Raw genomic sequence first — 228,350 nt, forward strand, 5'->3', positions numbered from 1 at the left:
TAACGGAATCGGTATGAATGTTAGTGGAATGGTGGAGTCCTTTAACAGTATGGGAGTTTACGGCATTAAAGAAAGGGTTCGCAGCATGGATGGCGACGTTGAGTTTTACTCCTCCCCGAACAGTGGGCTCGCCGTTTTCATTAACGTACCGGTGAAACAGAATCAGAAATTCGAAATCAGAAATTGGAGTGTTGGGGATAACCATGATTGAGATCTTATTGGTCGACGACCACCCTTCCGTCATGGAGGGGACGAAAATGCTGCTGGAGCAGGATACCAATATGAAAGTCTCCTTGGCCCATACGGCCAAAGAAGCGATGGAGCTGGCGGTTGCCCAGCATTTTGACGTGATGCTGATCGATCTGCACATGCCTACGATGAACGGGATCGATCTGGCCAAACAAATTCTCAACCTTATTCCGGACGCCGTCATCCTGATCTACACGGGCTTTGAATTCAACAATCATTTTAATTTGATGATTGAAGCCGGGATCGCCGGATTTGTCCTCAAAACGGCAAATAAGGAACAGCTCGTAACGGCTGTACGCTGCGCTCTCAGGGGCGAAGCCGTGCTGCCTTTGTCTCTGGTGAAACAGCTGAGGCGGGGGACGGGCAGCCAGTTTGCGGAACCGGCAAGCGGCAATCCGGAAACGCAGGCGGTCAACTCCAAGGAATACGAGATCTTGAAAGAGATCGCGAGAGGAAGAAGCAACAAGGAAATCGCCGCATCCGTCCTGATGAGCCAGCGCTCCCTGGAGTACTGCTTGACGAACCTGTTTCACAAGCTTAACGTGAAATCACGGATCGAAGCGGCCATGAAAGCGAAACAGCTGGGTTTGCTTTCCGATGAAGATTTTCCGAAAATGGCCTGATAAAAAATTTATCAAATTCGACATGAATCTAACCGTAAACAGTCGTTTTACGGTTTTTTTGTCTATTTATTACCATTAATCCGACAGGTATTTACAAGTTTCCGCAATATTTTTGCGGGTTCCCGCAAAGTTTTTTCGGTTACCACCGCTCTATTGCGGTTTATGATTAAAATATCTTCTAGGTCTTTTAACCCATGTCGGATTGCTCAGATTTTTAACGCTCCCGAAAAGGAGAATGCGAATTTGCGGGTAAATACCTGCCTCTAACCACGGGCGTTTCACAGCGAAAGTCCCTGGCGGAGATCATTTTATACACATAAAGGGTGGTTGATTAAAGTGCAGAATCCTAACGGAGTTAAAGATTTGCTGAACAGCACCATCGCATCGATGAGCCAGGTTTTTCCCATCCCCATCGACACGAAGCCTCCCAGTATGCTGCAAAATGCGGTCATCCAGGGCGAGATCGGGGTGTTGATCGGGATTGTTGGCGATGTCGAAGGGAGACTGGTGATCGAAGGAGATATGCAAACGTTCGGGAAACTGGGACAATCCATGTTTGGCATGCCTCTTGAAGGTGAAATGCTCCATAGTTTTGTAGGGGAAATGGCGAATATGATTGCCGGAAATACGTCGGCGATTATTTATCAGAAGGGGCACAAGATCGATATTACCCCGCCCACCGTCATGGTAGGACAAATGCAGCTTTACGGATTCGAGAAGGGGATTTCAATAGCGGTCACCCTCCAGGAAGTCGGAACCATTCATATGATCCTTCTTTTGCAGAAATCCGAAGCCGCATAAAAAATGTCTCGGTAAATCAATAACTTAAAGTAGGGGAGTACACATGGAAAAAAAGAGATTAATAAGAGCGCTGTGGGACAATTCCAGAAGAACCGATTACCGTCCGGAAAGAAATGAGGGAGAATTAACGAGTGAAGAAATAGACGACATTCTGCACGATCTGGAGGCTGAGCTCAAAGTGATTGAAGGACGCAAAGGCAGGAGGTACGGACAATGAAATGGTACCGTAATTTAAAGACGTCCGCAAAGCTCGTGTCGGCTTTTGTATTAATCGCCCTTCTGCTGGTGTTCACAGGTTGTTTCGGACTCGTTAATATGAGCAAAATCAACGACAACCTGAGCAGCATGTATGAGGATAACCTGGTTCCGCTTCGGCTCGTTTCGGACGCTTCCTTCTATTATCAACTCATAAGAACGGATCTTCGGGATATGAAAGATCTTGCGGATACTCCGGCCCAGAAAGACGAGTACAAGAAAAAAATCGACGAGAACGTGAAGAAAATCGGCGAAAAAATAGGGGCTTACGAGAAAACGGACGTTACCCAGGGGGAAATAGATCTGCTTAAGGCTTTTCATTCCGCATGGGAAAGCCACCAAAAGCAGCTGGAGGAGGCCGTTAAAATCGCCTACGGCGATGACCGGGAAACGTTTAAGGCCCTGCTCGCGGGCGGAAGCTTCAAAACCAAGGGCGATGAAGTCATGAAGATTTTCGACGACATGTTCGAGATTAATGTGAAGCTGGCGGAAGAACGCAACGCCGAAGGAGCCGCTTTGTACAAAAACTCCAGAAACGTGACTTTGGCGGTTATGATTGCGGCCTTCCTGATCTCCGTCGGATTGGGATACGCTATCGCACGGATCATTTCCCGGCCGCTTAACCGGGTGGTCGGTCTGGTAGGTAAAGTATCCGCAGGGGATTTGACCGAAGTCACGGATATCGATACGCGCGACGAAATCGGACAGCTGGCCAAATCCGTGAACGAAATGGTCTACAGCCTGCGAAGCACCGTGGGCGGTATACTGACGTCGGCCGAGAGTGTGTCTGCGGCAGCCGAGCAGATTTCGGCGAGCACGCAGGAAGTCGCCAGCGGAAGTATGAGTCAAGCCAACGCCGCGCAAACCATCCATGAGCTGTTCAAGGAGCTGTCCACCGCGATTACATCGGTCGCCACCAGCGCCGAACAAGCTTCGGAGGTATCTTCGGATGCGTTAAATATCGCCCAGCAGGGCGGCAAGATCGTGAATTCGTCCATCGAGAGCATGAACCAGGTCAACGAGCAGGTGTCCAGACTCGAAGAGGATTCCAACAAAATCGGGGAGATTATCGAAGTGATCGACGATATCGCCGAGCAGACCAATCTGCTTGCCCTGAATGCGGCCATCGAAGCGGCGCGCGCGGGGGACCAGGGACGCGGGTTCGCGGTCGTCGCGGACGAAGTCCGCAAGCTCGCCGAACGGAGCGGGGAAGCGACGAAGCAGATTACCGCGATTATCAAGGGCATGCAGGAGAATACGCGCCAGAGCGTCAAAGCGGTCGGCGACGGCGTGGTTCTGTCCCGTCAGACGGGCGAATCGTTCCATCACATTATCGGCATGGTGAACGAGTCGGCCAATAAGGTGATGGAGATTGCCGCGGCAAGCGAGCAGCAGGCGGCGCAGTCCTCCGAGGTTATGTCGTCGATCGAGAGCATCTCCGCCGTAACCGAGCAGTCGGCGGCAAGCAGCGAAGAGACGGCCTCGACGGCCCAGTCGCTCGCCGGATTGGCGGAAGAGCTTAACCGGACGGTAGCGGTGTTTAAAATCAGCAAATCCGCCTAGCGAGGCAGGGACCCCAGTCAGCCTGATTGGGGTTATTCTTTTAACGGCGGGAGCCGGATTCCGTATGAACGACGGGGAGGACCTTTTTATGCAGGGAAATGGGCAGGAGCAATATGTGGCGTTCGGCATCGACCGGGAACAGTACGCCATCCGGATTTACGATATTCACGAGATTATTAAAATGCAGGCCGTTACGGCCATCCCTAATGTAAAGCCTTATGTCAAAGGGGTAATCAATCTGAGGGGGCGGATCGTCCCGGTCATCTCCCTTCGGACCTTGTTCGGAATGGAAGAAACGGAGCCGACGAAGGCTTCCCGAATTGTCGTGGTTCATCATCGGGAGGATACCGTCGGGATTATGGTGGATTATGTGAGCAAAGTGACGACCTTCACGGACATTCAGCCTCCTCCGGAACGGGTGGGCGGCGTGCAGGGCGGATTTTTTACGGGAATCGGGCTTGCGGACAGCGGCCTGGCCGGGATATTGAAACTGGACGAAGTTCTGCTTCACGAATAGGAGTTGACTGGTATGTTGTCCGAGTACAGGGAAATCTTTCTGGAGGAGCTGGAAGAACAGCTTCAGGTCATGGACGGGGAGATTCTGAAGCTGGAGCAGTCCGGTGAGTCCGGGACCGTCATTCAAAGTCTGTTCCGGGCCGCTCATACGATCAAAGGATCGTCGGCGGCGATGGGCTTCGAGGAGATGAAGCAGTTAACCCACGAGATGGAACATTTGCTGGACCGGGTTAGAAGCGGGCAGCTTGCCGTGTCCGGCGCTTTGATCGATCTTCTGTTTACCGCGCTGGATATTCTCAAGCAGCTTAAGCGCGACATCGTGGGCGGGGAGCCGTCTTCTGCAGATATTTCGGACTGTGTCCGGGCGCTGAGGAGCTTCGGCGGTGAAGATCCGGGCCAGGACGGAGATAGGCCGGATGCCAAGGAAATGCCCGCTCATCGCGGCAAACCGTCTCTTTCGCTCGATTTGGGATTGAGGGTGCAGGAGCGGATGGAGCTCGGTCAAAAGCTGTTCTGGGTGGATATCCGGATTGCTTCCGAATGCCTGATCCGCGGGGCCCGGGCGTACGTTATCCATTCGGCGCTGAATGAGCACGGCGATGTGCTCCTGGCCGATCCGGAACCGGAAGGTCTGGACGAGGAGGGCCCCGGGGACCTGCTTTTCCTGTATGCGGGAAATCAGTCCCGGGAGGAACTGCAGGCGTTCGCGGACGGCCTCATGGAGGTTGAACGGGCCGTGGTGGAGCCGCTTGCGCAAGAGGAAGCGGCGCTAAGCGGAACCGGGGCCGCAGAGCGTACGGCGGACAGCGCCGCGGCCGCAGTGAACGCGGCGGATGCAGCAGGCGCCGGGGGCCGAGCAGGCGGCGTCGTGTCCGCAGAGGAATCCGCAGGCCCGGCGGGCAGCACTGCGGGCGTGGGAAACAGCGGAGTCGCCGCAGCGAACACGGCAGGCCCTGCGCGCAGCGCCGCGGCTTCGGCGGGCGCAGCAGGCGGTCCGGCGGCCGCGGCAGATCCCGCGTGGAGCACGGCCAGCGCCATGGGCGCCGCCGCAGACGCGCCGCCGCACGCCACGGCTCCGGCCGTCCGGCCGTCGTCCGAGGATGCTTCCGCTCCGGCGAAGGCCAAGTCTCCGACGATCCGTGTGAGCGTCGAGCGGCTTGAACACCTGATGAACCTGGTCGGAGAACTCGTGATCGACCAGACACGCATTCATCAGGTGGAGCGGACGCAGCGGCGGCGTTTCGCCGACGAGACCGTCGACGAGCTGGGCGACATTGCCGATCATCTGTCGCGGATAATCGGCGATCTGCAGGAAAGCGTCATGAAGACGCGAATGCTGCCGATCGAACAGCTCTTCAACCGCTTTCCCCGCATGATCCGGGATCTATCCCGCATGCTGGGCAAGGAGATCGAGCTCGTCCTCGAAGGAAAGGATACTGAGCTGGACCGGACGCTCATCGAGGAGATCGCCGACCCGCTTATCCACTTAATCCGCAACGCGGTGGATCACGGGATCGAGAAGCCGGAGGTCCGGACGCTGTCCGGCAAAAACGCCGGAGGCGTCCTCACGATCCGGGCCGCCCACGAAGACAACCAGGTCGTCATCTACGTGCAGGACGACGGAGCGGGGATCGATCCCGCCCGGATGATCCGTTCCGCGCTGGAGAAGGGGGTCATCACCCGGGAAGAAGCCGGACAGCTAAGCGATCGGGAAGCCGTGGAGCTTATTTTCCGCCCGGGTTTTTCAACCGCAAGCACAGTAAGCGACGTATCCGGCAGGGGCGTCGGAATGGATATCGTCCGCAGCCACATCGAGAAGCTGAACGGGCTGATCGACATCGAAACCCGCCTCGGACAAGGAACCTGCTTCAAAATCAAGCTTCCCCTGACACTGGCCATTATCGTGGGCCTTCAGGTCAAACTCGGCGGACGGACCTTCATTGTCCCGATGAGCAACATCGCGGAGATCGTCCGCGTGAACCCGGATGAGATCCGCAGCATCCAGGGCCAGTCGGTCATCGTGCTGCGCAATCAGGTCATTCCGGTTGCCCGGCTTCACGATTACCTCCAGATCCCGTACAGGGCGAATCCGGGCAGCCACATTCCGCTCGTTATCGTGGGATCGGCCGAGAAACGCCTCGCTCTGGTGGTCGACGAACTGATCGGCAACCAGGAGATCGTCATCAAGTCGCTGGGGCCTTTTATCGGAAAAGTCGACGGCATCGCCGGGGCGACCATTCTGGGCGACGGAAACGTGGCCCTTATCCTGGAGATTGCTTCCATCATCGGCAGGATAGGCAGCCAAAGGTTGTTGCCCTGATTAAGCGTTTTGGGGCCTGCCTTTTTGGTTCGGTGGTGGATGTAGCTTCGCAGGAGGCGTTGGAAGGATGAGTTGAAGGTGTTCGATGAAAATAAAGTATTAGATTGGAGTCGTTAATTTATCGTAGTTTTTGAATTGAAGAATCGTCAGCTTTTAAAAAATAAGTTTTAGACTGATCTATTAAAAGAAGCAGCGGCGGACCAAGACTTGATAAATAAAGTCTTAGTCCGCCGCTGTTGTTATTCAACTAACGTTTTCCGTTATAGCTTAATATTCGGAGTGCTTTTGACCCACGGTAGTGTATAGAGGTTCTAGTCGTCAGACAACACCTCAATACATAAAACACCCGGTTGGAAATTTGACCAACTTTACTTTATTACTGACGCCACGTTCCGCTTGTGTTTCTTTCTGGCATGGATGAAGGGGAAGACAATTGGTTCACTGCTCCCTGTGCGAACCAAGTCATCCACCTATCAAGAAATTCATTTTCATTGCCAATTTGAATTGGGGTGAATGGCCAAGCCACTTGAAATTCCGTTAATGCTCGACTAAGAGCTTTTCCGGACTCTACACCGGGTGAGAGGGAAAATGGATTTTGGAGCCGTGTCCCATTGAATATTGGCGTAAACATATATGCGGTTTCGTACCAATGAAATACCCCTTCTTCTTCAGCGTCACAATACCAGAGTGAATGCCCTCTTCCCTCGTATTGATAGCGGTTTGCTGGAATTCGAACTTCAATTGAAGCATGTGCCAGCACCTGAAAGGCTGGCTTAAAATGCCCCCAATTGTTGTTATTGGTCTCTTCAACAGGCTGAACTGTTAGTGTGGAAGGGCCTAATTTGGCGGACAAACCATGTGAGTAGTCCCCGCTACTGTCAAGGATATGGACCTTCCGTGTCGTCCCAACAATCGACTTGTTCCTTATTTGTTCTATCGTTGCGTTCGGAGCATTATCACGGATTGATTGTTCTAATTGGTTGAGGACCATAGAAAAAATTTGACTTGCGGATTTTACAATCTTTCTTTTTCGCTGATTCTCATCTTCAGCTACTGACCGTGCAGCCATTTCACTGGCTATTTGTTGAGACTGAGCTAAATTAGCTGACTGTAGAAGTGAAGCACCTCCAGATGAGGGGCGAAGGATTGGAGCAAGACGAGCCAAGAAGTTTTCAGCTAACGGCCGTACTTCTGGGGCCTTCATCAGACACTGAGCTACTAAAGCTGTTAAAAGCGGCGGGCAACCAGTCAACTGAGGAGAAATCTGCGTTAAATGTTCTTGCCTCGGATCAATACCGGGAAACGGTCGTCGACCTGTGATTAGTTCAAAACCAATAACGCCCAACGAATACATATCCGAGGCTGTAGTAGCACGGTAATATTGCCATCTTTCCGGTGCGTTGTAGGCAGCCGTCCAAGAGAACTTATGAGTGTCTGCTGCAGTCGAAGCTTCTGCATATCGTGCTATCCCGAAATCGGATATACACCATTGTCCATTATAAAGCAGGATGTTCTCTGGTTTAAGATCTCTGTGAACAACCTTACCATTAATATCAGACAATGCTGTAGCTATGTCTGATAAGACATTCACAGCTTCAGAAACAGATAAACTCCCTCTCTCACTAAGATGGTCACGTAAAGACTTTTCTCCCCGTGGCATCAAAAGAACCCAGTTATCCTCAAATTCACCGGAATCAATTATGGGGATGATGTTACGAACACCAGTAAGATCTTCAAACAAAAGCTCACGATCTGCGCCAGGCGTCTTTGGAATGAGTTTAATTGCTTTTATATCACCGTTTTCATTTTTAGCTTCAAAAACTCTTCCAAAGCCACCACTTCCGAGTGGAGATCCAAGCGTCCAACTTTGTTTCAGATCAATTTCCATCCTAATTTGACACCCCTGATTAATATTTTGAACAGTCCCAATAACAATTAAGCTCTTTATAATAGAATAACAAAAGTCTAGCAGGCTTGTCCTTCAAAAGTCTATAAATTAACCATGTAGCTGATTATTAGAGCCGATGCAGCATACCCCATACGCGTAGTTTTCTCCCGGCCCTTCTTATTCGTTAGTCCTTTACCGGAAGCCTGCCGGTTGAAGGGCTATTTTTGCTTCCTTTTAGCATCTCTTCATAAAAACGTATACCTCCCCCGAGTAAAAATTTGTATAATAAAAGGATAGCTGTACCGGAAGAGCGTACGAAGGCGGGTTCCTTTGACGTTCTTTTCCTGCATCGGGATCTTGCGGAGCTTTTGAAACGTGCCGGAACAAGCGACGTATGAAACCGTGTTTCATTTTAACGATTTCAGGTATACTTACTTACTGCCGGATGAACAAACAGAGGGAGGGAAGACCGTGAAGCTTTTTAACGGCTATTACATAAAAAAAGGCAGACAGTACATAAAAGAAGGAAATTTCGCGAAAGCGCTCGAGTATTACGAAAAAGCCGATTACGGCAAGCTGGACACCGCCGAAAAGGTTCAAGTCGCGGAGGTTTATCACGAGTGTGGGCGTACGGAACACGCGCTGTCTCTCCTGGGAGATATTATCGGGCGGGTGAGTTCGGATAAGGCCCATGAGCGGCGGGCGCATATTTTGCACGAAATCGGCCGGGAAGAAGAAGCCATGCGGGATATGGACGAGGCCATCCGGCTCAATCCCGAACCTTACATGTACTGGTATACGAGGGGGATATGGCGCAAGGATTTTCAGGATTACGAGGCGGCGTCCGCGGATCTGGAAGAATGCGTCAAGCGCGAGCCCGAGGATTCCGTCGTATCGACCTACTACGAGCTGGGCATGTGCTACTGGCGGATGGAAGATTACGGGCGGGCGGAGGAAACGTTTCGTAAAGTGCTGTCGTATCCCGACCGGGACATTCCCATTTTCCATTACAGGCTTGGAAAAACGCTGGAGAATCTGGGCCGGCCGGAAGAAGCCGCCTCTTCTATGCGCAAGGCCGTCGACCAGGTGATCGAATGGGAATACATATCGGACAAGGGGCAGCGGCTCGTGCTCACCCGGACCGGCTACGGTGCGGGAGCTTTCCGGATTTTCACGGAAGAGGTGGAACGCACCTGCGGATTCCGCAAGGATCTGGCGGGTCTTTACGCCGGTCTGAAACGGTACGGGGAAGCTTTGGAAGAGATCAACCGCGCTCTTGAAGCCTACCCGGACAACGACGGTTTGTACCTGCAGCGTGTGGCGGTCTACCGCAATTCGGGGCGCTGGGAGGACGCGGAGCGCGAACTGGATGTTCTGGAAAAGGAGCGGGACGTGGAGGAGCGGGTCCTGTGGATGGAAAGAGTTCTTCTTTACCGGGCGCAGAACCGGGATTCCGAAGCGGTCCCCCTTCTTCACAAGCTCTACGAGCGGGATTCGGAGAATCCGATCGTCTGCTACTGGCTGGCGGACGCTTACCTGGATCTGGGCCAGACCGAAAAGGCGCTGGAATTCAACAAGCGTCTGCTGGAACTGGAGGACGACGATCCTCTTAACGAGCAGCAGCGGGGTTTGATTCTGGAAGAGACCGGCGCCTACGGGCAGGCGGCCTCCGCTTACGGTCGAGCGATCGCGATGCAGGACCGGGCGGATTTCCGCATGAAGCGCAGCTATGCTTATTTCATGGACTCCCGCTTTGACGAGGCCCTGATGGATCTGCACCATGCGGCGGAGCTGGAGCCCGGCATTTCCGAAGGGGCCGGCTACCATCATGCGATGGGCCGGGTGCTTGAGGAGATGGGCCATCTGGACATGGCCATCGCTTCGTTTACGAAAGCGATCGACATTCAGCCGGAGCATGCGGCCTATTACGAGAGCCGGGCGAAATGCTACCTTACTCTGCGCGAGCTGGAGAAAGCGGAGCTGGACTGCATCGTCGGCTACGATAAGGATGCCTCCTATACGGATCTGATCAGTCTGCGGGGCAATGTGCTGTACTTGAAAAAAGAGTACGCCGAATCACGCAACCTCGCCAGCCAGTTTTCGAGACTTCATCCCGACAGTCCTTCGGCTTTTTTCAATCTGGGTATCGTCTGTTTCAAGCTGGAGGGAGAAGAGGATGCGGCACGCAACGCTTTCGACCAGGCTTTGGCCCTGGACCCGTCCTACGGCGCCTGTTATATTTACAAGGCTTATCTGGATTACGGCCGGCTGGATTTCAAGGAGGCGATCGAGAATCTGGCCAACTGGAGCCTGTTCACGTTCCCGGAGCTTTCGCTGGAGGAAAGGCTGGAGCATCTGGAGGAGCTCGACGGGCTGAACGAAACGGTGTTGGAAGGAGCGGCACGGCGCATTACCGAGCTGTATCAGGGACACGTGTATCTGTCTTAAATGCGTCTGTGTGTTTCAACTTGCGCGAGGCTTGTTATATAACGGATAGAGGGAAAAATTAGGGGGGATTGTTTTTGCAGCCGGTTCATCAGCCTAATGATTTGATCATTTATCCGAGTACCAAAAAAACGATCGGGCTTGTTTTGGCCGCACTCGTTTTTGTCGTTCTGGGCGTCGTATTTATAGGAATGGGACAGTCGGAAGAGGAAAATTCCCTGGGGCTTGTGGTGATCGGGGGGATCAGCGTCGTCTTTTTCGGGGCGTGTCTGGCGTATCTGGTTTACCGGCTCTTTAACCGGAAGCCTTCTATTATCGTGAACGATGAAGGAATTGTGGACCACTCGTCGGCTATCGGCGGGGGTGAGCTAAGATGGGCGGATATCGAGGAGATTATGTTGTACGACTATATGGGCCAGCGGTTTATCGGCATCCGTCTTCACGACGCGGAAACGTATCTGGCCCGGCAGAGCGGATTCAAGAAAGCGCTCATGAAAGCGAATCAGGGGCTGGTGCAGGCTACGGTCAACATTACGCAGACCGCCGTGAAGATGCCTTTGGAAGAACTGTACGAGCTGATGATGGAAAAATGGGAACGCGACCGCGCCAGTGCCTAAAAAGACCGGCCGCACCCGTGACAATACATAGGGCCCGGACGACGGCAGGCAGGCGCGCCGTACGCCCGGCAAACGCCGAAAGGGCGCTCTCCACGGAAAAATGGAGAGCGCCCTTTGTTCGATCAGCCGCGCAGGAGCGACTCAGCGCCGTCGATGTAGATTTCCGTCCCCGTAACATGGGAGGACTCGTCGGAAGCAAGGAACAGCACGAGATCGGCCACCTGCTCGGGCTTTCCGGGCGCGCCCTTGAGCGGATGATCGCCTTCCGGGAATTCGACCGGAATTTGAACTTCCTTCAAATCGTCGGCCGGATACGTGTTATCGTCGATATTCGTCTCGATTGCGCCCGGACAGATGGCATTTACCCGGATTTTGTACCGGGCAAGCTCCAGGGCCGCCATTTTCATAAAGGCTACCTGACCGGCCTTAGTCGTGGCATAAGTAGAAAAACCGATATTGGAAAAGACGCGGTTGCCGTTAATGGAGCTCGTGATAATGATGCTCCCGCCCTTTTCTTTCAGATGAGGAATCGCGTATTTGACGGTAGCGAACGTTCCGCGCAGATTGATGTTAATCGTCTGCTCCCATTCGTCGATTTCCAGCGTTTCGATCGGAGCTTTGGTTCCGTTGATGCCCGCATTGGCGAACACGATATCGATGCCGCCGAACCGGCTGACCGCCTCTCTGAACCCCTGTTCGATCATCTCCGGTTTGGAAATGTCGCACTCGATCACGAGGGCCTCTCCGCCGGCGCTTTCGATGGTTTTTTTCGTATTCTCCGCGTTATCGGGGGTGCGGTCCAGCATGACGACCCTAGCCCCCTGCTGGGCCAAACGGATGGCTGAAGCTTTGCCGATTCCGGAGCCGCCGCCCGAGACGACGGCCACTTTCCCTTCCAAACGTTTATCCGGCATGTGTATGCCCTCCTTTTCAGCGTGAGTTCCGCCTGTTCGCAAGATCCGAACGGGACAGTAGAACGAGATAAATCCTTTAAGGAATTACCCTCACGCCGGGCGGAGTGAACCAGTTAATGGTTCAGGGCTTCGCGGATGCCGTTCAGGTAGACGATGCCGAGGGCGCGGTCGTAAAGCCCGTAGCCGGGCTTTCCCGTTTCGCCCCAGATCATACGGCCGTGATCGGGCCGCAGAGGACCCTCGAAGCCGACTTCCTTGAGGGCCTTCATCACTTCCACCATGTCGACGGACCCGTGCTCGGAGAGATGGGAGGTTTCGCAGAAGCTTTTGTCCCCGATCCGCTTGATGTTGCGGGCATGGACGAAGTGGATGCGCTTCCGGTGCCCGAAATGACGGAGCATGGCCGGAAAATCGTTGTCCTTGTGCGTGCCCAGCGAACCGCTGCACATGCACAGGCCGTGATTCCGGCTGTCGTAGAGTCCGAGGAGACGGTCGAGGTTCTCCCGGTTCGTAATGATGCGGGGGAGCCCGAAGATCGGCCACGGCGGGTCGTCCGGGTGAATGGCCATTTTGATGCCTTCTTCGTCGGCGACCGGCATGATTTCCCGGATGAAATAAGCGAGGTTCGACCAGAGCTTCTCTTCGTCGACGTTTTTATAATGGTCGAAAAGGGTTTTGAGCTGGTCATCGGTGTAGCTCGTATCCCAGCCGGGAAGTTTCAGCTCGCCTGTAAGCGGATTCATTTTCTGTGCGACTTCTTCTTCGTAGATGAGGGCGTTGGAACCGTCTTCCAGCTCATAGTTGAGTGAGGTGCGGGTCCAGTCGAAGATCGGCATAAAATTGTAGCAGACGGTATCGATGCCGGCTTTGGCCAGGTTGCGCAGCGTTGTTTTGTAGTTGTCGATATAAGCTTGGCGCGAAGGAAGGCCCAGCTTGATATCCTCGTGAATGGGGACGCTTTCAATTACGTCCAGGCGGAGACCGTGATCTTCGATCGTCTGCTTCAAGCGGGTAATTTTGTCGAGCGGCCACGCTTCTCCGACGGGAATATCGTAGATAGCCGATACGATTCCGGTCACGCCGGGGATTTGACGGATGTTCGTTAAGGTTACGGGATCGTTCTCGCCGAACCAGCGAAAGGTCATCTTCAAGGTGATCATCCTCCCAATAAGTGTAGAGGCCTGGGCCCCGGTGCTGCGGGAATCTCCTGCCTTATCCTGCCGACGCTGCATGTTGTATACGGAACGTGAGGGTCTGCTCTTGTATGCTCAAGAGGTAAGGCATCCCGAATCCTGCCGCTTGCGTCCTCAGTCGGTGAAATAGTGGGGAAACTGCTCCCGGAGCTGCGGAATCTCGTGATCCAGGCTGCCGAGATGCTGTTCCAGCAGTTGAACGGTACGCGCTTCGTCTCGCTTTTTCAAGCTGTCGAACAGCGCCAGGTGCTCTTCGACCAGTTTCCGAGTCAGCACCAGTTCCTTCATGGCCAAGTATCTGAGACGGTTCAGATGGCCCCGCATATGGTAAACCACTTCCAGCAGGGTCGCGTTGCCGGTCAGCTCCAGGATGCACTTGTGAAATGCTTCGTCCAGCTGCAGGAACCGAACCACATCCTGATGCTCCGCCGCCTCGCTCTGCTCCCGGAGGATTCGGGTGATCTGTCTCTCCGTCTGCGCGAATTTCTCGGAACTGTCCCAGCTTCCGGCGGCCAGCTTGAAGGCGCTGCTTTCGAGGCTGAGCCGCACAAAGCTGCTTTCCTTCACTTTGGATTCCGAAATGCGGGCGATCTTCTTATGCCTTTGGGGCAGCACCTCGATCAGATGCTCCGTTACAAGAAGCTGGAACGCGTCGCGGATCGGAGTCCGGCTGATCTGGAACGTATCCGCGATTTCACTTTCGTAAATCGTTTGCCCGGGCTCCAGCTTTAACGTAATGATAGAGTCCCGCAAGGCTTCATACGCTTGTTCGCCGAGCGACTTGCCGCTCGTGATGAGGGGGATTTGCCGGGTAGACGCCATGGCACACACCTCCTTTATATGAGAGTCGAATTAAAATAAGTATACGTGTATACACGTATACGCGTCAATGAAAAACGATCCAGATGCTGGAAGGTTACAGATTACTCGATCCGCGTTGAGGCCGCCACCCCCAAAAGCAGATCCTCCGCTATCCGTCCGCATGCTCTGCAGGCAGATAACGTGAGGGCCTGCTTCCAGGTCCGGGCTCGCGGTGCGGCTCTACTGCTCCTCACGGGCCCACTCGGCCAGATATCTTCTGTGCTCCTGCTGCTGCCGCTCGCTGACTTCATGGCCGGAGAAAGGATGCACGTCGATGTGCTTATCCCCTTCGATCCGGTTGTAAGCGGCGAAGATGGCCTCCGGCCAGCACACCATATCCTTGAGCCCGACGGTCATCCGGACAGGCACGCGGATGCGGTGGGCCAGGTTCATCATATCGAAATGGGCGAGCGTTTCGAATACCGGTTCCAGCCGGTCCGGGTTCCGCTTGATAAAATCGGCGGCTTCCTTCAGGGAACCGACCGAGTTCAGCACGCCGAAATCCATGTGGCACATATTCGGGATGTCCGCAACGATCAGCGACACTTTCTCGTGAAGCGCGCCCGTGATCAGCGAGAGTCCTCCGCCTTGGCTGCCGCCGACTACCGCGATTTTGGACGTCCGCACTTCCGGCCGTCCGGCGGCCCACTCGACCGCTTTGTACGCATCCAGCGTAATCGCCATGTAATAGCAGCGGTCTTTGTCGAGGATGTTCTGCGTCATCCAGCCGGAGCTGGTGCCCGCGTCGTAGTCGAGCCGGTTGCCGGTTTCGCCACCCTGGCCTCTCACATCGACGGCAAAAACGGCAAAACCTTGAAGCAGCCAAGCCGCATATCGTTCCGGCAGGCCTTTGTCGACCGTATACCCCGGGAACATAACGAGACAGGGGTAGCTTTTCTTTTGCAGAAAAGAGGGAACCAGAAACCATCCGCGAACAGGAGTTTCGTCAAACCCTTCGTATGTAACGTGATAAGTATCGACTCCGTTCATAAGCGAGTCTCTCTGCTCGACACGGGCGTTGAGGGGCTTATTTTTGAAAAGGTCCAGCTTCTTGTCCCAGAAATGATCGGCTGCGGACGGGTCCAGCGTCAGCGCGGGCTTGTACTGATGAAGAGTATGAATTCTTTTCTCGACGGCATTCATTTCCTAATCCTCCAGCAACTATGAAGTTTTATTCCATTTATTATAAACTCGCGAAGCGGAAAACACACGATGTTTTTGTGCGCGGAAGGACGGGAAGAAACGGACCGATTCGTAAAATAAGGTTGTAACCGGAGCCTGCCGTAACTAAAATGATAGAAAAGCATACACCCAATACCGCTCTATGAAGGAGAACGCCTGTCATGACTACGGATTCGGTCCTCATCAGACCCGCTGCGGCGGAAGATACCCGTCAGCTTCACGATCTTATGATCCAATATATCGTCGATTTCTATAAAAGGCCCCGTCCGGACGAACGCGAGCTGGTGAAGCTCATTGAGCATCTCCGGGAGAATCCGTCCGCCGGTCTGCAGTTTGTAGCGGAAAAAGACGGTACGCTCGTCGGCTTCGCGACGCTGTATTTTTCGTTCAGCACGCTTCAAGTCAAACGCACGGCCGTGCTGAACGACCTCTTCGTCGATGCTTCGGCCCGTGGACATAAAGTCGGAGAGCGGCTGTTCCGCTCGTGTCTCTCCCACATCCGGGAGCATGGCTTCGCCTACATGACGTGGGAAACGGCCAAAGATAATACGGCCGCCCAGTCGTTGTACAACAAAATGGGGGGGCATGTCTCTACGGACTGGCTCGTGTACGAGATCGAGTAAAACGGACAGCAGCCTATCCGTGAGGAACAGGCTGCTTCAGGCGCACGGTGGGGGCCCCGATTATCGCTTCGGCGTGCATACCGCCGGCGTGTCGTACCGGATAGGCCGGAACGTGCCGGATGCTGCGGATTCACGGGCTTGGATGCACATCAAAGCGCTTAACAGGCCGTCGTCCATCGTAGCGACCGGTGAAGCGGCGCCCCGCATCAGCCCGGCGAAATTGGCCGCAAGGGCGGAGTCGCCGCCGAAATGGTTGTCGCCGGCCCCGATCTCGTAAGTCTCCACACGGGGCGTGTGGTGCATGAACACTTTCACCTGGCTCGTGTAAAAATCGAACTCGACGGTACCTTTGTACCCGAGGAAACGCGCTCCTCTGGAAGCGGCCGCCCGGCGGGCGAAGAAATTTTGCGAATACGACACATGCATGCCCGATTCGTAGCGGATCAGCGCGCTGCCGGAATCCTCGTTGCCGGTATCTTCGGCGTATAAGCAGTATTCCCACGTCTCCGGGATATCCTTGGAGGGAAACGCCGTGCTGTCCGGGCAGGTCCGCTTCTCTTCGCAGTCGGCGCATTTCAGGCCCGCAGGTTTCGTCCCTTTGAAAATTTGCTTGGACGTCATGGCGGCCACATCCGTCGGAGCGAGTCGGAGAACCGAATTGATATAGTCGAAGTCGTGTGTCGCCTTTTGGAGGAAAAGTCCGCCTGTTTCGGCTTCGTCCCGATACCAGTTCTGGTAATACACCGCCCCGTACGGCACGTTATTTACGGCCTGCACGTGCTCGACGGTGCCGATTTTGCCGGAGTCGATGATTTCCCGGACCATATTGACGATGGACGTGACCCGCAGGGGGAACGATACCACGACCGGTGAACGAGACGCCTCGTAGCCCTGTTTCAGCAGGAGCAGATCCTCCATCGTTGTCGCGACAGGCTTTTCCAGATACAGCGGCAGATGGCGGGAAAGCACCTTGAGCGCCATGGGCGTATGCAGGGAACAGCGCGTTCCGATCAGAACGCCGTCCAGCCGCTCGTTATCGAGCATCTTGTCGGCGGATGCGTAGAAGGAGATATCCTCCCGTCCTTTTTCACGGAACTGTTCTTGAAGTTCCCCGAGGCGGATATCCGTGATGGCGGTTATTTTGCAGTCCGGGTCTTCCTTCATGATCTCCGACGCAACGTGGCTGATGCGGTCGCCGCAGCCGATTATTCCCAGGTTCATAGAAGCTCCTCTTTTCTGAATCGCATTTGGTAAAGGAATAAAATCCATTACGTTCAGTATAAAAAGGGAAGCCTTCTTTTTCTTTGTCCGAAGGGCCGGATTTTTTGTCCCTTTTAATTCAGAACGGTAAGGGAGGCGAAAGAGTGGAGGAGAAGGAGAGGGAGTTGCGCGAAAAACCTGATGCCCGGGAAGTCCAGGCAGCCCAAGAAGCCCGTGCCTTGGAACTCCAAGAAGTTCCGGCAAGTGGAGAAACCCGGGAAGCCCGGCTTAACCGGATGCAGAGGACGCACCTGGAGCAGGTGATCCGGATCGGCAGCATCATCACGATGTATTATTTCGAACATGGGAAGGACTACGTATTCCGGGGAGAGCGGCATAACTTCTGGGAGTTTCTGTACGTGGACAAGGGAGAGATCGAGGTCGTGACGGACGACGCCGGGCATGTCCTCAAGCAGGGCATGGCTATCTTCCACGAGCCGAACGAATTTCACAGCTTCCGGGCCGCTCCCGGCAGGGCGCCTAATGTTATCGTGCTGACCTTTGACTGCGATTCTCCGGCCATGAACGCTTTTGCGGGCGGGGTGCTGAGGCTGGAGGATGAAGAGAGGGATCTGCTGGCCCGGATTGTCCAGGAAGGGGAGAACGCGTTCGAATTTCCGTTCGAGTATCCGCTGAAGCGGAGAGAGAGGGCTCTGCCCGGTTCCGAGCAGCTGCTGCGCTGCTATCTGGAAGCGTTCCTGATCCGGCTGCTGCGTCAAGCGCCGTTTGACGAGAAAGCCTCTCCCGCCCAGCTGTCATCTCCGGCAAGACAGAAGAATCAGGAGGAGCTGGCGGCCAAAGTGATTGCGTTTATGGAGGCGAATGTGGAATCTCCCGTCACGCTGGATGAAATTTCGCGTCATTTTCATATCGGCAAAACGCTGCTCAAAGAGAGCTTCAAAGCGCAGACCGGCACATCCATTATGAAATATTGGAGCCGGATCAAGATCGGACAGGCTAAGCTCCTGATACGGGAAGAGACGTGCAATTTTACGGAAATCGCCGGCCGTCTCGGATTCGGGAGCGTGCATCATTTTTCCAAAACGTTCAAGAAAGCGTCCGGCATGAGTCCGTCCGAGTATGCCCGTTCCGTGAAAGCGAGAATGGGGCCGGGGAGTGACCGGGCGTAACGATTCTAAAACAGCAGGGAGGCTGAGCGATGGGTACACAAGCCAAAACAAACGCTTGCCGGATGCTCGATAAGCTCGGTATCAAGTATACTCTTCACGAATACGAGTGGGACGAAGATCAGCTTGATGCGGGAACCGTGGCGGGAAAAGTAGGGATCGGAATCGACAGCCTGTATAAAACCCTTGTTTTGCGCGGAGACAAAACGGGGGTTCTGCTGGCCTGCATTCCGGGAGGCAAAGAGCTTCACCTAAAGGCGCTCGCTTCGGTAAGCGGCAACAAGAAGGTGGACATGGCTCCGGTGAAGGAGCTGCAGGCGCTGACCGGCTACATACGGGGCGGAGTATCTCCGCTCGGTATGAAAAAGAACTACCCGCTGTATCTGGAGCGCGCGGCACTGGAGACCGAGCCGGTCAGCATTTCGGCCGGCCGCCGGGGGCTGCAGATTTTCCTCAGCGGGAAGGACCTTGCGGCGGCGGCGGACGCCATCCCGGCCGACATCACGCACTGAGGAGCGCGAAGAGCCCGGAGGGACAGGAGCTTGCCCGGAGGTGTTCCCGCGCGCGCCAAAAGGCCCGCCAGCTTAATTGCTGGCGGGCCTTTCCGGCCTGCACGCATGGTGCGGGCTGACCGGTTTCCGGTTACCGGAGAGCGGCGGCCTGCGGTTGCTTACTTAATCGTTTTCGGCTCCGGATAGTCGACTCCGAGCGTATCCACCGTGACCTTCTTCATTGCCGGCGGAGTTTTCGGACGGTCGTTGGCTTCCGTAGGCTGGTTGACGATCTCGTCGACCGCCTCCATGCCTTCGGTTACTTTACCGAAGGAAGCGTACTGCCCGTCGAGATGCGGAGAGTCCGCTACCATGATGAAGAACTGGGAGCCTGCGGAGTCCGGATCCTGGGCGCGGGCCATCGAGAGGACGCCGCGGGTGTGCTTCAGCTCGTTCTTGAAGCCGTTGGAGGTGAACTCGCCTTTGATGCCGTAACCCGGACCGCCGGCGCCGGTTCCGTCAGGGTCGCCGCCCTGGATCATGAAACCGGGGATGACCCGGTGAAAGATTTTGCCGTCGTAAAATCCTTTTTTGATGAGCGAAATGAAGTTGTTCACCGTATTCGGAGCCACCTCCGGATAAAGCTCCGCTTTGATGATTTTGCCGTTGTCCATTTCGATGGTCACGACCGGGTTTTTGCCGTCCGTCTTCGGCGGCTCCGAACCGCCCGCGGAACCGGCTGCCGTCGGCGACGGCGTCGGAGCCGGAGTTGCCGTGCCGCTCCCGTCCGTTTTCGCTTTACCGCATCCTGCGGCAATGACCAGAAGGGCCATCACGAGAAGCAGAAGACCTGTAAAACCTTTGCGCTTGCCTGTCATGTCATTCATTCCACCTTATCTGCATGTTCTCGTTTCTATCATACCGCTTTTGGATGCCGGATGGAAATTTTGGGAACGGCGGGATGTGCAGACCCCGGGTTTTTGACTTGGTTTTTGGACTGTGCTACATTTAAAATGTACATAAATTGCGGACAATTTAATTTTTGTAAATCAAATAAGAGCCGGGTACCCGCACCACCGTCGGGGAGCCGCCCCTGTAGTGCGGGACCGCAAAAAAATGGAGGATTTTGACGATGAGCGTATACCCTTATTCGGCCAGAAACATTCGCGGAGCGGAAACGAAGCTTGAAGAGTATAAAGGCAGTGTGCTGGTGATCGTCAATACGGCGAGCCAATGCGGATTTACGTCGCAATATGCCGATCTGCAGAAGCTGTACGAGAAATACCGGGACCAGGGACTTGTCGTCCTCGGATTTCCGTGCAACCAGTTCGGCGGGCAGGAACCGGGTACGAACGAGGAAGTCAACACCTTCTGCCAGCTCAACTACGGCGTTACGTTCCCGTTGTTCGAGAAAATCGACGTGCGCGGTGAAGAGAAGCACCCGCTTTTCGCTTATTTGACCGAACAAGCGCCTTTCGAAGGTTTTGACCTGAACCATCCGAGCGGGAAAATGCTGAATGCGTTTCTGTCGGAAAAGCAGCCTCACCTGCTACAGGGCAACGATGTGAAATGGAATTTCACCAAATTCCTCATCGACCGCGAGGGCAACGTCGTGAAGCGCTTCGAATCCGGCGTCGATCCTCTGGATATGCAGCCGGCTGTTGAAGCGGTCCTGTAAAAACGGCGGACGCCGGAAGCATCGCTGTCTGCGGGAAAGTCTCATCCGGCCCAAAAAAAAGGAACCTACGACGTAGGTTCCTCAGATTGCAGACAAACTCCCTTGGTTCCGATGGAAACAAGGGAGTTTGTCTGCAATCTGAGAAGGCCATTAAAGGCCTTCTATTTTTGTGTCAGTTATTAAGGATTACTCGAAAAATGTTTTTGTAACTCTTCAAAAATCCCCCTAAAGGTATGGTGCAAACCGTCTCCGTGGTACCGCAATCGATAGTGGTTACTATCGCGGAGGCCGAGGGCGGGCAATCGCCGCCTCCGGCTGCAACACCTTTTCCGACGCCAACTCCATCGCCTTTGTTTTCTCCTCCGCCATCCGGCGGAACGCCGAGCGCCCATCGGGCGGCCCGCTGAGCGGGAAGGAGAAACCGGCTGTCTCTCCGGCGCCAGTAGACCGGGGTGCTTGCCGCTGCGAGCTCGCAGGCACGCGCTTGAGGGCGGCGGCGGATCGGCCGGGTGACAACGTGATGATAAGAATAATGGCGACAGAAGGGGTGGTAGTTGACGGTTTTTCGCTAGAGTTGCCCGCCAGGGAACTTCTGCTGGCCGAAGACGGAGCGCTGAATCGACTGCAAATCGAATCGGGACTGCTTCAGGCTTCCATTTCCACGAGCGCTTTGGCCAGACTGATATCGTCATCCGGCGGATCGGCGTCGGTTAGGCTGGAGGCCGACAAGCTGGAGCAGAGCACGGGGACCAAGGAACTTAATAGGATTGCTTTGAGCGTGGACGGTTGCGATGTGCAGGAGGCAGGTCTCGTTCGGGGCGAGTTTGCGCTTCGTTTCCCATACGAGGCCAAGGTGGACGAAGACGGCAAACGGCAGATTCTATGCCGAATCGGTGAGGACGGCTCGCTGACTTCGAAGCCGCAAGCAGATAGGCCGAGACGGCTTCTGGCATTGGAAGCAATTCGCAGCCATCCGGCTTCGCCGACGTTGCGGCCGATGCATGGTGTGCCGCGACTGTTGCCGCCGCGCGGTCGATCGGCATCGTGCAAGGGCTCGCCGGCGGCAGCTTCGGCGGCCGCAGGGGGCCGCCGGGCTGCCGGCGCCTGGAGCCGGATGGATACCGGGACCACAGGAGGCGCACGGGACGTTCGCGCTGCAGAGCTGCAGTACACCAGCCAGGAATTACGATCGAGCCGAAGCCGCCGGGGATTCGCTGTCAGCACGCCACCGACCTGAACGGCGAACCGGGTGCGCGGCGCGGAGATCACGGATTTTTATAAAGTAACAATGTTTTTTAATGTTGAGATGTTGCCCTCGTAATTATTCTACTCTTATTTTGAATACGTAGCGTGCATGTCCTTCATCCCACGCAGCATAATAGGAGTACGTATAAACTCCTGGTTTACTAGGAACCTTGATACCATTTGTGAAGTTATCTATTCTTTTAGCATTTGAGATATCATCACCATAAATTTCATCTAACATGCCATAACTTTCTGGTTGGCGATCAAAAGATATTTTAAGTACTGAATTGGCTGGTACAACTTGTGGCTCGTATTCAATGCCTAATGCTGAGGTTGTACCATACTCACTTTCTGAATTCCAAAGATAGGTCAATATTTTAGCAGGTGGTAGTTTTATACTGCTACTTGTGTTCTCAACTTCAATAGTAGATATTGGCAAGGGTTTTGGTGTAGAAGATGTGCATGCAGAGAGTAAAAATACCAGAAATGCTAGGATGATAGGTATCTTGAAATACGCTAGAGTTCCTGCTCTATTCATAAATATTACCTCCAATAATTGAATAATTTAAAAAGAGATAGTACACAGAAACTTAAGTCTGTGTAATATCCCCTTTTTTTTATTATACTCTATTCCTATGGTTGATACGAATCTGGTAAGAGAATCATCATTTCCCCAGCGTCTATCTTAGCAGTCACTCTATCGAATAATGTACTATCAGAAATGAAAACTTCATTCCAGAAAATACAATCGCGTCCTTTTGCATTATTATGATAATCCATCGTACTGTGATCTCTATTGGAGATTCCATCAGTGTATTTATTGAAATACTCTTCAGTTTGCGCCTCGTGAGCATTAGCCCAAATTTCAGCATTAGCTTTACCGATGTATTTGGACATTAACACGTTCCACATTGCGTGACGGAAAGCGTCATTTCTTGTACCATTTCCGTATAAATTACCCCACTTACTTTGTGAAGTGTAACTAAGTGCCCATGCTCTGCATTTATCAACGAGTAGAGCTTGCGCTGGACTAGCAATAGCTAATGCTTTTTCTGTAAATGTTAGATTTTTCCATTGGGCTACAATTTGATCATAGGTTAATTGTATTTGGACAGTGTCGGGTGATGGTTCCATGTGCTTAATTATTTCATCAATGCTAGCTGATGGATATTGCTTTTTAATATCTTCTATTTTTCTATACAGCTTGGCATCCTCTGGAGTAATATTCAATTCTTTATATCTTGGATCATTTAAAACTTGATCTACGGTTAAAACTTCAATGTCCGTTGTTGGTTCGTTTGGTTTAGGTTTTTGAGATTTATCATCATGCTTTGGTTTCTGAGATTGTTTGTCGATTTGGGTTTCTTCTTTAGATTTAGCGGATGCAAGGGGGGCTAATGAAAATGCAATGGAAGTAGCTAGAATTACGCTTGTGGTAACCTTCAATAATTTTAACAAAATGTGGTTCCTCCTCTAAATATTATATTTGGAATAAAAATCTATTACATCACAAGTATAATATAATTTGTATATACTGGAAATAGTAGGAAATAACTAGATTTATGAATTAATTGTTGTTTAATGTGAATTTATTCTTAACGTTGTTACCTGCTCACGCGCCTTAATATCAAAAACATTGGAAATGTCAAAGAAGAAGAAAGCGGAGAAAGAGCTGTAGAAATTGATTGAAGCGTTACTGATGCTGTGTACTTTTGGCGCGATCATCAGAAATCGCTAATCGCTAGTGGCATAGCAGCTGGCTGCGTACTGGGGCTATTTATCGGGATCTTGCTGACCACTATGAATTCCATATTGATCGATAGTAATTCCAAAATTAATTTTAAGAAGGGAGATGACATTTCGTGAAAACCCCGTGACTGCCGTCGCCCAAGAGTGTCAGATACGAGCATTGAGATCTGCTATATTAGCGGCGCTTTTCGTGATGACTTAAATATACAGAAAAAAGGTACAGTCTCTTCAGTTTCTCTTGAAAAACTGTACCTTTTTCTATATGGCGGACTTTTTCAGTGGCCACATGAAAGGCCGCTCGGTTTTTTTTTCATGAAAAAAGATCGGTAATCGGAACATGTTCTTGTCATTTATCGGATCAAGTTCTTGTCATCTGACATCTATCTATTAGTAGGCTTGTCATATAGGCTTTGCAACCTTCACATCGCTATTAGATGAAAGGGCGAAGCCAATGAAATATATTTCAGCAAGTGAGATTTTGCCAGAAGATTTGATTCATGAAATACAAAAATATATACAGGGCAAGACTTTGTATCAGCACCTAAAGGGTATAGAAAGAAATGGGGGAAAGATTCGAGGCAACGTGAGTTTCTTCAAAAACGAAACGCAGAGATTCGGCAGCTTTTTCAACAGGGTGAAAATCTGGATCGCCTTGGGTGTTCTTACTGTTTATCTCATGAAAGTATTAAAAAAATTGTTTATAATAGAGAAATATAAAAAAAGGCAGGCTCGCGTGAAACAATACGTGAGCTTTTTTATGTAATAAATTTAGAAGTATCCAGGGAAGAAGCATTATAAGGGACCGAACAAAGGGCAGCTTTCCGGCAATCCACTCGGCAAGAATCCAGGTGACGTCTGGTGCGTTCCTAATGTGAAGCACAATCATCCTGAAAAAACAGATCATGAATGCCAATTTCCGCTTGATTTGATTCGTCCTCTGATGAAGGCTTTATCTAATCCGGGAAATGTCGTCCTTGATCCATTTATGGGTTCAGGGACGGTTGCGGTAGGGGCTGTCGAGTTATCACGTTCCTATATCGGTTTCGAGTTGCTGGCCAAGAACGTGGAGATCGCGAAGCAGCGTATTGCAGCATTGCAAAAATGAATCGGCTATGAGGACCTGCTTTGTGCAGGTCCTTCAGATTGCAGACAAACTCCCTTGTTTCCATCGGAACCAAGGGAGTTTGTTCATCTTTTCAGCTAACAGGAGCAGAAATATAGTGGAGGTAGACCTGCCACCACCCAGCCTCCAGAGCCAGGTGGCTAACTTTTTGAGGTTCATGCAAGCGAAAACGAGCATCGCCTGCATCGAAACTTTACGTAATCCCCGTAAAGTCGTCCATCGCATGCCATGCTTTTCTTTCATATCCGCAAAAACGCGCTCGATCGTTTCTTTGCGCCGAGCATAAATTGCCTTGTTCTCCGTCGTATGCCGCAGGTGATCTGCTTCCTCCACATAAGCGGCCCAAATATGCCGGCTGATCCGCTTGATGTGGTCCTTACTTTCTGTGCACTGGCTCAGGAAGGGACAACGGCGGCAGACCTCCGGGTTGAAGCGGTACATCCTGTACCCGTCCCGGTTGGTGAGTTCGTACGAAAGCATCTCGTGATTCGGACAAATATACCCCTCATAGTATTCGTCATAGACGTACTCGTGTTTTTTGAAAAATCCATCCTTCGTATGCGGCCGGGTATACGGCATGACCGGACGAATCTGCTCGTCCAGCAAAAGCTTGCTGATGTAAGGCGTTTTGTATCCGGCGTCTACCGCTACCGCCCGCGGCTTCCCGGCGATGTCCTCCGCCTTTCTCAGCACGTCCTCGAACACGCGGCTGTCATGCACGTTTCCCGGTGTGACCTGCGCGACCACGACGAATCCGTTCCGGTCGCAAGCCGCATGAAACGTGTAGGCGAAGACCCGTTCTTTTTCGCCTTTGACAAACAGGCCGCTTTCCGGATCGGTGGTGCTCACCTTCACCTCCTTTTCTTTCGGTTCAGGCTTTTTTCCAAGCGGCTTCTTTCCGTGGACGATCCGGTCCTGGTTGATCTCTTTCTCCAGCAGGTCCTGGTAGTTCTTGCTTTGCTCGCGTACAAGCGTCTTCACATACCGGTTTTTGTTCGCACTGGCATTGACATGGGTCGCGTCGATGAACAGAATGTCCGGTTCCACGAAACCGAGCTGCACGGCCTTCTCCAGGATGCGCGCAAAGATTGACTCGAAGATGTCCGTGTCCCGAAACCGGCGCACATAATTCTTACCGAAGGTCGTGAAATGAGGAATGGGCTGGGTAAAGTCGTAGCCGATAAACCAGCGGTAGGCGATGTTTGTTTCGATTTCTTTGATCGTCTGGCGCATGGAGCGAATACCAAACAGATACTGGATAAGAACAAGTTTGATGAGCACAACGGGATCTACGCTAGGACGTCCCGTCTGCGAGCTGTATGTATCTTGGACGAGATCGTAAATGAAAGAGAAGTCGATCGCCTTTTCGATTTGACGAACCAGATGATTTTTGGGGACGAGTTCATCCAATGAATGAACGGAGACCTGGAAACGGCCCTCGGAATTGTTTTTGCTTAGCATGTTTTTTCACCTCTCCTCATTACTTCCACAAAAAAGCCTGTAGACCTGCTCCGAATGGAACTTTGTCTACAGGCTGAGGAACCTACGACGTAGGTTCCTTTTGTGCGAACAGGGCCAGCTTTTCGAACGGATTGTTCGTGAAGCTGTCGCCGGTTTTGTACACGACCTCCGTCGTATACAAGGGAAGATCCCCGGCCTGATTCCGCTCCAGCACGAGCCGGTCGTGCAGATGGATGAACAGCTTAGCGGTATTCATCGCATCGTCCAGCGCCCGGTGATGGGAGCCGTCGAACGGGATATTCCAGTATTCGAGGGCGGTCTTGAGGCCCATCTGCTGCTGCTTCTCCTGCTGGACGAGTCCGGCCATAAGCTTTTGCAGGTTGTTATGGTTGCAGATCCAGTCGGTTTTGACGCCGTGCATCCGGCAGTCGCTGCCCAGCTGGATCAGGTCGTCGGGGCCCCACGCGCACAAATAGTAGTCTCCGTCCCCGATCCATTCCAGCAGACGTTCCAGTACGAGCGGCCAAGGTTCCGCCGATTGCAGCTCGCTTTGCTTAATGCCGGTCAGGGCCTGGGTGGAAGCGGAAATAACCGGAGACCGGTCGGGTTTTACGAAGGACTGGAACGTGCCGGTAACGGCTGGTTTGCCGTCCGCGAATTCAACGGCCGCCGCTCCGATTTCGATAATTTCCGAAACATGGATCTTTTTGCGGGTTACGGTCATCTCCAGATCATACACAATTACTTTCAAAGAAACTCACCTCCTAGAGAGAAACCCTCATCATATCGTGTGCCAGCAACACGCCCGGTGTGCCGGTTTTTTTATATTGGGCTAAAACCTCTTCGTAAGGCTCGTCATCCGTGAGATGAATCGCAATCACTTGAGGGATCCGGTCGACCGGATAGAAGGTCAGGATACCTTCCAGGCTGGTATGGATGCTCATGTCGCCCCGGGCCTGTGTCGCTTCGTGGATCAGAACATCTATCCTTGGCTGGCTGCGTATCCATTCGCTCGGCGCCGTGTCCGCCGAATAGACGAGCACCTTGTCCCCGCATGCGACCCGGATGCCCGATGTGGAGCCGGAATGCAGGCTCGTGAAGACGGAGACCGTCATATCACCCTGCACGAACAAGGTTCCGGGCTCTGTGCAGTCGAACGGCTGCACCTTGATCTCGAAGCCGATGGGCCACTCGTCGGTCCGGTACGCGCGGAGAATATCGCCGAGCTGGTCCTGATGATCCTGCGGGCAGCAGATGATAAGCGGCTCTTTTCTTTTGCCGAGCCACATGCCCCAGAGCAAAGAAGGGAGACCGAAAATATGGTCGATGTGGAAATGAGTAAGAATGACCCCTCGGATGGTTTGCAGCGGGATTTCAGCCTGCTTCAGCTTGCCGAGCGGATTGCCGCCCACGTCTATCATCCAATTGCCTTCTTCATGCTGAAGAAGCAGGTAAGTGTTGTCCCTTTCCCTGCTTCCCGAAGCGCTGGCACTTCCTAATATAAGAACGTCCACGGTGTTTTCCTCCGATCTGTTTGTCCCAAGTACTTATAAATGTATCGGCAATCGGCGGAATGTGCAAGAAAATCCTTGGAGGGGCGCCGTTTTCGGCCGTTCGGCCCTCATAACGGCTTTTACGAAAGATAAATTGCGGCTTTCTGCCGTCAGGTGTTTTGACGCTCCCAACAAAATGGTAAGCTTAGAACAAACGGAACCGCTAAGACGGAGGCTGCGTATGACCCATTATAACAAACTCGTTCGGGATAATCGGGATAAAATACCGGCAATCATCCGGGAAAACGGAAGAACTGGAGGCTTTGCGCAGGCGGAGAGCGGACAAGCGCGGAGGGTTCCGGGACAGGATTTATCTGCTGAAAACGGAAGAAACGGAGAAATAGAAGTCCGTACAGCGATGTTTGTCGAATAAAATCGTGCTTTGTCATTTATTTTTCCGAATAGGCAGGAAATATGAGTGTATTTGGCGAATTTTGTCATCTTAAGTACTCCGGCATAAGACTATCCTTTTCTATTTTTCTTCAGAGGTGCATACATAATGACTAAATCAAGAGCAACGGCGTTCCTGGCATTCGTGTTTGCCGGGATCGTACTGCTTACCCTGTTGTTCGTGCCGGCCACGGCGCGGGGGCAATCTCCCTTGGATACGATTAAAATTACCGAATGGGCATACAAATGGGACAGTCAGGGGACTGGCTATGACGGGACACGGACTCCGGCCGGAACAGACGGATGGACGCCCGCCAACGAGAAGGGGGACATGCCGGTCAAGCCCGAGGGCGTTACCGCACTCTGGGTGAAAATCGAACTGCCTCGGCTGGAGTGGGACGAGCCGGGCATGCTGATCGGCAAATTGTACGGTCACCGCATCGAAGTATTTACGGATGAACGCAGAATCTACAAAGCGGGACACGCGTACGTGTACGACAAGAACCGGCTGCTGATTCCGCTCAGTGCCAAAGAATCCGGCAAAACGGTTTATATTCATATCGAGACGGACAGCGACAGGATCGGACTCCAGAAAAACGTGAAAATCGGAGATTATCAGGCGCTGCTTCCCGGCTATGTCAAAGCGAATCTGACCGATGTTTTGCTGGGCTGCGCCTTCGTGTTCATTGCCCTCCTGATGCTGATCTGCACGGTATTTCTGAACCGGGGGCAGCTTGCCAAATGGCTCTCGCTCAGTCTGGTCATTCTGGCCATCGGGATGCTTATGATCGGGTCTTCCCAGTTTACGTATACGTTTTTTGAAGACCAGGGCAAGTGGGTCGAAAGTTTGTTTGACCTGGCGCTGCTTGTGTTTTTGCCGACGTTGACTCTGTATTTCGAACAAATATTAGGTCACGGGACCTGGTCGATGTTGACGAGGTACCGCTGGTTCCAGATCGGATTCTCGGTTCTCTGCGTTTTGTTCCAGCTGGTGAATCACCTGGCCTCCTACCGGTACGACAAAGCCTATTATTTTGTCACCGTTATGCTGCTGGGGCTTACGATGCTGATCCAATTCGTGCTGCTCATCGGAATGGCTATCACGCATGCGGTCAAGGGCAGCAAGGACGGGATAACCCTAACGACGGGAATCGGTCTTTTCGCGGCATCCGGAATCGTCGACCTGCTCGTATTCTATGTCAAAAACGAACAGTACGAATTTATTTACTGGAAGTTTGGAATCGTATGCTTCGTGACCTCGCTGATCATAATTCTCGGCAGGGGATTTGCCCGCGATCACGAGAAAATCGTGAGGTATTCCAAGGAACTGGTGATGTACAACAATGAGCTGCAGCGGGCGGAAAAAATGGAGATCATAAGCGACCTCGCCGCCTCCGTGGCTCATGAGGTGCGCAACCCTCTGCAGGTGACGAGAGGTTTCCTTCAATTGGCCGCGGAGAAGCTGGGCCAGAAGGAAAAAGGGTACATGAACATGGCGATCGAGGAACTCGACCGGGCTTCCAACATCATTACGGATTTCCTTACGTTCGCGAAGCCGCAATTGGAACATATCACGTCACTGAACATCTGCCAGGAATTGAAGCAAATCGAAGGCATTCTGGTTCCGCTGGCTAATCTTCAAGGCGGTGAAATTACGCTGGAGGTGCCGGAGGATCTGTACATCGAGGGCAATTCTTCGAAATTCAAACAGGCGTTTATTAACATCATTAAGAATAGTATCGAGGCATTGGACGGGCAGGGGCAGATCCAGATCCGGGCGTACAAAGAGAAGAATGAAGTGTGGATTCATATCCGGGATAACGGGGAGGGAATGGAAACAAAAGAGCTCTCCAAACTTGGAGAGCCGTACTTTTCAACGAAAACCAAGGGGACTGGCCTGGGTCTTATGGTCACCTTCCGGATCATCGAGGTCATGCATGGCCGTCTGGAATTTAAGAGCGAGAAAGGTGTCGGCACTGAAGCGATCGTCCGGTTTCCTTCAATACCCGGCTAGCCGTTTTGTAGGGGATTACCAGACGCTGTTCGCGTCGGATTTGGCGCTTAGTACTTCAGCCGGATTCGGAGGAATCACGAGAAAGTACTGGCCCGGAGCTTCATCCAGAACTTTGACATCCGCCGATTCCGGCAGCTCGATATCAAAGGCTTCTTTTAAGGCACCTCTAGGGTCGTTCATCAACGCTTTCTTGAATTCCGGGTCCGCCCAAGCTTTCTCAATGATTTGATTTTTCAAGATCTCTTCTGCTGACACAAGGCTCATCCTTTCAAAGTAAAGGGATCATATTCCGCCCTGAGTATAGCATGGGCATAGGTCTAATGTCATTAAGATTTGTTTCTTTTTGACAGTAAGTAGGCAAATCCTCCTAGTTCCAAAAGTCCCCTTTCTTTGTCAATCCGAGAAGCTTCCGCCAAGAGGTCATCCAACAGGGATTGATGAAAGGCGTCCATATGCGGGGCATGGAACAAGCCGATCCGGGCGCCGGCGGAGGCCGATGCGGCCTCGGCATAATCGCGCAGGCAGCCGTGAATGAACACGGCTTGTTTGACGTTGTCTTCCGTAAGCGGCTCCCCCGGCTTCAGGCCTATTCGCGCCCGGATCAGAGAGAGGAGGCAATTGTAGCTGCCCGTCTCCAGGTCTTCCCGCCAGTCGGCCCAGTCATCGGCCATTTGCAGGGCCAGCAGCGTATGATCCGTCTGCCGCGAGAACGGCCCGATCAGCTCCTCCTGACCGCATAACAGCAGGACGCCCGTACTTGCCAGCTTGACGGGAGCGGCTTTATACGCGATGCGGACCGGGTCTTTGCGGAAATAATCCGCTTCGTTCTCCTTGGCGACGCATTCCGCCCACTGCCGCAGGTAGGTGTCCGCGTATGCCCAAAAAGGGGAGTCCTCAGGAAAACACTCCCGGTAGAGGTGGGAATATTCCGCTTGAAACAGATTCGAGAGGGGCAGCATCAGCCGGCGCTCGTCCGCTCCCGTATCCGTGTCCATGAAATCGTCCTGGACGAAAAAATGAAGCATGACGAACACATTGGCTAACGAAAGCGTTCGGTACGTATCGGAAGGGAGCTTGGTCTGTTCCCTCAGCCAGAACGGCAGCAGATAGCAGATGTAGTTTTTCGTGCTGTCTTTTTTCAGGGGATGAAATTTGTCCAGATAGGCCAGACCGGCCGTATGCAGCGGAGCCGGAAATGCGCCGACCCGGCGTACCGCCTCATTGAAAACGAGCTCCAGCTCGTCTTTGTAATCCGTGAACCATCTCATACGGGCCACCTGCCTCTTCTTCGTTCTTTTTCAAGTATAGGTCACAGGTACTAGACCGGCAAGATACGCCGTTTTCTCATTTGTGCAAAAAATGAACTCAACTCTTCTCCCTCTTCCTCCGATAAATAAAAAGCTGACATACATAACAGGAGGAGAAGCAGATGAATCAGGTGTGGAGGAAACTGAAGCCGAAAAATTCCCTGAAAACAAAGCTGATCGCCGCTTTTCTGCTGCTTTCGCTTGTGCCGCTGGTCGTGACATCCGTCGTTCTTCTGAATATGGCGAAAACCAATACGGAGAACGAGATTGCCTACAACATGAAAAACCTGGCGAAGTCCAATGCCGATAGCGTAGATTACTGGGTGCGCCAGAGAATATCGCTCGTCGAAGAGCTGATAAAGAAGCACCCCGAGATGGCTAAAGGGGAAAAGACCCAAATTTTGAGTGTGATCAAGACGGTAGGAGAAATCGACAAAGAATTCGAATACTACGCATACGTGGAGAAAGACGGTACCAGTACAAATACCGCGGGCCTCGTATCGAACGTCGGGGAACGCGATTATTTCAAGAAAATGGCCGAAACGAAAAAACCGGTCGTCAGCGACTTGCTGATCAATTCCAAAACGGGAAAACCGGTGATCGTCATCGCCGTGCCGATTGTGCAGGGGGACCAGTTCCTAGGCGCCATTCATGCGGTCATTAATCCCGACATTCTTCAAAGGCTCGTAGAAGGAGTCAAGGTGGGCGAGAACGGTTTCGGTTACCTGCTGTCCGGTGACGGGACATATTTGACTCATCAGAATAAAGAGCAGATCGGGAAGAAGATCGATGAGGTTATGCAGCCGGACGCTTTGAAAAAATTCAAAGAGCAGGTGCTGGTCGGGGATGAAGGCAAGGTTGTGTACACATCCACGGAAAAAATAAACCGGACGGCTTCCTATCACATCGTGCCGACGACCGGCTGGAAGATGGTTGTGCTTACCAATGACACGGAGGTTCTGAAGACGCTCCAGCAGTTCGGCCGGACAACCTCGCTCATCATTCTGGCCGTGTGCATCCTGGTTTTGCTCATTTCCTGGCAGATCGGCAGGGTGGCCGTTGCGCCTATGCTGTATCTTTCGGAAGTGCTGAAGAAGGTTGCGGGAGGAGACCTGACTCCCCGTTTGAAGGTAACTTCGAAAGACGAGATCGGGGATATCGCCCAAAATACGAACAAGATGCTCGAGTCGATGAGCGCGATCATCGGGGACGTGAGCCTCATGGCGGAGCAGGTTGCCGCTTCCTCGGAAGAGCTTACGGCTTCGTCGGCCGAATCGGTCGAAGCGTCTAAGCACGTGGGCCAGTCGATCGAGGAAATCGTCCGCGGCTCGGAAACGCAGGTGCAGAGCGCCGAGCAGAGCTCGAAGGCGATGGAGGAGATGGCCGGAGGCATCCAGCGGATCGCGGAGTCTTCGTCGACGGTGGCCGATACGACCAACCGGACGGCCGCCGAGGCGAAGCAGGGGAACAACGCCATCCAGATGGCGGTCCGGCAGATGGATTCTATCCGCGATTCCGTAACCGTCACTTCCGGAGAGCTTAAAACGCTCGGCGAGCATTCGCGGCAAATCGGCGACATTGTCGACGCCATCACGCAAATTGCGAGCCAGACCCAGATGCTCTCGCTCAACGCCTCCATTGAGGCGGCCAGAGCGGGTGAGCATGGGCGCGGTTTTGCCGTCGTAGCGGGCGAGGTGAAGAAGCTCGCGGAGCAATCCGCGAAATCGGCCGCGCATATTACGGAGCTGATCGCGCACATCCGCACGTCCACGGATAATGCCATCACGACGATGGACCGGGGCGTTTCGGAAGTCGGCAAGGGAGCGGAAATCATCCATATTGCCGGGATTGTTTTCCAAGATATCTACACAGCCGTTCAGAACGTATCGGATCAGATCCGCGAGGTTTCCGCGGCAACGGAACAAATGTCTGCCGGCTCCCAGGAAGTGAGCGCTTCGATGATGGAAATGCTGCAAATCTCCCAGGGCTCGTCGGACAGCGCCCAGATGATTTCCGCGGCATCCGAGCAGCAGCTTGCTTCTATGGAGGAAGTTTCCTCCGCGAGCGAATCTTTGAGCCGGATGGCCCAAAATTTGCAGGAGAGCCTCTCCAAATTTAAAATCTGATCTCATACAGAATGAGACCTGCTTCTTCCTCCGGGGGGAGCGGGTCTTTTCCTTTTGGAGAGAGCCAAATTAACCGGACCCGATGGATTTGGTTACATAACTGTGTTAATTTTAAATAGAGATTATTGACGAGAGGATATACATTCATGTTCGGTCTTGAACACCTTCAGTTGGACACCTCTTTCCTTGCTTTGGAGGGAGAATGCCCGGTATCACAAGCCAAGGCTCTGCTGGAACAGGTCCGTTTTGTGATCGTGGAGACGGTCCCTGCTGCGGCTTATATCATTTCCTATCAGGAAGCGAAATTTCTGGATGCTTTTCATCCGGATATGACTATAGATGAATGGGTCCGCCGTACAGGCTGGCCCTGCTCGGCCGCTTGTCCGAAGTCCAGGCTGGGCGAGCTTCAGACCGACTGGCAGAAGCCTGTTCTGGTTCTCGGCGAGGATTCGGGAAAGCTGGGCATCGTTACGGCCGAAGCTATGATGAACTGTCTGCAGCAGGAGAAAAGGCAGTTGGTGTCTTATCTGGACACCCTCGTGGAAACCGTCAACGACGCGGTAACGGCCGTAGACCGGGAAGGCCGCGTTATTTACTGGAACCGGACGGCGGAGCAAGTGTACGGAATCGGAAAACAGGACATTATCGGACGGACGATCGGCGAGCATTTTGAGAAAGAATCGATTATGCTTCATCAAATATTGGACGAAGGCCGGACCATCCGCCAAGTCTATCACCAACCCGCCCCGGACACCCACGTCCTGATCAGCGCTTCTCCAATCGTGGAGAACAATCAGATTATCGGCGGGATTGCCACGGAACAGGATATCACGCGGATCGTGCGTCTAAACGAAGAGCTGTATTCGGCCATTCCGCTGCGGATTGAGCAGGACAAGCCTTTTTCGTCCATTATCGGAATGGGACACGATATTAAACGCTCCCTGGAAGTCGCCCGCAAATTCGCCCGTTTCAGCACCCCCGTGCTGCTTGTCGGGGAACCGGGCTCGGGCAAGGAGATGCTTGCCCAGGCCATTCACTACAGCAGCGAGCGCAAAGACGCCGCTTTCGTTTCTCTACACTGCGGGGCCATTCCGGGCGGCCTGCTCGAAACGGAGCTTTTCGGCTACCAGGGGGGCGCTTTTACAAGCGGCGAAGACCAGGGCAAGGAAGGGAAGCTGGAGTTTGCCGACGGCGGCACTCTATTTCTGGAGGAAGTGGGCGAGATGCCCTTGGATATCCAGCTCAAGCTTTCCCAGTATTTAAGGGACAAGTCGTTCCATCGTGCAGGCGGAGAAGAAAGTATCCGTACGGATGCGAGGATTATCGCCACGACTCATACTTCGCTGCAGCCGCTTATGGAGCAGGGGCTTTTTCTGGAGGATTTGTTTTATCAGCTCAACGTAATGAGCATCGAAATCCCGCCCCTGCGCGAGCGGAGAGAAGATATTCCCGAGCTGGTGCAGGCTTTTATCCGGGAATTTACGGAACATTATCACAAGCCCGTTCCCAAGGTTGATCCTGACGTGCTGAACGTACTTATGAATCATGACTGGCCCGGCAATATCCGGGAGCTGCGGAATGTCATGGAGCGAGCCGTCATTCTTTGTGAAGGAGATACGATTACGGGTGTTCACCTGCCTCCGGGCCTTTCCTCCAAAATGCAGCATGCCGGTTTTTTCGCGGACAGAGAGGATACGGGAGCGGCGAAGCCTCATTCGGCTATTCAACAAGAAGACCATCTGATCGAAGAAGCTTTGCGGAGGGCGTACGGCAACAAAAGCGCGGCCGCCAAGCTGCTCGGCATTTCTCGCGGGACCCTCTATAAGAAAATGAGGGAGTACGATATCCACACGGAGTAGCGCCAGATTCCGCGTAACAAGGACAGCACGTACAATTTATGCGCACCTTTGGACAAGAAATTGTTCAGAGGTGTTTTTTTATTGGCTGAAAATAGAAGAAAGTGTATACAAGTGATGAACATTATTGTATTATTGGACATATATTAAACATATGTGTTCATTTATGTGAACACAATATTCAATAATTTGGAATATGGAGGCATCTTTATGGAAGCCATCATGAGAAATATGTTCCAAGCGCTGGGTAAAAGCCATTCGGCGAACAAAATGGCCAAAAAGTTCGGTCTCCGGTTTGGAGCCGCCCGTTTTGTGGCGGGGGAATCCATTCAGCAGGCAATTGAAGCTGTCCGCGGGCTGAACAGCGACGGCCGTCTCGCTACGCTGGATCATTTGGGCGAATTTGTGTTCAGCGAGGAAGAGGCCAACGAATCGGCCGAGATGTGTATCAAGACTTTGGAAGCGATTGCAGCAGCCGGTGTCAACTCGAACCTTTCGCTTAAAATGACTTCGTTGGGTCTGGATATCAGCAAGGATCTGTGCCTGCAGAACATGCGCCGGATTCTGGACTGCGCCAAGAAGCACGGGAACTTCGTCCGCATCGATATGGAGGATTACGCGCACTGCCAGATCACGCTCGATATTCTGCACGAGCTGCGCGACGAATACGATAATGTCGGCACCGTTATTCAGGCATACCTGTACCGCTCGGAGCAGGATATCCGCGATTTGAACGGCATTCACGCGAATCTGCGTCTAGTCAAAGGCGCCTACAAGGAATCGCCGAAGGTTGCTTTTCCCGAAAAGAAAGACGTGGATGACAATTATAAAAAAATCATTAAACAGCACTTATTAAACGGCAATTATGCCGCAATCGCCAGTCACGACGAAGCGGTCATTAACGAGATGAAAGCTTTTATCCGCGATATGAAAATTTCGGGGGATCAATTCGAGTTCCAGATGCTTTACGGAATCCGCGAGGATCTTCAAAAGCAGCTGGTCGCGGAAGGATACCGGGTGCGCGCTTACGTACCTTACGGAATCGACTGGTTCGGGTATTTTATGAGGCGGCTTGCCGAGCGCCCGGCCAACGTCTGGTTTGTTTTGAAGAACTTTTTTAAATAAACATAACATTTTTATTTAGGGAGAGGTGGCCATTATGACTACGAACCAAACGACAATTGCCCCGTTCAAAAACGAGCCGTTTACGGATTTCACGCAAGAGGATCACAAGAAAGCGATGCAGGAGGCTCTGGCCAAAGTTAAGCGGGAGCTGGGCAAGGAGTATCCCCTTCATATCGGGGCGGATAAAGTAACGACCGAGGACAAAATTGTCTCGATCAATCCCGGTAACATCGACCAAGTAATCGGCCGCGTCAGCAAGGCCACACAAGAGCTCGCAGAGCGCGCCATGCAGACGGCTTTGTCTACCTTCGAGACATGGAAAAAGGTGCCTGCGCGCGAACGCGCCGAGTATTTGCTGAAAGCGGCGGAGCTGATGAGACAGCGCAAGCATGAATTTTCGGCCTGGATGATCCTGGAGTCCGGGAAGAACTGGGCGGAAGCCGATGCGGATACGGCGGAAGCGATCGACTTCATGGAATTTTACGCAAGGGAAGCGATCCGTCTAAGCGAGACGAATACGCATCAGCCGCTTACGAAGCTCGACGGCGAAGATAACCGCCTGACTTACATCCCGCTGGGAGTAGGCGTGGTGATTCCGCCGTGGAACTTCCCGCTGGCGATTTGCGCCGGTATGGCTACTGCGGCAGTCGTTTCGGGCAACACGGTGCTTGTGAAGCCGGCGTCCACTACGCCCGTCATCGCTCACAAGTTCGTGGCTCTTATGGAAGAAGTCGGTTTGCCGGCCGGCGTAATCAATTACATTCCGGGCAGCGGCGCCGAAGTCGGCGATTACTTGACGACGCATCCGAAAACCCGTTTCGTCAGCTTCACCGGTTCCAAAGAAGTCGGCCTCCGCATTAACCGTCTGGCTGCCGAAACGGCGGAAGGCCAGATCTGGATTAAGCGTGTTATCGCCGAAATGGGCGGCAAAGACGGTATCGTCGTCGATGAAACCGCAGATCTCGATGCGGCAGCGGCAGCAATTACCGCTTCGGCATTCGGCTTCCAGGGACAGAAATGCTCGGCCGGTTCCCGCGCCGTTGTTGTGGAATCCGTCTACGACGAGATTGTGGAGAAGGTTGCGGAGCTGACCCAAAAGTTGGAGATCGGCCTCCAGGATGAAAACTACGCCGCAGGTCCCGTGATCGACGAGAACTCGTACAATAAAATCCTTGAATATATTGAAATCGGCAAAAAAGAAGGCCGTCTCGTTACAGGTGGCGGCAAAGCCGAAGGAAACGGCTACTACATTCAGCCGACTGTATTTGCCGATGTGGACGGCAAGGCACGCGTCATGCAGGAAGAAATTTTCGGTCCCGTCCTGGCCATCGCGAAAGCGAAAGACTGGAAAGAAGCGATCGCCATGTACAACGATACCGAATTCGGCTTGACCGGCGCTTTCTTCTCCAAAGACGAAAGCCGCATCGAAACGGCTCTTGAAGACATGCACTGCGGCAATCTTTACATTAACCGCAAATGTACGGGCGCGTTAGTCGGCGTTCATCCTTTCGGAGGCTTTAACATGTCCGGTACGGATTCCAAAGCGGGCGGCTACGATTATCTGCTTCTGTTCACGCAGGCTAAGCTGACTTCCAGAAAACTGTAAGGCTGTCACGAAAAGCTTACGCGCAAAGGAAAGCCTACGTGCTGCTGACGGCAAACGCGCCGCTTGCAGCTCAGCCGCCAACCGCGTAGTGCCAACCGTGGCGCTGCGCACTGGCGCACTCAACCATTTGCGGACTATGGAACACGGGAAAACCGGATATGATGAACGATGAATTTGCAAACGGTTATTTGCAGCTGTACCGCGAAGAACGCAGGACTCTTTAGGAAAGGCTGCTTTAACGATAAAGGGCGGAAAGGGACGGAAGTTCCTTTCCGTCTTTTTGTTATTTATCAGGTGAATTAAATCTTTCCCCTTTGGGTTAAACATCATATGATTGCTATAACGACTATCTTGTTTTCACAGGAAGAGAGGATCTATTCATGCTTACTTCACTAAAAGCGATCGAAGCATACCGCCGAGGCGCAGAACCTCCGGTTCCTGCTTATACCTGGCTCCGTTTTCTCGTTTCGGCGGAAGAGCGGATCGTCAATCTGGAAAGAATCCGTTCCATTCATGAGTTGGCGGATGCGAACCCCGTGCTGGATTATGTGGAAAGAACGCTGAGCATTCTGGACGGGTTGAAGCTTTCTTTCTGGGTGAAAGAAATTTTGGAAACCGTGCTTGTCTGGTCCGAGACGGCCAAAGGCGGAACGGTCCGCCAGCGGATGCAGTGGCAGGCCGACGGGATTAATTTGTTCGTTCATAATATAGGGTCCGCGCAGCTTTTTGACCGTTTTAACGAAATGGGCGAGACGGGGACGGACAAGCTTCTCGTGATCCGTACCTTGATCGAAACGCACGGCTTGATCGGCCAGTACATACGGGGCGAAGTCCCCTTTGAAGGAAATGAACCTTTGACGGAGATCGTCAAGCGGGGGCTTCTGACTTCCGGAGAGCTCCAAAGCCTGCTGCTTCCTTTGAATCACTGCGTCATCGGAGCTGTTTCGCCCGAACTGTGGAACACGGTGCGAAGCGAAGTGGAGGAGCTGGCGGCGAATATCTCCAGCGGAGAGCACCCCGGGGCATGGTCGGTCCGCGAGCGGCTGCGTAAACTGAGAAGCGGCTCCATCCGCCAGGGGGAGAACTTCGAAGCCGAATACGAGAAAGTAGCGGCGAGGCTGGAGGCGATTGAACGCGCCCGAGTGGACGAAGCGGGACAAACCGCACGGACCGAGCAAGCCGAGCACAATGGTCAAGTCTCATACCCCGGACACGCCCTTGAAAGAGCGCTCCAACCTCTGGAGGGAAAAACGCTATGGTATGTGGAATCCGCGCTTCAGGAATTCAGCTTGGAGGAAGTCGTAAAGGTGTTTATGCTCGCATTGCAAACGGGAGCAAACACCGTCTCGGCTGCGACTATGACGGATGAACCCGTCCATCATATCAGCTTTGAGCGGTTGATGAATGCCATGTATTACGATTACAAGGGCGTGAAGAAAATCAATGTGTACAAAAAACGCATCATCGAAAAGTTTCTTCGCGAGCTTGCCTTTGAACATATAGGAACCAGCCGGGCGTCTGTAAATCCCCACTTGGCTTACAAAGTGGAGCGCAGCCCATCGGCTGCGGACACCGTATTCTTCACCTTCGAATTTTCCGCTGCCGCCGAAAAACTCATTGAGTTTTGTATGGAAGCGGAAAAATCGCCTCTTTATGAGAAGGCGGTATTGCTCCTGTTCGACCTTTTCGAACTGAGGCGTGACGCCTACGACCGGTTTCATAACGAGGAAGAGTATTTGGAAACGATGAACCGGACCGCCGACTACAAGAGCGTGATGCTGGAGTTCATTACGGGGGAAAAGGTGCTTGATATCGGGCCTGGCGGCGGAGTTATGCTGGATCTGATCGAGGAAAGGCTGCCGGATAAGCAGCCGGTCGGAATCGACATCTCCACCAATGTCATTGAAGCGTTAAACCGCAAGAAACAGCTTGAAGGACACCGTTGGGAGGTTCTGAAAGGTGACGCGCTCAACTTGAAAGATTACGTGCATCCCGGCACTGTCGGAACCGTCATTTTCTCATCCATTCTGCATGAACTGTACTCTTACATCGAATGGAATGGTTCAAGGTTCAACCGAGACACGGTGGCAGCCGCTCTGCGCAGTGCTTTCGATGTACTGGCCGTAGGAGGGAGAATCATTATCCGTGACGGCATTATGACGGAACCCGCAGAGATGAAACGGCGCATTCGTTTTCTGGCCCAAGAGGACAAAGAGTGGCTGATGCGGTATACGGGTGATTTTGCCGGCAGGCAGATACAGGTCGAGTATGCGGAAAACGGCGATGTAGTGATGCCGGTGAACGATGCCATGGAGTTTCTCTACACGTACACGTGGGGAGAAGAAGCTTACGTTCACGAAGTGCAGGAACAATTCGGTTATTTTACGCCCTCTGACTATGCCGATTTCATCGGAAAGGTGTTGGGGCCGGAAGCTGTTATTGTGGAGTTCCGTCACTTCCTGCAAGAAGGTTATACAGACGCGCTTGCGGGCAAAGTCGTTTTCATGGACGAGAATGGTGCTCCCGTTCCGCTTCCGGACAGCACTTGTTTGATTGTTATAGAAAAAAGAGGAGAAACACATCTTGACAATTAGTTTCAATATGTCATAATGATAATATCAAATTGATGATATATATTTTTCTCTAAGAAACGGCAGGTGCAAGCATGAATCCGAATTTGGAGGACGAGAATTACTCGGTGGGCAAATACAGAACCCCGGACGGCGCTCCCGCGGATATCGTGATTTTTACGATCACTTCCACCGAGCGCGGCACGGCCAAAAAATCTTTGCCCCACCGGGAGCTGCAGGTTTTGCTCATCCAGCGCAAAGGCTGGCCGTTCGCCGGTCAATGGGCACTTCCCGGAGGCTTCTGCAAGGAGACGGAGACCGTTTACGATTGCGCAAAGCGCGAGCTAAGAGAAGAAACCGGAGTCCAGGAGGTACACATTGAATACTTCAATGTGTACAGCACGCCTGGCCGAGATCCGCGGGGGTGGATCATCTCGCATGCTTTCTTCGCGCTGGTGCATGAACAGTATTTGGCGGGGCGTCAGGCAGCGGATGACGCAGCCGATGTTAAGCTTTTCTCCGTAGAAGAGGCGCTCGGGATGGAATTGGCTTTCGATCACAAGCAGATTCTTAAAGACGCTCTGGATCAAGTCCGCAGGCAGATGCTGACGACGATTATCGCCAAGGAATTTCTTCCCGAAGAATTCACGATCAGCGAGCTCTATCAAGTTATCCGGACGCTGGTCCCTGAATTTGAGGAGAAAAATTTTATCCGCAAAATCACCTCTACTCAAAGCCGCAAAGGAATTATAGAGGAAGCGAGGGATACCCGGGGCGAGCGCAAATTTTCCAACCGCTATTCACAGCGTGCGGCTCAGCTTTACCGGTTTACCGGAGATGTGCCTCAGCTGTCATTGTACAGCTAGGCTTTTCTTTTAAGTTTTGATATTGTCGTTATAATATTATTAAATTAATTGTTTGGAGGGAATGAAATGAAAAAAACGGGACTCATGCTTGTACTGCTTGCCGCGACGCTGACGGTTGCCTGGTTGACTTCTTCGTCGGCTTTGGAAATCGCAGCTACAACGACAGGACTGCTTTGCGTCTGGCTGACGGCCAGAGAAAACATAGGGTCGTGGCCGATTTCGTTGGTTAATGTGGCCTGTTTCTTCTATATGTTCTGGGAGGTAAAGCTCTACGCGGATATGGCGCTTCAAGTTTTCTTTTTCCTGTTGAGCATCTATGGCTGGATCGTCTGGCTCACAAAAAGGGGTGGAGCGGACGTGCGTCCGACGAGGAAAATAGCGCCGTGGCTGATCCTTCCTCTGGCTCTGTTCCTGATTGGCGCGACGGCGGGCTGGGGATATGTTCTGCACAAGTATACCGACGCCTCCATCCCTTATGCGGATGCGTTTATTGCTACGCTTAGCATCATTGCCCAACTGCTCTTATCGGCTAAGGTTCTGGAAAATTGGACGGTCTGGATTGCGGTGGATGTGCTGTCGATCGGTATGTACGCCTACAAGGGGCTGGACGCGATTGCGTTCTTGTATCTGATCTACCTGTTCATCGCGATAGCCGGACTGATTACGTGGAAAAGAAACTATACCGCCGCGGGTAAGGAAGGACCTCGTCTTACACCGGAGCCTGCGGGAAATCCTCGCAGTACGGAAAGAGGTGCATGAAAATGAATACGGAAAAGAGGACCATACACGGCACCAGACTGAAAAAAGGACCTGTAACCACCGGCCTTACTCTTGGCAAATTCGCACCGCTTCATAAGGGGCACCAATTGATGATTGAGGCGGCAATAGAGGAAAACGACGACGTGATCGTGCTCATCTATGACAGCCCGGATGTCACGGATGTTCCGCTCCCGGTACGGGCCCAATGGATACGGACGCTGTATCCCGGCGTTGAAGTGATTGAAGCCTGGGACGGACCGGCAGAGAGCGGGTATACGCCCGAGATTCAGAGGATGCACGAGGAGCACATTCTCGCCATGCTCGGCAGCAGAAAGATTACGCGGTTCTATTCCAGCGAAAAATACGGAGACCATGTAAGTGCCGCGCTGGGTGCGCATAACAGGCAGGTAGATCCCGGCCGTCTGGCGGTACCTGTCTCCGGCACACGGGTTCGTCACGATCCGTACGGTCAGCGCCGTTATGTAGATCCTGTCGTCTATCGGGATTTGATCACGAAGGTTGTGTTTCTGGGGGCTCCGTCGACCGGGAAAACAACGCTCGCCAGTTACTTGGCGAATCTTCACGGAACGGACTGGATGCCCGAATACGGGAGGGAATATTGGGCGGAGCACCAGATCGGACGCCGTTTGTCAAAAGAGCAGCTCCTGGAAATCGCGGAGGGTCACCTGCGGAGGGAGGAGAAGCTGACGGAGGAAGCCAATAAGTATGTATTCGTCGATACCGACGCCCGCACAACGCTGCTGTTCTCGATGTATTATCACGGCGGGGCGCTGCCGAAGCTTCATGAATTGGCGGATGCCGCCGCTGCACGATACGATTTGGTATTCGTATGCGACACCGATATTCCTTACGATGACACGTGGGACCGGTCGGGCGATGCCCGGCGTAATCTGTTCCAGAAACAGATTCTGGCGGATTTGAACATACGCCGTATCCCTTATTTCGTGCTCAGCGGCACGCTAGAGCAGCGAGCTGCCCGGGTTAATGCCGTATTGGCCAAACACCGGAAATACCGCAGCCTCGCCGAAGGGCTGGTATAGTCCGCAGCTATGGAAGAGGGAGAGTCCTGCCGGGACTCTCTTTTTTTTGTCCGCCAAGCAAAACAAAGGAGGCAATCCGCTAAACGTCGGGAGCAACCACTTCGACCTTGATCCGGTCCGGGTCTTCAAAATATACGGCATAATGCCGGGGGCCGCCCGCATGCGGATGCTGTTCCCGATACAAGACACGGACGCCTCTTGCCGTTAAAGCCTCCGTCAACCCGTCTACCTGCTCTCTGGATTTCGCGTGAAAGGCGAGATGATTCAAACCGGTGCGCCGCCTGTGGTAAGGAAGGTCCAGGAAACGTTCTTCGGTCTGAACGAAAACCAAATACGTATCTCCGCACTTCCAACTGATTCCTTTCTCCCAGCGCTGGAACGTCTCATAACCCAGTTGGCTCAGCAGCCATTCCCAGAACGGGGCCGATTCACTCAAATCGGACACATTGATTTCGACATGATGAAGCATAAAAACCTCCTGGAATATGTTGTAAACAGTATAAACAAGAACATTTGTTCCTGTCAACTATTTTAAAAAGGCCCAACGGAATAGAATGCAATAAACGACCGTTTTTCCAAAAAAAGATATTGATAATGATTCTCATTGTTGATATACTCGTTTTGGGAATTTGTGATGAACGGACATGAAAAACCATGCTTTATCATCCTGTTTTCAGCCAAAAGAATTTGAGGAGTTGTCTCTATGAAGATTCGTTATGTCGCGCTTTTTGCAGCCTGCACGGTGCTTTTTACGGGATGTGGTTCCAAAATCAATGAAAACGCGGGTGCTTCCGCAACTCCGGATGCCAAAGCGACTCCGGCAGCGGCAGCGGCAACTCCGGCTCCGGCAGGCGATGAATCGTGGAAACCGATTCTCGACGCTTACCGCACGTACGCTACGGAACAGTCCGATCTGTTCGTCAAAGAAACGGAAAAGTTCGTGAAGGCGGTTAAATCCGGAAATGTTGAAGAAGCCAAAAAACTGTACGCGCCGACGCGGATGTATTATGAAAGAATCGAGCCGATCGCCGAAGCTCTCGGTGACTTGGACCCGAATATCGATGCCCGCGAGAACGATGTCGAAGAGAAAGACTGGCGCGGATTTCACCGCATCGAACAGGCTCTCTGGCAGAAAAACACGACGAAGGGCCAGGAAGAGTATGCGGACCGTCTTTTGAACGATGCGAAGCAGCTTCGTGCCCTGATCGAAACGGTCGAGGTGGATTCGGGTCTGCTTGTAACGGGTGCGGTTGAACTTTTGAACGAAGTATCCGCCTCCAAAGTGACGGGTGAAGAAGAGCGTTATTCGCATACCGATTTGTATGATTTCGTGGCGAATGTCGAGGGGGCGAAGAAAATTTACACCCTCCTGCAGCCTAAACTCAAGAGCAAGGACGCAGCGCTCGAAGAAACGATCGGAGCGAAGTTCAAAGACCTGGAACAGGCGCTTGCCGATTACAAAGAAGGGGACGGGTATGTCTCTTACGAGAAATTGAAGCAGGATGACACGAAAAAATTGAGCCGCCTGCTGGATGCGCTGGCCGAGCCTCTTTCTCAGATGGGAACGATTTTGGGGGCAGCTGCGAAATGAGCGGAAACGATAACGAGCAGAAAAAAGGATTTTTCGATAAACCGCTCAGCCGCAGAGATATCCTGAAGCTGGCCGGAGTTGGCGGCGCCGGGCTGTTGCTTGGCGCCGGCGGCGTTGGAGGCATCGTTGCGGCGCAGGCGTCCAAAACGGAAAAAGCGTTTTCCGCCTCCGGAGCCGAAACGGATCCCCAGGGCACGGTGCCTTTCTACGGCAGTCGCCAGGCGGGGATCGTTACGCCCGTCCAGGATTTCATCTGCTTTGCGGCATTCGATGTGACGGCTTCTTCCCTCGCGGAAGTACGCAAGCTCTTCCAGGCATGGACGGCCGCTGCGGCTAACATGGCTCAGGGCAAAATGGTCGGCCAGGACGACGGCAACGAGCTGCTTCCTCCCTCCGATACGGGTGAAGCGGCGGGACTCACACCATCCCGGACGACGATAACCTTCGGGGCCGGGCCGTCGTTCTTCGACGGCCGCTTCGGGCTCGCGGGTAAAAAGCCCGAGGCCCTCCTGGATCTGCCGGCTTTCGGCGGCGACGAGCTGCGGCCGGAATGGTGCGGCGGCGATCTGTGCGTGCAGGTGTGCGCCAACGATATGCAGATCGCGTTCCACGCGATCCGCAATCTGGCGCGCATCGCACGGGGCAAGGCCGTCCTCCGCTGGACGCAGGAAGGCTTCCAGCGGACGGGATATTCGGACCCGGCCAAAGCGACCCCGCGCAACCTGATGGGCTTTAAGGACGGCACCGGCAATCCGGATGTGAAGGATGAGCAGGAGATGAAGAAGGTCGTGTGGGCGGACAGCGCGGACGGAAGCGGCTGGATGCACGACGGAAGCTATATGGTCGTCCGCCGGATCCGGATGCGGATCGAGGTTTGGGACCGATCGACGCTGGCGGATCAGGAGGCCACCTTCGGCCGCCATAGGAACAGCGGCGCTCCGCTCGGCGCGTCGGGCGAGTTTGATGCGCCCGATATGGAGAAGAAGGATGCCTCCGGCAAGCCGGTCATTCCGGATACTTCCCATTTGAAGCTGGCCCGCGGGGACGGCTCCGTCAAGATTCTTCGCCGTTCTTACTCCTATTCAAGCGGAATAGACCACAAAACAGGCCAGCTGGATGCAGGTCTCTTGTTCGTTTGCTACCAGCGCGATCCGCGTAAACAGTTTGTTCCCATTCAGAAAGCGCTGGGCAAGAGCGATAAGCTCAATGAATATATCGTGCATACCGGCAGTGCGGTTTTTGCCTGCTTTCCGGGCGTGAAGGAGGGCGGATATATTGGCGACACCCTTTTTTAAACGAAAAAAACGCAGCCTTTCTCTGGCCGCAGGCCGGAGCTTTTTCAAAATCGGTCTGGCAGCGCTTCTGCTGCTGATCAGCGTAACTGCGGCCGGGACCGGATACTCTCCCGTTTTTGCGGCTGGCGACAGTAAGGCGCCGGGCGCGGACGGAATGCTTCCCGTTGTCGGAGGAGCGCTCGTTGAAGCCGGGCAGGGAAGCTGGGCGAAAGCCGCCGAGCATCTGGCTGAGGCCGATAAGCTTTGGCAGGCTGAGGCCGCCAAGTCCTCCGCTGCGGCAGCGGACGTCAACTCGGCCTTGGCGCATGCGAAGAAAACGGTCGCTGAGGGGGATAAGGACCCCAAGGCCGCAACCGCGGCTCTGTCCGAACTGGCCAAGGCCGTGAACAAGTATGCGAAGGAAGGCCGGCAGGACGCAAAAACGGGCCAGTCCGGACAGGACACGGCGGCAAGTCTGCTTCCCGTTATGACCAAGCTGGCCGCGAGCATCCAGTCGGGCGACTTAACTCAGGCGTATAACGACTATAAAAACTTAAACAACGGATGGCTCAAGGTCGAGCAGGCTATCCGAAGCGATAATTTTACCGTATACAGCGGAATGGAGACGCAAATGAGCATGATCCGCGTGGCTCTGCAGGCCGAGCCCAAACAGCCGGAGCAGGCTGCGGGCGAAACCGCGGCTCTCATTCAGCTCGTGAACGACTATACAGCCGGCAAGATCGTATCCAAAGCCCCCGAACCCGCAGACATGTCGGTTGCGGAGCTAATCGGAATTCTCGACCAGGCTTCTTCGGATATTGCGGCCGGGCATCATACGGAAGCGGCGGGGCAGATGCAGGCTTTTATTCAAAAGTGGCCTTCGGCCGAAGGCCAGGTAAGAATCCGTTCCGCGGCCGTCTATACGCAAATCGAAAACCAGATGACGGAAGCTTCGCGTTATCTGATGTCGGTTCCGCCTGCGGGCGATAAGGCGAAGGAAGTCATCGCGGCCATGCGGGAACAGCTTCAGCCGATGACAGGTGAGAAGCGGTACACGGCCGTGGACGCCGGGCTTATTCTGCTGCGCGAGGGTCTCGAAGCGATTCTCGTCATCTCGGCGCTGCTCGCTTATTTGAAGCGCACCGGCAACGGGGATAAGCGCGGGTGGATCTGGTCGGGCGTCGGAAGCGGGCTGCTTCTGAGCGCGGCAATGGCGTTCCTGCTTTCCTATATGATTTCCCAGGCTGCCTCGGGCAGTACACGGGAGTTCATTGAAGGCGGAACGGGGCTCCTTTCCGTCGTTCTTATGCTGACCGTGGGCAATTGGCTGCACGCCAAATCCAATGTGAAAGCATGGAACAGCTACATTGACCGGCAGATGGGCAGCGCCCTGGCCGGCGGAAGCTTATGGTCGCTGTTCGCGGTCTCTCTTCTCGCCATTCTGCGTGAAGGGGCGGAAACGACGATCTTTTACGTGGGTATGGCGCCTTCGATTGCGCCGTCTCAGCTGTTTCTCGGTATCGGAGTGACGCTCCTGCTGCTGATCGGCATTGGTTTTGCCATTATCCGGCTGAGTGCGAAATTGCCGATCCGGCCCTTTTTTATGACGGCGTCGGCGCTTATCTACTACCTCGTTTTCCGCTTCCTCGGGGAAAGTATCCATTCCCTGCAAGTCGCGTCGGTAGTACCTGCTCATTCCGCATCCGGACTCCCGTCCGTGGGCTGGCTGGGCATTTATCCGACTTGGGAAACGCTGCTCCCTCAGTTGGCGCTGCTCGCTTACATAGCGGCGAAGCTGCTTAGAAGCAGATCCGGTAAGGCGTCTTCTGAGCCTGCTCTGACCGAACGCTAACCTTTCGTAAGAACCTTGCTCCGTTTTTAATGGGGAAGGTTCTTTTTTTCGGCGTTTAGAGCTGCTGAAGGCACGGAGGATTTAGCCCACCACCCCAAAAAAAGGCGGTCAATTCCCGTTAGTTCAAGTCAATGAGGCACACCGAGACGTTAAGTAAATTATAGAGCGAATTTTCGGATATATAAAATATCGGCACAATAATTTAACGCAGTGCGTCAGTGCGCTCAGTCCGTTATGAAAGCGGAGCAAGCCCCTCGGTGCCAGAGAGGGGAATCAAAAGCAGCCGTACGGGCTGCCTGTCCGCCATGCAGTGCCGGAACGCGCGCACCCGAAAACAAGGTCGGCTGAGCGGGCCGCAGTCTCTGGTTTCTCCCGCTTACACCGGGTAAAAAACTCCCCCGCAAACGGACCGGCTTAAGGCGGCGTTCGTATTCAAATGAGGCGCGTTTTAACACAACCTTAATGCCTTCCGTGATTTCCCCTAATATTCCGTCTTCATAATAAAGATAGAAGCTTATTCGGGTAAAACCGGGAGGACCTTAACGATGAAACTGTTCAAAAGCTTTAGCGTACTGCTGATCGCCGCAAGTTTTTACAGTCAGGCTGCCTGGGCTTCGGTCGAGGAAGGTTATGAACCGCTGAGGGAGATGCTGGAGCAGGCAGGAGCCCGAGTGACGTGGAATCAAAGCACGCTGACGGCTGATTTTGCTCTGCAGAGCGGTTTGGAAGGTTCGGTCGCCATCGGGATTGACGGATATAAGCTAAACGGCACGGACGGAAAATTGAACGGACCTGTGAAACTGATCGGAGATAAAACGTATGTGCCGCCAGGCTTCGTCGAGCTGGTTCTCAGCAAGCTGCGCAGCGGCGGCGGGGAGCAGGCGGCTATCGGGGAGGCGCTCGCCGGGGTAACGGCGGACGGCGAGACGGAAGCGGTCGATACCGGGGAAGATGCGGCCGATGACCCTGCCATCTGGGTGCATCCGGATGACCCGGCCAAGAGCAAGCTGTTTGCGACCAACAAGGGCGGCGGCATTCTGGTCTATGATCTGGACGGCAAGCAGATCCAATCCTACAAGCTCGGCAAAATGAACAACATCGACGTGCGCTACGGATACGAGCTTAACGGCAAGAGGATGGACATCGCGGCGGCGACGAACCGGACGAGTAATACGGTCGACGTTTTCTCCATCGACCCGGAAACGGGGGCGCTGAACGATATCGCGGCCAAGCCGATTAAGTCGGACATGGGCGAGGTGTACGGCTTCAGCCTTTATCACAGCCTTAAAACCAGCAAGTACTATGCCCTTGTGCTCGGCAAAGAAGGGGAATTCGAGCAGATCGAGCTGATACCCGGATCGGCCGGTGTGGAAGGCAAGCTTGTACGCCACTTCAAACTGGCGTCCCAAGCGGAAGGAATTGTCGCGGACGACGAGTACGGAACGATCTACATGGCGGAAGAGGATACGGCCATATGGAAGATCGGCGCCGAGCCGGACAGCGGCCTAAAGCCTTATGCCAAGGTAGATGAGGCGGGCAAAGGGCATTTAACCGCGGATATCGAAGGATTGGTGCTGTATTACGGGGCGGACGGCAAAGGCTACCTGCTGGCTTCCAGCCAGGGAAGCAGCACCTACACGGTTTACAACCGCCAGGGGACAAACCGGTACTTGGGCAGCTTCGCCGTCAAGGACGGTCTGATTGACGGGACAACGGGGACGGACGGAATCGACGTCGTCGGATTCGGCCTGGGACCGGCCTACCCTAACGGGATTTTCGTGGCGCAGGACGATGAAAATTCGGATGACGGAAAGAAACGCAACCAGAATTTCAAAATCGTGTCGTGGGATAAGCTGGCGAAGTCGTTCCACGCCCCTCTTCGTATCGACAACGGCATAGATCCCCGCAAGCTCAGCCCGCGTAAAGACGGTTGACGTCCTAGGCAGACAGGTTCGGAAGGCGCAGACAAGCATGTGCCCACCGGAGCTGTCTGTTTTTTACGGCTGGCATTTGTCCGCCCGGATCATCTTGACTTCTCCCGCTTTCTCCGGCTCGTCCAGATACTCAAAAAAACGTCCTGTCCGATAGAGCCTCTTACCACTGTTTTCAGGTGTTGAAATCCGGAACCGGACCTGGAGGGTCATCTCATAAACGATCACCGGTATCTCTCCCGTAAGTCCGCGAAAGGCCTGGTTCTTGTCAGGTCAACCAGCCGTTTTAGAATGGGAACAAATGTTCTTTTTAGGTAGTATAATCCAGAGCGGCAAAGGTTTCAACCCCTGATTTTGAAAAGGCGGTCTTTGCTTTCTGACGGTTAATCTTTTATGATGAAAACTAATTTAGTTTACTGTTCTGTTCCCGTATGCGCGGGCGCGGTTATATAAAAGGAGTGGATAGGAATGTATTTGCCGTCTTTTCAACTGGAAGGTAAAACGGCTCTGGTGACCGGAGCGGGGAGAGGCATCGGCAGAGCGCTGGCTATCGGTCTGGCGGAAGCCGGTGCGGATGTCGTGCTGCTGTCGCGCACTCAGAGCGATTTGGATGCCGTAGCGGCGGAAATCACGGAATTAACAGGGCGCAAAGCTTACGCCATTGCGGCCGATGCGGGGACGCGTGAAGGCGTGACGGAGGCCGTCGGCCGTGCCGTAAGCGAAGCGGGACGTCTCGATATTCTCGTCAATAATGCGGGAATGAACATCCGTACGCCTGCACTCGATGTGACGGACGAAGAGTGGGACGCGATCGTGCAGACGAACCTCAAGTCCGCTTTTCTGATGTCGCAGACGGTCGGACGCCACATGAAGGAGCAAGGAGGAGGACGGATCGTGAATGTCGCCTCCGTTGCGGGCCATATGGCGCTTCGCACGGGAGTCGTGTACGGCTCGACCAAGGCGGCGCTTATTCAAATGACCAAGATTCTGGCGTTGGAATGGGCGCAATACGGCATCCTCGTCAACGCGATCGGGCCCTGGTATTTCCCGACGCCGCTTACGGAGAAGCTGCTGGCCGACGAGTCCTTCGTGGCCGAAGTGACGGGCCGCACGCCGCTGAAGCGGGTGGGCCGGCTGGAGGAGCTGGTCGGGCCGGTCGTCTTCCTCTCGTCGGATGCGGCGAGCTATGTGACGGGACAGACGCTTTATGTGGACGGCGGCATGACCATTTACGGATTCTGACGACAGACGCGAAGGAGGAAGACCAATGAAACCGTTGCCGCTGCGTCTCAGCGTGCTGGATCTCGTACCGGTCATGCAAAAAGCGGATTCCCATACGGCTCTGGGACAAGCCGTCACGCTGGCGCGGACAGCCGAGAAGCTTGGCTATACGCGCTACTGGGTGTCCGAGCACCACGACATGAAGCAGCTCGCCTCCGCGTGCCCGGAAGTGCTTCTGGCCCATATCGGAGCCCATACAGAGCATATCCGGATCGGATCGGGCGCCGTTCTGCTGCCGCATTACCAGCCGGTAAAAGTCGCGGAGGCGTTTCACCTCCTGGCGACGCTGCATCCCGGGCGCATCGACCTGGGCATCGGCCGGGCTCCCGGCGGTTCCGCGCATGTCACGCTTGCCCTGAGCGGCAATTTCCTGGAGAATGTGCGGAAGATGCCGGACAAAATCCGCGATCTGACCGCGCTGATCGAAGGCGAATTTACCGTGGAAGGGGAGCGGGTCACGGCCCGCCCGGTTCCGCCCGATTCGCCGGAGCTGTGGCTGCTCGGCACGAACGCCAAAAGCGCCGCTTACGCGGCCGAATACGGGACAGGCTACGTATTCGGCCGGTTCATGAGCGACAACGACGGCGCCGCCGTGCTCGGAGAGTACCGCAGCGCTTTCCGGCCTTCCCGCCTGCTGGCGGAGCCGAAAGCCATCGTCGCCGTCGGCGCGGTCTGCGCCGAGACGGAGGAGCGGGCCCGCGAGCTGGCCGCCGAGGGAGCGGGCTGGCTTCGCTCCGGGCTTCCGGCCGCGGAGGAGGCTGCCGGGAGCGAAGCCGCGCAGGCGCAGGGCGGGCATCGGCCGCAGAGCGCGCCTTCGGCGGCGAATGAGGCTGCCGAAGGCAGGCAGCCGGAGAACGCGGATGCGCAAGGCAGGCGCACGCTGATCGGCACGGCCGGCCAGATCAAGGAGCAGCTGCACGAGCTGCAGAACCTATACGGTGCGGACGAGTTCCTCATCGTGACCCAGGTGGCGGATTACGCGCAGCGTCTGAAATCTTACGAGCTGCTCGCATCCTGCATCATCGGTCCAGGGCGTCGGTAACGATGGGACACCGCTCCCGGCTAAATTTAGAACCCGGCGCGGGGGACATTTTTCACGCTATAATCGCATGAAACCTCCGCTCTATCCCGCGGACGATTCTTCCTGTACAATATAAACCAGCGCATGCTGACAAGCCGTTTTAACACGAAATCTAATTTAAGCAGGTGACATAATGGGTGAAATGGACGGACAAACGATTCAGGTACTGAACGCGAGCATGATTCACGATGCGGAGAACGGATATATCGGCAAGGTGGAATTTAAACTGGCGGAAGGCAAGACCGCTTACGAGGTGGCCCTTTTCAGCAAAAAGGGGAAAGAATGGATGTACAGCTTAAATTTCACCGCCGAATCCGGCACGGAAGAAGAGATTGTCGCCATCGAGCAGCAGTTGGAAGAAGACGACGATCTGTTTGATTTCCTCGTGAACACGGCGCTCAGCCGTATGGAAGAGAATTCTTCCGGGGGCGTGGAGGAGGAATAGTCCCCTTCGTGCAGGCCGATTTTTCCGACGCATTTCCAAGCGATGCCCGCAATTCCGGTTGCGGGTATTTATGCTGGGCGGAAGCCGCCGCGAAACTTGCCATGGCGGCGGGAGCCGTGCTATTTTAAGGCCATGCATGCAGCACGCATTTTAAACCTGAAAGTTTAGACGGGGAGGGCGACATATATGACAGAGACCGAAAAACAGGCGGCCGCTTACGAGCTGGCTACCTTTGCGGGAGGCTGCTTCTGGTGCATGGTGACTCCGTTTGAGGAATTGCCGGGCATTCACGGCATCGTATCGGGGTATACGGGCGGCAGCGAGGTGAATCCGACCTACGAGCAGGTGAAGGCGGGAGAGACCGGTCATGCGGAAGCGGTGCAAATCCGGTTCGACCCTGACGTTTTTCCTTATGAAAAGCTGCTGGAGCTGTTCTGGCAGCAGGTCGACCCGACGGATGCTTTCGGGCAGTTTCAGGACCGGGGGCTTTCGTACCGGGCGGCTATTTTTACTCACACGGAAAAACAGAGGGAGCTTGCGGAGCAGTCCAAGCGGGAACTGGCGCAAAGCGGCCGTTTCGACAAGCCGATCGTGACGGAGATTGTTCCGGCGGGGCCGTTTTACGAGGCGGAGGAGTACCATCAGAATTACCACCGCAAAAATCCGAAGCACTATAAAGAAGACCGTGCCCAATCCGGGCGGGACGAATTTATCGGCAGCCACTGGAAATAAAATCGGCGGCATGCAGTGAAAGCGAGGCCGGAAACCGGCGGACATGCCCGGTTCCGGGCGGATAATAAATCAATGCGGAAGTTTTGAGAGGAGCTTATTAATCATGAGTGTACATATCGGAGCGAAGGAAAACGAAATCGCGGAGCGAATTTTGCTGCCGGGAGACCCGCTGCGGGCGAAGTTTATCGCCGAAAATTTCCTGGAAGATGCCGTCTGCTATAACGAAGTGCGCGGAATGTACGGATTTACCGGAACCTATAAAGGCCAGCGCGTATCGGTTCAAGGGACGGGCATGGGCGTGCCGACCATTTCGATCTACGTGCACGAGCTGCTGGAAAGCTACGGCGTGAAGACGCTGGTGCGCGTCGGTACGTGCGGAGCCTTCCATGAAGACGTGAAGGTGCGCGATCTCGTGCTCGCGATGACTTCTCACACGGATTCCGCGGTTAACCGCATCCGCTTCAACGGGCTGGATTTTGCCCCGGCCGCAGATTTCGGGCTGCTCAAGAGCGCCTATGAAGCCGCCGAATCCGCAGGCATGCCGGTACATGTGGGCAGTGTCTTCACTAGCGACACGTTCTACCGCGACGACGAGGGCGCGACGGCAGCGCTGCTGACGAAGTACGGCACTTTGGCGGTTGAAATGGAGACCGCCGCGCTGTATACGCTGGCTGCCAAGCACAAAGCCCGTGCCCTGTCCATTCTGACCGTCAGCGATCACCTCGTGACCGGTGAGGAAACGACGGCGGAAGAGCGCCAGACGACGTTCCGCCAAATGATCGAAGTCGCGCTCGATACGGTTATCCAGTATTAAGGGAAAGGGGAGTCACGAACCAACTCTGAAATTGTGTACTCTTACTTAAAAATTAAAGTACAGCTGATCAGAAGCGCGTTTTCGGCTCTCTGAAAGAATATCCCTCTATTAATTGGCTATAAAATTAAGCTTAGCGAGCTGCTGCAGCTCGCTTTTTTATATACAAAATTGCCTGCTGCTTGCAGGATCGGAATATGTTAAAGTCCCGGCCTGCGGAGTAGTTTTTCATTCTATGGATGACTAATTATTAACGAAAGCTGGATGATAGGGTGAGATTATTTGTCTACTCTTCATATTGATTAGTCCGAATATATTTGACCGGAGACGGCAAAGTTGGATCCGTGGATGCAGAAGATATATCTGAAGTAGGCCTTCATGCGCTGATACGTAAAAAAGGATTTCTCCACCTCCAACTCAGGATCAGCTAGAACCTGGATCAATGTGGTGAAAGCCAGTTCTACCTTTTATGATCTAGCTAAACAATTCATTATAGGTGGGGGCAAGATGGTTATTGTAAGGACTTACGAGAACGAGGGAGTTCCTGAAATCAAAGCTGTCTAGAATGATTTAAAGTTATTAGATATATTCAGGGATAGTATAAAATAATATGGTCTTGCACGTGCCGCTGAAAATGCGGCTTTTTTCTTCTGAAATTTTTCCTGCAAAAGTATGAATTAAATCAGTGACAAAGACCCACAATAGCTCTGTAAAAAATTTAAGGAGTGATTGTATGAGCGGTTTTGATTTAAGACCAAAAGCCGAAACAGAAGCGACACTGCCAGATGGAAGAAGAAGAGCAAACTGGGGTGATTGGCAAAGTGTAACGGCCCCCCAAGGGTACGTTATTAATAAGGACAAAATTAATGTGAGTGCAATAGTTGAGCGTGGATCGGAAAACACTTATGAGAAGGTGTTTGAAGACTGGGTAGAAATTATTCCAGGCACAGGTATCGAGTTGCCTCGCACGTTTAAGGTAAGAGCTTTCGCAAGAAGTTCAAGAGGGCACAGTGCTGGTGGCGGTGCTAGTGAATACAGTTTTACAGGTGATTTTGTGAAAATTCAATAATTCAGGAAGGAGCTCCGTGCTCCTCCTATCTTGATATAAAGAAAAAAAGTGATTAAGAAAGCTTAATACTCTTTTCATGTGTCTCATCGGTTTATAGGAGACTTGCCCATTTTGACAAGGGTTTCAGCAGCTAGGTTAAAAGGGTCTTGTTCTTTCTCTCTTATAGCACAAATTGCGTATGCTCTTAAGTGCAAACAGCGTTGCGCTTTTACAGCGGGCGGCTAAGGTCTCCATTGTTTAAACGCAATTCAAAGCACGGCCAACCGAATATACAAAACCAAAGTCGTCTAATCTGGGCGGCTTTTTTATTTATCTATTCGTTTTTAACGAATCGATAATAGCAACATGCTTGTTCTGTTACCTGCTCATGTGCAGGATAGCGGAAATGCCTTTCACGAAAAGGATTCAGGCGTTACAAAGCTGTTACTTTAAGCAGAAGGAGGGCATATGTTCATGGTGAAAAAGCGCAGGAAGAAAGCAAAGCCGATTCCATTTTGTGAAAAGAAAGTCAATTCTCCCAACCGGAGTTGGCATTGATGTTTTTGATGTAGTTTTTAAGTGAAGACCAGTCCTTAACCGGATGAGTAGTTAATTGCGCTGAGCAATCGAAAGCGCGTGTACGGAGCAAAGGCCGCTTGTAGACGCGGACCCGGGTATCCGTTAGAATACGGGGATACGAGTTAAGCAGCAAGGAAGGGATTTCGATGAATTTATCCGCAGACGGCCGCCCTGTGCCGTCTTATGTATACAGTTTTGCCTGCCACGAGGACGAAAAGGAGCTCTGCCTGCTGGAGCTGCGCACCCTGCTGGGGGTCCGGCCGCAGGACGGCTGGGCCGAGAGCCCGCTGGAGCTGGAACCGAACCGGAGCCCGTTTATCCGGCACCGGCTGGAGGTACGGCTCCAGGCAACCAGCCTGGACGAGCTGGCGGAAAGGGCCGAAACGCTCGATTTGAACGGGGACACGTTCAAGCTGCTCTACGTGGAGGCCGAAGGGAAGGCCTCCTACGACGAGCGGCGCGCCATCGAGCGCCGGATCGGCCGGCATGTCCGGGGCAAGGCGGACATGAAGCAGCCCCGGCGCCTGCTCGGCGCGGCTTACGCCGGCGGCCGCTGGGTGCTGGGCCCGTGCCGCCGGAGCGAAGCCGTCTGGCTGGCGCACAACAGCAAGCCGCGGCAGTACTCCACGGCGCTGAGCACGCGCGTGGCCCGCGCCGCGGTCAACATCGCGGTGCCGGACCCGGCCGGCATCCGCGCCGTCGATCCGTGCTGCGGCATCGGCACGGTGCTTGTGGAGGCCTTGTCGATGGGCATCGACATCGTCGGCCGCGACCTCAACCCGCTTGCCGTTCGCGGCGCGCGGGAGAATCTCGCCCACTTCGGGTATCCCGATGTGGTGAAGATCAGCGACATCCGTGATTTGGATGGCGCTTACGATGCGCTGCTTCTCGACATGCCGTACAATCTGTGCTCGGTCATCAGCACGGAAGAGCAGCTCGAGATGCTGCGCAGCGCCCGCAGGCTGTCTCCGCGGGCGGTCGTCATCTCGGCGGAGCCGGTCGACGCCGCTCTGGAGCGGGCGGGCTTCGCCGTGAAGGACCGCTGCGTCGTCCGCAAAGGGAGCTTCGAGCGGCAGGTTATCGTCTGCGAGCGGCGGGAGGACGGGGCGGACTAGGACGGCGCCAGGACTCCGGCCACACATTCGAATAAAGAGCGGGCGGCGGGCATTCGGCTTGGCCGCTGCGGCGGACACCGGGAACTCGATGCCGCGGATTCCCGAATTGGAAGCCGCGAAACGGCCGCTGCGCAGAGCCTGGTCCCGCCGGCGTCCGGCCGCTGCCGCAGAGCTTGTCCCTGTCGCCACCAGCGTCCGGCTGCTGCAGTTTTGGGCGTAGGACCACGCCCTGTACCTGATGCATAAGCAAAGCGGGCCGGTAGCGTCATTTTAGGAAATAAGTCACCAGTTTGAGTGGAAAAAGATGCAAAATCAAGAAGGAGAACAGTGAATCCCTGTTCTCCTTTTTTGTTCTGGCGTGGAGGTTACTCCCGGCCCGATTATGATCTGTTTTTATCTTCATGGTTCGACTGTTTATCATTGTCGCCCATTCCTTCACCAGCTTTGTTGCCTAATGCAGCGCCCGCAACCCCGCCTGCCAATGTGCCCAAAGGGCCTAGAATGGAGCCTACGGCAGCGCCTAACGCAGCACCTCCAACGGTACCTACAGTTTCACCGGCATTAATGCCATCTTTGCCATCGCGGTTGTGGCTCTGTTTATCGTTATTCTCGGACATGTCGTTTCCCTCCTTTTACGTGGTATGGAAGCACAGCTGTCTGGATTCAGCGCCGGTCCCAACCTAGTGTACCCGTCCTTGAGGTAAGACATCCCTTGATTTCTGTTACGGTTTGCTTTAAAACAGATGAGCCGGTCGAGGCTTATTGACTTAAGCTAAAATTTATCCCGAAAAGAGGAGGCAGAGCGGGCGCCACCGCTAAGCTTGCTTTTTTGTGCTCCGTTGAACGAACTGCAAGGTAGGACTACTTTTAAGACGCCAAAAAAGCAATGTTTGACCTTTTAAAAAAAGGCATTGAAATGTATGTAATCATTAGTTATAATACATAACATAACAAATAATAAAACGCTTTCATTGAGAAGGGTGTGAAGCAATGAACCTGGCCGGAATGAATATTACGTACAAGCATTTTCCCTTCGAGCACTTCCTGGATTCCATGTCGGAGCTCGGCATACGTCATATCGAACTGTGGGCGGGTGAGCCTCATTTGTATGTCTACCGTAATGTCCTCGGTAACTTAAGGCAGATCAGGCGGCAGCTGAAGTCAAGAGATATGGAGGTTGTCTGTTACACGCCGGAGCAGTGCGTTTATCCGTTCAACATCGCGGCCTCAGACGCACATTTGCGGCAGAAGAGCGTCGATTATTTCGTCGATAATCTGTACGCCGCGCTGGAGCTGGGGACCGATATGATGCTTATGACTTCGGGAATCGGGGACTTCTCGGTATCCCGGGAGGAATCGTGGAAATATGCAACCGATTCGATCTGCCAGGTATCGCGGGTGGCTGAGAAGGAGGGGGTGACGCTTGCGCTGGAGCCTCTGACTCGGTTCGAATCGAATCTTCTGATCGACCTGGAGGGAATTCTGAGGGTAATGAGTGAAATAAATTCCCCTTCGTTACAAGGAATGATCGATACCGTAGCGATGCAGCTTGCAGGAGAGACACCGGAGGATTACTTTACGAAACTGCCTGAGCTGTGTCATTTCCATCTGATTGACGGAGACGGCTCGTCCGATGCGCATCTGGCTTTAGATGACGGAGTGCTGAATTGGACAGAATATGTAACAACTCTTCAAAGCCACGGTTATAAAGGAGCCTGCACTTTAGAGATTATGGGAGCAGGATATTACCAGAGTCCGCATGAGGCACTTAAGAAATCAATCGGGAAATTAAGGGATTTGGAAGTCTACTCATCTTGATTTGGAGGAACTCGCTATGAGTAATGGCGCACTTACACGAAAACTGGGTTTCTGGTCGGCCCTGGCTATCGCAGTTGGAACTACGGTAGGTTCCGGAATATTCGTCTCTTCCGGAGATGTGGCAAAAGCGGCGGGTCTTCCCTCGATTTCAATCCTGGCCTGGATTATCGGCGGGGTCATCGCAATTCCGCAGGTCATGGTGCTGGCTGAATTGTCAACGGCTTATCCGCAAAATGGAAGCGGTTACGTTTACCTGAATAAAGCGGGCTGGAGGCCGCTGGCCTTCCTGTACGGCTGGGCGACATTCTGGGCGCTCGATCCGCCGTCCATTTCCATTATGGCTTTGGCCATCGTGGCTTACTTGGCAAGCTTCTTCCCGTTCTTTGCCGGGTTCGCCGGCAAGCTGCTTGGGGTGGCGATTATTCTGATTATCACATCCATCCATTACCGCAGCGTTAAGGGAGGCGGAAGCTTTCAGGTCATTATTACCGCTGTTAAAATCATTCCTTTCCTGATTGTTATTGTGCTCGGACTTATGTATATGAATTTTGACAACTTCGCTTACACCCCGGCGGCGGGAGCCGGAAGCTCGAGTCTTATCGGAGGCGTATCCGCTACGACCTGGGCGTATACGGGAATGGCGGCCATTTGTTTTATGGCCGGAGAATTCAAAAATCCGGGGAAAGTTCTCCCCAGGGCATTAATCAGTTCGGTGCTGATCATACTCGGCCTGTATACACTGCTTGCGGTCTGTGTCACCGGCTTGATGCCGTTCGACAAGCTGATGGGTTCCAGCGCTGCTGTATCCGACGCCGTGAAGTACATTCCGGGCTTATCCGGTATCGCCTCCTCCTTTGTGGCCGTTACGGCAATCATTGTCATTCTGGGTTCCTTGAGCTCGTGTATTATGTTTCAGCCGCGCCTGGAATATGCCATGGCGAAGGACGGACTGTTCTTCCAACGCTTTGGGAAAGTCCATCCCAAATTCGAAACACCCAGCTTCTCGATTATCGCTCAGGTTACATTTGCCTGTATTCTTGTGTTCTTCAGCAATCTAACGGAATTGCTGGGTTACTTTACACTCATACAGCTGGTTATTAACATCCTGGACTTTGCCGCCGTTTATAAATGCCGGAAGAGAGACGATTATAACCCGATTTACCGGATGCCGATGTGGAGAATAACGACAATCCTGGCGATCGCCGGGGCGGCATGGCTGGCGTGGGGAACCTTTACGTGGGCCCCGATTCAAGGCATGATTGCGGCTGCAATTGTCATCGCGACAGGCCTGCCCGTGTACTACTACTGGGAGAAGAAATATGGCTCCAAAAGGTCCGGGGACAGCCAAATCGTTGCTTAGTCAAAAAAATGTTGTTTAAATTGTAATGTTTATTTATAATACAAGACATAACAAATAAAATTGGATCATATTGGAGATCGCCTTCAATATGGGGAGGGAACGAACATGTTAAACTTTGATGAGCAGTTATTCCTTAAGCTTGTGGAACAAGAGGGCCTTGCCTTTAGAGGGCAGATTGAAGAGATTGTGGACGGAATTTGCAAGAAAGGGTACAGCAACATCTTTCTGATCGGTGCGGGTGGTACGATCGCCATGATGTACCCTTATGAGTATATTTTGAAATCGAACTCGACGATTGACGTGCATGCGGAGATCGCCGCTGAGTTCATGGTGATGAACAACCGCCATTTCAGTAAAGATTCCGTATGTATCTTCACCTCGGTATCCGGGACAACTCAGGAGACTGTGGCCGCAGCCGAGTTCTGTAAGGAACGCGGAGCAACTACCATCGCGCTTGTGGCTGAAGCAGATACGCCGCTAACGAAGATTGTGGATTACTGCATCACCACGGGCTCGGAGAAACATTCCTTCGATACGTTCTTCATGCTGCTGCACATGGTCGTATTCCGCTTCATGTATAACAACAACGAGTTCCCTCAATACGATCAGTTCGTCAAGGAAGTTTCCCTGCTGCCGCGTGCGATTCTGGATGCGGTTAAGACCTTCGATCCGAAAGCGGAAGCCTTCGCTAAAGAGCATAAGGATACGGACTACCACATGATGGTGGGCTCCGGAAATCTGTGGGGGAATACGTACTCCTACGCGATGTGTATTCTGGAAGAGATGCAGTGGATTCACGCGAAATCGATCCATGCGGCGGAATTCTTCCACGGCACACTGGAGCTGGTGGTTGAAGATACCAGCGTGATTCTGCTGAAAGGCGAAGACGAAACCCGGCCGCTGATGGACCGCGTGGAACGTTTTGCCGAGAAGATCACGAAGAAATTGACCCTTATTGACACCAAGGATTTCAAAATGGAAGGCATCAGCGAGGAGTTCAGAAAACACTTCTCCGTCAATATCAACTGGTCCGTGCTCAGCCGCATCAGCGTCCACTTGGAGCGCGAGAGAAATCATCCGTTAACGCTTAGAAGATACTATCGTCAAATGGAATATTAAAATGTCGTGAGCACTACTTCGTAGTGCTCCTCTTTTAATCGCAGGGAAGGCGGGAGCAAGATGAGAATCGTTACAGTCGGAGATAATTGCATGGATGTCTACCAGGCCAGCGGCAAAGCCTACCCGGGAGGCAATCCGGTGAATGTGGCCGTTTATTTAACGGAACTAGGTGCACAGACTGCTTATATTGGCTGGGTAGGCACGGACATGTACGGGGAAATTATGATCCAGGCTATTAAGGATAAGGGCGTGGATACTTCCCGAATATCCAAAAAGGCAGGAAAAACAGCGGTAACCCACGTCGAGATGGTGGGGAATGACCGTAAGTTTGGCGATTACGACGAAGGGGTTATGGCACAGTTTTCTCTTACTCCGGAGGAGATTAGCTTTGCCGGAAATTATCAGCTTGTACATTCGGGCATATGGGGGCATGCCGATAAGTATTTTGCTGCGTTTAAGGAACTGGGTCTGGTGACCTCCTTTGATTTCTCAGACCAGCTCGGCGATGAGCTTGTGCAGACGTTAACGCCTCACGTGGATTATCCGTTCTTCTCTTATACCCGCGACGATGACTATATCCGGGGGCTTCTGACCGAAGTAAAGCAGAGAGGGTCTCGGATCGCCGTCGCTACTCTGGGAGAGAACGGTTCACTGGCCTATGACGGGGAGCGGTTCTATACGTGCGGTGTCGGAAAGGTGGATGTGGTGGATACGATGGGCGCGGGGGATTCGTTCATTGCCGGGTTCATCTGCGGCCGATTGCAAGGGCTCTCGATCGAGGCCTGCCTGGAGCAGGGCGCGTCGACGGCGGCGAAGACCATAGGATATTTCGGGGCATGGTGACTCAAGTAGGCCATCAATGTATAATACGTAGTATATAATCATTGATGGATAAGGATGAATAAACGATGAATTTAAATCCTTCAACCCCCCAGCCGCTGTATATGCAGATCCGGCAAATGTTGAAGAATGATATCCAGCACGGAAGATATAAACCGGATGAACAGATTCCAACCGAAGCGGAGCTTTGTGATACTTATAACGTCAGCCGGATTACGATCAGGAAAGCGATCGAGGAATTGGTGCGGGACGGCACGCTCACGCGGATTCCCCGCAGAGGCACCTTTGTGGCCTCGAACAAGTTCCACAATGAGCTGTTATCTGTAAGCGGATTCTCGGAGTTCAGCCATCAGCTCGGCATGATCCCGAACTCCCGGATTCTCCGGAGCGATGTTATTCAGGCCTCGGAGGAGGTAGCCGGGCATCTTCAGATTGAGGAAGGCAGTCCCGTGCTGGAGCTTGAGCGGCTGATGTACGTGGATGACCGCCCTCTTTTCTATGATATTGCCCATTATTCACTCACCCGGTTCCCCGACCTGGAGAAGAAGATTGCGATGAACGAATCGACCTACAAGATTCTGTCGGAGGACTACCATACCGAAATTGTTAGCAATGATAAGATCATCGATGTCATTGGGGCGACCAAAGATTACGCGAAGCTGCTTGAATGTGATATCGGGGCGAATCTGTTCCGGATCTTAAAAATCGCTTTCGACGCGAACGATGAGCCGGTTCACCTCTCCACCTTCATGTGTGAGACCAACCGGGTCAACTTGACGGTTCACCGGGCCAAATAAAGTCATGCCTAGCGGCATGAAGACCCCTAAAGAAGGGGTCTTTTGTTTATCCGGGAGCACGGAACTATTCCAGCTTAAACCCCTGTTTCTCCAGAAACGGCTTCAAATGAGCGCGTACCGGCTGGCGGTACTTGTCCGCCATACTCCGGGACCAGGTGATGCTCTGCTTGCCTCCGGTCCGTTCCTCGTAATATTTCCGCGTCGTCTCATCGTACCGGCGTACTCCTTCGTCCGAGCGTTCGCCCTGATAGCCGTTCTCGTGCAGAACGGCCGTTTGAGGAAGGCGGGGACGGAGAGAAGGCTCTTGGTCCGGCACGCCTACGCACATCCCGAACACCGGGTAGACGAGCTCCGGAAGCTTCAGCGCTTCGGCAACGCCGTCCGGGTTGTTGCGGATGCCTCCGATGTAGCAGATGCCCAGGCCGAGGGATTCGGCCGCAATTGCGGCATTCTGCGCGGCCAGCGCTGCGTCCATCGAGGCGACGAGGAAGCTTTCGGTGTTCTGGTGGAACACTTCGCCGGACTGTTCGGTCGCTTTGCGGAGCCGGTTCAGGTCGGCGCAGAACACGAGAAAGAGTCCGCACTGCTCGACGTAGGCCTGATTGCCGGCGAGCCGGGCCAGTTCTTTTTTCAGCGTGGGATCGGTGGCGGCAATGATGGTATAGGCCTGTACGCTGCTTGAAGTCGAGGCCAATTGTGCGGAAGCGATAATCGCTTGAAGCTGGTCGCCGGGAATCGGGTCGGGTTTGAACTTGCGGATTGAGCGGTGCCGGGTCAGCAGATCGATAACGGAATTCATGGGCGCAATCTCCTTTTTTTCAGAACAATAAGATAAATGGTGATCGGGTTGTTGCAGTTAGTTCTATTATAGGCGAAAAATTGGTAAGATCGTACATATAGCAGGAAATATAAGGAACCTTCAAGAACCGGAAGGACGGGCGCAAAGAAGCGGTGAGTGCCGGAGGGCCAAGTGTGGCGGAACCGGAAGTTAAAAGTCGCAGGGGGCCGAATATGGACGAACGGATAGAACGGACCGAACGGGCCGAACGGGATGTTGTCCCGCCGATTCCCGGGAAAAATTCGCTGAAAAAGCGGGCTTTTATAAAGCGGGGCTTTCTTGTGCTGCCGCTTGTCGCGGCGCTGTCCGCATGCAGTTTGACTCACAGCGTGGAAACGGATACCATCCGGGCTGCCGCCAAGTCCATGAAGAAGAACTTGAAAGGGTATAAAGGGCTCTACTGTACGTTTACCCGGCCTGATGTAACCTGCAGAGTGGACTGGAAAGGGGAGCCGGACCCGGAAACGCATGCTGCCGTGATGGCCGCCGTGAAGGCGTTCGTCACGCCCGGGCATATGCGGGAAATTGCCCGCAGTGTGAACTGGAAACTGGAAATTTCCGAATTCCATTTACTCCTCAATACGGATGACAATAAGGCGGACGCGGAGCATGCCTATTCAGCCCGTTATTACAAAACGTCGGATGCGAGCGACGATTCCGAAGCCAACATAGACGCTTACAGAACTTGGACGGAAGACGGAGCGCGGGCCGTTCCTCTTGAAAAGGGATCTGACTGAAACAGCCGCCTCCCGGCGGCTTTTTTTGCGGTTCGGCGGATAGGGACGGTCAAGCTGTATAGGGGTGACCGCCGTTTTACGCAGCGTCACACCGGGCTCTTTAAAGCTGCGCGGGTCCGAACGTACAGGTCTTTTTCAAAAAAACTTTCCGGAGCGGGAACGGTTCCGCCGTTTCTGTTGTCTAATGGGTGGGGGTGAAGGCGTTGGGGGCTCAGCAGAGAAACGAAGAGGGAAAACCGGCGAAAGAATATTTTCGGACGATCATGCTGGATTACGGACAGGACGTGTGGAACTACGCCTTCTTTCTGACCGGACGCAGGGAAATGGCGGATGATATTTCGCAGGATGTTTTTTTGAGTGTCTTCCGCCACCTGAATACGTTCGAAGGGAAAGCTTCCGTCAAAACGTGGCTGTTCGCGATAACCCGGAATACGGCGCGCAATCATATGCGGACGGCTTTCATGCGCAGGGTGATTCTGGTCGGCCGGGCGCGGCCCGGGAGCAGCCATCCGTCGGCGGAGAGCGAAGTGATGGAGGCGGCTTTCACGGATGAGATCTGGGAAATCGTGATGAAGCTTCCCGCAAAATTCAGGGAAGTGCTCGTGCTGGATGCCAAATACGAGATGACGATGGGGGAAATCGCTCAGGTGCTCGGCGTGTCGGAGGGAACCGTGAAATCACGGCTGTCGCGCGCCCGTAAAAAAATGTCGGAAGCATGGAAGGAGGAGTCTGCTTATGAACGGGCCTAAGCCGGAATGGTACGACAAGCTGAAATCGGGACCTTTTACAAGAAAAACCTTCACAATGGACGATATCTACGGCATCGAGCAAAAGGCGGCGGAATCCGCACCGGGCGGCCGTTTGCGTAAGCTGACCATTCCCAAAAGAAGAAGGACGCTGCCCGTACTGGCGGCTGTGCTCTTGTGCCTGGCTGCGGCTGCGTTCCTGTTCCGCGGAGAGCTAGCGCCCGCTGTAACGAAGGCATGGCCCGGAATCGTGAAACCGACGGAGCCGCCGCAGGCGACTGTTCCTCCTTTGCAGGATTCGAAGAGCTACTCCTACCTGAAAGGAGATACTTATTCATTATCAGGACCTGACGAAACATCGAGTTATGGTTCCGACCCGTTTTTGGTCTCATCGGATCATCCCGTTAAAATTCGGGATAGAAAAAACGGATTTATCCAAGTTAATAATGACCGCTGGATTCCCGAATGGTTCGTGCTTAAAGAATCGGATAAGCCTCTGGAAAGCACGGAACTGAATGAATTTCTTAAGGAGAGGCCTGTCGTTAATGTAAGTCCTTATTACATGACCGTTAAGGGTTCGTTAAATTTCTCTTTATATCCGGGGGAGGAAAAGCCTTCGGGGTTTTTGCTTAAACAGGGAAGGGTCGTTAAGGTAATACGCGAATATGAGAACTGGTTATGTGTCAGAGTCATGTACACGGATGGTTTGGAGTACAGTGGGGACGTGTGGGTACCTAAAAGCGAATTGACGGTTTACGATCCCTCCAAAGCTAGAGAAGGACTTCTTAAAAGCAGAGCTATTGCCACTGATTCCACAGGTCAGACTGTGTACGTAACAGAAGGTTCTCCGGTAATGATTGAAGATTTGTCGGAGAACAAATATACGTTTACAGCTTTTCGCGACATTAAAGGAACGTTATTTAAATCGGATTTTCTTCCAAATCCTTTTGAAGGAAAAGATCAGGTACCGCAAGTCGACTACCAATGGCACTTTTCGAAAAAAGAGTCTTTTGAACAGTTTGATGTATTCACCAAAAACCGAACCGACGACCAGCTCAAAGGTCTGGAGCCGATTGATATTTTCCGCTTTTACGTGACGGCTTCGGAAAAAGGGGACTGGGAAACGGTCTATGCCCTTCTGATAAAGGGCAGCGATTACGCGACGCCGAGCCGGGAAGAATACCTGGCCGACATGGGCAGGGAAACGGATGCGGATAAACAGGCGAAACAGAAATGGGACGCCTTGCGGAAGGACTACACGCTGTATCAGGAAATCAGCGGGGACTCCGCCTACATTGTCATGACGAAGCGGGGGTCCGGTTCACCGGAGGACAAACAAGCGTTCAGCCTGACCCGTAATAAAGCAGGCATTTGGAAAGTGAGCTGGCTGCCCATGCAGTAAAGCCGGATATAAAGGAAAGAGCCAACTTTGCGTGGTCGGGGCAAAGTTGGCTTTTTAGCGTGCGGGGACCTGTGTAGGTGATGCCCTGTATGATGAAAGCTCGATCAGTTCGTGAAGACGTGGTTTCCGATCACGGCCGTTTGCGGACGCGATTTGCTCCAGGACGAAGTGGCGACGTCCGGATTGTAGTAAAACAGCGCGCCCCCGGTCGGGTCGGAGCCGTTCAGGGCGGCGCGTGCCGCTTTGTAAGCCGTTTCGCTAGGCTTCAGCGAGTACTGGCCGTCACGGATGGCGGAAAACTGTCCCGGCTGGTGAATGACGGCCGGAATGGAATCCGGGAACTGGTTGGACTGCACGCGGTTGATGACAACGGCGCCGATCGCAACCTGCCCCTGATAGGACTCGCCCCGGGCCTCGGAATAAATGATGCGCGCCATCTGCTCCAGAGCGTTCTGCTTCGGCACGGCCGCCTTTTCCAGCTTGCCGAGGGTCTTCGAGTCGGCTTCGCCGTCGACGGGAAGTCCGTAAGCGCGCTGGAATTTTTTCACGGACTCCGCGGTTTTCATTCCGTAGTAGCCGGTGACGCCCGCGTCAAAGTAACCGAGCGCGTCAAGCCGCTCCTGCAGGTCCAGAACGTGCTCGCTCTGGGTTCCCGCGGCCAGAGACATGGCCGAGGCTGACGGGGCCGCGCTGACAAGGCCGATGGCGCATGCGGCGGCAGATAATAATATAGGCATTTTTTTCATGGGTAAAGGAAAACCTCCTCTTGTTTTTATGACCACGTTTTGTGTACGTGCGATAGGGACTTGAGGGCCTACGATGGTCATCAAAAGCTTCCGCCCACGCTTATCGGCGGCTGCAGGGGAGTGACAGAGGACCGGCTCGATTCCGGCTTGTCCTTTATACTGTTCGGGGAGTTTGACCGAATTGTTTCCGTAGGAACGAAAAAAATGGATAGGCGATCCAGTTTTAAAAAGAAAGAGACCCACAGCAACGGGCTGCGGGTCTTAAGATTTATTTATTAAAAGGGGGTCGAGTTTTAGTATAGAGCTTTTATATTAAAGGAAGATGAAAACTGGATTGCAGTTCTGTTACAAATTGTTATCGGAATGTATTCTCATCGCCCGCGGAATGGTATAGTTCTAGAAGAGCTTCACAACAACGCTTGCACAGAGCAGCTTAGAGGTTAAATAAGACAGAATTTGAAGGTGAACGGTTTTGAGTCAGGCTCCTTTTTACACCGTGCCTCCGGGTACGGGTCACACGAATATTCCGCAAGCCGTCATGGCTTCCGTACATACAAGCAGGGAACTGGTCCCGGACGGGGACCGGGACGCTTTTTACTTCCGCCGCCTGGAGGCGCAGGGCATAGCCCTGAACGAGCCGCAGATCCGGGCGGTGAGACACTTCGAAGGACCGCTGCTGACGCTGGCGGGCGCCGGTTCGGGCAAAACGTCCGTGCTCGTCTGCCGGACGGGGTATTTGCTCGCGGTGCGCGGGATCCGGGCGGCGGGCATTTTACTTGTCACGTTTTCCAGCAAAGCCGCGGCCGAAATGAGAGAACGCATCGCCGCGCTGCCGGGAATAACGGCCGAGGAAGCTTCCCGGCTTCAAGCGCGGACGTTTCACTCTTTTTTTCTGCGGGTCATCAGGAGCCAGGGCGTTCAAGATGAGATTTTTAACGAGACGCGCAGGCAGCACATCCTGCTCAAGCAGATTATGCGGGAGCTGGGCATCCCCGATACGTATCAGCCCGAGACGCTTCTGACGCTGCTTTCCTCCTATAAAATGAACCGGACGGAGCTTCAGGACCTGCCGCTGCAAACGAAGGAAGAAAAAGAAATCCGGAGCATTCTGATCCGCTATGAAGAGTGGAAGCGGGCCAACGCCAAAATCGACTTCGACGACGTGCTTCTCCGGGCGCACCGTATGCTGAAGGAGAACGAGAGCCTGCTGCGCTCGCTGCAAAATCGTTTCCAGTATGTCATGGTAGACGAGTTTCAGGACACGAACGGCATCCAGTACGAGCTTATCCGCATGATTGCGGCGCCGCAGAACCATTTGATGGTGGTCGGGGATGACGACCAGACGATTTATTCGTTTAACGGGGCGCGCAGCGAATTTATTCTCCATTTTGAAAAAGAGTTCCCGTCCGCCAAGGTGATCACGCTGGCGATTAATTACCGCTCGGGGGCATCCATCGTCGGTCTCGGGAACGAAATCATCCGGCACAACAAGATGCGGCGGGTGAAGACGCTGAAAGCCGCGAACGCGGGCAGTGCCCGGCCTCAATATATCCGGCCCCTGACGACCGACGAGGAAGCGGAAATCGTCCTCACCCGTATCCGGCAGGATGTGGAGCAGGGAAGACGCAGTTACGGGGACTTCGCCGTGCTTTACCGCTCCGCAAGCAACAACCGCGCTCTGCTGGAGCAGCTCGTTCTGCGGGACATCCCCTATATCGATTACGGGGACGGGCAGCTGCTGTACGAGCATTGGCTGATCAAGCCCGTTCTGGATCATATGCGCCTGTCTCTGAACCGCCGCGACTTCGAGGCGATGGAGGGGGTGCTGCCGTCCCTGTACATCAACCGCGAGCACGGGATGGCGTATATCCGCCGGCAGGAGGCCCTGCAGCCGAAGAAAGGGCCGCTGGTCCATTTGCTGTCGATGCCGGACAAGAAGGACTTCCAAATAGAGAAGATCCAGACAAGGCTGGAATTGATCCGGGAGCTGAAAAAGCTGAAGCCTTTGGATGCGATCCGCAAAATGCGCGTGCAGTTCTACGACGCCTACGTCGAGACGGACGGGCGGAAGCAGCCGACCCAGCACAAGGAGATGCTCAAAGAGATGCTGGACGAGCTGGAAACGTCGGCGGAACGGTTCCGCACCACGGCCGAGTTCGTCCTGTTCGTGGACGATGTGCTGTCCCGGAGCAGGCAGAGCGGCCGCCATCTCTCCGAGGAGCAGGGCGACCGGGTCGCATTGATGACCATTCACCGTTCGAAAGGGTTGGAGTTTCCGGTCGTCGTCCTGATCGGAGCGTGCGAGGGCAGCTTGCCCCACAGCTCCGTACTGGACCCGAAAGCGGCGGACAGCGCCGCCGATCTCGAAGAGGAACGGCGCCTCGCCTACGTGGCCGTTACCCGGGCCCGCGAGGAGCTCATCGTAAGCTCGCCTTCCCTGTACAGGGGAAGAAAGGCGGGCGTCTCGCGGTTCGTCGTGTCCGCTTTTACGGGGCGGAGCGGCGATTCGCCGGCTTCCGGCCGACGCGAGCAGCCGTCCTCCGGCAAGCGGACCGTCACGGCGGTGAGCCGCACCGCACCGGCGTCCGGCAGGGCACCGGAGCGAAGCGCACCGGCCGGGCCGGTACGCACGGAGACGGTGCCCGCGTGGCTCTGCACCGGGCCGGGCTGCAACGCCTGGGTGCGGATCGCCGCCGGCGAACACGCCGCGGGCAAGGCATCCGGTGCGCCGGCGAAGGCCTGCCCGCTGTGCGGGGCGCCGATGACGGCGGGCCGCCGGGAAGCGGCCGTGCGCACGGCCGGTCGTTGAGGGCGCTGGCTTGGAGCCCGCTGTCGGGCCGGGCTTGTCCGGTGAGCGGGCACGACTGCGCCGAGCGGGCACGACTGCGCCGAGCGGTCACCGTGCCGTCCGGACTGCCGGGCAGCGGCCGTTGAAGGCACGGCTTGGAGCCCCGCTGCGGGCTGGGCGGGCCCGGCTCGGCGAACCGCCTGCCGCTGACGGGCGGGATCGCCCGGGCTGGCTCCGCTGCGCGTGCCGAAGCCTACGGGCTCTGCGGTCAGCGTCCAAGCCGCTCGTACTCGGCGGAAATGGCTGCCGGAGCACCGTCGGCGCGTCGCTAACGGCGATTGCGACACTCCCACAATCCAGCCGGAATCGCACATGCCCGCACACTGCCTAATAAAAAGAACGGACCGGCATTCCATACCCGGTCCGTTCTTTTTATGTCCACAAGCGGAGGAGCGGCCCCTCCTCACCGAAAACCGGATCGGTCTCCGGCACGGGAACGCTGCCGATCTTTTCCCGGATGGCGGGAGTTACGCTCTCGTTCTCTTTGTGAAGGTCGGGCTCCGCGCCGCCCGGATAGGCCCCTACGATCTTGAAGTCGGGGCTGCCGGACAGTTTTTTGTGTCCGGTGCCGGCAGGCAGCACGACCACATCGCCGGTCCTCAGCTCTACCTGCTCGCCATGCTCGCCGCCGAGCCGGATTACCGCGCTTCCGCTAATGACGCCGAGCACCTCGTGCGCGTTGCTGTGGTAATGATGGTAATCGAACACGCCGTTGGTCCAGCTGTTCAGCCAGTTATGCCGGTTAAACAGCCTCTCCGTCTGCTCCGCATTTTCCGAGAAAACCCCGCTGTACAGAAGCACGGGCAAACGGGGATGGTTCGGAATCGCGCCGTCTTCTTTGAAAAAAAATGTTTTCACATCCATGTCCGCTGCACTCATTTAAAGCTCCCTCCCTAAATCGACCGTCAAAATTAACTCTTGAAATTACGGGACTAAATTGTTGACCCTACTTATAGTTAACCTTCCCGCTATTTTTTTAATACGCGAAAATAAACCAAAAAACCTCCTCCGTTTTGGAACGGAAGAGGTCTTGTTGCGAATTGCGCTTTAGGGGCTGCCCGGTCGAACTCCCGGAAAAGCTTTGAAACCGGCCGTTACTGAGGATTGGTTGTCCAGATTCCGGCAGTCTTGATGAATACGCGCGGAGGAAGCTTCAGCGCGGCGGTAATCAGCTCCGCTACGTCTTCCGGCTGCATCATCCGGTCTTCGTCGCCGATTTTAAGACCTGCATTGCTCGCCAGATCGGTATTGACGGTGCTTGGCGTAAGCGCCGTTACGCGGATGTTGGATTTGCGGACTTCCTGCATGAGCGCCTCGGTCAGACCGAGGACCCCGAATTTGGAGGCACAGTAAGCCGATCCGGTCGCAAAACCGCGTTCTCCGGCCGTAGAGGCCACATTAATGATATTTCCGCTGTTTTGCTGGATCATGCCCGGCAGGACGGCACGCGTCACATAGTAGGTTCCCATGAGGTTGACCTGAATAATGCGCTCCCACTGTTCGGGGTCCATATCCGCCACCGTGCCGAATTGGGCGATTCCCGCATTGTTGATCAAAATATCAACATGGCCGAGCTCTCCGGTTAGGGAGGAAATAGTCTGCTGCACTTCGGATGGTTTCGAAATATCGGCGGAAGCATAGAAAACGTTGACTCCGTAAGTACCGGAAAGCTCTTTCTGAAGGGCTTCCAGGTCCGCTGTGCTTCTGGCCAGAAGACCGAGGTTAACGCCTTCTTTGGCAAGCGCGGCCGCGGCCGCTTTGCCGATTCCTTTGCCGGCCCCGGTAATGATGGCCGTTTTGTTCTTAAGCTCCATGCGTGTCTCTCCTTTATTCCCTTGAGGGGTCTTTGGTCTCATTGTTAAGTTACCATAATAGTTACAGTTTATCAAAACCGGCCGAACCTATTTTTCGGGTTAAAAAGAGGGCTTCTTTTCGGAAGCTTTTTTTTGTACGGATGTTTGTTTTTTTCAAGACCCAAGCTGTCTCTTATCCGCGCACATATTCTAGCAGGAATCCGAAAAAGGAGTGAGAGAATGGGAGCTTTAACTTCGATTATTATATTGACCCGGAACGGGCTGAATCATACCCGGGCTTGTGTGGAAAGCGTACAAAAGTACACGTCTTTGCCGTACGAATTTATCTTTGTGGATAACGGATCGACTGACGGAACTTTGGCTTATTTATCAACTGTACGGAATGCTACCGTGCTTGCCAACTCTGTGAATAAAGGCTTTGCCGGGGGCTGCAACCAGGGAATCCGGGCGGCCAAGGGAGATTACCTGCTGCTCCTGAACAACGACGTCGTCGTGACGGAAAAGTGGCTGGAAGGGCTGCGCGGCTGGCTCGATTGGGACCGGACCATCGGCATCGTCGGACCGGTTTCCTGCAATGTGGCGCCGATTCAGCGGATTCAGCCGGACCCTTATGAGACCATGGACGAGATGCAGCGGTTTGCGCGCAAGTGGAGAGAGCAAAACATAGGCATGGGATTTTATCCGCACCGGCTGATCGGTTTTTGCATGCTATTTCATAAAAAACTGATTGAAACCATTGGAGGATTCGATGAGCGATTTTACCCCGGCGGTTATGAAGATGACGATTTTTGCCTTCGTGCCCGGCTTAGCGGAAAAATTTTGTGGGCTGCCTGCGACGTTTACGTGCATCATCACGGTCACGCGACTTTTACGGCGAACGGACTCGCCTGGAACGAACAAGGCCTCTACAATGCGGAAATATTCCGGAATAAATGGAATTTGGAAGTTTCTGCGGTCGAACTGGAAAAAACGGGCTACAATCCGAGCCGCATCGTCGAGAAGGTTAAAACCTTTTGCCCAGAAAAGCATTTCGTGCCGTTAGGTGAAGAAGACGGCTTAGCGTGAGCCCGAATTTTTTTACACAGGATAACTCTACAAACCAACTACTTTGGCAGTTCATAGATTAATAGAGGAGGTGAGGTTATGACTGTTTTATTTAACAATTTGATTCAAAACGGCGGCTTCGAGCTGGGAAGCATGGATTCCTGGGGAGCTTATAATGCCGTTGCGGTGAGTACAAATCCCAAGGTCGGGGCAAATGCTTGCCTATTGACGGGAGGAAATGTCGGAGCGGGGATCGTTCAAGCGGTCTTCGCTTTGCCGGGAGAAAGCTATGCGGTGTCCGCTTCTTTTGCCAAAACGGGCACCGGTACGAGTCCGCAAGTTAACGTAACGCTGGCTTACTACGATTCCTCGTATTTGTTTATTTCGAACGGGGTAGCCACCACGATCCAGCAGGGAACCCTTCCCGATGTGGCAACCGGATCCTGGAAAATGCTATATGAGGTAACCGGCGCGGTGCCTGCGAATGCGGCCTATGCCTCTTTTCTGGTGACTCTTTCGCCTTTGCAAAATTCATCGAACGTGCTGCTGGACGAAGTGGTTGTCATGAATGCAAGCGCATCGGGAGCCACGGGCGCGACAGGGGCAACGGGACCCGCAGGTCCGACCGGCCCGGCCGGCCCGGCTGGAAGTACGGGAGCGACGGGAGGAGTAGGGGCGATAGGAGCCACGGGAGCCAATGGAGCGACAGGCGCGACCGGGCCGACTGGAGCAGCAGGGGCAACGGGGCTGACTGGAGCGACTGGTGCAACCGGGGCCGATGGAGCGACAGGTGCGACCGGAGCCAATGGAGTGACAGGTGCCACGGGAGCCGATGGAGCCACGGGTGCCACCGGGCCGACTGGAGCCACAGGAGCAACGGGGGCCGACGGAGCCACGGGTGCGACCGGAGCAGACGGGGCTACAGGTGCGACCGGGCCGACTGGACCGACAGGAGCAACGGGGGCTGATGGAGCGACAGGAGCAACGGGAGCTGACGGAGCTACAGGAGCAACCGGAGCAGACGGGGCAACAGGTGCGACAGGAGCAACCGGAGCCGATGGAGCGACAGGTGCGACCGGGGCTGACGGAGCGACAGGTGCCACGGGAGCCGACGGAGCTACAGGAGCAACGGGGGCCGATGGGGCGACAGGAGCAACAGGTGCTGATGGAGCGACAGGTGCCACGGGAGCCGATGGAGCGACAGGTGCTACCGGAGCCGATGGAGCAACAGGAGCAACCGGGCCGACTGGAGCGACAGGAGCAACCGGAGCTGATGGAGCGACAGGTGCGACTGGGGCTGATGGAGCGACAGGAGCAACGGGGGCCGATGGAGCAACCGGAGCAGACGGGGCAACAGGTGCAACGGGGGCTGATGGAGCGACAGGTGCTACCGGGCCGACTGGAGCGACAGGAGCAACCGGAGCCGATGGGGCTACAGGTGCCACGGGAGCAGATGGAGCCACAGGAGCAACCGGGGCCGATGGAGCGACAGGAGCAACGGGAGCCGATGGAGCAACAGGTGCAACGGGGGCTGATGGAGCGACAGGTGCGACGGGGGCTGATGGAGCGACAGGTGCGACGGGGGCTGATGGAGCGACAGGTGCGACGGGGGCTGATGGAGCGACAGGTGCGACTGGAGCTGATGGAGCGACAGGTGCGACGGGGGCTGATGGAGCGACAGGTGCGACTGGAGCTGATGGAGCGACAGGTGCGACGGGGGCTGATGGAGCAACAGGTGCAACCGGAGCCGACGGGGCCACAGGAGCAACCGGAGCCGATGGAGCGACAGGAGCAACGGGAGCTGATGGAGCAACAGGTGCCACGGGAGCTGACGGGGCTACAGGTGCCACCGGAGCCGACGGAGCGACAGGAGCCACGGGAGCTGATGGAGCTACAGGTGCAGCCGGGCCGACTGGAGCTACAGGAGCAACGGGGGCTGATGGAGCGACAGGTGCAACCGGGCCGACTGGAGCGACAGGAGCAACGGGGGCTGATGGAGCCACGGGTGCCACCGGGCCGACTGGAGCCACAGGAGCAACGGGAGCTGACGGAGCGACCGGAGCAACCGGGTTGACTGGAGCTACAGGAGCAACGGGGGCTGATGGAGCAACAGGTGCGACCGGGGCTGATGGAGCGACAGGTGCGACGGGGGCTGATGGAGCGACAGGTGCGACGGGGGCTGATGGAGCGACAGGAGCAACAGGGGCTGATGGAACGACAGGTGCCACGGGAGCTGATGGAGCCACGGGTGCCACCGGGCCGACTGGAGCGACAGGTGCGACCGGGGCTGACGGAGCAACTGGAGCCGACGGGGCTACAGGAGCAACTGGGGCTGATGGAGCAACAGGAGCAACTGGGGCTGATGGAGCAACAGGAGCAACTGGGGCTGATGGAGCAACAGGAGCAACTGGGGCTGATGGAGCAACAGGAGCAACTGGGGCTGATGGAGCGACAGGTGCCACGGGAGCTGATGGAGCGACAGGAGCAACCGGGGCCGATGGAGCGACAGGAGCAACGGGAGCTGATGGAGCGACAGGAGCCACGGGTGCTGATGGAGCGACAGGAGCGACTGGAGCTGATGGAGCAACAGGTGCCACGGGAGCTGACGGAGCAACAGGTGCCACGGGTGCTGATGGAGCGACCGGAGCAACCGGAGCCGACGGAGCAACAGGTGCTGATGGAGCGACAGGTGCCACGGGAGCCGATGGAGCGACAGGTGCAACCGGAGCCGATGGAGCAACAGGAGCAACCGGGCCGACTGGAGCAACAGGAGCAACGGGGGCTGATGGAGCGACAGGAGCAACCGGAGCCGACGGAGCAACAGGAGCAACCGGGCCGACTGGAGCCACAGGAGCAACCGGGGCTGACGGAGCTACAGGCGCCACGGGTGCTGATGGAGCTACAGGTGCAACAGGTGCGACAGGTGCCGATGGTGCGACAGGTACCGATGGTGCGACAGGTGCGACCGGGGCTGATGGAGCGACAGGTGCGACCGGGGCTGATGGAGCGACAGGAGCAACGGGGGCTGACGGAGCCACAGGAGCAACCGGGGCTGACGGAGCGACAGGAGCAACGGGAGCCGATGGGGCGACAGGTGCCACGGGAGCTGACGGAGCAACAGGCGCCACGGGTGCCGATGGAGCCACAGGTGCGACCGGAGCCGATGGAACGACAGGTGCTACGGGGGCTGACGGAGCTACAGGTGCAACCGGAGCCGATGGAGCGACAGGTGCCACGGGAGCTGATGGAGCAACAGGTGCGACCGGGGCTGATGGAGCAACAGGCGCGACCGGAGCCGATGGAGCAACAGGTGCTACCGGAGCTGATGGTGCGACAGGTGCAACCGGAGCTGATGGAGCGACCGGAGCAACAGGAGCTGATGGAGCGACAGGTGCGACCGGGGCTGATGGAGCGACAGGTGCTACCGGGGCTGATGGAGCGACAGGAGCAACCGGGGCTGACGGAGCGACAGGAGCAACGGGAGCCGATGGGGCGACAGGTGCCACGGGAGCTGACGGAGCAACAGGCGCCACGGGTGCCGATGGAGCCACAGGTGCGACCGGAGCCGATGGAGCGACAGGCGCTGCGGGTGCTGACGGAGCGACAGGTGCGACCGGGGCTGACGGAGCTACCGGTGCAACCGGGCCGACTGGAGCAACAGGAGCAACCGGGGCTGATGGAGCGACAGGTGCCACGGGAGCTGATGGAGCTACAGGAGCAACGGGTGCTACCGGAGCCGACGGGGCAACAGGTGCCACGGGGGCTGATGGAGCGACAGGTGCGACTGGGGCTGATGGAGCGACAGGAGCAACGGGGGCCGATGGAGCGACAGGTGCGACCGGAGCTGATGGAGCGACAGGAGCAACGGGGGCTGATGGAGCCACAGGAGCAACGGGGCCGACTGGAGCGACAGGAGCAACGGGAGCTGATGGAGCGACAGGAGCAACGGGAGCTGATGGAGCCACAGGAGCAACGGGGCCGACTGGAGCGACAGGAGCAACGGGAGCTGATGGAGCGACAGGAGCAACGGGAGCTGATGGAGCGACAGGAGCAACGGGGCCGACTGGAGCAACCGGAGCCGACGGAGCGACAGGAGCAACGGGGCCGACTGGAGCAACCGGAGCCGACGGAGCAACAGGAGCAACCGGGCCGACTGGAGCCACAGGAGCAACCGGGGCTGACGGAGCTACAGGCGCCACGGGTGCTGATGGAGCTACAGGTGCAACAGGTGCGACAGGTGCCGATGGAGCGACAGGTGCGACCGGAACTGATGGAGCGACAGGAGCAACGGGTGCCGATGGAGCGACAGGAGCGACCGGAGCTGATGGAGCTACAGGAGCAACGGGAGCCGATGGAGCAACCGGGGCTGACGGAGCCGATGGAGCCACAGGTGCTACCGGGGCTGATGGAGCGACAGGAGCGACCGGAACTGATGGAGCTACTGGAGCAACGGGAGCCGATGGAGCTACAGGAGCAACGGGGCCGACTGGAGCAACAGGCGCGACCGGAGCCGATGGAGCAACAGGTGCCACGGGTGCTGATGGAGCGACAGGAGCAACCGGAGCCGACGGAACAACAGGTGCAACCGGTGCTGATGGAGCTACAGGAGCAACGGGAGCCGATGGAGCAACCGGGGCTGACGGAGCTACCGGTGCAACCGGGCCGACAGGAGCAACAGGAGCAACCGGGGCTGACGGAGCTACAGGAGCAACGGGAGCTGACGGGGCTACAGGCGCCACGGGTGCTGATGGAGCAACAGGAGCAACGGGAGCTGATGGTGCGACTGGTGCAACCGGAGCCGACGGAGTGACAGGAGCAACGGGAGCTGATGGAGCGACAGGTGCCACGGGAGCTGTTGGTGCGACAGGAGCAACTGGAGCCGATGGAGCAACAGGAGCAACCGGGGCTGATGGAGCGACAGGTGCCACGGGAGCTGATGGAGCTACAGGAGCAACAGGTGCGACCGGAGCAACGGGGCCGACTGGAGCAACCGGAGCCGACGGAGCAACAGGAGCAACCGGGGCCGACGGAGCAACAGGAGCAACGGGAGCCGACGGGGCTACAGGAGCAACCGGGTCGACTGGAGCAACAGGCGCGACCGGAGCTGATGGAGCAACAGGAGCAACTGGGGCTGATGGAGCGACAGGAGCAACGGGAGCCGACGGAGCAACAGGAGCAACCGGGGCTGATGGAGCCACAGGTGCCACGGGAGCCGATGGAGCAACAGGTGCCACGGGTGCTGATGGAGCGACAGGAGCAACCGGAGCCGACGGAGCAACAGGTGCAACCGGGGCTGACGGAGCTACAGGATCAACGGGCGCTGACGGGGCTACAGGCGCCACGGGTGCTGATGGAGCTACAGGATCAACCGGAGCCGATGGAACGACAGGTGCGACCGGAGCAGATGGGGCAACAGGTGCAACCGGAGCTGATGGAGCTACAGGTGTGACGGGGGCCGATGGAGCAACAGGAGCAACCGGGCCGACTGGAGCTACAGGTGCCACGGGGGCTGACGGAGCGACAGGAGCAACCGGAGCTGATGGAGCTACAGGTGTGACGGGGGCCGATGGAGCAACAGGAGCAACCGGGGCTGACGGAGCGACAGGAGCAACCGGAGCCGACGGAGCAACAGGAGCAACCGGGGCTGACGGAGCTACAGGAGCAACGGGAGCTGACGGGGCTACAGGTGCGACCGGAGCAGACGGAGCAACAGGAGCAACCGGAGCCGATGGAGCGACAGGTGCGACAGGTGCCGATGGTGCGACAGGTGCAACCGGGCCGACTGGAGCGACAGGAGCAACGGGTGCCGATGGAGCGACAGGAACGACCGGAGCTGATGGAGCTACTGGAGCAACGGGAGCCGATGGAGCCACAGGTGCAACCGGGGCTGACGGAGCCACGGGTGCAACGGGAGCTGACGGAGCAACAGGTGCGACCGGAGCCGATGGAGCCACAGGTGCGACCGGAGCTGATGGAGCCACAGGAGCAACGGGGGCTGATGGAGCAACAGGAGCAACGGGGGCTGATGGAGCAACAGGAGCAACGGGGCCGACTGGAGCAACAGGAGCAACGGGAGCCGATGGAGCCACAGGAGCGACCGGAGCCGATGGAGCCACAGGAGCAACGGGAGCCGATGGAGCAACAGGAGCAACCGGAGCCGATGGAGCCACAGGAGCGACCGGAGCTGACGGTGCGACAGGAGCAACGGGGGCCGACGGAGCCACAGGACCTACCGGGCCGACTGGTGCCACAGGAGCCGACGGCACAGCGGGAACCGGCCTCACCTCGTTTGCCAGCCGGAGAAATACGGGAGGGACAACGGTCACCGCAGGGGGACTGGTTCCGTTCAACACGGCAGGCGTCCAATACGGCACGGCTATTACGTTCAGTCCGACCGAGCCGACGACGACTTTTCTGATCAACGAACCGGGCTATTACCGGGTAAGTTTTCTCATCTATACGGGAACGCTCAGCCTGCTGTCTTCGGTGTCCGCAAGTTTCAGCGGGACGGCAGTGCCGCAGCCGAGTGCCACGGTATTTTCACTGGAATTGGCGGGAGGCGTATTGACAGGCGATCTGCTCTTCCAGGCGGTAACGGCGGGAAGCCTTACGGTTTCCGTGTCCGGTTTGACGTTAACGCTCAGCGGTACGGGAACGAACGCCCAGATCACGGTGGAAAAATTGGATTAACCCGCGTTCGCTTTCTTTTCGAGGCTCTCTGTCTTGCGGCAGAGAGTTTTTTTCAGCGCAAAAATCCTCGGAAGGAAAATTGGCTTACCGCCTTTTCTCCCTCTGAGGATTCTGTTTTCCCGGATAGACTTAGGGGTGTATACGGCTATCTTTTTACTTATATTCCCCGATCAAATAGTTGTAAAAAGGCTCGTCGACCCAGAACCGGTAAGACTCAACTTTGGTAGACGGGCTGATTTTGCGGATACCCTCCGCAATGGCTTCAGGCTTGTCGGCCAGGGAAAAGGTTTGGGCATAGTAGTGGCCCTTAGCGATTTTATTGTTGGCAATGACTTTGTAATCCGGCAGCTCGGTCCGGGAATAATACAGCGGCTGCCACCAAGAATGAGCAATAAGGCCGCCCTGGTCTTCACTGTTCTTCTTGGCGTATTTCAGGACGATTTCCTGGAACCGGTCCTTTTGCCCGGCTGTCGCGAACTCGAATGAAAGGTCATACTCCTTGGCATAGGCTATGTAGTTCCCGTTGTCGATCTGCACGACTTTGTAATCGTCGGTTTGAACAGGCTCGCCCCATTCTTTCAAGTAAATAAAAGCGGAGGTTTTCGGCTCCAGCTGGACGCGGGCATCGATATCTTCACTGCGTAGGAGTCCGATTAGCTGAAGGGCGTGGTCAATCTCGCTGTGTCCGTATGTAAGGGAACGCGCGCTGTCAAAGCGAGGCGTATACCGGTCGTCTTTTACGTTGTAGCCGGTAATCAGATCGGTTTGCAGCGCTTGGTCCACGATGGATTGCAGTTCGGGCTGCTGGATCAGGTTTTGCGTATTCCATGCGTCGCGTACCTTGCGGAGAATGCCCGGATCGGAGACCCGGCCCAGCTCATGCTTGTACAGGCCCTGCAGTTTCAGCACGCGTCCGAGCAAAATTTCGGCGTAAGAGGCGGAAGCGGGCTCGTTACGCTGAAAAGCGCCGTGCAGCCCGGCGGGCAGAAGCTCCGTATCCGCGGCTGCGGCGAGTTCCTGGGCGGCCTGCGGCGTCAGCTGCGGGATTTCGTCGTCCGCATGAAGCTTGGCGAGCGAACGTGCCGTTTTCTCGGCGGGATAGGTATAGGCGAGCTCTTTTAAACCGGCTGCTTTCACGGCGATGTACACGGCCATGCTCTGGGTGAGGGGCTGATCTCCATCGAGCCGGTCTTGGGTGAGGATTCCTTTTTCGTACAACGCGAGAGCGGATTTGTAATAGGGACTGCTTTCCTTAATGTCCTGAAAAGGATTCGGTTTGTTTGACGGCGGCTCCAGGTTAAGAACAGCGGCCAGAGCCTTAACAAAGTCGCCCTTTGTCGGTGCGGACGGCAATGTATAGCCGAACTGGTCTTTCAAGAACTGCCGGTATTCCTCGGATAAAAGGGTGGTTTGCTCCGCCGTCCGGAGAGCGGCAGCTGCCGGAACACTCGCTCCTTGCCCGTAAGCAGGCCCTGACCACACCGTTAGAAACAGAGCGCCTGCGGCAAGGAAAGAGCCGAACCGGGGCGCGTTAAGCCGTATAGATACGTTCACGGAATGAACCCCTTTCTTAAATTAATTTATTCCAATCAGAAAAGTAGGAATTTATCAGGATGGTATCACCCTTTAAATAAGCTGTCAATACAACGAAAGAACTTTGCCCGCTCCCGGCTTGACTTCGCCGTTTTCATTCGGGTAAGCTAAATTTATTAACGGCAGTCAAAAGTGAGGCGGTAATAACGTGAGCGAAGTAAAATCCGGATTGTTATACTCCAAAGAACACGAATGGGTCGAAGTGCTTTCCGATACGAAAATCCGTGTAGGCATGACCCCTTTTGCACAAGAGCAGCTTGGCGACATTGTATTCGTCGAACTGCCGAAAACGGGCGCTTCCGTCAAAGCCGACGACATGCTGGGCAGTGTGGAATCGGTCAAAACGGTCTCCGACCTGATTAGTCCCGTTATCGGAACGGTCGCCCGGATCAACGACACTCTGGAAGAATCTCCGGAGCTGGTGAATACGGACCCTTACGGCGCAGGCTGGGTGGCGGAAATCGACATTTCCGGCAAAGAAGCCTTGGACGGGCTTATGACCGCCGATCAGTATCAGGCTTATATCGTTTCGGAGCAGTAATCGTTTGCCTCTCCGAGCTGCGGCACCCTGCCGGAATTTTCCGGCAGGGTGCTTTTTTGCAAGACGAGTGAATTCACCTCTCAAACAAAGACGTTCCCGGTCCGCTTCCGGCCCGGGAATGTCTTTTTGCTGTTGCGTCAGGCGATTGTTGGCTGGGCGCGCCCGATGCCTTATAGGCTCCTGCACGCGCCCTCCGCTTTCACGCGCCGTCCCGGCCTCAACGCCGCCTTTTGGAGGCGATCGTCTTCTCGATGGCTCTTTTCATCGCGTGTCCGGCGCGCGTCCATGTCCACCGGCTCATATCCTTGCGCCCCCGGAGTCCCTTCCGCCTGCACAGCCCCGGATGCTCGTAAGCGCGTCTCATCTGCTTTTTCAGCGAGCCGAGATCCGGCTCCGCCCAAAGCTGTCCCTTCTGCGCAAACAAGTGGCGGAAGGAGCGGGAGATCGCTTTCTTCATACCGGCTGCGGGCGGTTTCAGCTTATATGGGACGAGAAAGGAATTGGCCTTTGTCACAAAGTCCATGTGACCGCCCCAGCCTGTCGCGATGACCGGAGTTCCGCTGGCCAGCGATTCCAGGAACGGCAGGCCGACGCCTTCTCCGCGCGTGGGAAGCACGAACGCATCGCCTGCGGTATAGACTCCCCGCACCGTACGGGGGCTGGTCGGGCCGGTCAGGAGATGGAGGGGGGCCGTCTTGTGCCGGATTCCCAGCCTTTTTTTGTAGGCCGCGATGCGGCCGCGGATCCATGCGCCCGACTCTTTCGAGCTGAATGCGCTCGTTTTGATCAGCAGCGCCGCGCGGTCCCTGGCGGAAAATTCCTCCCAGAAAGCCCTGAGCAGGGTTTCGGGATTTTTGCGGTGCTGGAAGGTGAAGACGGAGACGAACAGGAAGACGCCTTTTTTTTTCACGGCCAGCTTCTTGTTCCGGGGTTTAAACGTGCGGCAATTCACTCCGTGCGGAACGATGTATACGGGGACGCGGACGCCGCTTCTTCTCATGGCGGTTCTGTTCTGCACGGACGGCACGCAAACGGCGTCGAACCGATTAATGCTTGGGAGCCAGTTCCGGGGGATTTTCGTCGTCTCCCAGACCGCATTCAAGATAAGATAGTCGTACTTTTTTCTCGCTTGCGCGATATTCAGAGTATGCGGCAGGCGATGGTAAACCAGCACCTTCGGCTTCCTGCGGACCAGAGGCCTGCGCGCCAAGGCAAGCATGAGCCTTTTGGATGGGGTAGAGAGGGACGAACGCCTGCGCGTGGGGGTTACTTTGACATGAACGCCCAACCGGTGCAGCGCAAGCACATATTCACGGCCGGCAGTTCCGATTCCGTTGTCGCCCAGCACGGGCCCGTTCCATATGACTTGATAATGACTCACCGTTATCCATCCTTTTTCACAGATTAGGCAAAAAAATTCTTTATATGTTCTCTCTTTCTATAGAGGAGTTCCGCTTCGCCGTGACAGCTGAAAGCATTACTTTAGTTTACGGAAGCCGTTCAGGCTTTGAAACGGATAAGAAACTATTTTGCCCTATCACTTGAAGGCTCTTTCCCGATCTTTGAAAAATAGAGTCGGCTGCACAGCGGCCGCCGGAACAGACGCCTTTTCCATCCGGTACCCGCTCTCATATATATAAAGGAGCGGTCTATGAAAGAAATTCTATCAGGATCGGAAAGGTGGCCGAGAGCATGGCGGTTCCCGCGAGGTTTAACAAGTGGTCCAAATACAAGTTTATGAGAAACGCCGACGGGCTTGTCCCTCATCTGCCGGCAACGAGTCCGCTGTCGGAACGTTCCTTCCGGGAAATGTCGAAGCGGTACGGCCGGGTCGTTGTCAAACCCGTTGGCGGGATGCAGGGGCAGGGCATTTTCCATGTGTCGGGCCTGTCGGACGGCCGGTACGAAGTACAGCATGAAAACCGCAAGATCAAGCTGGGGGACAGGAGGAAGACTTACGCTTTTCTGAGTAAGCAAATCGGTTCTCAAAGCTATATCGTCCAGCAGAGTATCGACCGGGCGACGGTCGGGGAGAGGGCTTTCGATCTGCGTGTTATCGTTCAGCGGAAAAAAAATTCGCGCCGCTGGATCGTTACCGGACGGGTGGCGAAAGTCGTGGGCAGCGGCTATTTCGTTTCGAACACATCCAGAAAGGGCAAGCTCCTCCTTCTGGACGAAGCGCTCGGCCGCTCCTCGCTTCATAAGCTGTCCCGGACAGCGCTGCGGGAACGGATCGATCAGGTCGCTCTCGCATGCGCGAAGACGCTGACGGAACATTTTCCGAGGCAGGTCATTTACGGTATTGATATCGGGCTGGACAAGCGCGGAAATGTGTGGATTTTCGAAGGGAATTTGTATCCGGCCATGTCTCATTTCGTGAAGCTTAAAGACAAAACGATGTACCGCCGCATCAAGGCTTACGGCGAAGGCCAGTAAAGAACGAGGAAAGGGGACGCGCGGCATGTTCAGAACGATGATGAAATCCAAGCTCCACCGGGCCACCGTTACGGAGGCCAATCTGAACTATGTAGGAAGCATCACGATCGACGAAGAGCTGATGGAGCTTGCGGACCTTCTGCCCAATGAAAAGGTTCAGATCGTGAACATTAACAACGGATCTCGGATGGAGACGTATACGATAACGGGTCCCAGGGGATCGGGATGCGTCTGTCTGAACGGGGCGGCGGCAAGGCTTGTGCAGCCGGGCGATGTCGTCATCATTATTTCCTATGCGTTAATGAGCGAGGAAACGGCGGCGGATTATGCGCCCAAAGTGGTTATTTTGGAAGAAGGCAACAAAGTTGCGTATGATCGTTACACGGAAAAACACTCCACCGTGCCGGATCCTTCCTGACAGGTCCTCCTTGCGGTGCAGTTGAAAAAGATCCCGAAGACTCTTCCGGAGCAGCCTGCCGGAAGGGTCTTCGGGATTGCCGTTATAACCCTGCGGAGCGCTGAAGACGCCGGGCGATTTTCAGAAATCTTCCGTGGAGATGCCGGGCGCAAATTCTTCGGGAACTTCCTCCGAATCCGGAACGGGACCCGTATGCTCCGGTATTCCCTCGATAACTTCAATAGGAAGGCCGTCTCCTTCGCTGCGCATTGACACCTTCTCAGGCGGGGTGCTAACGTCAAGATAATGAAGAGGGAGGAAGGAGACACCGCCATGCGCACCCGTTACGACGTGATCATTATCGGAGCCGGCTCGATGGGCCTGAGCGCCGGTTACCGGCTTGCATCAAGCGGCGTGCAGACGCTGCTCCTCGATGCGGGCAATCCCCCGCACGAGGAAGGCAGTCATCACGGGGAGACGAGGCTCATCCGCCATGCTTACGGCGGAGCCTCCGCATACGTGCCCCTTGCGCTGCGCGCCCAGAAGCTGTGGGAAGAGCTGGAGCGCCTATCCGGCGAGACGCTGCTGCGGCCTACGGGCGTGCTGAACGTGAGCCGCGAAGAGACGGCCAACCACCGGAGCAAAATCGCCAACGCGCGGCGGTACGGCGTTCCGCTGGAGGAGCTGGATGCCGCCGAAATCCACCGGCGGTGGCCGGGCTTCTCCCTGCCGGAGGGCTGGAGCGGCCTCTACGAGCCGGACGGCGGGGTGCTGCTCAGCGAAGCCTGCCTGCGCGTCTACCGGAGACTGGCGCTGGAAGCGGGCGCGGAGCTGCTGACGGATACGCCCGTCCGGTCCGTGCGGCTGGACGGCGGCGAAGCGTCCGTGACGACACCGGCCGGAACCTTCACGTCCGGCCGTCTGATCGTCACGGCTGGAGCCGCGGCCGCAGGTATCCTGCCGGGCCGGCCGCTTCCCGTGACGGCGGTCCGCAAAACGGTGGCTTGGTTCCGGTCCGACGGCGGGCGGTACCGGTCCCCCGGCTTTCCGGGCTTTACGGTCCATACGGGGCAGGGGGAATTTTACGGGTTTCCCGACTTCGACGGTTCGGGAGTCAAGGTAGGCCGGCACGATGAAGGGATTCCCCTGAGTCCCGGGGAGCCGAAACTTCCTTTCGGGAGTGAGGCCGGGGACGAAGAAGAACTGCGCGCCTTTATGGAAGCGTATCTGCCGGGCGCCTCGGGTGCGCTGCTGCAGGGCAAGGTCTGCCTGTACGAACGTACGCCGGACGAGGATTTTATCATCGGACGGCTGCCGGAGCATCCCCATGTGAGCGTTGCGGCGGGCTTTTCCGGACACGGGTTCAAATTCGCGAGTGTCGTGGGCGAAATTTTGCGGGATCTGACCGTCGATGGAAGGAGTTCTCTGGATCTGGCTCCTTTTTCGCCGGAGCGGTTCTATTGATTTTAACCAGTGTATTACCCGTTTTCCGTTTCGGAATCTCTCATCCGGGTAAGTAATAGACGTAGGCGGCAGTTAAACAAGACTTCCTAAGAAGCCTGCAAATTTACCGTTTGAGGAGTGGATCATCATGGCTGACAAAATGTCTCGAGAAGAAGCAGGACGCAAAGGCGGAGAAGAAACCGCACGCACGCACGACAAAGATTTCTACCAGGAAATCGGACGTAAAGGCGGCGAATCCCGCGGAAACGACAGCGGCAGAAGCGATGGCAAGATGAGCCGTGAAGAAGCGGGAAGAAAAGGCGGACGCAGTTAAGACGATGAACGTGATCTCGATATATAAAAGGACTTGCAGCCCCCGGTTGTAAGTCCTTTTGGCGTGCGGATTAAACCGGCTCGCGCCGGATTGTTCACGGAATCGTTACAAATAGGGCCCAGGTGAGCTATCCCTCTTTTGCAGGCATCCCGGTATAATAGGTTTGATTGACGGGAAAAAATGAAAGCAGCCGTAAAGGCATCAGGCCATGCAGTTTAGGGGGATTGAACATAAATGAATGCACATAAACAGGAAAATTCAGCCGGTCGTTCCGGTTTGAAATTAACATTCAGGCGCAGGAGTGTCGGCACGGCCGTTCTTCTGCTGGTGCTGACAGCGGCGCTTGCCGGCTGCGGTTCGGGAGGCGGCGGACATGAAGGGCACGGAGGTCAAGGCGCGGGCCAAGGGGCGCTGGATACGCTGAATCCGATCGAAGCCAAAGTGAAATTGCCGGCGGAACCGGTTAAAAAAGGGACGGAAGCGGCGGTTGAAGTCACCGTCACCCAGGATGGCAAGCCGGTGGACGATGCGGACGAGGTTCTTTTCGAAGTATGGAAAGAAGGTGCCCCGGACGACAAGCATGAGAAGATTAAAGGAACCCACGGCAAGGACGGCTTGTACACCTTGAAGAAGAAATTCGACGAGCCGGGAACGTATCTGATTATTTCCCACGTCACGGCCAGAACGATGCACACGATGCCGCAGGTGAAGCTCCGGGTGGAATAGCCCGGCATCGGATATCCTTACGATTCCCGATACAATCGGGCGGGTCCGGATGGAAATCATCCGGGCTTTTTTGCCGATAAGAAGCCCGGCGTTGCCGTGCTAACCGGGCCGCGCTATACTCAAGTCAGACAAGCCGCAGAGACTAAAGGAGGATAAGTACGCCATGACATTCAAATGGGACGGTCATACGCACACGAAGTTTTGCTATCACGGAAATCCCGCCGAGGAACCGGCATACTTGGACCGGGCGGTAGAGCTCGGCTTCGAGCGCTATACCATCAGCGAGCACCCGCCGCTGCCGGATAAGTGGATCGACAATCCCCGGCTCATGGCGGAACTGGCCATGCCGATGGAGGAGCTGCCGGACTATTTGGCCTATGCCGAAGAGATGAAGGCGAGATATGCCGGCAGGATCGAAGTGACCGTGGGCCTCGAGATGGATTACCTGTACGGCAGGGAAGACTTCTCCGACGCGCTGCTGGATCAGTACGGAAGCCGGCTGGAGGACGTCGTCGTATCTGTCCATTATCTTCCCGGAGCGGGCGGCATGCGCTGCATCGACTTCACCGCGGACGACTTCCGGGAGGGCTTGCTCGCCCATTACGGGAGTATGGACGCGGTAGCCGAGGAGTACTACAACCACGTCGAGAAAGCGATCGAGTGGGCGGCCAAGCTGCCTATGCGCAAGCGCCTCGGGCATGTGCAGTTGATCGAGAAGTTCCGCGAAGCGCTTCCGCCGATCAGCCCGGAACTGATCGAGCGCAGGCTGACCGCGCTGCTGCCCAAGCTCCAGGAGGCGGGCGTCGGCATCGACGTGAACGTCGCGGGCCTGCGGGTGCCGACCTGCGGGCAAACCTATGTGCCGCGGTGGTTTCTTGCCGCCTGCGCGAACCGGGGCATTCCGCTGGTTTACGGCTCCGATACGCATAAGCCGGAGCATGTGGGAGCGGACTGGGCCTGGTTTGAGACCGCTTTCGGCACGAGCCGCGCGGAAAGCTGATTCGGAGCGAGCCGCCGGAAAACGGAGAGAAGCGGCCCTGTGAAGCGGCGCACGGAGCGGCCGCTCGAAAGCCGCGTGAAGCGCCTGAGGCCGTAAGGAAAGTTCGCCCCTTACGGCCTCAAATCCGCGGCGGGAAGCCGCCGGAGCCTGAAAGCACCGCCAAGGGGGGCCGCGTCAAACGGACCGTTTCCTGAGGCGGTGCTTTTTGTGCAGCGTGCGGCTTCTTCGCGTTGTATGGGCGCGGGGAGGAACACCCGCGTCCGCGGCTGACTCTTGTTCTACATCAACAGAACAAGAGTCAGCAGATCGAACAGGGCCAGCGTGAGGATCGTCTCGTTGCTCGGACCGGGATATCCCGGATAGCCCGGATAGCCCGGAAAAAAGCCGGGAGCGGGGGGAAAGAATCCCCTTTCCCCGAATTCATCGGGCGGCTGCCCGTATGGTCCTGTTCTTCCATATCCGCCGTTAGCATGGCCCGAAATATACCCCTGCCCGTATCCCATGTCAGGGCCGTAACCATGCCCCTGGCCCTGCCCGCCGGATACTTTCAGCCGGACATAATTCGGGTCCACTCCGATAATCATCCCGTCATAGGTGCGGCCCGATTTGGTCTGTACCCGGACGTGACGGTTCATATACGATTTGCACAAACAATAAAAATCCTCTTTGTACATGGCTGGCATCCCTCCGTTTTCCGTTTTCTTCCCTCCAGCTTATGTGCGGACGCCCTGCCGGGCGTGGGCATCCGGCTATTTTGGGCGCTCCGCTCGGGGCGGGAGATACATCCGGAAGGCGAAAGCTCCGTACAATGGAGCGGGAAGCCGTAGAGAGGAGGCGAAGAGCGGTCATGGCCGTGCTCCAAACGAATTCCGAACAGACCCGGGCCGCTTGCCCGGTTTTTATACAGGCAGGAGCCGCCTTTGGGGGACTCCTGTCTTTTTTCTTGACAAGAAGAGGCACAGACCCTAAAGTAGATGGAAATTTACAGGAGGGACGCCGCGATGAGAATATGTCAGGTCGACGAAGAAATCAGTCTGGAATTATTGGAGCTTAAGCATGCGGAAGCCTTGTTCCGCCTGACGGACGACAACCGGGAGCAGCTCGGACAGTGGCTGTTCTGGGCAAACGACACGAAAGAAGTCGGCGATTCCGCCGCATTTATCCAGTCTACATTGCACGCGTTCGCAGAAGGCAAATCGCTGGCCGCCGCCATCATGGTCCGGGGAGAACTGGCCGGGGTTATTGATTATCACGCGCTGGTTCCCGCTCACGGAAGGGCCGAAATCGGGTATTGGCTCGGCAAGGCTTATCAGGGCCGGGGAATCATGACCCGCGCGTGCCGGGCGTTCATCGGATACGGTTGGTCCGAAAAGAACCTCAACCGGATCGTCATTATGGCGGATATCGAGAACGCGGCAAGCCGGGCTGTTCCGCAGCGGCTCGGTTTTACGCTCGAAGGCGTGATGAGAGAGTGGGAGGTTAAGGAGAGCGGCAAGCGCGACATGGCTCTCTATTCTATCCTCCGCAGGGAATGGACGGAACATTGAATTTTTTGGATAAAAAGAAGAATCCGGGCCGTTCCCGTGATAAAATAAGAGTCGACCGGCGCTTTTGTGCCTGATGATTAGAACGGATCAGGAGGAGATTTTTATGTTATTGGAAGTGATCGCAACAACAGTCGGCGACGCAATCGCGGCCGAACGGGCCGGGGCGGACAGGCTGGAACTGGTGACCGGCATGAAAGAGGGCGGATTGACTCCGAGCGCGGGCCTTATCGAGGGCACGGTACGGAGCGTGAAAATTCCTTCCGCCGTCATGGTGCGGCCTCACAGCAAATCGTTTGTTTACGACGCGGACGATGTGCGCGCTATGCGGAGAGATATCCGGCTTATCCGCGAAACCGGCGCCGCCGGCATCGTGATCGGTACGCTTACCCCGCAGAACGAGATCGACGTTCCGGTGCTGGAAGCGCTGCTGGAGGAAGCCGGCGGGCTGGAAGTGGTGTTTCACCGGGCGTTCGACGCCGTGCCGGATCAGATTGCGGCTTTTCGGCAGCTCTCCGGCTACAAGCAGATTACTCGCATTCTGACATCGGGAGGCAAGCCGAGCGCGCTGGATGCCGTAGACCGGATGAAGGAACTGGTGGAGCTCAGCCGCGGTTCTCACATCACGATACTGGCCGGCAGCGGACTGAATGCGGAATCGCTTGAATCTTTCGTAAAAAACACCGGCGTGACGGAAGTCCACTTCGGCGGCGCCGTCCGCGGTCCTAAAGGCGTGGAAGACGATATCGCCGCCGAGAAAATCCGGGAAATCCGCGACATACTGGCGCGTTGTTAACGGACAGGTTCTCCGATACAGGGATGGGGGCGCCAGTCTGACGAGGCGGCTTCCCGGAGATGACATCGAACAACGGCCTGGAGGCCTGACAGCAGGAGACTGCTGCGCGTTTTCCGCGGCTCTTGAAGCAGCCCATACAAGCAGGCCGGTTTTTCCTTCGCGGGACAAACCGGCCTGTTTGCCGGGGCGCGGCCGCCGGACTGCCCTTGAGTGTCAAACGGCGGGTGCGCGGGTTTGACTTTCCGTCATGGGCGCCGCCCGGCGGACTCGGGATTATCACGCCGGTTGGCCGAACTCCCCGTAATACGGGTATGCAAAAAAGGCTGTCCCACTGGAAGTGAGGCAGCCTTTTTTGCATATTCGATCATGGGGGGTACGAACTGGGGTAAGCCGGGCAGCTGTTGCAGGAAGACCGAATCGCCTTCTTTAACCTGCTTTCCTATTTACGGCTGGATGTTTGTGTAAGCCGTAAGCAGACTGACCGTAAGGAGCAGCGCGCCAAAGGCGTACTTGTACATTCTTGTCGGCACAGTGGACATGGAAGACTCTCCTCCTCTTTTTTATTCCTCTTCATTATACAATAAACAAAATGCTTCAGTTGTAAACATTCTGTAATGGTTTCTTTCACAATTGCTCTTTATTTCATTTTTTTCAGGTCCTTCAAGGAATAAAACGTTCCGCGCCAGTAGACGCCGCCTTGTTTGAGCGCCAGTCCCACGGACCGGACAAGCACGTAGACAAGCACCGCTGCGCTCGCCGGAATGGCGAGGGTATCGAGGCCCGTTGAACCTGCCATCATCCGGATCTGCTTCCGGTAAAGGGCCGTCATGATAAGCACGCTGGCCAGATGGACGAGACTGCGCCAATCGCCGTAGAGCAGCATGCCGAGCCAGGGAAACGTAAACAGCAGGAGCTGGCCCGCTCCGGCCGCCGCCGCCAAAGAAACTTTGTAGCCGAAGCCGGAGAACAGATTTTTCTCCAGCCCCCGGACGGCCGCTCTCATGCTCGGATACCACTCGACCTGCAGCCTGCTCCGTCCCGATGCGAGGCGCTGGCGGAGACCCGCCAGCTTCACCCGCGCGCCGAGCTGGAGGTCGTCGTCCGGCCGGAGGGCAATCGCTTCGTGCGTGCCGATCGCTTCATAGGCCCGCCGGTGAATGAGATTGAACGCGCCGATGCCCATGCCGCCTTTCCGCTCTCCGTCCAGATTCGCGCGCCAAGGGCGCGTGAACAGGCTTAGCGAGAAGAGGAAGTGGCGGATGAAGCTGCGCAGCCAGAACGCGGGCGCCGTCATGCGGGGCGTGAGCGTCAGATGGTCCGCATGCTCGCTCAGCGCAAAGCCGACCGCTTCCCGGACCGTGTCCGGATGAAAGCGGATATCGGCGTCGGTAAAGAGCAGCCACGGACCGCGGGCCTGCCGGTAGCCCTGGTAGAGGGCGTGGTTTTTGCCGAGCCATCCGCCCGGCAGGCGCGTCACGTGGATCACCCGCATGGGGATGTGAATATCCCCGCGCTCCTCGGACCACCGTTTGAGCTCGTCCAGCGTGCGTCCGGTACCGTCCTGCGAGCGGTCGTTTACGACAATCAGCTCCAGCCGGGGATAGGTTTGCGCGAGCAGATGCCGCACCGTATCTCGAATTGTCGTTTCTTCCTCTTTGGCGGCGATAATAACCGAGACGAGAGGCGGGGGATCGGGCAGCGGACCGGCAGGGGGCAGTTCGCGGAACAGCCTTGCGCCCCGCAGGTGATCTGCCAGCATGACCAGCCAGTAGAGCAGAATAAACAGAGCGATTATTCCGGCTATGGACATGAGCGGCCTCCTTGTGGAACAATAATAGGGAACTAGGGGGAAGAGAGCTGTCCGTGATTTTATAAACTGAACTTTTCCTTGAAAAGCGGAAAATAACCGGTCGTACGCAGAAAGCACGGCAGGAAAACGGAGTTTTCTTGCCGGTTGTCTGGCCGTTATTATCCGGGTGAGCACAGCACCGTGTACTTGCAGGTACAACATCGAACCGGCGCGTCTTGGAACCGGGACATAGCAGCTAGTCTTAACGATTTGTCAAAACAGCGTATCAAGAAAGGAGGCCTTCGCATGGACCATTCCCGGAACGACGCGGAAGCCGCAAGCCTTGCCAAACCACCGGCTTCCAAAGCTTCCAAAGCCTCCAAAGACGGCTACTGGAAAAAAGTATCCGGAAGACAGCTTCCCGCCTTCTTTTCGGAAATCCGGGAAGAAGAGGGCGCCGCGCTTCCGTGCGTGTTCGTGTGCATCGGCACCGACCGCTCGACCGGAGACGCGCTCGGCCCGCTCGTCGGCTCCATGCTGGCCGAAGCCGGCTACAGCGTCATCGGCACCCTGGAGCATCCCTGCGATGCGAGAAATCTTGTGCGGCGCCTGACGGAAATCCCGGCGGGCGCCCCGGTCGTCGGCATCGACGCGTGTCTGGGACAGCCATCTTCCGTCGGGCTGTACCAGGTGTCGAACCGGCCGATCTTCCCGGGCAAGTCGCTCGGCAAAAACCTTCCGCTCGTCGGCGACTACACCGTCGCCGCGATCGTGAACGCCGACGGCCCCCGGCAGTACGCCGTCCTGCAGACGACCTCGCTGAACCGGGTGATCGGCATGGCGAGGGAAATCGCCGCTGCCGTTCAAGCGGCGTTCCCGCCGGTCCGCGCTTAGGCGGTCTGTTCGGCGGCGGATCGCTGCGCGAACCCCCGCACCCGTGAGGCGCCGCACACCGGGGCCCTGCCTAACGGCGGTTGTGCGGCGCTTTGCGCGCCCGCACCCGCCCGGTTTTCCCGGCGGAACGACAGCCGCTTCCCGGCAGCCAGCAGTGTATCGTCTCCGGCGGGAGACCGCTTAAGTATGCTTTTATTATACATTTGCTTCCGCTATGTTGCGAAGCCTGCGTCCCTGAGTCCGCCCGATAAAACACGCGGACAACCAGCCGCAGGCTTGTATGCTTTTGTAAACTTTTTAACCCGCACACACGAATAAAACAGGGAGATGAACCATACACATGAGAAACGGATTTGGCGGAGGACTGGGCGAACGAAACGGGGGAAGGATGCCCAAAGCGACCCTCAAAGAAGTATCCCTGCGCCGCATTTTGGGACTGTTCCGGCCTTACCGGGGTCAATTGACCGTAATCGTCCTGCTGGCTCTCGGAGGAGCCGTACTCGGCCTCGTTCCTCCGCTCGTTATGAAAGAGATCATTGACACCGCCATCCCGCAGCAGAGCTTCCGGCTCCTTGCCGTCTTCGCCGTTCTGCTTGTCGCTCTGCCGCTGCTCAGCGGCATGCTCGGAGTGGCGCAGAACCACTTGAACACCAAAGTCGCCCAGGGCGTCATGCGAGACCTGCGGATGACCCTTTTCCGCAATCTCCAGCGGCAGTCCATGTCCTTCTTTACCGCGGCCCGGGCCGGCGAAGTGGTTCAGAGGCTGACGGAGGACATCCAGGCGGTCCAGACCGTCGTCACCAGCCTCGTCGTGTCGTCGATTACGCAGATCGTCATCGTCATCACGACCGTCGGCATCCTCTTCGCCCTCGACTGGCGCCTGGCCATCGTGGCGCTCATCGTCCTGCCCGCCTTCATTCTGCCGGTGCGTAAAGTCTCCGGCGTCCGCAAGCGCCTGCGCGGAGAGACGCAAAAAGTCCGCGCCGATATGTCGGCGCAGCTCGGAGAGATTTTCGGCGTCTCCGGCGCTATGCTCACCCGCATTTTCACGCGCGAGAAAGAGCAGGAGGAGCGGTTTAACGGAATGAACCAGCAGGTGATGGATCTGGAACTCCGTCTCAATTTGATCGGCCGCTGGTATATGATGTTTCTCGGGGTGCTGGGCCCGCTCGGCACCGCGGTCATTTATATGTACGGAGGCTACTCCGTCATTCAGGGAAGTATGAGCATAGGCGGAATCGTAGCCTTCGCGGCCTATCTCGGACGGCTGTACAGTCCTGTAGGGACCCTGCTTAACCTGCATGTGGAGGTGGCGACCGCGCTAGGCGTCTTCCAGCGTATTTTCGATTATCAGGATATGAAGGCCGAAGTGGAGGAGGCGGAAGGGGCAGCCGAGCTCCCCCCGGTACGCGGAAGCATAGCGGTGCGCGATGTTTCATTTGCCTACTCGCCGGGTAATACGGTTCTATCCGATATTTCCTTCCAAGCGGAAGCGGGTGAAGTTGTCGCACTGGTCGGTCCCAGCGGAGCGGGCAAATCGACCCTTATCAGTCTGATGGCAAGGCTCCACGATCCGACGGAGGGCATTATAGAGATAGACGGATTCGATGTGAAAAAGGTTAGTCTGTCGTCGCTCCGCCGCCAGATTGCCTACGTTACGCAGGAATCGTTCCTCTTTCATGCCACCGTGCGGGAAAACCTGCTCTTCGCCAAAGAAGACGCTACGGAAGAAGAGCTTGTCCATGCCTGCCGCCAAGCGTATATTTACGACTTTGTGCAGTCTCTGCCGCAGGGATTCGATACCATGGTCGGTGAACGCGGACACCGTCTTTCGGGCGGTGAACGGCAGCGCCTGGCAATCGCCAGAGCCCTGCTCAAAAATCCGCGCATCCTGATTCTGGACGAAGCGACTTCCCACCTGGATTCGGAATCCGAAGCGTTCGTTCAGGCTGCCTTGGAGCAGCTGATGAAAGACCGGACGACGCTGGTTATCGCGCACCGCCTCTCGACGATTCTTCATGCGGACCGCATCCTGGTTCTGCAGAAAGGAAGAATTGTGGAGTCGGGCACCCACAAGGAAATGATGGAAGTTGACGGTCTCTACGCACGTCTGTACCGGACACAGTTTCGCGGACAGACAAATGACACGACGGCCCCTTGAGTCCAAACAAAGAACACCGATGGTTTCAATCGGATATTTCGGAGTACGGCGGGAGATGCGTACTGTAACGAATTCAAAGGAGGAATTTCCAATGAAGGAGTTCAGTAAGACGCTGGCAACGATGACGAGGCCCTTTTCCTTTGTTCACAAGACGTTAAGCGAGTTTGGTTTCGTGCGTCCCCGGACCCATGAGAACCATATATATGTCACTACCTTTGCGGATTCGATTACGCAGCGGGTCTACACCCTGGCCGTACCGACCCGGCTTCTGGAGAACGGGCACACGGAAGTGTACCTGGGCCACACCCGTTTCGATACGGAGGAGCAGCCGCCTTCCCGTGTCGTCGAAGCGGCCATCTGCCGCATGAAAGAGCTTGCCGACTATTTGAACCAGCCGAACAAACGTCCTCATACCGTCGAGACGGCAAGCAACGGGTATATGGCGACGGATTCTTACGATATCCGCAGGCTGGGCAACGAAATGAAAAAAATGAAAACCAACAGCGAGTTGAAGCAAACCGGACTGATTCCCGATCCCATTCAGTAGCTCTCATAGAAAGGGTCAGGAGGCCCCGCTGCGGCGCGGGTCTTTTCTGGTTCCGCTTTTTCCGGTGGCTTCGGCTCCGCTGTTCCCATATATGAACAAAAGGAGTGTTGACGATGACACTGATTCATCATATAAACTACCGGAACGAACATAATGAGGTGTACTGCTGCCTGAGAAATAAAGTCGTGGAGCTGGATGACCGGCAGAAGAGCGCTTTCTGCAGCGGCTGCCAGATGTTTGCGGGCTTTGCGGGAGGCAAAGGCGTGGAATGCGAGTGGGAGGACATGAGAGACGTGCCGAATCCGATGCGGGTGCTCGACCCCATGAAGGAGTTTATGAGCAACCAGATCCGCAAGATCGAGCTGGACGATCCGGCCGTTATGGCGCATGGGAATTAAGCCCTATAAAGTGTGTATGCCGTAAAGGTATATGCACTTTTTTTGTTCAAAAAGCCTTTTATTATCCAGTAGATTCCTTATAACTTTGTATGTTTATGCAACAATTATGCATGATTCGCGTCTGTTAAGGAGTATGTCATTTTCATCACACACAGAAGGGAAAGAAGCAGCATGAACAAGGGAATGAAAAAAGGACTGGCCGTTCTGGCCGTATCCATGGCTATGACCACGGGGTCGGCATACGCTTCGCCGGCTGTCGTAACGAAAGCGGACAACCTCGTCCCGATCAGCGCGGAAGTATCGCAGTCCGTACAAGTGACCGTTAACAATCAAGTTCTGGATGCCGAAGGATATGTGAAAGCGGGAGCCAAAGAGGCGATGATTCCTCTTCGTGCCGTGGCCGAAGCGATCGGCATGGAACTGAAATGGAATCAGGAGGATTACTCCGTCGAACTGTCCAAAGACCGTATCTGGACGCTCGTAAAAACCGGTGAAGACCGTTATGTGCTGAACAAAATGTACAAGCCGCTCGGCACCGCTCCAGAGCTGGTAGACAGCAAGCTCTACGTGCCGGCTTCGTTTGCCAGCGAAATTCTTCATGGAACGGTAACGGCGCAGGGCGGTTCCGTTTCCATTTCTTTTGACGAAAAGAAGGAGAACGCGATGACCAAAGGCGTTGTGACTTCCGTCCGCAGCACAGACGGATATAAAGCCGTGCAAATTCAGGGCTTCGGTACGGCCGGACTCGTTCTCAACGTGGGCGACGACACTGTATTTGCCACCGACAAGGGAGACAAGCTTACGTTCGATCAGCTTGCGCTCGGTCAAATTGTCGAAGCGGAGCACTCCATGGCCATGACAATGAGCCTGCCGCCTCAAACGCCTACATACAAGATTACCGTGTCCGGTTACTCGGCGGATGCCGAGAAGCTGCTCGGAACCTCCGGTACCGTGGAAGAAGTGCGCACGGGTGATGACGGCAGCCAAAGCTTGACCATCAAAGGTCAAGGGCTCACCGAGCAATCCCAGAGCGAAATTGTGCTGCGTCTTTCCGATGCGACGGAAGTCATCGATAAAGAAGGCGCCAAAGCGGACAAAAAAGCGCTCGTTAAAGGCGCGAATGTCATCGGCTTCTACAACGGCGTTATGACGAAAAGCCTGCCTCCTATCGGCGGAGCGGTGAAGATCGTCGTAGACGTCGAGCCGGAAGCGGCTGCGGCCCAAGCGGAGTAAGAGAAGTTCGGCGGACTCCGGCTGCGCAAGGGCCGTTGAACCGGCCGGTCCTGCATCGGCATTAAGAAAGGCAGTTCCCGTTCCAAACGGGGGCTGCCTTTTTTATATTCAGGTATAATCTTTCTTTTTTTATTTACGAAAAGGAATTATTTTTTAAAAATAATTGAAAACATTTCCTGATTCTGGTATCAATAGGGTAAGACTATCCTTCCAATTTTACTGGGTTAACCGCTAACGCCGCTGAAAACTTAGCTTGTTTCATAAACTATGCAAGGGGGAGGCTCCGCTGATGACTATCGCGATCTATACAGATGACCCGGATATGGCCCACGTGCTTTCTTATTTTTTTAACGAAACGGTTTGTTCCGTTCACGCGAGATCTGAACTCGGCGGCCTCCCGGGACTGGGCAGCGGGCAGGCGATACTGGCTGTGGGCAGCCCGGATGAGAAAGACTGGTTCCGGCTTAAACGTTCCGTCAGACAGGGAACAACGACCTACTTGATGATCCGTGAACCTATGACCCCGCTGGAAACGGTCTATGCCAAAGAAATCGGCGTGAGAGAAATATTGATGGACCCCGTTGCCCGTCTTAAAAGCAAGGCCGCCGAAACGCCGGACAAGCTGATCTCTGTCCTGGTCTGCCCGGGATTGTACGAAGCGGCGGCCGGTTCCGAGCTGGTCTACATCGGGGAAGGGACCTACTTTCATCCGAAACAATTCTGCATCAAATACGGCAGTACAAGGACCGAGCTTTCGGAGAAAGAAGCGGCGCTGCTTTCCTTCTTTGTGGAGAACGAAGGGATTGTCGTGACCAAGCACACCATTGCCGAGAAGCTCTGGGGCGGGTACATTCAGCCGGACGGAATCTCCAAGGTGATCGCCAGAATGAAGAACAAGCTGGGGCCCGCCCGTGAATTGATTTCCTCCCGGCAGCTGGGCGGATTTATGTATGTCAAAGAGCGGGAGCCGGCGGAGTATACCGTTACCCGGCGCCTAAAATAAACCCCCTGCCCCGCTTGTGCGCGGAACAGGGGGTGAGTAAGCCGTCAGCCGCGGCAATTTGCCCCGGATACGTCTTTTATTTTAAATAAGTCGATTTAATGTAGTAGAACTCGTAATCCGAAGCGGAGAAGTTGGCAAAGGATGCTTTAAGTCTGTCGTTGGTGTGAGCGCTAAACTGCATCGTGACGGTATCGTTGGCTACCACGAACATAACGTGCGAGTATTTTAGGGCGCTGATGAAGCCGCCTGCGGGAGTCGTCGCTTTGGTGGTCTTGTAGAAATAGCCTTTCGTATCCACCATATACTGCTTCAAACCGTTGGAGATGTTGCGGCCCGTGTTCACCCAGGCGAGGCTTTCCGGTTTCCATGTGCTGTCCGTCGGGATGCCGCCGGCATAGATCGCTTGAGAAACGTAGTTGGCGCAGTCGACACCGCCGTTTTCGGTATGTTTGGCATAGTTCGGGTTCCATTTGCTTGTGTCGTAGCCGGACGCGTTCGTTGTGTTCGAGGTCCATTTGTTGGCATAATCCCTGGCGGCAATCCTGTCGTAGGTGACGGCGGCAAGCGGCTGGACCAGCGAAGCTTCTGCCGGGCTTTTGACAAGGAAGCTTTTGTTGGTCGTTACGGCTTCCGTAACAAACTCTTCACCGTTTGCGATCATGCCGGACTCATTGGAAGGAATAAAATAATCCGCGGGAATCCAGTCGACCAGTCCGTTAAGAAATTCCAGATTGGCGTTCTTGAGATCCGGGCTGCCGTTCACGATAGGAGCCGTAATCCGGAACGAATCGTTCTGGTCCGTGGAAGTCCCGATATATTCCTGCAGATCTTTCATCCGGTCGTTGACGACCTGCTCCGCATCCGTGGAGCTTGATTCTTTGCGCAGCTTCAAGACGTTAAGCTTGCTTTTCAATCCTTTCACGTAGGGCAGCTCATCGACCGATTTCGCTTTGAGCGTTTTATTCAAGGAAATGTTCACGCGGGCCGTCAACCGGTTGTCTTTAACCGAGTAATCCGACGTGGATAATTGAATGGAGTTAATTGTGTAGTAGGGCGTGTAAGCTTTCTTGACAAAATTTTCGACTTCCTTTTGAACGGCCTTCTGATAAAGGTCGTCTTTGACGACTCCGGGGGACGTCTGGGCAAATGCCGAAGTCGTCGTAAAAGCGGAAATCAACAGCAGAGAAGTGACCATCTTTTTAAGCTTCATAAATAAATTCCCTCCTAAAATAGTGGATTTAATGACGGCATGTTCCGTCGGAAAGCGCTTCCGGTTTTTACGCGTTTTGTATGTTTGTACGTTCACCTCCGCTTAAGTCGGAAACTTCGGTAAATCCTTTACACTATTAAAGATATACCGGACGGAGTATCCGGGATATAGCCAGAACGGGGATGCCGGACCGGCATTACGGGGACAAACCGGGGGCATACCGCGGACATGGCTCCCGTTTCCGGATAGCAAAAAAGGCAGTTCCCGTTCTCGAACGGGAACTGCCTTTGGATGAACCTGCGCCGCGCGGTGAACACAGCCGCAGGCTACTTGCTCTTGTCCGGATCTTCCGGCCGGCCGGGCTTACGGAGGGAATCCTCCTCCGTAAGAGGCGTGCGGCCCGTTCCGGACTCGGAAGCGGGAGCCGCCTCGGAGCGGGTCCGCTCCGGCTCCGGCGCCGGCGCCGGGTCATCCCCCGAGCCGCCGTGAGTCCGGGCGTCTGCGGGGGCACCCGGGTCCGCCGGAGCTTCGCCGCCGGACAGCATGCGCACCACGGGGCGCCCGCTTTCGCCGGCAAGCTGCCGCGCCGCCGTCTCCGCCGAAGGCCCGGGAGCGGGGGCCGCGTCCTGCGCCGGCGCATCGGCCGCGGGTCCGTCGCTTCCGGCTGCCGTCAGCTCGGCCGCTCTCGCTTCGGCGGCGTGCGCCTCTGCGGCCTGCTCTGCGGCCGCTTTCTTTTTCTTGCCGCGGAGGAACCGCCACAAGGCAGCGAGGCCGGCGACAAGAATGACGCCGAACTTTTTCAGGAAGACGAGCAGCAGGCCGATCAGTCCGACCTTTTTGGCGACCGCGAGACCCGCGCCGCCGAGAATCAGGCCCGACAGACCGTACTCGGCCAGCTTGTCCGTTTTGGAATTGTACTCTTCGTATCGTTGTCCGGCCTTCACCTGCAGCTTCGGCAGGATGGAGGAGGTCAGCACCTTACGGTCCGCAGCGAGATTTTTCGGGTCGGACACGAGAACGACGGAGATTACGCCCTCCCGGGTAAGTACGTTAACGTTGTAGTTGACGAATTTTTCGTTATTGGAATCGTGTCCCAGCAGGGACCAGGAAAGGCTATGTATGTCGTTATCGTAAAAGGGCTTCACATCCCAGCCGTCGACGAACAGCTGATTGGATTCGCTGCGCTCTTTGTTGGCCTCTTCCGTCCCTTTTTTATAACTTTTGAGCAGATCGTCGGCATCGATTTTGTCTTTCTCGTCGTCCTTGACGTGACCGGATTCCTCATACTCGAAGATGACTGCCCAATTCTGATTTTCATCCTTCGGAAAAACCGATCCGATCTCCCGATTGTTGGTCATGGTGCCGTTTTGCTTTTCGAACTTTTTGGTATCGGTATCGTTCAGAAACACAAAATTTTTGTCCAGATCCAGCTCGGCGATTTGACCGAGTCCCACTTTTTTCGGACCTTCCACCCAGTTCAAGGTTTCTTCGGCCGAGGCCGGGGCCGTCCATAAAGAGACGCAGAGGGCTGCGCCGGTTACCAGGGTAATTAACTTTGGAAGCTTCAAAATTTTCTCTCCTTTGTTTTTAATTAGTTTATATATTAAATATTGCTTATTATATAGCGTATTAATTATTTTACAAGACAAATAATGGTTATAATCTCTGTTTATTTGTTTCTCCGCTCTCAATGGTCTACACTATACATAAGGTTTCGTACTCTAATATAAGAAATGAGGATGTCCAAGATGTACATTGCCGTAAATACCATTGAAGTTCCCAATCCTCCGCAAATGGTCGAAATGTTCCGCAAGCAGGCGCCTAACATGAAAGAACTCCAAGGCTTTCTCGGATTGGAAGTCTGGACCGACGAACAGGCGATTAAAGTGATCACGAAGTGGGAAAATAAAGAAGCGTTCGAGGCGTATACCCAAAGCGAGGTTTTCAAACGTTCGCACGGCGGCCATGGAGGCCAGGAGATGAAACCGAAAGCGCGTCTTTCGTATTTCGAAGGCGAGACGCTCATCTAGGGAAAGCTTCCGAAACTTTAACGTACATTCATTCGTTTATAGGATAACGGCCCCGCTTCGGGGCTGTTTATATTTGTAGAGGCGCCGTTTAGGCTTAAGTTCCGCCTTTCCCAAGGGATGAGAAATCGCCGAAGGGTAAAATCTACATGTGTTTAACCCGTTTTTACGTTTTTAAACCAGGAGTGCTGCTCAATGAAAAAAACTGCCATAATAGCCGGGGCGTCGGGACTGGTAGGCAGAGAGTTGATCTCTGTCCTTATCGCCGATCCCGGTTACGAGAAAATTATCGTCTTGGTCCGCACGCGAATCGAGGGACGGGACAGTGAAAGCAAGTTTCATCAGATCGTGACGGATTGGAACCCGGAGCAGCTGGAGCAAGATTTACGCGGAGAATTGAAGCAGGCGGATGTGTTTTGCGCGCTGGGCACCACGATTAAGAAAGCCGGTACACAGGAACAGTTCCGCGAGGTCGATTACGAATACCCGATGATTCTGGGCAACCTGGCGAAGAAGTACGGGGCCCGTCAATTTCTTGTCGTTTCCGCCATGGGAGCGAAGCGGGATTCGAAATTTTTTTACAGCCGGGTCAAAGGAGATCTGGAACACGGTTTATCCAAATTGGGACTGCGTACATTGCGAATATTCAGACCTTCCCTTCTGCTGGGAGACAGAGAGGAATTCCGTTTCGGGGAGAAAGCGGGAGCCGTAGCCGCGAAAGCCTTCTCTTTCCTGATGGCGGGGGGTCTTCGTAAATATAGGCCGATACCGGCTCAACGGGTCGCTGCGGGAATGGCGGAGGCCGCCAAGCAGAAACCGGAAAGTATCCGCATCTACGAATCGCATCAGATTTAACGCGAAGAGCCTGACCGTTCACGATTGAACGGTCAGGCTCTTTTGTTTTGCTTGCATACTGCACGGAAGGCCGTCGTCAGGACATGATCAGCGTCCATAACTGTTTGCCGATCAGCACCGTGGTCATGATCAGAAAAAGCGGCTTGACGAAGGAAGCTCCTTTGCGGATGGCAAAACGGGTTCCCACAAGCGCGCCTCCGATCATGGCGATCCCCATTGGAATTCCGTATGCGAGACTTACGGAATCCACCAGGAAGAAGGTGACCAGCGCGCCGATATTGCTGGCGAAGTTAAGCACTTTCGAATTGGCGGATGCTCCCACGAAATCAAAACCGAGCAGCAGAAACAGAAAAATAAGGAACGAGCCCGTTCCGGGGCCGAAGAAGCCGTCGTAAAAGCCGATAACGAAAGCTCCGGCCGCCAGCCAGAACCTGCTCCGGGACGTAAGGCCGCTGAAGGTGGACGCCGCTCCCCAATTTTTTTTGAGCAAAGTGTAGATCGTCACGGCAATGAGCAGCACCACGACCAGCGGTTTAAGAAACTCGGACGGTATCCGGTGTACCAGCAGCGCGCCGAGCATCGAACCGACCAGGGACAGCGGAAAAAGCGCCGCCGCCAGCCGGAAATGGATTTTTCCGGAAAGCAGGAACGAAGTCATGCTAGTCAGCGAGCACATCGTTCCCGCCAGCTTGTTGGTTCCGAGAACGAGCGCCGGCGGAAGGCCCGTAAACAACAGGGCCGGAACCGTAATAAGACCGCCCCCGCCGACGACCGAATCCACGAAAGCGGCCAAAAACCCGGTCACAATCAGAAAAAGCAGCATTTCCCAGCTTAAAGCTTCCATTATGTAAAGCCACCGTCCTCCAACCCGTTATACCTTTTCCCAATTGTACATCGGAAGAAGGAAGGAGGACAGATGAAATCGCGGGACCGCTTATTTCGTTTTGGAACCGGAAGGCTTGCTTACTCCGCTGGTTGATCCGCGCAGCTTCAGAAGCTCCGATACCGTGACGAAATGATAACCCCGCTTCGACAGCTCCGGCAAAATTTTACGGATCGCATCGACCGTGTTCGAAGAACCTTGGACATGATCGTGGAACAGGACAATGTCGCCCTCGCGGGCATTATTCAGCACCTTGTTCACGATCCGGTTCACACCGGGAGCTTTCCAGTCTTCCGTGTCCTGGTGCCAGGACCATAGAATAGGCAGACACCCTTCCGACAGAGAGACATGAACGAGCCTTTCATGATAATAGCCCCCCGGCGGGCGGAACAGGACGGGTGCCGTTCCGTTGATGGATTTGATCACCTTCTGCGTCGCCGCGATCTCGCTGCGGATGCTTTCCGTTGACCGGTTGTTGGTCAGAAAAGGGTGACTGTACGTATGATTGCCGATCTCATGCCCCTCGGCCGCCTCTCGTTTGATCAGTGCGGGAAACCTCTCGGCCCTTTTCCCGACTACGAAAAACGTGGCTTTCGCCCCGTACTTTTTCAGCTCGTCCAAAATTTGCACCGTCTGTACCGGGTCCGGCCCGTCATCGAACGTCAGTGCGATCACTTTGCCTGCGGACGGGACCTCCCAGACGATTTCTCCGCGCTGTTCGTAATAATCCCGATCCCGGGGTTTGGCGGTAGCGGCGTTCGTGTCTTTCTCCGCCGGTATCGAAGCCGGTGAAGCGGTTGAAAGGAGCCGCAGCCCGTTCACGGCTTCCGCCCGGGGTGCGGAAATGGTTAACCCGCTTGAGCCGTGAAGCCCGCCGGATGCGAGCGCGGGAGCGGGGGCCAGGGTGAAGAAGACGCAAATGGCGCAGGCCGCAGCCGTCCGCCGTAAGGGGAGGGCCTTGAGAGACCCGGAAATCTTGATCATGCTGACTGATCCTCCTGTCGGTTTGCATATCGGATAAGGGTTAGCCTGCCCTTACATCTCCATTTCATCCGGCTTCACGGAGGCTGTTCGGCAAAAAAAAGGCCGGTTCCGCAAGCGCGGCCCGGCTTTCATTTTTATCCCCCGTAAGCGCTGCGGAACGCTTTGGACAGCGTATCGGCGTTCACGTCCCACAGGACGGCTATCTCGGGAGCGACATGTTCCTCCCACCAGTCCGCCTGGACTTTGCGGTTATCCGAATGCTCCACGATGAACGCGATGTTCTGGGCCACTTTCCGGGTATATATTTTCTCCGCTTCTTCGATTTTTTCCGGGGAGATATACACCTTCAGCCGTTTGACGGTTCGGTAAAGCTCGCGGCTGCACGAACGGCGTATTCCCCTGGCGCTCGGAATTTGCGGCTTGTGTTTCTCGTTGGTTTTATTCTTCAACCGGATCGCCTCCTTACTCTGTTTCAGTGTATGCGGCCGACCTGCCGGAAGTGAGGAGGAAAGGGAGTGGAGAGAAGCCGGAAGAGCGAAGGGGAGACTGAACAAAAGGAGTGGAGGTGACGGAGCCGGGCGTAGCGATGCAGCAAACAATAAAAAAAGGAAGCCTGAGGCTTCCTGTCAGTCGATGACATTGATATAGGCGATCATCGGGCCGCTGTGGGCGATATCCGTGTGAGTCATGCAGATGAGCCGATAGGTTCCCGTTTTTTCCGCTTTGAAGTTGACGACCGTTTCTTTGCCTTTTTTTACTTCGCCCTTGATGTTCAGACCTTCGATAATAAAAGGATGGCTCGCTCCGTTGACTCCGTAAATGCTGAGCCGGATATTCTCGCCTTTGCGCACGACAATCGTGCCGGGGTCCCAGCGGTAAGCTTCGATTTCTTTGCCGTTATCCAGCTTCGTGGAAAATTCTCCGGTAACGAGCTGGATCGTCCGTTCCGGAGCCGCGGCCGGCTCCGCCGCCGTAGACAAGATTTGCGGATTACGGAAAAACAGGACTGCCGCGAACGCTACGCAAAGAAACCCGAGGAACATGGCGAAGTGATATTTTTTGAGCACAAAAGATTTGAACATGAACTTTCCCCCCAGACCAGTTTGTACACTATATGCACGGGCTTGTCAGCTCATGATGAAAATAAAGGGCTGTATCGTCTCCTTTACACGGCCCGGCCGCATTGTTAAGTGGTTGACGGCCTTTCTCTATGGTAGAATAGGAGAGATTCTATTAGAAGAAAGCGCGGGAAGACCTGCGGAATCGACAATCATGCTGGGGAAAGTAGGTTGGAGATGGGAGAGTTTATTCATTCGCTTTTGGTATTTTTTGAAGGCCTCGGGTACTGGGGGGTCATGCTCGGGCTGATGATCGAGGTTATTCCGAGTGAAATCGTACTTTCGTATGCGGGCTATCTGGTAGCCAAAGGCGAGATCGGTTTTGCGGGCGCCGTCTTTTTCGGCACCGTGGGTGGCGTCATCGCCCAGATTTTCGTCTACTGGGTCGGCCGTTACGGCGGACGTCCCATTTTGGAAAGGTACGGCAAATACATATTCATCAATAAGCATCACATCGACCTTGCGGAGACCTGGTTCAACAAATACGGAACAGGCGTTATTTTTACGGCCCGTTTCATACCGGTCGTCCGGCATGCGATCTCGGTACCGGCGGGGCTGGCCAAAATGCCTCTGGGACTGTTTACGTTCTATACGACGCTGGCGGTTATTCCGTGGTCCATGCTGTTCGTCTATCTCGGGATGACCCTGAAAGACAATTGGGAAAGCATCGACGAAATTGCAGGCAAATACACAGTTCCGATTCTAATCGCAGCTATCGGTCTTATGATCATTTATCTGGTAGCCAAGAAAATGCGGGCAAAGCGTAAATAACGAAGTTTGCCGCCAAAGAAGGGATGGATTTTATGAGCACCAACTTATCCGCCGTCATCGGCAAAGGCTTAACGCCGCAGCAGTTCATCGACAGCATGCAGCGCAACCAGGAAGCGTTTCTTGACTGGTACGGGAAGTTTCAGTGGGCGACAGAGGACGACCGGGAATTTTTCGAATCCCTGAACAACCGTGACGACCTGCGCTGCGTCATCATCGCGGCCGAGTGGTGCGGCGACGTCGTGCGCAACATCCCGGTCGTATTCAAGGCGCTGGAAAACAGCGGAATACCGGTAGAAGTCCTCATTATGGAAGAACATACCGATGTTATGGACCAGTTCCTGACTTTCGGCGGACGCTCCATTCCGGTCGTTATTATCACGGATACGGGCGGTCACGTGCTTGGCAAATGGGGTCCCCGTCCTGAACGGGTACAGGCTGTCATGAAAGCCTTCAAAGAAGGAAATCCGGACCGCGAAGCGCCAGATTACAACGATAAAATCCAGGCGGTACGCGCGGAAATGCTCCGCCAGTACGGCGAAGGCGTCGGCTATCAGTCCGTCATCGTAAGCGAGCTCCGCGAGCTGCTTTCCACGTTCTGACAGGAGGGGTACGTATGATCCGCATCGAAACTTTTAAGCTCGGCCCCATGGAGACCAACGCTTACCTGCTGACCGACGAAAGCGGGCAGAAGGGCGTTGTCATCGACCCCGGCATGAAGCCGGGACCGCTGCTCAAGCGCATCAAGGATATGGAGATCGAAGCCATTCTGCTTACGCATGCGCATCTCGATCACATCGGCGGCGTGCAGGAACTCCGGGAGCTGAAGAAGTGCCCGGTCTATCTTCACGATGCCGAGAACGACTGGCTGGGCAGCCCTAAGCTGAACGGCTCCGCGCGCTGGCCGGACGTTACGGGCCCGATTGTGGTCGAGCCGGCGGAATACGCGCTTGACGAAGGACAGGTGCTCGAATTTTTCGGCACCAAGATCAAAGTGCTGCATACCCCGGGCCACTCGCCGGGCAGCGTCAGCCTCCTGTTCGACAACCACCTGATCGGCGGAGATGTGCTGTTCCGTCTGTCCGTGGGCCGTACGGACCTTCCCGGCGGCGACTGGAACACGCTGCTCGATTCCATTCACGGCAAGCTCTTTGAGCTTGGCGACGACGTCACGGTCTACCCGGGCCACGGTCCGAAGACGACGATCGGCTACGAAAAACAGAACAATCCTTATATTTAAGGCCGGTCATACCATACCGCCAAAAGAAGCCTCCGGAATGCAAACCGGGCGAATTCCTTTTTTGCTGACAGCGTATCCCTCGGGACGTCCGCTGCAGCGGACGGGCATTCGCCGGTACAAGGCATCCGGAGGCTTTTTCTCATGAAAAGCGCCTAATTTTAAGGGATTGGGTATATACCGTGTTCCGCATGGGAAAGGACCCATAGACTGTTGGTGTAAGGCTGAAAGCCTACTTTCCGAATTCCGCACAAGGTAATTTAAAATACGGAACGGTAACATACAGGAGGGAATAACCCATGGAACATGTTAAAAAAACGTATACCGGTCCCGTCTACACCCCCAAACAGACGGGTCCCATGCCCCAAGCTGTAATGCCTCAGCCCATGCCGATGCCGGCACCGATGCCCATACAACCGACTCCGCTGCCTTATCCCGGTCCCTTGCCGTCGCCGATCATTCAAATGCCGTCTATACCTATCGTAAATCAGGTGTATGTAGCGAACTATAAGCCGCATCATCATCCCGTCTGTCATCCGATCAAACCGGTCGCGAAGAGGTGCTGGTCCGACAATTCCGCCAATATCCTCGTCCTTTTCATTCTTCTCGTTATCATTTCAAGCGGTTTCGGTTACGCCAAAAAATGTTAGTTCGGAGCTTTCCGCAAGGAACGCCTGATTAAGAACGGTCCTTCAGAATCCGAATGCGACAGCGTCCGGATTCTTTTTTTGGCGGAATATCACCGGCCCGAAGCGGCGGCTAAGGAATACAGGACTGACTTGCGATAAAAAACTTGCCTGTACGGTATGAATGTGATATTTTGGAAAAAGAAGACACAAAACGAATAGAATTGTTTGCGAAGAACGCAAACTTTCGGCAGAAGCCGCGAGTTTGCGTTTTTTAGTTTCGTTTTGTGAATTTCATAAACCCCATGCTTCAAAAAGCCGCTTAAAGCGGTGCTTCGGGCAGCTCCCCGTTTTAACCCCGCCATTCGCTTTACTCCCTCGCTGCACAATGCGCTTCATCGGTTTGGTTTCAAGGCTGCATAAATTCATTTCTGCAGCCCCGGACCCGCCTCGCGTCATCGTTTGGCCGCTCGAAATCCGTTTGCGCCTCCTCGCCGGAGCGGGGTATGATGACGGTATAAGAACCGTAAGAAGGGATGGATATTAATGAACAAAACGGATCATCCGTATGCGGAAAGGCAGCAGCGGCTGCAAAAGGCGATGCAGGCCGGCGGTATCGACGGCTTCCTGGTAAACCATCATGTGGACTTGTACTATTTTAACGGCTCCATGCAAAACGGGTATTTGTTCGTTCCCGCTGAGGGCAATCCGCTGTTCCTTGTGCGCCGCAGCATCACGAGAGCGCAGCAGGAGTCGCTCGCGGAGGTAGAGGAACTCGGCTCCCTCCGTACGCTTAAAGACCGGCTCGCCAAGCGCTGCCCCGGCGTATTCGCTTCGGGCAAAGAGCCCGTCATCGCGACGGAGTTCGACGTGCTCCCCGTTCAGCAGTTCCAGCGGCTGGAAGGGGCTTTTCCCGGCGTGAAGTGGAAAGACGGCTCGCTGCTCGTCAAAGAGCTGCGGATGATCAAGTCCGCCGATGAAATCGCGCTCATCTGCAAGGCCGCGGGCGTTATCGACCGGACGCTGGAGAAGGCGCTCGCCGGTATCCGCGAAGGGATGCCCGAGTTCGAGCTGATGAGTCTCATCGAGCGGGAGAACCGCCTCCAAGGCCATCTCGGGCTCATGCGCATGCGCGCGTATAACTCCGAGCTTATTACGGGCTGCGTGGCGGCTGGCTCGGCTGCGGCCGAGCCGACTTATTTTGACGGCCCTGCAGGCGGCAGAGGGCTCAGCCCGGCAAGTCCGCAAAGTGCGGGCAGCCGGCCCATCGGCCGTAACGAACCGATTCTTATCGATATCGGCTGCAACATCGAAGGCTATGTGATCGACCAGACGCGTACCGCGGTGATCGGCGCTTTGCCGGAAGAGCTTCGGCACGCTTACGAAATTTCGGAGAAAATTTTGAAGGAAGCCGAAGCGATGATGAAGCCGGGGACCGTTGCGGAGCATCTCTACCTGCAATCGCTGGACACGGCGTCTGCCGAAGGACTGGGCGGCCATTTTATGGGGTACGGCATTGATCAGGTTAAGTTTCTCGGACACGGAATTGGTCTGGAAATCGACGAGTTTCCGGTGTTGGCCAAAGGGTTTAAATACAAGCTCGAGCCCGGCATGGTCATCGCCGTGGAGCCGAAATTCACCTTCCCCGGACAGGGAGTTGTCGGGATCGAGAATACTTATGCCATTACGGAAACCGGATTCGAGAAGCTTACCGTATCCCGGGAGGGCGTTCTGGTTCTTTGACAACAGCTCACGCCCGCAGCGGCGGTTCGACCGGAGGTCAATAAAAACTACCCCAACCCGTCGGGAAAACAGGGAGACGTTTATGGACAGCGTACTCTTTTTTTAGTACGATGTTACTAATCCATGCTAGATTCGAAAGTAGAGTGTATGCTTTCCGCATCGCTTTAGGAGAATCGAACAGGGCATCTCAGCCCGCTCTGCATGGGAAAGGGGGAATCCGGATGCTGTCTTTGGGAGCGCGCGTGATCATTGTGGAGGACCGGCTCGAACAGAATCTGCCGATCGGCGATTACGCCTACATCATCGCTTATGACCGCAACAACGACAACTTGTTCGACTATGTCATCCGAGTGCCGAAGCTGAATAAACATTTTTTCGTGCCCGCCTCAGATATCGAACTGGAAGAAGTCCTGCTTCGTCAGGAAGTCGACCGTTTGGAGAAGGAAGCCTTGATCGACTTCGCGCTGGCGACGCGCAACGAAGAACTGTTTAACCGAGTGATGAACGGCGAACCGGTTGAAATCGTTGCAGAGAAGAGCAAAGAAGTTCAAAGCGCCGAGGATTTCATCAAACAGGTGAACCTTCGGGCTTGGATATAGATGATCGTTTGAAGAGCTTCGGGGCTGGTTTCCCGTACAAAAGATTGCAGACAGAGCCTTTCCGTCTTAGGTGACCCGGGAGAGGCTCTTTTTGCTTATCTGACTTTTGCATTCACGGTGAATACCGAATAACCGCAAAATTCCGCTTATTTCTGCGTTTTCGGCCGGGAATCAATTGAGATCAAAAAATAACTAGGCTATAATAGGTAGAATGAATTTGGCGTGTACATACAAAGAGAGGTGCGAATCGTCTGTGAGCATTACTATTAAGGATGTCGAACACGTGGCCAAGCTGGCCCGCCTTGATCTTTCTGCCGAAGAGAAGGAACAGTTTACGGAGCAGCTTAACGCTATTTTGAAATACGCCGAACAGCTTGGAAAGCTGGATACGGAACATGTGGAGCCGACGAGTCATGCGATGTCCGTCAAGAACGTGACGCGGGAGGATGAAGTCCGTCCGTCCCTGCCTTTGGACAAAGTGATGCTGAACGCTCCGGAAGAAGAAGACGGGCAGTTCAAAGTGCCCGCCGTTATGGAGTAATACGAACGTTTAACCAGACCTTGGAGTTTGCACGGTTGTCTGTTATTTGAAGGGAGGCACCTTACGTTGTCGCTATTTGAGTTGAGATTACAAGAATTACATACACAGCTGCTGGATAAAAAAGTATCCGTCACGGAGCTGGTCGATCAGTCTTACCGGCGGATCGCCGAAGTGGACGGCAAAGTAAAAGCGTTCCTCAAGCTCGACGAGGAAAATGCCCGCCGCTCTGCGAAAGCGCTGGACGAGCAGATTGCCGCGGGAGAATCCCGGGGAATCCTGTTCGGTCTGCCTGCAGGCATCAAGGATAACATCGTGACCGAAGGCATCACGACCACCTGCGCGAGTAAGTTCCTGTCGAACTACACGCCCGTGTACGACGCGACTGTGATGCGCAAGCTGAAGGAAGCCCAGGCGCTTCCCGTCGGCAAGCTGAACATGGACGAGTTCGCCATGGGCGGCTCCAACGAGAACTCCGCGTTCCACGCGACACGCAATCCGTGGGATCTGGAGCGTGTGCCCGGCGGTTCCAGCGGGGGCTCTGCGGCTTCCGTGGCTGCCGGCGAGGTGTATTTCTCGCTGGGCTCCGACACCGGCGGCTCGATCCGCCAGCCGGCCGCCTACTGCGGCGTGGTCGGCCTGAAGCCGACCTACGGGCTCGTGTCCCGGTTCGGACTTGTCGCGTTCGCCTCTTCGCTGGACCAGATCGGTCCGCTTACGAAGAACGTCGAAGACTCCGCTTACGTCCTGCAGTCGATTGCGGGCCACGATCCGCAGGACTCCACGTCGGCGAACGTGGAGATTCCCGATTACGTCTCCGCATTGACCGGCGACGTCAAAGGGCTCCGCATGGCGGTGCCTAAGGAATACCTGGGCGCTGGAGTCGATCCTCAGGTGAAGGAGAAGATTCAGGAAGCCCTCCGCGTGCTGGAAGGTTTGGGAGCGGTAGTCGAGGAAGTTTCCCTGCCGCATTCCGAGTATGCCGTTGCGGCGTACTATCTGCTTGCTTCATCGGAAGCGTCCTCCAACCTCGCGCGTTACGACGGCGTCCGCTACGGCGTGCGTACGGACAATGCGAACAACCTGCTGGAAATGTACCATATGTCCAGAAGCGAAGGCTTCGGTCCGGAAGTGAAACGCCGGATCATGCTCGGGACTTACGCGCTCAGCTCCGGCTATTATGACGCCTATTATCTGAAGGCGCAGAAAGTCCGCACGCTGATCAAGCAGGATTTTGATCAAGTTTTCGCAAACTACGATGTCGTGATCGGCCCTACGGCTCCTACGACGGCGTTCCGTCTGGGAGAGCAGGTAGGCGACCCGCTTACGATGTATTTGAACGATATTTTGACCATCCCGGTCAACCTGGCAGGTATTCCGGCCATCAGCGTACCGTGTGGTTTGGCCTCTGGCCTGCCTGTAGGACTGCAGATTATCGGGAAGGCGCTGGACGAGTCCACCGTGCTGCGCGTAGCTCACGCTTTCGAGCAGAACACCGATCATCACAAGCAGCGTCCGCAGCTATAACGCGTAACAGGAGGGATCTTTTTGTCAGCGACTGAAACGAAATACGAAACCGTGATCGGGCTTGAAGTTCACGTTGAACTGCATACAAATTCTAAAATCTTCTGCGGCTGCTCCACCTCGTTCGGCGCGCCTCCGAACACGCATACGTGCCCGGTCTGTCTCGGGCATCCGGGCGTACTTCCGGTACTTAACCGGCAGGCTGTCGAATATGCGATGAAAGCCGCCATGGCTTTGAACTGCGAGATCGCGGACGTGACGAAATTCGACCGCAAAAACTATTTCTATCCGGATTCGCCCAAGGCGTACCAGATCTCCCAGTTCGACAAGCCGATCGGCGAGAATGGCTGGATCGACATTGAAGTGAACGGGGAGACGAAACGTATCGGCATCACCCGGCTGCATCTGGAAGAAGACGCGGGCAAGCTGACTCACGTCGACGGCGGTTACGCTTCGCTGGTTGACTTCAACCGGGTCGGAACGCCTCTGGTCGAAATCGTCTCCGAGCCGGATCTCCGCTCTCCGGAAGAGGCGCGCGCGTATCTGGAGAAGCTTCGCGCCATCATGCTTTACTGCGACGTTTCGGACGTCAAGATGGAAGAAGGCTCTCTGCGCTGCGACGCCAACATCTCTATCCGTCCGGTAGGCCAGGAGAAATTCGGCACACGGGCGGAGCTTAAGAACATGAACTCCTTCCGCGGCGTACAGCGCGGTCTCGAATATGAAGAAATCCGCCAGGCGGAAGTCCTGAACGGCGGGGGCGAGGTCGTCCAGGAAACGCGCCGCTGGGACGAAGGCCAAGGCAAAACCCTTTCCATGCGGGGCAAGGAAGAATCTCATGATTACCGCTATTTCCCGGATCCGGATCTCGTGAACCTGCATATCGATGCCGCCTGGAAAGAGCGCGTGAAATCGTCGATTCCGGAGCTTCCGGATGCCCGTAAAGCACGCTACGTAAGCGAGTACGGACTCCCGAGCTACGACGCCGAAGTGATTACCGCTTCCATGAAGATGGCCGATTTCTTCGAGGAAAGCCTGAAATATACGTCCGACGCGAAGGCCGTTTCCAACTGGATCATGGGTGATCTTCTCGGGTATCTCAATGCCGGCGGACTGGATTTCGGCGAGATCCGAATAACCGGTCAAGGACTCGGTGAAATGATCGGTCTGATCGAAAAAGGCACCATTTCCAACAAAATCGCCAAAACCGTTTTTAAAGAAATGATCGAAAGCGGCAAAGCGCCGCAGCAGATTGTCGAAGAGAAGGGCCTCGTTCAGATCAGTGACGAAGGCGCCATCAAATCCGTGGTCGAGCAGGTTGTGGCAGGCAATCCGCAATCCGTAGCCGATTATAAAGCGGGCAAAGAGAAGGCGGTCGGCTTCCTCGTCGGCCAGGTTATGAAGGAAACGAAGGGCAAAGCCAATCCCGGCTTGGTCAACAAGCTCATTGTGGAAACCTTGCAGGCGCAATAAGCCGAACAGCGAGACCATTTTAGGCACATCGAACGGCATGTCCATCAGGATATGCCGTTTTTTTACAACAGGAAGGGCGTAAACGGGCATGAGGAGATGAAAACGATGATGAGACAAATCCCCCTGGACGATGTTCAAGCCGTGCTGGAACTGCTTGCTCTGCAGACAGCCGCTTATCTTGTAGAGGCGGGACTAATCGGGTACAAAGACATTCCGCCCCTGAGGGACAGCCCGTTAACCCTGCGGTGTTCCAAAGAGACGTTTACGGGGTATTATGTCAGTGACCGGGAGGAGGGGCGGGAAGAACTCGCGGGCGCAATCGCTTGGGAAGAAAATGGAACGGAGCTCACGATTACGCGGATGATGGTTCACCCCCGACATTTCCGCCAGGGAATCGCCTCCGCACTGATTCGGCATGCGCTCACGACCAACCCGCTGGCGGACCGGTTTGTCGTATCTACGGGAGAAGCCAACGTGCCCGCCGTCCGTCTTTACGAGAAATTCGGCTTTCACCGTACCGGCAAACGCACGATTGCCCCTTCCGTCGCTTTGGTGACATTTGAGAAATTCCAAGGTATATAATGAGGGGAAAGCTGGGACACACCATCACGAAAAGACGAGGAGCGTGGGAACGAAGTTGAATGATCCTTGGGTAATCGGGCAGTTCGATTTGACGATTAGACTGATTTTGGCTTTGGTGCTTGGAGGATTGATCGGCTTCGAGCGGGAGCTGAGCAACCAGGCGGCCGGATTTCGGACGCATATCCTGGTCTGTGTCGGTTCCGCTTTGATCATGCTGCTCTCCATCTATGGATTCAGCGCGTTTTCCAAAGAACTGAATGTCCGTATGGACCCTTCCCGCCTTGCGGCGCAAGTCGTCAGCGGCATCGGTTTCCTTGGCGCCGGAACGATCATACGCAACGGCTTTTCCGTTTCCGGACTTACGACGGCCGCCTCGCTTTGGGTCGTTGCGGCAATCGGCCTCGCTGCGGGAGCCGGTTTTTATTACGCGGCCATCTTATCCACGATCATGGTCATTCTTTCTCTATGGATTTTAAATAAAATCGAGCACAAATATTTCGGCGCCAAGAAACGCCATCTGATCCGGGTTCATGCGCTGGACCGGCCCGGCAATCTAGGTAAAATCTCCGACATCCTCGAAAAGAATAAAGTGGAGATACGCAAATTCGGTGTGGACGAAGAAGAAAAAGATGAGCGGCAGACGGTTATGATCTATCTGAATGTCATCATACCGGATTACCACCTGGTTCCTCTCTTGCTGGATGATATCCGTCATCTGGACGGCGTGGTGGGGGTAACCATGGAATAAGTAGAAGCGTCAAGCGGGGCGAATTGGCCCTGCTTTTTCTTTTTTTATCGTGTTTGAAGGGGAAATCCTTTCCCTATCGTCAAAAGATATGTAAATCGGATGTTAAGCGCGTTATAGTAAAGAGGGCACAAGAGAAAGGGCGGTGAAGCAATGGAGCACCTGACAGACGAACAGCTGGTGGAGCGGATCAACCGGGGAGAGGCGGAAGCTTACCGCGTGTTGGTCGATCGGCACAAAAGCTACGTGTATACGCTGATTTACCGCATGGTGAACCATCGCGAAACCGCCGAAGACTTGTCCCAGGAAGTGTTTCTGAAGTTGTACCGCTCTTTATCCCATTTCAGAGGGGAGAGCAAATTCACGACTTGGTTGTACCGGATGACCGTTAACCTCGTTACGGATTACCGCCGTGCCCAGCGCAGGCGTCCTGTAGTTCCCTTGCTCGACAAGCTCAAGACCTGGTTGGCCGACCGCAGGACCGAGCCCGAACAGCAGGCGATCCGTCATGAAGAGAGCGACTCCGTCCACCGGTTGATCGCCGAAATGCCGGAGAAATACAAACTGGTGATGTATCTCTATCACTTCAAACAGTTGTCGTACCAGGAAATATCGGATGTGACCGATCTTCCCCTGAAGACGATCGAGACGCGCTTATACCGCGGCAAAGCCATGCTTAAAGAAAAATGGTTGGAGGTGTATCCAGATGCCCGAACGAACGCCCAGACGTCCCAGTCAGCCCCGGCTTCACGCGCTTCACAATAGCCCGGAACTTCCGCCCGCACTCCAAGCCGAACTAAACGGCATGAAGCTGCTCCAGCCTTCAGCCAATTTCACCGACCGGGTGATGAAGGATGTTGCCGCGGGGAATACCGTGCCTGGATTTCGACCCTTAGCGCCGAAGAAACGAAGGCATTCGGAACTCGTCAATCTTTTTGTCGCCACAGCGGCTACTTATATATTTATCAACTCCGGTCTTTTGAAGCTTTTGAATTCGCATGTGGCCGACTGGTCCGAATTCGTCCAACATTTGTCCAGCAGAATAGGATAACGTGCATGACGATCATGCAGCAAGGAGGTACGGAATGTCTCAACAATTTTCTTACACCCCAGGAGGTTCTCCCGAGATGGATGACTTGAAAGATCCGAACTTTTATGAGGAGCAGCAGCGGAATTATCCGCCCGGCCCCCCTTACGGCGTGCCGCCATATCCCCCGTATTTTCAACAGCCGCCCAAGAAGAAATGGCTGGCAATGCTCCTTTCCCTGATGATGCCGGGAACCGGCCAATTTTACGTGGGGATGATGCAGCGCGGATTGTTCATCATGATGCTCGTCATTATGGATATTTTCGCGATTGTGCTCTTCACAACCCGGGATGAAGGAACGAACGTGGCCATGATCACGCTGTTTTCGCTCATTCTGCCGGTCATTTACTTCTACAACATATTTGAAGCCTTACAGCTTACGGATATCGTAAACCGGCGCCGTTTTTACGGAGAATCCGAGGAATTGACCGATCCTCTGCAAAAGCTGGCTAAAGGCGGAAACTTGGGTATCCTGCTGATTGCGGCAGGCGGATTCCTTTTTCTGGCCAGCAGCAAACCGGTTTGGCTGGAATCTTTCTTTAAGCTGTTCGGTTCTTATTTCGGAGCCATCGTTCTGATTGTCGGCGGAATCGCTCTTTTTGTCTGGGAAACGAAAAGAAAACAATAGATCGGGTGATCGGATTGATTAAAGCGGGCAGATTTACGGCGGCGGCGCTGTTTGTCACAGTTGGCGTATCCATGCTTCTGGACCGGGCCGCAGGCACCCATATGTTGGGGCAACTGATAAGCTGGTGGCCCCTTTTGTTTGTGGCCGCAGGGCTGGAACTGATTTTGCTGCAATTCCTGTCCAATTCCCGGGAAGCGGCTGTCAAACTGGACCCGGTGGCTATTTTCTTCTCGGTGGTTATCTGTGCCGTTGTCGCCGGTTCCCAGGGATTCAGCCAGGGGCTGCTGTCCGGGCTTAACCTTAAGCTCGGTGTGCAAAGCCGGAGCTTTGACAAGGAACCGGCGGAATTCCTCCTGTCTCCCGCGATAACCCAAGTTCACGCATTCAATACGAACGGCCGCATTGAGCTGGCTGCTGGAGACGGAGATGCCGTCCGGATACAGGCAACGGTCTGGGTGAATGACGACGATGAGCAAGAAGCCCGCAAAATCGCGGATGCTTCACATGTGGAGCAGAGCATTCAAGGGACTGAATTAACGCTTAAAGCGGTCGGGGAAGAATATACGAAGGCCTGGTTTGTCAAAAATAAAGCGAGAATAGACATTACCGTTACGCTGCCGCGCACAGCGTCTCTGGATTATCTGGCCGAAACGGAGAATGGTGCCGTTCAGGCGGCGGGTCTCCGGCCTCTAAACCTGTTTTCCGCTCATACGAGCAACGGTTCGGTGGAATTAACCGATATCCAGGGTCATGTAGAAGCGGTTACGACAAACGGCAAAATCATCGTCAGCTCTGTCTCGGGAGCCGTCAAGGCGCAAACCGTCAACGGCGAGGTCGTTATCCGGGAAACCGGAGCCGGGGTACAAGCGGCCGCCTCCAATGGTAAAGTCACCCTTTCCTCGGTGAAAGGAGACGCGGTGGCCCGCACCGATAACGGCAGCGTTAAAATCAAAGATGTCTCCGGACGCGTTCAAGCGGAGACCGAGAACGGATCGGTACGGCTCGAATCCGCCGAGATGGCCGGAGATTGGCAGGCCAGCACCAATAACGGCCGGATTACGATCCGTCTCCCCGGGGAAGCGGGCTTTAAGGTTCAAGGCTCCGCGAGGGTGCTTCATACGGGGCTCCCGGTCCGGCTGGAAGAGGAGAAATTGAGCGGTACCGTGGGAAGCGGTGAACATATCCTTGCGATCCGGACGGATGGCGAGATTTCCCTGGAAACCGTAAATTAAACGCATCACGCCTTCATCAGGCGTTGACAAGTGCAATTTCTCACACGTACAATAGAAGAAAGGTTGTATCTGTGTCCATCGAGTACACAGTACTGCCTCTTACTAACAGGTGGTGAGAATCATGTCCGAACATTTGGAAGAAGCGCTTGCCAAACTTAAAACGACAGGTGTTCGCATGACTCCGCAGCGGTACGCGATTTTGACGTACTTGTTCGACTCCTTCAACCACCCTACGGCTGATGAGATTTACAAGGCGTTGGAATCCAAATTTCCGAATATGAGCGTGGCCACGGTTTACAACAACCTGAAAGTGTTCATAGACGCGGGGTTAGTACGGGAATTGACTTACGGGGACGATTCCAGTCGTTTCGATGCCGATCTGTCCGATCATTATCATGCCCGCTGCCAAATCTGCGGCAAGATATCCGATTTTGATTACTCGCCCATCGTTGATGTTGAGCACGTTGCCGCTCAGCAAACCGGCTTTAGGGTAGGCGGACACCGGCTTGAAGTCGTCGGGCTTTGTCCGGATTGTGCAGGAAAGGCGACGCATTGATTCGTCGTTTTCAAACTTCCATACACGTTATTACGCGAACGTATTAGCCGCTCTTCGTTATCGGGCGTGCCGATACGTTTTTCTTTTTTATGAAAGGATGTGCAGAAGCTTTTGAAGCAGCCCTACATGCGTGGCTCGAAGCGCAAAAAGAGCCGGTTCCGTTCTTTTATACTCTTGCTTATCGTATTGGCGGCCATCGCTTACCTGGTCATGAACCGGCTGCCCAATAACAATCATATAACGCCGTTTTACGCTAAACTGGACAAGCCGGTCTTCTATCAGGGGGAAGCTTACAAAAGCTCCGCCTTGGGGTCAAAAGAGGCCATGAAACTCCCCTTGGGGCTCATAGCCGAGTGGATCGACCCGGCTGTCCGCAGCGAGGCTTCCGGCAATTCCGTTATTTTGACGACGGAACAGGCCGTAGTGCGGCTTCAGGTCGACAAAGCCACCGCGTCCCGGAACCTCAAAGAAATCCCCCTTGTATCGCCCATGACAAAGCAGGAAAAAGAGTTCTACGTACCCGTTTCCGTCCTTAAGGAGCTGTACGGCATACAAGTCAGGGAGGATGAGGTAACCGGCGCCGTATCGCTTTTTAATCCCGGGGAGAAGATACGATGGGGGACTTTTCGCGGAAAAGAAGGAGGCGAACTGCGCAGCGGCAGCTCGATCCGTAATCCGATCACGGGCAGCTTGGAGGATGGCGAGCGTGTCATGATTTGGGGCGAACAGAACGGCTGGTACAAAGTTCAGCAGACCGACGGACGCGCCGGTTTTGTTAAGGCCTCTCTTGTGACGGAAGAAAAAGGAGAGGAGATTCCCGAATTTCAGCTTCCCGCCGCGAAGCCGCGATGGAAACCCCAAGGCAAGCTCAACATGACATGGGAACATGTTGTTACGGCAACGCCCAAAACGGTCTCCATTCCCGAGATGCCCGGCCTCAATGTAGTGAGTCCTACCTGGTTTCATCTCGCAGACGAGAAGGGAACCATCAAGAATCAGGCCGACTCCGATTACATCAAATGGGCGCACGGCCGCAATTACCAGATCTGGGCCCTTTTCGACAACTCTTTTGAACCGAAAATGACGGGCATGGCGCTGGAAAGCTACGAAACCCGGCTGAACATGATCAACCAGCTACTGGCTTTTGCTAAACAGTATAATTTGCAGGGCATCAACATTGATTTTGAGAACATGAACAAATCGGACGGGCCTAATCTGGTCCAATTCGTGAGAGAAATGGCTCCGCTGTTCCATGAGAGGGGATTGATTCTGTCAATCGATGTGACGGCAAAATCGGGCAGCGATGCCTGGAGCCGCGTATATGACCGGCCCGCACTCGCCGCTGCCGTGGACTATATGATGCTCATGGCCTATGACGAGCACTGGGCATCGAGTCCGAAGTCGGGCTCAGTCGCGTCTCTCCCGTGGGTGGAGCGTTCTCTCAAGCAGATTCTGGGTGAAGACAAAGTACCGCCTTCCAAACTTGTGTTGGGCATTCCTTTTTATACGCGCATATGGACCGAGGAACAGAAGGATGACGGCACGAAAGTCAGCTCTAAGGCTGTATTTATGGAGAAGCCCCGTAAGATTATACAGGAGAAAGGCCTGACTCCCGAATTCCGTGAAGACACCGGACAAAATTACGTCGAGTACAAAGAAGACGGAAAACTTAACCGGATCTGGCTGGAGGACGAAACGTCCGTCAAAGCCCGTCTGGAGATTGTGAGTAAATACAAATTGGCGGGGGTCGCTTCCTGGCGGCGCGGTTTTGAAGAACCGGCCATATGGAAGGTCATAGCCGATGCCCTGCAGTAAGATTAAGCCGCTCGGGCTTATCCTGGAAATACTGAATCCGGGCAAGTTTAAAATCTCCGCTCGCTTGCCCGCAACGCCCGAAATCATTAAATTTCTACAAAAAAAGCTGTCATCCGTAATGGATGGCAGCTTTTTTACATTAATTTTTAGATGAGTCTATTGCGGACGGGGTGGAGCCGGTTTCCGGCTTGCGGATATTTCCTTCATCCGCGATTTCGGCTTCCGCGGGTGCCATCGAAGGGTCGACCGTCAAAATCGTTTTGCAGAACATGCAGCGGTCCGTTTTACCGATCATCTTCGTTCTTTTGCCGCACTCAGGGCAATCGAGCGCCACGGCGGAGGTTGACATCATGCCCGCCCAGAAGTAAATGGCCATACTTCCGAGCATGCTGATCATCCCCAGAATCAAGAAGATAACGGCAATAATTCGCCCGACGGCGCCCCAGTCGAACACGACTCCGGCCAGGCCGATGATCATAATAAGCATGCCGCCCATGGTCAGCAGCAGACCCCATAAGCGGAATTCATTGATTTTACTTGATTTTAAAAGCAACGGTGTTCCCCTCTTTCTACAGGCATTTTCGGAATTAAAACACAATTCGTTCTCATGTAAGCAGGAAACGGCTGAGGAAAGTAGAATTACTTTTCTAACGAACGAATGATGGCTTCGGAGACCCTGCGGATACTCTTGCGAGGAGGTTATTTTAGCGTGTATTTCCCAGACTCCGTTACAGCGCGGTAATTCGTTTCGATATCCGCAGCAGGTTGCTTTCATCACAGAAGGATGTGCGATCCTTCTGCTGGTTTACTACCAATCATCCGGACACTTACAACTCCATACATCATTATATAGAAGACAATCATCGTATACAAGGAAGATGGTTGAATTCGTCCGTACTTGAACAGGGCTGCTGCAGCGATTAGATCGAATATCGTTAACGGTCTTTTGAAAGGGGAGATCCAATTGGATCGTCAATTGTACTTGGAAGACTCTCGGGAACGTACGCATTCTTTGCCGGAAGAGCTGCGCGACCGTCAGCTGCTGTCGGAATTCTCGCTTTTTCTGAACAAGTATTTGAAGAGCAAATCCTACATACTCGAGGAACATCTGCTCGACGCTTACCAGAACGTACTGGAAGCTTTGCAGCACTGGGCGCGCATTGTCATCATCGAAGAAGGGGAAACTGTGGAGGAAGCGGTCTGGAATCAGGTCCGTCCAATAAACAGCGGCGTATACAAATTGTATGAAGAGCTGACCACGAGCAAGGAAACGCTGAAACAAAGAATCCAGCTTGTCCTTCTGGCATGCGAATTTTCGGTAATGTCCAAAATGGAGCGCTGCTGCAAGCCGCTCATCCAGCGTCTGGACTCGAGGCCGGAGCCGTGGAGTGCGGATGAACTTCTGGAGCAGCCCGAGATTAAAATTCTGGGAAACAATCTTCAGCAGCTTCTTAATAAACTCGTCAAAAAAACATTGGTCAAAGAAGTGGCTGTTCCTGCGGACGCGGAATGCTCACAGCTCTTGCTGCGGTATACGTTGTTCAAAAATTAACTTCAACCGAAACGGGTTGAGAAGCCAGGCGGCCCTTAAAGGCTGCCTTTTTTCTTTTTTGAAGCGTCAAAACTCTCGATAGATAAGGGGTTAGGGGCAGTCATGTTTTTCCAATATGCAAAAGGGTTGACTTCATAATAGGTTTCATGGTAAATTAATTTTCGCCCCTTCGGAAGGCAAGTCGCTAACAAAGGACAAGCCGCTAACTACGAACGGAGCGCTCGAAAAAAAGTACTTGCATTACTAAGTCCAAATGTGGTATAGTAGTCAAGTCGCCGCCAAACGAGGCAAAGCGACAAAGTGCGATAGAAACTTACAAATTGTCCTTTGAAAACTGAACAACGAGTGATTGAAGCGTCTCGAGAAATCGGGACATTAAATGAGAAGAAATTCTCGTCAGCAACGAATGTTTGAGCTTAATCAGCTTGAGATAAACCGCTGGCCTTTGGCCGGCACAACTTTATCGGAGAGTTTGATCCTGGCTCAGGACGAACGCTGGCGGCGTGCCTAATACATGCAAGTCGAGCGGACTTGAAGAGAAGCTTGCTTCTCCGACGGTTAGCGGCGGACGGGTGAGTAACACGTAGGCAACCTGCCTGTAAGATCGGGATAACTACCGGAAACGGTAGCTAAGACCGGATAACCGGTATCTCCGCATGGAGAGATCGTGAAACACGGAGCAATCTGTGGCTTACGGATGGGCCTGCGGCGCATTAGCTAGTTGGTGAGGTAACGGCTCACCAAGGCGACGATGCGTAGCCGACCTGAGAGGGTGAACGGCCACACTGGGACTGAGACACGGCCCAGACTCCTACGGGAGGCAGCAGTAGGGAATCTTCCGCAATGGACGCAAGTCTGACGGAGCAACGCCGCGTGAGTGATGAAGGTTTTCGGATCGTAAAGCTCTGTTGCCAGGGAAGAACGCCAAGGAGAGTAACTGCTCTTTGGGTGACGGTACCTGAGAAGAAAGCCCCGGCTAACTACGTGCCAGCAGCCGCGGTAATACGTAGGGGGCAAGCGTTGTCCGGAATTATTGGGCGTAAAGCGCGCGCAGGCGGTTTTTTAAGTCTGGTGTTTAATCCCGAGGCTCAACCTCGGTTCGCACCGGAAACTGGGAGACTGGAGTGCAGGAGAGGAAAGTGGAATTCCACGTGTAGCGGTGAAATGCGTAGAGATGTGGAGGAACACCAGTGGCGAAGGCGACTTTCTGGCCTGTAACTGACGCTGAGGCGCGAAAGCGTGGGGAGCAAACAGGATTAGATACCCTGGTAGTCCACGCCGTAAACGATGCATGCTAGGTGTTAGGGGTTTCGATACCCTTGGTGCCGAAGTTAACACAGTAAGCATGCCGCCTGGGGAGTACGCTCGCAAGAGTGAAACTCAAAGGAATTGACGGGGACCCGCACAAGCAGTGGAGTATGTGGTTTAATTCGAAGCAACGCGAAGAACCTTACCAGGTCTTGACATCCCTCTGACCGGCTTAGAGATAAGCCTTTCCTTCGGGACAGAGGAGACAGGTGGTGCATGGTTGTCGTCAGCTCGTGTCGTGAGATGTTGGGTTAAGTCCCGCAACGAGCGCAACCCTTGAACTTAGTTGCCAGCAGGTAAGGCTGGGCACTCTAAGTTGACTGCCGGTGACAAACCGGAGGAAGGCGGGGATGACGTCAAATCATCATGCCCCTTATGACCTGGGCTACACACGTACTACAATGGCCGGTACAACGGGAAGCGAAGGAGCGATCCGGAGCCAATCCTAGAAAAGCCGGTCTCAGTTCGGATTGCAGGCTGCAACTCGCCTGCATGAAGTCGGAATTGCTAGTAATCGCGGATCAGCATGCCGCGGTGAATACGTTCCCGGGTCTTGTACACACCGCCCGTCACACCACGAGAGTTTACAACACCCGAAGTCGGTGAGGTAACCGCAAGGGGCCAGCCGCCGAAGGTGGGGTAGATGATTGGGGTGAAGTCGTAACAAGGTAGCCGTATCGGAAGGTGCGGCTGGATCACCTCCTTTCTATGGAGACTTGGGTCCTGAAACGGACCCAGTCAAGAAGGCATCGCCTTCAATCTTCAATCACTCGTTGTCAGTTTTGAAAGGAGAATTTCCTTCTCTTTTCAAAGTTCGCTTCGCGAATATCGAGGTTTGATATTTTGCTGAAGCAAAAATCAGTGTTCCTTGAAAACTAGATAGCGAAACATGTAACTAGAATCATCCAAAACCTTGATGGTTTGATGTAAAGCGAGGTTATATGCTGAGAAGTGATTTTTTAAGCGCAGCTTAATAGCACGAGTCAGGATATAACGGAGCATTTGGTCAAGCTAATAAGGGCACACGGAGGATGCCTAGGCGCTAGGAGCCGAAGAAGGACGTGGCGAACGACGAAATGCCTCGGGGAGCCGTAAGCAGGCTTTGATCCGGGGATGTCCGAATGGGGGAACCCAGCTGTGGTAATGCGCAGTTACCATGCAGTGAATACATAGCTGCATTGGAGGCACACCCAGGGAACTGAAACATCTAAGTACCTGGAGGAAAAGAAAACAATAGTGATTCCGTCAGTAGCGGCGAGCGAACGCGGATTAGCCCAAACCAAGGAGCTTGCTCCTTGGGGTTGTAGGACGTCAATGTGGCAAAAGTTCATTAGGTGAAGCGATCTGGAAAGGTCCGCTAGAAGAGGTAACAGCCCTGTAGCCGAAAGTGAACGTATGCCTAGACGGATCCTGAGTACGGCGGGACACGTGAAACCCCGTCGGAATCCGGCAGGACCATCTGCCAAGGCTAAATACTCCCTAGCGACCGATAGTGAAGCAGTACCGTGAGGGAAAGGTGAAAAGCACCCCGGGAGGGGAGTGAAAAAGAACCTGAAACCGTGTGCCTACAAGAAGTCAGAGCCCGTTAATGGGTGATGGCGTGCCTTTTGTAGAATGAACCGGCGAGTTACGTTTGCATGCGAGGTTAAGCTGAAAAGGCGGAGCCGCAGCGAAAGCGAGTCTGAATAGGGCGACTATAGTATGCAGGCGTAGACCCGAAACCGTGTGATCTACCCCTGTCCAGGGTGAAGGTGCGGTAACACGCACTGGAGGCCCGAACCCACGAATGTTGAAAAATTCGGGGATGAGGTGGGGGTAGCGGAGAAATTCCAATCGAACTCGGAGATAGCTGGTTCTCCCCGAAATAGCTTTAGGGCTAGCCTCGGGGGATGTGTCGTGGAGGTAAAGCACTGATTGGGTGCGGGGCCCGCCAAGGGTTACCAAGTCCAGTCAAACTCTGAATGCCACAGACATTACCCCGGGAGTCAGACAGTGAGTGCTAAGATCCATTGTCAAGAGGGAAACAGCCCAGATCATCAGCTAAGGTCCCCAAGTGTGTGTTAAGTGGGAAAGGATGTGGAGTTGCACAGACAACCAGGATGTTGGCTTAGAAGCAGCCACCATTTAAAGAGTGCGTAATAGCTCACTGGTCGAGTGACTCTGCGCCGAAAATGTAACGGGGCTAAACACACCACCGAAGCTATGACTTAGACATCTAAAGATGTCTTGGGGTAGGGGAGCGTTCTGTACGGAGTGAAGGTAGATCGTGAGGACTGCTGGACTGTACAGAAGTGAGAATGCCGGTATGAGTAACGAAAAGATCAGTGAGAATCTGATCCGCCGAAAGCCTAAGGGTTCCTGAGGAAGGTTCGTCCGCTCAGGGTAAGTCGGGACCTAAGGCGAGGCCGAAAGGCGTAGTCGAAGGACAACAGGTTGAAATTCCTGTACCACCGTAAGCCGTTATGAGCAATGGAGTGACGCAGCAGGGTAGGGACGCGGACTGATGGATGTCCGTCCAAGCAGTGAGGCTGATGTGTAGGCAAATCCGTACATCGTAAGGCTGGGCTGTGATGGGGAGCGAAAATTACAGTAGCGAAGGTCTTGATCTCACACTGCCGAGAAAAGCTTCTAGCCAGGCGAAGGTGCCCGTACCGCAAACCGACACAGGTGGGCGAGAAGAGAATTCTAAGGCGCGCGGAAGAACTCTCGTTAAGGAACTCGGCAAAATGACCCCGTAACTTCGGGAGAAGGGGTGCCCCGGTAGTGTGAATAGCACGAGGGGGCCGCAGTGAAAAGGCCCAAGCGACTGTTTAGCAAAAACACAGGTCTATGCGAAGCCGCAAGGCGAAGTATATGGGCTGACGCCTGCCCGGTGCTGGAAGGTTAAGGGGAGCGGTTAGGGGTAACCCGAAGCTGTGAACCGAAGCCCCAGTAAACGGCGGCCGTAACTATAACGGTCCTAAGGTAGCGAAATTCCTTGTCAGGTAAATTCTGACCCGCACGAATGGCGTAACGACTTGGGCGCTGTCTCAACGAGAGATCCGGTGAAATTTTAATACCTGTGAAGATGCAGGTTACCCGCGACAAGACGGAAAGACCCCATGGAGCTTTACTGCAGCTTGATATTGGACTTTGGTACGATCTGTACAGGATAGGTGGGAGCCTTTGAAGCCTGAGCGCCAGCTTGGGTGGAGGCGCCGTTGGGATACCACCCTGATCGTATCGGAGTTCTAACCTACTACCGTGAACCGGTAGAGGGACCGTGTCAGGTGGGCAGTTTGACTGGGGCGGTCGCCTCCTAAAGAGTAACGGAGGCGCCCCAAGGTTCCCTCAGAATGGTTGGAAATCATTCGAAGAGTGCAAAGGCATAAGGGAGCTTGACTGCGAGACATACAGGTCGAGCAGGGACGAAAGTCGGGCTTAGTGATCCGGTGGTACCGCATGGAAGGGCCATCGCTCAACGGATAAAAGCTACCCTGGGGATAACAGGCTTATCTCCCCCAAGAGTCCACATCGACGGGGAGGTTTGGCACCTCGATGTCGGCTCATCGCATCCTGGGGCTGAAGTAGGTCCCAAGGGTTGGGCTGTTCGCCCATTAAAGCGGTACGCGAGCTGGGTTCAGAACGTCGTGAGACAGTTCGGTCCCTATCTGTCGCGGGCGCAGGAAATTTGAGAGGAGCTGTCCTTAGTACGAGAGGACCGGGATGGACGTACCGCTGGTGTACCAGTTGTCTCGCCAGAGGCATAGCTGGGTAGCTATGTACGGAAGGGATAAGCGCTGAAAGCATCTAAGCGTGAAGCCCCCCTCAAGATGAGATTTCCCAGTATGTAAGACCCCTTGAAGACGACGAGGTAGATAGGTTGGAGGTGGAAGCACAGCAATGTGTGGAGCTGACCAATACTAATCGGTCGAGGGCTTGACCTACAAATCTGTACGACAGTACAGGTTACATCGAAAGCATATGCTTAGGCTTTTCCGACAGGAAAATGCTGCATCACAAGCATACCCTGGGTATGCACCACAAGATCTTTGGATGGATCGACTGCACGTTTCGCTGCTAGTTTTCAGGGAGCAACCCTGATAGTTTTATTCCCTGATAGCTCAGTTGGTAGAGCACTCGACTGTTAATCGAGTTGTCACAGGTTCGAGTCCTGTTCGGGGAGCCATATGGAGAGGTGTCCGAGTGGTCGAAGGAGCACGATTGGAAATCGTGTAGGCGAGAAATCGTCTCGAGGGTTCGAATCCCTCTCTCTCCGCCATCTATATATGGCCCGTTGGTCAAGGGGTTAAGACACCTCCCTTTCACGGAGGTAACAGGGGTTCGAATCCCCTACGGGTCACCATCATAATTTTATCTTTGACAAGATTAATAATTATGATTATAATGTAAATCTATGGACGCTTAGCTCAGCTGGGAGAGCATCTGCCTTACAAGCAGAGGGTCGGCGGTTCGATCCCGTCAGCGTCCACCATATAAGTTTTTTACTGACGCGGGGTGGAGCAGCCCGGTAGCTCGTCGGGCTCATAACCCGAAGGCCGCAGGTTCAAATCCTGCCCCCGCAATACTTGGAGCTGTGGTGTAGAGGCCTAACATGCCTGCCTGTCACGCAGGAGACCGCGGGTTCGAATCCCGTCAGCTCCGCCATTTTTATCTCTGTATACAAATGGATTTTAAGAACATAATAAGGCTCGGTAGCTCAGTCGGTAGAGCAGAGGACTGAAAATCCTCGTGTCGGCGGTTCGATTCCGTCCCGAGCCACCATTGATAATTACATATGCCGTTGTAGCTCAATTGGTAGAGCAACTGACTTGTAATCAGTAGGTTGGGGGTTCAAGTCCTCTCGACGGCACCATTCCTGGAGGCTTAGCGAAGTGGCCAAACGCAGCAGACTGTAAATCTGTTCTCTTACGAGTTCGGTGGTTCGAATCCATCAGCCTCCACCAGTTTTAGGGGCATAGTTTAAAGGTAGAACAGCGGTCTCCAAAACCGTTAGTGTGGGTTCAATTCCTGCTGCCCCTGCCAATTAGCTTTAAAACCTTATATGGCGGTCGTGGCGAAGTGGTTAACGCATCGGTTTGTGGATCCGACATTCGGGGGTTCAATTCCCCTCGTCCGCCCCACTTATTACTCACTGACAATTGCAAGATGTTGGGGGTTAGCCAAGCGGTAAGGCAACGGACTTTGACTCCGTCATGCATAGGTTCAAATCCTATACCCCCAGTATGATATGCGGAAGTGGCTCAGCGGTAGAGCATCGCCTTGCCAAGGCGAGGGTCGCGGGTTCGATTCCCGTCTTCCGCTCCATTATAATAAGGCGCCATAGCCAAGTGGTAAGGCAGAGCTCTGCAAAAGCTTTACCCCCAGTTCGAGTCTGGGTGGCGCCTCCACCATTCTTTGCCGGAGTGGCGGAATCGGCAGACGCACAGGACTTAAAATCCTGCGGTAGGTGACTACCGTACCAGTTCAAGTCTGGTCTTCGGCACCAAAAGTGCTAAAAAATTTGTGCCCTTAGCTCAGCTGGATAGAGCGTTTGACTACGAATCAAAAGGTCAGGAGTTCGAATCTCTTAGGGCACGCCATACAAGCCGGTGTGGCGGAATGGCAGACGCGACGGACTCAAAATCCGTTTCTCGCAAGGGAGTGGGGGTTCAAGTCCCTTCACCGGCATCATAAAAGCCTGGTTCCAGTTTTACTGGAGCCGGGCTTTTTCCTTTCATACACAGAATTTATGTAAAGTGTTAAACACAGAAAGAAAAGACAGAGGGCTTTTGTACAGTCATGTACAGAAGGCTCCCTGTCTTTCTTTGTTGTTAAGAATGAAGATGGCTTAAGTAATCTGTAATGGCTTTGTTCACTTGATCCGGATGTTCCCGAACGGTAAGATGAGCGGAATTTTTAATTTCAGTATAGGTTGCATTCGGAATAGAATCGGCCATTTTTTTCATGATCGCCGGAGGCGTGATTGCATCCTTTTCACCACCGATGACAAGAGTAGGGGCTTGTATGGTGGGCAAAAGCTCCGTAGAGTCTTTCCGGAAAGCCATAGCTAGAGTTGCGTGGACAAGTCCCAATGGATTCATTCCGTCGATCTGATCTTGTAATTCGCCGGCTAGTCCCGAGCCTTCTCCTTCGGATAGCAGTTTAGGGATCATGGCTTTTGATGCTGCCTGGGGACCTTGTTCAAGAAGGGAAGCCGCCATTTTCATCCGGTTGATTTGTCCTTCCAGAGGGTCGGCATCAGGGCGTGTATTCGCCAGTATAAGTCCATTGAAACGATCCGGTGCTTTTCGAAGGAGATTAAACGCTACGTACCCGCCCATGGAGAAACCGGCAAGAACCGCTTTTTCCACTTGAAGTTGGTCCAGAAGAAGCAGAAGCTCATCTGCCATATGCTCCAGCGTAATCAGGTCCTTGTGAGGCTCTGATTGGCCAAAACCTCTAAGGTCGGGAGCAATGACCCTGTAGTTCGATTCTAACGCCGCAATCTGTTCCTGCCACATCCGGTGGTCCAGAGGGAAGCCATGAAGAAGTAGGACAGCCGGACCGCTTCCCCGTTCTTCATAAAAAGTTTTCAAACCATGGATAGTTGTAAACATAACGCATCTCTCCTTAGTTAGTAAAATTTTTTATATGTATGAAAAAAATGCTGATGCACGCAAGCTGGAAGAGTTAAGCAGCTGTTCTAAGTATGTATACTCCTGAAATACAAAAAAGTTTGTTTAAACAAGGAGCATCATTCAGCAGGTAGTACGGACTGACCTCAGAACGGCCAGCACATGCAAACAGCTTCCTAACAAAGGTTGAGGCCTAATTGCAAGGAATAAGCAGTTGTTTATATGACAGATGTGGAGTTTATTGCCGGATGAATGATCCCTAAGGTAAGGAAATATCTTATGGGTATCTTGCTCTTTAATTTCCTCATTAGTCATCCTTCAGAATAACGAAAATGCTTAGAAGGTTTAGTAACTAAATTTTAAGCCGCAGAGAGCCTCGGAATGTCTCGAAATTTCTTATGCATAGGATGTCTTCCGGCGAAGAAATCATACCTAAGAGAAAAAATGGTTCAGTTTTGGTGTTTTAAAAAAAGACTCTTCAGGAGTCTTATAATCGGGAAGGCTGTATATTAGTCTCATAGTCCGCTTAGTTTGGAAGGCAGGAGAGTTAAAAGGGATCTCCCCCTACATCGCTTTGTCATATCCTTAAATTATTTCCCCGGAAATTTTTGACATAATACCGAGTAATTTAAGAAAATCACGCGAATCATGCAAAAGGCCCATCTAAAACATTACCCGTTGAACGATTGAATGAAACTCCTCGACAAGATATTTTAAATTTTTTTTCATTGTTTTTTAGCCAGGAAAACACACGGATAGGGAATAGAGATACTTGGTAAGAAATAGAAAACTCCGTACACCATTAAAGCAAGCGCGGATGTGTGCCAGTGACGGCGGTTGGAAGAAGGATAACAAGCTACGCATACGAATCGTTCCGACCTGCTTATAGGCTTCGGTAATGTTTGTGGAAATTTGGGAAGGGGTAATAAAGAGGATAGCGAATAATGTTTAAGACAGATTCGATAATAAACAAGTGTGCTTATAGGAGGAGGATTATCCATGAAACTGCTTACTTTTCTAGGTGAACACGGACCGAGGCTAGGCGTCAGACTGGAACAAGGTGTTCTGGACGTTGCCGAAGCATTAAAAAATATGAAGGGTTACGAGGAAGGCAGTGTGCCTACCCATATGGATCAAGTTATTAAGGGGGGGCCGGAGGCGATTCAGTCTCTGCAAAAGCTTATCGATGATCTTCCGGACACTTCCGTAAATGAGCCTTATCTGTTAGAAGAGTCTCCCTTAGTGTTCGAGCCCTGCGTAACGGAGCCCGGTAAAATCATTTGTGTCGGTTTGAACTATCGGAAGCATGCGGAAGAGACTAAATCTCCGATACCGGAGCATCCCGTGCTGTTTAATAAATTCAATAATGCTCTAACCGGGCATAAATGCGATGTTTCCCTGCCTAACGTAACTTCCGAACTGGATTACGAAGCTGAGCTGGTGATCGTTATCGGTCAAAAAGCGAAAGATGTGTCGAAGGAAGAGGCAGCGAAATATATCTTCGGCTACACCTGCGGAAACGACTTGTCTGCGCGTGATTTGCAGAGAAGGACCAACCAGTGGCTGCTGGGTAAATCTTGCGATGGCTTTCTTCCGTTAGGCCCGTACATCGTCACGGGAGACGAGATCGGGAACCCGAACGAGCTGAAGATCCGCTCTCTCGTCAATGGAGAACAACGTCAAAGCTCGACGACAGCGGATATGATTTTCAAGGTGGAGGAACTGGTCAGTTACATTTCGCGTCATATGACGCTTATGCCTGGCGATATCATTCTTACCGGGACGCCTGAAGGTGTAACAATAGGCTATCCGCGGGAAAAGCGTGTCTATCTGAAAGACGGAGATCAACTGAGTGTCGAAATCGAAAAAATCGGCACTTTGTCTAATAAAGTTGTCGCGGAAGCTAAAGTCGAAGAAGGCAAACCGGTGGGGCGTACGCTGGGTGTCTAACACTTGTCATTTATGATGGAGAAACTGTTAAGAAAATTTAATGAAATTAAACGATACATTTTGGCAAATCGTTTAAAGTTGTAAAAGGAGCTTTTCATTTATTTGAAAAGCTTCTTTTTTTATAACTAAAAAAAGCTTATATAATAGAGATTTCTGCCACATTTTTACTTACTTCGGACGACTTTTTCCTTTTAAGGGGGCAGCATTACATTTTCCTAAAACTTCTTTAACAATTTATTGCTATCCTTTAGTTACCGGAACGTTGGTCACAACGAATACGACAAATGAACGGGGATGATGTGTATGGCGAAAAAATCTTGGTCGACACAGGAGATGGAAAGACTCTGTATGCTTTCCAAAGAATGCCCTCCATCGGTAATTGCCAAGGAACTTGCCCGCCCGGTTACCTCCGTACGGAAGAAGCTGCGTGAAATCGGCGTCACGTATGTAAAGGGAGACGAGTGGAAGCGGAAGCAGGTTCAAATGCTGATCTCTGACGAAGCACGCGGAGAACTTCCACGCCGAAACAAGCAAGAATTGACCGAGGAAGCACAAGTCTTGAACGAGTTTTGGACAACACTGCTGTCCATGGCCAGCGTAGCCAAGAAAAAAGGAAAAAGAGTGGACGTTTTGTCCTTTATAGATACGTACCGTAAAATTAAGCTAGGCGGTTAAATAAGCATCTCTTGCGGAACCTTTTGAGGTTTTGCAGGAGATTTTTTGTGGAGAGAAGACTTCCTCCGTCATTTTTTGGTATAGTGGATAAAAAAGAGGGGAGAGGAGTGTTCCCGTGATCCCTCAGATTGTCTCCATAAACGTAGGAAAACCGAAGAAAATCGTGTATCAGGGAAAAGAAGTGGAAACAGGTATTTACAAAGAGCCGGTCCATCAGCCCTTGTTTTTGTCGAAAACACAGCTTGAGGGAGACGGTCAAGCGGATCTGAAAGTCCACGGAGGCCCCGACAAAGCGCTTTGCGTATACAGTGCGGACCATTATGATTACTGGGAAAAGGAACTGGGGCAGCCTCTTTCTTTCGGAGCATTCGGAGAAAATATCACGGTAAGCGGTCTTAAAGAAGAAGAGATCTGTATCGGGGATATTTATGAGTTGGGAGAAGCCTTGGTTCAGGTTTCGCAGCCGAGACGTCCTTGTTTTAAGCTCAGTGTCCGTTATTCGGATGCAAGACTCCCCGTAAAACTGCAGGATACGGGTTATACCGGTTTTTACTTCCGAGTGCTGAAAGAAGGCATTATTCCCGAAAATCCTGTCTTTAGACTGGTGACGAAACATGCTCAGGGTTTAACGGTTGAGTTTGTAAATACATGCAAATATCACGATAAGAATAATATTCCCGGTATCCGGATAATTTTGGCGAACGAAGCGCTCGCGGAAAGCTGGAGAGGATCTTTTGAGAAAAAGCTTGCCGAAGCGGAGGATTTGACGGGTCCTACGCAAAGCGGCGGGGTGAAGGAATGACATCATCCGGTGTATTAAAAGATAAATTTAACCGCATTCACGATTACTTGCGCATCTCGGTTACCGATCGCTGCAATTTGCGCTGTGTCTACTGCATGCCGGAGGAAGGGATGACCTTCGAACCGGACGAGCGTCTGCTGAATTATGACGAGATTACGGAAGTTGTCCGGGTATTGGCGGGAATGGGAGTGCGCAAACTGAGGATTACGGGCGGCGAACCGCTTGTCCGAAGAGATTTGTACGTGCTGATCCGGCAGCTGGCGGCTGTCCCGGGTATCGAAGATATCGCTCTGACGACGAATGCCGTTTTTTTCGCCCAGCAGGCCGAGCGGTTAAGAGAAGCCGGACTGACGCGGATTAATATCAGTCTCGATTCTCTTCGTCCGGACCGTTTTAAGCTTATTACAAGAGGCGGAGACGTTACCCGTGTGATGGCGGGAATAGAGGCTGCCCAGCGGGTCGGGCTGTATCCCGTAAAGCTGAATGTCGTACTTATGCAGGGATTGAACGACGACGAAATCGACGATTTCCTGCAAATGACGGTCGATAAGGACATACAGGTGCGTTTTATCGAATATATGCCGATAGGGCATCAGGATGATACCTGGAAACTACGGTATGTGCCTCTTTCGTCCGTGTTGGACAGGTGTTCCGAACGCGGGTGGAAAGCGGAAGAGATACAGACCGTAAAAGGGAACGGTCCTTCTCAAAATTACCGGATCGCGGGAGCTAAAGGGTCATTCGGCCTCATACATCCGGTGAGCGACCATTTCTGCGCTTCCTGCAACCGGCTGCGGCTGACGGCGGACGGTAACATCAAGCCGTGCTTGTACTGGTCCCACGAGTTTAACGTGAGGCCGCTGATCGGGGATGACCGGGCAATCAGAGAGTTATTTTATAAAGTATTGGATGTAAAGCCCGAAAGCCATGAAATGGCGAAAGCGCTCCAGGGGGAGGAACCGTCCCACCTGCCAACCGTGAGACGAATGTCTCAAATCGGGGGCTAAAGCCGGAGACGTGCCGCGTTATTTTTTAGCTTCAGAAGGAGGTCACCTATGAGTGAAATCAGAAGACTGCGCCGGGAAGAACTCCGGGACAGCTTGGATTTGTCGATGTATGCTTTTCAATACGAGCTGCAGGAGGAAGAGCTTGTCGAAAGACTCGCGACTATGAATCCCGAGGAAACCTGGGGATATTTTATCGATGGGAAACTGGCCTCGAAATTAACCCTCCTGGATTTTACAACTTGGATAAACGGGAAAAAGCTGAAAATGGGCGGGATCGCCGGCGTTGCAAGCTGGCCGGAAAATCGCAGGCAGGGAATGGTGGGACAGCTGCTGTCAAACGCGCTGAAAGTGATGAAAGAGAACGGACAGACCGTTTCGTATCTCCATCCGTTTTCATTCGCGTTTTACCGGAAGTACGGTTGGGAGCTGGCCATGACGTTCAAAAAAATCGAACTTCAAACCTCGCAGCTTCCCAAGCTAGGCGCTGCGGAAGGACGAATCATACGGACGGCTCCCAGTGCGGCCGCGCTTAATCCGATCTATGATGTGTACGCGGCCCAATTTAACGGACCGGTTACGCGTTCCGAGGAATGGTGGGAAACCCGTCTCCTTAAGAAGAAAGGGCACATGGCGGTGTATCTGAATGCGGCCGGAGAGCCCAGGGGATATGTGCATTATTGGATCGAAAACCACGAGTGCAAGATCCATCAGCTGGTTTATCTGGATCAGGATGCGAAGCGGGGGTTATGGAAGTTTATCGGCGATCACGATTCCATGTTCGACAAGCTTATTATGCAGGCCCCTCCGGACGAGGATTTGGCCTTTGAGGTGGATGACCCGCGGATTAAACAGGGGCTGGTTTCGTATTTTTCGGCCCGGATCGTCGATGTGGAGGGACTCTTGAGCCAACTGCAGCTGCGGCATACGGGGCTGCCGCAGGGGGCGTCTCTCTGCCTGCACGTAACGGACGGGCAGGCGCCGTGGAACCACGGCACGTTCGAGCTTAGGCTGAACGCGCCGGAAGGCTCCGCGGTCGTCGTGAAGACCGCGGATGAGCCGTCCGGCGGCAGCGGAGCCGCAGCGGACGGTTTGGCGTGCGATATCCGCACGCTGTCCGTCCTGCTGCTCGGCGCCAAGAGCGCCGGAGAGCTGCACCGGATCGGTCGTCTGCAAGGCGACGAACGATCGGTAGAGCTGCTTGCGGCGGTCCTGCCGCGCCGCACCTGCTACCTGCCGGACTTTTTCTAGTCCGGCAGAAGAAAAGCCGTACAGCCCGGGACTTCGGGGCTGTACGGCTTTTTGGCGCGGGGCGGACCGCTCGCCCCGCGAGGGCCATTCGACAAACCGCCGGCTGGCGGGGGGTGTCGAAGAACGTACCTATGAGCGATCTGATTGGCGGATCGTCCGGCAAAAGCCATTCGACATCCGCAAATTGGCGCAGCGGAAGGGACGGCGGTTAGCTTAAGAACGCTCAATAAGCAGATGAATGTCCAGGGTCAATCCGGCTTCGTCCGTTAAGCGAGCTTCATACTTTTGCTGGAGCGTATGCAGCAACTGCCGGAGCCGGTCGATATTTTCGGACACCGCATCTTTGAGATCGGAGATACGGCCCTGGACAATCCAGTCGAAAATAAAACCGTCCATAAAATAATCGGCAAACCCCAGAAAACCGTTATAATCCAGGTTCATCTCGGCAGTGCCCCCGACGTCCTCCAGCTCGCGTTTGAAGCGGCTCATCAGACCCTGCGCGTACTCGATCTGTTCCATCGCTTCATTGGCTTTGCTGCGTTTGAGATGGGTGGCGATCACGCCTCCGCCGAACATATCGTAAGTTCCCCAACTTTTGGCCGATCTCAGCAGGTTATCGGCTTCTTCGAGAGATTCGACGAGCTCGTAACCCGCCCGGAGCGCTTCATCCAGCTCTTTGATCTCGGAGAGAGCCCGCCTTTTGGCTTCGTAGAGCCGATTTAACTGCAGGCGGAAATCTTCGCTCCGGCCGCGCAGCCATTCTTCCTTTTCCCGAAGAAGAGCCGCGGCTTCTTCCTCCCAGCCGAGCAAGGAGGACCGACGCTGTTCAAGTTCCGCTGTCATCCGGGCTAACTCTTCTTCCGCCAGCCTTGTTTCTTCCGCACGGATTCGGGCTTGAATCGCTTCGGCTTCTTCTTTTTCCAGTTTTTCGACTTTCCTTCCCAGAACGGTATAAAACAAATTGGCAAGGGATGCTTTCTCCAAACGTTCGACATCCCGCGTTTCACTCTTTAGAGCCTTCTGGGCTGCCGTTCGCTGTTCGCCGGCCTGTTTCAGCCGGACTTGAACTTTTTCCAGCTGCTTATTTACCGTTTGCAGCAGGCTTTCTTTTTTCAACACCTCGTCGTACCGGTATTTCCAGTCTTCCCGCATTCGTTACCCCGCCTTCCCCAACCGATTTTGTTTCTTTCCCTTTCCATACGTTCGGCAGAAAATCGGGTTGCGTTTGGACGCTTTTAACGGTTCGGAAAGATGAACGCTTAACCGGAATACGGCGTTTTTTGTTTACCCGGAGGCGGGAACGGGCTTCAAATAACGGAGCAGCCGTTCTTTTTCAAGGAAGGGCTTGACCTGGACGGAGGTTTTAAACAGAAACGGTTTTCCCGTCGTAGAGAAGACGAGGAGCAAAGGCTCGTTTAACCGCGACGGATCGAGAAACAGGAATAGCTCATTGGAGCTGCCCTGCATCCAGCGGTTATTTACGGCAAGGGGAGGATCAAGCGGAAGTTTCAGGACGACACCCTGCACGTTGTCGATTTTCGTCTGAACGGCAATGTCTTTAATGCTTGCCAGCCAGCGGGAAGCTTCGGTGCGAATTTCGTCCGTGACGACAAGGGTTTCAACTACCTTTTGTTTGTCTACATCGTAAAGCTGTGCGCGAATTTCCCGGGAAAAGGCTCCGGAAGACGGGGGGACGGCATGCGACGGCGTGGACTGAAGCCTGGCTGTCCAAGGGCCGCTGGGAAGGATGATGCCGGATGATCCGGCTCCGGACGTGTCGAAAGAGGACAAGCCGGTTCCGGGCGCTTGCGCGGAAATGGCGGGTGCAGGTACGAAGCCGGCTGCGGCCGTGCATAATAGGGCGATCAGAGCGAAACGCGCTCCAGCGTTTGGTTTAGTCATGGAAGTATCTCCTTGTGCCGTAGTTTGCATGGACTTATTTTCTTATAAAGGCCCGTGAATTATTCCTTGCCGGAAGTGGGAAAAAAGCCTTCCCCGACCTTGGTCCAGGGGATTAGACCGCCAATAGGCGGTGTCGGATGCGCAGCGGATTCGCTACAATAAAAGCATCATTTCTTATCTTGGAGAGGATAGGCGATTGTGATATGCTATGTAAGGATTCGCGGCTCTAAATGACGGTACGGAACGGCAAGAGCCAAGCGATACGACGGACGGAAAAGATTTCAGGCAGACTGCAGCCCGCAAAGGAGGTGCCCCATGGAACAACAAATGAAAAATAACCGACACCGGAACACGGCTATGCTGTTGATCGCACTGGGGATTTTCCTCATTCTGGAACGGTGGGTCGGCATATTTGTGGTGATTGCCCTGCTGCTGATGTTTTTCGGCTTTTATAAAATCCGGTATGAGAACGAGAAGAAAGGCGTTGCCTATATGGGCGTCGGAGCCGTCATTCTACTGGGCAATAATTTCTCGCTGGTGCTGGCGATTATCTTGATCTCGCTCGGGATTTTCTATATTAAGTCCAAAAAGGTCCAGCCCGGAGACGATTTTATCCAGAAGCAGACCCTGATCGACAGCATCCGTCCCGGCAAAGAGCCCTGGGTGCTTAAGGACAGCAGTATCTGGTTCATTATCGGAGAAGCTCACATGGACCTGTCTTACGCGATTCTGGAGAAAAAAGAAACGACGCTCGTTCTGCAGGGGATTATCGGAGATGTGCGGCTGATTGTGCCCGAAGAAATAGGCGTATCTATCGAAGCTTCGGTTACGGTCGGACAGATCAGTTCGCCTCTGGAAAAAGAATCCGGAGTTATCAATAAGCTTAATTGGATATCTCCTAATTACGAGACGAGAGAACATCAGGTGAAACTAATCGTCTCTTATATCGTAGGGGATATAGACGTTCGCATGCTTTAGAACGAAACCGTCTACTGACAAGAGAGGAGAATGGTGCCGTGGACAGCTACAAAAAAAGATTGACCAATATGATTTGGCGAAGCATGGCGGAATCCATTGTTCTTTGTCTGGCGGTGCTTACTTTTATTGTCTATGTGCTTTATACCGCTAAATTTATAAATCCGCCCGAGACGTGGGCCCAAGGGATCAAAATCGGTGCCATGCTCGTCGGCGGCTCGATCATTCTGGGGGCGGCTTACGGGTATTGGAGCAGCAACCGCACGACGCGGCGGCTGGAGCTGCTGATGGAAACGATGCAGATGCTGGAGATCGGCAGCATTTCCCGCTCGACCCTGCCTCCGCTGGGCGAGGATGAGATCGGGCGTTTGGGCGAACAGCTTGGCCGCATCTTGAAAAAGTGGGAGGAGCAGGTCGCTTCTCTCCAGCGTTTGTCGAACAATAACGCCCAGCTTGCGGAGAAGGCACGGGTTTCCGCCATCATTGAGGAGCGGCAGCGTCTGGCACGGGAACTGCATGATGCGGTCAGCCAGCAGCTGTTCGCCATCTCGATGACGGCTACGGCGGCGCTCCGCACGCTGGACAAGGACTTCGAGAAAGCCCAGCGGCAGATTCACCTCATTGAGGAAATGTCCTCCGTGGCCCAATCCGAAATGAGGGCGCTGCTGCTTCACCTGCGTCCGGTTCACCTGGAAGGCAAACAGCTTTCCGAAGGGTTGATCCGGCTGCTGCAGGAATTGAAAGCGAAAGTTCCCATGGACATCATATGGGAAGTGGACGATGAAATTGCCCTGTCCAAAGGAATCGAAGATCATCTGTTCCGGATTGTCCAGGAAGCCATGTCGAATGCCCTGCGGCATTCGAAAGCGACCAGGCTGGAGCTGCGGATGCAGCAGAAATCGGGCTGGGTCCGTCTGCTTATCCGCGATAACGGGGTAGGGTTCGATCTGGACGAGGAAAAACAGACATCTTACGGTTTATCCACGATGCGGGAACGGGTGAACGAGATCGGAGGATCTCTTCAACTGGTTACGGCTCCGGGAAGCGGAACCCGTATCGAAATCCGGGTACCGATAATGACGGAAGGAGAGGAAGCATAGTGGACATGGTTAAAGTGCTGCTGGTGGACGACCACGAGATGGTCCGGATCGGGCTGGCGGCTGTTCTTGGTACGGAAGAGGGAATCGAGGTGGTCGGCGAAGCCAGCAACGGGGAAGACGGGATTCGCCTGGCACAGGAATACAAACCGGACGTCGTGCTGATGGATCTGGTCATGGAGGGCATGGATGGCATAGAAACGACGCGCAAGCTGCTCCAGCTTTACCCGGACTGCAAAGTTATCGTGTTAACGAGCTTTCTCGATGACGAGAAGATGTATCCGGTTCTGGAAGCGGGAGCGTTCAGCTATCTGCTCAAAACTTCCCGCGCCACGGAAATCGCCCAGGCTATCCGCGCGGCTGCGAAAGGGCAATCCATTCTGGAGTCGCAGGTAGCGTCGAAGCTGATGAACCGGTTCCGGCAGCCGAAGCCCGCAGCCGCTCCTCATGAAGATTTGACCGAGCGCGAAATGGAGGTGCTCCGGCTCATTGCCGCGGGCAAATCGAATCAGGAAGTAGCCGATGACTTATTCATCGGAATTAAAACCGTTAAATTCCATGTAACGAATGTCTTGGCCAAGCTGGGCGTGGAAGACCGCACCCAAGCGGCCATTTATGCGTTTAAGCATGGTCTGGCGGAATAAAGCGCAACCTAAAAAGCCCGTACCGCGGAATGGCGGTGCGGGCTTCCCTTTATACGGCGGATTCGAGGGTAATCTGCTTCCGGACGAACGGGCGGTAAGCTTGCAGAGCTTTATTAAGCTTCATCTGCTGCATAGCTGCGTGCGTCTGAACAAGCGATTCCTCCGCTTCCTCAGATTGCTCCGCCTGACCGGGACGGTCATCATTTTTGGGCCGTTTCCACTCGTTTGTTTCTCCCAGCCTGCGAAGCATTGCGGGCATACCGGCTTGCTGCTGGGCTTCTTTACCGGAAGCGGCGTCCCGCTGCTCAGCAAGGAATCCGTTCGTTTGGCCTTGCTCCGCCGGGCCTGCCTTGCCGCTCCGATCCTGCCGGGTATAGAGCATCTCGGGAAAGGGTCCGCGCGGGCTTACAGGGCCCAGCCCGTTCATACGGCGGATGGCCTGAATCCGAAATAAATGGGAATGACTGCGGTACGTCTCATTGACGTACTGGGGTGTAACTATATACATAACCGTCCGCCACCTTTCATGAACGTGCTTTTAAGAATTCCTTCTTTTTTCGATTTCCATATAGTTACAATCATATTACCACGTTTTTATCGTTTTGAAAGCATGAAGTTAGACAACTTTATAAAATTATTTTATCGCCTAACGATGGAACTACGAACGGTGAGCGCCGATAACAGGAGTAAGGGCTGGAAGACGGTTTGACGCTTCTCTTCCGGCGACTTACAATGAAGGCATATGAGATAGGGAAAAATAAAGGGGATTTGACAGTGAACGGGTCAACGATATTGGTTATCATCGGCTTTCTTGTCCTATGCGTGGTCTTTATGTGGGGCATGTCCAAAAAGTATAAGAAATAAGCGGTAAATCATGGAGGGTTAACACCTGTTTACGGAGCAAAGCCTGCCATTTCGCATACGATGCAGTATCTGCAAACCATGTGGAGGCGATGTTACTTGATCCGCAAACGAATTCCGGCCAAGGATGACAGGATACTGGTGCGTCTGACTGAAAAGGAGCTTTTGCCCTATACAAGAATGACTGTGCCGGAGGCGGACGTTAACCTTTCGGACATGAAGAAGAGATTGAAGCTGGGAGAAACCTTCGTGGCTGACGAAGGGGCGCAAGCCGCGGGTTTTGTCAGTGTTCAGGTGTCGGAGGACAGCCTGTTTGTCGATATGCTGGCGGTCGATTCGCGCTTTCAAGGACGGGGGCTGGGAACTTCGTTGATGGAGCACGCCGAAAGATACGGCCGTAAATTGAAATGCAGGGCTTCGCGGCTGTATGTGGATTCGGTAAATGAGAAGGCCATTTCCTTCTATCTGTCGAAAGGATACAGCGTCAAAAGCTATGTGCCCCAGCTTCGTCTTCATTTAATGGAAAAAGAACTTTAAAAAAAACGTTCTCTGTTCCGGCAAAAGAATAAACCAGGAATGTGTCCATTCCTGGTTTTGGGGGATAGTAAAGTAAGTGGCCCGCTTTCTATTGAAGTACAAGGATAGCGCCAATAAAATTTCGATCCAGCACGATGGGGGTATACCCCGCCGGATGGGCTAGGACGGGTTGACTTTCTTCGGCAGCAAGTCTGACCGATTTTTTGCCGCCTTTCTTGGCCACTTTTAATTTTTTGGTTGTTTTGGGAGAAAGTTTTTTTACACCTGGTTCTTCGTTTAGAATCAGATTTCCTTGATCGAGCCGGCTAAGTATACCGAAAATTTCCGCGCCGTCTCTTAAGTAAACAAGAACGGGTTTGCCGATATGGGGCCGGATTTGCTCACTCTTGGCAGGATCGATTCGCTGCACCGCGCTGCACCTCCATGGGGAGAATTTCTGATAACAGCCTATGGCGGGAAGGCGGAAACGGATTGGACAGATGCCCGGTTTGTGAAAAAAAGTTGAATCCCTTATGCAATTTCGGTATGCTTATTCTAATCTAAAACCACAGAGAAAGAATGATGCGACGATGAATGGTGCTGTTTTTCTGATTTTCGGAGCTACAGGAGATTTGGCCAAGAGAAAATTGTTTCCCGCCTTTTACAGCTTATACCGTGAAGGCAAGCTGAATGAACATTTCGCCGTAATCGGACTTGCGCGCCGTTCCAGGACGAACGAGCAGTTCCGTGAAGATCTGCGCGATTCCATTAACGAATTCGCCCGTCATCATGTGCAGGACGACGAGGACTGGGCTAAATTTGCGGAACATTTCGAATATTTGCCACTCGACATTAACAATGTGGACGGGTTCCGCCAATTGAACACGCTGACGCAGCAGCTGGACGTCAAATTCCAGACCAACGGCAACCGTCTGTTCTATCTGGCGCTTGCTCCGGAGCTGTTCGGCAACGTGTCTTATAATCTCCGCGAAGGCGGTCTGCTTGAAACCACCGGTTGGCATCGTCTCGTGATCGAGAAGCCGTTCGGCTACGATCTTGAATCGGCAGGCAAGCTGAACCAGCAGCTCCGTCAAGTGTTCGAGGAGAAAGATATTTACCGCATTGACCATTACCTGGGTAAAGAAATGGTCCAAAACATTGAAGTGGTCCGTTTTGCGAACGCCTTTTTCGAGCCGCTGTGGAATAACAAGTACATAGCCAACATTCAGATCACGCTGGGCGAAACCGTCGGCGTCGAAGACCGGGGCGGTTATTACGACCATTCGGGGGCTCTTCGCGATATGGCGCAGAACCACATGCTCCAGATGCTTGCCATGATGGCCATGGAGCCGCCGAGCCGTCTTCATCCGGAAGATATCCGGGATGAGAAGGTGAAGGTGCTGCGTTCCCTGCGTCCTTTCGAGTCCGCCGAAGAGGTTAATAAGAATGTCGTGCGCGGCCAATATACGGCCGGACAGCTGAACGGCAAGGAAATGCCGGCTTACCGCAGCGAAGAGAGCGTCAATCCCGAATCGAACACGGAAACGTATTTGGCGGCCCGTGTTTTTGTGGACAACTTCCGCTGGGCGGGAGTTCCGTTCTACATCCGTACCGGTAAGCGTCTGCCCGTGAAATCCACGGAGGTTGTGGTGGAGTTCAAGAACGTGCCGGACAACGTTTACCTGGCTAACAAGCATGACCTGCAGCCGAACCTGCTCGTATTCCGCGTGAACCCGATGGAAGGCATTTATCTGCAAATGAATGCCAAAAAGCCGGGCGCCGAGGGAGTCATTATCCCGATCGCGATGGATTTCTGCCAAAGCTGCCAGGTGGGGCTTAATACGCCGGAAGCATACGAGCGGCTGATCTTCGACGCTATGCGCGGAGATTCCACCTACTTCACTCGCTGGGACGAAGTGGCGCACGCGTGGCAGTACGTGGATGCCATCGCTCAGGCGTGGAAAGAAAACGGCGGAGGAGACCTTGCCCATTATCCGGCAGGCTCTTGGGGTCCGGACGCAGCCAACGAACTGCTCGCCGCGGACGGCTTCAAGTGGTGGCCGGTGAACGGCCAGCATGAAGGCGAAGTTATCTGGGCGAGCCAGTCCTAAACCGGCCGTTCCGGTTTCACAAACAAGAGATTAACGGGAGCACCCTGCGGCTTAGGCTGACGGGTGCTTCTTTTGCTGGCCGCATAGATATTTAACAAAAAGCGTGGGTCCGTATTAGGGGGACACCGGGAGGTAAGCATGTACCGCATTCTGATTGTCGAGGACGATGATAAAATCGCCCACATTTTGAAAGACACTTTAACCAAATATGAATATGAGGTTTTCCGTGCGGTGCGGTTTCACGATATTAAGGGAGAGGCCGCCGAGCTGGAGCCGGATCTGATTCTGCTGGATATCAACCTTCCCCGCTACGATGGGTTCTACTGGTGCCGTCAAATCCGCACGTTCTCCAATGTGCCGATTATTTTCCTGTCGGCGCGGACGGGGGAGATGGACCAGGTGATGGCGATCGAAAACGGCGGCGACGATTATTTGACGAAGCCGTTTAATCTCGACGTCGTGCTGGCCAAGGTCAAAGGCGCGCTGCGGCGCGCATACGGGGAATACGCCCAGGCGCAGCCGTCCAGAGACGAATGGGAGCTGAACGGCCTGAAGCTGGACCGGATGAAGAACAGTCTGGAATTCGCCGGGAAACGGATGGAATTGACGAAAAACGAGCTGCTGCTGTTCGACTGCCTGGCCCAGAAGGCCGGAAGTATCGCAAGCAGGGAGGAGCTGCTGGAGGCCCTTTGGGACGACGTCCATTTCGTCGATGACAACACGCTGACGGTGAATGTCACGCGGGTAAGGCGGAAGCTGGAAGAAATCGGCCTGCCGGGAATTATCGAAACGGTCCGGGGCCAGGGTTACCGTCTTCAGACGGAATGGGGGAGTACCGGCGATGCATGACAAAGCCTGGACGTGGAAGCGATTTTTGTTCGACCGGCTTTTGTACACGGCGGCCTTCTTCTTTTCTATCGTGCTTATTCTGGTCGTGTTGTGGCTGGACCGTATGGAGGCGGGGCTACCCGTTAAAACGGGCAATCTGGTGTACTTGTTCCTGCTGGCCGGAGCCGTGTGGATGGCGGTACTGATTTATGATTATGTCCGGCAGGCCGGCTACGCAAGGGCGTTGAACAAGAGGCTCGGCGAATCCGCCCAAAGCTCGCTGGACAGTGCTTTATTCCTGCCGTTCCGGACACAGGAGCAGCAGGCGGTCAACGAACTGCTGCAGAAGCAGCACCGGGCTTATTTGTCCACGCTGTCTTCTTATCGGGCGGCTCAGGAGCAGCATCTGCATTTTACGAACCAGTGGGTCCACCAGCTCAAAACGCCGGTTTCCGTCATCGACCTGCTTATCCAGCAGTCGGAAGGGGCGCCGGAGCCGCGGGACCGGATGAAAGAGCTTCTCTCGAGCATTCAGGAGGAGAACGAGAAGATCGCCTCGGGTCTCCAGATGATGCTCTACACGGCCAGGCTCGAAAAATTCGAGCTGGATGTCCATCCGCGGCGGATTGAGCTTACGGCCGTAGCCCGGCGGATCGTGAACGACTATAAGAAAGCTTGTATCCGGGCGTCTATCTTTCCGAAGATCGATTCGTCCGCCCCGGATATTTATGTGGAAACCGACGAGAAGTGGCTCTCGTTCGTGCTTCACCAGCTTATCGGCAATGCGATCAAGTACTCCCGGAAGCGGGAAGGAAACAAGCCGCTCCTTATCCGGATTGAAGAGCAAGCTTACGGAATCCGCCTTTCCGTTCAAGACAGCGGGATCGGAATAGCTCCGGAAGATTTGCCCCGGGTCTTTGACGCTTTTTTCACCGGAGAGAACGGAAGGGGCGTCGTTACGGAATCGACGGGGATGGGGCTGTATCTCGTCAAACAGGTGATGTCCCGGCTGGGGCACCGGGTTGACATACAATCCGAGCCCGGCCAAGGAACGACGGTGAGCCTGATGTTTCAGAGCCAGAGTCTCCACCGGTTCGGAGAGCGGGATGAAGCGGGCGGAGAACAGCCCGGGTGACGAAAATGTAAGGTTGGTCTGCCGCATTGAAAGGCAAATCAATAGGTAGCTTCTCTTCAGAGGTCTATACTAGGAACATAGACACGATTAATGGAGGGATACCGAATGGCGGTTTTAAAAGCCGAGCAGGTAACGAAAATATACGGGACGAAAAGTAATTTGACCTATAAAGCATTGGAGAACATCGGTCTCGAGATCGGCGAAGGGGAATTCGTCGGCGTCATGGGGCCTTCGGGAAGCGGGAAGACGACGCTGCTGAACATACTGGCTACGATAGACAAACCGACGAGCGGTCATATCGAGATCAACGGAACGAACCCCGCGGCTTTATCGGGGAAACAGCTCGCCTTGTTCCGTCGGCGTGAATTGGGATTTATTTTCCAGGATTTCAATCTTCTCGACACCTTGTCGATCCGGGAAAATATAATTTTGCCGCTTGCCCTGGACAAAAAGCCGGTGGCGGAAATCGAGAGCCGGCTTAAGCCGTGCGCCGAGCTGCTCGGAATCACGGCGATCCTGGACAAACGGACTTACGAAGTGTCCGGCGGCCAGAAACAGAGGGCGGCCATCGCCCGGGCCATCATCCATAGGCCGTCCATCCTGCTTGCGGACGAGCTGACGGGCAACCTGGATTCCAAAGCCGCCAAGGATGTGATGGAATCGCTGAAGGAGCTGAACGAGCAGTTGGGCGCCACCATTATGATGGTAACGCACGATCCTTTTGCGGCGAGCTACTGCAAGCGGATTGTGTTCATCAAGGACGGGAAGCTGTTCTCCGAACTGAGACGGGGAGCGAACCGGCAGGCCTTTTTCCAGCAGATTCTCGATTCGTTAAGTGTGCTTGGGGGGAATTTCGATGAATTTTCGACAGCTCGCCCTTAAAAATATCCGCGGCAATTGGCACCAATATGGCGCTTTTTTCTGGAGCAGCGTGTTCTCCGTTACGATTTTTTATATTTATTCCGCGTTTATTCTGCATCCGGACGTCATAAGCGGCTCGATGCCGGCGGCATCTAAGATCCGGGAAGTGATGATCGCCTGCGATTATATCATTATTATTTTCTCTTTCTTTTTTATCCTTTACTCGATGTCGGCCTTTTTCAAATCACGGAAAAAAGAATTCGGCCTGCTGACGCTGTTCGGCATGACCAAAGGACAAATCCGCTGGATGGTACTGCTGGAGAATGTGATTATCTCCATTCTTGCCGTCGCCTGCGGCATCGGAATCGGTTCGCTGTTCAGCAAGCTGTTCTTTATGGGGCTGGCCCGGCTGCTTGACGTCGATTCCCCGATCCGTTTCGTCATTCCTTTAAAGGCGGTACTGCTCACGGTTATCGGGTTTCTGCTGCTGTTTCTGACCATTACCCTGCTGACCCTTTATCAGGTGGGGCGCGCGGAAATCATCGATCTGCTCCGGGCCTCCAAACAGCCGAAAAAGATGCCGGCTTTCTCCATCTGGCTCGTGGTCCTATCGGCCGTCTGTCTGGTCGCAGGCTATACGCTGGCTTATCAGATTACGTTGATGAATTTTATTCTGTATTTCATGCCGGTCGTCTTTCTTACGGTGCTGGGAACGTATTTTTTGTTCACGCAGGGCAGTGTGTTTATTCTCCGGAGGCTCCAGCGCCGGACTTCGCTTTATTACAATCAGACGAATCTGATTACGATATCGCAGCTGACGTTCAAGCTGAAAGATAATGCGCGGATGCTTTTTATGGTATCTATCCTGTCGGCTGTCATTTTGTCCGCGTCGGGTACGGTGTATGTGATCCTTAAAGATACCCGCAACCAGCTCATGGAGCATTACCCTCAATCCATCGCATTTGCGGAAAAAGGGCTGGACAGTCACCGCGTGCTGGATCCGGACGTATTGAAAAACACCCTGAAACAAAACGGGGTGGAGCTGGATTATGAGGTGCGGATGGCGGGTATTCCCGTCCGGGTTCCCGTCGAACTGGGGGGCAGAGTTCGGGAGCAGCAGTTGTTCATCGTCTCCGAGGATGACTACAATACCCAGGCCAGACGGCTGGGCAAGCCGGAGCTGCGGGTGGAGCGGGGCTATGCCTCGTACATTTACCCGTATAAGGAGCAGCAGCGCAAGTCTTTCACCCCGGGTCAAAGGCTGGAAGCGAAGCTGAAAACGGGAACCCGGACCTTTGCGCTGGACGAACAAATTAACGGGTCCGTTGTTCCCACCCAGTTCGATATCTCGACTTTGCTCGTGACGGATGCGTCGGAGTTCAAGGAAATGATGGACGCCACTCCGAACGAGGACAAAAGCGTCTTATACGGCTACGAGATCAAAAATTGGGAGGAAGCCTCCCCGACCGTGCATCTCATCGAAAAGATGGTGCCCGAGCAGGAGAAGCAGAATTTCGGGACTCGTGTCAATCAGTACCTGGAAACGAAACAATTGATGTCGTTGATGCTATTCATCGGAATTTTCGTCAGTTTTCTATTCTTTATCGCTTCGGGCAGCATGATATATTTCAAGCTGTTTACCGAAATCGAGGAGGATCAGGCCCAATTCCGGGCTCTCACCCGGATAGGGATTACGGATCAGGAAATCAGGCGGACGGTTTCCAAGCAGGTCGGGATGATCTTTTTTATCCCCCTTGTGGTCGGACTTGTCCATACGTCCTTTGCGATGAAGGCGCTCGGTAATATGCTGATCTCGAACATATGGCCTTATGCGGCGGTGGTGTTCGTTATTTTCGCTCTGATGCAGACGCTTTATTTCCTGGCCGCCAGACGCTCGTACATGAAGAGAATTTTGGCGCATTCGGTTCGTTAATTCAGGTTGTTAGGCTGTTAGATCAAAAGGCTTTTCTATCCCGCTGTCGGTGGCGGGGTCGGAAGAGCCTTTTTCTTTTTGAGCTGCAAATTGCTTTATATGTAAAATATTATTCATATTGACGATAAAAGTAAAGAAAAATTGTATAACTAAATTGTAAATCTATGGAATTTAAAGATGGGAGAGAAGAGTGATGTACAGAAAAGGGGACAGTCTGGACGATTTCATTTTATTTGACCGCATTTGGACCCGGGTCTGGCAGCAGCAGGGCTTTGAGCTGGAATTTACCCGCCGGGACGCGGATTGCTACCTGATTCTCTCCGAGGACGGTGAAGCGGCCGGAACGGTAGAGTTTAAACGCTATGACCCCGGCCGTCATCCGCTCGACGCTCTCGCTCCGTTCTCTGAACATCCCGCGCTTGCGCCGGGTAAGGCTGTGGAGGTCGACAAGGTGGCACTCCTTCCGGAGTACCGGGGCCGCAACCTGGACAAGCTCGTTTCTCTGATCGTACATTACTGTGAAAATCGCGGCTGCACGCATATCGTGGCGCTGATGGAACCCAAACTGTGCAAGGCTCTGCGCATGGCGTTCCGGATCAAGCTTGAGCGTATCGCGGAGCCTTTCCACTACAAGGGAGGGATGGTCGTACCCGTCGTATGCGACGTAAGCCGCCTCTACCTGAATAAACTCGGTTACGCCTGGCTGCTTCCGAATCCGGAACAGCCGGAAATCGTCCTGCCTGCCGTCGGCTCTTGAAAAAAGAAAACGGGAACACCCTCGTGCCGGGGTGTTCCCGTTTTCTTTAACCGCGTGTCATTGCCTTCAAATTCGTGATGAGGCTGTCCAGGCGCCGGTAGCTCGTCACGATATCTTTAATGCGGGCATCGTGATTCTCAAGCCCCGCCATAATCTCTTCGAAGGAAGCCATGTTCTGCTCCGTGCTTCCGGCGATGGCGACAATTTCGTGAGAAATTTTGCGGTACTCCTCCTGCAGCAGCGCAACGGATTCTTCCACGTGATCGGACTGGTTTTTGACGAGTCCGGTATTGTCGGCTACCCGCCGGATGATGCTCTCGACCTGTTCGTTGGCGGCGCGTCCCGCCGTAATCGCCTGCTTCCCGAGATTCACCTGTTTGGTCACCTCGATGCTCGTGTGGCGGATGCCCTGGAGAATGTCGTTGATCTCTTCCGTGGAGCGGCGGGAGTTCTCGGCGAGCTTGCGGACTTCGTCGGATACGACGGCAAAGCCTTTGCCGTGCTCTCCGGCCCGGGCGGCCTCGATTGCCGCGTTGAGCGCAAGCAGGTTGATCTGAGACGTGATGTCGTTGATTAGCCCGACCATGCTGCCGATGCGTACGCCTTGTTCATTCAGATCATTCATCAAATGGACGGTCCGGTGAATGATGCTGTAGACGGTTTCGATTTCCGCGCTGAGGGCATGAACCTGTTCGCTCCCCTGATTCGTCAGGCCGATATTCTCCGTAGACAGCCGCTGGAGCGTACCGGAGCCGTCGGCTACGCTGGAGACGACCCGCTCGACTTCCTGAACGGAACCGCTGATATCCACCACGATTTGAGTCTGATGCTCCACGCTGGTAGAGACTTCGCCGAACGTGGCCGTGACCTCTTGCGAAATTTTCCCGGCGGTAGCCACATTCGTTTTGAGCGTGTCGTTGAATTCGTTTAACACCTGCACGGTAGAGCCGACCTGTTCCAGCAGCGAGTCTGTCTGAGTCTTCGCTTCCAGGGTCTCCGCCTGTTGTTCCATTACTTCTGTTTGCAGTTTCTCCGAGAATCGTGCGGAAGCGGCGGAAGCCGCGGTAATCATGGCGACATAGAGCAGCAGGTTGGCGAGGGATTCTTTGGGGAACATGGCTTCGTAAAAACGCGGTTGGATGAATAAAAAGGCCGTTAAAGCCCCTCCAAGTATGCCGGAGAATACGATAGGTCGATAATTGGAGTACAAGGTCATTAGCGCAATGTTGACAAAAATAAGGTAATACGTGCTCGTCAGCGGTTCGGCGTAAAGCAGCAGGGTGGTCAAAACGGTTACGTTCACCGGAACAATATACATAACGAGCTGAGGCGCTATGTGTTTAACCGACATCAGGGTGCTGATTCCGCAAATCACTATACCGACAACGGCAAGCACGAGAACAACCTCTAAGCCGGCCGTCATAAGATCGATTACGATACCCAGGGCGAGCATGATCCACAGAATGCGGTTGAGCAGTTTGTTCCTTTTAAAAAGCAGATGTTTCGATTCCATGATTTCCCTCATTTCTTAATATTTGTTTACTTTCACCTAATCGGTTGTTTACCGTAAAAAGTTTATAGATTTCACTAATAAATGTTAGTTTATTTTTGTGATTTTTTTTCGGAAGGCGCTTGAAGAATCCGCGTGCAGTGCGGCAAAAAACGGGTTATAATAGGGGGAAGCTTAGCCGGAAGGAGCTGGCAGATGGACAGGCGCTCGTTTCTCAAATGGCTGACCGCATTTTTTGCCATTCTGCTAGGGGCCGGTGCGGGAACCGTATTAAGCGGATTAAGGCGGAAATCCGGTCTTTCGGACCGTGAGGCTGCCGTGGTCCAGGCGGAAGAAGCCGAAGAGCTCCCGGCCGGAGAGGATCTTCAGCTTCCGGATGATCCGCAGGCGGGGAAGGCGCTCGCCACTTTCGCGATCATGAGCGATATCCACGCTTCGCCCGACGATCCGCTGACTCTGGAGCATTTTAAATCCGCTTTGAGCGATATGACGGCCATGAAGCAGCCGGTGGATGTTCTCCTTCTGACCGGCGATTGTACGGACTACGGGAGAGAGCGGGATTACAAGGAGCTGGGCCGCCTTATGAAGGCCTACAAGCTTCCGCCCGTGCACGCCAATATGGGGAATCACGAATATTACGATCTTTGGCTGGACAAAGCCGGCGAGTTTAACCGGGAGGGCATGCCCAACGGCAAGACCGACGCGATGGCCAGGGAAAGATTTTTAAAATTTTTCGGGTACAAACAGCCGTATAACCGGATGGATCTGGAGGGCTGCACCATTCTGCTGCTTTCGCAGGAAGGCTATATGCAGGAGAAGCCCGAGGCGGGTGAAGGCGCCTGGTACACGGACGCGCAGATGGAGTGGTTCAAAGCCCAGCTGGCGGGACTGGATAGAACGGCGCGGATCTTCATTATGATCCACCAGCCTCTGCCGATGCAGGGACGCAGCGGAGGAAGCCACCAGATTGTCCGCGGCAAGGAAATCCGGGAGCTGATCGCCCCGTACAAGAACGTTTTCGTTTTCTGCGGGCATCGGCATCAGGATTTCCAGAACGGATCGGCCCACTATTTGCAGGAGCCGTTTCATTATTTTCACAACTCATCGGTCGGCCGGACATTGAACAAGGCTCTGCCGGATGCCCGAAAATCGAAGACGCAAGGTCTTTACGTCCAGGTCTTCGAGAATAAGGTCGTGGTCCGCGGCCGCGATTACGCCCAGCGTAGATGGCTGAAGGAAGCGCACTGGACGGTCGCATTAAACAAGAAGAGCGTGTGACGCCGCAGGCACCGGAAGCGGGCAGCGGCATAAGATGAACTATAGAGAAAGCAGGAAGGATCCAACCATGAGTACACCTTTACAGAAAGAGCTTCAAACCGAGGCGGCCAAGCGCCGCACGTTCGCCATTATCTCCCACCCCGATGCGGGTAAAACTACACTGACGGAAAAGCTGCTGCTCTTCGGAGGCGCGATCCGTCTCGCCGGAACGGTTAAAGGCCGCAAGGTCGGCAAATATGCGACTTCCGACTGGATGGAGATCGAGAAACAGCGGGGGATCTCCGTTACGTCGTCCGTTATGCAGTTCGATTATCTCGGACACAAGATCAACATTCTGGATACCCCGGGTCACCAGGATTTCAGTGAAGATACGTACCGTACCTTAACCGCCGCAGACAGCGCGGTGATGCTGATCGACGTTGCGAAGGGCGTCGAGGCTCAGACGATCAAGCTGTTCCAGGTATGCCGCATGAGAGGCATTCCGATTTTTACGTTTATCAACAAACTCGACCGTGAAGGTCGTGATCCGTTCGAGCTGCTGGAAGAATTGGAGCAGGTTCTCGGGATCCGTTCGTATCCCATGAACTGGCCGATCGGCATGGGCAAGCGGTTCTGCGGCGTATACGACCGCCAGCGGACCCAGCTGGAGCTTTTCCAGGGCGACGACCATAAGCAGGTTGCCGTACGCAAGGTGGAAGGCTATGAGGACCCGGTTATCAAGGAAATCGCGGGGGACCACCTGTATGAGCAGCTTGGACAAGAGCTGGAGCTTCTGGACGTGGCCGGCGACCCGTTCGATTACGAGAAAGTGATGAAAGGCGAGCTGACGCCTGTATTTTTCGGCAGTGCCGTCAACAACTTCGGCGTCCAGACGTTCCTGGAAAACTTCCTGGAACTGGCGCCGGCTCCGGAGCCGCGTAAAAACACGCAGGGCGAAATGATAGAGCCGACCAAAGAGAACTTCTCGGGGTATGTGTTCAAGATCCAGGCCAACATGAATCCGGCCCACCGGGACCGTATCGCGTTCCTGCGGATCGTGTCGGGCAAATTCCAGAGAGGCATGTCTGTGAAGCATGTGCGTGCCGGGAAGGAAATTAAGCTTTCCCAGCCGCAGCAGTTTCTTGCACAGGACCGCGACATTGTGGAGGAGGCGTATCCGGGAGATATCATCGGGTTGTTCGACCCGGGTATTTTCAGAATCGGGGACTCTCTCAGCCAGAAGGAAGAAATCGTGTTCGATGAGCTGCCTACGTTCTCGCCGGAAATTTTCAGCAAAGTAACCGTCAAGAACGCTTTGAAGCACAAGCAGTATCAGAAGGGAATCGACCAGCTTACGGAGGAAGGAACTATCCAGGTGTTCCGGACTACCGGAGCGTTTGACGATACGATTCTCGGGGTAGTCGGCCAGCTTCAGTTCGAAGTGTTCGAGCACCGGATGAAGGCCGAGTACGGGGTAGATATCCAGCTTCAGCGTCTGGGCTTCCAGTTCGCGAGATGGATTGTCGACGAGAAGATCGACCCGTCCCGCTTCCGCATCAACTCGCAGCTTGTCACGGACAAGAAAGGCAACTATGTTGCCCTGTTCGAGAGCGAATACGCCCTGCGGTCCGCCATGGAGAAAAATCCGAACGCGCAGTTCCTGACAAACGCGCCTTAAGTAAACAAGGAGGACCCGGGATTATTTTCCGGTCCTCCGTTATAAATGAAAGCCGTTCCGCCGATTTGGGCGGGCGGCTTTTTTGAATGTTCCGGTGCTAGTCCGGGTCTTGGCTGTCCCGCTCGGTTTGTTGTTTGCGGGCCCGTTTCTCGGCCGCAAAGGCGATGATGATGCCAATTGCAAGACCTGCGGCCAGGAAGAGAGGCCCGTACCACTCCGAGAGGACGAACGGATCGGCGGGCTTTCTTTCCTCCCAAGGACCGGGGGCCGCCCGTTCGGCCGGCTGCATCCCGGTCGTAACGGAATCGGGGGACGGGGAAGTATTTTCAGGCGGGGGCGAAGAAGGTTCGGCCGAGGAAGATTCCTGGTACTTCGCGCCGAGTTTGTCCAGCAGGGCCGTAATCTCATCGGGGGTATAAAACCGGGAGTAAGGTTCCCCGCCGGAAAGCTGGATCAATCCTTGATAGACCCCGCTAACGATAAAGGGGTTTCCGGCTTTGAGAAGAAGCAGGTACCGCTCGCCCGGAAACATTTTGCCTTCATCGGCGAATTGAAGCACCTTAATCTCGATAGGGGTTCTGACATCGATATCGCCCTTAAGAATTTGATCGGGCCGGAGCGTGTAAGAGCTGTCGGTACCGGATTTCTGTTCCCGAAGTACGGTCCCCGTTACAATGACCTCGGATTCCTCCTCCAGCTCTCTAAGCGGAATCAGCGCATAATCCAGCGCACTCGCTTGAGGGGGAGTTAGCAGCAGGCCGATCCAGCCCGCCAAGACCAACAGGACGACGGTCGTTAAACGGTACTTTCTTCTCATGGGATTCACCTCGTCGCTTTTTCCTATAAACGGCAATTCGGCCCGCAAGGTTGCATTTTCCCGGCGGGAGGCGTTTGTCCGTGACGGTCCTTGCCCCGGTCTCATAAGCTAATCGCAGGTTTAGATAATCTGATTCAAGCATGTCTGCGGGATGGATAGGAGGAGGCACCGGGATGAGAAGATATATCGTGAGCAAGTGGGTAAAGACGGAGGCTGTCCTGCACAGCACGGCTGTGCGTCCTCATATACCGGCGACACGGATCCTGTCGGAAGAATCGCTGCGGGATATGCTGAACGAATATCGCATGGTGTACGTAAAACCCGACTGCGGGACGTTCGGCAGAGGCGTAATGCGGGTGGACTACAACGAACAAGATGCCAAGCCTTACCGGTATCAGCACCGGAAGACGACCCTAAGCTTTGAAACTTGCAAGGACCTGTATCAATCGCTGAAGACGGCAACGGGAGGACGCAAATATTTGGTTCAAAAGGGCATCCGCATGCTGAAGCATGACAAGAACGTGTTCGATTTGCGGGTGATGGTGCAGACCAATCCGACCGGGCAATGGGAAACAAGCGGAATAATCGGCAGGGTTTCCCAAACCGGCAAGGTGGTTACGAACTACCACAGCGGAGGCAAGCTTCGTTCCGTTGAGACCTTACTCGGCCCTTATTTAGGCGCCGATGAGTTGAAACGCTTCAAAGCCAAGCTTAAAAGGCTCGCTCTCGGCACCGCTCATGCTCTCCGTTTGAAGTATCCGGGTATCCGGGAAATCGGGCTGGATGTCGCTGTCGATCAGGAGTTTAAGCCGTGGGTGTTGGAAGTGAATACGAAGCCGGACCCGTATATTTTTAAAGTCCTGAAGGATAAGCGGGTCTACGCGAAGGTACTGCGGTACTACAAGTACAACAAACGCAAATAAAAAAAACGGCCGGGCGGGTCAGCCGGGCCGTTTTGGTTGGAGGGGCATCGGAAGAAACGATAAGCAGGAGAGAAGCCGTGCAGCCGTATACCATTTGAAGGCAGGCGTATGAGATGCAAAGAGTGTAAGGATAGGGCTGAAATCGGAAGAGCTGCATTGCAAACCGCAAACCGCAAACCGCAAACCGCAAACCGCAAACCGCAAACCGCAAACCGCAAACCGCAAACCGCAAACCGCAAACCGCAAACCGCAAACCGCAAACCGCAAACCGTTCAGCCGAAATGCAGGGATGCACAAGCAGCGGACAAGAATAAGCCAAGCGCCGAAAGCCGCCGCTCTTAGACTTATCCTTGTCCCGGCAGCTCTCCCTTATGAGCCGCTTCTCCCGGCTTGACTGGAAAACGCAGGAGGAATGTGGTGCCTTGGCCGGGCACGCTTGTCACGCCTATTTCGGCGTCGTGCGCCTCCATGAGCCGCTTCACGATCGAAAGCCCGAGGCCGGTTTCGCTCCGGTCTTTGGAGCGGGAAGGATCGGCCTTGTAGAAACGATCCCAGATCTGCTCCATCTCCTCGGCGGTCATCCCCCGCCCTGTGTCCGAGATACTCAGCTCGGTGGCGGTCTCCGTCTGTCTCGCCGTCATACGGATGGTGCCGTGAGACGTGAACTGGATGCTGTTTTTAATCAGATTAATCAAAATTTGCGTTAAACGGTCATAATCGCCGTAAATCAGCGTGTCCGGGGGGCAGTCGATTTCCAGATCAAGGTCTTTGTCCCCGATCAGGAACTCGAAGGACTCTTTCAGCACTTCAAGCAAATCATTCAACGGATAATACTCGCGGCGCAGTGTGATGAGACCGTTTTGTATTTTTTCCATATCCAGCAGTTCATTGATGAGACGGATAAGCCGGAGCGTTTCCTGTTCGATGATGCCGTAGTATTTGACCTGCTCTTCGTGTCCGGTGATATACTCGCTTTTCAGACCTTCGACAATCCCCCGGATCGAGGTGAGCGGCGTTCTCAGTTCGTGCGTCACATCGGTAATAAACCGTCTCCGCTTGATTTCGATACGCTCCAGCTTGTGGGAAGTGAACTCCAGCTGTTCCGCCATCCGGTTGAAATCCCGGGAGAGATCCCCCAGTTCGTCCGTCCTCGCGAGATCGCAGCGCGTATCGTACCGCCCGTCGGCGATGCGCCGGGTGGCCTGCCGGATCGATAGGACGGCCCGGCTCATATTGCGCGAAACGATAAGCGCGACGATCATGGCGAGCACGAAAACCACGATACCGGCGAGCACGACCATTTCATACACGCGGGAGAGCGTCTGCGTCATTCCTTTGACCGGAGACATGACAAACAAATAATTTTTGCCGTCGGAGTGCTTTAACTTAAGCTCGTACGGATACACCAGATAGGGGTCCGGTCCGCTTTCTTCCACGATCAGGGCTTTGCCGCTCTGAAGCTTGGGGATCTGGGCAAGCAGGCTGTCCATGAACGTTTTGGACCGGAACGTCGGAGGAGTGGTGCGCTGGTCTTTGAAATATAGCTGCCCTTTCGCATTCATGGCGATAAAGGAAATGCCGCGCTCCCTCAGAACCGTGCGGTAGGCGCTCAGCGTCAATTCGGGCACGACTTCCTCCCGGAGGATCAGCCGCGAAATCGTGTCACCGGCGCTCTCGAGCTCTTCCGTTTTCTCGTCGTAAATATGGATCTTGAACAAATAGACGAAAATAAAACTGACGAGCACGAGCACAAGCAGAGACAGGAAAAGCAGCGAGACAAACTGTCTCTGGAAGAACGTGAAGCGGTGCCGGGTCGGAATCAGCCTGAATTTCATCTTATTCCTCCAGTTTGTAGCCGACTCCCCAGACCGTGGCGATCAACGGCCTCTCGGCGCTGCCGATTTTGGTGCGGAGTCTCTTGATGTGGACATCGACCGTGCGTTCATCCCCGTAAAAGTCGTACCCCCACACAGCTTCGAGAAGCTGCTCCCGGGTAAACACGCGTTTGGGATAGCGGACGAGTAGGGAGATCAGATCGAACTCCCGGGGCGTCAGGTTCGTGAATTTATCCGGGCCGACGTAGACCTCACGCGTGCTCGTATCGACTTTGATATCTTTGTGGACGAGCCGCTCTCCGTTGTCTTCGACAAGATCCTCCGCGAACGCGGACTCCGCGGCTCCGTTGTCGGCCATACTGCCGGGCCCGCTGTGATAGCGGCGCATAATCGCTTTGATGCGTGCGAGAAGCTCCAGCGGACTGAACGGCTTCGTGATATAATCGTCCGCGCCGGATTCCAGTCCGAGTACGCGGTCGCCTTCTTCTCCGCGGGCCGTCAGCAGAATAACGGGAGTGTCCTGTGTCGTGCGGATCATCCGGCACAGCTCGATCCCGCTGCGGTTCGGAAGCATCCAGTCCAGGATAATCAGGTTCCAGGAGGCTTCACGGATCAGGAATTCGGCTTCGGAGCCCGTATGCACGAACGTAACGGTCCCTTCGCGTTCCAGAAAAGGGCGGAGCATTTCGCACACCGACCGGTCGTCTTCCACGACGAGCAGTTTCATTTTCGCTCAACTCCTTATATGACAAGCGGTTGTTTTGGCGGGCTTTGGCCGCAACCGTGATTGTTGTTCGATGCTGCGTGCGCAGCTTGTTTTAGGGCGCTTTCATAATCTTAGCATAGTCGGTCGGATAGGCGAGCGCAAGTAGGCCCGGAACAGACGGAAAGCACCTGCCGCCGATTGACAGAAAGCCTCTGAACATGAGAAAATGAACGCGTGTTCATTTATTTTATCCGAAAAATTTCTTACAATAAACGATAATGATCTTATCGAATCGAACGATTACGATCCAACTAATATATTTCCATTGAAATATCCACAGAAACCGGGCGGTAAGGAACGCCAGCTAAGGGGTAGCGGCATGGTAACGAGAAAAGATGTGGCAAAGATGGCGGGTGTATCCGAAGCGACGGTTTCCCGCGTTTTTAACAATGTAGGGCCTATGAAGGAAAGCACGAAGCAGAAAGTACTGGCGGCCGCCAAGGAGCTGAACTATCATCCCAATGCGGTGGCCCGCAGCTTCGCTCTGGGGAAAAGCGGCCATATCGGTCTGATTCTGCCGTATGTGCCGAAGGTGCATCTGTTTTCGACGTATTATTTTTCGGAAATATTGAGCGGAATCGGCGAAGGGGTCCGCAGGCACGGCTGCGATATGCTGGTCATGTTCCGTTCTCCCCACGAATCCGTGGATTACACGGAGCCTTACCGTTCCCGCAAAGTGGACGGGTGTATTTTTCTGGGGGCCCTGGACGTGCCCGCACAGCGGGAAGGGTTCCGGGAACTCGATCGTCAGGGAATGCCGTTCGTGCTGATCAATCAGCACTATGAAGGGGAGACCTACAGCGTTGTGGACGCCGACCATGAGCAGGGCTGCTACGAGGCGGTCAAGCACTTGCTGGAAAGCGGGTACCGGCGGATCGCGTTCCTGAACGGGTCGCCGCAGTATTCGAACAGCGCGGACCGTTTGCGGGGCTATTACCGGGCCTTGAACGAAGCGGGACTGGAGCCGGAGCCCGAGCTGATTCTGGAAGGCAACTACAGCCGGACAAGCGGCTATGCGGCGGCGGCACGAATTGTCGAACTCGGCGGCCGTGTCGATGCGGTATTCTCATCGAACGACCGGATGGCGGTCGGCCTCATGCAGGGCTTGAAAGAACGGGGCATCGCCCCCGGAGAAGATCTTGCCATCGTCGGATATGACGATTCCGAAGCCGCCAAGCTCAGCGATCCGCCGCTGACCTCCGTCTATGTCCCGTTCTTCGAAATGGGACTTCTCGCGGCGGATGCGCTGCTGAAGCGGATTAACGCTTCCCCGGAAACCGAAGAGCTGCCTCCTTCGTTCCATGAACGGCTTTCCACGAAGCTCGTCGTTCGAGCTTCCTCCAACCCGCGGCCGGGGAACTGAGAGATCCTGCAGAAGAAGCAGCCTGCTTTATGCGGGATTCGGTTCGGTTCCGGTTCATCTGCTCTAAATTCCGGTATGCTATAATAGAGAAAAAAGACCCGTTCTCAGGTTGGTCTGCTTGAGCGGAAACAACGGAGGCTGCCGGGACAATCTTCTGCCCGCACGGCAGGTTTCACGGAGGATAAAGGGGTATACAGGGGAGCGGATATCGTTTGGAGAAGGGACAGCTGGTCGTTGTGACCGATTTTGACGGCACTTTGATGGAGCAGGATGTAGGGGCGACCCTGATGAAGGAACTTGGCGTGGAGGAACGTCCGGATGTCCGGGAGAAGCTGGAGCGTTTTTTGAACAAGGAAATCGGTTCAAGGGAATGGATCCACACGTCCTACGGCCTGTTGGGAGACCGGCAGGAGGAAGTGAACGCCATCGCCGACCGCATGAATTTGAGGGACGGAGCCGAGGAATTTCTGGCGTATTGTAAAACCAAAAGCATTCCCGTGACCATTCTCAGTGACGGAATGAAATATTATATCGACCGCATCATGGCCGCCAATCACGTCACCGTTGACACCGTTATTTCCAACCCGATTCAATACGGGGAGGACGGCGCGTACACGCTGGGGACGCAAAACACGAACCCGGCCTGTTCCTGGTGCGGCTGCTGCAAATCCGGGGTTGTACGCAAGCTGAAAGAAGAAGGCTGCCGGGTCATTTATATAGGCGACGGCAGCAGCGATATTTACGGCTCGGCCTATGCCGACTGGGTTTTTGCCCGCAGCAGTCTGGCCCGCTATTTGACGCGGGAGGAAATCTCTTTTTTTCCGTTTGCCACGTTTCATGATATTTTGAAGACGGTTCAGGAGCGGGAAAAGCATTTTCTGACCGGCAACCCGGAGCGCAGGGAACCGGCTGGGCACAGCTTTTGTAAATTCTGATCAAGGCTATAAAAAAAGTTAATAAGGCGGCAGCCGGCTGGCGAACAGCGGCTGCCGCCTTTCGGTTGACGACCGCCCGGGCGGGAACAGATCGGCGATGATTAGCCGGGTTTTAAGTCAAATGATCGTGCAATGCCGAAACAAGCTCGGACTGCTTCTCGGAATCGATATTTTTCCAAATCACTTCGAATAAAACACCGAGTCCCGGAAGTGCCTGCTCTTGGCCGTCAATGGAATCGTCGATGATTTCTTTCAGCTCGTCATTGGACTTTCCTTCGACCCGTTGAACAATCGCTTGCCGCAAACTGAGGATCATGCCTTATACGCCTCGCTTCCGTGTGGTTTCGTCTTTAATATGCTCGAAAACGAAGGCAATCATGCTATAATAAACTTCAGAATCAGGTATCCTAAAGCGTAAGGATGGAATGCCATGAAAAAACAGTTTGCGGTCATCGGAATGGGCCGTTTCGGATCGTCGGTAGCCAAAAACTTGACGGGACTCGGTTTCGAGGTTCTGGCACTGGATCACAGCGAAGAGCGAATCCAGGAAATATCCACGGTTGTGACGCATTCCGTACAAGTGGATTGCACCGACGAAGAGGCCTTGAGGGCGCTCGGCATACGCAATTTCGACGTTGTCGTCGTGGCAATCGGTGAAAATATACAGGCCAGCATTTTGGCTACGCTTCTCCTGAAAGACATCGGGATTCCGACTATAGTCGTTAAAGCGGCTAACGATCTTCACGGCAAGGTGCTGCGCAAGATAGGCGCGGACAAAATCATTTATCCCGAGCGGGATATGGGGCAAAGGGTTGCCCATCATCTCATATCGCCCAATATTCTGGATTATATCGAATTGTCGAGCGAACACAGCATTCTGGAAATGAAGGCCAACGACCGGATGGTCGGTAAAAATTTGCGCGATCTCGACCTTCGCGCGAAATTTCAGTGTAATGTGATCGCCGTCAAGCGGCAGGAGCAGCTGATTATTCCTCCGCCCGTCGAAACGCCTATCCAGCCCGGGGAAATTCTGATCGTGCTGGGCAACAACAAAGATTTAAAACGTTTTGAAGTCGAATATTCGGAGTAATCAACCATGGCACAAGCATACAATCAGCCGGACATCACGTCCGTGCAAAACAATAGAGTAAAAGAGTGGGCCGGGCTGCTGGACCGCAAAGGCCGTCAGAAAGCGGGCGCGTTCCTCATCGAGGGGATTCATCTCGTCGAGGAGGCCGTCCGCGCCGGCGCTCCTGTCCGCACTCTCGTTTACGAGGCGGACAAGGGCCTGCCCGGCTCGCTGGCGGACCATGCCGAGGCGGCCGGGATAGAGACCGTTTCGGTGACGCGCCCGATTATGGAGCGCTGCACCGACACGGAAACACCGCAGGGAATCTTCGCGGTGGTGGACAAGCCGGCGGAGCCGGCCGAGACGCTGCTGGCCGATACCGGCAGCGATCTCGTGGTCGTGGTCGACGGGGTCCAAGACCCGGGGAACCTGGGCACGATTATCCGCAGCGCCGACGCGGTCGGTGCCTCTGCGGTCGTGCTTGGACGGGGGACCGTCGACCTGTACAACCCCAAAGCGATCCGCTCGACGATGGGATCGCTGTTTCATCTGCCGATCGTGGAGGCGGATCTGCAGGAGCTTCTGCCGGCCGCGCGTGAAGCGGGCCGGCAGATCGTCGTCACGAGCCTTCAGGCGGATTCGAGCTGCTATGCGCTCGATATGACCCGCCCTACCTGGCTCGTGGTGGGCAACGAAGGCCGCGGCGTGTCCGCGGCGGCCGGGGAGCTTGCCACGCATCGGGTGATTATCCCGATGCAGGGGCAGGCGGAGTCGCTCAACGTGGCGATGGCGACGACGGTGCTGCTTTTCGAGGCGTCGCGGCAGCGGCTTGCCGGTCAGAAATAGATTCTTTGGGATATGAGTAACGTTCATAATGAACATTCATTTGTTCGTTAAATGAGATATAAGATAGGTATAAAACTAATGAAAAAGCCGGTAACAGCAAAAAAATTTGCTGTTACCGGCTTTTTCATTATAGATATATGTTTCCTGGGAAAAGAAGAATGACCTAATATCTCCGAGGTTTTTGTTTTCAGACTGAGGTGCATTCCGTTGAGTATCCCAAGGAAAAATTAGAATTATGTAACAGACACAGCAGATCGTATGCATTGCCTCTTTAATATACCGAGGTGTTGTTAGAAAGCAGGCATAAATAAAGTTTATTACAATGTTTTATGTCAGATAATTAGTTAATAAATTTTTTCTATGTCGTTAAATTGTCTATAATTACCAAGTAAAATCATCCCTTATAACCTTAAAATGTTTCTTAGTTTAACCATCTTTTAAGAAAAAGCATGAAATTATTTCTTTTAATGGATCATAAGAACTACTTTTTTAGTTCTTTGGTATCATGTACAAACAAAAATGGAAAATGTAGTATTATTTATGAAGATATTGAACAAATAAGTTAATTTTTAAAAAAAGAAAAATATAAGTAGGTGGCATGATGGATGGATACTTTAGAACACAGAAGGTTTCTCAAATCCTCTACTCTGCAAGAATATAAGATCGGAGGTTATATTCCAGATCAAATCCAATTACTAAACGGAAAAACAAAAGAATCGCTCCAATGGTTGAAGCAGACTGAGTTCGGAGGTGTTATATTCGTTTTCAGTAAACACTGCACTGCATGCAATATGGACATTGCTCTTGAGACATTCAATAAACATCAAGAAATTGCTTATGCTATGTTTTGCGAAGGCTATTCTGAAGAGGAATTTTCCGAATTGGGTGATAAACATGAGGGTTTGAAATTATACGCTCATGAGATGAGTTGCTTGGAGGCAGAACTAAATATCCAGGTTGTTCCGTATATGCTTGTAGTCAATAAGATCGGGCAAATAATTGGCGGCGGAATTGTTAACAGTTATGAACACGTTTTCAATTTAATTAAACCATTACTACGTGTAATAGAGGAAAGAAATGGATGAAGAAATTAACAAATGCAATCAGGCTTTCATTCTCTTCCTTTAAAACTGTATATTTATTCAACAAAGTTACGGTTATTTTCATATTGTTTGTCTTAGTTTTAAATTCACTTTCAACCTATTTTAGTATTTACCTTTCTAAAATAATTGTCGATACTTTGTTTTCATCAAATACTAAATTGTTTTATATCTCGTTATTTTCTCTCTTATTAACCCAAATCGTAACGAACTATCTGGATTCAGTTTCTTCAATCAAAAACACTAAAATGAATCGCGATTTCAATAATAAAATTGATTTAGAACTGATTGAACAAATTGAACGTTTGAGTCTGTCGGTAAAAGAAAATCCCAAATTTAATGCTGATTTATCCTATTTAAGATATATGAAAAGTAAGACTTATGAGTTATATTTTCAATTTATACAATTGTGCATAAAAATACTTACGTTACTCATGGGTCTGAAGCTCTTATTCAATGTTGATTTAGTATTTTGCGTGTCAGCACTTGCTTTTGGGATTATAAAAGGTCTTTTCAATATAAGACAATTAAGGCGTAGAGTCGAACTGGACGAGGAGATTCAACGTAAAACCGTTAAACACAGTTATTTGTTTGAATTGATGATAGGCATAAAGAATCAAAAGGAATTAACCATCTATAGAGCTTTTCAACACTTCAAACGAAAATGGAAAAATGAAAAGGAACATTTTGACCAGTTATGTTTGCAATCTGAGAAAATGAACAGCAAAATTCATAGGCAGCAAGAAGCTATTGCTCATATGTTTGATGCCATGATCATACTCATATTTGCCATTTTAATGAAAAGTGCGCCTCTTACTATGGGGGAATATGTCTTAGTTACTATGGCTGTTGGATTAACGATATCCAATTTTTCTATCGTCATAGAGCAGATAACGCTAATTTCCCAAAATTATTTGCATAAAGAAAAGTTCGACAAGTCAACTTATTCTGACATTATGACTACGGAAGACAACAGTAAGTTCGAATTTAAATTCGAAACTTCTATTCGATTGATAGATGTGAAATTCTCCTACCCGAATACTCAACAATTGGCTCTTAAAGGAATCAATTTATCCATTAATAAAGGCGAGACGGTTGTTATACTCGGGGAAAACGGATCCGGCAAATCGACACTCGTTAAGGTTTTGTTGGGATTGTATCCGCTCCAGGAAGATGGAGTATTAGTAGATGGTATTCCTATCAATGATATAAAAAAAGAGAGCATCTATAACAAAGTTAGTGTGGTATTTCAAGACTTTATTCAGTACCACACCAACGTTCGTGACAATGTTGCCATAGGAAATATGGAAGAATATCAGAATGATGAGTTCATGTACAGTGTCTTGCAGCATGTCGGTCTTCATTTTGAAAACGGTTTAGAAACCAAAGTAGGGTTTATTGACGAAGGTTCTGTAAATTTATCCGGAGGGCAATGGCAAAGATTGGCTCTATCTCGCTTCTATTTCAAACAAAACCCGGAGTTAGCTATCTTTGATGAAGTTACTTCGGCTCTAGATCCTTTAACTGAAATAAAAGTATTCAATGATATCATAAACCATTGTAAAAATATTACGACCTTAATCATTTCTCATCGTGTCGGTTTAGCTAGAAAGGCAGACAAAATCGTTGTTATGGAACAAGGACAAATTATCGAAGCCGGCAATCATAATGAGTTAATTGAATTTAAAGGCAACTACTATCAAATGTGGATATCGCAAAAAGAATGGTATGAAGAAGAAAAAGAGCTCTTGGCTGTAAGTGAATAATAAACATAAGGAGCATTTAACATGAGCAAAATGGATTGGAATTCTTTACTTCATGAAAACTTGACTGCCTATAACAAAGAAAACATAAAAATTTGTGACTTTAAAGAGCCGGTTATTTTGTTCTTTACCTCCTTATCTTGCGTTCACTGTATCGATCTCTTACCAAACCTTAATGAAATTAGCGACCTAGATACACAGGCGAAGATCATTTTATTCTCAGACGGGGAAATTGAAGAGATTGCAGATATGCGACAATACTTTAATTGGGAATTCACGGTTATCCCCTATGATGATGCCGAAAAACAAAATCTATTCACGGATTTGAAATTCCCCTTTATGGCAAAGTTTGATGAACATAAAAATTTAATAACTCAAGGAACCATCTATAATACGGATGATTATAAAGCTGCTATGAACCATATGGAGGCTATGAATTTTATTGAAAGGAGGTGAAAAATAATGGCTTGCGTTTGCCCTTCTGGAATGACTGAAGTATCTGTTTCTGACGTCATTCAAGCGTACTGCAAACAAGGCGGTTGTCAGTCCGGCAGCACAACGTATCTTCAACAGCGTTGGGTTACGAAAAACCTTACTTGCAAAGAAAAGAGCGGTACTGTAAAGACTGTTCCTTGCGAAGTACTGTCCGGCTGCTGCTAAGGTTTAAATTTTCCAAAGAATAGGGGAATAATATTCCCCTATTCCTATTTCGTTTTAGGGAGGTTTGTTTTGTTTGCACACACAAGTCATCATTTGTAATGAAATGCACTTTGACGGGGAAAGAAAAACTCGCATGCTGGGAGAAGTCATTAATCAAATGACGATTCAAGCGTTACCGGCGGTAATAAACCTCTCTCTTCTTATTAAGATTATTGATATGCCTAAAGGCGAAGAGGTAAGTACCGAAATAAAAATCATAGATCCGTCGAACGAGGTGATCGGGACAACCAGTTATGTTCACCGAAATTATAGAAAACCCGACGAAGTGCCCGGTGTTGATCAACATATTGATTATACCTTATTGATTGAGACCATTGGTACAATCCTTTTTAAGATATACATAAACGGTGACCTGATAAATTGGTATCCGGTTCAGATTTATTTGGATTAGATGAGAAAAAGTATGTGAGGTTCAATTTATGGATTATTTATTGAGAGTAGTTTTGGCGCAATTTTTTCTGCTGGCTTTTATAATGAAGGTAAGAAGTCTCCATAATTTTCGTCTAGAAATTTCTTCCTATAATGTCATTCCCTCTTATTTGATTGCCATAGCAAGCTATTTAATTATCTTTGTTGAGATTGGAATTATAATTTCATTTGTTTTTGATCTTTTTAGTTTTTGGAAACAGATAGTGTGCTTGTTTATGCTTGTTATTTTTAATTTGCTTACCTGGAAGAAAAACAAAGAAACTAAAAAGAGTGCTTGCTCCTGTTTCGGGAATCTTTCTTTTCTAAATAGATATCCGATAAGGAGGAATATTGTGCTCCTTATAATCACTTTTGCCACCTTATTTTTTCCGGAAAGTAAGACAAGTTTCTTTTTTAATTTTCATGTCATCTTGTTTCTGATTTGGCTTTCTTTATTGATTATTTTAGTTTCGGAAAAAAGAGAGGTACAAAAAACAAATGCTGCCTAATTTTTTAGGGTACATGAATGTAGCGATGTTTATGCTCATTATCTTTTTTTTTGCAAAGCACAAATTTAAAGAATATAAGCAATTAAGCTCCATATTTAATCAAATCGGTCAAATAAGTGGAAAAACAGATGGTGAACTTATTTGGTTAGACCATAGGTCCAATAACTATTCTGAAATCGATTCAATATTATCAGATAGAGAAGAATTTAACGTACCACAAACCATCTTTTTTTTAGGCCCAAAATGGCTTTATGAAATAAAGAAAAAAACTTGGAAAAAGCATATCACTGTGCATGAGTCATCGTTAACATATATGCAGCCAAGAGAAGGATTCTCAGCAGTAATTATTCAAAAGAAATTTAAGTATGAAATCATATACGAAGTTGCCGAATATCTGAACGAGCGGCGAAACAATGAATAGAGTTATTTATTGATGGTGGAAAAAAATGACCCCCGGTTTTACGAGAGTCGAAATTTCTGGCTGCTTTTGGTTTCCCGGCGAATATCCTTCGCCTTCTTGATAATTAAAAATCAACAAATATTTTTGTTTGACGCTCTCTTCTTCCCTCTGGTTCCTCGCCTTGTAATCGCCTCCGGCTTCTTTTGAATGATGTATTCGTACCTTAACTCATTAAATCTTCACGATGATTACTTCCTGCGCGAAAAACCTTCCTCTTCCAGATACTCGACCGCTTCCTCGTAGGTTTCAAAAACGGAATCCAGGTTCAGTCCCGCATGAATAAACCACATGTCATCTTCCGGTTTGACGGTGAGCACATGGCCGTCGGCATCCGCCCAGGTTTGTTCGCCTTCGTCTTGGGCGGAAATAGCGGGTATGTTACCCGATTCCGTAACGGACGTTTCCGCGCCGGCGGTTAACGACCGGATCGCGGCGCCGGCGAGATTTCGAAGCTGCTCTTCCGTGTAATCCCGGATGTTGACGAGACCTTTGTCGTCCGTTTCTGCGTCCTTAATCTGCCCGGCGTAAATGTACCCGTTTCCGTTCGGATGAAAATGGTAGCCGACCGTTTTTTTATCATAAGCGCTATCCTCGTAATGAAAATTGACACGTCCGAGAGACACGTTTTTCCGCTGGAGTTCAGGGAAAGATTCCATAATGGCGATTTTTTGTTCAAAAGTGAGCATAGCTGCCTCCGTTATAGCTTCCATGATTTAATTGCTGATTGTATCATATCCTGTTGGAACGGGACACACAACCGGGAAGAGCCTTCTTTTTTAAAACGAGCCTGCATAGGGTAATAGTAATGCCGCAGGACAGGGAGGAACACGGATGATCCGGCAAAGATGGAAGAGCAGGCCGACCCGCAAACAAGGCTGGAAAAAAAGGCTGTTCATCGTGCTGCTCATTTTTATGCTTGTCTCGCTGCAGTCGTTTATTATGATCGAGCGGAATTTGAAGCCACCGCTGATGAATTTGGCGAAAGTGCGGGTCAAGCAGATTGCCACCGAATCCATCAATGAAGCGATTTCCGATAGGATTTCCAGAGGAACGGACTTCGAGAAGCTGATCGACTGGAAAACGGACAGCAGCGGAAAAGTATCCGGGTTTATGCTTAATTATTCCGAGCATATGCGGATTACCGCCGAAACCCGCGGGGCCGTTCAAAGTCAGTTGAACCGGCTGACGGCGATTCCCGAGCATATCCCTCTCGGGCAGGCGATGGGAAGCGCCATTCTCGCTTCTTTCGGTCCGAATATCCCGATCCGGATTACGCCGGCAGGGGCCGTCAAGGTGGACCTCAGCACCCGTCACGAAAACGCGGGCATCAACATGATTCTCGTCGAAGTTTATATCCGGATCGTCGCCGAGGTCTCTGTCATCATACCGTTCGATTCCGAACCTGAAATCGTCGAAACCGAAATTCCGATTTCCTATTCGCTTGTTGTCGGCGACGTGCCTATGTATTATTTCGACAACAAGGGGAATCCCGTCGGGTCGAGCAAGGATGCGGTGCCCCCGAGCATTTCTCTGCCCAATCTCAAAGGACAGCCGGCAGCAGGGAGCGGCGGAAAGCAGCAGCCCGGTGCTCATACGGAAGGCGTAACCAAGCCCGAGGGAGCGGAGGAGAAAAAGGCGGAGTGATCCGGGCGGGCAGCCGTTTGAAGAGGCTTGCCCGAAGCTGCCTAAGCCCGCCTTTTTTCGCCTTATTACGGGCAGCAGTGGTTGATCGCTGTTATGCGGCGACAAACACTGTGTACCGGGAGCTTCGCACGGTGTGAATAGCTGTGCGGCAAGCTTCTGCCGGGCTCGGTCCGTCTTTGCCGGCAGGGGACGCCGGGAACAGAACAGGCCCTCTCTTCAGAGAAGGCCTGTTTGTTTTGACTCACAGGGGTCGGCGGGAGAGGGAGAGGGTGGTCATTTCCCCGCCGCTCTTTTTTTAAATTCCTCGCGCTCCCATTTCTTCAGCGACGGGTAGGGGTCGAAAGGCCAGTCCGCCAGGCCCCTGTCCCTGTACATGCCGAAATGAAGGTGAGGGGGAAATTTACCGGAGGTACCGGGCTTCCCGTACCCCGAGCTGCCGACCCAGCCGACGACTTGTCCGGGCGCTACGACGTCGCCTTCCTTGATTTTTTTATCGAATCCGGAAAGATGCGCGTAATAATGATAAATATTATCGAGATCGCGTATGCCGATCCGCCAGCCCCCGTAAGGGTTCCAGCCTTTTACTTCTATGATGCCGTAGCTGGTGCTGCGCACCGGAACTCCGTAGCCGGCGAACAGGTCCGTTCCCTCGTGGATGCGGAAACCGCCCCATCCCCGGCTGGCTCCCCACGTGCTGCGATAGGAGTATTCCGCTTTAATCGGAAGAGGAAAGGCGTGCTCGTGAAGACTGAGCGTGCCAAATTTTTCGTAGATATCCGCAAATTGTTCAATGCGTTCGACGCTGCGCGTATTGGAATAATGCTCCCACAAGGAAATTCGGATATCTTCGGGATCGTTTCCATGGCGCAGCATCAGCCTGGCCATCGCGGCCAGACGGTCGAGGTCGTTGCCGCGGTCGGCAAGACCGTCGCCCGACCCGTCCACCCCGACGCCGCCGAAAAAGGAGATGCTCCCCGGGTCGGTGTCTTCATGGTCGGGGTTAAGCATGCCGACCCAGGTCAACTCCGGAAAGTCGATGTCGATGAGCCTTTCGGGGACGTTTTTTTTGCGGCTTTTGTTCATCGTATATTCATAGCGGTTCACAGCTGCGAGCAGGGGCCACGGTATCCCTGTAATTTCACTTACCTTCTGCAGAAGCTCTTTGCGCTCGGCATCCGGCGGCTGCTGCGGTTTGGCGGCCGGAGGAGGCACCTTGACCGGCTCGGCTGCCGTCGCCGTGAGGGGGCCTGCCGCGAGGCACGCCGTTAATAAGCCCGCAAGCAGCCTTTTGGACGGCAGTATTCCTTTCATGCAATCACCTCTTCTTGGTGCTGATGACATTAGGATGTACAGGCTTGGTGGATTTATCCCGCAGAGGCCCAATTAAATGCACGGCCGGAAGTGAAGAAAAGCGGCGTGGATTGTTTGTACATTCGTGCTATAATAAAAAAAGCCCGGCTTCCGTCAGGTTTCTTGCCTTGAATGGATTGGCGAGTATTCGGATCGGGAACGTTACAAGAAAAAACGCAAGGCCTTACAACCCTTGCGAACAAAAGGTGGAGCAAGCAATGGCAACTAAACCGTTACAGCGTAAGCCGGAATGGCTGAAAATAAAACTGAACACCGACGATAACTTTAAAGATTTGAAGAACATGATGCGCTCCAAAACGCTCCACACGGTATGTGAAGAAGCGAAATGCCCCAACATTCACGAATGCTGGGCGAACCGTACGGCCACTTTCATGATCCTCGGCGACATTTGTACCCGTGCCTGCCGTTTTTGCGCCGTTAAAACCGGTCTGCCGACCGAGCTCGATCTTCAAGAGCCGGAACGCGTAGCCGACGCCGCCGCTCAGATGGGACTCAAACACTGCGTCGTAACGTCCGTTGCGCGCGATGATCTGAAGGACGGCGGCGCGACGATTTTCGCCGAGACGATCCGCGCCGTGCGGAGTAAAGTGCCGTTCTGCAGCGTGGAAGTGCTGATTCCCGATTTTATGGGCGATGAAGCTTCCCTGCAGATCGTGATGGATGCGAAACCCGACATTCTGAACCACAACATCGAAACCGTCGAGCGCATGTCCGATCATGTCCGGGCCAAAGCCAAATACAGCCGCTCCCTGGAGCTGCTGGCGCGGGCGAAGAAGATGAACCCGGACATTCCGACGAAGTCCAGCATCATGATCGGGGTGGGCGAGGAGTGGGATGAAATCCTGCGGACCATGGACGATTTGCGCCGTCACGACTGCGACATTATGACGATCGGACAATACTTGCAGCCGACCAGAAAACATTTGGCCGTAGAAAAATATTATACGCCGGAGCAGTTCGCTCTGTTGAAGGAAGAAGGAATGAAGCGCGGATTCAAGCATGTGGAATCCGGCCCGCTCGTCCGCAGCTCGTACCATGCACATGAGCAGGTTCGATCGGCCTCACAGACGTCCGCTCCGTAACCGACGCCGGGATACAGGGGAGGAATTGGGACATGATTCATATCGGAGGCAGAGCGTACGAGCTGGTCACCGAACACCGGAACGGTTGGAATCAGGAAGTTTTCCGGGACCGTTACAGCGAAGTGCTCGAACGTTACGATTATATAGTGGGTGACTGGGGCTATAATCAGCTGCGCCTCAGAGGATTTTTCCGTGAGAATCACAGCAAAGCGGGCAAGGAATCTTCGATTGTCTATCTTCAGGATTATTTAAACGAATACTGCAACTTCGGATGCGCTTATTTTATTCTTGAAAAGCTTCCGGGCAAGCACACCCCGCCCGAACAGACGGAGGAAGAAGCTGCGGCGGAGGGAACTCCCAAGCCTTCCAGACATCAGGGCCAGGGACAGGGTGCTTCCAGAGCGGAGGCCAAGCAGGAGTCCCGCGAAGGCAAAAGCGATACCCGGGAGCCGCGTGCCGACCATAAGCAGGAGGCTAGAGAATCCCGGCAGGAGCAGAGAGGTTCTTCTAACCGCTCCCAGCGCCAGCAGGACGGCGGCCGTGCGGATGCCCAGGTTTCCCAGAAGCAGGGTAAACCGCGTCCGCCCAGACAGCCCCGCGGGGACCAGCAGCGCGGTGAGCGCTCGACCGACGGCAAGCCGCACAATCAGCGTCAGGGCGGCGGCCAGGGCCAGAACAACAACCAGAACAACAACCAGAACAACAACCAGAACAACAACCAGAACAACAACCAGAACAACAACCAGAACAACAACCAGAACAACAACCGTCCTAAGCCTTCCCAAGCGGCCGAAACTCCGGCTCCGCCAACCGGTCCGGAATCTTCCGAATAATTCAGATTGCCAAGTAAAAAGCAAAACCCTCTGTTCCTCCTTATTTATGCATAAGGACAAACAGAGGTTTTTTTATGTGTGTGCCTTTCCGGCAAAGGGAAAGTCCGGCAACGATCAGTTTGCTTTGTTCGCTTTTTGAGCCAGGCGGACCAGCATGTGAGCAAGCATATGACGCTCTTCGTCGCGGCCTACATTCCAGAGCTCTCTGAGCAGATTTTCCTCCGCATTGCGAGGTTCCTCGTGAGCAGCCAGGTAGCCTGCTACTTTCTCGGCCGTTTTGGCGAGCTGCTCTTCACCCAAACCGAGGCTTTCGCCCAGGTGGACGCGGCTTCCGAGGTAAGATTTGAACTCCTCGAAGTTTTTCAGAATCTGTTCTTTCTCACCCGTATCCATGCGATTCATGACATCATTCACTTTACCTGTATCCAAAGTTCCGTTTTTGTCGACCATATGATTTTGTTCTGTCATCGTTAACGCCTCCTTGTATAAGGTTAGTATAATGTTACAAGACATCCTTACCCTTAGGATTTTAGGTTGAATCGGTGCGGGCTTTTTTTTTCGGGCGATACCGTATTGACTTGCCGTTCGGCATTCCTCTGGTTAAGAACAGCGGTATCAATCATTGCCTCAGGTGCATACCCGGTTTTTGAGCTTACTCCGTGCTTTCTTACAAGCGCGGTTTTTTAGGAAACTCTCTTAAGTGCCCGTTTATGAAAAGGCGGAAAATGAGCATACTCATTCTTCGTCTTTTTTATTACCCATAAAAGGGAGATCAAGATCACTTATGAATCCAAATACTTAATCTCGTATCCCCAACACAAAAAAACGGGACGTTCCGGCAGCGTAAGCTTGCCGGGAACGTCCCGTTCGCTATTTGCGGGAGCCGTCTGGGCACCCGTGAAAAACATTATTGAAATTCGTGGCCGATGAACGCTTCGCGGACCCGGTTCCAGAACGGGAACGGGCGGTAGCGTGCGAATTTCACCTTCAGATTCGGGCTCACCCGGCACCGGATCGACTCCACATCGCTGCGCTGCACATATTGATAATCGAACGCCAGGTAAACCGGGTGTTTCGATTTGGGATAAATGTCGCAGTGGTGATGCATAGGAAGCAGCATCGGCGAGCCGAGCGTCCGGTAGACGCGGTTGTTGATGGACGCAATCTCGGCAATCTGGATAGCGGCCAGAGACGGATGCACGATGGCGCCGCCCAGACTTTTGTTGTAGGCAGTGCTGCCCGATGGAGTGGACACGCAAATGCCGTCTCCGCGGAACATCTCGAACATTTCATCGTTGATGTCGACTTGGGCGACAAGCGTGTTTTCGATTCCTTTTAACGTGAATTCATTTAAAGCCAGACGCTGCTCTACACCTTGGGAAGAATGAATTTCAATTTCCAGAATAGGGTATTGAACAATGCGCATGTCCTGATTGATTTCTCCGTTATGCATAAGCTCTACCAGGTAATCGAGCTGGTCGGGTTTCCAGTCGGCAAAAAAACCGAGATGCCCGGTATGAATGCCCACAAAAGAAATGCGGTCCAGCTTATCCGCAAATTGGTGAAAGGCGATCAGCATGGTGCCGTCCCCGCCTATGGATACAACAACCTCGGGTTCCTGTTCGTCGAGCTCCATGCCGTATTGTCCGGCCAATTCGTGAAAACGGCGGGCCAAACCGGCGGATACATCATCCTGACGCTGCACTAAGAAATATTTCAACACGGTTCCTCCTAAGAAGATGTTTGTTCGCAATAGGTATCAATGAGATTCAATGACGAAAGCGGAACGTCATGAAATTCAATGCCGACGCGATAAGAATCGCTGCTGAAGGGCGTGCTGCTCCGAACTTCGCCTGTCAGGAGAAGCGGGGCTTCAACTTCAGGCAAATGGAAGGATAATTCCAACATTAGGGATTCGATCATCCTGTGCGGAGTGATCATAGAAGTGCCGCTTCGGCTGATTTCCAGAAGCCGCCCTATAAAGGCGGGCGTTTCTTCGGCGGAACGCTGCCGGGCTCCGATCACACGGCATGTGGCGTTCGTTTGCGGAGGCAGAGGCTTCCTGCAGTGCCTGCGGTTTTGATAGGAATACAGCTCCTGCGGAGAGACGAGCTTCAGCACGCAAGAGGAGACTCCCGGGTCAAGCTGTACAAGATCGACAAAAGAATAGTAATTGATCCCCTGATCCTGGAAGGAGAATTCGATAAAAGAAATCTGCTCCAGCTTATCAAGCGGATTGGCGAGATCAAAATATACATGCACCGAAAAAAAGTCCAAGCCGGCTTCGCGCAAAAACACGCGGGTTTCCAAGCAAAAGGGCTGACCATCGGCGGTTTCTCCGACAATGATCAGCTTACATTCCGTTTTCGGTACGAGAATATGTTGGGTCAGCGCATACGTCCAATTCATCATTATCACCATGGTTCCATGCGGCGGCATCCAGATTAGGTACTCTCATTCATAACGAACCTTCTTTTCTCATAATAATCAATTACGGCCGATAACACAATGCTTAGACCCTGTAAAGCTTTATTGGAAAGAGCAGCGGAGGAGACGCTTAGTTGCCCGGACGCCCCTAATCCGCCATTTTCCCGCGGAAGGCTGGGGTATCCCGGTAAAGCTGCGAGTTGCGGCTGACCGTTCACTTTTTGCAAGGCCGATTCATAAGATAAATTGACAGAATATTCTTTCAAACAGTTCGTTTCAGGAAGGAGTGAAGAAGATAAAGCGAGAATAAAATGAACAGGGAGCCGGCGAAGACAACGAACGCGAGCGGATAAAGCGTCTGCCATCCGGTACCGCCGTCCGTTCCGAATTTTCCGGCAGGCAGGGTGTTCTCCAGAAGAACTCCGATGGGCCGCATCGGTTTCCACAGCACAAACACAAGCAGCGAAGCGAGTAAACTATGCAGAATGCGGGCCGTCAAAAATGGCGCGTAACGCATGTTCGTCTGGCTCAGGACGCTGACGATCTGGGCATGAACGGATAGCCCTCCCCAGGAAAGAATGAAGGCGGCCGCGGCTGTCTTGAATACGAGCAGGGTCGAATCACCCATGCTGCCTGCGGCTTTGGCGCCGAGCGTAACTTCGAACGTGCCTCCGATCAGCGCGTCCGAGAGGGCCGGGGGGAGGTGGAGAACGTTCAGGAACATGCGCAGAAGCCCGGAGAGCATGTGAATGACACCGCTCAGGGTTAGCATTTCAAGTACGACGGAGAAAAAAACGACGAGGCTGCCCAGCAGGAAAATCAGGTTCAGCGAATTCCGGACCCCTTGCGCCAGCAAAGTGCCGAAAGGCCGTCCGTCTTCCAGCCGTGCCTTGTGCATCGCTTTGAAGGCGCGGGCCCAGACGGACGAACGATTGCCTGCGGCGGCACGTGGAGCGGGCGTTGAAGGAGCCCCTCTCCCATGGAACCGCATCAGAAAGCCGACAAGTAGGGCGCTCCCGTAATGGGCGGCCGCGAGCACGGCGGCGAGGGATGCGTCATGGAAGAAGCCGACGCAGACGGCTCCGATGAGGAAGATGGGGTCGGAGCTCGTCGTGAAGGCGACAAGGCGCTCGCCTTCCTCCCGGTTGACGAGCCTGTCCTTCCAGAGCTGCGAAGTCAGCTTCGCTCCGACCGGATAGCCGGAGGCGAAGCCCATGGCCACCACGAATCCGCCGATTCCGGGTATACGAAAAACGGGACGCATCATGGGATCGAAAATCATGCCGAAGAAATGGACGATTCCGAATCCGAGAAGCACCTCGGAAATAACGAAGAAAGGGAATAAGGCCGGAAAGAGCACGCCCCACCAGATGGCGACGCCGTGAACCGCAGCCGCGAGACTTTCGCGGGGATAGGCAATCATAAGCGCAGCGATGCCGATGATCAGTACACACAAAGGAATAAGGGTAAAGACGGAACGCCTCGACATGGGGTTTGTACACCTCCTCCCTAACGTATATGTGCGCAGGGAGAAAAACATGTTTTTTGTAAGCGTATACTTAGTTTTGCGAAAACACTGGAAGTTGAACTTAAGTATGGTACAATGGTACTAAACCTGGTTTTTCATCCTGTAACCGTGGGAGTGAAACTTATGGCTGGAGTAATTTCTGGACTGCTGGTATGCTTTTTTGTTTACGTGATAAGGGAAGCCCTTATAAATGCGGCGGAAGACGATCTGGAAGGATATTGAGCCGAGCAGTCAGGTCTGTTTAGCGCCGGTGTCCTCAGGTTGTTCTGCGCCGACGATTTTAGTTGCCAAAGGATGACCTCAGCATGAATATCGATGATTCAACGACAACGCTGTACGAGCGCATGGGCGGGGAGCCTGTCCTTCGCAGGCTGGTGGAAGCCTTCTATCCGAAGGTGCAGGAGAATCCGCTGCTCGGTCCTCTATTTCCGGAGGATATCCGTCCGGTGATGGAGAAACAAATTCAGTTTCTCACCCAATTTTTCGGAGGGCCCATGCTTTATACGACGGAGCACGGACATCCGATGATGCGGGCGCGCCATATGCCTTTTCCCGTTACGAGAGACAGAGCGGATGCCTGGCTGTCCTGCATGCGCGAGGCTGCCCGGGAAATCGGTCTTCCCGATGATTTGGCGGGGATTCTGCTTGCAAGATTGCAGGCGCCGGCCTATCATTTCGTGAATCAGGAATAAGGGGAAGGACACGTCCGGCAGGAATGCTCTTCTAGCCCCCTAAAATTTCAAAACGCTTATTGAAACACGCATGCTCTCTTTCGCATGGTACTTCAATAAGCGTTTTGTTGTTCCAGGAGCGCAGGCTCCGGAGATTCGCTGCACAGGGTAATTCTGTTTTTACCCGTATTTTTGGAGATATACAGGGCACGGTCCGCTTCATCGATCAGCAGCTGCAGATCCGTGGCGGCATCCGCGGCGGCAGAGATGCCGATCGAAACGGTGACGGGCGTCGTTTCCGCATGCTCGAACGGGTAAGCCGCAACGGCAAGCCTGATTTTCTCGGCATACTCCCGCAGCTTGACGGGATCTGTCTCCGTACTCATAAGGATGAATTCCTCGCCCCCGTAACGGGCGATGTAATCGTGCTCCGCGACCACATTCTTAAGCAGGCGTCCCGTTTCCCGGAGAAGCTGATCCCCGTGAAGATGGCCCCAGCAGTCGTTATACTGCTTGAAATTGTCGATGTCGATCATAAAAATGGAAACCTCACGGAAGCCGAGCGTACGTCCCGCTATTTCAAAAAAGCTCCTCAGATTCGGGAGCCCCGTAAGCAGATCCTGGCTTGCTTTCATCTCGAGCTTGCGCTGGGTCAGCCACTTGGCGTTTTCATCGTTGCTCATCCCGATCAGGAGACAGACGGAGACAGCCGACACGACGGACATAAACAGCAGCGGGTACGATTCGCTCAGCGCATGCCTTCCCGTATGCACGGCCGCGTAAATGACGACTTGGGTCAGGAACAGGAGCACGCTGATTTTCAAACCCGCCCGGATCGGAATTGGTTTGCTGCCCGTCCTGAATTCCGAACGATGAAAGCCCGAACTGAGAACAGCCGGGATAATCAGGCTCTGCAGCGTTTGCATGACCCACATGGAGTCTTCCGCCGTCAAGAAACAGTAGAGCGTAGGGAGCAGGGTGGAAAACAAGGCGTTGCCGAGCCCGTAGCGGAGACCCGCCATGACGACGGGAAGGTAGCGCAGGTCTACGGCGCCCGTATCCAGCGAGAGCGGCTGCTGCATCAGCAAAATGCAGGCGAAGCCGGTCAGTACGGGTGAAGCTATTTTTTCATAATTTTCAAAAAAATGCATGCGCTGTATTTTGAGCGCCAGATAGCTGAGGGTGACCAGGGTACAAGCAATGGTGAGGGCAACCAGATATTCACTCAAGCGGAACCACTCCTCGTTATTGCAATGGATGGCTCGTCTTACCGTTTTCTGAAAGGCCGGTCCGCAAGCAAATAATCCGTGTCCGTGTCCACAAGCGTCACTTTCTCACGGCAGCAGGGAAACACGAGAAGTCTTTTCTTGCCTTCATGGATCGGAAGTAAGTCTTTAGTCCTTAAAGGCAGGAGAACGTTAGATTGGCTGCAGAACGGGCATTCGGCTACATAAATGTCTTTCAAAACGGTTTCATAAGGCCATGTATGACTAAAAGGAAGCATCATTTTACTTCGTTTCACTTTCGGAATCCGGTGCCGGATCCTCACCGGGCTTGGACGAAGCGAGCTCGGCCAGCTTTTGCAGCAGAATATGCTGAGGCATGTGCATCAGGTGCTCGAGCGGTACGCCCAGGTGCTTGGCAAGCTTGACCGCCGTGTCCGGAGAAATGTTCAAGGGTTTCATTAGACCTATCCTTTCTTCGGGAAAAATGGTTCTTTTTATCTATTGATAGCATATTTCTTAGGAAGAAGCAATTGGGTGAATAAACGGTCCCTCTTCCATACTGTATCCTATCAGGGGTCCTCTCACAACAAGCCGGAAGACCCTTCTTTTGTTTGAAGGAGGTTTATGGTTTAATGTAACCGTAGGTCAATTTGCTCTTTACCCTCTAACCGGAAAGGTGGATTACACATGCATACACCGTTGAATCAGACCTGGGATCTGGACGTATTTTTCCCGGGCGGCAGCGAATCTCCCCAGTTTGCTTCGTTTCTGAACGACCTGGACGGCGATATCGCCGCATTCCGCGCCAGTCTCGAGAAAGCGTCGTCCCCTCAAACCGCCGGCGATTCGGCTGGCTTTAAGGCGCTAATAGATCAGTATCAGGGCATCTTAAAACGGATACGTGAAGCGGATTCATTCGTAGGCTGCCTCGCGGCCGATAATCAGAAGGATAAGAAAGCCGTCCAGCTCGGCGGCAAAGTGAAAACGCTCTATGCCGATTTCCTGGCATCTCTGACCCGTCTGGACCCTGTGATCACGGGAACGCCGGATGACGTCTGGAGCGCTCTGCTTGAGCAGGAGGGCCTCCGCGAGATCGCGTTTTCCTTGAACGAGCGCAGAGCGCAGGCAAAAGAGAAGCTTCCGCCGGAGCAGGAAGCGCTGATCAGCGACTTGGCCGTTGACGGCTATCACGGCTGGAACGACCTTTACAACACGACGGTGAGCCAGTTCCGCATGGTGGTGGAAGAAAACGGCGAGCGCCAGGAACTGTCGGCGGGCCAGGCTTTTAACCGCCTGCATACGCCGGAGCTTGCGAAGCGTACCGAGCTTTTCAACCAGTGGGAAGAGGCATGGGCCGAGAAAGCCGATTTTGCGGCGGAGGCTCTCAATCATATCGCCGGCTTCAGGCTGCAGGTTTACAAACAGCGCGGCTGGGATTCCGTACATAAAGAACCGCTTGAAATCAACCGTATGAGCAAGCAGACGCTCGACGTGATGTGGGACGTCATTACCCGCAATAAAGGCGTGCTCGTCGATTATCTGAACCGCAAAGCACAGCTGCTGGGCCTTGAAAAGCTGGCTTGGGCGGATGTGGACGCCCCTCTGGAAGGCGGAACGAAGACCGTCGGCTACGACGAAGGCGCCAAGCTGATCGTCGACCAGTTCCGCGACTTCAGCCCGCGTCTGGCGGATTATGCCGCGGAAGCGTTCGAGAACCGCTGGATCGAAGCGGAAGACCGCGCAGGCAAGCGTCCGGGCGGCTTCTGTACGTCGTTCCCGCTGGCGAAGCAGACGCGTATTTTCATGACTTACAGCGGAACGCTGAACAACCTGTCCACGCTCGCTCACGAGCTCGGCCACGGCTTCCATCAGTATCTGATGGATGATATGCCGGCGCTGGCCCAGGAATACGCCATGAACGTAGCCGAGACGGCTTCCACGTTTGCGGAGCTGATCGTCTCCGACGCGGCTGTAAAAGCGGCTGTCAGCGACGACGAACGCATCGTCCTGCTGGAAGACAAAATTCAGCGCGCGGTCGCGTTCTTCATGAACATTCACGCCCGGTTTATTTTCGAGACCAACTTCTACGACGAGCGCCGTAAAGGTCTCGTAAGCGCAGACCGCCTCAGCGAGCTGATGGTCCAGGCGCAGAAGGAAGCGTTCAACGATTCGCTCAGCGCTTATCACCCTCATTTCTGGGCGGCGAAACTGCACTTCTACGCGACGGATGTGCCGTTCTACAACTTCCCGTATACGTTCGGTTTCCTGTTCAGCGCGGGCATTTATGCGCGTGCGCTCGAAGAAGGGACCGCGTTCGAGGACAAATACGCGGCGCTTCTCCGGGATACCGGCAGCATGACGGTCGAAGAGCTGGCTCATAAGCATCTCGGCGTCGATCTGACCCAGCCGGATTTCTGGCAGAGCGCGGTCGATACCGTTATCGAAGACGTGAACGAATTCATGCGCCTGACGGAAGGCAAAGTGAAGTAAAACCGCTCATTCAGCCCAAAGAACCTTTAAATCCACAAGTTGTGGATTTAAAGGTTCTTTTTACATGAACACGCCGGCGGGCCGGAATCAAACTTTCTCAAGATGGCTTTTGCTGCTGTCATTACACGGCCGCTGTATCCCGGGCACGGTTTTGTGCTCGGCCAAGTCTCTATTTTAACTCAAAATTTAAAAATTTGTATCGTCTGCTCCAGCTGTTTGACGGAACGTGTCATTTGTTCGCACCGGCTCACCATTTCGAGAACGCCGCTGATCTGCTCGTTCATCGAAGCGGACACTTCCTCCGTTCCCGCAGCGGACTGCTCGGTAATGGCGGAGATGTTCTCCATCGTTGCGGAAATTTGTCGTGCGCCTGCCAGCATATGGTCGCTCTCTCCGGCAAATTCTCCGATCCGGTCGGAAATAAAACGGACGGCGTTAAAAATATCGGAGAAAACGGCTTCGGTATCCCGGATCAGCTCCGTCTGTCTGCCGACTGCTTCCTCATTTACTTCGATATGAGACAGCGCCTGGCGAATGCCGGATTCGATGGACGTGACCAGCCCGAACACTTCCCGCGTCTGGGTCGTCGCTTCTTCGGCCAGCTTCCTTACCTCCTGGGCAACTACGGCAAATCCCCGCCCCTGTTCCCCCGCTCTCGCCGCTTCTATTGACGCGTTCAGCGACAATAGATTGGTTTGTTCGGCAATTTCCGAGATTGCCTTGGTGATTTTGGAGATTCCTGCGGTTTGTTCCGCAAGCGTGCGAATCGTGTCGGAAACACGCGCGGTAGCTTCGACATTTCTTCTCATGCCCTGCCCTTGGATTTCGACAGCTTCACGGCCTTTGTCGACGAGCGACAGCATTTGCTCCGAACGGGCATTCATCGTTTTGGTCGATCCCGCAAAGTTCGAAACCTTCTGCTCGATATCTTTCGTAGAGACGGAGATGGTGGAGACTTCTTCCGAAATCTGTCCGGCTCCCGAGGCGAGCTCCTGGGCGGAAACGGTCACCTGCTGAAGAACGTCCTTAAGCTGCAAGTTCTGGGAATAGATGCTTTGACTCGTATCGGCGACTTGTCTCGTGATGGCTCCGGTTTCGCCCAAAATGCCGCGCAGCTTGTCGATCATGCTGTTGAAGGAACGTCCGAGATCGCCCAAGGCATCGTCCGTTGCCGCATCCACCTTGCGGGAGAAATCGCCTTTGGAGATGTTGAGAGCTGCGCGGGTAAGGTCTTCGACAGGTTCTGTAAGCGCTCTCTCGAACCAGCGGACGAAAGGGAAACTTGCAGCCAGCATAACCGCCAGAAAAATAAAGCCGATCAAGCGGTTGAAACCCGGAAGCAGGAGAAGGAGAAGCAGCGCCGCGGAATAAACGGCGATCAAGCCGTAACAGCCGGCCAGCAGCTTGCTTTTAAAGGAGAGAGACGACCAGTTCTTCATACTTTAGCTCCTATAGACAGAGTAAATTCAAAATGTAACATATTTCCTGCGGCCATTATATCACCGTGTTTTATAAGGGTCTATAGTTTTATTTCGCGTAAAAAAGGTGAGTGAAAAGGCCTAGAAAAGAGTTGGAAATATAGGCCCTAAGATAAAATTTTCTTTATTTTTCGCAGGAAAACCCATATGAAATGTGACTATTAGGCGGATTTTAGCGAGAAAAAGGTTGAAAAAAATAAAAGTAATGTAAAATTTTGTTGTATTGGATCTAAAGACACATTATACTGTGGCTACATACCTAGAACATACAAATTCACACTATTTTAAGAGGGACATTAGGGGGGAAATCATGATTATTGAACCGATTTCATTGGTACGTCAGGTTGAAATTGTATTTACCGAGCTGCGGCAGGAATTGAGCGAGCTAAACTCGGGAACGGTCTTCTTGCAGATCCGCAACAATGCGGTCGGAAAGTTCGGCGTCCGGCATAATCCTCTCGAAGGAAGGGACGGGGTTGTGCAGAAGAGCGGGACGGGACTGGCGGAGTCTCAGTGGCAGGCTTTCCGGAAGCTTGCGCTGGATTCGCTGAAATACAAAGTGAATTGGACGCACGGGGAAATCACGTTTGATTTCACGGTAAAGAAAGAAACGCTGTATGCCAGCGTCATGTTCGAATCGAATTACAACATGTCCAGCCTCATCCGCGGATAAAGACGTTTAAAACAAGCAAAAAGGTGGCTGTTTCGGCCACCTTTTCTGGTCGTGCTTAAGTATGTTTGAATCAGACGATTAACGTCCCAATTTGCCTGCCAGCTGTTGCTCGGCGATTTGAACCAGTCTGCGAGTGATGTGTCCACCGATCGCGCCTGTGTCGCGAGTAGCCATGTAACCGTAGTAGCCGTCTTGAGGGATTTGAATACCAAGCTCTTGAGCGACTTCGTATTTCAGTTGGTCCAAAGCTTGGTTAGCTTGTGGAACAACCAGTGTGTTGCTGCTGCGGGATTGTCCTGCACCCATTGATGTCACCTCCTTCGGTAATGGGTAGTATGAACCGTTTTGTTAAAAATACTCATGCCTGAAAAAAATATTTAATTTGTCGAAAAGAGTCTGGATAGAGGTGTATAAATAGGTAGAAAAAGTCGAAAGCGCCGAAAAAGCAAAAGAAAAGAGGGTCTTTGGGAAGGGCGGCAGGGAGGCCTTATGAAGGGGCGGAACCCCGTCATTTTGTGATAAACTATAGGCCGGGGATCGGACAGATACGCACGTGGTCCGGAACGACCCCTTTGCATGGAAAGGAAGGGAAGTATGGCCGAGAAAAAGTTTTATGTGGTATGGGTGGGCAGAACCCCGGGAATTTATTCGACTTGGGCCCAGTGCAAGGAGCAGACCGATGCGTTCCCGCAGGCCAAATACAAGTCGTATCCGACGGAAGCCGAGGCGCGGGCCGCTTTCGAACGCGGCTGGCAGAAGTCGCTCGATTTCGGAGCGAAGAAAAAGTCCGCGGGAGCGGGGGCTTCAGGGAAATCCGAGGCGCCTCCGGAGGTGGATAACGACAGCATTTCCGTCGATGTGGGCTGTTCCGGCAATCCCGGAATCGTGGAATACAAAGGCGTGGATACGAAGACGGGCGAAGTGATTTTCTACAGGGGGCCGATCTCCAAAGGGACGAACAATATGGGGGAGTTTCTCGCCATCGTTCATGCTCTCGCTTATTTGCAGAAGCAGGGAAGCAGCAAAACCGTTTACACGGATTCGATGACTGCCCTCAGCTGGCTACGCAAAAAAGAGGTCGCTTCCAATCTGGTCAGGGACGCTTCGACCGAAGAAATATGGACCTTGGTAGACCGCGCGCTCCAGTGGGTCCGCACCAACACATACACCAATAAAATCGTGAAATGGGATACCAAAAAGTGGGGCGAAATCAAAGCCGATTTCGGCCGTAAATAAGCAAGGCTCTTAGTCCGGAATGTTTTCCGGGCTGAGAGCTTTTTTAGTTTGTGCGCAGAAAGGGCGCCTCGGAACCTGCGCAAGTGCGCCTAAAATTTTCGTTGACGAAAAGAAGGACGTACAGTATGATATGCCTTAATCCAACTGGAATACTTGGATTAAACAGATCTTTTACACAGAAAATGAACAACGGGGGAGAGGGAACTATGAAAGGGATACGCAAAGTTGTCCATGTTTTCACTATGATGATTCTCATCGTCGGTCTGGTGGCGGCATGCGGCAAAGCAAACACGGAGACAACTACGGGATCGGCTGCGCAGACACCTGGCGCCTCGCCGGCTGGCGGAGATAAAGCAAATGCCCTGGCGGGCAAGAAAGTCGCGCTGATTATGCGCCAGAATCTCGGAACATTTTCGGCTCAATACGTGGAAGGCGTGAAGGAGCAGGTTACCAAGCTTGGCGGTACGGTAACGGTGATTCCTGCGGACGGCGATCTGACGAAGATGGCCTCCAACCTCGATGCGGCCGTCAACCAGAAGTTCGATGGCATTCTGCTCGATCACGGAACACCGGATGCCCTTCAGAACGGAATCAATAAAGCCGTGGAGAAGAAAATTCCGATCGTCGCATTTGATTCCAACGTCAAAGGACCCGGCATAGTGGCTTTGGAGCAGAACGACCAGAAGCTGGCTGAACTGACGCTGGAGCAGCTCGGTAAAGACGCCGGCGGCAAGGGCAACATCGTCAAAGTATGGGTAGCGGGCTTCCCTCCGATGGAGAGCCGCCAGATTGCCTACAAAGCTTTTATGGATAAGAACAAAGACATTAAAGAAATCTCGACGTTCGGCAACGCGCAGAACCCGGCTTTGGATACGCAGGCGCAAATGGAAGCGATCTTGAAAAAATATCCGAACAAAGGCGATATTACCGCCGTGTGGGCGGCTTGGGACGAGTTCGCCAAAGGCGCAACGCGAGCCATTCAGCAGGCGGGCCGCACGGAAATTAAAGTATACGGCATCGACATGAGCGACGAGGACCTTCAGCTCATTCAGGATGCGAACAGCTCCTGGGTAGCTTCGGCCGCTGTCGACCCGAAAGATATCGGACGTATTCAGGTCCGCTACCTGTATCAGAAGCTTCACGGGGATCAGACTCCGGAGAAAGTCGTTCTGGAGCCGGTATTCGTCTCCCGCGACCAGCTGCCGAAAGACAAAAAGGTTACGACGGCGGAGCTCAGCCAGTATGTGACAGGCTGGGGCAACAGCCAGCAAGGCTATACCGACTGGCTCAAGGAAGCCGAGAAACAGTCGGGCAAATAAGAAGAACACGCGAAATCCCATCGGGTTGTAGACGATGGGATTTTGAAAGTTCGGGGAGGAGTACGGTTCATCATGACGACGACTTCACTATCCGTGCTGCGGATGAACGGCATTACGAAAACATTTCCGGGCGTAAAAGCCTTGTCGGAAGTGGATTTTGAAGTAAAAGGCGGAGAAATTCACGGGCTTCTGGGGGCCAACGGGGCGGGAAAAAGCACGCTCATGAAGATCTTGTCCGGCGCTTATACCGCCGACGGGGGAACGATCGAAATCGACGGGGCGCCCGTGCCGATTTCGTCGCCCAAAGATGCGATGCGTCAGGGGATTTTCTGCGTATATCAGGAAGTCGATACCGCGCTCGTCCCGGAGCTCACGGTGGCGGAGAACGTGCTGCTGGACAGCGTCGCGCACGGGAGCGCCTGGCTCCGCTGGGGCACCCTGAACCGGGAAGCGGCGAGAATCCTCGCTTCGATAGGCTCGGACATCCCGGTGAAACTGAAGGCGTCGCAGCTGACCATCGCGCAGAAGCAGCTCGTGCTCATCGCACGGGCGGTGGCTCATGCGGCGAAGTGCGTCATTTTCGACGAGCCGACGGCTCCCCTCAGCCTAGAAGAATCGGAGCAGCTATTTGCGATTATGGAACGGCTGAAGGCAAACGGCGTCGGCTGCGTATTTATTTCGCACCGGCTTGCGGAAGTGACCCGGTTGTGCGACCGGATCACGGTCATGCGGGACGGAAGCCGCGTGCTGACGAAGGCCGCCGAGGGCACCAGCCACGGCGAAATCATTGAAACGATGCTCGGCAAGAAGTTCGCCGAGGAGTTTCCCAAGCTGCCGGCGGACCTGGGCGGGACGGTGCTGGAGGTCCGGGGGCTGCGCCGCGGAACGAAGGTGCGCGGGGTCGATTTCACGCTCCGCGAGGGCGAAATCCTCGGCATCGTGGGCCTGGTCGGCGCCGGCAAAACCGAGCTGAGCCGGCTGCTCTTCGGAGCCGACCGCGCCGACGGCGGCGAAGTCTCCCTGCGCGGCAAACGGCTGCGGCTCTCCGAGCCCGAGGATGCCGTCCGCGCAGGCGTGGTGCTTGTGCCGGAGGAGCGGCGCAAGCAGGGCGTGCTTGTGGAGGAATCGGTCCAGCGCAACTTGTCGCTGCCGATTCTCCGGAGCCTGAGCGCCGGCGGATTCATCCGCAGGCGAGAGGAGCGCGGCCACGCCGAGCGGCTGATCGGCCAGCTCGGGGTGAAGCCGCCGCAGCCGGAGCGGCCGGTGAAGCACCTGAGCGGCGGCAACCAGCAGAAGGTGGCCGTAGGCAAGTGGTTGCCGACGGACGCTTCGGTGTACATGTTCGACGAGCCGACGAAGGGCGTGGATGTCGGCGCGAAGAGCGACATTTTCCGGCTGATCGGACAGCTGGCGCAGGAGGGCAAAGGCGTTATTTACTTGTCCTGCGAAATCGCCGAAATTCTCGGGATCGCCGACCGGATTCTCGTGATGAGCTACGGCCGGATCACGGGCGAGCTCAGCCGCGAGGAAGCCACGGCGGAAGCCATTTTATCTTATGCCAGCGCAGGGGAGGCCGAACACGTTGAAAGATAAAGCACTGGACGTTTCGTTCCGCTACGGGACGCTTGTCGTCATCGCCGCGGTTTTTGTCTTTTTTTCCATTACGAACCCGAACTTCTTAAGTTATGATAATATTTTTGATATTTTGCGTTCCATTTCCATTGTTACGTTTGTGGCGATCGGTGTCACTTTGTCGCAGATTGTCGACGGATTCGACTTGTCTGTCGGCTCTACCGTTTCCATTACGACCGTTGTGGCCGCTTCGCTGATGGTCTGGTACGAGCAGCCCCTGATCGTGGTCCTGCTGGTGCCCTTGGCGATCGGTATCGGAATCGGCTTGCTCAACGCCTTCCTTATTGTGAAGGTGCGCATTCCCGACCTGCTGGCCACACTGACGGTTATGTATATCATCGCAGGGGTGCACAAGACGTACACCAAAGGGTTCTCGGTCTACAACAACATGCCGATGCCCGACGGAACGACGGCGAAGGGTGTAGTGACGGAAAGTTTCAAATGGCTGGGCCAGGGTAAAATCATCGGACTGCCGGTTCCCGTCGTTCTGATGATTATCGCGGTAGCGGCCGTCCATATTTTTCTGACGTACACGCGCTGGGGCCGTCAGCTCTATATTACGGGAGGCAACCGCGAAGCCGCCCGATTGTCCGGCATCGGCGTAAACCGGGTGCGGACGGCCGCCTACGTGCTCTCGGGGCTCTTCGCCGCGATAGGGGGAATCCTGTATGCGGCCCGGATCGGTTCGGGCCAGATCGACGCGGGGGCTCCGCTGCTCATGGAAGCGGTGGCGGCCGTGTTCGTGGGGTATTCCGTCCTGGGCGCGGGCAAGCCCAATGTAATCGGCACTTTCTTCGGAGCGGTGCTGATCGGCATTTTGCTCAACGGCTTGACGATGCTGAACGTGCCGTACTACTCCTTCGATATCATCAAGGGGGGCGTGCTGCTTGCGGCGCTTGCCGTTACGTTCGTTCACTTGAACCGCCGGCGTCAGTAGGTCCGGCACGATCAAAAGACCTTGAAGGAAATCCTTCAAGGTCTTTGTTGAAGATAGAACGGCTCTTCCGAATTCCCTCGTCAGGAATAAATTTTAGTTGACGGTGGTCAGAGTGAGCGTATAAGTTTTTCTAGTATCGACATTCAGGAGAGCTGGAGTCACTTTAACGAAATAAGTAGTCCCGGACGCGCCGCCGTTCAGCGTAACCGATCCGTTGCCGCTTGCGGAGGACTGGTAAACAGGCACACCCAGCGGGGACAGCGTATACAATGTGATGAGGTAAGGATAGTTGGAAGGAGACGTTAGCTTGACTTTGTGCACGCTGCCGGCCGGAACTTGGTCGGTCCACCAGTCTCTGTCGAGCGATCCGCTCAGTTTGCCGTAGTTGTCTCCCTGGGACAAAACATTGGCGGTTGTGTAAGTATCGTTAGGCTCGGTTTCGGTGTTAGCGTAAGCGGAAGAGGCTCCTAAAGTCAGCAGGAAAAGAAGCGTGAGGACAATAATTTTTTTCATAAACGACACCTCCAGGTTATAATAAATGGCAGGTTGGCCAACCTACCTTAGAAAATAACATAAAAAGGCAAAATTGTAAATTTAGTATTTGTAAAACCCCCGTTTTATAGCTTCGGCTAAGTTCTACAAGCAGAAAAAAACAGCCGTCCCCGTTTATCAAAAGGAGCAGGCTGCTTTTACAACCTTCGGATTCTATCAAACTTTCACTTTCCGTAGGTTTAGAAAAACCGTTTGTTAGACAGGATGTATAAGGGATAGAGATCGTTATACCCGTTTTCCGGCCATGGGGGTGCAAACAAGCCGACTAGAGCCTCATGTACAGCAGCCAGCTCAAACTTCCGGCAATCGCGCCTGCCGCCACAGCGACCCAGAACCAGCCGTTGTGCAGCATTTGCCGCAAAAATGCAGGAAGTTCCCGCATAAAACCGCCTCCTTTTTCATACTTTTTATCATAATCGCAAGGGCAGGGGCGTGTCGCCCACCAATTTTTGCTGAAAATTTTGAAATACCGGAACCATCTACCCGTCTATTCGTTATATAGTAGAGAGAGTTAGAGCGGGCGGAAAGGCCCCCGAGTTTTGTGAGGATAGGAGCACACCATCACATGTTTACCAAACAATATTTTCAAAGCAAAGGTTTCCGGAGGATTTTGATCTTCGCCCTGCTTGCCCTTATTCTTTATGCTATGCAGAGCATGATCAATCTCATTCTGCTTACGTTCATCTTCGCTTTTCTGATGGACCGTATGCAGTCGTTCGTCTCATCCAGGCTGAACCGGTATATGAGAGTGGACCGGCGCTGGATCGTTGCGATTCTGTACGTGGTTATTCTGGCGCTGCTGGGGATCGGAATGTACAGGTATTTGCCTGTCGTGGCCGTCCAGGTATCGCAGGTCGTCAGGCAGCTGTATGAATTTTATACGCAGCCGCAGGACAATGAAGTGCTCAGCTACATTATCAACCTGATTAAACCTTACATTGAACAGACTGAGCTCTCGAAGTATATGAATCAGGGATTCGGCTTTGTGTTCAAATCGGTGACCGACATCGGAAAAGTGCTTCTGCAGGTGTTCATCGCCCTGCTCCTCAGCCTGTTTTTCCTGCTCGAGAAGCCGAGAATCATCCGCTTTACCGCGAAGTTCAAAGACAGCAAAATCGCGGCGTTTTATGAAGAGGTGGCCTATTTCGGCAGCCGTTTTGTCCACTCTTTCGGTAAAGTGCTGGAAGCTCAGTTCCTCATTGCGCTCGTTAATGGCATTCTGTCCGTTATCGCGCTGTGGATTCTCGGTTTTCCTCAGCTGTTCGGCCTCGGCCTGATGATTTTCCTGCTGGGTCTCGTCCCCGTGGCGGGTGTCATTATATCCCTGATTCCGCTCTGTACGATTGCTTACAGCATAGACGGGATCATGATGGTGGTATATGTGCTTATCCTGGTCGCTGTGCTGCACGCCCTGGAAGCTTATATGCTGAATCCGAAGCTGATGTCCGCCAAAACGAACCTGCCCGTGTTTTACACTTTTATCGTCCTCATCTTCTCCGAGCATTTTATGGGCGTGTGGGGACTGATCATCGGGATTCCGATCTTTATGTTCCTGCTGGATGTACTGGATGTGACCCGGGAAAAAGAAACCGTTGCTTAAACCAAAAAGAGCAAGCGTTCCTTTAAGGGATGTCTTGCTCTTTTTGGTTGTGCTGCCGCCAATCGGTCAGCCGGTAGGACGGGCCGCGGTACCGTCGCCTTCCGGATATATCGGGAAGGCATGTGTCCTGCATTCTTGTCCGGCGCTATAACCGGATTCGCCTGAATCGTGGTTTGAACCGGATGAGCGCAGTTGATTGAAAATAGGTATTGAAAAAAGTAAGTCATCTATGATATAATATGTAATTGTATTGTTAAACCCTCTTTTTTAGTTCCTCTTTTATGAATAACATTCCTCCACCGAATCAAATTCCAACAACCCTAAGAATTTGTTTACCGTGTTACTTGATTCACACTGGCGCGGTCATCGGAGCCGCAAGGATGAAAGAGAGGTAGGGCTTTCATTGTTTTAGGAACACTAATTGGTCATTTCTTTATTCAGAGATCATTAGGAACTAGAAAACAAGGCCGTTTCTTCGAGCCTTCTATATGAGCATACTAACGACATTTTCTATAGAAACGGCAGTGGGTTTCTTTCCGCCATAGTAGCCATGGCACAAGGAAGAAGCAGATGGACACATAACCGCTACAGGCAGTAAAACGAACATACGGAAAACCCGTCAGCATGGCTGGCGGGTTTTTTTTTGTTTTCTGTTTCCGTTTTTTGTTGCCGTTTGGCCGGTGTCTCTTCTTATGCCAGTTATTCTTAAGCAAATTTGAAACGGCGTTGCAGCAGGAAACGAAGAAGAAAATAAACGACGGCTCCGCCAAGAAGAAAAGCAAGGCCATAGGCATAATAAGACGTTCCGTTTTGCTGGTATTGATAGTAGGCGGCTGTGAAATTTTTGCCGACCATCCCGGCAAAGCAAGCTCCGCAAACTACGACGCTCCATAAAAAGTAAGGCTCCAGACCGGGAAAAAGAATGGCCTTGCCGTTGTTCTCCGGTTTGTTTTTCGAATAAGCGTAAAGCCCGGCCCCCAGGAAAATTAAAATGTAAACCGCGCATATCCCGAACAGATAAAGCGAAGCCGGTGAATACCTGTTGTCCGTAACGAGAACCAGAGGGTTTAAATAATGCCAATTGTATCTAACAACCCGGGGTAATAGCTCTCTATATCCGGACCAATAAACGGAGAAGAAAGAACTTAACATGCTCTTTAGGCCCATCGGCAGTACACCGGCGACTAGGGCTAGAAGAATTTGTGTCAAAGCCCCGCCCGTGAACGTTCCTGCAAACAGGACAATGGTATACCAAGCGGTTAATATAAGGGTTGAACGAAAGATCTCACGCACGTGAACGGACAGGGAGAAATAGTCGTGGAACGGCGATAAGAGAATCACGACAATATCCAGTGCGTTCGTGAGGAGAACCGATCCGAGGATAAAAAGGATGCCCAGAAGCCATTTGTTCAAGTAAATTTGAGTACGTTTGAACGGCAGCGAGAAGGTGAAATCCTGATGAAGGCCGCGCCGCTCCATTCCGATAAGCACGACCGCGGCTCCCAGCGCCAGGACGGCAAGCGCAATCCGGTAGTAAATAAATTCATTTCCGTAAATCGTGGCGTTTTCCGAATACTCACGCATAAATAGCAGCTTCCATTTCATGTTTGCCGGGGATGTGATCAATTCGATCATCCGGTTAAAAACCAGAAATAGAAACCCCGCCGCAGGCATAAGCCACAACAGCAGCTTGGCTTGCTTGTAGTCTTTTTTCCAGAGTGCTTTAGACAGCATGTTCGTCACCCTCTCCCAGACGGTATTCAAATACATCTTCCAATTGGATGGGAAGCCGATCGACCAGCAGCGGATTCAGGTGTTGAAGATGCTGGAGAGTTTGCCCGGCATCGTCCTGGAGCAGGAGCGTATAAACGCGGCCCACATGGCTCGTGACTCTCACCTGAGGCAGACTCAGGAAATCCTCCGGCGGCTCTCCATTGAACACGACCTGCAGCTTATGCAGGGTTCCTTTGGTTTCTTCCAGAGAGGAGACGGATTCCAGCTTTCCTTTCCGGATCATGATGACCGTGTCCGCAATGCGCTCCAGTTCCTGCAGCTGATGGGACGAAATCAGGACGGATGTGCTCCCGCCGGCGATTTCTTGGACCAGGAAGGAAAGAACCTGCTTGCGGACGATTGGATCCAGACCGTTCGTGGGTTCATCGAGGAGAATGAGGCTGGCTTTCGATGAAAAAGCGAGAAGTATGCCCATAAGCACCTTCATGCCTTTGGAGAAGGTGCGGATTTTTTTGCGCTCCGGAAGATGAAATCTGCGGAGCTGGTCCGCAAAATAAGCCGGATCGAAGTCGGCATAGGTTAGACGATACAGATCCGCGCATTCCTTGGCCGTGTAGCCTCCGAGCATATCAAGGGAATCGGGGACATACACGATATTCCGCTTCGCATCGGGGTGCTCGTGAATCGAATGGCCTCCCCATCGGACTTCTCCGCGGTCCGGGTCCAGAATGCCGGCAAGGGTCCGGAGCAGGGTGGTTTTGCCGGCTCCGTTGCGGCCGACGAGCGCGGCGATGGAGCCTTGGCCGAGCTGGAACCGGATATCTTCCAGGACCGTTCGTCCGTCGATGTTTTTGCTGAGAGCTTCAACGTTTAGCATAGGAGGTCTCCTTTACTCCTTGATTTCTTTGTAAAATTGTTCGGTCCAGCCTTTAATCTGATCGGCACCGATTCCGAGATAAGCGGCTTCGACAAGAAGCTGGCGGAAAGTGGAGCGAAACTTTTCGAGGCGCTCTTTTTCCATACCCGGTGAAGATGGGTTGGCGACAAAAGTGCCTTTACCGCGCAGCGTTTCGATGATGCCCTGGCGCTCCAATTCCTGGTAAGCCTTGCCGACCGTATTCGGATTGACGAGGACCGCGGCGGAGAGTTCCCGGACAGAGGGCAGACGGTCTCCCTGCCGCAGCGCCCCTTTCAGTATGAGTTCTTTCATTCCTTGTATGATTTGTTCGTATATGGGAAGTTCGCTTCGCTCGTTGATTTTGATCATCGGAGGAGGCACCCCTTTCTTGGCGGTTAGTAGGATGAAGAACGCGTGGTGCCGATAGGCCGGGTAAAAATTATTATAGTGTACTATTTTGAATAATACACTTAGTACACTAATGAAAATAATGAGGTTTTGTCAACAAGATTTTTTCGGAGCTTTAACGGCGCTGAAGAAGAGAAGCTGACACTTTTGGCCTTCCGGCCGGAGACATGTTAAAATCGGGTACAAATAAACCGGAGAAAGGAAAAGGAAACACGATGGACCCCAATCCGAAGATGACACGCAGAGCCTTTCTGGCAAAAGGCAAATTTCTGGCAGGCGCTTTGTTGGCAGCCCCTTTTGTTTCCTACGGATACGCGCGGTTTGCCGAACCGCACTGGATCCGCACCAAGCATGTCCGGCTGGAGCTGGAACGGCTGCCGCAGGCGTTCGATGGCGTACGTGTCGTCCAGTTCAGCGATGTTCACGTCGGACCCTATCTGGCGCCCGGAGATCTGCCGCAGCTTGTGGACATGATCAACGCGCTCAAGCCGGATTTGCTGTGTTTCACCGGCGATTTGTACGATTACCGCGTGTACGACGCTTCTGCAGTCAGTCAGGCTTTGGCGGCACTCAAGGCCCCGCTCGGTAAATTCGCGGTACTCGGCAATCACGATTATTACGGCTCGCCCCGGGAGACGGAGAAGGTGCTGAAGCCGGGAGGCTTCGAGCTGCTCACGAACCGTTCCGTCACGGTCGGCAAAGACAAGGCGCTGATCCGGGTGGCCGGCGTCGATGACATGTGGGAAGGCCGCCCCGATCTGGACCGGGCGCTGAAAGGCGTACGCCGAGACGACTTCGTGCTCCTGCTGTCCCACGCCCCGGATTTCGCTGATATCGCGCTGGAAGCGCCGGTCGATATGCAGCTGTCGGGGCACAGTCACGGCGGGCAGGTGCGGCTGCCTTTCTACGGCGCGATAACGACGCCGATGTACGGACGCAAGTATGTCGACGGCTTATACAAACTCGGCGGCGGCAAGCTTCACGTGTACACGAACCGGGGTATCGGCATGACCATGCACCCCGTTAGGTTCTGGTGCCGGCCTGAGCTGACGGTCTTCACGTTAAAGAAACGCTTGTAACGCCTCGTAGGACGGCGGTGCTGGCGGAGTATCGCTAAATTTAACCGAATACGGGCTGACATCCACTCCATCTTAGCGCAACCACATATAGTGTACGGTAAGACAATAACTCACCGAGAGGGGACACGAAAGATGGGTTATGTTGGAGGAGTAGGCGGAGTAGGCGTAGGAGGATACGGAGGCGTAGGCTACGGTGGCGTAGGCTGCGGAGGATACGGGGGCATAGGTACGAGCGTAGGTGCAATTCTGGTTCTGTTCATTCTGCTGGTTATTATCTCCCGCACGTTCCTGTACTAATTTCCGCATAAGTCCCGGCGGCCGGGTTAACGGCCGTAAGCGTTCATGAACAAACTCCAGGCTGCTTGCAGCCGGGGGTTGTTCTTTTTTTATGAGTTTTTTCCTTCTAAAACGTTTAATTAAGGTGGAGGTCTTCTACGAGGCCCGCATTCCAAAATCAAGGAGGTACCGTTATGTATAAGGATTTGGAAGGAAAAACGGTTGTCATTACGGGAGCGTCCACGGGGATAGGAAGAGCGGCTGCGGTCCGTTTCGGTCAAGAGAAAGCGAATGTCCTGATCAATTACTTGAGCCATGAAGAAAACATTCCCGCCTTGATCGCTGAAGTGGAAGCCGCGGGGGGCAGAGCGCTGGCGATCCGGGGAGACGTGACCAAAGAAGAGGACGTGAAGAAGCTGGTGGAAACCGCCCATGAGCATTTCGGTTCTCTGGACGTGATGATCAACAACGCGGGAATCGAGAATGAAGTTCCCTCTCAGGAGCTGTCCGCCGACGATTGGCGCAAAGTGCTGGACGTGAACCTCACCGGGGCGTTTCTCGGCAGCCGGGAAGCCATCTCCTATATGCTGGAGCATGAAATCAGAGGGGCCGTTATCAACGTTTCAAGCGTGCACGAAATGATCCCTTGGCCTCATTTCGTCCATTATGCGGCGAGCAAAGGCGGCATCAAAATGATGACCGAGACGCTGGCGCTGGAGTTTGCGCCCAAAGGAATCCGGGTGAACAATATCGGGCCGGGGGCGATCGACACGCCCATCAATGAAACGAAATTCGCCGACGAGCAGGCGCGCGCAGGCGTGGAAGCCCTCATTCCGATGGGGTATATCGGGAAACCGGAAGAGATTGCGGCCGTAGCCGCCTGGCTGGCTTCGTCGGAGTCCAGCTACGTCACCGGCATCACGCTGTTCGCGGACGGAGGGATGACGAAATATCCGTCGTTTCAAGGAGGAAGAGGCTGAGAGAGAGGAGGGAATTCCCATGAACCAAACATGGTGGAAAGAAAGCGTCGTGTACCAGATTTATCCGTCCAGCTTCAAGGATTCGGACGGGGACGGCAGAGGAGACCTGCGCGGGATCATTTCCAAGCTGGATTATCTCGCGGAGCTTGGCGTCAACGTCATCTGGTTGTGTCCCGTTTACCGCTCGCCGGGCGCCGACAACGGCTACGATATCAGCGATTATTACGAGATCGATCCGCAGTACGGCACGATGGAGGATTTTGACGAGCTGCTTCTGGAAGCGCGCAAGCGCGGGCTGAAAATCATGATGGATCTTGTGCTGAACCATACCTCCGACCAGCATGCCTGGTTTAAAGAATCGCGTTCTTCCAGGGACAATCCCAAACGCGACTATTATATCTGGAGGAAGGGGAAAGAGGGGCTTTTCCCGAACAACTGGGAGTCCTACTTCAGCGGAAGCGTCTGGGAGCACGACCCGGAGACGGATGAGTATTACATGCATCTGTATTCGAAGCATCAGCCCGACCTCAACTGGGAGAACGAGGAAATGGTCGACGAGCTTTTCCGGATGGTGCAATGGTGGCTAGGCAAGGGAGTCGACGGTTTCCGCTTCGATGCCATCGCTCATATCGTAAAAGCGCAGGGGCTGCCGGATGCCGATAATCCCCGGCATTTGCCCGTTGTGCAGGCTTACCAGCTTTTTTCGAACCTGGAAAAGGTACATACGCTGCTGCACAAACTCAATGACCGGGTGCTGTTTAACTACGACATTATGACGGTCGGCGAAACATCCGGGCTGGGTCCGGAGCAGGCGCTGGATTACGTGGGGGACGAGCGCCACGAGCTGAACATGGTTTTCCAGTTCGAGCATATGAATCTGGATGCGGCTTCCGCCGGGACGGGCAAATGGAAGTCGAAGCCATGGACCCTGCTGGAGCTGAAAAAAGTGATGAGCCGCTGGCAGACGGTCCTTCACGGCAAAGGCTGGAACGCCAACTATCTCGGCAATCACGATCAGCCCCGTCCCGTTTCGAGGTTCGGAGATGATGGACGGTACCGGGTGGAATCCGCGAAAATGCTGGCTTCGTTTCTCCTGACGCTGGAAGGAACGCCGTATGTTTTTCAGGGGGAAGAAATCGGCATGACCAACGTCGCATTCGATCTGATCGGCGATTACCGCGATGTGGAAACGATCAATTACTACAAGCAGGCCAAGCTGCTCGGCAAGCCCCAGGACGAAGTCATGAAGGCGATCTGGAAAAAAAGCCGGGACAACGCCCGCACCCCCATGCAGTGGGACGATACGGCGAACGCCGGATTTACGACGGGGGAACCGTGGATTAAGGTCAACCCGAATTATCCCGGGATCAATGCGGTGGCAGCGGCAGCCGATCCGCAGTCCGTCTACCACTACTACCGCAGCCTAATCGCGCTTCGCAAAAAGCATCCCGTCATCGTTTACGGCGAATACAAGCTTCTGCTTCCGCTGGACACGGAAATTTATGCGTATACGCGGACGCTGAACGGGGAGAAGCTGCTGGTGATTTTGAACTTTTTCGATGGAACGCCGGAGTTTACATGGCCGGAAGAGCTGGGAATGGGGAAGGACGCGGAGCTTCTCATTTCAAATTACGATCCCGTCCCCGGCGAAAATACCGGCTTCCTCAAACTGCGGCCTTATGAAGCCAGGGTTTATCTGCTCGGTTGAGGGGAGCGTTTTATCGGCATAGACAAGTTCTTTGACCGGATGTTATGATGAACAGAACACAATCGAATATGGTAAAAACAGGTGCGGAGCCCATTCGAACGGATCAGACAGTCCATAAGAACCGGGTTCGGCTTAAAACGGGAAGTTCGGTGAAAGACCGACGCGGACCCGCCACTGTAAGGAGCCCCCTGCAATCGCAGGGGAAAAATTTTTTCGGCATCAACGTCACTGGATTTTCCGGGAAGGCGCCGAAGAAAGCTCCGAGCCAGGAGACCTGCCTGTTTAAATAACACTAGATAACCTACGAGGATTTAGGGAGGTGTTGAGAACGGCTGAATCGCTGCCAACAGCGGCTTGCCGGAACGTGGGCGTATAAGACTGCCCGGGGCCGGCGGACTGTGCGGGTTGGAAGCATATGCGGGATATTCCCGCTTAATGGCTCGAAAGTTCGAAGCATTTCTATCCGAAGAGGATGGAAATGCTTTTTTTATTGTCCGGACGAGACGGGAAGGCAAGCGGCAGGCCGCCGGAAGGCGCACCCCCGTGCATATAGGAGGCCACCTGTACGAAGCGGACAGGAAGGCCGGACTGCTTGAACGGTTGTTCAACGTAAGCGCCGGAGCTTTTTTTACAGGAAGAGGAGGAATGGGAATGGCCGGTAAACTGCTTATCATCGGATTTGGCCCCGGGGACGAAGCCCATATTACAAAACGCGCGCGCGAGGCGATTTCGGAAAGCGAAGTCATTATTGGCTATAACACTTACGTGGATCTGATACGCAGCCTGATCGACGGCAAACAGGTCGTGCGTACGGGCATGACCGAGGAAGTGAGCCGTGCGCAGGAAGCCGTCAGACAGGCGGAGGCCGGGCGTAAGGTGGCCGTTATATCCAGCGGCGATGCGGGCGTCTACGGCATGGCGGGTCTCGTGTACGAGGTGCTGATCGAGAAAGGGTGGAAGCCGAGCGATGGCGTGGAAGTCGAAATCGTGCCCGGCATCTCGGCGATCAACTCGTGCGCTTCGCTGCTTGGAGCTCCCGTCATGCACGACGCATGCACGATCAGCCTCAGCGACCACCTGACGCCGTGGGATCTCATCCGGCGCAGAGTCGAAGCGGCCGCCTCCGCCGATTTCGTCATCGCGCTGTACAACCCGCGGAGCGGCAGGAGAACACGCCAGATTGTGGAGACGCAGCAGATTTTGCTGAAACACCGCTCTCCCGATACTCCGGTGGGTATCGTCAAAAGCGCCTACCGCGACAGGGAGCACGTCGTGCTGACGACGCTTGCGGAGATGCTGGAGCATGACATCGGCATGCTCACGACGGTGATCATCGGCAACTCCGCGACCCGCAACTACGAGGGGCTCATGATTACGCCGAGGGGCTACCAGCGCAAATATACGCTGGACAGCGATATTCAGCCCCTGCGTCCTCATGAGCGTCTCCGGCGGGAAGCCGAGCCGTGGGCTTTGGAGCAGGAGGCGGAAACCGGCGCGGAAACGGAGGCGGCCCTGCCGGGACAGCCCGGACAGCCCGGTGCCGCTTTGCGGTCCGCGGAGCAGCAGGAAGCCGGCCGTACCGGTCTGCCCTCCTTCTTCGACGAGGACGAGTACGGGGATGACGGCTACGGCGAATACAGCCCCGAAGCCGAAGGGACCGGTACTGCCGACGACTACGACCGCGAAGATTCGCCGATCCGCATACAAGCGGCCGGGATACGGTCCGCGTACGATAAGCCCGCGTCTTCGGGGGCCGGGGAGTACGGGGACTCGTCGGTTGCGGTCGCCGTACGTCCGCCTGCCGCACCTGCGGCTTCCGTCGCCGTTTCGGCTCCTACCGCGTACGAGCTTGCGGAAGAGGCGCTCCGTCTCGTGACGGGCGAGCCCGGCGGAACGGCTCCCTCCGCTTCCCCAGGCGGATTTTTCCGCCAGCAGGCCATTCTCGAGTTCGCCGTCAGCCCCGGGCTCGCGAACAAAAACCTCACCGCCAAGCAGCTGATGGTCCTCGCGGACGCTGTAGGCGATACAGGAACGATGGAGTATACCCCCCATCATCAGCTGCTTGTCAAGCTGCGGACCGATGATCCCGATTCCGTAACGAAACGGCTTCGCGGAGAAGGCCTTCTGCTGGCTCCGGTCGGCGATGTGGTCCAGATCAAAGCCTGCGACTTCTGCAATATGGACAAGGGCGACGCCGTGCCGTATGCGGAGGAGCTTCACGATCTTCTGGGAGGAGCGGCCGTGCCCAAAGAGATGAAAATCGGTTTCAACGGCTGCGGCATGGCCTGCTACGGCGCGGTGAAGGAAGATATCGGCATCGTGTACCGCCGGGAGAAGTTTGATCTGTTCCTCGGGGGAAAAACGGTCGGCCGCAATGCCCACGCGGCGCAGCCCGTTGCGGAAGGCATCGAGCCGGACAAGCTGGTCGAGACCATAGAGCGGATCGTCACCCGATACCGGAACGAAGGGCACCCGAACGAACGGTTCCATAAGTTTTTTGCCCGCGTAAAAGAGCTGGAGGGTTACCGGCACCGGGAAGTCCCCGCTTTTCAAATCGAAAACGCTTTGTGCGGAGATTAACGAACCCGTAAACACGAGGAGTTCTTTTCAATACAGGGATACAAAAAAAGGAGGCAGAACCGATGGATGCGGTACTGTTTGTAGGTCACGGAAGCCGTGACGCGGAAGGGAACAGCGAGGTTCGCGCGTTTGTAAGCCGGCTCGCCGAAACGATGGATCAGGCCATTATCGAAACCTGTTTTCTGGAGCTTGAAAAACCGACCATTTCGCAAGGGATACAGACTTGCGTCAACAGAGGGGCCACCCGGATTGCCGTGGTGCCGATCATTTTATTTTCCGCCGGTCATGCCAAAATTCATATTCCGGCTGCCATTGACGAAGCGAAAGAGCGTTACCCGGGCGTGCAGTTCATTTACGGTCGGCCGATCGGCGTACATGAAGGCGTAGTCGACATCATGACGGCAAGGCTGGGCGGGGCGGACCGGTTCCGCGAGGAAACGCCGGGGGATACCGCCGTGCTGGTCGTCGGACGCGGAAGCAGCGATCCCGATGCGAACAGCGAGCTGTTCAAAATTTCCCGCCTGCTTTGGGAAAAGCTCCAGGTTCCCTGGGTCGAAACGGCATTTATCGGCGTAACGGCGCCGCTGCTGGAGAACGGCATCGAACGCTGCCTGAGATTGGGCGCGAAGAAAGTGATCGTGCTTCCTTATTTTCTTTTTACGGGGATTCTGATCAAACGGATGGAAGGCATGCTGCTTGACTTCTCCTTGCGCTATCCCGATTGTACGTTCGAGATGACCGATTATTTCGGCCTGGATCCGATTCTTGGCGGCATTCTCCGCGACCGCGCGGGCGAGGCGCTTCAGGACGAGGTGAAGATGAACTGCGACATGTGCTCCTTCCGTCTGGAAGCGATGAAACATATTGATCACCACCATCATCACGACCACGATCACGATCATCACCACGGGCACCATCATGATCACGATCACGGACATGCGCACGATCATGATCACGGCCACGAGCATCATGATCACGAGCATGCGCATAGCCACGGTCACGACCATGCGCACGGAGAGGAACCGCACACTCACGATCACGGGCATGATCACGCTCACGATCACGCGCATAACCACGCGGACGACCGCCCTGCCGCAAGCGAGGCCGGCGGCGAAGCGTCCCAGCGGGCAGCGGCGTCCCAGTCCGCGACGGGCCCTGTAGCCGCAGGCGCGGGCGGCCAGGAGGGAGGACGATGATCCTCCTCCTGGCCGGCACGAGCGACGCCCGCGAGCTCGCGGTGCTGCTGGCGCAGGCCGGGCACCGCGTGCTGGCGACGGTCGTCACCGACAGCGCCGCCAAGAGCCTGACCGACGCCGGCATCGCCGCCGCCGTCGGTCGCCTCGACGCCGAAGCCCTGGCGGCGCTCATCCGGCGCGAAGAGGTCTCGCTCGTCGTAGACGCGAGCCATCCCTTCGCGGAGGAAGCCTCGCGCAACGCCATGGCGGCGTCGAAAGCGGCGGCTGTGCCGTACGTCCGCTACGAACGCGAAGGGTCGGACCTGCAGGTCCGGCCCGGCATCGTGTTTGCGGACGATTACGCGCACGCCGCCGAGCTGGCGGCCGTTCGCGGCGGTGTTGTCATGCTGACGACGGGCAGCAAGACGCTGCATATTTTTGCCCGGCGTCTCGGCGGGCTGCCTGACGTGAGGCTCGTCGCCCGCATGCTCCCGCGTCTTGACAATATGGTGAAGTGCGAGGAGCTGGGGATCGAGCAGCGCAATATCGTGGCGATGCAGGGTCCTTTTTCCAAGGAATTGAACAAGGCGCTCTATGCGCATTACGGCGTGACGCTGATGATTACCAAAGAAAGCGGAAAAGTCGGCGCTGTGGACGAGAAGCTGGAAGCGGCTCTGGAGATGGGGATCGAGACGATCGTGATCGGCCGTCCGGGCCTGGAATACGGCATTCATTTTTCCGATTATGAGGGCGTGCTGAAAGCGGCCGCCGATCTTTTGCAGGAGGTATCTACCTAATGGACTTTCGTACCGAATTTAAACCGCTGACGGTTCAGCCGCAGGAGATCGAAGCGAAGAGCTTCGAAATGATTACGGAGGAGCTGGGTCCTCATGACTTTACGGAGGAGCAGTATCCGGTCGTACAGCGGGTCATTCACGCATCGGCCGATTTCGAGCTGGGCCGAAGCCTTGTTTTTCATCCCCGCGCCATAGAAGCCGGAATTGAAGCGATCCGGGCGGGCCGTACGGTCGTGGCGGACGTTCAGATGGTGCAGGTGGGGATCAGCAAACCCCGCATCGAGAAATTCGGCGGCAGGGTCAACGTTTACATCTCCGATCCGGACGTGATGGAAGAGGCCAAAAGACTGAACACGACACGCGCGATCATTTCGGTCCGCAAGGCGATCCGTGAAGCGGAAGGCGGGATTTTCGCCATCGGGAATGCTCCTACGGCTTTGCTGGAGCTGATCCGTCTGGTCAAGGAAGGCGAAGCGCGCCCGGGCCTCATCGTAGGCGTTCCGGTCGGTTTCGTATCCGCGGCGGAATCCAAAGAAGAACTGCTTCAGCTCGACGTGCCGTTCATTACGAATATCGGCCGCAAAGGAGGCAGTCCGGTCGCCGTGGCGGCAGTCAATGCGCTGTCTCTGATGGCAGAGAAGCGGGGGTAAGCTTACGCCTATGGAAGAGCAGGCAGCCAAACCGCTCCGCCACGGCTACACGACAGGCTCCTGTGCCGCGGCTACGGCCAAGGCGGCTCTGACCGCGCTGATCGAGCAGGAGCCGCAAAGCGAAGCGACGATCCGGCTGCCGATCGGGGAGGTCGTCACGTTCACGATGACGGCCTGCTCCGTCGGAGAGGAATCGGCTTCCGCCGAAACGGTCAAAGACGGGGGGGACGACCCCGATGCGACTCACGGCGCCCGGATTATTACCGAGGTGAAGTGGCTCTCCGAACCCGGGATCGTTATCGACGGCGGAATCGGAGTAGGCCGGGTCACGAAGCCGGGTCTGCCCGTTCCGGTCGGCGAGGCGGCGATCAACCCCGTTCCGCGCAAAATGATCCGGGAAGCGGTAGAAGACGTCTTGAACGCTTACGGTTCCGACCGCGGCGTTCAAGTAGTCGTTTCCGTTCCGGACGGCGAGGAAATCGCGAAGAAAACATTGAACGGCCGTCTGGGGATTATCGGCGGCATTTCTATTCTGGGAACGCGGGGAACCGTCGTCCCTTTTTCCACGTCGGCGTACAAAGCGAGCGTGGCCCAGGCGATCCGGGTCGCCGTACGCTGCGGCTGCGAGCACATTGTGCTCTCGACCGGAGGACGTTCGGAGAAGTTCGGCATCGACCTGTATCCCGGGCTGCCCGAAGAAGCTTTTGTCGAGATGGGGGACTTTGTCGGCTTCGCTTTGAAGCAATGCCGGAGCCAAGGCGTGAAGAAGATTACGCTCGTCGGCATGATGGGCAAGTTCTCCAAGCTGGCGCAGGGCGTCATGATGGTCCATTCCAAAAGCGCCCCGGTGGATTTCGGATTTCTGGCCGAGCTTACGGAAGCGGCCGGCGCGGATGCGGAGCTCATCGGCGAGGTGCTCTCGGCCAACACGGCTTCCCAGGTAGGGGACCGGATGCAGGAGCTGGGCCTGACGGCCTTCTTCGAGGAAATGAGCAGCCGCTGCTGCCGGGAAAGCTTGAAGGAAATGGGAATGGAGCAGGCGGCGCGGGAGAACGACGGATCTGTCGCCATTGAAACGTTCCTGATCTCCATGAAAGCCCAGCTTCTGGGTCAGGCTGTTTTATACGGAAAGGGGAAAGACAAGTGAACAAACCCATTAAAGTGATCGGGATAGGGGACAACGGGGCGGAAAGCCTGCTCCCGGCGTACCGGCAGTGGATCGAGAAAAGCGAGGTGCTGGTCGGAGGGGAGCGCCACCTGGCTTTTTTTCCGGATTACCGGGGGGAGAAGAAGGTCCTGAAAGGCGGCTTGTCGGCAATGACGGACGAGCTTGCGGCAGAGGAACGGTCGGTTGTCGTGCTTGCTTCGGGCGACCCCCTGTTCTACGGCATCGGCTCCCTGCTGGCGCGTAAGCTCCGGGTGGAGCTGTATCCGTATTTGAGCTCGCTCCAGCTTGCTTTCGCCCGGATGGGCGAGAGCTGGCAGGACGCGCACGTCGTGTCCCTGCACGGCCGCAGCATCAAGGGCCTCGCGCAGCGCATCGACGGCAGGCCGAAGGTGGCGCTGCTGACGGACGAGCACAATACCCCGGCCGCTATCGCCTCTTATCTGCTCGAGTACGGCATGACCGAATACCGCGCTTTCGTAGCCGAGAATGCCGGCGGGGCCGCCGAGCGCACGGGCTGGTACGAGCTGGAGCAGCTTGCGCGTACCGAGTGCGCTCCGCTTAACCTGGTGGTGCTGAAGCGCACGGGCCCTTCACCGGTCTGGCCGCTCGGCATTCCCGATGAGCAGTTCGCCCAGCGCAAGCCGGACAAAGGGCTGATCACCAAACGCGAGGTGCGCGTGCTGAGTCTTGCCCAGCTCGCTCTCCGGCCAAACAGCGTGGTGTGGGACATCGGGACCTGTACCGGCTCCGTTGCCATCGAGGCGGGAAGGATCGCCCGCGAGGGGGCGGTTTTTGCCATCGAAAAAAACGAGGGAGATCTCGCCAACTGCCATGAAAACGCGCGGCGTTTCCGGGTCGATCTGACGGCCGTGCACGGAAGGGCGCCTGAAGGACTGGAGGCGTTCCCCGATCCCGATGCGATTTTCATCGGCGGTACCGGCGGAGAGATGAGAGAACTCCTGCGCATCTGCGCTTCGCGTCTGAAGAAAGAGGGCCGCATTGTGCTCAATGCCGTTACCATCGAAAATTTAAGCGACGCCATGCGCGCTTTTGCCGAAGAAGGGATGCGGACGGACATCCAGCTTCTCCAGATTTCGCGGAGCAAGCCGATTTTGCAGCTGACGCGGTTTGACGCGCTGAATCCGGTCTATATCGTGACCGCCTCGCACCCTCCCGAGGAGATCAACGACACATCCGACATACCTGTACAAAAAGGAGACACAGCCACATGAGTGAATATGCAGCAAGCAGTACCCGTGCGACCGGTTCCGGGCAACCCGCGGAACATGCGGAATCAAGCGGGACAGGAACCTTGTACGGGCTTGGAGTCGGTCCGGGGGACCCTGAGCTTCTGACCGTTAAAGCGTTCCGCATTCTCAAGCAGTCCCCGGTAATCGCGTACCCGCGCAAAAAAAGCGGCGCCCAGAGCTACGCGCTGAAGATTGCGGAGACTTACGTCGATACGACGGCGAAGGAAATGCTGGGGCTTACTTTTCCGATGACGAAAGACCGGGAAGCCCTCGAAAAAAGCTGGAACAAGACGGTGGATGCCGTATGGGAACATCTGGCCGCGGGCCGGGACGTCGCGTTTCTTACGGAGGGCGATCCCATGCTTTACAGCACGTTTATCCATATGATGCGTTTTCTCAAGCAGCGTCATCCCGAAGCGAAAACCGTATCGGTCCCTGGCATTTCTTCCGTCAACGCCTCGGCATCCCGGCTCGGCATTCCGCTGGCCGACGGAGACGAGCGGATCGCCATCGTTCCGGCAACGGACGATTACGGGGCGGTCCGGGAGGCGATCGAAGAGCACGACTGCGTCGTGTTTATCAAGGTGGCGAAAGTAATCGATCTTATGCTGCAAGTGCTCGGGGACCTCGGTCTTACGGACAAAGCGGCCGTGCTCACGAAAGTGACGTCCGCCGAAGAGTCCGTCTGGCTTGACGTGCGGGAACTCCAGGGCCGGCAGCTTGAATATCTGACTTTGATGGTGGTGAGAAAATGAGCCGTGTGGTTATTATCGGCGCGGGGCCCGGAGATCCCGATCTGATCACGGTAAAAGGGCTTCGTCTGCTGCAGGAAGCCGATGTTGTCCTGTATACGGACTCGCTTGTCAACGACGACCTGATCGCGCGGGCCAAACCCGAGGCCGAGGTGCTCAAAAGCGCGGGCATGGAGCTGGACGAAATGGTCGCCCTTATGATCAAGCGGGTGGAGGAAGGAAAGCTGGTCGCGCGTGTTCATACGGGCGATCCGGCCGTGTACGGAGCGATTATGGAACAGATGACTCTGCTCAAAAAAGCCGGCGTTCCCGTAGAAATCATTCCGGGCGTAAGCTCGGTATTCGGGGCCGCCGCAGCGCTTCAGGCGGAACTTACGATCCCGGACCTCACCCAGACGCTCATTCTGACGCGGGCGGAGGGCAGAACGCCGGTACCGGAAGCCGAGCAGCTCCGTGAGCTGGCCAAGCATCACTGCACCCTGGCTTTGTATTTAAGCGCAACTCTGGTCAAAAAGGTCGTCGGAGACCTGCTGGAAGCGGGCTGGAGCAAGGATACGCCGGTAGCCGTCGTTCAGAAAGCAACCTGGCCCGACGAGCTGATCGTCCGCACGACGGTGGAGAATCTGGAAGCGGATATGCGCAGCAACGGGATTCGCTCCCATGCGATGATTCTTGCCGGCTGGGCGCTGGACCCTCATATCCACGACAAGGAATACCGCTCCAAGCTGTACGACAAATCGTTTACGCACCGCTACCGCCGCGGGGTGAAGCCATGATTTCCCTCCAGGAAGGAATCGTGCCGGAAATCCGGGTACGCTCCGATTACGCGGTTATCGCCATCACGAAGCACGGAGTGGAGCTTGCCCGCGGCTTGCTCCGGTCTTTCGGCGGCGTGGACGTGTATTACATGAGCAAGTTCGCGCGCGGGGATGAGGACGTTGTCTCTGCCGACAGCGCGGAGGGATTAGCGTCCGCAAGCCCAGACGGGGGCCGGACCGCGGATTCCGGCGAGACTGGAGCCGAGGCATCGGCCCGGGCGGAAGCCGCAAACGCGGCAGTATCCGCTGCCGATACCGTAACTGACGGTACAGCCGCAGACGCCGCGGTTTCTTCAGGCGGCGAAGCCGTTTCCGCGGCAGCCCTCACAGCTCGTACCGTGCCAGGCGCGGCCTCGGTCGGAGCGGCTGGACCCGGCACAGCAAGCAGCCTCTACTCGGGCATCCAGCTCTTCGAAGGCAGCGTCAGGATGCTGTTTCCCGCGTTATTTCCCGCGTACAAAGGGATCATTTGCATCATCTCGCTCGGCGCCGTCGTACGCATGATTGCCCCGCTGCTGCAGGACAAGAAAAAAGACCCGGGCATCGTCGTTATCGACGATAAAGGGGAGCATGTCATCAGCGTTCTGTCCGGACATTTGGGCGGCGCCAACGAGCTGGCCCGTGAAGTCGCCGCCGCGATGGGGGCCCGGGCGGTCATCACGACGGCTTCGGATGTCCAGAAAACGATCGCCGTCGATTTATTCGGCCGCCGGTTCGGCTGGGAGTGGGAATCCGCCGACAAACTGACTCCGGTCAGCGCTTCGGTAGTCAACGAAGAGCAGGTCGCCGTCGTCATCGAATCCGGGGAGCCGGGCTGGTGGACTCTGGACACCCCCGTTCCGCCGAATATCCGCAGCTACGGCAGTGTGCAAGAGGCGCTGGAAGCGGGGCCGCATGCGGTGCTCGTCGTCACGCACCGGCTGCTGTCATCGGCCGAGCAGGCGATTCTGAGCAACGGCGTCCTTTACCGGCCGAAGGTGATCGTACTCGGCATAGGCTGCAACCGGGGAACGCCCGCGGAAGAGATCGAGGAAGTGATCGCCTCCACGCTGGCCGAATTGGATTTTTCGATCCGCAGCGTCAAGACGGTGTGTACCATCAACCTGAAAGCGGACGAGGAAGGGCTTTTGGCCGTGTGCGGCAAGTATGGCTGGCCTTTGGTCACTTATACGCCGGAGGAGCTGAACGAAATGCCGATGAATCAGCCGTCTCCTACCGTGTTCAAATATACGGGCGCTTACGGGGTCAGCGAGCCTGCCGTCCGAAGATACATCGGCGGCTCCGTCCCCCTGGCCCTTGTGAAGAAAAAATCGGGAAACGTAACGATTTCAGTCGGCATTCAGACGTTCACCAAAGAGCTTCCCCAGTGAATAACGGCACATGGAAAGAGAGGGGCAGAGATGGCTGCTGAGCAGGAAAAAGAACCGGGAGTCCTCTCCGGAACGGCGGAAACGTCTGCCGCAGATTTTGTCCCGGATGCGGGCGGTCCGATCGTCAGCCGGGCTAAGCGTCTCCTCATCGCAGGAACGGGCAGCGGCGTAGGCAAGACGACGGTCACGATCGGCGTTATGGCCGCCTTGAAAGCGAGAGGCTTGTCCGTACAAGGCTTCAAGTGCGGTCCGGATTATATCGATCCGACCTATCACACCGCGGTTACGGGCCGTCTGTCCCGCAATCTGGACAGCTGGATGCTTCCGGCGGAAACCGTACGCGAGATTTACTGCCGGGCGTCCCGGGACGCCGACATCGCCGTCATCGAAGGCGTAATGGGTTTTTATGACGGCAAAAACCCGAAGACGAACGAAGGCAGCTCGGCCGAAATCAGCCTGCTGCTTGATTGCCCGGTCATTCTGGTCGTGAACTGCAAAAGCATGGCACGCAGCGCGGCCGCCATCGTGAAAGGCTTCCAGCTTCTGGACCCGCGGGTCAGGATCGCCGGGGTTTTCGCCAATCTGGTCGGCAGCGAGGGGCATTACCGGATCGTGCGGGACGCTATCGAGCAGGAGTGCGGGGTCCCGGTAATCGGCTACATGCTGCGGGACGAGAAACTGGCGATGCCGGAGCGTCATCTGGGGCTGGTTCCGTCCATCGGCCGGGGCGAGCTGTCGCCGTTCTTCTCGCAGCTGGCGGAGCGCATTTCCGCTCACACGGATTTGGAGAGGCTCTTGCAGGCTGCCGATACGGAGCCGCTGGAAGCGTCTGCCCGGATCTTCCGGCCGCAGGAAGCGGATGGAGGCGGCACGGCATCGGAGGCGCCGCGCAGCCTGCCGACAGGCGCGGACGCGGATGCGGCTGCGGATACGGTCCGCCGGGCGGAACCCCGAGTGCGTATCGCGGTCGCCAAAGACGCGGCTTTCCATTTCTACTACCCGGAAAATCTGGAACTGCTTCAAGCTTACGGGGCGGAGCTCGTTTATTTCTCTCCGCTTGCCGGAGAGAAGCTGCCCGCCGGTGTTGACGGGCTCTACCTGGGAGGAGGCTTCCCGGAGGAGTTTGCCGAGCGCCTGGCGGAGCTTCGGGAGATGAAGCGGTCCATCGCCGAGGGCATCGGATCGGGTCTGCCGACCTTGGCGGAGTGCGGCGGGTATATGTTCCTGACCGACGCGATCGTGGACACCTCCGGCAGGCAGTATCCGATGCTCGGCCTCGTTCCGGGCAAGGTGACTATGCAGAACAAGCTTGCGGCGTTAGGCTACAGGGAAGCGACGGGGACGGAAGGGAATTTCCTGCTCGGTCCGGGCGATACGGCGAGAGGGCACGAATTCCATTATTCCGTTTTCGAGCCTGCGGCGTCTGCGACGCTCCCGCCCGCGTACAAAACGAAGGGAATGCGCGGATCGAAGGAAGAGGGGGCGCTTAACGGGAGCCTCGTATCGGGGTATACCCATCTTCATTTCGCTTCCAATCCCGATATGCCGCGCAGATGGATCGAGAAATGCCTTCTTTTCCGGAAGATGCGGGACGGCCATGTTTAACAGCCCGGTCCAAATTCCCGGATGATTTTGCCTATGCGAGAAGAGACGGTTTCAGCTTGCTGTTTTGAGCCATACCGAACGATTTCAAGGAATTACTGACATGCCGAAGTTACCTGTAATCCAAACTTTTTCGGAGGTGCAACATTCATGACTACAGCCGCAGCATCTATTCTGGACCTGCTGAACAAAAGGCGTGCCGTGCGCGGGTACACGGAACATCCGGTCGAGGAGCAGGATATCCGCACGCTTTTGCAAGCGGCCGTTACAGCGCCTAACGACAGGCTCAGAGAGCCCTGGCATTTTTACGTCATCCAGGGAGAAGCCAAGGTACGCTATGAGGCTGCTGCCGAAGCTTTTCTGACGGAAAGATTTCCGACCAAGCCGCATCTGGTGGAAGAGACGATGAAGGCCGTCAAAGGCGTGCCGCTCGTCATCGTCGTGACTGCGGACGTCATTCCCGGCGACGAACCTTCCAGCCGCGACAACGAATATGCGGCCGCCTGCGCGATATACGGCATGTGGCTTACGGCCGAGGAGATGGGCTTGGGCCTTGTTTGGCGAACCCGGGGAGTGGGGCTGGTCCATGACGGGCGCATGCACGAGTTTATCGGTTCGCCCGAGAACCGGAAGGTCGTCGGGACTCTTTTTATCGGTCACCCGGCAGAGCCTGCGAAACCTACGGCAAGAACCCCTTATGAAGAGAAAACGACCTGGCTGTAGTTTTCGCTGTCGTTGACATTAAGAGCAAACGGGGTATAATAAATAAAAATCGATGCAATCAACGCGAAGACGGGAACAAGTAAGCGGCATACGTTCCGTACAGAGAGCCGGTGGGTGGTGTGAACCGGCGGAACATGCAGGCCGAATGGATCCCCGAGCTTAAAGTGGAACGGAAAGCGGACCGGCGATGACGGTTCATGGAACCAGCTGCTTTTTTAAGCCGCATGGAGCTTTCCCAGTATACGGAAACGGCTTTCTCCCCGTTATCGGAGACGAAGGTTTGTTCTTTTTGCGGTGCGCGGTTTAGATCCGGTACCTGCAAGCGGACAAACGAATAAGGGTGGCACCGCGGTCTCTCGTCCCTTCAACGAGAGGCCTTTTTTGCGTTTATTTTCTAATCCAATTCAGATCCAAACAGGAGGTTTTGTCATGAAACGCGTACTCTCGGGCATTCAGCCAAGCGGTCAATTAACGCTCGGCAACTATATCGGAGCCCTTCGCAACTTTGTTAAACTCCAGAACGAGCATCCATGTTATTTCATGATCGTGGATCTTCATGCCGTCACGGTTCCTCAGGACCCGGCCGCATTGAAAGAACAGACGGAATCGGTAGCGGCGCTTTATCTGGCCTGCGGGATCGATCCTGCCAAAGCCAGCGTCTTCCTGCAGTCCACGGTCAAGGAGCATGCCGAGCTGGGATGGCTCCTGACGACGCTGACTTACATCGGCGAACTGGAACGGATGACCCAGTTCAAAGACAAGTCGGCCGGTAAGGAATCTGTCGGCGCCGGGCTGTTCACGTACCCTTCGCTGATGGCGGCGGACATCCTGCTGTACAACGCGGACCTCGTTCCGGTAGGCGAGGATCAGAAGCAGCACCTGGAGCTTACGCGCGACCTGGCGGCCCGGTTTAACCACCGCTACGGGGATACGTTCACGATTCCGGAGCCGTATATTCCGGAAGTGGGGGCGCGCATCATGTCGCTGGACGATGCATCCAAGAAAATGAGCAAGAGCAATCCGAACCCCGGCAGCTTCATCGCGATGCTGGATGAGCCTTCGGTGATCCGCAAAAAGCTCAGCCGCGCCGTGACGGACTCGGGCCGCGAAGTGAAGTTCGATCCTAAGAACAAGCCGGAAGTCAGCAACCTCATGGGCATCTATTCCCAATGTGCCGATATGACGGTAGCCGAGGTGGAAGCGAGATACGAAGGCCAAGGCTACGGCGCCTTCAAGAAAGATCTCGCCGAAGTCGTCGTGGCGGCGCTGGAGCCGATTCAGAAGCGTTACCGCGAGATCCGCGAATCCGGAGAGCTTTACGATGTGCTCCGCAAGGGAGCGGCCGAAGCGTCGGAGCTTGCGGGAGAAACGATTAGGCAGGTTAAAGAACGGATGGGCTTTGTTCTTCTGTAAAGCATCCGGTCCATGAGTCGTATGCATAGAAAAAGCGCCGCAGCGGCGCTTCGGGTTATTTTCCCGAGGCTTCCCGCTTGCGGCGCATTTTTGCTTTTGTAGCGAATCCGAATCCCATGAAACCGATGGACAAGACGATAAACAGCACGACCAGCAGCGGCTCCCTCAGGGCGATGGCGAAGCTGATACCTGCCAGAAGTAGAGTGCCGATCACGGCAAAAAGTAGTGCGAGTCCGCGACTCATTGAAAATCCCCTGCTTTCAAAGTTTTTTTGTTTGAGATGCGTATAGAATTCTTCAACCGTCACATACTATCTTTGCAAGCTTGCAAATACATCAAGAATCTTAACTGACCGAAAGGAGTCTGATCCCAATGGGAACTGGACAATCTCGCAGCAGCAACGTACTGGTAGTACCTCAAGCTAACCAAGCTTTGGAACAATTGAAATACGAAGTAGCTCAAGAACTCGGCATTCAAATTCCTCAAGATGGTTACTACGGTTACATGGCTACTCGTGACACTGGAGCGATCGGTGGACACATCACTCGTCGTCTGGTGCAAATCGCTGAGCAACAGCTGGCAGGTCAAGGTCAAGGCCGCTAATCTTGCGGAAACTGTAATGCGCAGTCTTCATATGAGCCCGAGGGACTTGTCCCTCGGGCTTTGCCTTGTGATCCCGACGATGCGGACACGGCAAAACCGCGCCGGTGTCGGCGCGGATTAAGCGTCGTACATAAGTGATGCTGTGCCCCGCTCTAGTAGCTGTCCACACGGAGCCGCTTCTGAAGACGGTCGTCGCTGAGCCAGCCGATATAGGAATTGAGCGGCTTGTAGCTGTGGTCCATGAGCAGCACGGCTACGAACGGATACTGCTTGCGGTGCCGATACCTTACATCGCTCCATCTTACTTCATAACCCCAGGGTTTTTCAATCACCTGAGCGCACGCATGGCCCGAGAAATAAAGGAAAGCCTGGATGTCCTTGTGGCTTTTGGACGCTTCCGCCGCCGGGTGGATGTCGCATTTGACCTGATCGATCCACCGGAGATTTCCTTTTCGCAAGTCTCCAAGGGTGTACAGGCCGTCTTCGCCCTGCTTGACCACATTCCACGCCGTTAAACTATAGGTGGGAATGGCCATATATTTATCCCCGGCTTTGTGTGCGGAGTCTTGGACCGGCAGCTTCTTTTCCACCAGATAGTGGGCGAGTGTCCGCCATACGTAATAGAGAGCGATCAGCCCGTACAGCACCGGGAAAATCAAGGTGGGTTCCGCGGCGTGAACGGCCCATAGAAATATCGCGACAAGGTGAGCGGTAAAAATAAACGGATCGAAAATGTGGATAATGTTCCACGATATCCATTTCTGGTTAAAAGGCCGGAAGGCCTGCGTTCCGTAGGTGTTGAACAAATCGGTAAAGACATGAAACGCCACGGCGATCAAAACCCACATTCCCAAATGCAGGACGGGCACACCCCGGAAGATAAGGGCGAGAATACCTGTGATAAGCAGAGTCCAAAGAGCAACGAACGGCAGAGAGTGCGAAATGCCGCGGTGATTGCGGATATACACGGCATTGTTTTTGAACCTGAGCAGGGTATCGAAATCCGGAGCCTGCGAGCCCAATACGGTCCCGATGAAAACAGCGGTCATGACCGAAGGGTTGGAGGCTACTACCGGATCCACCATGGATAAGCCGGCGAGGCCGAAGCCGATGACTAAATGGGTTCCCGTATCCACTGGCTCTCCTCCTAAGCTGGAATTGTCTTTGACGGTATATTATAGTTTACCATGTTCGGTGTGAATTTAAATCAAGCGGAGGGGAAAAATGAGTAAAGTTTTTGTTGAATACGCCATACTGCCTGAATCGCGCGAGGTTTACCTGTCCTTTATGCGGGAAAGACTCCGGGATAACGTAAAACTTTCCTTATTGGAAGGGACAGACCAGCCTAACTTGTTCGTCGAGATATGGACTCCCGTTTCCCCTGACGAATATATTCGTATGCGGGAAGTCCGTCTCAGCGGCGGAGATCCTACATGGGGGCGTATGCACCCGTGGATTAAAGGCGGCTGGGAAAAACTGCACATCTGGCATTTCCGGTCCATCGGTCCGGATGAGTAGAAGGGCATTCCGGCTACGTTTCATTAACCTTTAAAGAGGGGTTAGAACCGGAAGGGGCCTTTGGCTTAAGCAAAATAAGACTTCCGGGCAAGAGGAAAGCCCCGGCAGTTTGCCGGGGCTTCATCCTTTCTCCGTTACCGGGGCTGAATCGGCGTGTTGAAGTAGTTCAGCGGCTCGTCGAACGTCGCGTAATCCAGGTTCACCATCAGCAGCAAATAGCGCATGCCCGTTTTGGGATCGCTGATGATGATGTGATCGCGCCCTGCCGCCTCGATAATGCCGCGGAAAATTTTCGCGTTCCATTCCTTGTTGTTCTCGTATGTCATGTAGAAGGTGCCGACTTTGCCGAGATTGAGCCGCAGAATGTTCTCGATGAACGATTCTTCCAGGGGGAGCTGGCTCGTTTGGCCCCCGCCCGGCACGCCGGTGCCGCCCGATCCCGCTCCCGGAGGAGGAAATTGACCCGGATAAGACGGATAGCCGGGAATTTGGGCGCCCGGATAAGATGTTCCGGGGAACTGGGACCCGGGGTAGGACGGATAGCCGCCCTGCGCGGAGCCGGGGTAAGACGGATAAGTCATGTAACCGGGACCTGCCGTGCCGTACGATTTGCTGCCTGGATTTGAACTGATCGTCATGGGAGTACACCCTCCTTATAATGCCCACTAGGTTCGCAATTGCGCCGGCTTTTGCCGGATGGGCGCTTTTCCTTACTTAGCATATGGTCTAGGCGCTTGTCTCGTGACACAAAAAAAACCTTGCGCCGGCACAAAAGCCGTCGACAAGGTATTCATTAGAAGCTATTCCGCGGCGAGAACGAATTTATATCCGACTCCCCACACGGTTTTGATGTATTTGGGATCTTTGGGATCGACTTCGATCTTCTTGCGCAAATTCGCGATATGTACGTCAATGGCCCGTTCCGTTACAAAAGAATCGATGCCCCTGATCCCGTTAAGCAACTCCTCGCGGCTGAACACTTTTCCCTCATGCAGCCATAGCAGTTTAATAAGTTCAAACTCGGAGAAAGTTGTTTCCACAGGTGTGTGATTGACGTATAAACAGCGCTTATCGGTATCCACATGAATGGACGGCGGAGACTCCCTGACCGCCGGGGCGGATTTGGCCTGTACGATTTGAGACCGTCTGAGAAGAGCCTGAATCCTGGCGGAAAGCTCTCGCATGCTGAAAGGCTTGCATAAATAATCGTCGGCGCCGATCAGCAGGGCTTTCACGCGGTCGGACACATCGTTCTTAGCAGAAACCATGAGGATAGGCAAGGAAGACAGACTGCGGATATCCGCGCACAGCTTCATCCCGTCGGAATCGGGGAGCATGATATCCAGGACGATCAGGTCGGGCTCGAATTCTTTGAAAAGCCGGAGCCCCGATTGACCGTCCGAAGCGCGTTTTACCGTGTAGCCGTCTTCCGCCAGGTAAATCGACATCATATCCCCAATGCTGTTATCGTCCTCAATGATCAGAATGCTCGACATTAAGGGGGACCCTCCTTGCATGAGGTTGATGAAAAATGTTAGGAAAATGTTTGGGAACCTAAATCTTTCCTAACTGCTTTCTTTAATTTTCCTAAAACGATTAATTTAACTATACTAAATCCGTTTTGTGACGTCTAGGAAAGAATTCGTCGGGAACGTGGCGGGACCGTCTGTCCGAATTCGACAATATGATGACAACTCATGCCATCACATTGTCAAACGTTGTCCTGCTTGATATGATGAGTGGGTACGCAAGACAGATGACTCGTTATGGTTTTGATGAATTTCTATGGAGGTTGAGATCCTTGGATAAACAATTAGGATACAAGGCTGCTCCCGATACGGTGCTTCACGCGGATCATCAAGCGGAAGTCGAATCGGCGGCGCAGACTGACGTTCCTTCGGAGCCGGCTACATGGAAAGATTATTTCGCCCTGACCAAGCCGGGGATTATATTTTCTAATCTGATTACCGCTTTCGGCGGATTTTGGATCGCATCGGCGGGAAACTTTACGGTAGACTGGTTTTTCCTGATGATTTTCACCCTGGTCGGCACGGCGCTTGTCATGGCTTCGGGAACGGTGCTTAACAACTACCTGGACCGCGATATGGACGCCAAAATGGAACGGACGAAGAAGCGGGCTACCGTAAGCGGCAAAATCAAGCCGTCCGTGGTTCTCGGCTACGGGATTATTCTCGGCATCGCGGGTATCGCCCTGTTGTTTGTCGCCGTGAACCCGTTAAGTTCTCTTCTCGGTTTGACCGGTCTTTTCCTGTATGTGTGGGTTTACACGGCTATTTTCAAACGTACTTCCGTATGGAGCACGTTCGCGGGAAGCTTTTCCGGAGCGGTTCCGCCGGTGATCGGTTACTGCGCCGTGTCAGGCAAGCTCGATATGACCGCGCTGATCCTGTTCCTCATCATGTTCCTGTGGCAGCCGCCGCACTTCTGGGCGCTTGGAATCCGCAGGAAGGAAGAATACCGTGCAGCCGGTTATCCGCTGCTGCCTGTCGTGAAAGGCAACTACGTCACCAAAGTCAGCATGATGCGTTACATCGTCCTGCTGGTGCCGGTTTCCCAGCTGCTCTTCTTCTATAGCGGAGACGCTCACGTTGGACCGCTGTATTTCTTCGCGGCGACGATTATGGGGCTGATCTGGGCCTTTATGGGCTACAAAGGATTTAAGACGAAAGATGACGACAAATGGGCCAAAGGCATGTTCATCTATTCCGTGAATTACCTGACGCTGCTGTTTTTGATCATGGTGGTCGATTCGACCATTATGAACTTATAAAGTACATTACCCAAACTTGAATCCAGATGAACAAGACATCCCATGGCGACATGGGATGTTTATTTAGAGGGGAGAATTGTATTTATGGCGGGTGAATTTTGGGCAAAAAACTGGTTTAAGGTAGGTATTACCGTCGTTCTGCTTGCGATCATCGCATCGTTTGCCTACAAATTATACGGTCAGGAGCAGGCCAGCGCTTATTTGAAGGATAAGCCGGTCGGCACCGCGGCGCCTTTTGAACTGACGGATACGGAAGGCAAGAAGGTCTCTTCTTCCGATTTCGACAACAAGGTTAAACTGGTGTATTTCTTTTTCGCAAGCTGTCCGGACGTATGTCCGATAACGACCAATTTTTTATCCAAAGTCCAGGATGAGATGAAAGCCCAGAAAGTATTTGCGGACAAAGCGGACATTGTATCGATCTCGTTCGATCCGGCCAGAGACACGCCCGCCGCCCTCAAGGAGTATGCGGTCCGCAACCGCGCCGATTTCACGGGATGGAAATTTCTGACCGGCACGGACGAACAGGCAATGGCGCAGCTGGCCAAGATGTACTCCATCGGAGTCACGAAGGACAACACGGGAAATTTCACCCATTCCAACGTCATCCTGCTGGTGGACAAAAAAGGCCAGATTCGCACGTACTACAATCCGGGCAGACCCGATCTGGATTATAAAACCATCGTGAAAGACATCAAGACGTTAAGCAAGGAATAGGCGGAACCTACAAGGCAGGAGCAGGGGGATACACAATGTATTCTTCGAGCCCTGCCTTTTCCAGTTGCTGGATCAAGTATTCCTCGGGTGTGCCTTCCACGCCCGCGTATCCGCGTCTCGTGTAAATCTGCTCGCCGTCGGGGAACAGGTCCCGGAGGCGGCCGCGGATTTTTTTGCCGGAAGAATCGTTGTCGGTAAACACATATACTTCACTCGTCCCGACTTTTTTCTTCAGCTGTTCCAGAGCTTCGGTGCCGGGAGTCCCGTATGTACAGTATATATTCACTTCACCGCTGAGAAGACGCCTAAGTCTGCTGCGGTCGTTTTTTCCCTCTACAATAATGGCGATAGACATATTCCCGGTTCCTCCGTTCAGGCTCATTCCGCTTGTCTGTTCAAGGTGCAGATAAGTGTCGATATTTATTATAATGGACAGAATTCCGGTCCACAAATAGTCCGAGCGGCAAAGAACGCTGTGCATTTCCTGGGAAATGTCGAAACGGCAAAAAGACGGCTTGAACGCTCAAGCCGTCTTTCGCGCCTTTTGCAGGCGCTATAGGGTTAGATGAAGGTGCGCGAAATGATAACCAGCAAAATGAACAGAACGAGAATCGTTCCCGTCGAAGTCCAAACGCCGTATCCGCCGACTGCTCCCATTCGTCTTCACTCCTTTGTCAGAAAATCACCTGCCCTGTATTTTATGGCGCCGCGAGAAAGAATGCCTGTGCTTTTGCCCAAATCGGACGTGAATGAGACGGACGGCTCTCAGACAGCCGCGGGCTTCTGTCTCAGAATCCGGAACGGAAGCAGTGTCAGGGCGGCCATGAGGATAACGAAGGCAATGAAGTAAGGCGAGATGGTGTCGCGGAGCTTGCCCGCCACCATCGGACCGATAAAGGCGCCGATGGAGTACGCGATGGAGAGGAGCGAGAACACTCTCCCGTAACGGTTGCTGCTCGTTATTCCGGCGAGCAGGGTTGCGAGCGACGGGAAAATAAGGCCTTTGGCCATCCCGATCATAAACAGGGTGACCGTCAAAGGAAGCGGCCAGTCCACCGCGAGACCGAAGAAAAGCACCGCCAGGGCAAGAGCGCCGGAAACGGTCCGGTGGGCGGGCGGTATCCGGTTCAGGAACAGCATGCTGAGCGTAACGAGGGCGCCGAGACTGATCAGAGAGAAGAAAAGGCCGGAAGTAAGCAGCGAAGACTGGGTTGTTTTCATCAGGGGAAGCTCGAAGAACAAAATTCCCTGCGAACAGGAAATCGCCAGCGGAACGAAATAAAACATCCACGGGATTTTGTCCGCATCCCCGTCAAGACCTCCGGAGTTATGCGCTACCGGCGCATGAAGCTGTGCAGCCTTCCGTCCGGTGCCCTGCGAACCGGGTGACGGCGCGGCTGCTTCCGTGCCGCCGCTTCCCGGCTTGCGGGACATGGCGGCGGATACGCTTTTTCCTGCGGAACCGGCCCCCGTGTGAAGCGGGGGAGCCGCGGCTTCCGGGCGCGTTTCTTTCAGCCACGGAATGGAGAGCAGCCCCGTCACGATAAGGAGCCAGCCGAGGAGGGTGAAGGAGACCGTGAAGCCGAATTGGGCGACGAGATAGGCCCCGGCAGCGGGCGAGACGACGGAAGCGAGCGTGTGGATCAGCCCGTTTCCGGCCATAAGCTTGCTCTGGTGCACGCTGTCTTTGGCGATTTTGGCCAGCATCGACAAGCAGGCGGGAGACAGGAAGGCGAGAACGAAACCGCTGATGGAACGGATCATCAGAAGCTGCCAGGGGTCTTTAACCTGCGATTGAAAGATAAGTACGATACCTGCTACAATCAGGCTGAATACGATGAAGAGCTTGCTTCCGTATTTATCGACCCCGTATCCGGCAAGAAGATTGCCGGGGAGATGGGTGAGGGAATACATGCCCATGATCAGACCGATAAAAGAAGGCGCCGCGCCCAGGGACAGGGCGAAGGGTGTCAGAATGGGGTATTGGGCATGTAAGTCGAAGAATGCGACAAACATGAAGAAATAGAGCCATATTGCCGTTTTCATACGTAGCACACCGCCTCGTTATTTTTGCTGGCGAAACAACTTCTCGGTTCCGTTCGTCTTTTCTAGATGTACGCCCCTTGTCCCGTACTTATGCTACCGTTAGCGTTCAGGCACGTAATAGGAAAGGAAGAAGGTGGCCGTATGGACCGGTTCATCGTCGTTCTGCTGGCTGCGCTCGGCGCTTTGGCCGTTATCCGGTTTCTGAAAACGAGACGGAGCGTGCAGCAGGAAACCGACCGCGAAGAACAGATTCGGCAGGAATTGAAGGAGCTCCGCAGAAAACGGGAAGAGGAATAAAAGCTTTCCGCCGGGCAGAGCCGGTAATTTTCGGTATTTTATTTTACAAAGGGGGATATACAAGAAAATGGATACCTGGATAGCGTTTTTTCAGGAGCGCTGGCTGCTGATTCTCGTGGCTGTCATCGTTCTGCTCGTCGTCGTCAGTCTCGTCAAAACCGTGGTCAAGTGGCTGCTGGTTATCGCCATTGTGGGGGCGCTGGTGGTTTACGGAGCCAACTATAAGGAGACGCTGCAAAGTATCGGAAACGCCGCGTTAACCGAACTTAGCAGCCAAGCGGTCAAAGCCGTGCAGAACGAGGCGAAGGATGCCACCTACACAGCCAACCCGGACGGTACTTATACAGCCGAGACCAAAAATGTTAAAATTGTAGGAACACCCGGTTCGTCCGAAGTGTCCGTCACGTTTATGAACCAGACTTTTAAGGTTAAAGCAGAAGAAGCGGTCCGCGCATTCGTCGAGCAGGCGAAGAAGAACGCCGGCCAATAATACAAAGCGAAGTTATATGTGTGTAAAAGGAGGCCCGCCTGCCTATGTTTACCTCGTTGTTTTCCGGGGACACGACGATCAATTTCATCTCGGTTGCACTTATCCTCATCGTGATCGTTTCAGCCATTCAAGGCATCATACGCGGAGCCTCCGGTTCTGCCAAGCATCTGCTGCATATGGTCTGCGGAATTCTGATCACGGTAGTGGCCATCTATCTGGCCTGGCAGACGGCGACCCTGGTTGCGGACCCAGTCCGCAATTGGCTGAGCAGCCTTGCCATTCAAATACCCGCCCAGGAAATGCCCGTCTGGAAGCAGACGTATTACACGGCGGTTACGGCTATCCGCGACTTTGAACTGTTCCGCTTCGGCGTCCTGTTCCTGCTGGCTTATCTGATCATCCGTCAGGCTCTTTACTGGTTCGTCGATCCCGTTCTGCTCAGATGGGCGCAAAGCCGCTGGGACCGGGAAAGCAGCCCTTCCGTCATCAGCGCGGCGACAGGCGGACTGATCGGGTCCGTAACGGGCGTTTGGCGGGCCCTGCTCGTCGTAGCCGTGCTGTTTGTTTTTGTGACGCTGTTCCCGCAGGCGAAGCCCGCAGGGTATATCCAGGCTTCGACCCTGTATCAGAAAGGCGCGCAGGAAGTCATCCAGCCGTTTACGGGCGATTTTCTGCAAAACCAGGTGCCGGTCTTCACCAGGGCCGTGGAGCAGGAATTCAGCCAGATTCTGCAGCGTAAATACGAGGTTCTGGACGCGAACATCCCGAACAATATTTCCGCGGCCGCCCAGGAAGTCACGAAGGCCGGCAAGACGGACGAGGAGAAAGCGGAGCTGCTCTATAAATGGGTCGGCAGCCGGGTCGAATACGACTGGAACAAAGTCGAGCTTTACGAGCAGCAGCGTATCTGGAAGGAACAGACACCGGAAGATACGTTTGCGACGCGCAAAGGGGTATGCATCGACTATTCCCGTCTCTACGCCGTTATGGCCCGTTCCGTCGGTCTCGACGTGAAAGTGGTGACCGGCCTCGGGTACGACGGCCGGGGCGGATACGGTCCGCATGCCTGGAACGAGGTATACCTGGCGGATTCCAAGAAATGGATCCCGCTCGATTCCACCTGGTTTTCCAGCGGAGGCGACTGGTTTAACCCGTCCAACTTCAATCAGACGCATATCCGTGAAGCTTAGAAGACCGCTCCCTTACGGGGGGCGGTTTTCTTTTGCGGGAACCGTAAAGAACGGTCCTCCCATTCTCTTACATTTTTCTAGCGGTACATGTCTATGGTAAACTGGTAGATAGAGCAAGGATACAAAAGGACACAAGGAAGGAAGCAAGATGCACAACGAAGATTTAGAAAAACCGGATTCCTCTAAACGCACGCGTTTCTCTGTTCGCATTAATTTATTCTTTTTCACGACGTTTATTTTGTTTTCCGTTCTGATCGTCCGTCTGGCCATCCTCCAGTTTGTCGAAGGAGACAGGCTCGCGGAAGAGGAGAAATCGGCCACCAACCGGGAAACTCCCATCCCGCCGATCCGGGGCAATATTTATGATTCCAACAGCTACCCCATTGCCTATACGATTCCGGTCCAGTCCGTCTTCTTCCGGATTGAATCGGGGCAGAACAATAAGGAAGAAGTAATCGGTCTCGCCCGTAAGCTTGCGGACGTTTTCCGGCAGTACGGTTCCAAGACCGCCAAACCTTTGACGCCCGAAGAAATCGTAGAGCTGATGGACGTAGGCTACGATATCAACCAGCAGCAGACGAAGGCGCCGAGCTATTACTCCATTCCGAGAAGGATCAAAGCCGATCTGACGAAGGAAGAGGTCTCCTATTTGCTGGAGCACCGGGATGAATTCAAATGGATCGAAGTGATGGAAGAGAGCATTCGGACCTACGACCAGGATAAAATCGCGGTTCAGCTGACCGGATACATGCGGCAGTTTTCGACCGCGAGGGAATCCAAATACGGGCTCAGCTTTTATAAAAACAAAGAAAACACGGCCGAATATCTCGATACGGAAGACGTCGGCTATGACGGGCTTGAGCTGATGTATCAGGAAGAGCTGCGCGGCAAGAACGGCTACAAGAAATATCCCGTGAATTCCTCGCAGAAAATTATCGGGCCCGTATCCATCACCAAGCCGGAAAAAGGCAACAACCTGTACCTGACGATTCACAAGGACATCCAGAACCGCACCGAACAGAAAATTATGGATCATCTGGCTTACTTGCGTCAGCCAAAATCCAGCTCTTACGGCTATTCGCCCAATGCCCGTTCGGGTTACGCCGTCGCCATGGAAGTCGATACGGGACGTGTCGTCGCTATGGCCAGCATGCCGGATTACGACCCCAACCTATGGACCGGCGGGATTAAGACGACGGAGTACAAAAAAATCCAGCCGTTCGTCAACAACGGGACGATTACGACGGCCTATCCGGATTATCCGGAGAACGAGCTGAAAAAGCACGCCAATTCCATCGTGTACATGGGTTCGACGATTAAACCGCTGACCGTGCTTGCCGGTCTTAAAGAAGGCTTTTTCGGCGTGAACGATTATTATAACGACAGAGGCTCTTATTCGTTCGGTAAAAAGGGATCGCAAAGCACGATCTGGAACTCCGGCCGTAAATCGTTCGGACCGATCAATGCCGCCGATGCGATCAAGCATTCGTCCAATACGTTTATGTCCGCGATGGTCGGGGAACGGCTGTATTTCGACCGGGAAGACGGTTTGAAAGTATGGGACGATTACTTGAAGCGGTTCGGCCTCGTCGTGCCGACGGAAAGCGGCCTTCCGAACGAATACGCGGGCTCCAACGAGTCGCTCGCCAACTCTAAGCTCGACAGCAAGCAGTCCGCTCTCGTCTACGCGTCTTGGGGGCAGAACGAGAAGTCGACCACCCTGCAGCTCGCCCAGCACGCCGCCATGCTCGCCAGCCGGGGCAAACGGATGAAGCCGTTGTTCGTGGACCGCATCACGACCTACGAAGGCGAAACCATCAAGAAGTTCGATCCCGTTGTGCTCAGCGAGGAAACTTCATTCAAGCCCCAGTACTGGGACACGGTTTTCAAAGGCATGAAGGAAGTCAGCAAGCAGGGCTTCGACGGCGTCAACTACACGGTAGCCGCCAAAACGGGTACGTCCACGCAGCAGATCGGCTCCAAAGAGGTGGACAACGCCGTATTTATCGCGTTCGCTCCGGCCGATAAACCGAAGCTTGCCGTTGCGGTCGTCGTCCCGGAAGGGGGCTACGGCTCCTACGGCGCCGCTCCGATCGCGAGGGAAATGTTCGACGCGTACGACGAATATATCGGCCTGAACGGCACTCCGCGCGGACCGGCTAACGGCAAGACGGACGGCACAGCCAAGCACTAGGCCGGGACACCGCGTGCTCCCCGTAACGGGCGCTGCGCGTGAAGGTGACCGGCCGCCAGACAACCTCACAAAACCGGGCTCCTGCTCATGTTTGTCACTTCTAACAGGAAGGGACATAGACTGAAAGCAGGGAACCCGGTTTTTTTTGCTTCAAAAGTTGCCTAATACCAACAATTGTGTATAGAGGAAAAGGGGCGGTGGATATGAAAAAACGGAGGCTGGCTTCATCGGTTAAACGCCTCATGTGGGTTATTGCCTTTTTGTAAACGAGGGTTGCCCGCGGTCCCCGGAAAAAGGTGGAGACGCTTCTATTCCAAGGAATCAGGAGCGTCTCCGGCGAGCTTAAAAAGCCGCGGTTACAGGGGGCCGCGAGTTTTCATTTTCAGAAAGGCGACCGGGTGTGCTATACTAGTTTATCGAATAACAACAAGACTAGTTGTAGCTTTAGTGGAGGTGTGAATCACTCGTGTGTGGTATCACCGGTGTTATGTATTTTGAAGATAGAGAGCCATCCGTATCCATGCTTCAGCAGATGACGGACGTGATTCATCACCGCGGCCCGAACGACTCGGGCTTCTGGACAGAGAATCGGATCGGGCTCGGGTTCCGCCGACTGTCGATTATCGATATTGCGGAGGGCCATCAGCCGCTTTGCAACGAAGACGAATCCGTTTGGATCATTTTTAACGGGGAAATTTACAATTATAAATCTTTGCGGAGCATGCTGCAGGACCGTGGCCATGTTTTCCGGACGAACAGCGATACCGAAGTCATCGTCCATTTGTACGAAGAATTCGGTGAAGAATGCGTGAAGCATCTTCGCGGCATGTTCGGTTTTGCCATCTGGGACCGCCGCAAGAAGCAGCTGTTCGCCGCCCGTGATCATTTCGGCATCAAACCTTTTTATTATCAGTACAACGACCGGCAGCTGCTGTTCGGTTCCGAAATCAAAAGCCTTGTCGCATCGGGAAGCGTAAGTCCGTCCATCCGGACCGAGAGCCTGATGAACTACTTGACGTTCCAGTACGTCCCTGAGCCGAACACGATGTTCGAAGGGATTCAGAAGCTGCCGCCGGCGCATTACATAAAAGCGTCCTTCGACGGCGAAATATCGATTCACCGCTACTGGGATCCGATGTTCGATCCGGTGGACCGCCCCTTCGGGGAGTATGTGGAGCAAATCCGCGAAACGCTCAAAGATTCCGTCGTCCATCACATGGTCAGCGACGTGGAGCGCGGCTGCTTCCTGTCCAGCGGAATCGACTCGACCGCGATTGCGGCTCATATGCGCCAGATCGAGCCTATCCGGACGTTCTCCGTCGGTTTCGAAGGTCCGAACAACGAGACCCTGATCGCGGCCGAAACGGCCAAAGCGCTCGGTACGGAGCATTACTCCAAGATCATCACGCGTGAAGATTTCTTCAACACGCTGCCGAAAGCCGTCTGGCATCAGGACGAGCCTGTTGCCGACCCTTCGGCCATCGCGCTCTATCACGTGGCCCAGCTTGCCCGTGAGCACGTTACCGTGACGCTGTCGGGCGAAGGCGCGGACGAGCTGTTCGGCGGCTACCGGATCTACCGGGAGCCTCTGTCGCTGGCTCCGCTGGAGAGCCTGCCGCTTTCCGTACGCCGCATGCTGCACCGGCTGGTGAAAATGCTGCCCGCCGGCATGAAGGGCCGCAACTACCTGCTTCGCGGAACGACTCCGCTGGAGGAGCGCTTCCTCGGCAACGCGAAAATTTTCACCGAGGATATGAAGGCGGAAGTGCTGCGCGTGGACAGCGAGATGTACAAGCGGTATCAGAATCCGTTCCAGATTGCCGCCCAATATTACGACAAGACGAAGCATCAGGATCCCGTGACGCGGATGCAGTACATCGACATGAACCTGTGGATGCCGGGCGACATCCTGATGAAAGCGGACAAAATGACGATGGCCCATTCCCTGGAGCTGCGCGTTCCTCTGCTTGACAAGGAACTGTTCGAGGTTGCCCGCCGCATCCCGACGAAGTACCGGATCGCCGAAGGAACCACGAAGCATATCTTCCGCAAAGCGATGGAAGGCATCGTGCCGGATTTCATCCTGAACCGTCCGAAGCTCGGATTCCCGGTTCCGCTGCGCGACTGGCTCAAAGGACCGACGGGTTCCACCATGGTGGAGCAGATTAAAGCGAGCGGCATCGAAGACTATATAAAAATCGACGCGGTCGAAAGAATGGCCAAGCTTCATCAGGACGGACAGGGCGATTATGCACGCCGTCTGTGGACCATTTACATGTTCGCTCTCTGGCACGCGACCTATATGGAAGAAACCACGAAGAAAGCCGTAGCCGCGTTCTGACATAAAAGTTTCGTTTAGCTCCAGATTCCCCTCCGGGAGTCTGGGGCAATACTTACGAAGCGGCTTTCCTGAAGGAAAGCTTGGAGGAGGAAACATTTTGAGTCAATATAAGCTGGTAGCACTGGATATGGACGGCACGCTGCTTAACGAAGAAAAGCAGGTTTCCCCGGCGAACCGGGAAGCGATTTACGCGGCTTTGGAAGCGGGAGTCACCGTTATTTTCTCGACCGGACGCGGCGTGCAAAGCGCCCTGCCTTACGCCGAAGAGCTCAAGCTGCAAACGCCGATTGTTTCCGTCAACGGAAGCGAAGTCTGGAAAGCTCCGCACGACCTTCTGAAACGTACGTTGCTTGATTTGGATCTGGTCCGGCGGATGTACGACCTGGCGATTGAGCACGACACCTGGTATTGGGCTTATTCGGTCGAGGGCATGTACAACCGGGATAACTGGGCAGAGGATATCACCAAGCCCCAGTGGCTCAAATTCGGCTTTTACACGGAAAATAAAGAAAGCCTGGAGATCATCCGCGGAGAGCTGGCCCGCTGGGGAGAGCTTGAAATCACGAACTCCCATCCGGACAATCTCGAGCTGAACCCCAAAGGAATCAGCAAAGCGAGCGGCATCGAAGAAGTCTGCAATCTTCTCGGCATCGAGATGTCGCAGGTCATCGCCATGGGCGACAGCGAGAACGACATCGCGATGATCCGCGCGGCGGGTCTCGGCGTAGCGATGGGCAACGCCCAGGACGGCGTGAAGCGCATCGCCAACCTTGTTACGGTTACCAACGACGAGGACGGGGTCGCCAAAATCATTCAGGAATACGTGCTGGACCCTTTATCCGCACGTTAAGATAGCCGCGGACGTTTATCGGGAAGAAAGGATGAGAAGACATGGCTATTTTGGGATGGATCCTCATTATTTTGCTGTTTGCCGTCGGGATGCTGGGTGCGGTTTTTCCTATTCTTCCGGGTGCGCTCGCAATTTTCGGAGCTTTTTTCGTCTACGGGTTTTTCTTCAGCTTCGAACCTTTCGGCTTCTGGTTCTGGCTGATCCAATCGGCGGTCGTTATCGCCATCACTATCGCCGACTATCTCGTAAGTGCGTTCGGCGTCAAGAAATTCGGCGGTTCCAAGGCGTCCGTATGGGGAAGCACGATCGGTCTGCTCGTCGGTCCGTTCGTCATACCGGCTTTCGGGCTTATCCTGGGGCCTTTTATCGGCGCTGTGCTGGGCGAACTGATTCATGGCTCGAACCTTAAGCACTCCGCCCAGGTCGGGGTAGGATCGGTTCTCGGTTTCTTCTCCAGCGTTGTCGTCAAAGTCGTTCTTCAACTGCTGATGATCATTCTGTTTATCATTTGGATTTAACCCGTTCAGGGATAACCGTCAAAAAAGGCGGACTGCGGAAGCGCGCGGAATACGCCCTATCTCTCCTTTGGAAAGGAAGACCGACATGATTAAAGTAACCGTGTGGAATGAAAACGTGCATGAGAAAACGAATGCCAAAGTAGCCGAAGTATACCCGGAAGGCATCCACGGAGCGATTGCGGCCGGGATCGCGGGAGACTCCTTCCAGATCCGCACCGCAACGCAGGATCAGCCCGAGCACGGGCTAACGCGGGAGGTTCTGGATGACACGGACGTTCTGATCTGGTGGGGCCACAAAGCTCACGGCGAAGTCGCCGATGAAATCGTGAACCGCGTACACCAGCGCGTATTGGACGGCATGGGGCTTGTCGTACTGCACTCCGGTCATTTCTCGAAAATTTTCAAAAAGCTGATGGGCACTTCCTGCGATTTGAAATGGCGCGAAGCCGGCGAGAAAGAACGCCTGTGGGTCGTGGACCCTTCCCACCCGATCGCCGAGGGCATCGGGCAGTACTTCGAGCTGGAGCAGGAAGAAATGTACGGGGAGCATTTTGATATTCCCGCGCCGGACGAGCTGGTCTTCGTCAGCTGGTTCGAAGGCGGAGAGGTATTCCGCAGCGGCTGCACCTATCACCGCGGGCAGGGCCGGATTTTCTATTTCCGCCCCGGTCATGAAACGTATCCGACCTATTACAACGAGAACGTTCTGAAAGTCATTACAAACGGTGTGAAATGGGCGGCTCCGGTACGTACGGCCAAGCCGGTTTACGGGAACGCGCAGCCTTTGGAGAAGCTTCAGGCGAAGTAAAACGGCGTCAGCCGATCACGTCCGGAAAAGGATCTCCTTTTCCGGTCTTATTATGTATGGGGAGAAGGAACGACATTGTCTAAGGATTCGCTAGTCAAAGGCACTCTGATCTTGACGGTCGCGGCTTTGATTGCCCGCTTTCTCGGTG

General features: G+C 54.1%; 217 protein-coding genes, 17 tRNA genes, 2 rRNA genes, 3 pseudogenes and 1 riboswitch (2 of these 240 only partly in view). Of the genes and pseudogenes, 173 read left to right on the top strand and 66 right to left on the bottom strand.

The genetic code is table 11. The features are described from left to right. The 7 genes from ACI48J_RS04120 to ACI48J_RS04150 form a co-directional block, all read left to right on the top strand. Positions 1–211: the end of a PAS domain S-box protein gene (locus tag ACI48J_RS04120; RefSeq protein WP_405081828.1), read on the top strand. Its footprint begins 3,329 nt before the window's first position; 211 of the gene's 3,540 nt are visible here — the last part of the coding sequence; its start codon lies off the left edge, out of view; it ends in the stop codon at positions 209–211. After that, positions 204–872 carry a response regulator transcription factor gene (locus ACI48J_RS04125; protein ID WP_326054648.1) on the top strand — a complete coding sequence of 223 codons (669 nt, stop codon included), beginning with the start codon at positions 204–206 and terminating at the stop codon, positions 870–872. The genes ACI48J_RS04120 and ACI48J_RS04125 overlap by 8 nt, the downstream gene beginning before the upstream one ends. Positions 873–1,208: 336 nt before the next feature. Beyond that, entirely contained in the window at positions 1,209–1,673 is a 465-nt protein-coding gene (locus tag ACI48J_RS04130) for a chemotaxis protein CheX (RefSeq protein WP_326054646.1), read from the top strand. Positions 1,674–1,716: 43 nt separating this feature from the next. After that, on the top strand, positions 1,717–1,890 hold the full coding sequence (locus tag ACI48J_RS04135) for a hypothetical protein (protein WP_326054644.1): 174 nt from the start codon (positions 1,717–1,719) through the stop codon (positions 1,888–1,890). Further along, complete coding sequence (locus ACI48J_RS04140) at positions 1,887–3,491, top strand: methyl-accepting chemotaxis protein (RefSeq protein ID WP_405081829.1); 1,605 nt, start codon at positions 1,887–1,889, stop codon at positions 3,489–3,491. The genes ACI48J_RS04135 and ACI48J_RS04140 overlap by 4 nt, the downstream gene beginning before the upstream one ends. Before the next feature lie 88 nt (positions 3,492–3,579). Then, entirely contained in the window at positions 3,580–4,008 is a 429-nt protein-coding gene (locus tag ACI48J_RS04145; RefSeq protein ID WP_405081830.1) for a chemotaxis protein CheW, read from the top strand. A gap of 12 nt (positions 4,009–4,020) precedes the next feature. Beyond that, complete coding sequence (locus ACI48J_RS04150; RefSeq protein WP_405081831.1) at positions 4,021–6,327, top strand: chemotaxis protein CheW; 2,307 nt, start codon at positions 4,021–4,023, stop codon at positions 6,325–6,327. A gap of 376 nt (positions 6,328–6,703) precedes the next feature. Here ACI48J_RS04150 and ACI48J_RS04155 read toward each other — a convergent pair whose 3' ends face one another. Next, positions 6,704–8,215, bottom strand: coding sequence for a serine/threonine protein kinase (locus tag ACI48J_RS04155; protein ID WP_405081833.1), 1,512 nt, complete (start codon positions 8,213–8,215; stop codon positions 6,704–6,706). Positions 8,216–8,686: 471 nt separating this feature from the next. Between ACI48J_RS04155 and ACI48J_RS04160 the strand changes: the two genes are divergently transcribed. Further along, positions 8,687–10,663: a tetratricopeptide repeat protein gene (locus tag ACI48J_RS04160; RefSeq protein ID WP_405081834.1), complete on the top strand. Its 1,977-nt coding sequence runs from the start codon at positions 8,687–8,689 to the stop codon at positions 10,661–10,663. Positions 10,664–10,737: 74 nt separating this feature from the next. Further along, positions 10,738–11,277 carry an STM3941 family protein gene (locus ACI48J_RS04165; RefSeq protein ID WP_405081835.1) on the top strand — a complete coding sequence of 180 codons (540 nt, stop codon included), beginning with the start codon at positions 10,738–10,740 and terminating at the stop codon, positions 11,275–11,277. Between the two features lie 122 nt (positions 11,278–11,399). On the opposite strand, the gene ACI48J_RS04170 is transcribed toward ACI48J_RS04165, so the two are convergent. The 4 genes from ACI48J_RS04170 to ACI48J_RS04185 form a co-directional block, all read right to left on the bottom strand. Continuing rightward, positions 11,400–12,191 (bottom strand): SDR family oxidoreductase, encoded by a 792-nt coding sequence (locus ACI48J_RS04170; RefSeq protein ID WP_405081836.1) that lies wholly within the window; start codon positions 12,189–12,191, stop codon positions 11,400–11,402. Between the two features lie 113 nt (positions 12,192–12,304). Further along, positions 12,305–13,342, bottom strand: coding sequence for a mannonate dehydratase (gene uxuA, locus ACI48J_RS04175; RefSeq protein ID WP_405081838.1), 1,038 nt, complete (start codon positions 13,340–13,342; stop codon positions 12,305–12,307). Between the two features lie 156 nt (positions 13,343–13,498). Further along, positions 13,499–14,206: a GntR family transcriptional regulator gene (locus ACI48J_RS04180; RefSeq protein ID WP_405081839.1), complete on the bottom strand. Its 708-nt coding sequence runs from the start codon at positions 14,204–14,206 to the stop codon at positions 13,499–13,501. Between the two features lie 219 nt (positions 14,207–14,425). After that, entirely contained in the window at positions 14,426–15,388 is a 963-nt protein-coding gene (locus tag ACI48J_RS04185; protein WP_405081840.1) for an acetylxylan esterase, read from the bottom strand. A 200-nt stretch (positions 15,389–15,588) separates the two neighbouring features. Between ACI48J_RS04185 and ACI48J_RS04190 the strand changes: the two genes are divergently transcribed. Beyond that, positions 15,589–16,050, top strand: coding sequence for a GNAT family N-acetyltransferase (locus ACI48J_RS04190; RefSeq protein WP_326054629.1), 462 nt, complete (start codon positions 15,589–15,591; stop codon positions 16,048–16,050). A 60-nt stretch (positions 16,051–16,110) separates the two neighbouring features. Here ACI48J_RS04190 and ACI48J_RS04195 read toward each other — a convergent pair whose 3' ends face one another. Then, entirely contained in the window at positions 16,111–17,271 is a 1,161-nt protein-coding gene (locus ACI48J_RS04195; protein WP_405081841.1) for a Gfo/Idh/MocA family protein, read from the bottom strand. A gap of 164 nt (positions 17,272–17,435) precedes the next feature. Between ACI48J_RS04195 and ACI48J_RS04200 the strand changes: the two genes are divergently transcribed. Together ACI48J_RS04200 and ybaK are read left to right on the top strand one after the other, a co-directional pair. Beyond that, positions 17,436–18,440, top strand: coding sequence for a helix-turn-helix domain-containing protein (locus ACI48J_RS04200; protein ID WP_405081843.1), 1,005 nt, complete (start codon positions 17,436–17,438; stop codon positions 18,438–18,440). A gap of 29 nt (positions 18,441–18,469) precedes the next feature. Then, a complete protein-coding gene (gene ybaK, locus ACI48J_RS04205; protein WP_405081845.1) occupies positions 18,470–18,949 on the top strand; it encodes a Cys-tRNA(Pro) deacylase in 480 nt (159 codons plus the stop codon). Positions 18,950–19,107: 158 nt separating this feature from the next. Here ybaK and ACI48J_RS04210 read toward each other — a convergent pair whose 3' ends face one another. Continuing rightward, positions 19,108–19,806, bottom strand: a complete 699-nt coding sequence (locus ACI48J_RS04210) for a peptidylprolyl isomerase (protein WP_405083181.1) — start codon at positions 19,804–19,806, stop codon at positions 19,108–19,110. A 254-nt stretch (positions 19,807–20,060) separates the two neighbouring features. Between ACI48J_RS04210 and ACI48J_RS04215 the strand changes: the two genes are divergently transcribed. After that, a complete protein-coding gene (locus ACI48J_RS04215) occupies positions 20,061–20,606 on the top strand; it encodes a glutathione peroxidase (RefSeq protein ID WP_405081846.1) in 546 nt (181 codons plus the stop codon). A 517-nt stretch (positions 20,607–21,123) separates the two neighbouring features. Then, positions 21,124–21,843: a hypothetical protein gene (locus tag ACI48J_RS04220; RefSeq protein WP_405081848.1), complete on the top strand. Its 720-nt coding sequence runs from the start codon at positions 21,124–21,126 to the stop codon at positions 21,841–21,843. A gap of 84 nt (positions 21,844–21,927) precedes the next feature. Here ACI48J_RS04220 and ACI48J_RS04225 read toward each other — a convergent pair whose 3' ends face one another. Next, positions 21,928–22,389, bottom strand: a complete 462-nt coding sequence (locus tag ACI48J_RS04225; protein ID WP_377662782.1) for a hypothetical protein — start codon at positions 22,387–22,389, stop codon at positions 21,928–21,930. Between the two features lie 95 nt (positions 22,390–22,484). Beyond that, the gene (locus ACI48J_RS04230) at positions 22,485–23,309 is read right to left on the bottom strand and encodes a DUF6973 domain-containing protein (protein WP_405081849.1); all 825 of its coding nucleotides are present in this window, start codon (positions 23,307–23,309) and stop codon (positions 22,485–22,487) included. A gap of 742 nt (positions 23,310–24,051) precedes the next feature. Here ACI48J_RS04230 and ACI48J_RS04235 point away from each other — a divergent pair. Together ACI48J_RS04235 and ACI48J_RS04240 are read left to right on the top strand one after the other, a co-directional pair. After that, positions 24,052–24,363 carry a hypothetical protein gene (locus ACI48J_RS04235; RefSeq protein ID WP_405081851.1) on the top strand — a complete coding sequence of 104 codons (312 nt, stop codon included), beginning with the start codon at positions 24,052–24,054 and terminating at the stop codon, positions 24,361–24,363. Between the two features lie 84 nt (positions 24,364–24,447). Beyond that, positions 24,448–24,705, top strand: a pseudogene (locus tag ACI48J_RS04240) (DNA methyltransferase); the annotation flags it as partial. 33 nt (positions 24,706–24,738) lie between these two features. Here the strand turns inward: ACI48J_RS04240 and ACI48J_RS04245 are convergent. The 3 genes from ACI48J_RS04245 to ACI48J_RS04255 form a co-directional block, all read right to left on the bottom strand. Beyond that, positions 24,739–26,184: an IS1182 family transposase gene (locus ACI48J_RS04245; protein WP_405081853.1), complete on the bottom strand. Its 1,446-nt coding sequence runs from the start codon at positions 26,182–26,184 to the stop codon at positions 24,739–24,741. 82 nt (positions 26,185–26,266) lie between these two features. Then, the gene (locus ACI48J_RS04250; RefSeq protein ID WP_405081854.1) at positions 26,267–26,935 is read right to left on the bottom strand and encodes an exonuclease domain-containing protein; all 669 of its coding nucleotides are present in this window, start codon (positions 26,933–26,935) and stop codon (positions 26,267–26,269) included. 13 nt (positions 26,936–26,948) lie between these two features. Next, positions 26,949–27,698: an MBL fold metallo-hydrolase gene (locus ACI48J_RS04255; RefSeq protein WP_405081855.1), complete on the bottom strand. Its 750-nt coding sequence runs from the start codon at positions 27,696–27,698 to the stop codon at positions 26,949–26,951. A gap of 538 nt (positions 27,699–28,236) precedes the next feature. Here ACI48J_RS04255 and ACI48J_RS04260 point away from each other — a divergent pair. Continuing rightward, entirely contained in the window at positions 28,237–30,141 is a 1,905-nt protein-coding gene (locus ACI48J_RS04260; RefSeq protein WP_405081856.1) for an ATP-binding protein, read from the top strand. Between the two features lie 15 nt (positions 30,142–30,156). Here the strand turns inward: ACI48J_RS04260 and ACI48J_RS04265 are convergent, their stop codons facing one another. Both ACI48J_RS04265 and ACI48J_RS04270 read right to left on the bottom strand, forming a co-directional pair. Then, the gene (locus ACI48J_RS04265) at positions 30,157–30,396 is read right to left on the bottom strand and encodes an NHLP leader peptide family RiPP precursor (RefSeq protein ID WP_405081858.1); all 240 of its coding nucleotides are present in this window, start codon (positions 30,394–30,396) and stop codon (positions 30,157–30,159) included. Positions 30,397–30,467: 71 nt separating this feature from the next. Beyond that, positions 30,468–31,409, bottom strand: a complete 942-nt coding sequence (locus ACI48J_RS04270) for a hypothetical protein (RefSeq protein ID WP_405081859.1) — start codon at positions 31,407–31,409, stop codon at positions 30,468–30,470. Positions 31,410–31,570: 161 nt separating this feature from the next. Between ACI48J_RS04270 and ACI48J_RS04275 the strand changes: the two genes are divergently transcribed. From ACI48J_RS04275 to ACI48J_RS04310, 8 genes are all read left to right on the top strand, one after another. Continuing rightward, on the top strand, positions 31,571–33,574 hold the full coding sequence (locus ACI48J_RS04275; RefSeq protein WP_405081860.1) for a methyl-accepting chemotaxis protein: 2,004 nt from the start codon (positions 31,571–31,573) through the stop codon (positions 33,572–33,574). Positions 33,575–33,720: 146 nt separating this feature from the next. After that, complete coding sequence (locus ACI48J_RS04280) at positions 33,721–35,433, top strand: sigma-54 interaction domain-containing protein (protein WP_405081861.1); 1,713 nt, start codon at positions 33,721–33,723, stop codon at positions 35,431–35,433. A 207-nt stretch (positions 35,434–35,640) separates the two neighbouring features. After that, positions 35,641–36,555, top strand: a complete 915-nt coding sequence (locus tag ACI48J_RS04285; RefSeq protein WP_405081862.1) for a proline dehydrogenase family protein — start codon at positions 35,641–35,643, stop codon at positions 36,553–36,555. A gap of 34 nt (positions 36,556–36,589) precedes the next feature. Then, entirely contained in the window at positions 36,590–38,161 is a 1,572-nt protein-coding gene (gene pruA, locus ACI48J_RS04290) for an L-glutamate gamma-semialdehyde dehydrogenase (RefSeq protein ID WP_405081864.1), read from the top strand. Positions 38,162–38,541: 380 nt separating this feature from the next. Next, a complete protein-coding gene (locus tag ACI48J_RS04295; RefSeq protein ID WP_405081865.1) occupies positions 38,542–40,755 on the top strand; it encodes a class I SAM-dependent methyltransferase in 2,214 nt (737 codons plus the stop codon). A gap of 71 nt (positions 40,756–40,826) precedes the next feature. Next, positions 40,827–41,597, top strand: coding sequence for an NUDIX domain-containing protein (locus ACI48J_RS04300; protein ID WP_405081867.1), 771 nt, complete (start codon positions 40,827–40,829; stop codon positions 41,595–41,597). A 66-nt stretch (positions 41,598–41,663) separates the two neighbouring features. Then, entirely contained in the window at positions 41,664–42,356 is a 693-nt protein-coding gene (pnuC, locus tag ACI48J_RS04305) for a nicotinamide riboside transporter PnuC (RefSeq protein WP_405081868.1), read from the top strand. 2 nt (positions 42,357–42,358) lie between these two features. Continuing rightward, positions 42,359–43,417, top strand: a complete 1,059-nt coding sequence (locus ACI48J_RS04310; protein WP_405081869.1) for an AAA family ATPase — start codon at positions 42,359–42,361, stop codon at positions 43,415–43,417. 79 nt (positions 43,418–43,496) lie between these two features. Here the strand turns inward: ACI48J_RS04310 and ACI48J_RS04315 are convergent, their stop codons facing one another. Next, positions 43,497–43,886 (bottom strand): VOC family protein, encoded by a 390-nt coding sequence (locus ACI48J_RS04315; RefSeq protein ID WP_405081871.1) that lies wholly within the window; start codon positions 43,884–43,886, stop codon positions 43,497–43,499. Positions 43,887–44,120: 234 nt separating this feature from the next. Between ACI48J_RS04315 and efeO the strand changes: the two genes are divergently transcribed. From efeO to ACI48J_RS04335, 4 genes are all read left to right on the top strand, one after another. Continuing rightward, a complete protein-coding gene (gene efeO, locus ACI48J_RS04320; protein WP_405081872.1) occupies positions 44,121–45,008 on the top strand; it encodes an iron uptake system protein EfeO in 888 nt (295 codons plus the stop codon). Further along, on the top strand, positions 45,005–46,303 hold the full coding sequence (gene efeB / locus ACI48J_RS04325) for an iron uptake transporter deferrochelatase/peroxidase subunit (protein WP_405081873.1): 1,299 nt from the start codon (positions 45,005–45,007) through the stop codon (positions 46,301–46,303). Before efeO ends, efeB begins: the two co-directional genes overlap by 4 nt. Further along, positions 46,284–48,134, top strand: a complete 1,851-nt coding sequence (locus ACI48J_RS04330; protein ID WP_405081874.1) for an FTR1 family protein — start codon at positions 46,284–46,286, stop codon at positions 48,132–48,134. The genes efeB and ACI48J_RS04330 overlap by 20 nt, the downstream gene beginning before the upstream one ends. A gap of 545 nt (positions 48,135–48,679) precedes the next feature. Next, on the top strand, positions 48,680–50,068 hold the full coding sequence (locus ACI48J_RS04335; RefSeq protein ID WP_405081875.1) for a phytase: 1,389 nt from the start codon (positions 48,680–48,682) through the stop codon (positions 50,066–50,068). A 63-nt stretch (positions 50,069–50,131) separates the two neighbouring features. Here the strand turns inward: ACI48J_RS04335 and ACI48J_RS04340 are convergent, their stop codons facing one another. Further along, on the bottom strand, positions 50,132–50,293 hold the full coding sequence (locus tag ACI48J_RS04340; RefSeq protein ID WP_405081876.1) for a hypothetical protein: 162 nt from the start codon (positions 50,291–50,293) through the stop codon (positions 50,132–50,134). 240 nt (positions 50,294–50,533) lie between these two features. On the opposite strand from ACI48J_RS04340, the gene ACI48J_RS04345 reads away from it, so the two are divergent. The 8 genes from ACI48J_RS04345 (at position 50,534) to ACI48J_RS04380 (ending at position 57,377) form a co-directional block, all read left to right on the top strand. After that, a complete protein-coding gene (locus ACI48J_RS04345; protein ID WP_326054586.1) occupies positions 50,534–51,307 on the top strand; it encodes a glucose 1-dehydrogenase in 774 nt (257 codons plus the stop codon). A 25-nt stretch (positions 51,308–51,332) separates the two neighbouring features. After that, positions 51,333–52,388, top strand: a complete 1,056-nt coding sequence (locus ACI48J_RS04350; protein WP_405081877.1) for an LLM class flavin-dependent oxidoreductase — start codon at positions 51,333–51,335, stop codon at positions 52,386–52,388. A 172-nt stretch (positions 52,389–52,560) separates the two neighbouring features. Next, complete coding sequence (locus ACI48J_RS04355) at positions 52,561–52,872, top strand: hypothetical protein (RefSeq protein ID WP_405081879.1); 312 nt, start codon at positions 52,561–52,563, stop codon at positions 52,870–52,872. Between the two features lie 186 nt (positions 52,873–53,058). Further along, positions 53,059–53,604: a peptide-methionine (S)-S-oxide reductase MsrA gene (msrA, locus tag ACI48J_RS04360; RefSeq protein WP_217561598.1), complete on the top strand. Its 546-nt coding sequence runs from the start codon at positions 53,059–53,061 to the stop codon at positions 53,602–53,604. Positions 53,605–53,707: 103 nt separating this feature from the next. Next, the gene (gene deoD / locus ACI48J_RS04365) at positions 53,708–54,418 is read left to right on the top strand and encodes a purine-nucleoside phosphorylase (protein WP_405081880.1); all 711 of its coding nucleotides are present in this window, start codon (positions 53,708–53,710) and stop codon (positions 54,416–54,418) included. A gap of 730 nt (positions 54,419–55,148) precedes the next feature. Further along, complete coding sequence (locus ACI48J_RS04370; protein ID WP_405081881.1) at positions 55,149–55,484, top strand: alkaline protease; 336 nt, start codon at positions 55,149–55,151, stop codon at positions 55,482–55,484. A gap of 704 nt (positions 55,485–56,188) precedes the next feature. Beyond that, positions 56,189–57,157: a TRM11 family SAM-dependent methyltransferase gene (locus ACI48J_RS04375; RefSeq protein WP_405081882.1), complete on the top strand. Its 969-nt coding sequence runs from the start codon at positions 56,189–56,191 to the stop codon at positions 57,155–57,157. Positions 57,158–57,215: 58 nt separating this feature from the next. Continuing rightward, the gene (locus tag ACI48J_RS04380; protein ID WP_405081883.1) at positions 57,216–57,377 is read left to right on the top strand and encodes a hypothetical protein; all 162 of its coding nucleotides are present in this window, start codon (positions 57,216–57,218) and stop codon (positions 57,375–57,377) included. 160 nt (positions 57,378–57,537) lie between these two features. Here the strand turns inward: ACI48J_RS04380 and ACI48J_RS04385 are convergent, their stop codons facing one another. Continuing rightward, positions 57,538–57,774, bottom strand: coding sequence for a glycine zipper domain-containing protein (locus ACI48J_RS04385; protein ID WP_405081884.1), 237 nt, complete (start codon positions 57,772–57,774; stop codon positions 57,538–57,540). Between the two features lie 373 nt (positions 57,775–58,147). Between ACI48J_RS04385 and ACI48J_RS04390 the strand changes: the two genes are divergently transcribed. From ACI48J_RS04390 to ACI48J_RS04410, 5 genes are all read left to right on the top strand, one after another. Next, entirely contained in the window at positions 58,148–58,975 is an 828-nt protein-coding gene (locus ACI48J_RS04390; protein ID WP_405081885.1) for a TIM barrel protein, read from the top strand. A 16-nt stretch (positions 58,976–58,991) separates the two neighbouring features. Beyond that, positions 58,992–60,335 (top strand): amino acid permease, encoded by a 1,344-nt coding sequence (locus ACI48J_RS04395; RefSeq protein ID WP_405081886.1) that lies wholly within the window; start codon positions 58,992–58,994, stop codon positions 60,333–60,335. 105 nt (positions 60,336–60,440) lie between these two features. Beyond that, on the top strand, positions 60,441–61,454 hold the full coding sequence (locus ACI48J_RS04400) for an SIS domain-containing protein (RefSeq protein WP_326056843.1): 1,014 nt from the start codon (positions 60,441–60,443) through the stop codon (positions 61,452–61,454). Positions 61,455–61,514: 60 nt separating this feature from the next. Further along, positions 61,515–62,297, top strand: coding sequence for a fructoselysine 6-kinase (gene frlD / locus ACI48J_RS04405; RefSeq protein ID WP_405081887.1), 783 nt, complete (start codon positions 61,515–61,517; stop codon positions 62,295–62,297). Positions 62,298–62,362: 65 nt separating this feature from the next. After that, the gene (locus tag ACI48J_RS04410) at positions 62,363–63,091 is read left to right on the top strand and encodes a GntR family transcriptional regulator (protein ID WP_405081889.1); all 729 of its coding nucleotides are present in this window, start codon (positions 62,363–62,365) and stop codon (positions 63,089–63,091) included. Positions 63,092–63,155: 64 nt separating this feature from the next. On the opposite strand, the gene nfsA is transcribed toward ACI48J_RS04410, so the two are convergent. Continuing rightward, positions 63,156–63,890, bottom strand: coding sequence for an oxygen-insensitive NADPH nitroreductase (nfsA, locus tag ACI48J_RS04415; protein WP_405081891.1), 735 nt, complete (start codon positions 63,888–63,890; stop codon positions 63,156–63,158). 212 nt (positions 63,891–64,102) lie between these two features. On the opposite strand from nfsA, the gene ACI48J_RS04420 reads away from it, so the two are divergent. The 3 genes from ACI48J_RS04420 to ACI48J_RS04430 all read left to right on the top strand — a co-directional run bounded on the left by ACI48J_RS04420 (position 64,103) and on the right by ACI48J_RS04430 (position 66,814). Beyond that, complete coding sequence (locus tag ACI48J_RS04420; protein WP_405081892.1) at positions 64,103–64,666, top strand: hypothetical protein; 564 nt, start codon at positions 64,103–64,105, stop codon at positions 64,664–64,666. Positions 64,667–64,929: 263 nt separating this feature from the next. Then, positions 64,930–65,415, top strand: coding sequence for a sigma-70 family RNA polymerase sigma factor (locus ACI48J_RS04425; RefSeq protein WP_326056855.1), 486 nt, complete (start codon positions 64,930–64,932; stop codon positions 65,413–65,415). Then, positions 65,402–66,814, top strand: coding sequence for a hypothetical protein (locus tag ACI48J_RS04430; protein WP_405081894.1), 1,413 nt, complete (start codon positions 65,402–65,404; stop codon positions 66,812–66,814). Before ACI48J_RS04425 ends, ACI48J_RS04430 begins: the two co-directional genes overlap by 14 nt. Before the next feature lie 104 nt (positions 66,815–66,918). Here ACI48J_RS04430 and ACI48J_RS04435 read toward each other — a convergent pair whose 3' ends face one another. Continuing rightward, positions 66,919–67,560, bottom strand: a complete 642-nt coding sequence (locus tag ACI48J_RS04435; protein WP_405081896.1) for a cell wall hydrolase — start codon at positions 67,558–67,560, stop codon at positions 66,919–66,921. A 472-nt stretch (positions 67,561–68,032) separates the two neighbouring features. Between ACI48J_RS04435 and ACI48J_RS04440 the strand changes: the two genes are divergently transcribed. Next, positions 68,033–70,369 carry a UvrD-helicase domain-containing protein gene (locus ACI48J_RS04440; RefSeq protein WP_405081898.1) on the top strand — a complete coding sequence of 779 codons (2,337 nt, stop codon included), beginning with the start codon at positions 68,033–68,035 and terminating at the stop codon, positions 70,367–70,369. Positions 70,370–70,780: 411 nt separating this feature from the next. On the opposite strand, the gene ACI48J_RS04445 is transcribed toward ACI48J_RS04440, so the two are convergent. Both ACI48J_RS04445 and ACI48J_RS04450 read right to left on the bottom strand, forming a co-directional pair. After that, positions 70,781–71,287 carry a cupin domain-containing protein gene (locus tag ACI48J_RS04445; protein WP_405081900.1) on the bottom strand — a complete coding sequence of 169 codons (507 nt, stop codon included), beginning with the start codon at positions 71,285–71,287 and terminating at the stop codon, positions 70,781–70,783. Between the two features lie 215 nt (positions 71,288–71,502). After that, on the bottom strand, positions 71,503–72,222 hold the full coding sequence (locus ACI48J_RS04450) for a 3-ketoacyl-ACP reductase (RefSeq protein WP_405081901.1): 720 nt from the start codon (positions 72,220–72,222) through the stop codon (positions 71,503–71,505). A 219-nt stretch (positions 72,223–72,441) separates the two neighbouring features. Between ACI48J_RS04450 and ACI48J_RS04455 the strand changes: the two genes are divergently transcribed. The 6 genes and pseudogenes from ACI48J_RS04455 (at position 72,442) to ACI48J_RS04480 (ending at position 79,684) form a co-directional block, all read left to right on the top strand. Further along, positions 72,442–73,287: a glycosyltransferase family 2 protein gene (locus tag ACI48J_RS04455; RefSeq protein WP_405081903.1), complete on the top strand. Its 846-nt coding sequence runs from the start codon at positions 72,442–72,444 to the stop codon at positions 73,285–73,287. A gap of 132 nt (positions 73,288–73,419) precedes the next feature. Further along, positions 73,420–73,776: pseudogene (locus ACI48J_RS04460) on the top strand (NTTRR-F1 domain); the annotation flags it as partial. Between the two features lie 322 nt (positions 73,777–74,098). Beyond that, positions 74,099–75,340: a hypothetical protein gene (locus ACI48J_RS04465; protein WP_405081905.1), complete on the top strand. Its 1,242-nt coding sequence runs from the start codon at positions 74,099–74,101 to the stop codon at positions 75,338–75,340. Positions 75,341–75,367: 27 nt separating this feature from the next. Then, on the top strand, positions 75,368–78,076 hold the full coding sequence (locus ACI48J_RS04470; RefSeq protein ID WP_405081906.1) for a hypothetical protein: 2,709 nt from the start codon (positions 75,368–75,370) through the stop codon (positions 78,074–78,076). A gap of 18 nt (positions 78,077–78,094) precedes the next feature. Then, on the top strand, positions 78,095–78,715 hold the full coding sequence (locus tag ACI48J_RS04475; RefSeq protein WP_405081908.1) for a hypothetical protein: 621 nt from the start codon (positions 78,095–78,097) through the stop codon (positions 78,713–78,715). 117 nt (positions 78,716–78,832) lie between these two features. Next, positions 78,833–79,684: a hypothetical protein gene (locus ACI48J_RS04480; protein WP_405081909.1), complete on the top strand. Its 852-nt coding sequence runs from the start codon at positions 78,833–78,835 to the stop codon at positions 79,682–79,684. A gap of 37 nt (positions 79,685–79,721) precedes the next feature. Here ACI48J_RS04480 and ACI48J_RS04485 read toward each other — a convergent pair whose 3' ends face one another. Together ACI48J_RS04485 and ACI48J_RS04490 are read right to left on the bottom strand one after the other, a co-directional pair. Further along, the gene (locus ACI48J_RS04485; RefSeq protein ID WP_405081910.1) at positions 79,722–79,937 is read right to left on the bottom strand and encodes a hypothetical protein; all 216 of its coding nucleotides are present in this window, start codon (positions 79,935–79,937) and stop codon (positions 79,722–79,724) included. A 172-nt stretch (positions 79,938–80,109) separates the two neighbouring features. Further along, positions 80,110–81,510: a hypothetical protein gene (locus ACI48J_RS04490; RefSeq protein WP_405081911.1), complete on the bottom strand. Its 1,401-nt coding sequence runs from the start codon at positions 81,508–81,510 to the stop codon at positions 80,110–80,112. Between the two features lie 187 nt (positions 81,511–81,697). Here ACI48J_RS04490 and gcvH point away from each other — a divergent pair, with 187 nt between their 5' ends. Beyond that, positions 81,698–82,090: a glycine cleavage system protein GcvH gene (gene gcvH, locus ACI48J_RS04495; protein WP_009673270.1), complete on the top strand. Its 393-nt coding sequence runs from the start codon at positions 81,698–81,700 to the stop codon at positions 82,088–82,090. A 217-nt stretch (positions 82,091–82,307) separates the two neighbouring features. On the opposite strand, the gene ACI48J_RS04500 is transcribed toward gcvH, so the two are convergent. Further along, entirely contained in the window at positions 82,308–83,471 is a 1,164-nt protein-coding gene (locus ACI48J_RS04500) for a glycosyltransferase (protein ID WP_405081913.1), read from the bottom strand. Positions 83,472–83,782: 311 nt separating this feature from the next. On the opposite strand from ACI48J_RS04500, the gene ACI48J_RS04505 reads away from it, so the two are divergent. Then, the gene (locus ACI48J_RS04505; protein WP_405081915.1) at positions 83,783–84,526 is read left to right on the top strand and encodes a YheC/YheD family protein; all 744 of its coding nucleotides are present in this window, start codon (positions 83,783–83,785) and stop codon (positions 84,524–84,526) included. A gap of 25 nt (positions 84,527–84,551) precedes the next feature. After that, entirely contained in the window at positions 84,552–84,944 is a 393-nt protein-coding gene (panD, locus tag ACI48J_RS04510) for an aspartate 1-decarboxylase (protein WP_405081916.1), read from the top strand. Between the two features lie 82 nt (positions 84,945–85,026). Here panD and ACI48J_RS04515 read toward each other — a convergent pair. Next, positions 85,027–85,178 (bottom strand): annotated as a pseudogene (locus ACI48J_RS04515) (manganese catalase family protein); the annotation flags it as partial. Between the two features lie 78 nt (positions 85,179–85,256). Here ACI48J_RS04515 and solA point away from each other — a divergent pair. The 4 genes from solA (at position 85,257) to hisJ (ending at position 88,426) form a co-directional block, all read left to right on the top strand. Continuing rightward, entirely contained in the window at positions 85,257–86,387 is a 1,131-nt protein-coding gene (gene solA, locus ACI48J_RS04520) for an N-methyl-L-tryptophan oxidase (RefSeq protein ID WP_405081918.1), read from the top strand. Between the two features lie 127 nt (positions 86,388–86,514). After that, positions 86,515–86,700, top strand: a complete 186-nt coding sequence (locus tag ACI48J_RS04525) for a KGG domain-containing protein (RefSeq protein WP_009673287.1) — start codon at positions 86,515–86,517, stop codon at positions 86,698–86,700. 234 nt (positions 86,701–86,934) lie between these two features. After that, positions 86,935–87,426, top strand: a complete 492-nt coding sequence (locus ACI48J_RS04530) for a FixH family protein (RefSeq protein WP_405081919.1) — start codon at positions 86,935–86,937, stop codon at positions 87,424–87,426. 163 nt (positions 87,427–87,589) lie between these two features. After that, the gene (gene hisJ / locus ACI48J_RS04535; protein WP_326053560.1) at positions 87,590–88,426 is read left to right on the top strand and encodes a histidinol-phosphatase HisJ; all 837 of its coding nucleotides are present in this window, start codon (positions 87,590–87,592) and stop codon (positions 88,424–88,426) included. Between the two features lie 278 nt (positions 88,427–88,704). Here hisJ and ACI48J_RS04540 read toward each other — a convergent pair whose 3' ends face one another. Then, a complete protein-coding gene (locus ACI48J_RS04540; protein ID WP_405081920.1) occupies positions 88,705–89,100 on the bottom strand; it encodes a hypothetical protein in 396 nt (131 codons plus the stop codon). A 327-nt stretch (positions 89,101–89,427) separates the two neighbouring features. Between ACI48J_RS04540 and ACI48J_RS04545 the strand changes: the two genes are divergently transcribed. After that, positions 89,428–89,973 (top strand): GNAT family N-acetyltransferase, encoded by a 546-nt coding sequence (locus ACI48J_RS04545; RefSeq protein WP_405081921.1) that lies wholly within the window; start codon positions 89,428–89,430, stop codon positions 89,971–89,973. A 103-nt stretch (positions 89,974–90,076) separates the two neighbouring features. After that, positions 90,077–90,766 (top strand): copper homeostasis protein CutC, encoded by a 690-nt coding sequence (locus ACI48J_RS04550; RefSeq protein ID WP_405081923.1) that lies wholly within the window; start codon positions 90,077–90,079, stop codon positions 90,764–90,766. A gap of 637 nt (positions 90,767–91,403) precedes the next feature. Here the strand turns inward: ACI48J_RS04550 and ACI48J_RS04555 are convergent. Continuing rightward, positions 91,404–92,576 carry a glycosyltransferase gene (locus ACI48J_RS04555; protein WP_405081925.1) on the bottom strand — a complete coding sequence of 391 codons (1,173 nt, stop codon included), beginning with the start codon at positions 92,574–92,576 and terminating at the stop codon, positions 91,404–91,406. A gap of 285 nt (positions 92,577–92,861) precedes the next feature. On the opposite strand from ACI48J_RS04555, the gene yyaC reads away from it, so the two are divergent. The 6 genes from yyaC to ACI48J_RS04585 all read left to right on the top strand — a co-directional run bounded on the left by yyaC (position 92,862) and on the right by ACI48J_RS04585 (position 98,791). Then, positions 92,862–93,449: a spore protease YyaC gene (yyaC, locus tag ACI48J_RS04560; RefSeq protein WP_405081926.1), complete on the top strand. Its 588-nt coding sequence runs from the start codon at positions 92,862–92,864 to the stop codon at positions 93,447–93,449. Positions 93,450–93,789: 340 nt separating this feature from the next. Further along, positions 93,790–95,610 carry an ABC transporter ATP-binding protein gene (locus ACI48J_RS04565; protein WP_405081928.1) on the top strand — a complete coding sequence of 607 codons (1,821 nt, stop codon included), beginning with the start codon at positions 93,790–93,792 and terminating at the stop codon, positions 95,608–95,610. A 91-nt stretch (positions 95,611–95,701) separates the two neighbouring features. Then, positions 95,702–96,157: a hypothetical protein gene (locus ACI48J_RS04570; RefSeq protein WP_326053572.1), complete on the top strand. Its 456-nt coding sequence runs from the start codon at positions 95,702–95,704 to the stop codon at positions 96,155–96,157. 113 nt (positions 96,158–96,270) lie between these two features. Beyond that, positions 96,271–96,555, top strand: a complete 285-nt coding sequence (locus ACI48J_RS04575; RefSeq protein WP_405081930.1) for a hypothetical protein — start codon at positions 96,271–96,273, stop codon at positions 96,553–96,555. A gap of 171 nt (positions 96,556–96,726) precedes the next feature. Next, on the top strand, positions 96,727–97,788 hold the full coding sequence (locus ACI48J_RS04580) for a copper amine oxidase N-terminal domain-containing protein (protein ID WP_405081931.1): 1,062 nt from the start codon (positions 96,727–96,729) through the stop codon (positions 97,786–97,788). 289 nt (positions 97,789–98,077) lie between these two features. Continuing rightward, complete coding sequence (locus ACI48J_RS04585; protein ID WP_405081932.1) at positions 98,078–98,791, top strand: transcriptional regulator; 714 nt, start codon at positions 98,078–98,080, stop codon at positions 98,789–98,791. A gap of 76 nt (positions 98,792–98,867) precedes the next feature. Here the strand turns inward: ACI48J_RS04585 and ACI48J_RS04590 are convergent, their stop codons facing one another. Then, complete coding sequence (locus ACI48J_RS04590; RefSeq protein WP_405081933.1) at positions 98,868–100,001, bottom strand: amidase domain-containing protein; 1,134 nt, start codon at positions 99,999–100,001, stop codon at positions 98,868–98,870. Positions 100,002–100,327: 326 nt separating this feature from the next. Next, complete coding sequence (locus ACI48J_RS04595; RefSeq protein WP_405081934.1) at positions 100,328–101,569, bottom strand: DUF2167 domain-containing protein; 1,242 nt, start codon at positions 101,567–101,569, stop codon at positions 100,328–100,330. Positions 101,570–101,749: 180 nt separating this feature from the next. Here ACI48J_RS04595 and ACI48J_RS04600 point away from each other — a divergent pair, with 180 nt between their 5' ends. Then, on the top strand, positions 101,750–102,031 hold the full coding sequence (locus ACI48J_RS04600; RefSeq protein WP_009673274.1) for an antibiotic biosynthesis monooxygenase: 282 nt from the start codon (positions 101,750–101,752) through the stop codon (positions 102,029–102,031). A gap of 192 nt (positions 102,032–102,223) precedes the next feature. Then, complete coding sequence (locus ACI48J_RS04605; RefSeq protein ID WP_009673262.1) at positions 102,224–102,883, top strand: NAD(P)H-binding protein; 660 nt, start codon at positions 102,224–102,226, stop codon at positions 102,881–102,883. Positions 102,884–102,959: 76 nt separating this feature from the next. Here the strand turns inward: ACI48J_RS04605 and ACI48J_RS04610 are convergent, their stop codons facing one another. The 4 genes from ACI48J_RS04610 to ACI48J_RS04625 all read right to left on the bottom strand — a co-directional run bounded on the left by ACI48J_RS04610 (position 102,960) and on the right by ACI48J_RS04625 (position 105,832). Continuing rightward, the gene (locus ACI48J_RS04610; protein ID WP_326055228.1) at positions 102,960–103,727 is read right to left on the bottom strand and encodes a TSUP family transporter; all 768 of its coding nucleotides are present in this window, start codon (positions 103,725–103,727) and stop codon (positions 102,960–102,962) included. A 90-nt stretch (positions 103,728–103,817) separates the two neighbouring features. After that, complete coding sequence (locus ACI48J_RS04615; protein WP_405081935.1) at positions 103,818–104,750, bottom strand: polysaccharide deacetylase family protein; 933 nt, start codon at positions 104,748–104,750, stop codon at positions 103,818–103,820. Between the two features lie 134 nt (positions 104,751–104,884). Then, positions 104,885–105,199 carry a dehydrogenase gene (locus tag ACI48J_RS04620; RefSeq protein ID WP_326055225.1) on the bottom strand — a complete coding sequence of 105 codons (315 nt, stop codon included), beginning with the start codon at positions 105,197–105,199 and terminating at the stop codon, positions 104,885–104,887. A 177-nt stretch (positions 105,200–105,376) separates the two neighbouring features. Continuing rightward, positions 105,377–105,832, bottom strand: coding sequence for a cupredoxin domain-containing protein (locus ACI48J_RS04625; protein WP_405081937.1), 456 nt, complete (start codon positions 105,830–105,832; stop codon positions 105,377–105,379). Positions 105,833–106,045: 213 nt separating this feature from the next. Between ACI48J_RS04625 and ACI48J_RS04630 the strand changes: the two genes are divergently transcribed. From ACI48J_RS04630 to ACI48J_RS04705, 16 genes are all read left to right on the top strand, one after another. Further along, the gene (locus ACI48J_RS04630) at positions 106,046–106,639 is read left to right on the top strand and encodes a DedA family protein (protein WP_326055223.1); all 594 of its coding nucleotides are present in this window, start codon (positions 106,046–106,048) and stop codon (positions 106,637–106,639) included. A 32-nt stretch (positions 106,640–106,671) separates the two neighbouring features. Further along, entirely contained in the window at positions 106,672–107,238 is a 567-nt protein-coding gene (locus ACI48J_RS04635; protein WP_326055222.1) for a thioredoxin family protein, read from the top strand. A 14-nt stretch (positions 107,239–107,252) separates the two neighbouring features. After that, positions 107,253–107,876: an MBL fold metallo-hydrolase gene (locus ACI48J_RS04640; RefSeq protein WP_405081939.1), complete on the top strand. Its 624-nt coding sequence runs from the start codon at positions 107,253–107,255 to the stop codon at positions 107,874–107,876. A gap of 296 nt (positions 107,877–108,172) precedes the next feature. Next, a complete protein-coding gene (locus ACI48J_RS04645; protein WP_326055218.1) occupies positions 108,173–108,523 on the top strand; it encodes a hypothetical protein in 351 nt (116 codons plus the stop codon). 522 nt (positions 108,524–109,045) lie between these two features. Next, positions 109,046–110,242 carry a M24 family metallopeptidase gene (locus ACI48J_RS04650; protein WP_405081940.1) on the top strand — a complete coding sequence of 399 codons (1,197 nt, stop codon included), beginning with the start codon at positions 109,046–109,048 and terminating at the stop codon, positions 110,240–110,242. A gap of 221 nt (positions 110,243–110,463) precedes the next feature. Further along, positions 110,464–110,841, top strand: a complete 378-nt coding sequence (locus ACI48J_RS04655; RefSeq protein ID WP_009671386.1) for a hypothetical protein — start codon at positions 110,464–110,466, stop codon at positions 110,839–110,841. Positions 110,842–111,094: 253 nt separating this feature from the next. Further along, entirely contained in the window at positions 111,095–111,382 is a 288-nt protein-coding gene (gatC, locus tag ACI48J_RS04660; RefSeq protein WP_042234499.1) for an Asp-tRNA(Asn)/Glu-tRNA(Gln) amidotransferase subunit GatC, read from the top strand. 66 nt (positions 111,383–111,448) lie between these two features. Beyond that, positions 111,449–112,906, top strand: a complete 1,458-nt coding sequence (gatA, locus tag ACI48J_RS04665; protein WP_405081941.1) for an Asp-tRNA(Asn)/Glu-tRNA(Gln) amidotransferase subunit GatA — start codon at positions 111,449–111,451, stop codon at positions 112,904–112,906. A 21-nt stretch (positions 112,907–112,927) separates the two neighbouring features. Next, positions 112,928–114,376 (top strand): Asp-tRNA(Asn)/Glu-tRNA(Gln) amidotransferase subunit GatB, encoded by a 1,449-nt coding sequence (gene gatB, locus ACI48J_RS04670; protein WP_405081943.1) that lies wholly within the window; start codon positions 112,928–112,930, stop codon positions 114,374–114,376. Between the two features lie 105 nt (positions 114,377–114,481). Further along, on the top strand, positions 114,482–114,958 hold the full coding sequence (locus ACI48J_RS04675; RefSeq protein WP_405081944.1) for a GNAT family N-acetyltransferase: 477 nt from the start codon (positions 114,482–114,484) through the stop codon (positions 114,956–114,958). Positions 114,959–115,013: 55 nt separating this feature from the next. Next, a complete protein-coding gene (locus ACI48J_RS04680) occupies positions 115,014–115,706 on the top strand; it encodes an MgtC/SapB family protein (protein WP_326055209.1) in 693 nt (230 codons plus the stop codon). Positions 115,707–115,856: 150 nt separating this feature from the next. Continuing rightward, positions 115,857–116,468, top strand: a complete 612-nt coding sequence (locus ACI48J_RS04685; RefSeq protein WP_326055207.1) for a sigma-70 family RNA polymerase sigma factor — start codon at positions 115,857–115,859, stop codon at positions 116,466–116,468. Positions 116,469–116,830: 362 nt separating this feature from the next. Then, positions 116,831–117,418 (top strand): hypothetical protein, encoded by a 588-nt coding sequence (locus ACI48J_RS04690; protein ID WP_405081945.1) that lies wholly within the window; start codon positions 116,831–116,833, stop codon positions 117,416–117,418. A gap of 5 nt (positions 117,419–117,423) precedes the next feature. After that, the gene (locus ACI48J_RS04695) at positions 117,424–118,650 is read left to right on the top strand and encodes a DUF4097 family beta strand repeat-containing protein (protein ID WP_405081947.1); all 1,227 of its coding nucleotides are present in this window, start codon (positions 117,424–117,426) and stop codon (positions 118,648–118,650) included. A 121-nt stretch (positions 118,651–118,771) separates the two neighbouring features. After that, the gene (locus ACI48J_RS04700; protein WP_326055201.1) at positions 118,772–119,206 is read left to right on the top strand and encodes a Fur family transcriptional regulator; all 435 of its coding nucleotides are present in this window, start codon (positions 118,772–118,774) and stop codon (positions 119,204–119,206) included. Positions 119,207–119,332: 126 nt separating this feature from the next. Next, positions 119,333–121,021: a glycosyl hydrolase family 18 protein gene (locus ACI48J_RS04705; RefSeq protein ID WP_405081948.1), complete on the top strand. Its 1,689-nt coding sequence runs from the start codon at positions 119,333–119,335 to the stop codon at positions 121,019–121,021. A gap of 139 nt (positions 121,022–121,160) precedes the next feature. Here ACI48J_RS04705 and ACI48J_RS04710 read toward each other — a convergent pair whose 3' ends face one another. Next, positions 121,161–121,574 carry a DUF2614 family zinc ribbon-containing protein gene (locus ACI48J_RS04710; protein WP_326055198.1) on the bottom strand — a complete coding sequence of 138 codons (414 nt, stop codon included), beginning with the start codon at positions 121,572–121,574 and terminating at the stop codon, positions 121,161–121,163. 411 nt (positions 121,575–121,985) lie between these two features. Between ACI48J_RS04710 and ACI48J_RS04715 the strand changes: the two genes are divergently transcribed. The 20 genes from ACI48J_RS04715 (at position 121,986) to ACI48J_RS04810 (ending at position 129,551) form a co-directional block, all read left to right on the top strand. Beyond that, on the top strand, positions 121,986–122,573 hold the full coding sequence (locus ACI48J_RS04715) for a hypothetical protein (RefSeq protein WP_326055196.1): 588 nt from the start codon (positions 121,986–121,988) through the stop codon (positions 122,571–122,573). 460 nt (positions 122,574–123,033) lie between these two features. Next, a 16S ribosomal RNA gene (locus ACI48J_RS04720) occupies positions 123,034–124,587 on the top strand. Between the two features lie 298 nt (positions 124,588–124,885). Next, positions 124,886–127,807: ribosomal RNA gene (locus ACI48J_RS04725) — 23S ribosomal RNA — on the top strand. The 16S and 23S rRNA genes sit together here with 17 tRNA genes alongside, the layout of an rRNA operon. 166 nt (positions 127,808–127,973) lie before the next feature. Beyond that, positions 127,974–128,049, top strand: a tRNA-Asn gene (locus tag ACI48J_RS04730). A gap of 3 nt (positions 128,050–128,052) precedes the next feature. Next, positions 128,053–128,142, top strand: a tRNA-Ser gene (locus tag ACI48J_RS04735). A gap of 9 nt (positions 128,143–128,151) precedes the next feature. Beyond that, positions 128,152–128,226: transfer RNA gene (locus ACI48J_RS04740), tRNA-Glu, on the top strand. 53 nt (positions 128,227–128,279) lie between these two features. Beyond that, positions 128,280–128,355: transfer RNA gene (locus tag ACI48J_RS04745), tRNA-Val, on the top strand. Positions 128,356–128,372: 17 nt separating this feature from the next. Beyond that, positions 128,373–128,446, top strand: a tRNA-Met gene (locus tag ACI48J_RS04750). Between the two features lie 5 nt (positions 128,447–128,451). Beyond that, positions 128,452–128,528: transfer RNA gene (locus ACI48J_RS04755), tRNA-Asp, on the top strand. 41 nt (positions 128,529–128,569) lie between these two features. After that, positions 128,570–128,645 (top strand) — tRNA-Phe (locus tag ACI48J_RS04760). A 15-nt stretch (positions 128,646–128,660) separates the two neighbouring features. Then, positions 128,661–128,736: transfer RNA gene (locus ACI48J_RS04765), tRNA-Thr, on the top strand. A gap of 5 nt (positions 128,737–128,741) precedes the next feature. Next, positions 128,742–128,827 (top strand) — tRNA-Tyr (locus tag ACI48J_RS04770). A gap of 5 nt (positions 128,828–128,832) precedes the next feature. Then, a tRNA-Trp gene (locus ACI48J_RS04775) sits at positions 128,833–128,906 on the top strand. A 22-nt stretch (positions 128,907–128,928) separates the two neighbouring features. Then, a tRNA-His gene (locus tag ACI48J_RS04780) sits at positions 128,929–129,004 on the top strand. A 29-nt stretch (positions 129,005–129,033) separates the two neighbouring features. Then, positions 129,034–129,105 (top strand) — tRNA-Gln (locus tag ACI48J_RS04785). An 8-nt stretch (positions 129,106–129,113) separates the two neighbouring features. Continuing rightward, positions 129,114–129,188: transfer RNA gene (locus tag ACI48J_RS04790), tRNA-Gly, on the top strand. A gap of 9 nt (positions 129,189–129,197) precedes the next feature. After that, positions 129,198–129,271: transfer RNA gene (locus ACI48J_RS04795), tRNA-Cys, on the top strand. 9 nt (positions 129,272–129,280) lie between these two features. After that, positions 129,281–129,369: transfer RNA gene (locus tag ACI48J_RS04800), tRNA-Leu, on the top strand. Between the two features lie 17 nt (positions 129,370–129,386). After that, a tRNA-Arg gene (locus ACI48J_RS04805) sits at positions 129,387–129,463 on the top strand. 5 nt (positions 129,464–129,468) lie between these two features. Beyond that, positions 129,469–129,551, top strand: a tRNA-Leu gene (locus ACI48J_RS04810). A gap of 143 nt (positions 129,552–129,694) precedes the next feature. Here the strand turns inward: ACI48J_RS04810 and ACI48J_RS04815 are convergent. Continuing rightward, complete coding sequence (locus ACI48J_RS04815) at positions 129,695–130,480, bottom strand: alpha/beta fold hydrolase (RefSeq protein ID WP_405081949.1); 786 nt, start codon at positions 130,478–130,480, stop codon at positions 129,695–129,697. Positions 130,481–131,497: 1,017 nt separating this feature from the next. Here ACI48J_RS04815 and ACI48J_RS04820 point away from each other — a divergent pair. From ACI48J_RS04820 to eis, 5 genes are all read left to right on the top strand, one after another. Continuing rightward, positions 131,498–132,448, top strand: a complete 951-nt coding sequence (locus ACI48J_RS04820) for a fumarylacetoacetate hydrolase family protein (RefSeq protein WP_405081950.1) — start codon at positions 131,498–131,500, stop codon at positions 132,446–132,448. A gap of 303 nt (positions 132,449–132,751) precedes the next feature. Further along, the gene (locus tag ACI48J_RS04825) at positions 132,752–133,123 is read left to right on the top strand and encodes a hypothetical protein (protein WP_016423567.1); all 372 of its coding nucleotides are present in this window, start codon (positions 132,752–132,754) and stop codon (positions 133,121–133,123) included. Positions 133,124–133,238: 115 nt separating this feature from the next. Further along, positions 133,239–133,925: an MOSC domain-containing protein gene (locus ACI48J_RS04830; protein WP_405081951.1), complete on the top strand. Its 687-nt coding sequence runs from the start codon at positions 133,239–133,241 to the stop codon at positions 133,923–133,925. Further along, positions 133,922–134,932, top strand: coding sequence for a GTP 3',8-cyclase MoaA (gene moaA, locus ACI48J_RS04835; RefSeq protein WP_405081952.1), 1,011 nt, complete (start codon positions 133,922–133,924; stop codon positions 134,930–134,932). Before ACI48J_RS04830 ends, moaA begins: the two co-directional genes overlap by 4 nt. Positions 134,933–134,980: 48 nt before the next feature. Further along, positions 134,981–136,180, top strand: coding sequence for an enhanced intracellular survival protein Eis (gene eis, locus ACI48J_RS04840; protein WP_405081954.1), 1,200 nt, complete (start codon positions 134,981–134,983; stop codon positions 136,178–136,180). A gap of 213 nt (positions 136,181–136,393) precedes the next feature. Here the strand turns inward: eis and ACI48J_RS04845 are convergent, their stop codons facing one another. Both ACI48J_RS04845 and ACI48J_RS04850 read right to left on the bottom strand, forming a co-directional pair. After that, positions 136,394–137,332, bottom strand: coding sequence for a hypothetical protein (locus ACI48J_RS04845; protein WP_405081955.1), 939 nt, complete (start codon positions 137,330–137,332; stop codon positions 136,394–136,396). A gap of 132 nt (positions 137,333–137,464) precedes the next feature. Continuing rightward, positions 137,465–138,082, bottom strand: a complete 618-nt coding sequence (locus tag ACI48J_RS04850; protein WP_405081956.1) for a hypothetical protein — start codon at positions 138,080–138,082, stop codon at positions 137,465–137,467. A 315-nt stretch (positions 138,083–138,397) separates the two neighbouring features. Here ACI48J_RS04850 and liaF point away from each other — a divergent pair, with 315 nt between their 5' ends. The 3 genes from liaF to ACI48J_RS04865 are packed head-to-tail and all read left to right on the top strand — an operon-like array spanning position 138,398 to position 140,798. Then, a complete protein-coding gene (liaF, locus tag ACI48J_RS04855) occupies positions 138,398–139,060 on the top strand; it encodes a cell wall-active antibiotics response protein LiaF (RefSeq protein WP_326055602.1) in 663 nt (220 codons plus the stop codon). Between the two features lie 38 nt (positions 139,061–139,098). Continuing rightward, positions 139,099–140,157 (top strand): sensor histidine kinase, encoded by a 1,059-nt coding sequence (locus ACI48J_RS04860; RefSeq protein ID WP_326055603.1) that lies wholly within the window; start codon positions 139,099–139,101, stop codon positions 140,155–140,157. A gap of 5 nt (positions 140,158–140,162) precedes the next feature. Continuing rightward, positions 140,163–140,798: a response regulator transcription factor gene (locus ACI48J_RS04865; RefSeq protein WP_036739861.1), complete on the top strand. Its 636-nt coding sequence runs from the start codon at positions 140,163–140,165 to the stop codon at positions 140,796–140,798. Positions 140,799–140,847: 49 nt separating this feature from the next. Here the strand turns inward: ACI48J_RS04865 and ACI48J_RS04870 are convergent, their stop codons facing one another. Further along, positions 140,848–141,306 (bottom strand): hypothetical protein, encoded by a 459-nt coding sequence (locus ACI48J_RS04870; protein WP_405081957.1) that lies wholly within the window; start codon positions 141,304–141,306, stop codon positions 140,848–140,850. A 452-nt stretch (positions 141,307–141,758) separates the two neighbouring features. Between ACI48J_RS04870 and ACI48J_RS04875 the strand changes: the two genes are divergently transcribed. Further along, positions 141,759–142,196 (top strand): GNAT family N-acetyltransferase, encoded by a 438-nt coding sequence (locus tag ACI48J_RS04875; protein ID WP_326055607.1) that lies wholly within the window; start codon positions 141,759–141,761, stop codon positions 142,194–142,196. A gap of 88 nt (positions 142,197–142,284) precedes the next feature. Here ACI48J_RS04875 and ACI48J_RS04880 read toward each other — a convergent pair whose 3' ends face one another. Then, positions 142,285–142,605, bottom strand: coding sequence for a hypothetical protein (locus ACI48J_RS04880; protein ID WP_405081958.1), 321 nt, complete (start codon positions 142,603–142,605; stop codon positions 142,285–142,287). 160 nt (positions 142,606–142,765) lie between these two features. Between ACI48J_RS04880 and zwf the strand changes: the two genes are divergently transcribed. From zwf to ACI48J_RS04910, 6 genes are all read left to right on the top strand, one after another. After that, positions 142,766–144,286 carry a glucose-6-phosphate dehydrogenase gene (gene zwf / locus ACI48J_RS04885; RefSeq protein ID WP_326055610.1) on the top strand — a complete coding sequence of 507 codons (1,521 nt, stop codon included), beginning with the start codon at positions 142,766–142,768 and terminating at the stop codon, positions 144,284–144,286. A 138-nt stretch (positions 144,287–144,424) separates the two neighbouring features. After that, on the top strand, positions 144,425–145,135 hold the full coding sequence (locus ACI48J_RS04890) for a response regulator (protein WP_405081959.1): 711 nt from the start codon (positions 144,425–144,427) through the stop codon (positions 145,133–145,135). Then, positions 145,128–146,249: a sensor histidine kinase gene (locus ACI48J_RS04895; protein ID WP_405081960.1), complete on the top strand. Its 1,122-nt coding sequence runs from the start codon at positions 145,128–145,130 to the stop codon at positions 146,247–146,249. The genes ACI48J_RS04890 and ACI48J_RS04895 overlap by 8 nt, the downstream gene beginning before the upstream one ends. Before the next feature lie 105 nt (positions 146,250–146,354). Then, entirely contained in the window at positions 146,355–147,131 is a 777-nt protein-coding gene (locus tag ACI48J_RS04900; RefSeq protein WP_326055615.1) for an ABC transporter ATP-binding protein, read from the top strand. Further along, a complete protein-coding gene (locus tag ACI48J_RS04905; RefSeq protein WP_405081961.1) occupies positions 147,106–149,043 on the top strand; it encodes an FtsX-like permease family protein in 1,938 nt (645 codons plus the stop codon). The genes ACI48J_RS04900 and ACI48J_RS04905 overlap by 26 nt, the downstream gene beginning before the upstream one ends. 193 nt (positions 149,044–149,236) lie before the next feature. Continuing rightward, positions 149,237–149,800 (top strand): GNAT family N-acetyltransferase, encoded by a 564-nt coding sequence (locus tag ACI48J_RS04910; RefSeq protein ID WP_405081963.1) that lies wholly within the window; start codon positions 149,237–149,239, stop codon positions 149,798–149,800. A 46-nt stretch (positions 149,801–149,846) separates the two neighbouring features. Here ACI48J_RS04910 and ACI48J_RS04915 read toward each other — a convergent pair whose 3' ends face one another. Then, complete coding sequence (locus tag ACI48J_RS04915) at positions 149,847–151,313, bottom strand: methyl-accepting chemotaxis protein (protein ID WP_405081964.1); 1,467 nt, start codon at positions 151,311–151,313, stop codon at positions 149,847–149,849. A 192-nt stretch (positions 151,314–151,505) separates the two neighbouring features. Between ACI48J_RS04915 and ACI48J_RS04920 the strand changes: the two genes are divergently transcribed. Next, complete coding sequence (locus ACI48J_RS04920; protein WP_405081965.1) at positions 151,506–152,588, top strand: metallophosphoesterase family protein; 1,083 nt, start codon at positions 151,506–151,508, stop codon at positions 152,586–152,588. 67 nt (positions 152,589–152,655) lie between these two features. Continuing rightward, positions 152,656–154,245, top strand: coding sequence for a peptide chain release factor 3 (locus tag ACI48J_RS04925; protein ID WP_405081966.1), 1,590 nt, complete (start codon positions 152,656–152,658; stop codon positions 154,243–154,245). 97 nt (positions 154,246–154,342) lie between these two features. Here ACI48J_RS04925 and ACI48J_RS04930 read toward each other — a convergent pair whose 3' ends face one another. Then, positions 154,343–155,062 (bottom strand): hypothetical protein, encoded by a 720-nt coding sequence (locus ACI48J_RS04930; RefSeq protein ID WP_405081967.1) that lies wholly within the window; start codon positions 155,060–155,062, stop codon positions 154,343–154,345. A gap of 173 nt (positions 155,063–155,235) precedes the next feature. Between ACI48J_RS04930 and ACI48J_RS04935 the strand changes: the two genes are divergently transcribed. Then, positions 155,236–155,985, top strand: a complete 750-nt coding sequence (locus tag ACI48J_RS04935) for a YheC/YheD family protein (RefSeq protein WP_405081968.1) — start codon at positions 155,236–155,238, stop codon at positions 155,983–155,985. Between the two features lie 344 nt (positions 155,986–156,329). Here ACI48J_RS04935 and ACI48J_RS04940 read toward each other — a convergent pair whose 3' ends face one another. After that, positions 156,330–157,820, bottom strand: a complete 1,491-nt coding sequence (locus ACI48J_RS04940) for a HAMP domain-containing sensor histidine kinase (RefSeq protein ID WP_326055626.1) — start codon at positions 157,818–157,820, stop codon at positions 156,330–156,332. Between the two features lies 1 nt (position 157,821). After that, the gene (locus ACI48J_RS04945) at positions 157,822–158,547 is read right to left on the bottom strand and encodes a response regulator transcription factor (RefSeq protein WP_326055627.1); all 726 of its coding nucleotides are present in this window, start codon (positions 158,545–158,547) and stop codon (positions 157,822–157,824) included. A gap of 358 nt (positions 158,548–158,905) precedes the next feature. Between ACI48J_RS04945 and ACI48J_RS04950 the strand changes: the two genes are divergently transcribed. Both ACI48J_RS04950 and ACI48J_RS04955 read left to right on the top strand, forming a co-directional pair. Continuing rightward, positions 158,906–159,949: a LacI family DNA-binding transcriptional regulator gene (locus ACI48J_RS04950; RefSeq protein ID WP_405081969.1), complete on the top strand. Its 1,044-nt coding sequence runs from the start codon at positions 158,906–158,908 to the stop codon at positions 159,947–159,949. 212 nt (positions 159,950–160,161) lie between these two features. Next, on the top strand, positions 160,162–160,884 hold the full coding sequence (locus tag ACI48J_RS04955) for an MtnX-like HAD-IB family phosphatase (RefSeq protein ID WP_405081970.1): 723 nt from the start codon (positions 160,162–160,164) through the stop codon (positions 160,882–160,884). A 112-nt stretch (positions 160,885–160,996) separates the two neighbouring features. Here the strand turns inward: ACI48J_RS04955 and sspI are convergent, their stop codons facing one another. Beyond that, complete coding sequence (sspI, locus tag ACI48J_RS04960; protein ID WP_009673179.1) at positions 160,997–161,200, bottom strand: small acid-soluble spore protein SspI; 204 nt, start codon at positions 161,198–161,200, stop codon at positions 160,997–160,999. Positions 161,201–161,314: 114 nt separating this feature from the next. Here sspI and ACI48J_RS04965 point away from each other — a divergent pair, with 114 nt between their 5' ends. From ACI48J_RS04965 to ACI48J_RS05000, 8 genes are all read left to right on the top strand, one after another. Further along, positions 161,315–161,974, top strand: coding sequence for a TrkA family potassium uptake protein (locus ACI48J_RS04965; protein WP_326055630.1), 660 nt, complete (start codon positions 161,315–161,317; stop codon positions 161,972–161,974). Positions 161,975–161,980: 6 nt separating this feature from the next. Then, the gene (locus tag ACI48J_RS04970) at positions 161,981–162,799 is read left to right on the top strand and encodes a TrmH family RNA methyltransferase (RefSeq protein WP_405081971.1); all 819 of its coding nucleotides are present in this window, start codon (positions 161,981–161,983) and stop codon (positions 162,797–162,799) included. 605 nt (positions 162,800–163,404) lie between these two features. Beyond that, a complete protein-coding gene (locus ACI48J_RS04975; protein WP_405081972.1) occupies positions 163,405–163,884 on the top strand; it encodes a hypothetical protein in 480 nt (159 codons plus the stop codon). Continuing rightward, positions 163,881–165,665 (top strand): ATP-binding cassette domain-containing protein, encoded by a 1,785-nt coding sequence (locus ACI48J_RS04980; RefSeq protein WP_405081974.1) that lies wholly within the window; start codon positions 163,881–163,883, stop codon positions 165,663–165,665. The genes ACI48J_RS04975 and ACI48J_RS04980 overlap by 4 nt, the downstream gene beginning before the upstream one ends. A 21-nt stretch (positions 165,666–165,686) precedes the next feature. Continuing rightward, positions 165,687–166,118: a hypothetical protein gene (locus ACI48J_RS04985; RefSeq protein WP_405081975.1), complete on the top strand. Its 432-nt coding sequence runs from the start codon at positions 165,687–165,689 to the stop codon at positions 166,116–166,118. Positions 166,119–166,395: 277 nt separating this feature from the next. Beyond that, positions 166,396–166,773, top strand: a complete 378-nt coding sequence (locus tag ACI48J_RS04990) for a hypothetical protein (RefSeq protein ID WP_405081976.1) — start codon at positions 166,396–166,398, stop codon at positions 166,771–166,773. Positions 166,774–166,801: 28 nt separating this feature from the next. Beyond that, the gene (locus tag ACI48J_RS04995) at positions 166,802–167,299 is read left to right on the top strand and encodes a MauE/DoxX family redox-associated membrane protein (protein WP_405081977.1); all 498 of its coding nucleotides are present in this window, start codon (positions 166,802–166,804) and stop codon (positions 167,297–167,299) included. After that, positions 167,289–167,720, top strand: coding sequence for a hypothetical protein (locus tag ACI48J_RS05000; protein WP_405081978.1), 432 nt, complete (start codon positions 167,289–167,291; stop codon positions 167,718–167,720). The genes ACI48J_RS04995 and ACI48J_RS05000 overlap by 11 nt, the downstream gene beginning before the upstream one ends. A gap of 227 nt (positions 167,721–167,947) precedes the next feature. Here the strand turns inward: ACI48J_RS05000 and ACI48J_RS05005 are convergent, their stop codons facing one another. Beyond that, positions 167,948–168,445 (bottom strand): hypothetical protein, encoded by a 498-nt coding sequence (locus ACI48J_RS05005; protein ID WP_405081979.1) that lies wholly within the window; start codon positions 168,443–168,445, stop codon positions 167,948–167,950. 145 nt (positions 168,446–168,590) lie between these two features. Here ACI48J_RS05005 and yunB point away from each other — a divergent pair, with 145 nt between their 5' ends. Continuing rightward, positions 168,591–169,403, top strand: coding sequence for a sporulation protein YunB (gene yunB, locus ACI48J_RS05010; protein ID WP_405081981.1), 813 nt, complete (start codon positions 168,591–168,593; stop codon positions 169,401–169,403). Between the two features lie 273 nt (positions 169,404–169,676). Here the strand turns inward: yunB and ACI48J_RS05015 are convergent, their stop codons facing one another. Further along, positions 169,677–170,714, bottom strand: coding sequence for a M23 family metallopeptidase (locus ACI48J_RS05015; RefSeq protein ID WP_326055636.1), 1,038 nt, complete (start codon positions 170,712–170,714; stop codon positions 169,677–169,679). Positions 170,715–170,971: 257 nt separating this feature from the next. On the opposite strand from ACI48J_RS05015, the gene lipA reads away from it, so the two are divergent. Continuing rightward, positions 170,972–171,856 carry a lipoyl synthase gene (gene lipA / locus ACI48J_RS05020; protein ID WP_009673125.1) on the top strand — a complete coding sequence of 295 codons (885 nt, stop codon included), beginning with the start codon at positions 170,972–170,974 and terminating at the stop codon, positions 171,854–171,856. Positions 171,857–171,888: 32 nt separating this feature from the next. Continuing rightward, positions 171,889–172,689 carry a YutD-like domain-containing protein gene (locus ACI48J_RS05025; protein ID WP_405081982.1) on the top strand — a complete coding sequence of 267 codons (801 nt, stop codon included), beginning with the start codon at positions 171,889–171,891 and terminating at the stop codon, positions 172,687–172,689. A gap of 114 nt (positions 172,690–172,803) precedes the next feature. Here the strand turns inward: ACI48J_RS05025 and ACI48J_RS05030 are convergent, their stop codons facing one another. From ACI48J_RS05030 to ylbJ, 4 genes are all read right to left on the bottom strand, one after another. Further along, positions 172,804–173,157, bottom strand: a complete 354-nt coding sequence (locus ACI48J_RS05030) for a DUF3243 domain-containing protein (protein ID WP_326055639.1) — start codon at positions 173,155–173,157, stop codon at positions 172,804–172,806. Between the two features lie 439 nt (positions 173,158–173,596). Then, entirely contained in the window at positions 173,597–174,409 is an 813-nt protein-coding gene (locus tag ACI48J_RS05035) for an NAD kinase (RefSeq protein ID WP_042233573.1), read from the bottom strand. Between the two features lie 11 nt (positions 174,410–174,420). After that, positions 174,421–175,101 (bottom strand): PilZ domain-containing protein, encoded by a 681-nt coding sequence (locus ACI48J_RS05040; RefSeq protein WP_326055641.1) that lies wholly within the window; start codon positions 175,099–175,101, stop codon positions 174,421–174,423. Positions 175,102–175,378: 277 nt separating this feature from the next. Beyond that, entirely contained in the window at positions 175,379–176,605 is a 1,227-nt protein-coding gene (ylbJ, locus tag ACI48J_RS05045; RefSeq protein ID WP_405081983.1) for a sporulation integral membrane protein YlbJ, read from the bottom strand. A 344-nt stretch (positions 176,606–176,949) separates the two neighbouring features. Here ylbJ and ACI48J_RS05050 point away from each other — a divergent pair, with 344 nt between their 5' ends. Beyond that, positions 176,950–177,336, top strand: a complete 387-nt coding sequence (locus ACI48J_RS05050; RefSeq protein WP_405081985.1) for a globin — start codon at positions 176,950–176,952, stop codon at positions 177,334–177,336. Positions 177,337–177,428: 92 nt separating this feature from the next. On the opposite strand, the gene ACI48J_RS05055 is transcribed toward ACI48J_RS05050, so the two are convergent. From ACI48J_RS05055 to ACI48J_RS05065, 3 genes are read right to left on the bottom strand one after another with little or no spacing between them, the layout of a single operon-like run. Further along, positions 177,429–178,544: a GGDEF domain-containing protein gene (locus ACI48J_RS05055; protein ID WP_405081987.1), complete on the bottom strand. Its 1,116-nt coding sequence runs from the start codon at positions 178,542–178,544 to the stop codon at positions 177,429–177,431. A gap of 38 nt (positions 178,545–178,582) precedes the next feature. Beyond that, positions 178,583–178,819, bottom strand: a complete 237-nt coding sequence (locus ACI48J_RS05060; protein WP_231392066.1) for a hypothetical protein — start codon at positions 178,817–178,819, stop codon at positions 178,583–178,585. A 4-nt stretch (positions 178,820–178,823) separates the two neighbouring features. Further along, complete coding sequence (locus tag ACI48J_RS05065) at positions 178,824–179,000, bottom strand: YycC family protein (RefSeq protein WP_326055646.1); 177 nt, start codon at positions 178,998–179,000, stop codon at positions 178,824–178,826. A gap of 228 nt (positions 179,001–179,228) precedes the next feature. Here ACI48J_RS05065 and ACI48J_RS05070 point away from each other — a divergent pair, with 228 nt between their 5' ends. After that, positions 179,229–181,031: a M3 family oligoendopeptidase gene (locus ACI48J_RS05070; protein ID WP_405081989.1), complete on the top strand. Its 1,803-nt coding sequence runs from the start codon at positions 179,229–179,231 to the stop codon at positions 181,029–181,031. Positions 181,032–181,210: 179 nt separating this feature from the next. On the opposite strand, the gene ACI48J_RS05075 is transcribed toward ACI48J_RS05070, so the two are convergent. Then, on the bottom strand, positions 181,211–182,470 hold the full coding sequence (locus ACI48J_RS05075) for a methyl-accepting chemotaxis protein (protein WP_405081991.1): 1,260 nt from the start codon (positions 182,468–182,470) through the stop codon (positions 181,211–181,213). A gap of 349 nt (positions 182,471–182,819) precedes the next feature. On the opposite strand from ACI48J_RS05075, the gene ACI48J_RS05080 reads away from it, so the two are divergent. Beyond that, a complete protein-coding gene (locus ACI48J_RS05080; RefSeq protein WP_009673102.1) occupies positions 182,820–183,182 on the top strand; it encodes a hypothetical protein in 363 nt (120 codons plus the stop codon). Positions 183,183–183,260: 78 nt separating this feature from the next. On the opposite strand, the gene ACI48J_RS05085 is transcribed toward ACI48J_RS05080, so the two are convergent. After that, positions 183,261–183,488 carry an alpha/beta-type small acid-soluble spore protein gene (locus tag ACI48J_RS05085; RefSeq protein WP_009673104.1) on the bottom strand — a complete coding sequence of 76 codons (228 nt, stop codon included), beginning with the start codon at positions 183,486–183,488 and terminating at the stop codon, positions 183,261–183,263. Positions 183,489–183,776: 288 nt separating this feature from the next. Here ACI48J_RS05085 and rnhA point away from each other — a divergent pair, with 288 nt between their 5' ends. From rnhA to ACI48J_RS05105, 4 genes are all read left to right on the top strand, one after another. After that, positions 183,777–184,418, top strand: a complete 642-nt coding sequence (rnhA, locus tag ACI48J_RS05090) for a ribonuclease H (RefSeq protein WP_405081993.1) — start codon at positions 183,777–183,779, stop codon at positions 184,416–184,418. A gap of 206 nt (positions 184,419–184,624) precedes the next feature. Then, complete coding sequence (locus ACI48J_RS05095; protein ID WP_405081995.1) at positions 184,625–185,737, top strand: sugar ABC transporter substrate-binding protein; 1,113 nt, start codon at positions 184,625–184,627, stop codon at positions 185,735–185,737. Positions 185,738–185,809: 72 nt separating this feature from the next. Then, a complete protein-coding gene (locus ACI48J_RS05100) occupies positions 185,810–187,330 on the top strand; it encodes a sugar ABC transporter ATP-binding protein (protein WP_405081997.1) in 1,521 nt (506 codons plus the stop codon). After that, entirely contained in the window at positions 187,320–188,306 is a 987-nt protein-coding gene (locus ACI48J_RS05105) for an ABC transporter permease (RefSeq protein WP_009673127.1), read from the top strand. The genes ACI48J_RS05100 and ACI48J_RS05105 overlap by 11 nt, the downstream gene beginning before the upstream one ends. A gap of 93 nt (positions 188,307–188,399) precedes the next feature. Here ACI48J_RS05105 and ACI48J_RS05110 read toward each other — a convergent pair whose 3' ends face one another. Then, positions 188,400–188,819, bottom strand: a complete 420-nt coding sequence (locus ACI48J_RS05110) for a hypothetical protein (protein WP_326055653.1) — start codon at positions 188,817–188,819, stop codon at positions 188,400–188,402. A gap of 604 nt (positions 188,820–189,423) precedes the next feature. On the opposite strand from ACI48J_RS05110, the gene ACI48J_RS05115 reads away from it, so the two are divergent. Then, positions 189,424–190,458 (top strand): AI-2E family transporter, encoded by a 1,035-nt coding sequence (locus tag ACI48J_RS05115; protein ID WP_326055654.1) that lies wholly within the window; start codon positions 189,424–189,426, stop codon positions 190,456–190,458. 705 nt (positions 190,459–191,163) lie between these two features. Here ACI48J_RS05115 and ACI48J_RS05120 read toward each other — a convergent pair. The 3 genes from ACI48J_RS05120 to ACI48J_RS05130 are packed head-to-tail and all read right to left on the bottom strand — an operon-like array spanning position 191,164 to position 193,459. Continuing rightward, positions 191,164–192,192: a hypothetical protein gene (locus ACI48J_RS05120; RefSeq protein WP_405081999.1), complete on the bottom strand. Its 1,029-nt coding sequence runs from the start codon at positions 192,190–192,192 to the stop codon at positions 191,164–191,166. Then, positions 192,182–193,069 (bottom strand): ABC transporter ATP-binding protein, encoded by an 888-nt coding sequence (locus ACI48J_RS05125; RefSeq protein ID WP_405082001.1) that lies wholly within the window; start codon positions 193,067–193,069, stop codon positions 192,182–192,184. Before ACI48J_RS05125 ends, ACI48J_RS05120 begins: the two co-directional genes overlap by 11 nt. A gap of 12 nt (positions 193,070–193,081) precedes the next feature. Beyond that, positions 193,082–193,459: a GntR family transcriptional regulator gene (locus ACI48J_RS05130; RefSeq protein ID WP_326055658.1), complete on the bottom strand. Its 378-nt coding sequence runs from the start codon at positions 193,457–193,459 to the stop codon at positions 193,082–193,084. A 254-nt stretch (positions 193,460–193,713) separates the two neighbouring features. On the opposite strand from ACI48J_RS05130, the gene ACI48J_RS05135 reads away from it, so the two are divergent. The 16 genes from ACI48J_RS05135 to trpS all read left to right on the top strand — a co-directional run bounded on the left by ACI48J_RS05135 (position 193,714) and on the right by trpS (position 211,839). Then, on the top strand, positions 193,714–194,577 hold the full coding sequence (locus ACI48J_RS05135; protein ID WP_405082003.1) for a metallophosphoesterase: 864 nt from the start codon (positions 193,714–193,716) through the stop codon (positions 194,575–194,577). A gap of 132 nt (positions 194,578–194,709) precedes the next feature. Further along, entirely contained in the window at positions 194,710–194,874 is a 165-nt protein-coding gene (locus tag ACI48J_RS05140; protein WP_405082004.1) for a hypothetical protein, read from the top strand. A gap of 173 nt (positions 194,875–195,047) precedes the next feature. Next, a complete protein-coding gene (locus tag ACI48J_RS05145; RefSeq protein ID WP_405082005.1) occupies positions 195,048–195,833 on the top strand; it encodes a glucose-1-dehydrogenase in 786 nt (261 codons plus the stop codon). Between the two features lie 19 nt (positions 195,834–195,852). Continuing rightward, positions 195,853–197,541, top strand: coding sequence for an alpha-glucosidase (locus ACI48J_RS05150; protein WP_405082007.1), 1,689 nt, complete (start codon positions 195,853–195,855; stop codon positions 197,539–197,541). 88 nt (positions 197,542–197,629) lie between these two features. Next, positions 197,630–197,838: riboswitch (cobalamin riboswitch) on the top strand. Positions 197,839–198,192: 354 nt separating this feature from the next. Next, a complete protein-coding gene (cobJ, locus tag ACI48J_RS05155) occupies positions 198,193–200,121 on the top strand; it encodes a precorrin-3B C(17)-methyltransferase (protein WP_405082009.1) in 1,929 nt (642 codons plus the stop codon). A gap of 62 nt (positions 200,122–200,183) precedes the next feature. Further along, positions 200,184–201,317: a sirohydrochlorin chelatase gene (locus tag ACI48J_RS05160; protein ID WP_405082011.1), complete on the top strand. Its 1,134-nt coding sequence runs from the start codon at positions 200,184–200,186 to the stop codon at positions 201,315–201,317. Further along, on the top strand, positions 201,314–202,093 hold the full coding sequence (gene cobK, locus ACI48J_RS05165) for a precorrin-6A reductase (RefSeq protein ID WP_405082012.1): 780 nt from the start codon (positions 201,314–201,316) through the stop codon (positions 202,091–202,093). Before ACI48J_RS05160 ends, cobK begins: the two co-directional genes overlap by 4 nt. Then, entirely contained in the window at positions 202,093–202,743 is a 651-nt protein-coding gene (locus ACI48J_RS05170; RefSeq protein WP_326054188.1) for a precorrin-8X methylmutase, read from the top strand. Before cobK ends, ACI48J_RS05170 begins: the two co-directional genes overlap by 1 nt. Before the next feature lie 10 nt (positions 202,744–202,753). Beyond that, positions 202,754–203,890: a cobalt-precorrin-5B (C(1))-methyltransferase gene (locus tag ACI48J_RS05175; protein WP_405082014.1), complete on the top strand. Its 1,137-nt coding sequence runs from the start codon at positions 202,754–202,756 to the stop codon at positions 203,888–203,890. Next, the gene (gene cbiE, locus ACI48J_RS05180) at positions 203,887–205,143 is read left to right on the top strand and encodes a precorrin-6y C5,15-methyltransferase (decarboxylating) subunit CbiE (RefSeq protein ID WP_405082015.1); all 1,257 of its coding nucleotides are present in this window, start codon (positions 203,887–203,889) and stop codon (positions 205,141–205,143) included. The genes ACI48J_RS05175 and cbiE overlap by 4 nt, the downstream gene beginning before the upstream one ends. Then, a complete protein-coding gene (gene cobI, locus ACI48J_RS05185) occupies positions 205,140–205,916 on the top strand; it encodes a precorrin-2 C(20)-methyltransferase (RefSeq protein ID WP_326054182.1) in 777 nt (258 codons plus the stop codon). Before cbiE ends, cobI begins: the two co-directional genes overlap by 4 nt. After that, entirely contained in the window at positions 205,913–206,689 is a 777-nt protein-coding gene (gene cobM / locus ACI48J_RS05190) for a precorrin-4 C(11)-methyltransferase (RefSeq protein ID WP_009673080.1), read from the top strand. Before cobI ends, cobM begins: the two co-directional genes overlap by 4 nt. Then, positions 206,686–208,101, top strand: a complete 1,416-nt coding sequence (locus ACI48J_RS05195) for a cobalamin biosynthesis protein (protein WP_405082016.1) — start codon at positions 206,686–206,688, stop codon at positions 208,099–208,101. Before cobM ends, ACI48J_RS05195 begins: the two co-directional genes overlap by 4 nt. Positions 208,102–208,131: 30 nt before the next feature. Next, positions 208,132–209,706 (top strand): cobyrinate a,c-diamide synthase, encoded by a 1,575-nt coding sequence (locus ACI48J_RS05200; protein WP_405082017.1) that lies wholly within the window; start codon positions 208,132–208,134, stop codon positions 209,704–209,706. A gap of 147 nt (positions 209,707–209,853) precedes the next feature. Continuing rightward, entirely contained in the window at positions 209,854–210,426 is a 573-nt protein-coding gene (locus ACI48J_RS05205) for a nitroreductase (protein WP_405082019.1), read from the top strand. Between the two features lie 429 nt (positions 210,427–210,855). Then, positions 210,856–211,839, top strand: a complete 984-nt coding sequence (gene trpS / locus ACI48J_RS05210) for a tryptophan--tRNA ligase (RefSeq protein ID WP_405082020.1) — start codon at positions 210,856–210,858, stop codon at positions 211,837–211,839. 55 nt (positions 211,840–211,894) lie between these two features. Here trpS and ACI48J_RS05215 read toward each other — a convergent pair whose 3' ends face one another. Beyond that, a complete protein-coding gene (locus ACI48J_RS05215; RefSeq protein WP_326054173.1) occupies positions 211,895–212,083 on the bottom strand; it encodes a DUF5325 family protein in 189 nt (62 codons plus the stop codon). A gap of 128 nt (positions 212,084–212,211) precedes the next feature. On the opposite strand from ACI48J_RS05215, the gene ACI48J_RS05220 reads away from it, so the two are divergent. Further along, entirely contained in the window at positions 212,212–212,442 is a 231-nt protein-coding gene (locus ACI48J_RS05220; protein WP_218228088.1) for an alpha/beta-type small acid-soluble spore protein, read from the top strand. A gap of 152 nt (positions 212,443–212,594) precedes the next feature. On the opposite strand, the gene ACI48J_RS05225 is transcribed toward ACI48J_RS05220, so the two are convergent. Next, positions 212,595–213,578 carry a metal-dependent hydrolase gene (locus ACI48J_RS05225; protein ID WP_405082021.1) on the bottom strand — a complete coding sequence of 328 codons (984 nt, stop codon included), beginning with the start codon at positions 213,576–213,578 and terminating at the stop codon, positions 212,595–212,597. A gap of 88 nt (positions 213,579–213,666) precedes the next feature. Between ACI48J_RS05225 and ACI48J_RS05230 the strand changes: the two genes are divergently transcribed. Further along, positions 213,667–213,960, top strand: a complete 294-nt coding sequence (locus tag ACI48J_RS05230) for a hypothetical protein (RefSeq protein ID WP_405082022.1) — start codon at positions 213,667–213,669, stop codon at positions 213,958–213,960. A 134-nt stretch (positions 213,961–214,094) separates the two neighbouring features. Here ACI48J_RS05230 and gerQ read toward each other — a convergent pair whose 3' ends face one another. Continuing rightward, positions 214,095–214,598 carry a spore coat protein GerQ gene (gene gerQ, locus ACI48J_RS05235; RefSeq protein ID WP_405082024.1) on the bottom strand — a complete coding sequence of 168 codons (504 nt, stop codon included), beginning with the start codon at positions 214,596–214,598 and terminating at the stop codon, positions 214,095–214,097. 162 nt (positions 214,599–214,760) lie between these two features. Then, entirely contained in the window at positions 214,761–215,456 is a 696-nt protein-coding gene (locus ACI48J_RS05240; RefSeq protein WP_405082025.1) for a response regulator transcription factor, read from the bottom strand. 305 nt (positions 215,457–215,761) lie between these two features. Between ACI48J_RS05240 and cyoE the strand changes: the two genes are divergently transcribed. Both cyoE and ACI48J_RS05250 read left to right on the top strand, forming a co-directional pair. Beyond that, positions 215,762–216,751 (top strand): heme o synthase, encoded by a 990-nt coding sequence (gene cyoE / locus ACI48J_RS05245; RefSeq protein WP_326054167.1) that lies wholly within the window; start codon positions 215,762–215,764, stop codon positions 216,749–216,751. A gap of 84 nt (positions 216,752–216,835) precedes the next feature. Then, a complete protein-coding gene (locus ACI48J_RS05250; protein ID WP_405082026.1) occupies positions 216,836–217,468 on the top strand; it encodes an SCO family protein in 633 nt (210 codons plus the stop codon). A gap of 7 nt (positions 217,469–217,475) precedes the next feature. Here the strand turns inward: ACI48J_RS05250 and ACI48J_RS05255 are convergent, their stop codons facing one another. From ACI48J_RS05255 to ACI48J_RS05265, 3 genes are all read right to left on the bottom strand, one after another. Continuing rightward, complete coding sequence (locus ACI48J_RS05255; RefSeq protein ID WP_405082027.1) at positions 217,476–217,823, bottom strand: toprim domain-containing protein; 348 nt, start codon at positions 217,821–217,823, stop codon at positions 217,476–217,478. Between the two features lie 206 nt (positions 217,824–218,029). Further along, positions 218,030–218,125 carry a YjcZ family sporulation protein gene (locus tag ACI48J_RS05260; protein ID WP_326054160.1) on the bottom strand — a complete coding sequence of 32 codons (96 nt, stop codon included), beginning with the start codon at positions 218,123–218,125 and terminating at the stop codon, positions 218,030–218,032. A 108-nt stretch (positions 218,126–218,233) separates the two neighbouring features. Further along, a complete protein-coding gene (locus tag ACI48J_RS05265) occupies positions 218,234–219,514 on the bottom strand; it encodes an MFS transporter (protein ID WP_405082029.1) in 1,281 nt (426 codons plus the stop codon). 141 nt (positions 219,515–219,655) lie between these two features. Here ACI48J_RS05265 and ACI48J_RS05270 point away from each other — a divergent pair, with 141 nt between their 5' ends. The 9 genes from ACI48J_RS05270 to ACI48J_RS05310 form a co-directional block, all read left to right on the top strand. Continuing rightward, on the top strand, positions 219,656–219,811 hold the full coding sequence (locus ACI48J_RS05270; protein WP_326054156.1) for a hypothetical protein: 156 nt from the start codon (positions 219,656–219,658) through the stop codon (positions 219,809–219,811). Between the two features lie 67 nt (positions 219,812–219,878). After that, positions 219,879–220,301 (top strand): hypothetical protein, encoded by a 423-nt coding sequence (locus ACI48J_RS05275; protein WP_405082031.1) that lies wholly within the window; start codon positions 219,879–219,881, stop codon positions 220,299–220,301. A gap of 44 nt (positions 220,302–220,345) precedes the next feature. After that, positions 220,346–221,491 carry a transglutaminase domain-containing protein gene (locus tag ACI48J_RS05280; protein ID WP_405082033.1) on the top strand — a complete coding sequence of 382 codons (1,146 nt, stop codon included), beginning with the start codon at positions 220,346–220,348 and terminating at the stop codon, positions 221,489–221,491. A 148-nt stretch (positions 221,492–221,639) separates the two neighbouring features. Next, positions 221,640–223,685, top strand: a complete 2,046-nt coding sequence (locus ACI48J_RS05285) for a penicillin-binding transpeptidase domain-containing protein (protein ID WP_326054152.1) — start codon at positions 221,640–221,642, stop codon at positions 223,683–223,685. A 466-nt stretch (positions 223,686–224,151) separates the two neighbouring features. Next, positions 224,152–226,026, top strand: coding sequence for an asparagine synthase (glutamine-hydrolyzing) (gene asnB, locus ACI48J_RS05290; protein WP_405082034.1), 1,875 nt, complete (start codon positions 224,152–224,154; stop codon positions 226,024–226,026). A gap of 97 nt (positions 226,027–226,123) precedes the next feature. Beyond that, positions 226,124–226,876, top strand: coding sequence for a Cof-type HAD-IIB family hydrolase (locus ACI48J_RS05295; RefSeq protein WP_405082036.1), 753 nt, complete (start codon positions 226,124–226,126; stop codon positions 226,874–226,876). Positions 226,877–226,917: 41 nt separating this feature from the next. After that, positions 226,918–227,394, top strand: coding sequence for a DUF456 domain-containing protein (locus tag ACI48J_RS05300; RefSeq protein ID WP_405082038.1), 477 nt, complete (start codon positions 226,918–226,920; stop codon positions 227,392–227,394). 85 nt (positions 227,395–227,479) lie between these two features. Then, complete coding sequence (locus tag ACI48J_RS05305; protein ID WP_326054147.1) at positions 227,480–228,202, top strand: ThuA domain-containing protein; 723 nt, start codon at positions 227,480–227,482, stop codon at positions 228,200–228,202. Between the two features lie 75 nt (positions 228,203–228,277). Next, positions 228,278–228,350: the start of an oligosaccharide flippase family protein gene (locus ACI48J_RS05310; RefSeq protein WP_405082039.1), read on the top strand. The gene runs 1,586 nt beyond the window's last position; 73 of the gene's 1,659 nt are visible here — the first part of the coding sequence; it begins with the start codon at positions 228,278–228,280; the stop codon falls past the right edge of the window.

This window comes from Paenibacillus chitinolyticus (assembly GCF_045038035.1).
GTDB classification, from domain to species: Bacteria; Bacillota; Bacilli; order Paenibacillales; family NBRC-103111; genus Paenibacillus_F; species Paenibacillus_F chitinolyticus_A.

Coding starts and splice junctions, on each gene's coding strand:
- ACI48J_RS04125 (WP_326054648.1), top strand. CDS start 204: ATGATTGAGATCTTATTGGTCGACGACCACCCTTCCGTCATGGAGGGG.
- ACI48J_RS04135 (WP_326054644.1), top strand. CDS start 1,717: ATGGAAAAAAAGAGATTAATAAGAGCGCTGTGGGACAATTCCAGAAGA.
- ACI48J_RS04140 (WP_405081829.1), top strand. CDS start 1,887: ATGAAATGGTACCGTAATTTAAAGACGTCCGCAAAGCTCGTGTCGGCT.
- ACI48J_RS04145 (WP_405081830.1), top strand. CDS start 3,580: ATGCAGGGAAATGGGCAGGAGCAATATGTGGCGTTCGGCATCGACCGG.
- ACI48J_RS04150 (WP_405081831.1), top strand. CDS start 4,021: ATGTTGTCCGAGTACAGGGAAATCTTTCTGGAGGAGCTGGAAGAACAG.
- ACI48J_RS04155 (WP_405081833.1), bottom strand. CDS start 8,215: ATGGAAATTGATCTGAAACAAAGTTGGACGCTTGGATCTCCACTCGGA.
- ACI48J_RS04170 (WP_405081836.1), bottom strand. CDS start 12,191: ATGCCGGATAAACGTTTGGAAGGGAAAGTGGCCGTCGTCTCGGGCGGC.
- ACI48J_RS04180 (WP_405081839.1), bottom strand. CDS start 14,206: ATGGCGTCTACCCGGCAAATCCCCCTCATCACGAGCGGCAAGTCGCTC.
- ACI48J_RS04185 (WP_405081840.1), bottom strand. CDS start 15,388: ATGAATGCCGTCGAGAAAAGAATTCATACTCTTCATCAGTACAAGCCC.
- ACI48J_RS04190 (WP_326054629.1), top strand. CDS start 15,589: ATGACTACGGATTCGGTCCTCATCAGACCCGCTGCGGCGGAAGATACC.
- ACI48J_RS04195 (WP_405081841.1), bottom strand. CDS start 17,271: ATGAACCTGGGAATAATCGGCTGCGGCGACCGCATCAGCCACGTTGCG.
- ybaK (WP_405081845.1), top strand. CDS start 18,470: ATGGGTACACAAGCCAAAACAAACGCTTGCCGGATGCTCGATAAGCTC.
- ACI48J_RS04210 (WP_405083181.1), bottom strand. CDS start 19,806: ATGACAGGCAAGCGCAAAGGTTTTACAGGTCTTCTGCTTCTCGTGATG.
- ACI48J_RS04215 (WP_405081846.1), top strand. CDS start 20,061: ATGAGCGTATACCCTTATTCGGCCAGAAACATTCGCGGAGCGGAAACG.
- ACI48J_RS04225 (WP_377662782.1), bottom strand. CDS start 22,389: ATGAATAGAGCAGGAACTCTAGCGTATTTCAAGATACCTATCATCCTA.
- ACI48J_RS04235 (WP_405081851.1), top strand. CDS start 24,052: ATGAAATATATTTCAGCAAGTGAGATTTTGCCAGAAGATTTGATTCAT.
- ACI48J_RS04245 (WP_405081853.1), bottom strand. CDS start 26,184: ATGCTAAGCAAAAACAATTCCGAGGGCCGTTTCCAGGTCTCCGTTCAT.
- ACI48J_RS04260 (WP_405081856.1), top strand. CDS start 28,237: ATGACTAAATCAAGAGCAACGGCGTTCCTGGCATTCGTGTTTGCCGGG.
- ACI48J_RS04270 (WP_405081859.1), bottom strand. CDS start 31,409: ATGAGATGGTTCACGGATTACAAAGACGAGCTGGAGCTCGTTTTCAAT.
- ACI48J_RS04275 (WP_405081860.1), top strand. CDS start 31,571: ATGAATCAGGTGTGGAGGAAACTGAAGCCGAAAAATTCCCTGAAAACA.
- ACI48J_RS04280 (WP_405081861.1), top strand. CDS start 33,721: ATGTTCGGTCTTGAACACCTTCAGTTGGACACCTCTTTCCTTGCTTTG.
- ACI48J_RS04285 (WP_405081862.1), top strand. CDS start 35,641: ATGGAAGCCATCATGAGAAATATGTTCCAAGCGCTGGGTAAAAGCCAT.
- pruA (WP_405081864.1), top strand. CDS start 36,590: ATGACTACGAACCAAACGACAATTGCCCCGTTCAAAAACGAGCCGTTT.
- ACI48J_RS04295 (WP_405081865.1), top strand. CDS start 38,542: ATGCTTACTTCACTAAAAGCGATCGAAGCATACCGCCGAGGCGCAGAA.
- ACI48J_RS04300 (WP_405081867.1), top strand. CDS start 40,827: ATGAATCCGAATTTGGAGGACGAGAATTACTCGGTGGGCAAATACAGA.
- pnuC (WP_405081868.1), top strand. CDS start 41,664: ATGAAAAAAACGGGACTCATGCTTGTACTGCTTGCCGCGACGCTGACG.
- ACI48J_RS04310 (WP_405081869.1), top strand. CDS start 42,359: ATGAATACGGAAAAGAGGACCATACACGGCACCAGACTGAAAAAAGGA.
- ACI48J_RS04315 (WP_405081871.1), bottom strand. CDS start 43,886: ATGCTTCATCATGTCGAAATCAATGTGTCCGATTTGAGTGAATCGGCC.
- efeO (WP_405081872.1), top strand. CDS start 44,121: ATGAAGATTCGTTATGTCGCGCTTTTTGCAGCCTGCACGGTGCTTTTT.
- efeB (WP_405081873.1), top strand. CDS start 45,005: ATGAGCGGAAACGATAACGAGCAGAAAAAAGGATTTTTCGATAAACCG.
- ACI48J_RS04335 (WP_405081875.1), top strand. CDS start 48,680: ATGAAACTGTTCAAAAGCTTTAGCGTACTGCTGATCGCCGCAAGTTTT.
- ACI48J_RS04345 (WP_326054586.1), top strand. CDS start 50,534: ATGTATTTGCCGTCTTTTCAACTGGAAGGTAAAACGGCTCTGGTGACC.
- ACI48J_RS04350 (WP_405081877.1), top strand. CDS start 51,333: ATGAAACCGTTGCCGCTGCGTCTCAGCGTGCTGGATCTCGTACCGGTC.
- ACI48J_RS04355 (WP_405081879.1), top strand. CDS start 52,561: ATGGGTGAAATGGACGGACAAACGATTCAGGTACTGAACGCGAGCATG.
- msrA (WP_217561598.1), top strand. CDS start 53,059: ATGACAGAGACCGAAAAACAGGCGGCCGCTTACGAGCTGGCTACCTTT.
- deoD (WP_405081880.1), top strand. CDS start 53,708: ATGAGTGTACATATCGGAGCGAAGGAAAACGAAATCGCGGAGCGAATT.
- ACI48J_RS04370 (WP_405081881.1), top strand. CDS start 55,149: ATGAGCGGTTTTGATTTAAGACCAAAAGCCGAAACAGAAGCGACACTG.
- ACI48J_RS04375 (WP_405081882.1), top strand. CDS start 56,189: ATGAATTTATCCGCAGACGGCCGCCCTGTGCCGTCTTATGTATACAGT.
- ACI48J_RS04385 (WP_405081884.1), bottom strand. CDS start 57,774: ATGTCCGAGAATAACGATAAACAGAGCCACAACCGCGATGGCAAAGAT.
- ACI48J_RS04390 (WP_405081885.1), top strand. CDS start 58,148: ATGAACCTGGCCGGAATGAATATTACGTACAAGCATTTTCCCTTCGAG.
- ACI48J_RS04395 (WP_405081886.1), top strand. CDS start 58,992: ATGAGTAATGGCGCACTTACACGAAAACTGGGTTTCTGGTCGGCCCTG.
- ACI48J_RS04400 (WP_326056843.1), top strand. CDS start 60,441: ATGTTAAACTTTGATGAGCAGTTATTCCTTAAGCTTGTGGAACAAGAG.
- frlD (WP_405081887.1), top strand. CDS start 61,515: ATGAGAATCGTTACAGTCGGAGATAATTGCATGGATGTCTACCAGGCC.
- ACI48J_RS04410 (WP_405081889.1), top strand. CDS start 62,363: ATGAATTTAAATCCTTCAACCCCCCAGCCGCTGTATATGCAGATCCGG.
- nfsA (WP_405081891.1), bottom strand. CDS start 63,890: ATGAATTCCGTTATCGATCTGCTGACCCGGCACCGCTCAATCCGCAAG.
- ACI48J_RS04420 (WP_405081892.1), top strand. CDS start 64,103: ATGGACGAACGGATAGAACGGACCGAACGGGCCGAACGGGATGTTGTC.
- ACI48J_RS04425 (WP_326056855.1), top strand. CDS start 64,930: ATGCTGGATTACGGACAGGACGTGTGGAACTACGCCTTCTTTCTGACC.
- ACI48J_RS04430 (WP_405081894.1), top strand. CDS start 65,402: ATGAACGGGCCTAAGCCGGAATGGTACGACAAGCTGAAATCGGGACCT.
- ACI48J_RS04435 (WP_405081896.1), bottom strand. CDS start 67,560: ATGAAAAAAATGCCTATATTATTATCTGCCGCCGCATGCGCCATCGGC.
- ACI48J_RS04445 (WP_405081900.1), bottom strand. CDS start 71,287: ATGAGTGCAGCGGACATGGATGTGAAAACATTTTTTTTCAAAGAAGAC.
- ACI48J_RS04450 (WP_405081901.1), bottom strand. CDS start 72,222: ATGGAGCTTAAGAACAAAACGGCCATCATTACCGGGGCCGGCAAAGGA.
- ACI48J_RS04455 (WP_405081903.1), top strand. CDS start 72,442: ATGGGAGCTTTAACTTCGATTATTATATTGACCCGGAACGGGCTGAAT.
- ACI48J_RS04465 (WP_405081905.1), top strand. CDS start 74,099: ATGGAGCCACGGGTGCCACCGGGCCGACTGGAGCCACAGGAGCAACGG.
- ACI48J_RS04470 (WP_405081906.1), top strand. CDS start 75,368: ATGGAGCAACAGGTGCGACCGGGGCTGATGGAGCGACAGGTGCGACGG.
- ACI48J_RS04475 (WP_405081908.1), top strand. CDS start 78,095: ATGGAGCGACAGGTGCCACGGGAGCTGTTGGTGCGACAGGAGCAACTG.
- ACI48J_RS04480 (WP_405081909.1), top strand. CDS start 78,833: ATGGAGCAACAGGAGCAACCGGGGCTGACGGAGCGACAGGAGCAACCG.
- ACI48J_RS04505 (WP_405081915.1), top strand. CDS start 83,783: ATGGCGGTTCCCGCGAGGTTTAACAAGTGGTCCAAATACAAGTTTATG.
- panD (WP_405081916.1), top strand. CDS start 84,552: ATGTTCAGAACGATGATGAAATCCAAGCTCCACCGGGCCACCGTTACG.
- solA (WP_405081918.1), top strand. CDS start 85,257: ATGCGCACCCGTTACGACGTGATCATTATCGGAGCCGGCTCGATGGGC.
- ACI48J_RS04525 (WP_009673287.1), top strand. CDS start 86,515: ATGGCTGACAAAATGTCTCGAGAAGAAGCAGGACGCAAAGGCGGAGAA.
- ACI48J_RS04530 (WP_405081919.1), top strand. CDS start 86,935: ATGAATGCACATAAACAGGAAAATTCAGCCGGTCGTTCCGGTTTGAAA.
- hisJ (WP_326053560.1), top strand. CDS start 87,590: ATGACATTCAAATGGGACGGTCATACGCACACGAAGTTTTGCTATCAC.
- ACI48J_RS04540 (WP_405081920.1), bottom strand. CDS start 89,100: ATGTACAAAGAGGATTTTTATTGTTTGTGCAAATCGTATATGAACCGT.
- ACI48J_RS04545 (WP_405081921.1), top strand. CDS start 89,428: ATGAGAATATGTCAGGTCGACGAAGAAATCAGTCTGGAATTATTGGAG.
- ACI48J_RS04550 (WP_405081923.1), top strand. CDS start 90,077: ATGTTATTGGAAGTGATCGCAACAACAGTCGGCGACGCAATCGCGGCC.
- ACI48J_RS04555 (WP_405081925.1), bottom strand. CDS start 92,576: ATGTCCATAGCCGGAATAATCGCTCTGTTTATTCTGCTCTACTGGCTG.
- yyaC (WP_405081926.1), top strand. CDS start 92,862: ATGGACCATTCCCGGAACGACGCGGAAGCCGCAAGCCTTGCCAAACCA.
- ACI48J_RS04565 (WP_405081928.1), top strand. CDS start 93,790: ATGAGAAACGGATTTGGCGGAGGACTGGGCGAACGAAACGGGGGAAGG.
- ACI48J_RS04570 (WP_326053572.1), top strand. CDS start 95,702: ATGAAGGAGTTCAGTAAGACGCTGGCAACGATGACGAGGCCCTTTTCC.
- ACI48J_RS04575 (WP_405081930.1), top strand. CDS start 96,271: ATGACACTGATTCATCATATAAACTACCGGAACGAACATAATGAGGTG.
- ACI48J_RS04580 (WP_405081931.1), top strand. CDS start 96,727: ATGAACAAGGGAATGAAAAAAGGACTGGCCGTTCTGGCCGTATCCATG.
- ACI48J_RS04585 (WP_405081932.1), top strand. CDS start 98,078: ATGACTATCGCGATCTATACAGATGACCCGGATATGGCCCACGTGCTT.
- ACI48J_RS04590 (WP_405081933.1), bottom strand. CDS start 100,001: ATGAAGCTTAAAAAGATGGTCACTTCTCTGCTGTTGATTTCCGCTTTT.
- ACI48J_RS04600 (WP_009673274.1), top strand. CDS start 101,750: ATGTACATTGCCGTAAATACCATTGAAGTTCCCAATCCTCCGCAAATG.
- ACI48J_RS04605 (WP_009673262.1), top strand. CDS start 102,224: ATGAAAAAAACTGCCATAATAGCCGGGGCGTCGGGACTGGTAGGCAGA.
- ACI48J_RS04610 (WP_326055228.1), bottom strand. CDS start 103,727: ATGGAAGCTTTAAGCTGGGAAATGCTGCTTTTTCTGATTGTGACCGGG.
- ACI48J_RS04615 (WP_405081935.1), bottom strand. CDS start 104,750: ATGATCAAGATTTCCGGGTCTCTCAAGGCCCTCCCCTTACGGCGGACG.
- ACI48J_RS04625 (WP_405081937.1), bottom strand. CDS start 105,832: ATGTTCAAATCTTTTGTGCTCAAAAAATATCACTTCGCCATGTTCCTC.
- ACI48J_RS04630 (WP_326055223.1), top strand. CDS start 106,046: ATGGGAGAGTTTATTCATTCGCTTTTGGTATTTTTTGAAGGCCTCGGG.
- ACI48J_RS04635 (WP_326055222.1), top strand. CDS start 106,672: ATGAGCACCAACTTATCCGCCGTCATCGGCAAAGGCTTAACGCCGCAG.
- ACI48J_RS04640 (WP_405081939.1), top strand. CDS start 107,253: ATGATCCGCATCGAAACTTTTAAGCTCGGCCCCATGGAGACCAACGCT.
- ACI48J_RS04645 (WP_326055218.1), top strand. CDS start 108,173: ATGGAACATGTTAAAAAAACGTATACCGGTCCCGTCTACACCCCCAAA.
- ACI48J_RS04650 (WP_405081940.1), top strand. CDS start 109,046: ATGAACAAAACGGATCATCCGTATGCGGAAAGGCAGCAGCGGCTGCAA.
- ACI48J_RS04655 (WP_009671386.1), top strand. CDS start 110,464: ATGCTGTCTTTGGGAGCGCGCGTGATCATTGTGGAGGACCGGCTCGAA.
- ACI48J_RS04675 (WP_405081944.1), top strand. CDS start 114,482: ATGATGAGACAAATCCCCCTGGACGATGTTCAAGCCGTGCTGGAACTG.
- ACI48J_RS04685 (WP_326055207.1), top strand. CDS start 115,857: ATGGAGCACCTGACAGACGAACAGCTGGTGGAGCGGATCAACCGGGGA.
- ACI48J_RS04690 (WP_405081945.1), top strand. CDS start 116,831: ATGGATGACTTGAAAGATCCGAACTTTTATGAGGAGCAGCAGCGGAAT.
- ACI48J_RS04700 (WP_326055201.1), top strand. CDS start 118,772: ATGTCCGAACATTTGGAAGAAGCGCTTGCCAAACTTAAAACGACAGGT.
- ACI48J_RS04705 (WP_405081948.1), top strand. CDS start 119,333: ATGCGTGGCTCGAAGCGCAAAAAGAGCCGGTTCCGTTCTTTTATACTC.
- ACI48J_RS04815 (WP_405081949.1), bottom strand. CDS start 130,480: ATGTTTACAACTATCCATGGTTTGAAAACTTTTTATGAAGAACGGGGA.
- ACI48J_RS04820 (WP_405081950.1), top strand. CDS start 131,498: ATGAAACTGCTTACTTTTCTAGGTGAACACGGACCGAGGCTAGGCGTC.
- ACI48J_RS04825 (WP_016423567.1), top strand. CDS start 132,752: ATGGCGAAAAAATCTTGGTCGACACAGGAGATGGAAAGACTCTGTATG.
- moaA (WP_405081952.1), top strand. CDS start 133,922: ATGACATCATCCGGTGTATTAAAAGATAAATTTAACCGCATTCACGAT.
- eis (WP_405081954.1), top strand. CDS start 134,981: ATGAGTGAAATCAGAAGACTGCGCCGGGAAGAACTCCGGGACAGCTTG.
- ACI48J_RS04845 (WP_405081955.1), bottom strand. CDS start 137,332: ATGCGGGAAGACTGGAAATACCGGTACGACGAGGTGTTGAAAAAAGAA.
- ACI48J_RS04850 (WP_405081956.1), bottom strand. CDS start 138,082: ATGACTAAACCAAACGCTGGAGCGCGTTTCGCTCTGATCGCCCTATTA.
- liaF (WP_326055602.1), top strand. CDS start 138,398: ATGGAACAACAAATGAAAAATAACCGACACCGGAACACGGCTATGCTG.
- ACI48J_RS04865 (WP_036739861.1), top strand. CDS start 140,163: ATGGTTAAAGTGCTGCTGGTGGACGACCACGAGATGGTCCGGATCGGG.
- ACI48J_RS04870 (WP_405081957.1), bottom strand. CDS start 141,306: ATGTATATAGTTACACCCCAGTACGTCAATGAGACGTACCGCAGTCAT.
- zwf (WP_326055610.1), top strand. CDS start 142,766: ATGAATGGTGCTGTTTTTCTGATTTTCGGAGCTACAGGAGATTTGGCC.
- ACI48J_RS04890 (WP_405081959.1), top strand. CDS start 144,425: ATGTACCGCATTCTGATTGTCGAGGACGATGATAAAATCGCCCACATT.
- ACI48J_RS04895 (WP_405081960.1), top strand. CDS start 145,128: ATGCATGACAAAGCCTGGACGTGGAAGCGATTTTTGTTCGACCGGCTT.
- ACI48J_RS04900 (WP_326055615.1), top strand. CDS start 146,355: ATGGCGGTTTTAAAAGCCGAGCAGGTAACGAAAATATACGGGACGAAA.
- ACI48J_RS04905 (WP_405081961.1), top strand. CDS start 147,106: ATGAATTTTCGACAGCTCGCCCTTAAAAATATCCGCGGCAATTGGCAC.
- ACI48J_RS04910 (WP_405081963.1), top strand. CDS start 149,237: ATGTACAGAAAAGGGGACAGTCTGGACGATTTCATTTTATTTGACCGC.
- ACI48J_RS04915 (WP_405081964.1), bottom strand. CDS start 151,313: ATGGAATCGAAACATCTGCTTTTTAAAAGGAACAAACTGCTCAACCGC.
- ACI48J_RS04920 (WP_405081965.1), top strand. CDS start 151,506: ATGGACAGGCGCTCGTTTCTCAAATGGCTGACCGCATTTTTTGCCATT.
- ACI48J_RS04925 (WP_405081966.1), top strand. CDS start 152,656: ATGAGTACACCTTTACAGAAAGAGCTTCAAACCGAGGCGGCCAAGCGC.
- ACI48J_RS04930 (WP_405081967.1), bottom strand. CDS start 155,062: ATGAGAAGAAAGTACCGTTTAACGACCGTCGTCCTGTTGGTCTTGGCG.
- ACI48J_RS04935 (WP_405081968.1), top strand. CDS start 155,236: ATGAGAAGATATATCGTGAGCAAGTGGGTAAAGACGGAGGCTGTCCTG.
- ACI48J_RS04940 (WP_326055626.1), bottom strand. CDS start 157,820: ATGAAATTCAGGCTGATTCCGACCCGGCACCGCTTCACGTTCTTCCAG.
- ACI48J_RS04945 (WP_326055627.1), bottom strand. CDS start 158,547: ATGAAACTGCTCGTCGTGGAAGACGACCGGTCGGTGTGCGAAATGCTC.
- ACI48J_RS04950 (WP_405081969.1), top strand. CDS start 158,906: ATGGTAACGAGAAAAGATGTGGCAAAGATGGCGGGTGTATCCGAAGCG.
- sspI (WP_009673179.1), bottom strand. CDS start 161,200: ATGATCCTCAGTTTGCGGCAAGCGATTGTTCAACGGGTCGAAGGAAAG.
- ACI48J_RS04965 (WP_326055630.1), top strand. CDS start 161,315: ATGAAAAAACAGTTTGCGGTCATCGGAATGGGCCGTTTCGGATCGTCG.
- ACI48J_RS04970 (WP_405081971.1), top strand. CDS start 161,981: ATGGCACAAGCATACAATCAGCCGGACATCACGTCCGTGCAAAACAAT.
- ACI48J_RS04975 (WP_405081972.1), top strand. CDS start 163,405: ATGGATACTTTAGAACACAGAAGGTTTCTCAAATCCTCTACTCTGCAA.
- ACI48J_RS04980 (WP_405081974.1), top strand. CDS start 163,881: ATGAAGAAATTAACAAATGCAATCAGGCTTTCATTCTCTTCCTTTAAA.
- ACI48J_RS04985 (WP_405081975.1), top strand. CDS start 165,687: ATGAGCAAAATGGATTGGAATTCTTTACTTCATGAAAACTTGACTGCC.
- ACI48J_RS04995 (WP_405081977.1), top strand. CDS start 166,802: ATGGATTATTTATTGAGAGTAGTTTTGGCGCAATTTTTTCTGCTGGCT.
- ACI48J_RS05000 (WP_405081978.1), top strand. CDS start 167,289: ATGCTGCCTAATTTTTTAGGGTACATGAATGTAGCGATGTTTATGCTC.
- ACI48J_RS05005 (WP_405081979.1), bottom strand. CDS start 168,445: ATGCTCACTTTTGAACAAAAAATCGCCATTATGGAATCTTTCCCTGAA.
- yunB (WP_405081981.1), top strand. CDS start 168,591: ATGATCCGGCAAAGATGGAAGAGCAGGCCGACCCGCAAACAAGGCTGG.
- ACI48J_RS05015 (WP_326055636.1), bottom strand. CDS start 170,714: ATGAAAGGAATACTGCCGTCCAAAAGGCTGCTTGCGGGCTTATTAACG.
- lipA (WP_009673125.1), top strand. CDS start 170,972: ATGGCAACTAAACCGTTACAGCGTAAGCCGGAATGGCTGAAAATAAAA.
- ACI48J_RS05025 (WP_405081982.1), top strand. CDS start 171,889: ATGATTCATATCGGAGGCAGAGCGTACGAGCTGGTCACCGAACACCGG.
- ACI48J_RS05030 (WP_326055639.1), bottom strand. CDS start 173,157: ATGACAGAACAAAATCATATGGTCGACAAAAACGGAACTTTGGATACA.
- ACI48J_RS05040 (WP_326055641.1), bottom strand. CDS start 175,101: ATGATGAATTGGACGTATGCGCTGACCCAACATATTCTCGTACCGAAA.
- ylbJ (WP_405081983.1), bottom strand. CDS start 176,605: ATGTCGAGGCGTTCCGTCTTTACCCTTATTCCTTTGTGTGTACTGATC.
- ACI48J_RS05050 (WP_405081985.1), top strand. CDS start 176,950: ATGAATATCGATGATTCAACGACAACGCTGTACGAGCGCATGGGCGGG.
- ACI48J_RS05060 (WP_231392066.1), bottom strand. CDS start 178,819: ATGCTTCCTTTTAGTCATACATGGCCTTATGAAACCGTTTTGAAAGAC.
- ACI48J_RS05065 (WP_326055646.1), bottom strand. CDS start 179,000: ATGAAACCCTTGAACATTTCTCCGGACACGGCGGTCAAGCTTGCCAAG.
- ACI48J_RS05070 (WP_405081989.1), top strand. CDS start 179,229: ATGCATACACCGTTGAATCAGACCTGGGATCTGGACGTATTTTTCCCG.
- ACI48J_RS05075 (WP_405081991.1), bottom strand. CDS start 182,470: ATGAAGAACTGGTCGTCTCTCTCCTTTAAAAGCAAGCTGCTGGCCGGC.
- ACI48J_RS05080 (WP_009673102.1), top strand. CDS start 182,820: ATGATTATTGAACCGATTTCATTGGTACGTCAGGTTGAAATTGTATTT.
- ACI48J_RS05085 (WP_009673104.1), bottom strand. CDS start 183,488: ATGGGTGCAGGACAATCCCGCAGCAGCAACACACTGGTTGTTCCACAA.
- rnhA (WP_405081993.1), top strand. CDS start 183,777: ATGGCCGAGAAAAAGTTTTATGTGGTATGGGTGGGCAGAACCCCGGGA.
- ACI48J_RS05095 (WP_405081995.1), top strand. CDS start 184,625: ATGAAAGGGATACGCAAAGTTGTCCATGTTTTCACTATGATGATTCTC.
- ACI48J_RS05100 (WP_405081997.1), top strand. CDS start 185,810: ATGACGACGACTTCACTATCCGTGCTGCGGATGAACGGCATTACGAAA.
- ACI48J_RS05110 (WP_326055653.1), bottom strand. CDS start 188,819: ATGAAAAAAATTATTGTCCTCACGCTTCTTTTCCTGCTGACTTTAGGA.
- ACI48J_RS05115 (WP_326055654.1), top strand. CDS start 189,424: ATGTTTACCAAACAATATTTTCAAAGCAAAGGTTTCCGGAGGATTTTG.
- ACI48J_RS05120 (WP_405081999.1), bottom strand. CDS start 192,192: ATGCTGTCTAAAGCACTCTGGAAAAAAGACTACAAGCAAGCCAAGCTG.
- ACI48J_RS05125 (WP_405082001.1), bottom strand. CDS start 193,069: ATGCTAAACGTTGAAGCTCTCAGCAAAAACATCGACGGACGAACGGTC.
- ACI48J_RS05130 (WP_326055658.1), bottom strand. CDS start 193,459: ATGATCAAAATCAACGAGCGAAGCGAACTTCCCATATACGAACAAATC.
- ACI48J_RS05135 (WP_405082003.1), top strand. CDS start 193,714: ATGGACCCCAATCCGAAGATGACACGCAGAGCCTTTCTGGCAAAAGGC.
- ACI48J_RS05140 (WP_405082004.1), top strand. CDS start 194,710: ATGGGTTATGTTGGAGGAGTAGGCGGAGTAGGCGTAGGAGGATACGGA.
- ACI48J_RS05145 (WP_405082005.1), top strand. CDS start 195,048: ATGTATAAGGATTTGGAAGGAAAAACGGTTGTCATTACGGGAGCGTCC.
- ACI48J_RS05150 (WP_405082007.1), top strand. CDS start 195,853: ATGAACCAAACATGGTGGAAAGAAAGCGTCGTGTACCAGATTTATCCG.
- cobJ (WP_405082009.1), top strand. CDS start 198,193: ATGGCCGGTAAACTGCTTATCATCGGATTTGGCCCCGGGGACGAAGCC.
- ACI48J_RS05160 (WP_405082011.1), top strand. CDS start 200,184: ATGGATGCGGTACTGTTTGTAGGTCACGGAAGCCGTGACGCGGAAGGG.
- cobK (WP_405082012.1), top strand. CDS start 201,314: ATGATCCTCCTCCTGGCCGGCACGAGCGACGCCCGCGAGCTCGCGGTG.
- ACI48J_RS05170 (WP_326054188.1), top strand. CDS start 202,093: ATGGACTTTCGTACCGAATTTAAACCGCTGACGGTTCAGCCGCAGGAG.
- ACI48J_RS05175 (WP_405082014.1), top strand. CDS start 202,754: ATGGAAGAGCAGGCAGCCAAACCGCTCCGCCACGGCTACACGACAGGC.
- cobI (WP_326054182.1), top strand. CDS start 205,140: ATGAGTGAATATGCAGCAAGCAGTACCCGTGCGACCGGTTCCGGGCAA.
- cobM (WP_009673080.1), top strand. CDS start 205,913: ATGAGCCGTGTGGTTATTATCGGCGCGGGGCCCGGAGATCCCGATCTG.
- ACI48J_RS05195 (WP_405082016.1), top strand. CDS start 206,686: ATGATTTCCCTCCAGGAAGGAATCGTGCCGGAAATCCGGGTACGCTCC.
- ACI48J_RS05200 (WP_405082017.1), top strand. CDS start 208,132: ATGGCTGCTGAGCAGGAAAAAGAACCGGGAGTCCTCTCCGGAACGGCG.
- ACI48J_RS05205 (WP_405082019.1), top strand. CDS start 209,854: ATGACTACAGCCGCAGCATCTATTCTGGACCTGCTGAACAAAAGGCGT.
- trpS (WP_405082020.1), top strand. CDS start 210,856: ATGAAACGCGTACTCTCGGGCATTCAGCCAAGCGGTCAATTAACGCTC.
- ACI48J_RS05215 (WP_326054173.1), bottom strand. CDS start 212,083: ATGAGTCGCGGACTCGCACTACTTTTTGCCGTGATCGGCACTCTACTT.
- ACI48J_RS05220 (WP_218228088.1), top strand. CDS start 212,212: ATGGGAACTGGACAATCTCGCAGCAGCAACGTACTGGTAGTACCTCAA.
- ACI48J_RS05230 (WP_405082022.1), top strand. CDS start 213,667: ATGAGTAAAGTTTTTGTTGAATACGCCATACTGCCTGAATCGCGCGAG.
- gerQ (WP_405082024.1), bottom strand. CDS start 214,598: ATGACGATCAGTTCAAATCCAGGCAGCAAATCGTACGGCACGGCAGGT.
- ACI48J_RS05240 (WP_405082025.1), bottom strand. CDS start 215,456: ATGTCGAGCATTCTGATCATTGAGGACGATAACAGCATTGGGGATATG.
- ACI48J_RS05250 (WP_405082026.1), top strand. CDS start 216,836: ATGGCGGGTGAATTTTGGGCAAAAAACTGGTTTAAGGTAGGTATTACC.
- ACI48J_RS05255 (WP_405082027.1), bottom strand. CDS start 217,823: ATGTCTATCGCCATTATTGTAGAGGGAAAAAACGACCGCAGCAGACTT.
- ACI48J_RS05260 (WP_326054160.1), bottom strand. CDS start 218,125: ATGGGAGCAGTCGGCGGATACGGCGTTTGGACTTCGACGGGAACGATT.
- ACI48J_RS05265 (WP_405082029.1), bottom strand. CDS start 219,514: ATGAAAACGGCAATATGGCTCTATTTCTTCATGTTTGTCGCATTCTTC.
- ACI48J_RS05270 (WP_326054156.1), top strand. CDS start 219,656: ATGGACCGGTTCATCGTCGTTCTGCTGGCTGCGCTCGGCGCTTTGGCC.
- ACI48J_RS05275 (WP_405082031.1), top strand. CDS start 219,879: ATGGATACCTGGATAGCGTTTTTTCAGGAGCGCTGGCTGCTGATTCTC.
- ACI48J_RS05280 (WP_405082033.1), top strand. CDS start 220,346: ATGTTTACCTCGTTGTTTTCCGGGGACACGACGATCAATTTCATCTCG.
- ACI48J_RS05285 (WP_326054152.1), top strand. CDS start 221,640: ATGCACAACGAAGATTTAGAAAAACCGGATTCCTCTAAACGCACGCGT.
- ACI48J_RS05300 (WP_405082038.1), top strand. CDS start 226,918: ATGGCTATTTTGGGATGGATCCTCATTATTTTGCTGTTTGCCGTCGGG.
- ACI48J_RS05305 (WP_326054147.1), top strand. CDS start 227,480: ATGATTAAAGTAACCGTGTGGAATGAAAACGTGCATGAGAAAACGAAT.